At 72.3% G+C, this 226431-nt stretch carries 207 protein-coding genes, 2 pseudogenes and 3 riboswitches (2 of these 212 running past the window's edge); of the genes and pseudogenes, 113 read left to right on the plus strand and 96 right to left on the minus strand.

Annotation, left to right across the window (positions count from 1 at the left end):
• Positions 1-564 (plus strand): annotated as a pseudogene (locus tag ACZ5GP_RS03850) (serine hydrolase domain-containing protein); it begins 559 nt to the left of the window's first position.
• A 285-nt stretch (positions 565-849) separates the two neighbouring features.
• Positions 850-1869: a small ribosomal subunit Rsm22 family protein gene (locus ACZ5GP_RS03855; RefSeq protein WP_468749246.1), complete on the plus strand. Its 1020-nt coding sequence runs from the start codon at positions 850-852 to the stop codon at positions 1867-1869.
• A gap of 1 nt (position 1870) precedes the next feature.
• On the opposite strand, the gene ACZ5GP_RS03860 is transcribed toward ACZ5GP_RS03855, so the two are convergent.
• Positions 1871-2371, minus strand: a complete 501-nt coding sequence (locus ACZ5GP_RS03860) for a hypothetical protein (protein WP_358701287.1) — start codon at positions 2369-2371, stop codon at positions 1871-1873.
• 190 nt (positions 2372-2561) lie between these two features.
• Between ACZ5GP_RS03860 and ACZ5GP_RS03865 the strand changes: the two genes are divergently transcribed.
• Positions 2562-4586: a glycoside hydrolase gene (locus ACZ5GP_RS03865; RefSeq protein WP_468749247.1), complete on the plus strand. Its 2025-nt coding sequence runs from the start codon at positions 2562-2564 to the stop codon at positions 4584-4586.
• Here ACZ5GP_RS03865 and ddaH read toward each other — a convergent pair.
• Both ddaH and ACZ5GP_RS03875 read right to left on the minus strand, forming a co-directional pair.
• Positions 4583-5416: a dimethylargininase gene (gene ddaH / locus ACZ5GP_RS03870; RefSeq protein WP_468749248.1), complete on the minus strand. Its 834-nt coding sequence runs from the start codon at positions 5414-5416 to the stop codon at positions 4583-4585. The two genes, ACZ5GP_RS03865 and ddaH, sit on opposite strands and share 4 nt — an antisense overlap.
• 279 nt (positions 5417-5695) lie before the next feature.
• Positions 5696-5878, minus strand: coding sequence for a DUF6243 family protein (locus ACZ5GP_RS03875; protein ID WP_468749249.1), 183 nt, complete (start codon positions 5876-5878; stop codon positions 5696-5698).
• A 119-nt stretch (positions 5879-5997) separates the two neighbouring features.
• Between ACZ5GP_RS03875 and ACZ5GP_RS03880 the strand changes: the two genes are divergently transcribed.
• Positions 5998-6642, plus strand: a complete 645-nt coding sequence (locus ACZ5GP_RS03880) for a TetR/AcrR family transcriptional regulator (protein ID WP_468749250.1) — start codon at positions 5998-6000, stop codon at positions 6640-6642.
• Between the two features lie 21 nt (positions 6643-6663).
• Here ACZ5GP_RS03880 and ACZ5GP_RS03885 read toward each other — a convergent pair whose 3' ends face one another.
• Positions 6664-7512 carry a glycerophosphodiester phosphodiesterase gene (locus tag ACZ5GP_RS03885; RefSeq protein ID WP_468749251.1) on the minus strand — a complete coding sequence of 283 codons (849 nt, stop codon included), beginning with the start codon at positions 7510-7512 and terminating at the stop codon, positions 6664-6666.
• A 175-nt stretch (positions 7513-7687) separates the two neighbouring features.
• On the opposite strand from ACZ5GP_RS03885, the gene ACZ5GP_RS03890 reads away from it, so the two are divergent.
• Positions 7688-8413: a bifunctional DNA primase/polymerase gene (locus ACZ5GP_RS03890; RefSeq protein ID WP_358585621.1), complete on the plus strand. Its 726-nt coding sequence runs from the start codon at positions 7688-7690 to the stop codon at positions 8411-8413.
• Positions 8414-8429: 16 nt separating this feature from the next.
• Here the strand turns inward: ACZ5GP_RS03890 and ACZ5GP_RS03895 are convergent, their stop codons facing one another.
• The 5 genes from ACZ5GP_RS03895 to map all read right to left on the minus strand — a co-directional run bounded on the left by ACZ5GP_RS03895 (position 8430) and on the right by map (position 13972).
• Complete coding sequence (locus tag ACZ5GP_RS03895; protein ID WP_468749252.1) at positions 8430-9431, minus strand: SCO2278 family lipoprotein; 1002 nt, start codon at positions 9429-9431, stop codon at positions 8430-8432.
• A 40-nt stretch (positions 9432-9471) separates the two neighbouring features.
• Entirely contained in the window at positions 9472-10320 is an 849-nt protein-coding gene (efeU, locus tag ACZ5GP_RS03900; protein ID WP_468749253.1) for an iron uptake transporter permease EfeU, read from the minus strand.
• 3 nt (positions 10321-10323) lie between these two features.
• Entirely contained in the window at positions 10324-11580 is a 1257-nt protein-coding gene (efeB, locus tag ACZ5GP_RS03905; RefSeq protein ID WP_468749254.1) for an iron uptake transporter deferrochelatase/peroxidase subunit, read from the minus strand.
• 15 nt (positions 11581-11595) lie between these two features.
• On the minus strand, positions 11596-12762 hold the full coding sequence (gene efeO, locus ACZ5GP_RS03910; RefSeq protein ID WP_468749676.1) for an iron uptake system protein EfeO: 1167 nt from the start codon (positions 12760-12762) through the stop codon (positions 11596-11598).
• Positions 12763-13114: 352 nt separating this feature from the next.
• A complete protein-coding gene (map, locus tag ACZ5GP_RS03915; protein ID WP_468749255.1) occupies positions 13115-13972 on the minus strand; it encodes a type I methionyl aminopeptidase in 858 nt (285 codons plus the stop codon).
• 61 nt (positions 13973-14033) lie between these two features.
• Here map and ACZ5GP_RS03920 point away from each other — a divergent pair, with 61 nt between their 5' ends.
• On the plus strand, positions 14034-14255 hold the full coding sequence (locus ACZ5GP_RS03920) for a hypothetical protein (protein ID WP_468749256.1): 222 nt from the start codon (positions 14034-14036) through the stop codon (positions 14253-14255).
• Positions 14256-14687: 432 nt separating this feature from the next.
• Here the strand turns inward: ACZ5GP_RS03920 and ACZ5GP_RS03925 are convergent, their stop codons facing one another.
• Positions 14688-15305, minus strand: a complete 618-nt coding sequence (locus tag ACZ5GP_RS03925; RefSeq protein ID WP_468749257.1) for a hypothetical protein — start codon at positions 15303-15305, stop codon at positions 14688-14690.
• A 79-nt stretch (positions 15306-15384) separates the two neighbouring features.
• Between ACZ5GP_RS03925 and ACZ5GP_RS03930 the strand changes: the two genes are divergently transcribed.
• The 3 genes from ACZ5GP_RS03930 (at position 15385) to ACZ5GP_RS03940 (ending at position 17593) form a co-directional block, all read left to right on the plus strand.
• On the plus strand, positions 15385-16554 hold the full coding sequence (locus tag ACZ5GP_RS03930; protein ID WP_468749258.1) for a sialidase family protein: 1170 nt from the start codon (positions 15385-15387) through the stop codon (positions 16552-16554).
• A gap of 35 nt (positions 16555-16589) precedes the next feature.
• Positions 16590-17318 (plus strand): NADPH-dependent F420 reductase, encoded by a 729-nt coding sequence (gene npdG / locus ACZ5GP_RS03935; protein ID WP_468749259.1) that lies wholly within the window; start codon positions 16590-16592, stop codon positions 17316-17318.
• 86 nt (positions 17319-17404) lie between these two features.
• A complete protein-coding gene (locus ACZ5GP_RS03940; protein WP_358589677.1) occupies positions 17405-17593 on the plus strand; it encodes a hypothetical protein in 189 nt (62 codons plus the stop codon).
• Here the strand turns inward: ACZ5GP_RS03940 and ACZ5GP_RS03945 are convergent.
• A complete protein-coding gene (locus tag ACZ5GP_RS03945) occupies positions 17583-18386 on the minus strand; it encodes a site-2 protease family protein (RefSeq protein WP_468749260.1) in 804 nt (267 codons plus the stop codon). The genes ACZ5GP_RS03940 and ACZ5GP_RS03945 overlap by 11 nt on opposite strands.
• 115 nt (positions 18387-18501) lie before the next feature.
• On the opposite strand from ACZ5GP_RS03945, the gene ACZ5GP_RS03950 reads away from it, so the two are divergent.
• The 3 genes from ACZ5GP_RS03950 to ACZ5GP_RS03960 all read left to right on the plus strand — a co-directional run bounded on the left by ACZ5GP_RS03950 (position 18502) and on the right by ACZ5GP_RS03960 (position 22569).
• On the plus strand, positions 18502-18891 hold the full coding sequence (locus ACZ5GP_RS03950) for a DUF6578 domain-containing protein (protein ID WP_468749261.1): 390 nt from the start codon (positions 18502-18504) through the stop codon (positions 18889-18891).
• Complete coding sequence (locus ACZ5GP_RS03955; RefSeq protein ID WP_468749262.1) at positions 18858-19208, plus strand: DUF6578 domain-containing protein; 351 nt, start codon at positions 18858-18860, stop codon at positions 19206-19208. The genes ACZ5GP_RS03950 and ACZ5GP_RS03955 overlap by 34 nt, the downstream gene beginning before the upstream one ends.
• Positions 19209-19269: 61 nt before the next feature.
• Positions 19270-22569 carry an ATP-binding protein gene (locus ACZ5GP_RS03960; protein ID WP_468749263.1) on the plus strand — a complete coding sequence of 1100 codons (3300 nt, stop codon included), beginning with the start codon at positions 19270-19272 and terminating at the stop codon, positions 22567-22569.
• Positions 22570-22617: 48 nt separating this feature from the next.
• Here ACZ5GP_RS03960 and ACZ5GP_RS03965 read toward each other — a convergent pair whose 3' ends face one another.
• From ACZ5GP_RS03965 to panB, 3 genes are all read right to left on the minus strand, one after another.
• On the minus strand, positions 22618-23451 hold the full coding sequence (locus ACZ5GP_RS03965; RefSeq protein WP_468749264.1) for an ABC transporter permease: 834 nt from the start codon (positions 23449-23451) through the stop codon (positions 22618-22620).
• Complete coding sequence (locus tag ACZ5GP_RS03970; RefSeq protein ID WP_468749265.1) at positions 23448-24467, minus strand: ATP-binding cassette domain-containing protein; 1020 nt, start codon at positions 24465-24467, stop codon at positions 23448-23450. The genes ACZ5GP_RS03965 and ACZ5GP_RS03970 overlap by 4 nt, the downstream gene beginning before the upstream one ends.
• A gap of 664 nt (positions 24468-25131) precedes the next feature.
• Positions 25132-26013, minus strand: coding sequence for a 3-methyl-2-oxobutanoate hydroxymethyltransferase (gene panB, locus ACZ5GP_RS03975; RefSeq protein WP_468749266.1), 882 nt, complete (start codon positions 26011-26013; stop codon positions 25132-25134).
• A gap of 189 nt (positions 26014-26202) precedes the next feature.
• Here panB and ACZ5GP_RS03980 point away from each other — a divergent pair, with 189 nt between their 5' ends.
• From ACZ5GP_RS03980 to ACZ5GP_RS03995, 4 genes are all read left to right on the plus strand, one after another.
• Positions 26203-27810, plus strand: coding sequence for an MFS transporter (locus ACZ5GP_RS03980; RefSeq protein WP_468749267.1), 1608 nt, complete (start codon positions 26203-26205; stop codon positions 27808-27810).
• Between the two features lie 46 nt (positions 27811-27856).
• Entirely contained in the window at positions 27857-28465 is a 609-nt protein-coding gene (locus ACZ5GP_RS03985; RefSeq protein ID WP_468749268.1) for a TetR/AcrR family transcriptional regulator, read from the plus strand.
• Positions 28466-28714: 249 nt separating this feature from the next.
• A complete protein-coding gene (locus ACZ5GP_RS03990; RefSeq protein WP_468749269.1) occupies positions 28715-29743 on the plus strand; it encodes an endonuclease/exonuclease/phosphatase family protein in 1029 nt (342 codons plus the stop codon).
• Positions 29744-29900: 157 nt separating this feature from the next.
• Positions 29901-31115 carry an MFS transporter gene (locus ACZ5GP_RS03995; protein WP_468749270.1) on the plus strand — a complete coding sequence of 405 codons (1215 nt, stop codon included), beginning with the start codon at positions 29901-29903 and terminating at the stop codon, positions 31113-31115.
• 675 nt (positions 31116-31790) lie between these two features.
• On the opposite strand, the gene ACZ5GP_RS04000 is transcribed toward ACZ5GP_RS03995, so the two are convergent.
• Positions 31791-33551, minus strand: a complete 1761-nt coding sequence (locus ACZ5GP_RS04000; RefSeq protein WP_468749271.1) for an NAD+ synthase — start codon at positions 33549-33551, stop codon at positions 31791-31793.
• 456 nt (positions 33552-34007) lie between these two features.
• Between ACZ5GP_RS04000 and ACZ5GP_RS04005 the strand changes: the two genes are divergently transcribed.
• Both ACZ5GP_RS04005 and ACZ5GP_RS04010 read left to right on the plus strand, forming a co-directional pair.
• Positions 34008-34781, plus strand: a complete 774-nt coding sequence (locus tag ACZ5GP_RS04005) for a DUF998 domain-containing protein (protein ID WP_468749272.1) — start codon at positions 34008-34010, stop codon at positions 34779-34781.
• Positions 34778-35578 (plus strand): alpha/beta fold hydrolase, encoded by an 801-nt coding sequence (locus ACZ5GP_RS04010; protein WP_468749273.1) that lies wholly within the window; start codon positions 34778-34780, stop codon positions 35576-35578. The genes ACZ5GP_RS04005 and ACZ5GP_RS04010 overlap by 4 nt, the downstream gene beginning before the upstream one ends.
• Positions 35579-36153: 575 nt before the next feature.
• Here the strand turns inward: ACZ5GP_RS04010 and ACZ5GP_RS04015 are convergent.
• From ACZ5GP_RS04015 to ACZ5GP_RS04030, 4 genes are all read right to left on the minus strand, one after another.
• A complete protein-coding gene (locus tag ACZ5GP_RS04015; RefSeq protein WP_468749274.1) occupies positions 36154-37206 on the minus strand; it encodes a LacI family DNA-binding transcriptional regulator in 1053 nt (350 codons plus the stop codon).
• 104 nt (positions 37207-37310) lie between these two features.
• Complete coding sequence (locus ACZ5GP_RS04020; RefSeq protein WP_468749275.1) at positions 37311-38945, minus strand: extracellular solute-binding protein; 1635 nt, start codon at positions 38943-38945, stop codon at positions 37311-37313.
• Positions 38946-39019: 74 nt separating this feature from the next.
• On the minus strand, positions 39020-39916 hold the full coding sequence (locus ACZ5GP_RS04025) for a carbohydrate ABC transporter permease (RefSeq protein WP_468749276.1): 897 nt from the start codon (positions 39914-39916) through the stop codon (positions 39020-39022).
• On the minus strand, positions 39913-40767 hold the full coding sequence (locus tag ACZ5GP_RS04030; protein WP_468749277.1) for an ABC transporter permease: 855 nt from the start codon (positions 40765-40767) through the stop codon (positions 39913-39915). The genes ACZ5GP_RS04025 and ACZ5GP_RS04030 overlap by 4 nt, the downstream gene beginning before the upstream one ends.
• Positions 40768-41144: 377 nt before the next feature.
• Here ACZ5GP_RS04030 and ACZ5GP_RS04035 point away from each other — a divergent pair, with 377 nt between their 5' ends.
• Complete coding sequence (locus tag ACZ5GP_RS04035; RefSeq protein WP_468749677.1) at positions 41145-42116, plus strand: hydroxyacid dehydrogenase; 972 nt, start codon at positions 41145-41147, stop codon at positions 42114-42116.
• A gap of 358 nt (positions 42117-42474) precedes the next feature.
• Here the strand turns inward: ACZ5GP_RS04035 and ACZ5GP_RS04040 are convergent, their stop codons facing one another.
• Positions 42475-43143 (minus strand): DUF305 domain-containing protein, encoded by a 669-nt coding sequence (locus ACZ5GP_RS04040; protein WP_468749278.1) that lies wholly within the window; start codon positions 43141-43143, stop codon positions 42475-42477.
• On the minus strand, positions 43140-43799 hold the full coding sequence (locus tag ACZ5GP_RS04045) for a DUF3105 domain-containing protein (RefSeq protein ID WP_468749279.1): 660 nt from the start codon (positions 43797-43799) through the stop codon (positions 43140-43142). Before ACZ5GP_RS04045 ends, ACZ5GP_RS04040 begins: the two co-directional genes overlap by 4 nt.
• A gap of 278 nt (positions 43800-44077) precedes the next feature.
• Here ACZ5GP_RS04045 and ACZ5GP_RS04050 point away from each other — a divergent pair, with 278 nt between their 5' ends.
• Positions 44078-44578 carry an RrF2 family transcriptional regulator gene (locus ACZ5GP_RS04050; protein WP_468749280.1) on the plus strand — a complete coding sequence of 167 codons (501 nt, stop codon included), beginning with the start codon at positions 44078-44080 and terminating at the stop codon, positions 44576-44578.
• On the opposite strand, the gene ACZ5GP_RS04055 is transcribed toward ACZ5GP_RS04050, so the two are convergent.
• Positions 44530-45801, minus strand: a complete 1272-nt coding sequence (locus tag ACZ5GP_RS04055) for a globin domain-containing protein (RefSeq protein ID WP_468749281.1) — start codon at positions 45799-45801, stop codon at positions 44530-44532. The genes ACZ5GP_RS04050 and ACZ5GP_RS04055 overlap by 49 nt on opposite strands.
• A 318-nt stretch (positions 45802-46119) precedes the next feature.
• On the opposite strand from ACZ5GP_RS04055, the gene ACZ5GP_RS04060 reads away from it, so the two are divergent.
• From ACZ5GP_RS04060 to ACZ5GP_RS04070, 3 genes are all read left to right on the plus strand, one after another.
• Complete coding sequence (locus ACZ5GP_RS04060) at positions 46120-47481, plus strand: glutamine synthetase family protein (RefSeq protein WP_030786766.1); 1362 nt, start codon at positions 46120-46122, stop codon at positions 47479-47481.
• Between the two features lie 337 nt (positions 47482-47818).
• Entirely contained in the window at positions 47819-48034 is a 216-nt protein-coding gene (locus ACZ5GP_RS04065) for a hypothetical protein (RefSeq protein WP_468749282.1), read from the plus strand.
• A 13-nt stretch (positions 48035-48047) separates the two neighbouring features.
• A complete protein-coding gene (locus tag ACZ5GP_RS04070; RefSeq protein ID WP_468749283.1) occupies positions 48048-48797 on the plus strand; it encodes a helix-turn-helix domain-containing protein in 750 nt (249 codons plus the stop codon).
• A gap of 4 nt (positions 48798-48801) precedes the next feature.
• Here the strand turns inward: ACZ5GP_RS04070 and ACZ5GP_RS04075 are convergent, their stop codons facing one another.
• On the minus strand, positions 48802-49239 hold the full coding sequence (locus tag ACZ5GP_RS04075; protein WP_468749284.1) for a VOC family protein: 438 nt from the start codon (positions 49237-49239) through the stop codon (positions 48802-48804).
• Between the two features lie 99 nt (positions 49240-49338).
• Here ACZ5GP_RS04075 and ACZ5GP_RS04080 point away from each other — a divergent pair, with 99 nt between their 5' ends.
• Positions 49339-52392: a bifunctional [glutamine synthetase] adenylyltransferase/[glutamine synthetase]-adenylyl-L-tyrosine phosphorylase gene (locus ACZ5GP_RS04080; RefSeq protein WP_468749285.1), complete on the plus strand. Its 3054-nt coding sequence runs from the start codon at positions 49339-49341 to the stop codon at positions 52390-52392.
• A gap of 40 nt (positions 52393-52432) precedes the next feature.
• On the opposite strand, the gene ACZ5GP_RS04085 is transcribed toward ACZ5GP_RS04080, so the two are convergent.
• Together ACZ5GP_RS04085 and ACZ5GP_RS04090 are read right to left on the minus strand one after the other, a co-directional pair.
• A complete protein-coding gene (locus ACZ5GP_RS04085; RefSeq protein WP_468749286.1) occupies positions 52433-53305 on the minus strand; it encodes a phosphatase PAP2 family protein in 873 nt (290 codons plus the stop codon).
• 228 nt (positions 53306-53533) lie between these two features.
• Positions 53534-55186 carry a glycoside hydrolase family 13 protein gene (locus tag ACZ5GP_RS04090; protein ID WP_468749287.1) on the minus strand — a complete coding sequence of 551 codons (1653 nt, stop codon included), beginning with the start codon at positions 55184-55186 and terminating at the stop codon, positions 53534-53536.
• Positions 55187-55506: 320 nt separating this feature from the next.
• On the opposite strand from ACZ5GP_RS04090, the gene ACZ5GP_RS04095 reads away from it, so the two are divergent.
• Complete coding sequence (locus ACZ5GP_RS04095; protein WP_468749288.1) at positions 55507-57147, plus strand: SpoIIE family protein phosphatase; 1641 nt, start codon at positions 55507-55509, stop codon at positions 57145-57147.
• Here the strand turns inward: ACZ5GP_RS04095 and ACZ5GP_RS04100 are convergent.
• The 7 genes from ACZ5GP_RS04100 to ACZ5GP_RS04130 all read right to left on the minus strand — a co-directional run bounded on the left by ACZ5GP_RS04100 (position 57134) and on the right by ACZ5GP_RS04130 (position 66144).
• A complete protein-coding gene (locus tag ACZ5GP_RS04100) occupies positions 57134-57655 on the minus strand; it encodes a GNAT family N-acetyltransferase (RefSeq protein ID WP_468749289.1) in 522 nt (173 codons plus the stop codon). The two genes, ACZ5GP_RS04095 and ACZ5GP_RS04100, sit on opposite strands and share 14 nt — an antisense overlap.
• On the minus strand, positions 57652-58368 hold the full coding sequence (locus tag ACZ5GP_RS04105; protein ID WP_358587326.1) for a TetR/AcrR family transcriptional regulator: 717 nt from the start codon (positions 58366-58368) through the stop codon (positions 57652-57654). Before ACZ5GP_RS04105 ends, ACZ5GP_RS04100 begins: the two co-directional genes overlap by 4 nt.
• A 55-nt stretch (positions 58369-58423) precedes the next feature.
• Complete coding sequence (locus ACZ5GP_RS04110) at positions 58424-59494, minus strand: PDR/VanB family oxidoreductase (RefSeq protein WP_468749290.1); 1071 nt, start codon at positions 59492-59494, stop codon at positions 58424-58426.
• A 1-nt stretch (position 59495) separates the two neighbouring features.
• Positions 59496-60422, minus strand: coding sequence for a metal-dependent hydrolase (locus tag ACZ5GP_RS04115; protein ID WP_468749291.1), 927 nt, complete (start codon positions 60420-60422; stop codon positions 59496-59498).
• Between the two features lie 91 nt (positions 60423-60513).
• Positions 60514-62451 (minus strand): hypothetical protein, encoded by a 1938-nt coding sequence (locus tag ACZ5GP_RS04120; protein WP_468749292.1) that lies wholly within the window; start codon positions 62449-62451, stop codon positions 60514-60516.
• A gap of 26 nt (positions 62452-62477) precedes the next feature.
• A complete protein-coding gene (locus ACZ5GP_RS04125; RefSeq protein WP_468749293.1) occupies positions 62478-62981 on the minus strand; it encodes a tetratricopeptide repeat protein in 504 nt (167 codons plus the stop codon).
• Positions 62982-63021: 40 nt separating this feature from the next.
• Complete coding sequence (locus ACZ5GP_RS04130) at positions 63022-66144, minus strand: alpha-N-acetylglucosaminidase (protein WP_468749294.1); 3123 nt, start codon at positions 66142-66144, stop codon at positions 63022-63024.
• A gap of 110 nt (positions 66145-66254) precedes the next feature.
• Here ACZ5GP_RS04130 and ACZ5GP_RS04135 point away from each other — a divergent pair, with 110 nt between their 5' ends.
• Positions 66255-66689, plus strand: coding sequence for a hypothetical protein (locus ACZ5GP_RS04135; RefSeq protein WP_468749295.1), 435 nt, complete (start codon positions 66255-66257; stop codon positions 66687-66689).
• Positions 66690-66743: 54 nt separating this feature from the next.
• Here ACZ5GP_RS04135 and ACZ5GP_RS04140 read toward each other — a convergent pair whose 3' ends face one another.
• The 7 genes from ACZ5GP_RS04140 to ACZ5GP_RS04170 form a co-directional block, all read right to left on the minus strand.
• Positions 66744-68057 carry a DUF1996 domain-containing protein gene (locus tag ACZ5GP_RS04140; protein ID WP_468749296.1) on the minus strand — a complete coding sequence of 438 codons (1314 nt, stop codon included), beginning with the start codon at positions 68055-68057 and terminating at the stop codon, positions 66744-66746.
• A 74-nt stretch (positions 68058-68131) separates the two neighbouring features.
• Positions 68132-68782 carry a LuxR C-terminal-related transcriptional regulator gene (locus tag ACZ5GP_RS04145; RefSeq protein WP_468749297.1) on the minus strand — a complete coding sequence of 217 codons (651 nt, stop codon included), beginning with the start codon at positions 68780-68782 and terminating at the stop codon, positions 68132-68134.
• Positions 68767-70047, minus strand: coding sequence for a sensor histidine kinase (locus tag ACZ5GP_RS04150; protein WP_468749298.1), 1281 nt, complete (start codon positions 70045-70047; stop codon positions 68767-68769). Before ACZ5GP_RS04150 ends, ACZ5GP_RS04145 begins: the two co-directional genes overlap by 16 nt.
• A gap of 113 nt (positions 70048-70160) precedes the next feature.
• The gene (locus tag ACZ5GP_RS04155) at positions 70161-71150 is read right to left on the minus strand and encodes an NAD-dependent epimerase/dehydratase family protein (RefSeq protein ID WP_468749299.1); all 990 of its coding nucleotides are present in this window, start codon (positions 71148-71150) and stop codon (positions 70161-70163) included.
• A 66-nt stretch (positions 71151-71216) separates the two neighbouring features.
• Complete coding sequence (locus tag ACZ5GP_RS04160) at positions 71217-71762, minus strand: winged helix-turn-helix domain-containing protein (RefSeq protein ID WP_468749300.1); 546 nt, start codon at positions 71760-71762, stop codon at positions 71217-71219.
• A gap of 294 nt (positions 71763-72056) precedes the next feature.
• On the minus strand, positions 72057-73085 hold the full coding sequence (gene glnII / locus ACZ5GP_RS04165; RefSeq protein WP_358699724.1) for a glutamine synthetase: 1029 nt from the start codon (positions 73083-73085) through the stop codon (positions 72057-72059).
• Positions 73086-73364: 279 nt separating this feature from the next.
• Entirely contained in the window at positions 73365-73733 is a 369-nt protein-coding gene (locus tag ACZ5GP_RS04170) for an arsenate reductase family protein (protein WP_468749301.1), read from the minus strand.
• 168 nt (positions 73734-73901) lie between these two features.
• On the opposite strand from ACZ5GP_RS04170, the gene ACZ5GP_RS04175 reads away from it, so the two are divergent.
• The gene (locus ACZ5GP_RS04175) at positions 73902-74198 is read left to right on the plus strand and encodes a hypothetical protein (RefSeq protein WP_468749302.1); all 297 of its coding nucleotides are present in this window, start codon (positions 73902-73904) and stop codon (positions 74196-74198) included.
• 150 nt (positions 74199-74348) lie between these two features.
• A complete protein-coding gene (locus ACZ5GP_RS04180) occupies positions 74349-75452 on the plus strand; it encodes an alpha/beta hydrolase family protein (protein WP_468749303.1) in 1104 nt (367 codons plus the stop codon).
• Between the two features lie 111 nt (positions 75453-75563).
• Here ACZ5GP_RS04180 and ACZ5GP_RS04185 read toward each other — a convergent pair whose 3' ends face one another.
• A complete protein-coding gene (locus tag ACZ5GP_RS04185; RefSeq protein WP_468749304.1) occupies positions 75564-76697 on the minus strand; it encodes a haloacid dehalogenase-like hydrolase in 1134 nt (377 codons plus the stop codon).
• Positions 76698-76941: 244 nt separating this feature from the next.
• Here ACZ5GP_RS04185 and ACZ5GP_RS04190 point away from each other — a divergent pair, with 244 nt between their 5' ends.
• The 5 genes from ACZ5GP_RS04190 to ACZ5GP_RS04210 all read left to right on the plus strand — a co-directional run bounded on the left by ACZ5GP_RS04190 (position 76942) and on the right by ACZ5GP_RS04210 (position 81567).
• The gene (locus tag ACZ5GP_RS04190; protein ID WP_468749305.1) at positions 76942-77802 is read left to right on the plus strand and encodes a helix-turn-helix domain-containing protein; all 861 of its coding nucleotides are present in this window, start codon (positions 76942-76944) and stop codon (positions 77800-77802) included.
• Positions 77803-77807: 5 nt separating this feature from the next.
• Entirely contained in the window at positions 77808-78266 is a 459-nt protein-coding gene (locus ACZ5GP_RS04195; protein ID WP_468749306.1) for a VOC family protein, read from the plus strand.
• 7 nt (positions 78267-78273) lie between these two features.
• A riboswitch (cobalamin riboswitch) is annotated at positions 78274-78458 on the plus strand.
• Positions 78459-78524: 66 nt separating this feature from the next.
• Complete coding sequence (locus ACZ5GP_RS04200; RefSeq protein ID WP_468749307.1) at positions 78525-79568, plus strand: ABC transporter substrate-binding protein; 1044 nt, start codon at positions 78525-78527, stop codon at positions 79566-79568.
• Positions 79565-80593, plus strand: coding sequence for a FecCD family ABC transporter permease (locus tag ACZ5GP_RS04205; RefSeq protein WP_468749308.1), 1029 nt, complete (start codon positions 79565-79567; stop codon positions 80591-80593). Before ACZ5GP_RS04200 ends, ACZ5GP_RS04205 begins: the two co-directional genes overlap by 4 nt.
• Before the next feature lie 83 nt (positions 80594-80676).
• Complete coding sequence (locus tag ACZ5GP_RS04210; protein ID WP_468749678.1) at positions 80677-81567, plus strand: ABC transporter ATP-binding protein; 891 nt, start codon at positions 80677-80679, stop codon at positions 81565-81567.
• Positions 81568-81577: 10 nt separating this feature from the next.
• On the opposite strand, the gene ACZ5GP_RS04215 is transcribed toward ACZ5GP_RS04210, so the two are convergent.
• Positions 81578-83491: a caspase, EACC1-associated type gene (locus tag ACZ5GP_RS04215; protein ID WP_468749309.1), complete on the minus strand. Its 1914-nt coding sequence runs from the start codon at positions 83489-83491 to the stop codon at positions 81578-81580.
• Position 83492: 1 nt separating this feature from the next.
• The gene (locus ACZ5GP_RS04220) at positions 83493-83840 is read right to left on the minus strand and encodes an effector-associated constant component EACC1 (protein ID WP_468749310.1); all 348 of its coding nucleotides are present in this window, start codon (positions 83838-83840) and stop codon (positions 83493-83495) included.
• Between the two features lie 283 nt (positions 83841-84123).
• On the opposite strand from ACZ5GP_RS04220, the gene ACZ5GP_RS04225 reads away from it, so the two are divergent.
• Entirely contained in the window at positions 84124-84687 is a 564-nt protein-coding gene (locus tag ACZ5GP_RS04225) for a peptide deformylase (RefSeq protein ID WP_468749311.1), read from the plus strand.
• Positions 84688-85109: 422 nt separating this feature from the next.
• On the opposite strand, the gene ACZ5GP_RS04230 is transcribed toward ACZ5GP_RS04225, so the two are convergent.
• The 3 genes and pseudogenes from ACZ5GP_RS04230 to ACZ5GP_RS04240 form a co-directional block, all read right to left on the minus strand.
• Positions 85110-85904, minus strand: coding sequence for a WbqC family protein (locus ACZ5GP_RS04230; protein WP_468749312.1), 795 nt, complete (start codon positions 85902-85904; stop codon positions 85110-85112).
• The gene (locus ACZ5GP_RS04235; protein ID WP_468749313.1) at positions 85846-86514 is read right to left on the minus strand and encodes a YdcF family protein; all 669 of its coding nucleotides are present in this window, start codon (positions 86512-86514) and stop codon (positions 85846-85848) included. Before ACZ5GP_RS04235 ends, ACZ5GP_RS04230 begins: the two co-directional genes overlap by 59 nt.
• Before the next feature lie 14 nt (positions 86515-86528).
• Positions 86529-87631, minus strand: a pseudogene (locus ACZ5GP_RS04240) (hypothetical protein).
• A 143-nt stretch (positions 87632-87774) separates the two neighbouring features.
• On the opposite strand from ACZ5GP_RS04240, the gene ACZ5GP_RS04245 reads away from it, so the two are divergent.
• From ACZ5GP_RS04245 to ACZ5GP_RS04270, 6 genes are all read left to right on the plus strand, one after another.
• Positions 87775-88203: a hypothetical protein gene (locus tag ACZ5GP_RS04245; RefSeq protein WP_468749314.1), complete on the plus strand. Its 429-nt coding sequence runs from the start codon at positions 87775-87777 to the stop codon at positions 88201-88203.
• A gap of 11 nt (positions 88204-88214) precedes the next feature.
• A complete protein-coding gene (locus tag ACZ5GP_RS04250; RefSeq protein ID WP_468749315.1) occupies positions 88215-88616 on the plus strand; it encodes an ATP-binding protein in 402 nt (133 codons plus the stop codon).
• Positions 88617-88835: 219 nt separating this feature from the next.
• Positions 88836-89081 carry a hypothetical protein gene (locus ACZ5GP_RS04255; RefSeq protein WP_468749316.1) on the plus strand — a complete coding sequence of 82 codons (246 nt, stop codon included), beginning with the start codon at positions 88836-88838 and terminating at the stop codon, positions 89079-89081.
• A 52-nt stretch (positions 89082-89133) separates the two neighbouring features.
• Entirely contained in the window at positions 89134-90252 is a 1119-nt protein-coding gene (locus tag ACZ5GP_RS04260) for an adenosylhomocysteinase (RefSeq protein ID WP_468749317.1), read from the plus strand.
• Positions 90253-90257: 5 nt separating this feature from the next.
• The gene (locus ACZ5GP_RS04265) at positions 90258-90821 is read left to right on the plus strand and encodes an NUDIX domain-containing protein (RefSeq protein WP_468749318.1); all 564 of its coding nucleotides are present in this window, start codon (positions 90258-90260) and stop codon (positions 90819-90821) included.
• A gap of 192 nt (positions 90822-91013) precedes the next feature.
• On the plus strand, positions 91014-91634 hold the full coding sequence (locus tag ACZ5GP_RS04270; RefSeq protein WP_468749319.1) for a DUF5753 domain-containing protein: 621 nt from the start codon (positions 91014-91016) through the stop codon (positions 91632-91634).
• A gap of 112 nt (positions 91635-91746) precedes the next feature.
• Here the strand turns inward: ACZ5GP_RS04270 and glnA are convergent, their stop codons facing one another.
• Positions 91747-93156 carry a type I glutamate--ammonia ligase gene (gene glnA, locus ACZ5GP_RS04275; RefSeq protein WP_468749679.1) on the minus strand — a complete coding sequence of 470 codons (1410 nt, stop codon included), beginning with the start codon at positions 93154-93156 and terminating at the stop codon, positions 91747-91749.
• A gap of 287 nt (positions 93157-93443) precedes the next feature.
• Between glnA and ACZ5GP_RS04280 the strand changes: the two genes are divergently transcribed.
• Positions 93444-93911: an RDD family protein gene (locus ACZ5GP_RS04280; RefSeq protein WP_358585638.1), complete on the plus strand. Its 468-nt coding sequence runs from the start codon at positions 93444-93446 to the stop codon at positions 93909-93911.
• A gap of 116 nt (positions 93912-94027) precedes the next feature.
• On the opposite strand, the gene ACZ5GP_RS04285 is transcribed toward ACZ5GP_RS04280, so the two are convergent.
• From ACZ5GP_RS04285 to lipB, 4 genes are all read right to left on the minus strand, one after another.
• Positions 94028-94732: a DUF4191 domain-containing protein gene (locus ACZ5GP_RS04285; protein ID WP_468749320.1), complete on the minus strand. Its 705-nt coding sequence runs from the start codon at positions 94730-94732 to the stop codon at positions 94028-94030.
• Between the two features lie 30 nt (positions 94733-94762).
• Complete coding sequence (locus tag ACZ5GP_RS04290) at positions 94763-94966, minus strand: SCO2195 family GlnR-regulated protein (protein ID WP_358585642.1); 204 nt, start codon at positions 94964-94966, stop codon at positions 94763-94765.
• A gap of 250 nt (positions 94967-95216) precedes the next feature.
• Positions 95217-96182 (minus strand): lipoyl synthase, encoded by a 966-nt coding sequence (locus ACZ5GP_RS04295; RefSeq protein ID WP_468749321.1) that lies wholly within the window; start codon positions 96180-96182, stop codon positions 95217-95219.
• A 133-nt stretch (positions 96183-96315) separates the two neighbouring features.
• Complete coding sequence (gene lipB / locus ACZ5GP_RS04300; protein WP_468749322.1) at positions 96316-97113, minus strand: lipoyl(octanoyl) transferase LipB; 798 nt, start codon at positions 97111-97113, stop codon at positions 96316-96318.
• Between the two features lie 217 nt (positions 97114-97330).
• Between lipB and ACZ5GP_RS04305 the strand changes: the two genes are divergently transcribed.
• Positions 97331-98773: a regulator gene (locus ACZ5GP_RS04305; protein WP_468749323.1), complete on the plus strand. Its 1443-nt coding sequence runs from the start codon at positions 97331-97333 to the stop codon at positions 98771-98773.
• A 42-nt stretch (positions 98774-98815) separates the two neighbouring features.
• On the opposite strand, the gene ACZ5GP_RS04310 is transcribed toward ACZ5GP_RS04305, so the two are convergent.
• Entirely contained in the window at positions 98816-100222 is a 1407-nt protein-coding gene (locus ACZ5GP_RS04310; RefSeq protein ID WP_468749324.1) for an NAD(P)/FAD-dependent oxidoreductase, read from the minus strand.
• A gap of 174 nt (positions 100223-100396) precedes the next feature.
• Positions 100397-101332: a TIGR01777 family oxidoreductase gene (locus ACZ5GP_RS04315; protein ID WP_468749325.1), complete on the minus strand. Its 936-nt coding sequence runs from the start codon at positions 101330-101332 to the stop codon at positions 100397-100399.
• 132 nt (positions 101333-101464) lie between these two features.
• Here ACZ5GP_RS04315 and ACZ5GP_RS04320 point away from each other — a divergent pair, with 132 nt between their 5' ends.
• Positions 101465-101953 carry a GNAT family N-acetyltransferase gene (locus tag ACZ5GP_RS04320; RefSeq protein ID WP_468749326.1) on the plus strand — a complete coding sequence of 163 codons (489 nt, stop codon included), beginning with the start codon at positions 101465-101467 and terminating at the stop codon, positions 101951-101953.
• A gap of 98 nt (positions 101954-102051) precedes the next feature.
• Positions 102052-103209, plus strand: coding sequence for a PP2C family protein-serine/threonine phosphatase (locus ACZ5GP_RS04325; RefSeq protein WP_468749327.1), 1158 nt, complete (start codon positions 102052-102054; stop codon positions 103207-103209).
• Between the two features lie 27 nt (positions 103210-103236).
• Here ACZ5GP_RS04325 and ACZ5GP_RS04330 read toward each other — a convergent pair whose 3' ends face one another.
• Positions 103237-103758, minus strand: a complete 522-nt coding sequence (locus ACZ5GP_RS04330; protein WP_468749680.1) for a DUF4240 domain-containing protein — start codon at positions 103756-103758, stop codon at positions 103237-103239.
• Between the two features lie 133 nt (positions 103759-103891).
• Here ACZ5GP_RS04330 and ACZ5GP_RS04335 point away from each other — a divergent pair, with 133 nt between their 5' ends.
• Positions 103892-104839, plus strand: coding sequence for an SDR family oxidoreductase (locus tag ACZ5GP_RS04335; protein WP_468749328.1), 948 nt, complete (start codon positions 103892-103894; stop codon positions 104837-104839).
• A gap of 18 nt (positions 104840-104857) precedes the next feature.
• On the opposite strand, the gene ACZ5GP_RS04340 is transcribed toward ACZ5GP_RS04335, so the two are convergent.
• From ACZ5GP_RS04340 to ACZ5GP_RS04370, 7 genes are all read right to left on the minus strand, one after another.
• The gene (locus ACZ5GP_RS04340; protein ID WP_468749329.1) at positions 104858-105829 is read right to left on the minus strand and encodes a helix-turn-helix transcriptional regulator; all 972 of its coding nucleotides are present in this window, start codon (positions 105827-105829) and stop codon (positions 104858-104860) included.
• Between the two features lie 144 nt (positions 105830-105973).
• Positions 105974-108670 (minus strand): pyruvate dehydrogenase (acetyl-transferring), homodimeric type, encoded by a 2697-nt coding sequence (gene aceE, locus ACZ5GP_RS04345; protein ID WP_468749330.1) that lies wholly within the window; start codon positions 108668-108670, stop codon positions 105974-105976.
• A gap of 310 nt (positions 108671-108980) precedes the next feature.
• Positions 108981-109604, minus strand: coding sequence for a GntR family transcriptional regulator (locus ACZ5GP_RS04350; protein ID WP_468749331.1), 624 nt, complete (start codon positions 109602-109604; stop codon positions 108981-108983).
• A gap of 138 nt (positions 109605-109742) precedes the next feature.
• On the minus strand, positions 109743-111548 hold the full coding sequence (gene sucB / locus ACZ5GP_RS04355; protein WP_468749332.1) for a 2-oxoglutarate dehydrogenase, E2 component, dihydrolipoamide succinyltransferase: 1806 nt from the start codon (positions 111546-111548) through the stop codon (positions 109743-109745).
• Positions 111549-111646: 98 nt separating this feature from the next.
• Positions 111647-113035: a dihydrolipoyl dehydrogenase gene (lpdA, locus tag ACZ5GP_RS04360; RefSeq protein ID WP_468749333.1), complete on the minus strand. Its 1389-nt coding sequence runs from the start codon at positions 113033-113035 to the stop codon at positions 111647-111649.
• Between the two features lie 319 nt (positions 113036-113354).
• Complete coding sequence (locus ACZ5GP_RS04365; RefSeq protein WP_468749334.1) at positions 113355-114902, minus strand: leucyl aminopeptidase; 1548 nt, start codon at positions 114900-114902, stop codon at positions 113355-113357.
• A 147-nt stretch (positions 114903-115049) separates the two neighbouring features.
• Positions 115050-115832: an adenosylcobinamide-GDP ribazoletransferase gene (locus tag ACZ5GP_RS04370; protein WP_468749335.1), complete on the minus strand. Its 783-nt coding sequence runs from the start codon at positions 115830-115832 to the stop codon at positions 115050-115052.
• Between the two features lie 66 nt (positions 115833-115898).
• Here ACZ5GP_RS04370 and ACZ5GP_RS04375 point away from each other — a divergent pair, with 66 nt between their 5' ends.
• On the plus strand, positions 115899-116684 hold the full coding sequence (locus tag ACZ5GP_RS04375; protein WP_468749336.1) for a hypothetical protein: 786 nt from the start codon (positions 115899-115901) through the stop codon (positions 116682-116684).
• Here ACZ5GP_RS04375 and ACZ5GP_RS04380 read toward each other — a convergent pair.
• The 3 genes from ACZ5GP_RS04380 to cobT are packed head-to-tail and all read right to left on the minus strand — an operon-like array spanning position 116603 to position 120305.
• Positions 116603-117322, minus strand: a complete 720-nt coding sequence (locus tag ACZ5GP_RS04380) for a hypothetical protein (protein WP_468749337.1) — start codon at positions 117320-117322, stop codon at positions 116603-116605. The two genes, ACZ5GP_RS04375 and ACZ5GP_RS04380, sit on opposite strands and share 82 nt — an antisense overlap.
• Positions 117319-119088 carry a phosphatidylglycerol lysyltransferase domain-containing protein gene (locus ACZ5GP_RS04385; protein WP_468749338.1) on the minus strand — a complete coding sequence of 590 codons (1770 nt, stop codon included), beginning with the start codon at positions 119086-119088 and terminating at the stop codon, positions 117319-117321. Before ACZ5GP_RS04385 ends, ACZ5GP_RS04380 begins: the two co-directional genes overlap by 4 nt.
• Before the next feature lie 44 nt (positions 119089-119132).
• Positions 119133-120305, minus strand: coding sequence for a nicotinate-nucleotide--dimethylbenzimidazole phosphoribosyltransferase (gene cobT, locus ACZ5GP_RS04390; protein WP_468749339.1), 1173 nt, complete (start codon positions 120303-120305; stop codon positions 119133-119135).
• Between the two features lie 173 nt (positions 120306-120478).
• On the opposite strand from cobT, the gene ACZ5GP_RS04395 reads away from it, so the two are divergent.
• Positions 120479-121558 (plus strand): class I SAM-dependent methyltransferase, encoded by a 1080-nt coding sequence (locus tag ACZ5GP_RS04395; protein WP_468749340.1) that lies wholly within the window; start codon positions 120479-120481, stop codon positions 121556-121558.
• Positions 121559-121600: 42 nt separating this feature from the next.
• Here the strand turns inward: ACZ5GP_RS04395 and ACZ5GP_RS04400 are convergent, their stop codons facing one another.
• Positions 121601-122827 (minus strand): bifunctional adenosylcobinamide kinase/adenosylcobinamide-phosphate guanylyltransferase, encoded by a 1227-nt coding sequence (locus ACZ5GP_RS04400; protein ID WP_468749341.1) that lies wholly within the window; start codon positions 122825-122827, stop codon positions 121601-121603.
• 102 nt (positions 122828-122929) lie between these two features.
• On the opposite strand from ACZ5GP_RS04400, the gene ACZ5GP_RS04405 reads away from it, so the two are divergent.
• The gene (locus tag ACZ5GP_RS04405) at positions 122930-123157 is read left to right on the plus strand and encodes a hypothetical protein (RefSeq protein ID WP_468749342.1); all 228 of its coding nucleotides are present in this window, start codon (positions 122930-122932) and stop codon (positions 123155-123157) included.
• Positions 123158-123293: 136 nt separating this feature from the next.
• On the opposite strand, the gene ACZ5GP_RS04410 is transcribed toward ACZ5GP_RS04405, so the two are convergent.
• Together ACZ5GP_RS04410 and ACZ5GP_RS04415 are read right to left on the minus strand one after the other, a co-directional pair.
• Positions 123294-124001 carry a class I SAM-dependent methyltransferase gene (locus ACZ5GP_RS04410; RefSeq protein WP_468749343.1) on the minus strand — a complete coding sequence of 236 codons (708 nt, stop codon included), beginning with the start codon at positions 123999-124001 and terminating at the stop codon, positions 123294-123296.
• 74 nt (positions 124002-124075) lie between these two features.
• Positions 124076-124672, minus strand: a complete 597-nt coding sequence (locus ACZ5GP_RS04415) for a DUF3043 domain-containing protein (RefSeq protein WP_358584016.1) — start codon at positions 124670-124672, stop codon at positions 124076-124078.
• A gap of 243 nt (positions 124673-124915) precedes the next feature.
• Here ACZ5GP_RS04415 and ACZ5GP_RS04420 point away from each other — a divergent pair, with 243 nt between their 5' ends.
• The 4 genes from ACZ5GP_RS04420 to ACZ5GP_RS04435 all read left to right on the plus strand — a co-directional run bounded on the left by ACZ5GP_RS04420 (position 124916) and on the right by ACZ5GP_RS04435 (position 128058).
• Positions 124916-125713 (plus strand): PspA/IM30 family protein, encoded by a 798-nt coding sequence (locus ACZ5GP_RS04420; protein WP_358584018.1) that lies wholly within the window; start codon positions 124916-124918, stop codon positions 125711-125713.
• Positions 125714-125757: 44 nt separating this feature from the next.
• Positions 125758-126036, plus strand: a complete 279-nt coding sequence (gene pspAA / locus ACZ5GP_RS04425; protein ID WP_468749344.1) for a PspA-associated protein PspAA — start codon at positions 125758-125760, stop codon at positions 126034-126036.
• A gap of 85 nt (positions 126037-126121) precedes the next feature.
• Positions 126122-127381 carry a sensor histidine kinase gene (locus tag ACZ5GP_RS04430; RefSeq protein WP_468749345.1) on the plus strand — a complete coding sequence of 420 codons (1260 nt, stop codon included), beginning with the start codon at positions 126122-126124 and terminating at the stop codon, positions 127379-127381.
• Complete coding sequence (locus tag ACZ5GP_RS04435) at positions 127378-128058, plus strand: response regulator (RefSeq protein WP_468749346.1); 681 nt, start codon at positions 127378-127380, stop codon at positions 128056-128058. Before ACZ5GP_RS04430 ends, ACZ5GP_RS04435 begins: the two co-directional genes overlap by 4 nt.
• A 93-nt stretch (positions 128059-128151) precedes the next feature.
• On the opposite strand, the gene nadA is transcribed toward ACZ5GP_RS04435, so the two are convergent.
• Positions 128152-129348, minus strand: coding sequence for a quinolinate synthase NadA (gene nadA, locus ACZ5GP_RS04440; RefSeq protein ID WP_358584025.1), 1197 nt, complete (start codon positions 129346-129348; stop codon positions 128152-128154).
• A gap of 256 nt (positions 129349-129604) precedes the next feature.
• Here nadA and ACZ5GP_RS04445 point away from each other — a divergent pair, with 256 nt between their 5' ends.
• Entirely contained in the window at positions 129605-129961 is a 357-nt protein-coding gene (locus ACZ5GP_RS04445) for a HesB/IscA family protein (protein ID WP_030786960.1), read from the plus strand.
• Between the two features lie 74 nt (positions 129962-130035).
• Here the strand turns inward: ACZ5GP_RS04445 and ACZ5GP_RS04450 are convergent, their stop codons facing one another.
• Both ACZ5GP_RS04450 and ACZ5GP_RS04455 read right to left on the minus strand, forming a co-directional pair.
• Positions 130036-131505, minus strand: coding sequence for a hypothetical protein (locus tag ACZ5GP_RS04450; RefSeq protein WP_468749347.1), 1470 nt, complete (start codon positions 131503-131505; stop codon positions 130036-130038).
• Positions 131506-131669: 164 nt separating this feature from the next.
• The gene (locus tag ACZ5GP_RS04455; RefSeq protein ID WP_358584060.1) at positions 131670-131897 is read right to left on the minus strand and encodes a hypothetical protein; all 228 of its coding nucleotides are present in this window, start codon (positions 131895-131897) and stop codon (positions 131670-131672) included.
• Positions 131898-132032: 135 nt separating this feature from the next.
• On the opposite strand from ACZ5GP_RS04455, the gene ACZ5GP_RS04460 reads away from it, so the two are divergent.
• Positions 132033-133007 carry a carbohydrate kinase family protein gene (locus tag ACZ5GP_RS04460; RefSeq protein WP_468749348.1) on the plus strand — a complete coding sequence of 325 codons (975 nt, stop codon included), beginning with the start codon at positions 132033-132035 and terminating at the stop codon, positions 133005-133007.
• On the opposite strand, the gene ACZ5GP_RS04465 is transcribed toward ACZ5GP_RS04460, so the two are convergent.
• Complete coding sequence (locus tag ACZ5GP_RS04465) at positions 133008-134387, minus strand: aminotransferase class V-fold PLP-dependent enzyme (protein ID WP_468749349.1); 1380 nt, start codon at positions 134385-134387, stop codon at positions 133008-133010.
• Positions 134388-134733: 346 nt separating this feature from the next.
• Between ACZ5GP_RS04465 and ctaC the strand changes: the two genes are divergently transcribed.
• From ctaC to ACZ5GP_RS04485, 4 genes are all read left to right on the plus strand, one after another.
• Positions 134734-135696, plus strand: a complete 963-nt coding sequence (gene ctaC, locus ACZ5GP_RS04470; protein WP_468749350.1) for an aa3-type cytochrome oxidase subunit II — start codon at positions 134734-134736, stop codon at positions 135694-135696.
• Positions 135693-137432: an aa3-type cytochrome oxidase subunit I gene (ctaD, locus tag ACZ5GP_RS04475; RefSeq protein ID WP_358584034.1), complete on the plus strand. Its 1740-nt coding sequence runs from the start codon at positions 135693-135695 to the stop codon at positions 137430-137432. The genes ctaC and ctaD overlap by 4 nt, the downstream gene beginning before the upstream one ends.
• Positions 137429-137827 carry a cytochrome c oxidase subunit 4 gene (locus ACZ5GP_RS04480; protein WP_358584035.1) on the plus strand — a complete coding sequence of 133 codons (399 nt, stop codon included), beginning with the start codon at positions 137429-137431 and terminating at the stop codon, positions 137825-137827. Before ctaD ends, ACZ5GP_RS04480 begins: the two co-directional genes overlap by 4 nt.
• Before the next feature lie 133 nt (positions 137828-137960).
• The gene (locus ACZ5GP_RS04485) at positions 137961-139208 is read left to right on the plus strand and encodes a L,D-transpeptidase (RefSeq protein ID WP_468749351.1); all 1248 of its coding nucleotides are present in this window, start codon (positions 137961-137963) and stop codon (positions 139206-139208) included.
• Positions 139209-139290: 82 nt separating this feature from the next.
• On the opposite strand, the gene ACZ5GP_RS04490 is transcribed toward ACZ5GP_RS04485, so the two are convergent.
• Entirely contained in the window at positions 139291-139692 is a 402-nt protein-coding gene (locus ACZ5GP_RS04490) for a hypothetical protein (protein WP_468749352.1), read from the minus strand.
• 194 nt (positions 139693-139886) lie between these two features.
• Between ACZ5GP_RS04490 and ctaE the strand changes: the two genes are divergently transcribed.
• The 6 genes from ctaE to ACZ5GP_RS04520 all read left to right on the plus strand — a co-directional run bounded on the left by ctaE (position 139887) and on the right by ACZ5GP_RS04520 (position 147121).
• Positions 139887-140507: an aa3-type cytochrome oxidase subunit III gene (gene ctaE / locus ACZ5GP_RS04495; protein WP_205035075.1), complete on the plus strand. Its 621-nt coding sequence runs from the start codon at positions 139887-139889 to the stop codon at positions 140505-140507.
• Positions 140508-140581: 74 nt separating this feature from the next.
• Entirely contained in the window at positions 140582-141391 is an 810-nt protein-coding gene (gene qcrC, locus ACZ5GP_RS04500) for a cytochrome bc1 complex diheme cytochrome c subunit (RefSeq protein WP_358584041.1), read from the plus strand.
• The gene (gene qcrA / locus ACZ5GP_RS04505) at positions 141388-142449 is read left to right on the plus strand and encodes a cytochrome bc1 complex Rieske iron-sulfur subunit (RefSeq protein WP_468749353.1); all 1062 of its coding nucleotides are present in this window, start codon (positions 141388-141390) and stop codon (positions 142447-142449) included. The genes qcrC and qcrA overlap by 4 nt, the downstream gene beginning before the upstream one ends.
• A 4-nt stretch (positions 142450-142453) precedes the next feature.
• Positions 142454-144073 carry a cytochrome bc1 complex cytochrome b subunit gene (qcrB, locus tag ACZ5GP_RS04510; protein ID WP_468749354.1) on the plus strand — a complete coding sequence of 540 codons (1620 nt, stop codon included), beginning with the start codon at positions 142454-142456 and terminating at the stop codon, positions 144071-144073.
• A 208-nt stretch (positions 144074-144281) separates the two neighbouring features.
• The gene (gene trpD / locus ACZ5GP_RS04515; protein WP_468749355.1) at positions 144282-145346 is read left to right on the plus strand and encodes an anthranilate phosphoribosyltransferase; all 1065 of its coding nucleotides are present in this window, start codon (positions 144282-144284) and stop codon (positions 145344-145346) included.
• Between the two features lie 87 nt (positions 145347-145433).
• Positions 145434-145551, plus strand: a riboswitch (SAM riboswitch).
• Between the two features lie 190 nt (positions 145552-145741).
• Complete coding sequence (locus ACZ5GP_RS04520) at positions 145742-147121, plus strand: aminotransferase class V-fold PLP-dependent enzyme (RefSeq protein ID WP_468749356.1); 1380 nt, start codon at positions 145742-145744, stop codon at positions 147119-147121.
• Between the two features lie 22 nt (positions 147122-147143).
• On the opposite strand, the gene ACZ5GP_RS04525 is transcribed toward ACZ5GP_RS04520, so the two are convergent.
• Both ACZ5GP_RS04525 and ACZ5GP_RS04530 read right to left on the minus strand, forming a co-directional pair.
• Positions 147144-147425: an Lrp/AsnC family transcriptional regulator gene (locus tag ACZ5GP_RS04525; RefSeq protein ID WP_125512351.1), complete on the minus strand. Its 282-nt coding sequence runs from the start codon at positions 147423-147425 to the stop codon at positions 147144-147146.
• Positions 147422-148156 (minus strand): rhomboid family intramembrane serine protease, encoded by a 735-nt coding sequence (locus ACZ5GP_RS04530; RefSeq protein WP_468749357.1) that lies wholly within the window; start codon positions 148154-148156, stop codon positions 147422-147424. Before ACZ5GP_RS04530 ends, ACZ5GP_RS04525 begins: the two co-directional genes overlap by 4 nt.
• A gap of 155 nt (positions 148157-148311) precedes the next feature.
• Between ACZ5GP_RS04530 and ACZ5GP_RS04535 the strand changes: the two genes are divergently transcribed.
• The 5 genes from ACZ5GP_RS04535 to ACZ5GP_RS04555 all read left to right on the plus strand — a co-directional run bounded on the left by ACZ5GP_RS04535 (position 148312) and on the right by ACZ5GP_RS04555 (position 153736).
• Positions 148312-148551: a hypothetical protein gene (locus ACZ5GP_RS04535; RefSeq protein WP_358584052.1), complete on the plus strand. Its 240-nt coding sequence runs from the start codon at positions 148312-148314 to the stop codon at positions 148549-148551.
• Between the two features lie 33 nt (positions 148552-148584).
• Entirely contained in the window at positions 148585-149934 is a 1350-nt protein-coding gene (locus ACZ5GP_RS04540) for an NYN domain-containing protein (protein ID WP_468749358.1), read from the plus strand.
• A gap of 268 nt (positions 149935-150202) precedes the next feature.
• Entirely contained in the window at positions 150203-151249 is a 1047-nt protein-coding gene (locus ACZ5GP_RS04545) for a C40 family peptidase (RefSeq protein ID WP_468749359.1), read from the plus strand.
• A 211-nt stretch (positions 151250-151460) separates the two neighbouring features.
• Positions 151461-152486 (plus strand): C40 family peptidase, encoded by a 1026-nt coding sequence (locus ACZ5GP_RS04550; protein ID WP_468749360.1) that lies wholly within the window; start codon positions 151461-151463, stop codon positions 152484-152486.
• 38 nt (positions 152487-152524) lie between these two features.
• A complete protein-coding gene (locus ACZ5GP_RS04555; RefSeq protein ID WP_468749361.1) occupies positions 152525-153736 on the plus strand; it encodes a hypothetical protein in 1212 nt (403 codons plus the stop codon).
• On the opposite strand, the gene ACZ5GP_RS04560 is transcribed toward ACZ5GP_RS04555, so the two are convergent.
• On the minus strand, positions 153693-154940 hold the full coding sequence (locus ACZ5GP_RS04560; RefSeq protein WP_468749362.1) for a glycosyltransferase 87 family protein: 1248 nt from the start codon (positions 154938-154940) through the stop codon (positions 153693-153695). The genes ACZ5GP_RS04555 and ACZ5GP_RS04560 overlap by 44 nt on opposite strands.
• A 108-nt stretch (positions 154941-155048) precedes the next feature.
• Between ACZ5GP_RS04560 and ACZ5GP_RS04565 the strand changes: the two genes are divergently transcribed.
• Entirely contained in the window at positions 155049-156191 is a 1143-nt protein-coding gene (locus tag ACZ5GP_RS04565) for a glycosyltransferase family 4 protein (protein ID WP_468749363.1), read from the plus strand.
• Positions 156192-156680: 489 nt separating this feature from the next.
• Here ACZ5GP_RS04565 and ACZ5GP_RS04570 read toward each other — a convergent pair whose 3' ends face one another.
• Complete coding sequence (locus ACZ5GP_RS04570; protein ID WP_468749364.1) at positions 156681-158477, minus strand: AMP-dependent synthetase/ligase; 1797 nt, start codon at positions 158475-158477, stop codon at positions 156681-156683.
• A 298-nt stretch (positions 158478-158775) separates the two neighbouring features.
• On the opposite strand from ACZ5GP_RS04570, the gene ACZ5GP_RS04575 reads away from it, so the two are divergent.
• From ACZ5GP_RS04575 to ACZ5GP_RS04600, 6 genes are all read left to right on the plus strand, one after another.
• Positions 158776-159546, plus strand: a complete 771-nt coding sequence (locus ACZ5GP_RS04575; protein WP_468749365.1) for a metallophosphoesterase family protein — start codon at positions 158776-158778, stop codon at positions 159544-159546.
• A gap of 76 nt (positions 159547-159622) precedes the next feature.
• The gene (locus ACZ5GP_RS04580) at positions 159623-160063 is read left to right on the plus strand and encodes an SRPBCC family protein (RefSeq protein WP_468749366.1); all 441 of its coding nucleotides are present in this window, start codon (positions 159623-159625) and stop codon (positions 160061-160063) included.
• Positions 160064-160104: 41 nt separating this feature from the next.
• Positions 160105-161265, plus strand: coding sequence for an ArsA family ATPase (locus ACZ5GP_RS04585; RefSeq protein WP_468749367.1), 1161 nt, complete (start codon positions 160105-160107; stop codon positions 161263-161265).
• A gap of 34 nt (positions 161266-161299) precedes the next feature.
• Entirely contained in the window at positions 161300-161785 is a 486-nt protein-coding gene (locus ACZ5GP_RS04590) for a DUF5304 domain-containing protein (protein WP_468749368.1), read from the plus strand.
• A 52-nt stretch (positions 161786-161837) separates the two neighbouring features.
• On the plus strand, positions 161838-162791 hold the full coding sequence (locus tag ACZ5GP_RS04595; RefSeq protein ID WP_358584230.1) for an ROK family glucokinase: 954 nt from the start codon (positions 161838-161840) through the stop codon (positions 162789-162791).
• 109 nt (positions 162792-162900) lie between these two features.
• Entirely contained in the window at positions 162901-163665 is a 765-nt protein-coding gene (locus tag ACZ5GP_RS04600; protein ID WP_468749369.1) for an endonuclease/exonuclease/phosphatase family protein, read from the plus strand.
• Positions 163666-163680: 15 nt separating this feature from the next.
• Here ACZ5GP_RS04600 and ACZ5GP_RS04605 read toward each other — a convergent pair whose 3' ends face one another.
• Complete coding sequence (locus ACZ5GP_RS04605) at positions 163681-164364, minus strand: hypothetical protein (protein WP_468749370.1); 684 nt, start codon at positions 164362-164364, stop codon at positions 163681-163683.
• On the minus strand, positions 164357-165136 hold the full coding sequence (locus ACZ5GP_RS04610; RefSeq protein WP_468749371.1) for an alpha/beta hydrolase: 780 nt from the start codon (positions 165134-165136) through the stop codon (positions 164357-164359). Before ACZ5GP_RS04610 ends, ACZ5GP_RS04605 begins: the two co-directional genes overlap by 8 nt.
• Positions 165137-165294: 158 nt before the next feature.
• Here ACZ5GP_RS04610 and ACZ5GP_RS04615 point away from each other — a divergent pair, with 158 nt between their 5' ends.
• From ACZ5GP_RS04615 to ACZ5GP_RS04635, 5 genes are all read left to right on the plus strand, one after another.
• On the plus strand, positions 165295-166050 hold the full coding sequence (locus tag ACZ5GP_RS04615) for a lysophospholipid acyltransferase family protein (RefSeq protein WP_358584221.1): 756 nt from the start codon (positions 165295-165297) through the stop codon (positions 166048-166050).
• Between the two features lie 85 nt (positions 166051-166135).
• Complete coding sequence (macS, locus tag ACZ5GP_RS04620) at positions 166136-167377, plus strand: MacS family sensor histidine kinase (protein WP_468749372.1); 1242 nt, start codon at positions 166136-166138, stop codon at positions 167375-167377.
• Positions 167378-167469: 92 nt separating this feature from the next.
• Positions 167470-168123, plus strand: a complete 654-nt coding sequence (locus ACZ5GP_RS04625; protein ID WP_468749681.1) for a response regulator — start codon at positions 167470-167472, stop codon at positions 168121-168123.
• A 134-nt stretch (positions 168124-168257) separates the two neighbouring features.
• Entirely contained in the window at positions 168258-169295 is a 1038-nt protein-coding gene (locus tag ACZ5GP_RS04630) for a 6-phosphofructokinase (RefSeq protein ID WP_468749373.1), read from the plus strand.
• 88 nt (positions 169296-169383) lie between these two features.
• Positions 169384-170388, plus strand: coding sequence for a 2-hydroxyacid dehydrogenase (locus ACZ5GP_RS04635; RefSeq protein ID WP_468749374.1), 1005 nt, complete (start codon positions 169384-169386; stop codon positions 170386-170388).
• Here the strand turns inward: ACZ5GP_RS04635 and ACZ5GP_RS04640 are convergent.
• Both ACZ5GP_RS04640 and ACZ5GP_RS04645 read right to left on the minus strand, forming a co-directional pair.
• The gene (locus ACZ5GP_RS04640) at positions 170331-172229 is read right to left on the minus strand and encodes an anthranilate synthase family protein (RefSeq protein WP_468749375.1); all 1899 of its coding nucleotides are present in this window, start codon (positions 172227-172229) and stop codon (positions 170331-170333) included. The two genes, ACZ5GP_RS04635 and ACZ5GP_RS04640, sit on opposite strands and share 58 nt — an antisense overlap.
• 109 nt (positions 172230-172338) lie before the next feature.
• Positions 172339-172398, minus strand: coding sequence for a trp operon leader peptide (locus ACZ5GP_RS04645; RefSeq protein ID WP_106977022.1), 60 nt, complete (start codon positions 172396-172398; stop codon positions 172339-172341).
• Between the two features lie 160 nt (positions 172399-172558).
• Between ACZ5GP_RS04645 and ACZ5GP_RS04650 the strand changes: the two genes are divergently transcribed.
• Complete coding sequence (locus ACZ5GP_RS04650) at positions 172559-173911, plus strand: class II 3-deoxy-7-phosphoheptulonate synthase (RefSeq protein WP_468749376.1); 1353 nt, start codon at positions 172559-172561, stop codon at positions 173909-173911.
• A gap of 165 nt (positions 173912-174076) precedes the next feature.
• A complete protein-coding gene (locus tag ACZ5GP_RS04655; RefSeq protein WP_468749377.1) occupies positions 174077-174310 on the plus strand; it encodes a (2Fe-2S)-binding protein in 234 nt (77 codons plus the stop codon).
• Positions 174311-174331: 21 nt separating this feature from the next.
• Here the strand turns inward: ACZ5GP_RS04655 and bfr are convergent, their stop codons facing one another.
• On the minus strand, positions 174332-174811 hold the full coding sequence (gene bfr / locus ACZ5GP_RS04660; RefSeq protein WP_468749378.1) for a bacterioferritin: 480 nt from the start codon (positions 174809-174811) through the stop codon (positions 174332-174334).
• Between the two features lie 166 nt (positions 174812-174977).
• Here bfr and ACZ5GP_RS04665 point away from each other — a divergent pair, with 166 nt between their 5' ends.
• Entirely contained in the window at positions 174978-175610 is a 633-nt protein-coding gene (locus ACZ5GP_RS04665; RefSeq protein WP_468749379.1) for a sulfite oxidase-like oxidoreductase, read from the plus strand.
• Positions 175611-175622: 12 nt separating this feature from the next.
• Here ACZ5GP_RS04665 and ACZ5GP_RS04670 read toward each other — a convergent pair whose 3' ends face one another.
• From ACZ5GP_RS04670 to thiO, 6 genes are all read right to left on the minus strand, one after another.
• Entirely contained in the window at positions 175623-176156 is a 534-nt protein-coding gene (locus ACZ5GP_RS04670; protein ID WP_468749380.1) for a DUF4396 domain-containing protein, read from the minus strand.
• A gap of 81 nt (positions 176157-176237) precedes the next feature.
• Complete coding sequence (locus tag ACZ5GP_RS04675; protein ID WP_468749682.1) at positions 176238-177116, minus strand: deoxyribonuclease IV; 879 nt, start codon at positions 177114-177116, stop codon at positions 176238-176240.
• Positions 177117-177308: 192 nt separating this feature from the next.
• The gene (pknB, locus tag ACZ5GP_RS04680) at positions 177309-179255 is read right to left on the minus strand and encodes a Stk1 family PASTA domain-containing Ser/Thr kinase (RefSeq protein WP_468749381.1); all 1947 of its coding nucleotides are present in this window, start codon (positions 179253-179255) and stop codon (positions 177309-177311) included.
• Positions 179256-179386: 131 nt separating this feature from the next.
• The gene (locus ACZ5GP_RS04685; RefSeq protein ID WP_468749382.1) at positions 179387-180190 is read right to left on the minus strand and encodes a thiazole synthase; all 804 of its coding nucleotides are present in this window, start codon (positions 180188-180190) and stop codon (positions 179387-179389) included.
• A 7-nt stretch (positions 180191-180197) separates the two neighbouring features.
• Positions 180198-180410 carry a sulfur carrier protein ThiS gene (gene thiS / locus ACZ5GP_RS04690; protein WP_361081706.1) on the minus strand — a complete coding sequence of 71 codons (213 nt, stop codon included), beginning with the start codon at positions 180408-180410 and terminating at the stop codon, positions 180198-180200.
• On the minus strand, positions 180407-181576 hold the full coding sequence (gene thiO / locus ACZ5GP_RS04695) for a glycine oxidase ThiO (protein ID WP_468749383.1): 1170 nt from the start codon (positions 181574-181576) through the stop codon (positions 180407-180409). The genes thiS and thiO overlap by 4 nt, the downstream gene beginning before the upstream one ends.
• Before the next feature lie 48 nt (positions 181577-181624).
• Positions 181625-181737, minus strand: a riboswitch (TPP riboswitch).
• Positions 181738-181867: 130 nt separating this feature from the next.
• Between thiO and ACZ5GP_RS04700 the strand changes: the two genes are divergently transcribed.
• The 5 genes from ACZ5GP_RS04700 (at position 181868) to ACZ5GP_RS04720 (ending at position 186208) form a co-directional block, all read left to right on the plus strand.
• Positions 181868-183103, plus strand: a complete 1236-nt coding sequence (locus ACZ5GP_RS04700) for an NAD(P)/FAD-dependent oxidoreductase (RefSeq protein WP_468749384.1) — start codon at positions 181868-181870, stop codon at positions 183101-183103.
• Positions 183104-183161: 58 nt separating this feature from the next.
• Entirely contained in the window at positions 183162-183527 is a 366-nt protein-coding gene (locus tag ACZ5GP_RS04705; protein ID WP_468749385.1) for an Rv2175c family DNA-binding protein, read from the plus strand.
• 76 nt (positions 183528-183603) lie between these two features.
• Positions 183604-184257, plus strand: coding sequence for a thiamine phosphate synthase (gene thiE, locus ACZ5GP_RS04710; RefSeq protein WP_468749386.1), 654 nt, complete (start codon positions 183604-183606; stop codon positions 184255-184257).
• Positions 184258-184371: 114 nt separating this feature from the next.
• On the plus strand, positions 184372-185289 hold the full coding sequence (gene metF, locus ACZ5GP_RS04715; protein ID WP_468749387.1) for a methylenetetrahydrofolate reductase [NAD(P)H]: 918 nt from the start codon (positions 184372-184374) through the stop codon (positions 185287-185289).
• 52 nt (positions 185290-185341) lie between these two features.
• Positions 185342-186208, plus strand: coding sequence for a hypothetical protein (locus ACZ5GP_RS04720; protein WP_468749388.1), 867 nt, complete (start codon positions 185342-185344; stop codon positions 186206-186208).
• 19 nt (positions 186209-186227) lie between these two features.
• On the opposite strand, the gene ACZ5GP_RS04725 is transcribed toward ACZ5GP_RS04720, so the two are convergent.
• From ACZ5GP_RS04725 to ACZ5GP_RS04745, 5 genes are all read right to left on the minus strand, one after another.
• Positions 186228-187727 (minus strand): phytoene desaturase family protein, encoded by a 1500-nt coding sequence (locus ACZ5GP_RS04725; RefSeq protein ID WP_468749389.1) that lies wholly within the window; start codon positions 187725-187727, stop codon positions 186228-186230.
• Positions 187728-187772: 45 nt separating this feature from the next.
• Positions 187773-188387, minus strand: coding sequence for a DUF4126 domain-containing protein (locus ACZ5GP_RS04730; RefSeq protein ID WP_468749390.1), 615 nt, complete (start codon positions 188385-188387; stop codon positions 187773-187775).
• A 373-nt stretch (positions 188388-188760) separates the two neighbouring features.
• A complete protein-coding gene (locus ACZ5GP_RS04735) occupies positions 188761-189381 on the minus strand; it encodes a TetR/AcrR family transcriptional regulator (protein ID WP_468749391.1) in 621 nt (206 codons plus the stop codon).
• A gap of 47 nt (positions 189382-189428) precedes the next feature.
• Positions 189429-191513 (minus strand): YhgE/Pip family protein, encoded by a 2085-nt coding sequence (locus ACZ5GP_RS04740; protein ID WP_468749392.1) that lies wholly within the window; start codon positions 191511-191513, stop codon positions 189429-189431.
• Complete coding sequence (locus ACZ5GP_RS04745) at positions 191485-192279, minus strand: ATP-binding cassette domain-containing protein (protein ID WP_468749393.1); 795 nt, start codon at positions 192277-192279, stop codon at positions 191485-191487. Before ACZ5GP_RS04745 ends, ACZ5GP_RS04740 begins: the two co-directional genes overlap by 29 nt.
• A 162-nt stretch (positions 192280-192441) precedes the next feature.
• Here ACZ5GP_RS04745 and ACZ5GP_RS04750 point away from each other — a divergent pair, with 162 nt between their 5' ends.
• From ACZ5GP_RS04750 to ACZ5GP_RS04760, 3 genes are all read left to right on the plus strand, one after another.
• The gene (locus ACZ5GP_RS04750) at positions 192442-192990 is read left to right on the plus strand and encodes an SAV_6107 family HEPN domain-containing protein (protein WP_468749394.1); all 549 of its coding nucleotides are present in this window, start codon (positions 192442-192444) and stop codon (positions 192988-192990) included.
• 97 nt (positions 192991-193087) lie between these two features.
• Positions 193088-193924, plus strand: a complete 837-nt coding sequence (locus tag ACZ5GP_RS04755) for a class I SAM-dependent methyltransferase (RefSeq protein ID WP_468749395.1) — start codon at positions 193088-193090, stop codon at positions 193922-193924.
• A 271-nt stretch (positions 193925-194195) separates the two neighbouring features.
• On the plus strand, positions 194196-194606 hold the full coding sequence (locus tag ACZ5GP_RS04760) for a DUF3040 domain-containing protein (RefSeq protein ID WP_468749396.1): 411 nt from the start codon (positions 194196-194198) through the stop codon (positions 194604-194606).
• A gap of 117 nt (positions 194607-194723) precedes the next feature.
• On the opposite strand, the gene ACZ5GP_RS04765 is transcribed toward ACZ5GP_RS04760, so the two are convergent.
• The 4 genes from ACZ5GP_RS04765 to ACZ5GP_RS04780 form a co-directional block, all read right to left on the minus strand.
• The gene (locus ACZ5GP_RS04765; protein ID WP_468749397.1) at positions 194724-197177 is read right to left on the minus strand and encodes a transglutaminase TgpA family protein; all 2454 of its coding nucleotides are present in this window, start codon (positions 197175-197177) and stop codon (positions 194724-194726) included.
• Positions 197174-198538: a DUF58 domain-containing protein gene (locus tag ACZ5GP_RS04770; protein ID WP_468749398.1), complete on the minus strand. Its 1365-nt coding sequence runs from the start codon at positions 198536-198538 to the stop codon at positions 197174-197176. The genes ACZ5GP_RS04765 and ACZ5GP_RS04770 overlap by 4 nt, the downstream gene beginning before the upstream one ends.
• A complete protein-coding gene (locus tag ACZ5GP_RS04775; RefSeq protein WP_468749399.1) occupies positions 198538-199560 on the minus strand; it encodes an AAA family ATPase in 1023 nt (340 codons plus the stop codon). Before ACZ5GP_RS04775 ends, ACZ5GP_RS04770 begins: the two co-directional genes overlap by 1 nt.
• A gap of 219 nt (positions 199561-199779) precedes the next feature.
• On the minus strand, positions 199780-200337 hold the full coding sequence (locus ACZ5GP_RS04780; RefSeq protein WP_468749400.1) for a beta-class carbonic anhydrase: 558 nt from the start codon (positions 200335-200337) through the stop codon (positions 199780-199782).
• Between the two features lie 419 nt (positions 200338-200756).
• Between ACZ5GP_RS04780 and rsmH the strand changes: the two genes are divergently transcribed.
• The 16 genes from rsmH (at position 200757) to ACZ5GP_RS04860 (ending at position 218474) form a co-directional block, all read left to right on the plus strand.
• On the plus strand, positions 200757-201716 hold the full coding sequence (gene rsmH, locus ACZ5GP_RS04785; RefSeq protein ID WP_468749401.1) for a 16S rRNA (cytosine(1402)-N(4))-methyltransferase RsmH: 960 nt from the start codon (positions 200757-200759) through the stop codon (positions 201714-201716).
• Positions 201717-201779: 63 nt separating this feature from the next.
• On the plus strand, positions 201780-202412 hold the full coding sequence (gene ftsL / locus ACZ5GP_RS04790; protein ID WP_468749402.1) for a cell division protein FtsL: 633 nt from the start codon (positions 201780-201782) through the stop codon (positions 202410-202412).
• A gap of 6 nt (positions 202413-202418) precedes the next feature.
• Positions 202419-204368, plus strand: coding sequence for a peptidoglycan D,D-transpeptidase FtsI family protein (locus ACZ5GP_RS04795; RefSeq protein ID WP_468749403.1), 1950 nt, complete (start codon positions 202419-202421; stop codon positions 204366-204368).
• Positions 204369-204387: 19 nt separating this feature from the next.
• The gene (locus tag ACZ5GP_RS04800) at positions 204388-206055 is read left to right on the plus strand and encodes a UDP-N-acetylmuramoyl-L-alanyl-D-glutamate--2,6-diaminopimelate ligase (RefSeq protein ID WP_468749404.1); all 1668 of its coding nucleotides are present in this window, start codon (positions 204388-204390) and stop codon (positions 206053-206055) included.
• Between the two features lie 4 nt (positions 206056-206059).
• Positions 206060-207475, plus strand: coding sequence for a UDP-N-acetylmuramoyl-tripeptide--D-alanyl-D-alanine ligase (locus tag ACZ5GP_RS04805; protein WP_468749405.1), 1416 nt, complete (start codon positions 206060-206062; stop codon positions 207473-207475).
• Positions 207472-208542, plus strand: a complete 1071-nt coding sequence (gene mraY / locus ACZ5GP_RS04810; RefSeq protein ID WP_358584294.1) for a phospho-N-acetylmuramoyl-pentapeptide-transferase — start codon at positions 207472-207474, stop codon at positions 208540-208542. Before ACZ5GP_RS04805 ends, mraY begins: the two co-directional genes overlap by 4 nt.
• Positions 208524-209963, plus strand: a complete 1440-nt coding sequence (gene murD / locus ACZ5GP_RS04815; protein WP_468749406.1) for a UDP-N-acetylmuramoyl-L-alanine--D-glutamate ligase — start codon at positions 208524-208526, stop codon at positions 209961-209963. Before mraY ends, murD begins: the two co-directional genes overlap by 19 nt.
• Positions 209964-210009: 46 nt before the next feature.
• Positions 210010-211320: a putative lipid II flippase FtsW gene (gene ftsW, locus ACZ5GP_RS04820; RefSeq protein ID WP_467464898.1), complete on the plus strand. Its 1311-nt coding sequence runs from the start codon at positions 210010-210012 to the stop codon at positions 211318-211320.
• Positions 211321-211326: 6 nt separating this feature from the next.
• Positions 211327-212421 carry an undecaprenyldiphospho-muramoylpentapeptide beta-N-acetylglucosaminyltransferase gene (murG, locus tag ACZ5GP_RS04825; RefSeq protein ID WP_358584292.1) on the plus strand — a complete coding sequence of 365 codons (1095 nt, stop codon included), beginning with the start codon at positions 211327-211329 and terminating at the stop codon, positions 212419-212421.
• Between the two features lie 14 nt (positions 212422-212435).
• On the plus strand, positions 212436-213224 hold the full coding sequence (locus ACZ5GP_RS04830; RefSeq protein WP_468749407.1) for a cell division protein FtsQ/DivIB: 789 nt from the start codon (positions 212436-212438) through the stop codon (positions 213222-213224).
• Positions 213225-213499: 275 nt separating this feature from the next.
• Complete coding sequence (ftsZ, locus tag ACZ5GP_RS04835; RefSeq protein ID WP_468749408.1) at positions 213500-214738, plus strand: cell division protein FtsZ; 1239 nt, start codon at positions 213500-213502, stop codon at positions 214736-214738.
• Positions 214735-215466 (plus strand): peptidoglycan editing factor PgeF, encoded by a 732-nt coding sequence (gene pgeF, locus ACZ5GP_RS04840; protein ID WP_468749409.1) that lies wholly within the window; start codon positions 214735-214737, stop codon positions 215464-215466. Before ftsZ ends, pgeF begins: the two co-directional genes overlap by 4 nt.
• A gap of 6 nt (positions 215467-215472) precedes the next feature.
• Positions 215473-216192, plus strand: a complete 720-nt coding sequence (locus ACZ5GP_RS04845) for a YggS family pyridoxal phosphate-dependent enzyme (protein WP_468749410.1) — start codon at positions 215473-215475, stop codon at positions 216190-216192.
• 124 nt (positions 216193-216316) lie between these two features.
• Positions 216317-216952, plus strand: coding sequence for a cell division protein SepF (locus ACZ5GP_RS04850; protein ID WP_468749411.1), 636 nt, complete (start codon positions 216317-216319; stop codon positions 216950-216952).
• An 81-nt stretch (positions 216953-217033) separates the two neighbouring features.
• Entirely contained in the window at positions 217034-217318 is a 285-nt protein-coding gene (locus ACZ5GP_RS04855) for a YggT family protein (RefSeq protein ID WP_358584286.1), read from the plus strand.
• Between the two features lie 55 nt (positions 217319-217373).
• Entirely contained in the window at positions 217374-218474 is a 1101-nt protein-coding gene (locus tag ACZ5GP_RS04860) for a DivIVA domain-containing protein (protein WP_358584285.1), read from the plus strand.
• Between the two features lie 188 nt (positions 218475-218662).
• Here ACZ5GP_RS04860 and ileS read toward each other — a convergent pair whose 3' ends face one another.
• Positions 218663-221812 carry an isoleucine--tRNA ligase gene (gene ileS, locus ACZ5GP_RS04865; RefSeq protein WP_468749412.1) on the minus strand — a complete coding sequence of 1050 codons (3150 nt, stop codon included), beginning with the start codon at positions 221810-221812 and terminating at the stop codon, positions 218663-218665.
• A 592-nt stretch (positions 221813-222404) separates the two neighbouring features.
• On the opposite strand from ileS, the gene ACZ5GP_RS04870 reads away from it, so the two are divergent.
• From ACZ5GP_RS04870 to ACZ5GP_RS04890, 5 genes are all read left to right on the plus strand, one after another.
• Positions 222405-223490: a TraR/DksA family transcriptional regulator gene (locus tag ACZ5GP_RS04870; RefSeq protein ID WP_468749413.1), complete on the plus strand. Its 1086-nt coding sequence runs from the start codon at positions 222405-222407 to the stop codon at positions 223488-223490.
• 78 nt (positions 223491-223568) lie between these two features.
• On the plus strand, positions 223569-224180 hold the full coding sequence (gene lspA / locus ACZ5GP_RS04875) for a signal peptidase II (protein ID WP_468749414.1): 612 nt from the start codon (positions 223569-223571) through the stop codon (positions 224178-224180).
• A gap of 70 nt (positions 224181-224250) precedes the next feature.
• Complete coding sequence (locus tag ACZ5GP_RS04880; protein ID WP_358584281.1) at positions 224251-225192, plus strand: RluA family pseudouridine synthase; 942 nt, start codon at positions 224251-224253, stop codon at positions 225190-225192.
• Positions 225189-225656 (plus strand): GNAT family N-acetyltransferase, encoded by a 468-nt coding sequence (locus tag ACZ5GP_RS04885; protein ID WP_468749415.1) that lies wholly within the window; start codon positions 225189-225191, stop codon positions 225654-225656. Before ACZ5GP_RS04880 ends, ACZ5GP_RS04885 begins: the two co-directional genes overlap by 4 nt.
• 72 nt (positions 225657-225728) lie before the next feature.
• Positions 225729-226431, plus strand: the beginning of a protein-coding gene (locus ACZ5GP_RS04890; protein ID WP_468749416.1) for a Na+/H+ antiporter. 884 nt of this gene lie beyond the right edge of the window; only the first 703 of its 1587 coding nucleotides appear in the window; its start codon is at positions 225729-225731; its stop codon lies beyond the right edge, outside the window.

A 226431-nucleotide genomic window follows, 5' to 3' on the forward strand; every position in this document is an offset into this window, starting at 1 on the left:
CAGCACGTCCTGGAGCGCCTCACCGGCCGCTCCCTCGACGTCCTCGTGCGCGAGGGCATCACCCGCCCGCTCGGCATGGCCGCCACCGGCTTCGGACCCCGGCCGGACGCCGCCGCCACGGAGGACCAGCGCAGGCCCTGGGCCAAGGCGGACCGGGGGATGCTGCGGGGCGTCGTCCACGACGAGAACGCCTGGGCGCTCGGCGGCGTCGCCGGACACGCGGGGCTCTTCTCCACCGCCAGGGACCTCGCCGTGTTCTGCCGCACCCTGCTGTGCGGTGGCGCCTACGGCAGGGCCCGCATCCTCGGCCCCGACTTCGTCGAGCTGCTGTTCACCGGCTCCGGCCTCGGCTTCGGCGTCGACCAGCCGTGGTTCATGGGCGAGCTGGCGGGTCGCGGCGCGGCGGGCCACACGGGCTTCACCGGCACGTCCCTGGTCCTCGACCGGGCCACGGACACGTTCCTGGTGTTGCTGGCCAACACCGTCCACCCCCGGCGGCGGCCCGCCGACAACACCCCCCGAGCGACGGCGGCCACGCGCCTCGCTCGCGCGGCGCGAACGTAGCGGCCTCGGGCCGGTTCCCTCAGGGGCGCGCCCAGCCCCGGACAACCCGCGCACGCGTCTGCCCGATGCCGCGGCAACCGCGTGCGCGGCGCGTCTGCGGCCGCTCGCGCAGTTCCCCGCGCCCCTAACGGGGCTCGCCCTGGGCCGATAGATAAGGGGCGGAGGCGACATCCCCTCAGGGGCGCGGGGAACTGCGCGAGCAACCACGACGCAGCCGCACGTGCGATTGGTGGGTGGGGCGGGCGTGCCGGCCCCGCGTCTCGGCGGGGCCCGTAGAATCGCTGGGTGAACGACCTGAACCTAGCGGCGCCGACCTCCCCGGCAGAGATCCTGAGCGGCGCCCTCGCGAGGGCGCTGGACGGGCTGGCGCCCACGCAGGCCTCGCAGGCCGTCACGCGGCTGATCGAGAACTACCGGGGAAGCACCCCGACCGACGCCCCGATCCTGCGGGACCGCGCCGACGTCACCGCCTACGCGGCCTACCGCATGCCCGCCACCTTCGAGGCGGTGCGCTCCGCGCTGGCGGCCCTCGCGGACGCGGCCCCCGAGGGGTGGGCGCCGGCCAGCCAGGTGGACGTCGGCGGCGGGACCGGCGCGGCGGTCTGGGCGGCCGCGGCGACCTGGGAGGGCGAGCGTGCCGTCACGGTCCTCGACTGGGCCGAGCCCGCCCTCGCGCTCGGCCGGGAACTGGCGCGAAGCGCCCCGCAACTGCGCGGCACCCGCTGGCAGCGCGCCCGTATCGGCGCCGCGCCCGCGCTCGACGCCGCCGACCTCGTCACCGTCTCGTACGTCCTGAAGGAGCTGACGCAGGCCGACCGGCGCTCGGTCGTCGACGCGGCGGCAGCGGCGGCCACCGAGGCCGTCGTCATCGTGGAGCCCGGCACCCCCGACGGCTACACGCGCGTCCTGGAGGCCCGGGACCAGCTGCTGGCCGCGGGCTTCCGGATCGCGGCGCCCTGTCCGCACAGCGCGGCGTGCCCCATCGAGCCGGGCACGGACTGGTGCCACTTCTCGGCGCGGGTCAGCAGGACGTCCCTGCACCGCCAGGTCAAGGGCGGCTCACTGGCGTACGAGGACGAGAAGTTCAGCTACGTCGCGGCGACCCGCTTCGAGCCGCGCCCGCCGCGGGACCGGATCGTGCGCCGGCCCCAGATCCGCAAGGGCCAGGTGCTCCTCGACCTGTGCGGGGCCGAGGAGCAGCTGCGCCGGCAGACCGTGACCAAGCGGCACGGCGCCCTCTACCGTGCGGCCCGGGACGCGGACTGGGGCGACGCGTGGCCGCCCCCGCCCGCGTCACAGGGGTGACTCAGGCGCCCCAGGTGCCCTGGTCGACGGCGCAGTTCCAGCCGTTGCCGCGCACGTTGAACTTCACCTTGTAGCTGCGGGTGTTCAGCAGGTGCGTGCGCACCTTGACGCCGAGCTTGGCCTTGCCCGCGAGGCTCTTGTCGTAGACGGTGACGGTCTTCGACGTCTTGTGGGTGACCTTGCCGCCCTTGGGAGTGGCACTCCCGAAGCGGATGTTCTTGACGTTGGTCACCGTGAAGCTGACCTTCTTGAAGGTCTTGGTGCTCTTGTTCTTCAGCCCGAAGTACAGGCCGCCGTTGGTCACCCAGCCGTTCCGGTCGATCTGGAAACGGGAGGTGTAGACGATGTCGATCGGGCAGCCGGTGGTCCGCGGGGCGACGCTCGGCGTGGCCGACGCGGCGCGCGGCGTCGGCTTCGTCGCCGCGGACGCGGCCCCCGCCATGCCGAGCTGACCGGCGGTGAGTGCTCCAGCGGTGGCCAGGACCGCGACGGACGTGCGCATGCGATTCACTGCGCTGATACCTCTTCTTCCCCCAGGGCCCCGGTGGGCCCACTGTTCGGTTCTCGTGGTGCGACGCGAAAAAGCCGTCTGTGGTTCCCGCGCGCCCGTATTGGTACCACGACGATCTCTGGCAAGGGCAGTCGCCCCGTTTCTCACAAGCCTCTTAGAAGCGGTGACTATCCACATCCCCATGACGACCGACACCAGTTCCCCCGGCCGCGACTACGGCCATAACCCCAGCCACGCCCGCAGGCGGCCGGGGAGCCGACTCCTCGCCTCCTCCGTCGCCCTGGCCCTCGCCGCGGCCGCGGCGACCTCCTCCGCCCACGCCGCCGGCGCCGGACCCGCGCACGGCCGCCGGGTCGAACTCGCCGTCCACGGCGGCACCGCCGTCGTGGACACCGCGTCCCTCGCCGTACGCGCCCACACCCGCGACGGCCGTGACCTGACGCTCTCCGCCCCCGCCGGCACCGACCTCGGCCACCCGGGCCCGGTCACGCGCACCGGCGCCGCACAGGCCCGCTGGAGCTACCCCGAACGCGGCATCGACGTCACCGCCCGCACCGACCACGGCCGCCTCTCGCTGCGCCTGAAGGCCCACCGCGACACCTCCGTGAGCTGGCCCGTCACCGGCACCGACGCCGCCGCCTCGGCGCTGCAACTGCCGCGCGGCGAGGGCCTGGACATCCCCGCCGGGGACCCCTTCTGGACCACCGGCGAAGGAGCGCTCACGGGCAGCACCGTCGACGTCGGCGCCGAGCTGACCCTGCCGCTGTGGGGGTACTCCCTCGGCAGGGGCGCCGGCGTCAGCTACCTCACGCCCACCGACATCGGCACCACCCTCGGCTTCACCGCGCCCGGCGGCCGCCTGCGCGCCACCGCACGGCACGCCTTCGACGCCGGCGAGGGCACCCGCGACTACACGGTCACCTTCGCGCTGACCGACGGCGACCCGGTCGCGCCCGCCGCCGACTACCGCTCCTACCTCGCCGAGCGCGGCCAACTCGGCAGCCTGCGCCGGAAGATCACCAAAAACCCCGCGATCGGCCGCCTCCTCGGCGCCTTCCACGCCTACACCTGGGGCGAGGCCCGCGAGGCCACGGGCATCGAGCGGCTCAGGAAGCTCGGCGTCGACCGGATGTGGCTCGGCTACGACGGCAAGCCCTACCCGGGCAAGGCGGCGGTGCGCGCCGCGCGGAAGGCCGGATACCTCATCGGCCCCTACGACTCCTTCGCCAACGGCCAGGACCCGAGGACGGCCGACGCCCCGAACGCGATCTGGCCGGGCACCGTCTACCCCGACTTCTGCGTCCGCGACGCGCAGGGCGAGCCGCGGACCGGTTTCGGCGGGCGCGGCTGCTACCTCAGCTCACGCGCCTTCGCGCGGGCGGAGAAGGCGCACCACTACCTCGCCGACCGCACCCGCTCGATGGTCGCCAACGGTGCCGACAGCTACTTCCTCGACGTCGACGCCACCGGCGAACTCTTCCGCGACCACGGCGAGGGCCACCGCATGACGAAGGCCGAGGACCGTGAACACCGCCTCGCCCGGATGCGGCGCATCGCGGACCGGGGCCTGGTCCTCGGCTCGGAGAGCGCGCAGGCGTGGGCCAACAAGGCGCTGGCCTTCGACCACGGCGGCGCGACGCCGGTCGCCGACGGCATGTGGCGGCTCCAGAAGGACCGCGAGAAGTGGGGCGGCTACTACCCCGAGAACGCCCCCGGCGTCTTCTTCAAGCCGGTCGACCTCCCCGCCGGTCTCACGAAGGCGATGTACGACCCCCGCTACCGCGTCCCGCTCTACGAGACCGCCCTGCACGGCTCGCTCGTCAACACCGAGCGCTGGGAACTGTCGTACGAGAAGCTGCCCGCGCAGAAAACCACGCGCGCGCTGCTCGCGATGCTCTACAACACCCCCCTCAACTACGTCCTGGACGGCCCCTCGCTGAACAAGCACGGCGTGGAACTGGCCGCACTCCAGCAGTACTTCTCGCCCCTGCACAAGGCGGCCGGCACCGAACAGCTCACCGACTTCCGGCAGTTGACGGCCGACCGCACCGTCCAGCGCACCGTCTTCGGCAAGGGCACGCTGACGGTGACGGCCAACTTCGGGACCACGGCGTACCGGGGGCTGCCGGGCGGCTGTGTCGACGCCCGCCTCAAGGGCGACGACGCACCGCGCCGGCTCTGCCCGGCGAAGCTCCCCAGGGGTTAGGTCCGCAGCTCCTGCGTGCAGCACTTCACGCTGCCGCCGCCCTTGAGCAGTTCGCCCAGGTCCATCCCGATGGGTTCGAAGCCGCGTGCCCGCAAGGGTTCGTAGAGCCCCAACGCGGCCTGGGGGAGCAGCACGTGGAGTCCGTCGGAGACGGCGTTGAGGCCGAGCGCCTCGGCGTCGGCCTCCTCGGCGATCACCGCGTCGGGGAACAGGCTCCGCAGGACCGCCCGGCTGCCGGGGGAGAAGGCGGGCGGGTAGTACATGACCTCGTCCGCCGCGTCGTCCAGGACGGCGAGCGCGGTGTCCAGGTGGTAGTAGCGCGGGTCGATGAGGTCCAGCCCGATCACCGGGCGGCCGAAGAACTCCTGCGCCTCGCCGTGTGAGAGGGGGCTGGCCCTAAAGCCGCGCCCGGCCAGCACGTAGGAGGAGGTGACGGCGAAGTCGCCCTCGCCCTCGTTGATGTGGGTGGGTTCGTGGATCTCGGTGAAGCCGTGCGCGCGGAACCACTCCAGGTGGGCCGCCGCCTCCTTCTCCCGCTCCGGGTAGGCGAAGCGCGCGCCGAGCACCCGCCCCTCCACGACGGTCGCGCCGTTCGCGGCGAAGACCATGTCGGGCAGGCCGGGGCGCGGGACCAGCTCCTCGACGGTGTGGCCGAGCGAGCGGTACCGGTCGCGCAGGTCCTCCCACTGGGCGACGGCGAGCGGGACGTCGACCGGCTTGGCGGGGTCCATCCAGGGGTTGATGGAGTAGGTGACCTTGAAGTGTGCCGGTGGGCACATCAGATAGCGCCGGGGTGTGGCGCGCCGAGGAGAGCGAGGAAAACGGGACAACGAAGGCTCCTCACGTACCGCAGGGTCAGGTGCCGTCCACGCGGGGGCGGCTGCTGCCCATGGTGCGGCAGCCGCCGCCCGCCGTAGGGCAGTTGCTGCCCATAGTGCGGTGTGAGGAGCCTCCGCGCTGTGCACCGAACGGGTGGTTGCCATCCTCGGCCCACCGTGCTCCACGGCCCGGCGCGGTCCGGTCCGGGGCGGCAGGTCCGGCATGGTCTGGCCCGGCACGGTCTGGCCGGCACGGTCCGACACGGCGCGTGGCGGCCCGCGCCCCTGCCCTCAAGACCGGCCGTGCCTCTCGCGGCCCTCCATCAGCCTGCGCAGCAGTTCGCGCTTCTGTTCCTGGGCGCTGAGCCCGCCGCCGACGCGTCCGCCCCGGCCCGCGCCCCGCAGGGCCTGGCGGGGGAGATTGCTGCGGGTGCCGCCGACGCCCAGCATGCCTCCGGATCCACCTCGGGCCATGGTGCCCACCTCCATCGAGTAGACGAGACGCTCCGTCTCGCTTCGGAGTCCACTTTGAACGAGACGCTGCGTCTTGTCAAGACGGTACGTATCGTTCGGCCGCTGGTACCTTCGAGGGCATGGCCCAGAAGACCGCCCCTGACTCCACGCGCCGCAGCGAACGTTCGCGCCGCGCGATCTACGACGCCGCCCTGGCCCTCGTCGGCGAGGTCGGCTACGCCAAGCTGACGATCGAGGCCATCGCGGCCCGCGCCGGCGTCGGCAAGCAGACGATCTACCGCTGGTGGTCGTCCAAGGGAGCCGTGCTGCTCGACGCCTTCCTCGACCTCGGCGCGCAGGCCGCCGAGGCCGCGAGCCGGCAGGCCGGCGAGGGCGTGACCCAGACCGAGATCACGAACTCCGGGGACCTGGAGGCCGACCTCAAGTTCGTCATGCGGGCCACCGTCGACGAGTTCAACGACCCCAAGTACGACGCCCCCTACCGCGCGCTCGCCGCCGAGGGCCTGCTCAACCCCGAACTGGGCGCCGAGTTCGTGGAGAAACTCCTCGAACCGCAGCTCCAGCTCTTCGTGAAGCGCCTGCGCCAGGCCCAGGACGCGGGCCACGTCCTGCCCGACGTCGACCCCCGCATCGCCCTGGAACTGTGGTCGAGCCCGCTGGCCCAGCGCTGGCTGATGCGCTCGGGCCCCCTCACCCACGCCTACGCGGACAAGCTCGTCGAATACGCCCTGTACGGCATCGCCACCCGCCCCGCGACCTCCTGACCGGCCCGGCCGGCGACCCGGCTACGCCCGCCGGGCGGGCCGCGCCGGCTCGATCGGCGTGCGCGACAGCAGCCCGGGGGCGTCCGTGATGACGCCGTTGCAGCCGAGCCGCAGCACGCGGTCGCGCTGCTTCGGCGTGGTCACCGTGTGCGCCCACACCCGCGGGACGCCCGACTTCACCGCGCGCACCAGATCCCTGTCCCGCGCCTTGTGGTCCACGTCCAGGACGTCCACGTACGCGGCCCAGCGCTCGGGCCGGTCGGTGCGCAGCTGCGCCTTGGAGCGCCACAGCTGCGCCAGCAGGCCGAGATCGTGGGCGCGCCGCGCCACCGCGGGGCTGTTGGAGTTGACGAAGACCGAGCGGGCCAGGCCCCGGGAGCGGATCAGCCGGGCCAGCTCGTCGAGGCCGTGCGGGTCCTTGGCCTCCAGCATCAGCATGATCCGCCCGCCGAACCGGTCCAGGACCTCCTCGACCGTCGGCGCCCGCTCCGGACGCCACCGGCCCGGCAGCGAGGCGTCGGGCCGCAGCACGACGCCGTGCCAGGTGTACCGGTCGAACATCCGCACCGGGCCCACCGCGTAGGTGGTGCGGTCCAGGGTCCTGTCGTGCATGACCACCGGCGTGCCGTCCCGCAGTATCCGGGTGTCGAAGTCGATGACCTGCGCGGTGCCCCGCTCGTACGCCGCGAGCAGCCCCGCCATGCTGTTCTCCGGCACCTCCAGGGCGCCGCCGCGGTGCGCGGTGTAGACGACGCGGGGCAGCGCGTCCACGGTCAGGGGTCCCCTGCCCCACTCGATCGGGGCGAGGAAGCCGCTCGGTGCCGTGAGGGCCAGCGCCGTGAGGCCTGTCAGCGCAGTCCTAATGACCATGGCGACACCGTAGGGGGGTCCAGGGCAAATCACCACTTAGTAGGCGATGAGGGGGGATGGCAGGGGGCGCCTGGCATCCCCCCGGCCACCCCGGATGCGGGCTCCGCCCCCCGGAGGCGCAGGATGGTGGGACCATGGGTCAAGCTTTCGGCACAACGGCGAGGTGAGGGGCTAGATGGGCGCGGAGTTCGGCAGCCGGTCCGGCGGGCAGGGCAGGATTTCCCAGTGGCTTCGCCGTCGTCCCAAGGACACGACGGCCGACGACCGGGCCCGCGAGGACCTGCTGCGCGCCGCCGCGGCCGCCGGGCTGCCCCTCGCCCCGGCCGCACACCCCTCGGGCTACCGATGTTCCTGCGACCGCGTCGGCTGCCCCACGCCCGCCCGCCACCCCGTCTCCTTCGCCTGGCAGACGCAGTCCACGACCGACCCCGGCCAGATCGAGCGCTGGGCCCGCGACCAGCCGCAGGCGAACTTCATCACCGCCACCGGCATGGTCCACGACGTCCTCGACGTGCCGCTGGACGCCGGCCGCGAGGCGCTGCGCCGCCTCCTCGAAGCGGGCATCGACGTCGGCCCCGTGGCCGAGTCGGGCGACGACCGGATGCTCTTCTACACCGCCACCCGCGGCACCCCCGAGGACGAGGACGAGTGGTGGCCCTGCGAGCTGGACTGCCACCCCGAGACGATGGACGAGCACCCGGGCCTGCGCTGGCACTGCCGCGGCTCCTACGTCCTGGTGCCGCCCGCCCGGCTCCCCGGTGACCTGGACGTGCGCTGGGTGCGCGGCCCCGAACACCCGCTGCCGGACCCGCTGACGCTCCTGGAGACCCTCACCGACGAGTGCGCGCGGTTCGCGGACGGCCCCCGGCAGGAGACGGCCGCCTGGCCGCTGGGCGGCTGAGGACGCGCGCGCCGAGCTACTGGTCGCCCTTCGCGCCCGTGAGCCCCTGGATGCGGCCGAGGAACGCGACCTTGTCGCCGCCGGACCTCGCCGGGTCCAGGACCACCTGGTTCGCGACGCGCTCCAGCGTCACCGACTGGCGCACCTCGCCCTTCAAAAGCGCCTTGACGTCCGGGTCGAGACGCAGGTCGATGCCCTTGGCGGCCGTCTGCCTCTCGTAGTGGTGCGTGGCGAAGAAGACCAGCGCCCCGCCGTCCTTCGTGCGCAGCCCCACGGGGGCGAAGTCACCGGAGTCCATGGGGTAGTCCAGGTACTGCACGCCCACCCCGAGCCGCTTGGTGTTCCGGTCGCGCAGCGCCTTCCACTTCGACGTGTGGTCGCCCGGCGCGAACGTGTCGCCGCCCGACTTCAGATACGCCGTGTACGCCTTGCCCAGCTTCCGCGGCGCCACCGCCAGGTCCGCCGCGCCGGCCCGCACGGGCACCGCCCACCCGTCCTCGTCCTTCTTCAGGCGGGGCACCTTGGCGGGCGCCACGAGGTTCAGATAGGACGCCTCCCACCGCTGCTCGGGGCCGCCCTTGGTGAAGATCCACAGCCAGCGCGTGTCCCCGCGGCCGCCGACCTTGCGGTTGGCCTCGGCATCGGCGAGGAACCAGCGCGGCCAACCGGCCTTCTTCGGGATCGCGTACGACACGTCCGTCAGCCTCAGCGGTGTCGCCCCGGGGTTGCCCCCCGGGTGCTGGACGCGCCGCGACCGCAGGCCCGCCTGGTTGATGGCGCCCAGCGGACCGGTGATCCGGGCGGCGTCCGCGGCCGGGTCGTACGTCCTCTCCGCCTTGTTGTAGGCGGCCAGGAAGGACTTGAGGGCCTTGGCGGCCTCGGCCTTCGTCGCCGCGGGGACGACCTCCCGCTCGCCGTGCACCGTCACGCAACCGGTCGCCGCCACCGACAGGGCACCCGCCGCGGCCACCGCCGCGAGCGGCCTGCGGACACCGCGAAACCTGCGCACCTTGCTCATGGAGGTCCCCTCACCTACGCCCTTCTCCCGGGCCCGAACCCTACCGGGGCGGCGCAGCCGCCTCGGCGGCGGCCGGGGGCCTGCTCGCCGTCCGGGCCGGGGCGAAGAAGAACACCAGTGTGGGGACCAGATACAGCAGCCAAACCACGACCTGAAGCACCGTCGGATCGGGCTGGAAGTTGAAGACGCCCTTCAGAAGCGTGCCGTACCAGCTGTCCGGCGGGATCGTCGTGCTGATGTCGAACGCCTTGTCCCGCAGCCCGCCGACGAACTCCGCCTCCTGGAGGTCGTGCACGCCGTACGCGAGCACGCCCGCCGCCACCACGACCAGCATGGCGCCGGTCCAGGTGAAGAACTTCGCGAGGTTGATGCGGACCGCACCCTTGTAGAACAGCCAGCCGAGCACGACCGCCGTCAGCAGCCCGAGGAGCACGCCGAGCAGCGGCCCGTGCGAACCGTCACTGGAGGCCCGCACCGACGCCCACACGAACAGGGCCGTCTCCAGGCCCTCCCGGCCCACCGCCAGGAACGCGGTCGCCACCAGCGCGGCCGTGCCCATCTGGAGGGCCGAGTCCAGCTTGCCGTGCAGTTCGGCCTTCAGGTGCCGCGCCGTGCGCCGCATCCAGAAGACCATCCACGTCACCAGCGCCACCGCGACGATCGACAGCGAACCGCCGAGGGCCTCCTGGGCCTGGAACGTCAGCTCCTGCGAGCCGAAGGTCAGCGCGCAGCCGAAGCCGAGCGCGAGCGCCACCGCGACGCCGATGCCGGTCCAGATCGGTGCCAGCGCGTCCCGCCGCCCGGTCTTCACCAGGTAGGCGATGAGGATGCAGACGACCAGGCTGGCCTCCAGACCCTCGCGCAGACCGATCAGATAGTTGCCGAACATCGGCTACGCCTCCCCGGTGAACAGGCCCCTGCCCCACCAGTCGTCCTTGTCGCGGACGCCCGGCGGGACCGCGAAGAGCGCGGAACCCACGTGCTGGATGTACTCGTTGAGCGCGTCGGAGCGCGCCAGGTTGCGCTGGACCGGGATGAAACCGGTGCGCACGTCCCGCTGGTAGGCGAGGAAGAAGAGCCCCGCGTCCAGCCGGCCGAGGCCGTCGGTGCCGTCCGTGAAGGAGTAGCCGCGGCGCAGGATCGTCGCCCCGTCGTTGGCGTCGGGGTGCGCGAGCCGCACATGCGCGTCGGGCTTCATCGCCTTCAGGAACGGCTCGTCGTGCTCCTTGGCCTTGCCGACCGGGGCGCCCTCGCCCTTGTCGCGCCCGAACACGTCCTCCTGTTCACCGAGCGAGGTGCGGTCCCACGTCTCGATGTTCATCCGGATGCGGCGCGCCACGAGGTAGGAGCCGCCCGCCAGCCAGTCGGGTCCGTCCTTCTCGCCGACCCACACGTGCTTGGCCAGCGCCGCCGTGTCCTGCCCGGAGACGTTGCGCGTGCCGTCCTTGAAACCGAAGAGGTTGCGGGGCGTGTGCGCGTCCGGCGTCGTCGAGGACGTCTTGCCGAAGCCGAGCTGCGACCAGCGCACGGCGACCTTGCCGAAGCCGATGCGGGCGAGGTTGCGGATGGCGTGCACCGCCACCTGCGGGTCGTCCGCGCAGGCCTGCACGCACAGGTCGCCGCCGCTGCGGGCCTTGTCGAGGTTGTCGCCGGGGAACTTGGGCAGCTCGACCAGGGCCTTCGGCCGTCGCTCGGCCAGGTCGAACTTCTCGAACAGGGAGGGTCCGAAGCCGATCGTCAGCGTCAGCCGGGACGGCTTGAGGCCGAGCGCCTCACCGGTGTCGTCCGGCGGCGCCTCGGCGAGCCCGCCGTGCGCGCCCTCGCCGACGGTGTGGCCGGCGGTCATCCGCGCGGCGGCCCTCGTCCAGTCCTTGAGGAGCTGGACGAACTCCGCGCGGTCGTCCGTCTTCACGTCGAACGCCGCGAAGTGCAGCCGGTCCTGCACGGGCGTGGCGATGCCGGCCTGGTGCGCGCCGTGGAAGGGGACGGCGCCGCCCGTCTCCCCGGCGGGAGCCACCTCGTCGCCGGAGCGGGTCACCGCCACCGCGCCGCCGGCCGCGGCGGCGCCGAGCGCGAGCCCGGCGCCGCCCCAGCCGAGCAGCGAACGCCGGGACGGCACGCGGGTGTCGTGGGTGTTGTCGTCAGGCATCGGGTCCCCCAGCCGCTACTTGGTCTTCGCGACGGCCGCGGCCAGCTTGGACAGCGGCTCGGCGAGCGCGTTGACCCCGTCGGACAGCTCCTTGCGGTCCGCCTTGGCGACCTTGTCGTAGGAGGTGAAGCCGTAGGAGTCCGGGCCGCCCTCGCGGTACTTCTCCAGGAGCTTGTCCAGGGCCGCGAACTGCTTGTCGAGTTCCTTCGTGAGCTTCGGGTCGTTCTCGGCGGCGACGGGCTTCAGCAGCTCGTAGGACTTCTCGGCGCCCTCGACATTGGCCTTGAAGTCGACCAGGTCGGTGTGGGAGTAGCGCTCCTCCTCGCCGGTGACCTTGCCGGTGGCGACCTCGTCCAGCAGCTCCTTGGCGCCGTTGGCCATGGAGGTCGGGGTGATCACGGCCTTACCGACGCGCTGCTGCCAGTCCTTGAGGTCCTTGTCGAGAAGGGTGGCCAGCTCCTTCTCGCGCTTGCCGATCTTCTTGTCCTTCCACAGGGCCCGCTCCAGACGGTGCCAGCCCGTCCAGTCCTTCTCGGGGTCCTGGCCGTCCTCCAGGCCGTCCTCGCGGAAGTCGACCTTCGGGTCGATGTCACCGAAGGACTCGGCGACCGGCTCGGTGCGCTCCCAGCCGATGCGGGAGTCGGCGTACGCCTTCTTCGCGGCCGCCAGATCGCCCTCGCGCACGGCGTCGGTGAAGACCTTCGTCTTCGGCAGCGTCTCGTCGGCCTGGGACTGGGCGTAGGCGCGGTAGGCGGCGACGGCCCTGTCCAGGCGCGGGTCGCGCGCGGCCGTCTTCCCGCCGCCGGTGACGGTGACCTTCTGGCGGATGCCGTCGCCCTTCATGCCGGGCTTGCAGGCGATCTCGTACGCGCCGGCCTTCACCTCGGCGGTGAGCTTCTGCTTGGTGCCGGGGCCGATGTTCTCGCGCTCGCTCACGATGCGGTCGTCGGGGAAGAGGAGGTAGACCTCGGTGACCTTCGAGCCCTTGTTCTCGATGGCCAGCTCGACGTGCCCGGCGGTCAGCTTCTTCTTGGAGACCTCGCACTTGTCGTCGGTGGCGGTCACCTGCACGCTGTGCGCGCCACCGCCCTTGGCGTCGCTCTTCTCCGTGCAGCCCGTGACGGCGGTCAGGGCGGCCGCGGTGGCGACAGCGGTGACGACGGACAGGCGGACAGGTCGCACGGGTCGCATAGAGGGCTCCAAGACGGGTCACTGACGAACGCGAACCCCACCGCGGCCGGTGAGGCGGACCTAACTTAACCGACCCTTACCATGCTGATACCCGCCCGGTCAGTGATTCAGCTCTCAAGCGGCCCCGCCGCTCACGGGCCGATCACGGGCGGGCGATGGAGCACCCATGACGGGGTAAAGCAATGGTCAAGTCGACCGGGGGGCGGGAGCGGCGCGTCCAAGAGGGGCCGCCAGGGCATGCCCGAGCCCACCGGGCGCGGTTCCCGACGCTGTGTCGGTAAAGGCGGCCCTTTGACTGACCAGGGAATCGGCCCGGACGGCCCGGACGGCTCGGCGCGAGGGCTCAGGGCAGCGTGAGGATCTCCGCCCCGGTGTCCGTCACCACCAGCGTGTGCTCGAACTGCGCGGTGCGCTTCCTGTCCTTCGTGACGACGGTCCAGCCGTCGTCCCACATGTCGTACTCGTGGGTGCCGAGCGTCAGCATCGGCTCGATCGTGAACGTCATGCCGGGCTGGATGGTGGTCGTCGCGTGCGGGCTGTCGTAGTGCGGGACGATCAGGCCGGAGTGGAAGGACGTGTTGATGCCGTGACCGGTGAAGTCACGCACGACGCCGTAGCCGAAGCGCTTCGCGTACGACTCGATGACACGGCCGATGATGTTGATCTGGCGGCCGGGCTTGACGGCCTTGATGGCGCGGTCGAGGGACTCGCGGGTCCGCTCCACCAGCAGCTTCGACTCCTCGTCGACGTCGCCGACGAGGTAGGTGGCGTTGTTGTCGCCGTGCACGCCGCCGATGTACGCCGTGACGTCGAGGTTGATGATGTCGCCGTCCTTCAGGACGGTGGAGTCGGGGATGCCGTGGCAGATGACCTCGTTGATCGAACTGCACAGCGATTTCGGGAAGCCGCGGTAGCCGAGCGTGGAGGGGTAGGCGCCGTGGTCGCACATGTACTCGTGCGCGACGCGGTCCAGCTCATCGGTGGTCACCCCCGGCGCGATGTGCTGCGCGGCCTCCGCCATCGCCCGCGCGGCGATGCGGCCCGCGGTGCGCATCAGCTCGATGGTCTCGGGGGTCTGCACCTCGGGCCCCGTATACGGGGTGGGGGCGGGCTTGCCCACATACTCCGGGCGCCTGATGTTGCCGGGAACGGAACGGACGGGAGAGAGCTCCCCTGGGACGAGCAGTGACTGGCCAGACATGCCGGCGAGTCTAGCCAGCCGTCTCGGGGCACGATGGCGTCAGGAACGAGAGGAGCGGGACATGGCGCTGTTCAAGAAGCGGACGGTCGGCAAGCCGGGGGAGTGGTACTACTGCCTGGAGCACCAGAAGGTGGAGGAGGGCCCCGACTGCCCCGGCAAGGACCGGATGGGGCCGTACGCCTCGCGGCCGGAGGCGGAAGCGGCGATGCGGACGGCCGCGGAGCGGAATCTCCAGTGGGAGAACGATCCTCGGTGGCATGACAAGGCGGGCGGCGAGGGCTGAGTCCGGGGCCTCGCCGGTTCTCCCGCGTGCGCGGGCGCTGGCCGGGGGCCTCCTGGGGGCCGGGTTTCCCACCCACCCGCCCGATGCTCGGCGTTGAGCCGCGGGGTCCCCTCGCCGGGGCTTGGGGCGGTGCCCGGTGTGGTGGTGGGCCTTTTCGCCGCTGCGCGGCGGGTTTCCCACCCACCCGCCCGGTGCTCGGCGTCGAGCCGCGGGGTCCCCTCGCCGGGGCTTGGGGTGGTGCCCGGTGTGGTGGTGGGCCTTTTCGCCGCTGCGCGGCGGGCTTTCCCATCCACCCGCTCGGTCGTCGCCGGTGCCGCGCGGGGCGTGACGCGGGGTGCCGGGTGGGTGGGTGGGAGAAACGCCGCGAAGCGGCGGGGGCCGAGCCGGGAAGGGCCGAGCCGTAAGGGCCTGCCGGTACGGCGGTCGGTCCGGTCACCACCGGGTGGGTGGCGGTGCCGTCAGATGGTCGGTGAGGCGGGAGAGCCGGTCCCGGAAGCGGCGGCGGCCCCGCGTCGCGGGCAGCGCGTTCTCCCCGGCCGCCGCGCTCACCAGATGCTGCACCGTATCCAGGTCGAGATCGTCCCCCGTGTCACCCCCCGGCCCCGGCACGGTCAGCGCCTCGTGTGCCAGCGCCCCCAGATCGCGGTCCCCCGCGTCCAGCGCGAGCACGGTCGCCCCGGCCCGCCGCGCGTCGTGCACGCGCGTGAGCAGCTCCGCGTCCGGCGCGTCCGGCGCGACCACCAGCAGCGTCTCGCCGCGCCGCGCGGCCTCGATCCGGCCGAGGCCGGTCGACAGGTGCGCGGGGTCGGCGGCGAGGACCCGGTGGCGTACGAGCGTAGGGGTCAGCTCCGGCGTGCCCGACCAGGCTGCCTCGTCCACCAGGTGCGCGGCCAGGTGCCAGGGCTCGTACGCCCGCGTGCCCACCAGGAGCAGCCCGCCGCCGTGCGGCACGACGGACGAACGCAGGGCGCCCGCGAAGCGGCGTGTGGCCCCGAGCCACTCGGTCCCTGCGAGCACTTCGCGCAGCAGCGCGACCCGTACGGCGTCCATGGCGCCGCATCCTCCACCGACGGGGCACTCGTGACCCGGAGTTCACCGGGAATTCCCCCGGAGTGGGGAAGCCCGCACCATGACTTATGAGACGTCTGTTCCCTTCCGGGCGGGCCGCGAGGGCTACGCGAGCTTCCGCATACCGGCCGTCGTCACCACCGCCACCACCCCCGACCCCGGCACAGGAACCGGCCCCGGCACAGGAACCGGCCCCGGCACAGGAACCGGCTCCGGCACAGGAACCGGCCCCGGCCCCCGTACCGTCCTCGCCTTCTGCGAGGGCCGCGTGGGATCCCAGGAGGACTTCGGCGACATCGACATCGTCCTCAAGCGCTCCGTCGACGGCGGCCGCACCTGGGGCCCGCTCCAGGTCGTCGGCAAGAACGGCGCCGACCTCGCGGGCAACCCCGCCCCCGTCGTCCTCGCCGACGGCCGCGTCCTGCTCGTCCAGGTCAGGAACGCCGCCGCGGCCACCGAGGACGCCATCCGGCGCGGCAAGGTCTCCGCGGCCGCCGGCCGGCGTGTGTGGGTGCAGCACAGCGACGACGACGGCCGCACCTGGTCCGCCCCGCGCGAGATCACCGCCTCGGTGAAGAAGCCCGGCTGGCGGTGGTACGCGACCGGGCCCGGGCACGCCCTCCAGCTCACCACCGGCCGCGTCGTCGTCCCCGCCAACCACTCCCTGCCGCCGTCCGGCTCGGACACCGGCACCGAGGGCAGGTACAACGGCGGCCACTGCCTCCTCAGCGACGACGCCGGCGCCACCTGGCGCATCGGCTACATCGACGACAACACCGACGGCTACATCAACGTGAACGAGACCACCGCCGCCGAACTCCCCGACGGACGCCTTTACGTCAACACCCGCAACGACTCCCCGGCACCCGGCAGCCGCGCCGACGCCCACTCCCGCGACGGCGGCCGCAGCCTCGTCAGGCCCTTCCGCCCGCAGGCCTGCCTCACCGGCCCCGTGGTCGAGGGCAGCGTCCTGCAGGTGCGCGACCCCGACCTGCTCCTCTTCTCCGGCCCCGCCGACCCCGGCTTCCGCGCCCTGATGACCGTGCGCCGCTCCTCCGACGGCGGCACCACCTGGCAGCCCGTACACACCGTCGACGGGCTGCCCGCCGCGTACTCCGACCTCGTACGCCTCGACGAGGAGACCATCGGCCTGCTCTACGAGACGGGGGACTTCGGCGCGTACGAGACGATCACCTTCCGGCGCATCCCGCTGGCCGAACTGGTGAACTGACGTGACCACCTGTGACCGCTGAGTAAGGTCACCCCATGACCTCTACAGACAGTGCCGCAGACCGTGCTCAGAACGCGCCCGCCAAGGCCCCGGCCAAGGATCCCTGGGAGCTGCCCGACGTGTCGGGGCTCGTCGTCGGTGTCCTCGGCGGCACCGGCGACCAGGGGCGGGGCCTGGCCTACCGCCTGGCCCGCGCCGGACAGAAGGTGATCATCGGCTCCCGTGCCGCCGAGCGCGCCCGGGCCGCCGCCGACGAGCTGGGCCTCGGCGTCGAGGGCGCCGAGAACGCGGAGTGCGCGCGGCGCAGCGACATCGTGATCGTCGCCGTGCCGTGGGACGGCCACGGCAAGACCCTCGACGCCCTGCGCGAGGACCTGCGCGGCAAGCTCGTCATCGACTGCGTCAACCCCCTCGGCTTCGACAAGAAGGGCGCCTACGCCCTCAAGCCCGAGGAGGGCAGCGCCGCCGAGCAGGCCGCCGCCCTGCTGCCGGACTCCCGCGTCACCGCCGCCTTCCACCACCTGTCGGCCGTCCTGCTCCAGGACGCCGACGTCGAGGAGATCGACACCGACGTCATGGTCCTCGGCGAGAGCCGCGCCGACACGGACCTCGTGCAGGCGCTGGCCGCCCGCATCCCCGGCATGCGGGGCGTCTTCGCCGGCCGGCTGCGCAACGCCCACCAGGTGGAGTCGCTGGTCGCCAACCTGATCTCCGTCAACCGCCGCTACAAGGCGCACGCGGGGCTGCGCGTCACCGACGTATAGGGCGCGGGCGGGCATGGGGGACACTGGACGCGTACGACCGCACGCCCCCGGGCGTCCCCCGCCGCACCCGACAGGAGCCGACCCCCATGCCCCGCCTCGCTCTGTACGCCCTCGTGGTCTGCGCCCTCGCCGTCGCCGCCGCCGTGCTCTCCTTCGCGCGGGGCAGCTGGCTCGGCGTCGTGTGGGTGCTGCTCGCGGGCCTCGCGTCGAACATGGCGTGGTTCTACCTGCGGCGGGCGAAGCTGCGGCGGGACGCGGCCGCGCCTACGAGCTGAGCGCCCGCGGCACCTCCTGCGAGCCTGCCCAGAAGCGGTACAGGTCCCGGCCCCAGGACGTGTCCCGCTCGCTGACGCCGAGGCCGCGCAAGAGCGCGTGGACCGCGTCGAAGAACGCCTCGTTGGCCTGCGGGATCCACAGCACGGCGAAGACCGCGAGCAGTCCGAACGGCGCGAACGGCTCCACCTGGCGGCGGAACGCGGGCGAGAGCCAGGGCTCGAGCACGCCGTAGCCGTCCAGGCCGGGGACGGGCAGGAAGTTCAGGATCGCCGCCGTCACCTGGAGCAGGGCGAGGAAGGCGAGCGCGTAGCGGAACACGGCCGGCACGCCGTCCAGGGCGTGCAGCCAGAACGGCGCCGTGCAGACCAGCGCGAACAGCGCGTTCGTCAGCGGGCCCGCCGCCGAGATCAGGCTGTGCCGCCAGCGCCCCCGGATCCGGCCCCGCTCGATGAAGACCGCGCCGCCCGGCAGCCCGATGCCACCCGCGATCACGAACAGCACCGGCAGCACGATGCTCAGCAGGGCGTGCGTGTACTTCAGCGGGTTCAGCGTCAGATAGCCCTTCGCGCCGATCGAGACGTCCCCGCTGTGCAGGGCCGTACGCGCGTGGGCGTACTCGTGCAGGCACAGCGAGACGATCCAGGCGGCCGTCACGAAGAGGAACACGGCCGGCCCGGGGGACTTCCCGAAACCGGTCCAGGCGGCCCAGCCGGAGACCGCGGTGACGGCGGCGATCCCGAGAAAGACGGGACTGATCCGCCGGTCACTGCCGCGGAGAGGGGCGGTGGTCATGGGGTGGGGCTCCTGAGATCCTCGGGCCACACGGACGCGCGGCGCGTGGTGACGATATCGGGCACACGCCGAAAACGCTTCGCACCCACCGCGGGGTTCCGGGGAAGCTGGGCCCATGGCGCTGTGGAAAGTCTTGTACGAGGACTGGCAGATGGAGTGCTGCGGGGAGCCGTTCGCCGTGGGCGACGAGGTGGCGTGGCCGCTGCTGCTCGCCGAAACGCACCCGGACGAGGCGTGGACGGCGGACCTCAGCGAGATCGAGGGCCCGGTGGTCGCGCTGGCCGAGATCGAGGGGGACTGGTCCGACGACGACGGGGACGACGGGGACGACGGGGCGCATACGGGGTCGGGGACGCAGAGGCCGACGGCGAGGACGACCTCGGGGACGAGGACGAAGAGGTCGAAGAGGTCGAAGAGGACGACGAGGGGGATGAGGGTGATGAGGGTGATGAGGGCTGCTTCGAGGAGTCGGTGGAGCGCTCGGTCGTGCGCGCCCACGGCCTGACCGTCCCGTGGAACCACCCGCCCCCGTGGCCCGAACGGGCCCGCCTCGCCGGGCTGCTCACCGTCGCACGGCACGGCGACCGTTGGCCGGACACGGTCGGCCGGGTCCGCGCCCTCCACGTCGTGACACAGGACTTCGCCGAGACCGCCGAGGGCTCACGGACGTACGAGGTGGTACCCGGGAAACGCCGGCTGCGCCCCGTCGACCGGTGCCCGAAGTGGTTCCGGACGGAGGAGCTGCCCCGTGCGGCGCGGGGTCCCGGACATCAGCGCTCGGAGACCGGCGTCCTGGTGGACCTGGAGGTCTTCGAGCCCTAGTGGCCCCGGCGGATGGGGAGTTCGGTGCCGATGGGGGAGCGGGGGAAGGGACAATGGGGTGGTGCGTTATCGCGTTCTCGGGTCGGCCCGGGCTGTTCGTGTCGACGGGAGCCCCGTTCCCGTCGGCGGGGCGCGCCTGCGTGCCCTGTTGACGGCGCTCGCCCTGCGGGCGGGGCGTGCCGTGACCGTGGGGGCCCTCGTCGACGACGTATGGGCCGCCGAGCCGCCCGCCGACCCGGCCGGGGCCCTCCAGGCACTCGTCGGCAGGCTCCGCAAGGCCCTCGGCACCGACGCCGTCGCCTCCGTGGCGGGCGGCTACCGGCTGTGCGCGGGCCCCGACGACGTGGACGTGTTCCGCTTCGACCGGCTGACCGGCGAAGGCGGCCGCGCCCTCGCCGACGGCGACCCGGTGCGGGCCGCCGCCCTGCTGGACGACGCGCTCGCCCTGTGGAGCGGCCAGCCCCTCGCCGACCTGCCGCACCGCACGGCGGACGCCGCCCGCTGGCAGACCCGCCGCCGCGACGCCCGCCGCGCGCGGCTGACCGCCGCCCTGGCCCTCGGGCAGGCCGACCGGGCCCTGCCCGAACTCGCCGCGCTCTGCGCCGCCCACCCCCTCGACGAACCGCTCCAGCTCCTGCGGCTGCGCGCGCTGCGGGACGCCGGACGCCCGGCGGAGGCGCTCGCCGCGTACGAGGACGTACGACGCGACCTCGCGGAGCGGCTCGGCGCCGACCCCGGGGCGGAACTGCGGCACCTGCACGAGGAGTTGCTGCGCGTGCCGCCGCCGGCCGAGCGCCCGCCCCGCGTGCCCGGCAACCTCCGCGCCCGCCTCACCTCCTTCGTCGGACGCGAGGCCGACATCCAGGCACTGCGCGGCGACCTCGCGCGGGCCCGCCTCGTCACGCTGCTCGGACCCGGCGGCGCCGGAAAGACGAGACTCTCGCAAGAGGCCGCCGAAAGCGTCGGTGCGGGCTTCCCCGACGGGGTGTGGTTCGCCGAACTCGCGCCCGTCGAAGACCCCGACGACGTGCCCGAGGCCGTACTCACCGCGCTCGGCGCCCGCGAGACCGTGCTGCGCGGCGCGGGCGCCGAGGAGATGCGGGTCATATCGGAACGGCACGGCGAGGACCCCCTCGTCCGCCTCGTCGAACACTGCGCCGCCCGCCGCATGCTGGTCGTCCTCGACAACTGCGAACACGTCGTGGCGGGCGCGGCCCGCCTCGCGGACGAACTGCTCGCCCGCTGCCCCGGCCTCACGGTCCTCACCACCAGCCGCGAACCCCTCGGCGTACTCGGCGAGTCGCTGCACTGCGTCGAGCCGCTGCCCGAACCCGTCGCCGTGCGGCTGCTGGCCGAGCGCGGCGCCGCGGCGAAACCGGGGTTCGCCGTCGAGGAGGACCCGGACGCGGCGGCCGAGATCTGCCGGCGCCTCGACGGACTGCCGCTCGCCATCGAACTCGCCGCCGCCCGCCTGCGCCTGCTCACCCCGCGCCAGATCGCCGACCGCCTGGACGACCGTTTCCGGCTGCTCACCAGCGGCGCCCGCACGGTCCTGCCCCGCCAGCAGACCCTGCGGGCCGTCGTCGACTGGTCCTGGGACCTGCTCGACGCACCCGAACGCGCCGTCCTGCGGCGCCTGTCCGTCTTCGCCGGCGGCTGCGACCTCGCGGCGGCCGAGGCCGTCTGCGCGGACAGCGACAGTGACAGTGGCAGTGGCAGCGCGTACGACGTCGCCCATCTGCTCGGCTCCCTCGTCGACAAGTCCCTCGTCGTCGCCGCCCCCTCACCCGTGCCCGGCGCGGGCATGCGCTACCGGCTCCTCGAAACCGTCGCCGAGTACGCGGGCGAACGGCTCGACGAGGCGGGGGACCGGGCCGGGGCGGAGCGCGCCCACCTCGTGCACTACCGCGAGGTCGCGAGGACCACCGACCCCGAACTGCGCGGCCACGGCCAGCTCGCCGCCGTGGCCCGCCTGGAGGCCGAGCACGAGAACCTGCGCACCGCCCTGCGGCACGCCCTCGCCGCACGCGACGAACACGAAGCGCTTTGCCTGGTGCTGTCCCTGTGCTGGTTCTGGGAGCTGCGCGGCCTGCGCCCGGAGGCCCGCGCCTGGTCCCGCGACGTCATGGCCCTCGGCCCCGACCCCTTCGCCCGGCCCGTCACCCCCGCGCGGCCGCTGTACGAGGCGTGCACGGCCGCGCCCCCGCCCATGCGGCCCGAGGTCCTCCAGGAGGCGCGCCGCGGCGTGCACCTGCTCGACCTCGCCTGCATGGACATGGACATGAAGGCATGGCGGACGCGGGAGGCCCAGGAGCGGCTGCGCGGCATCAGGAACACCTACCGCCCGGGCCTGCCCCAGACGTGCCGCATGCCGGGCAGCCTCTGGTTCTACGCCGTCCTGCTCGGCGGCGACGCGGACCTGCTGCGCGCCACCCTGGACGAGACCGTCCGCACCTGCCGGGAACTGGGCCACGCCTGGGAGCTGGCCGCCGCCCTGCAACTGCGCGCCAACATCCTCGCCAACCACACCGGTTGGGCGGGCGCCGCCGACGGCGACGCGGACGAGGCACTGCGGGGCTTCGAGCGGCTCGGTGACGCGTGGGGCATCGCCGAGACACTGGCCACCCGCGCCGAATCACGGGAGCGCAGAGGGGAGTTCGCCCGCGCCGCGAAGGATTTCGAGGCGGCCATCGCCTGCGCCGAACGGGTCGGCGCCCAGAGCCAGGTGGCCGTGCTCAAGGCCCGCCTCGGCTCGGTCCTGATGGAATCGCCGGACGACTTCGCCCGGGGCGAGGCGATCCTGCGGGACGTCCTCGACGGCAGCGGCCGCGCGCACACCGGCGAGGCCATGCCCGCCGCCCGGCTCTTCCTCATCGGCGCGCTCGGCCGCACCGGCCGCCTCGACGAGGCGGACCGGCAGCTGCGCCGGCTGCGCGAGGAGTTCACCGAGGCGGGCTACGCCGTCTTCGACAGCTTCGTGCTCGGCCTCCAGGCCTGGCTCGACACCCTGGGCGGCCGGTGTGCCGAGGGCCTGGCCGCGGCCCGCGCCGCCGTCGAGGAGGCCCGCTCCCCGCTGTCGCTGATGATCGCGCCGCAGTGCGTCGCCACCCAGCTGCGGACGGCGGCCCGCGCACTGGTGGGGCTCGACGGCGGCGGCCGCGCCGGGGACGCCGCCCGGCTGCTCGCGGTCGCCGCACGCGAACAGCCCGCGGGCCACTTCCCGAACGCGAGGGAGCGGGAGATCCACGACGAGGCCGTCCGGCTCGCCCGCGCCGCGCTCGGCGGCGCCGCGTACGAGGCCGCGTACGCCGAGGGCGGCGGCCTCACACTCGATGAGGCCGCCGCCCTGTGCGCCGTATGAACCCGGCCCTCGCGCGCTGCACCAGGTCTTCCCTCGGGAGCCCGGCGGTCAGTGCTTGGTGCGGAACTTGTGGATCGCGATCGGCGCCATCACCAGCGTGAGCGCCGCCGACCAGCCGACCGTGACCCACACGTCGTGCGCCACGGGGCCGCCGATCATCAGGCCGCGCGCGGAGTCCGCGAGCGAGGACAGCGGGTTGTAGTCGGTGAAGGCCTGCAGCCAGCCCGGCATGGACTGGGTCGGCGCGAAGATCGACGAGCCGAACTGCAGCGGCATCAGGACCAGAAAGCCCATCGCCTGCACGGACTGGGCGCTCTTCATCGAGACGCCGAGGACCAGGAAGATCCACATGATGGCCGTGCCGAAGAGCGCGGACAGACCCACGGCGGCGAACAGGCCGCCCCAGTTCGTGATGTCGAAGCCCACCAGGACACCGACGATCATCATGACCGTCGTCGCGATGAGCAGCCGCATCAGCTCCACCACGATCTTGGCGAAGAGCACCGAGCCCTGACCGATCGGCAGGGTGCGGAAACGGTCCATGATGCCGTTCTGGAAGTCCTGGTTGAAGCCGGTGCCGACGGCCATGGCGATGTTCATGCTCATCATCGCCATCATGCCCGGCACCACGTACTGCACGTACTGGTCCTGACCGCCGCCGAGCGCCTGCCCGATGGAACCGCCGAAGACATACACGAACAGCAGCGTGAAGACGATCGGCATCAGCACCGCGTCGAACATCGACTCGGGGTCCTGGCGGATCCACAGCAGGTTGCGGCGGACCAGCGCGCTGGTGTGCCGCACGTGGCCGCGCAGGCCGATGCGGGCGTCGTCCCCCGTCTGGCCCTTGGTGAGGGGCGGCGCGAGAGTGGTGGTGCTCATACGGCAACCTCCTCGAGTTCGGGGCGGGCGTCCTGCGGGGCGCTGGCCTTCTGGCCCGTGATGGAGAGGAACACCTCGTCCAGGCTGGGCAGTTCGGTGGCTATCGAGCCGATCGTGATGCCGCGCGCGGTGACCGCGCCGACCACGGCGGTCAGCTGCTCGTCGCTGAGGATCGGCACCAGGACCGTGCCGGACTCGACGTCCACCGTGGAGGTGGCGAGGCCGGTCAGGCCCAGGTCGTCCAGGGCGTTGGCCAACGGGCGCAGCTCCAGCGGGTCGGCCGGGCGGACGCGCAGGGTGCGGCCGCCGACCTTCGCCTTCAGCTCGTCGATGCCGCCGCTGGCGATCACCTCGCCGCGGTCGATGACCGTCAGCCGCGAGGCCAACTGCTCGGCCTCCTCCATGTACTGCGTGGTGAGCAACACGGTGACGCCGTCGGCGACCATCCGCTTGACCTCGGCCCACACCTCGTTGCGCGTGCGGGGGTCGAGGCCCGTCGTCGGCTCGTCCAGATACAGGACGGCGGGACTGCCGATCATCGAGGCGGCCAGGTCGAGCCGGCGACGCATACCGCCGGAGTACGTGTTCGCCGGGCGCTTGGCGGCCTCCGTGAGGGAGAACCGCTCCAGTAGGCCGTCGGCCCGGGACCGCGCCTCCTTGCGGGACAGGTCCAGCAGGCGCCCGATCATGTACAGGTTCTCGCGGCCCGAGAGCTTCTCGTCCACCGAGGCGTACTGGCCGGTGAGGCCGATCACGCGGCGGAGCTGGCGGGGCTGGCGGACCACGTCGTAACCGGCGACGTGGGCGGTGCCGGCGTCCGGGACGACCAGGGTGGACAGGCAGCGGACGAGGGTGGTCTTGCCGGCGCCGTTCGGGCCGAGCACGCCGAGGACGGTGCCCTCGCGTACGTCCAGGTCCACGCCGTTCAGTGCCTTGGTCTCGCCGTAGTGCTTGACCAGTCCCCTTACGGTGACCGCGCTCCCTGCGCCGTCGGGGTTCTTGTCGATTCGTGTCATGGCCCAGACGGTGTCATGCCCCACCGACAAACCACCGACATCCCGCCGACAGCGCTCCCGCCCCCGACCGCGCCCTTCCCTTTCCGCTGGGCCCTACCTCGCCTGCTTGCCCGCCCGGCGCCCGGCGTCATCTCCTGTCCCGCCGCTGCCGCGGCGGATGTCTCCCACCCACCCGCCCGTTGCCCGGCGTCATCTCCTAGCCCGCCGCTTCGCGGCGGATGTTTCCCACCCACCCGCCCGTTGCCCGGCGTCATCCCCTGCCCCGCCGCTTCGCGGCGGATGTTTCCCACCCACCCGCCCGTTGCCCGGCGTCATCCCCTGCCCCGCCGCTTCGCGGCGGAGTTCCTACGGTTCCGCTCTGTGCGGGGTAAACGGGTGGGTGGGTGGGAGACATCGCCGCGAAGCGGCGGGACAGGTCAGCCGCCCAGGGGCGAGGAAGGGCGGACGGCCGACGGGGGGACTCAGCGGACCGCCCCGGCACCGGGGGACAGCCCCACCGCCCAGGGGCGAGGAAGGGCGGCCCGCCGACGGGGGAAGATCGGCGGACCGCCCTGGCACCGCGGTGGCCCGGCCCCGGCGGCAAGGCCAGGCACCGTCCAGCCAAAGCACCGCACGGCATACGCACCGCACGGCACACGCGCCGCACGGCACACGCGCCGCACGGCTAATGCACCGCATGCTCCTCCGAGGGGAACGCCGAGCCCACCACGTCCTGCGCGAACGCCTTCGCCGCGTCGGTCATGACGCCCCGCAGGTCCGCGTACTGCTTGACGAAGCGCGGCATCTTGCCGCCGGTGAGGCCGAGCATGTCCGTCCAGACGAGGACCTGCGCGTCGCACTCGGCGCCCGCTCCGATGCCGACGGTCGGGATGTGCAGGGAGCGGGTGACCTCCGCGGCCAGTTCCGCGGGGACCAGTTCGAGGACGACGGCGAACGCGCCCGCGTCCTGCGCCGCCTTGGCGTCCCGCACCAGCCGGTGCGCCGCTTCCTCGCCGCGGCCCTGTACGCGGTAGCCCATGGTGTTCACGGACTGCGGGGTCAGCCCGAGGTGGGACATGACGGGGATGCCGGACTGGACGAGGAGTTCGGTCTGGGCCAGGGAGCGTTCGCCGCCCTCCAGCTTGACCGCGCCGACGCCCGCCTCCTTCACCAGCCGGGTCGCCGAGCGGAGGGCCTGGACGGGGCCCTCCTGGTACGAGCCGAACGGCAGGTCGCCGACGATCAGGGCGCGCGAGGTGCCCCGTACGACCGCGGCCGACAGCATGGTCATCTCATCGAGGGTGACGGGCACGGTGGTCTCGTACCCGAGGTGGCAATTGCCCGCCGAGTCGCCGACGAGCATGACGGGGATGCCCGCCTCGTCGAAGACGGACGCGGTCATCGCGTCGTAGGCGGTGAGCATGGGCCACTTCTCGCCGCGCTCCTTGGCGGCGCTGATGTCCCGCACAGTGATGCGTCGCGTGCCCTTGCCGCCGTACAGCGCCTTGCTGCTGTCGGGGCCTCGCTGGGCGTCGGCGCTCTTGTGGGCAGCCGAAAGCTGCGTCATCGCAACGGCTCCTTCTGTCATCTCGAGGCGCCCTGACGGCGTCCCCGGATCACTCCCATGGTGGCACCGGACACCGCCCGGAGGCTAGTGGGCCCCCGCAACGGACGGGCGGCGCACCTCGGACGTGCCTCGGTAAAGACTTTCCAATACGAGACGGTCTCGTATTGAAATGGCCTTAGGCTGGCTCACATGTCATCTCCTTCGACCCCTGCCGCACCCGCGCCGCCCCGCATACCGGAGGCAGTGCACCGACGCCGCTGGGCGATCCTCGGCGTGCTGATGCTGAGCCTGCTGATCGTCGTACTCGACAACTCGATCCTGAACGTCGCCATCAAGACGATCTCCACCCCGGAACCGACCGGCCTCGGCGCGACCCAGGGCGAGCTGGAGTGGGCGATCAACTCCTACACCCTCGTCTTCGCCGGCCTGCTCTTCACCGCCGGCCTGCTCGGCGACCGGCTCGGCCGCAAGAAGGTCCTGCTCGCCGGGCTCGTCGTGTTCGGCATCGGATCGGCGCTCGCCGCCGAGTCCGGCTCGCCCGTCCAACTCATCGCGTTCCGCGCGGTGATGGGCCTCGGCGCGGCCTTCGTGATGCCCGCGACCCTCGCCGTCCTGATGAACGTCTTCGAGCGCGAGGAGCAGCCCAAGGCGATCGGCATCTGGGCGGGCGGTGTCGGCCTCGCCATCGCGATCGGCCCGATCACCGGCGGCGTGCTGCTCGACCACTTCTGGTGGGGCTCGGTCTTCCTCATCAACGTGCCGATCGTGCTCGTCGCGGTCGCCCTCATGGTGTGGCTGGTGCCGGACTCGCGCGACCCGAAGCCGGGGCGCATCGACCTCGTCGGCGTCGCGCTCTCCGTCGTCGGCCTCGTCCTGCTCGTCTACGGCATCATCAAGGGCGGCCAGCTCGCCGACTTCACCGACCCCGCCGTCCTCGGCACCTCCCTCGCGGGCCTCGCCGTCCTCGTCGCCTTCGTGCTGTACGAGAAGCGGTGCGACCACCCGTCCGTCGACATCTCGTACTTCAAGAACCGTGTCTTCTCGGCGGCGATCAGCGCCATCGCGCTCGTCTTCTTCGCGCTGATGGGCGTGACCTTCTTCTCCGTCTTCTACACCCAGAGCGTGCGGGGCTACTCGCCGCTGCAGACCGGCCTGCTGATGCTGCCGCTGGCCGCCGCCCAGCTCATCTTCGCGCCGCGCGCCCGCCTGGTCGTCGACCGCTTCGGCGTCCGGGCCGTGTGCACCGGCGGCCTGCTCCTGGTGATGGCCACGCTGGCGTCGTTCACGATCCTCGACGCCGATACGCCGATCTGGATCCTGGAGGTCATCTTCTTCCTGATGGGCACCGGCATGGCGCACATCATGACGCCCACCAGCGTCGTGATCATGCAGGCCCTGCCGCGCGAGAAGGCCGGCTCCGCCTCCGCGCTCAGCAACACCTTCCGGCAGGTCGGCGGCGCCCTCGGCATCGCGGTCCTCGGATCGGTGCTGTCCACCGCGTACCGCAACGGCGTCGAGGACAAGCTGACCCTGCTGCCCGAGGGCGCCCGGCACACCGCCGGTGAGTCCATCGAGGCCACCCTGGGCTTCGCCGCGAAGCTCGGCCCCCGGGGTGAGCCGCTGGTGACCGCGGCCAACGACTCGTTCCTGCACGCCATGCACATCACGGCGCTGTGGGGCGCGGGCGTCGCCGCGATCGGCACCGTCGTCGTCTTCCTGTTCCTGCCGGGCCGGATGCCCGCGGCGCCCGGAGCCGAGGAGAAGAAGACCGAGGCGGTGGGCGCCGCGGGGCACTGAGGGAGAATCGCCCCGGCAGCCGGCGCGTCACAGATACGGAGATGAAGTGGTCCACATCGCCAAGGGCAAGGGCGGCGGTCCGGGGCGCCCCCGGAGCGAGGCCGTGGAGCAGGCGATCATCGAGGGCGTGGTGCGGCTCCTGGAGGACGGCGTACCGCTCGCGGACCTGTCCATCGAGCGGATCGCCAGGACCGCGGGCGTCGGCAAGGCCACCATCTACCGGCGCTGGGACGGCAAGGAGGCCCTCTTCGTCGATGTCCTGCGCGTCTTCGAGGAGCCCGACCCGGCGCTGCCCGGCACCTCGATGCGCGACGACCTCGTGTGCCTCCTGGAGGGCCTGCGCAGGCGCGGCCTGTCCATGCGGTCCTCGGCCCTGCTGCACAACGTCTTCGCGCAGATGAAGGCGCTGCCCAAGCTGTGGGACGCCTACCACCGCACGGTCGTCGACCCCCGCCGCCGCGCCACCTGCGACGTGCTGCGGCGGGGCGTCGCGGACGGCGAGCTGCGCGCGGACATCGACATCGAGATGGCCAACGACCTGCTCGTCGGGCCGATGCTGCTGCGCACGGTCATGCGGCCCGAGGCACCGCTCGACGACGACCTCGCCGAGCGGATCGTGGACACCGCGCTGGAGGGACTGCGTCCGGCGGCCTGAGCGTCGGGCGGCCTGAGTGTCGGGCGGCCTGGGCGTCGGCGGCGCCCGGCGGTCGTCGCGGGCCCCGTGCGCATATGCGCGTTTCGTCACAGCCGGCGTTACCGGCCGCTGTTCAGGAACCCGCCGCGCCGCCCTGATCGTCCCAGTGCCTGTACGGCCGTCGCGGACGGCAGGGAAGACACCGATCATCCCCTAGGGTTTCAGGGGCGGACCGACGGTGTGCACGGCAGGCAGTGAGGCGACGAGAGTATGGCGCAGACGTATATGACGGAGACGGGCAGCGGCGGCTCGGAGCCCGAGCGTCCGGGGTCCCGGTTCCGACGTCTGCTCGACGGCTGGCGGGGCGACAAGGACATCTGGCGGCGCGGGCTCGTCACCGCGGGCGCCGCGGTCCTCATCGCCCTGGTGATGCTCTTCCACGCGCAGATCCCGAACGACGTCGGCAACCTCGGCAGCCTGATCGAGACGTTCCTGCCGTGGCTCGGCGTCCTCATCCCCGTGCTGGCCGTCGTCGGCGTGGTCCGCAAGTCCGCGACCGCGCTGATCGCCCTGCTCCTGCCGCTGATCATCTGGATCAACTCGTTCGGCGGCCTGCTCGGCGACAAGTCGGGCAGCGGCGGCGACCTCACCGTCGCCACGCACAACGTCAACGCGGACAACGCCGACCCGACCGGCACCGCACGCGACGTCGCCGCGTCCGGCGCCGACGTGATCGCCCTGGAGGAACTGACCGCGGACGCCGTCCCCACGTACGAGAAGGCCCTGGCGGGCCAGTACAAGTACCACGCGGTGGAGGGCACCGTCGGACTGTGGAGCAAGTACCCGCTCTCCGGCACCGGCCCCGTCGACATCAAGCTGGGCTGGACCCGCGCGATGCGTTCGACGGTCAACACCCCCAAGGGCGACGTCGCCGTCTATGTCGCGCACCTGCCGTCCGTCCGCGTCAAGCTCAACGCGGGCTTCACGGCCAGCCAGCGCGACAACAGCGCCGACGCGCTCGGCGAGGCCATCGCCGACGAGCCGATCGGCAAGGTCGTCCTGCTCGGCGACCTCAACGGCACGATGAACGACCGCGCGCTGAACGCGGTCACCTCCCAGATGCGCTCCACGCAGGGCGCGGTGGGCAACGGCTTCGGCTTCAGCTGGCCCGCGTCGTTCCCGATGGCGCGGATCGACCAGATCATGGTCAAGGGCGTCGAGCCGGTCTCCTCCTGGACGCTGCCGGAGACGAGCAGCGACCATCTGCCGATCGCGGCGCGGGTGGATCTCTCCTCCTGACGCCGTCGGATTCCGACGCTGTCGGCCGTACGAGCGTCGCCTCGCACCGCGGGATGCCTCACACCACGGAATACGGGGTGCGGGGGAGTTTGTTCCGGAAGTAAACTTACGGATTCCCCTCGCCCGCACCCCCTGCTTCCGTGGAAGGTACCTCTTCATGCCCCTGGCCCTGCTCGCCCTCGCCGTGGGCGCCTTCGGCATCGGCACGACCGAGTTCGTGATGATGGGCCTGCTGCCCGACGTCGCCGACGACCTGCACATATCCATCCCCGCCGCCGGACACCTCGTCTCCGCGTACGCGCTGGGCGTCGTCATCGGCGCCCCGCTGCTGGCCGCCCTCACGGCGAAACTGCCGCGCCGGCGCGTCCTCGTCGGCCTCATGGTGCTCTTCGTCATCGGCAACGCGCTCTCCGCCGTCGCCCCCGACAACACCTCCCTGCTGGCCGCCCGCTTCCTCAGCGGCCTGCCGCACGGCGCCTTCTTCGGCGTCGGCGCGGTCGTCGCCACCGGGCTCGTCGCGCCCGAGCGCAAGGCCCGCTCCGTCTCCCTGATGTTCCTCGGACTGACCGTCGCCAACATCGTCGGCGTACCCGTCGCCACCGCCATGGGCCAGCAGCTCGGCTGGCGCGCCACCTTCCTCGGCGTCAGCGCGATCGGCCTCGCCGCCATCGCCGCGCTCGCCCTGCTCGTCCCCGCCGACCACGGCCACGGCGACGCGGTCGGCCTGCGCGGCGAGCTGCGGGCGCTGCGCGGCGGCCCGGTATGGCTGTCACTCGGTACGACCGTCGCGGGCTTCGGCGCGCTCTTCGCGGCGTACAGCTACATCACGCCGATGCTCACGGACGCCGCCGGGTACGCCGAGTCCAGCGTCACGGTGCTCCTGGCGCTGTTCGGCGTCGGCGCCACCGCCGGCAACCTCCTCGGCGGCCGCCTCGCGGACCACTCCCTGCGCGGCACCCTCTTCGGCGGGCTCATCGCGCTGGCCGTCGTCCTCGCCCTCTTCCCGCTCCTCATGAGCGCCGGCTGGAGTGCGGCGCTCGCGGTCGCGCTGCTCGGCATGGCGGCGTTCACCACGGGGTCGCCGTTGCAGCTGATGGTCATGGAGAAGGCGTCGGCGGCTCCGTCGCTGGCCTCCTCCGCCAATCAGGCGGCGTTCAACCTCGCCAACGCGGGCGGGGCCTGGGTCGGGGGGCTCGCTCTCGCGGCGGGGTTCGGGGTGACGTCTCCGGCGGGGGCCGGGGCGGTGCTTGCCGTTCTGGGGATCGTGGTGGCGGGGGTGGCGTATGTGGTGGACCGGCGGCAGCCGGTAGCGGGCCCGGAGCGGATCGTCGCCTCCGGCGCCGTGCGGCGCCGGGAGCGGTCCTCCCACTGACCTCGCACCTGCGTGGGCCGGCCTCTCGTTCAGGGGCGTCCCTGTGTCGCAGCGGACGTCAGGCGCGCGTGTACCCGGGGTCGTCTCCTGTCCCGCGGTGGGCGCCTCGCGCTCGTGTGCGCGGGGCCTCCCCCTGCTCGCAGGGGACCTCTCCCGCCGGTTTGGCTGGGGACGCCGCCTGTCCGGGGGACATCTCTGTCCCGCCGCTGACGCGGCGGTTGTCTCCCACCCACCCGCCCGTTGCCCGGGGTCATCCCCTGGTCCGCCGCTTCGCGGCGGATGTTTCCCACCCACCCGCCCGTTCCCCGGCGTTTTCCCCTGGCCCGCCGCTGTCGCGGCGGATGTTTCCCGCCCACCCGCCCGTTTGCCCGGGGTCATCCCCTGGTCCGCCGCTGTCGCGGCGGTTGTCTCCCACCCACCCGCCCGTTACCCGGGTCATCCCCTGCCCCACGCTCCTACGGTTCCGCACGATGCGGGGTAAACGGGTGGGTGGGTGGGAGACATCGCCGCGAAGCGGCGGACAGTCCGTGGTGACGCCCGACCCCGGGGGCCGGACGGACGATCCGTTGCGGGGCTCGGTTCTGGTGAACCCGCGGGTGGTCGGTGGTGCGGCCGAGGTGGGAAACGGGCGGGCAGGCGGGAGCGGTCCCCGAGGGGGGAGAGGTGGTGGCCCCCTCAGCCGGAGGCGGTTTCGCGCCAGCGGTTGGTGATGGGGAGTCGGCGATCCTTGCCGAACCCCTTCGCGGAGATCTTCGTACCCGGCGGATACTGCCGCCGCTTGTACTCCGCCGTATCCACCATCCGCAGCGTCTTCGTGACCAACTCCCGATCGAAGCCGGCGGCCACGATCGCGTCGGCCCCCTGGTCCCGGTCGATGTACAGCTCCAGGATCCCGTCGAGGACGGGATAGTCGGGGAGCGAGTCCGTGTCGACCTGGTCGGGCCGCAGCTCCGCGCTCGGCGGCTTGCTGATGGAGTTCTCCGGGATCGGCGGCGTCTGCCCCCGCTCCAGCGCCGCCCGGTTGCGCCACCGGGCGAGCCGGAAGATCGAGGTCTTGTAGACGTCCTTGATGGGGCCATAGGCGCCGACGGAGTCGCCGTAGAGCGTGGAGTAGCCCACCGCGAGCTCGGACTTGTTGCCCGGCGCGAGCACGATGTGCCCCTCCTGGTTGGAGAGCGCCATCAGCATCGTGCCGCGCAGCCGCGACTGGAGGTTCTCCTCGGCGAGCCCGGTCAGCCCGAGCGACCCCATGTACGCGTCGAACATCGGCGCGATCGGCACGGTACGGAAGTTGAGCCCGGTGCGCCGCGCCAGGTCCTCCGCGTCGCCGATGGAGTGGTCGGAGGAGTAGCGGGAGGGCATGGCGACGCCGTACACGTTCCGGGCGCCCAGCGCGTCGCAGGCGATGGCGGCGGTGACCGCCGAGTCGATGCCGCCGGAGAGCCCGATCAGGACGCTGCTGAAGCCGTTCTTCGCGGCGTACGCGCGCAGGCCCACGACCAGCGCCGAGTACACCTCCTCGTCGTCGTCGAGCCGCTCGGCGTACCCACCGGTCAACTCCGCCTCGTACGCGGGCACCGGCTCCTCGGAGACCGTGACGTGCTCGACGCGCAGCCCGTCGTCCACGACGCCGGACGGCGCGACGGGCGCGGCGGCGGGCAGGTCGAGGTCCAGGACCACGCAGCCCTCCGCGAACTGCGGCGCCCGCGCGATGACTTCGCCGTTCTTGTCGACGACGATCGAGTCGCCGTCGAAGACCAACTCGTCCTGCCCGCCGATCATCGCTAGGTAGGCGGTGGTGCAGCCGGCCTCCTGGGCGCGCTTGCGGACCAGTTCGAGCCGCTGGTCGTCCTTGTTCTGCTCGTACGGCGAGGCGTTGATGGACAGCAGCAGGCCGGCCCCGGCGCTGCGGGCGGCCGGCACGCGGCCGCCGTCCTGCCAGAGGTCCTCGCAGATGGCGAGGGCGACATCGACGCCGTGCACGCGTACGACCGGCAGCGTCTCGCCCGGCACGAAGTAGCGGAACTCGTCGAAGACGCCGTAGTTGGGCAGGTGGTGCTTGGAGAAGGTCAGCACGACCTCGCCGCGGTGCAGCACGGCGGCGGCGTTGCGCGGCGCGCCGGCGGGCTGGCCGTAGCGCGGCTTGGCCTCCTCGGTGCGGTCGAGGTAGCCGACCACGACCGGCAGCTCCCCGAACCCCTCGTCGCGCAGCCGGGCGGCGAGCGCGTGCAGCGCGTCCCGCGAGGCCTGGACGAAGGACGAGCGCAGGGCGAGGTCCTCGACGGGATACCCGGTCAGCGCCATTTCGGGGAACGCGACGAGATGCGCCCCCTGCTCGGCGGAGTGCCGGGTCCAGTGGACGATCGCCTCGGCGTTCCCGGCGAGATCGCCGACGGTCGAGTCGATCTGGTTCAGGGCGAGACGTAGTTGAGGCACCCGCCCAGTGTAATCGTCAGAGCGACGCGATGCCTGACGGCCCGGGGGCCACCCCCGGTGGGTGCCCTCGCCATGAGGTGCGGCCTACCCCCGGCCGGGTGTCCGGCGACGTGCGGGCTCCCGTCCCTGCGTCGATCATGAGCGCATGATGATTACGGACGAAACGGGGCATATCGGGGTCGGTCGCCGTGTCGACACCCTTCCGGAGCCGGAAAGCGCAGCCCCGCCTGCCGCGCGGAGCCGTCGTCCCGGCGGCGATCCTCCTCGCGGGCCTCGGCTCCGCGCCGCCCGACCGGCTCGGCCGACCGGTTCGGCCAGGGCGGCTGTGGCACGGTCCACCGAACGTCGGCGGCGGTCTTTCCTGCTTCGGCGCACTGGCCCCTGCGGCCTTCCTCAGGTTCCGCGCACCGGGGTAGGGCCACCCCGGACGCCGACTCCCGCGAGCGGCGGCCCGACATGAGCCCCGCGAACTCCCCCGCCACCACCGCGGCCGCCCGCATGCCCCCGCAGCGGACCGGGCCGCCGCACGACGGCACCCGGCGACCCGCCGTCGCCCACGCCGCCTGCTCGGCGCTGCTGCTGCTCGGCGCGCTCCTCTACACCACCTGGACGGTGGAGACGTTCCTGCCCACCGGCCTCTCGCCCCTCCGGACGTACGTCAGTGAACTCGCCGCCACCGACCAGCCGTACGGGACGTTCTTCCGCTCCTTCGACCTGCTGGCCGGGCTCCTCGTCCTCGCCGGCGCGGTGGGCGCGCTCGGGTGGCTGCGGTACCGGGGACGGGCCGCGGCGGGCTGGGCCGGGATCGCCCTGTTCGGGGCGGCCACGGCGGTCGACTCGCGACTGCCGCTGAGCTGCGCGCCCACCATCGACGCCGGGTGCGTCGCGCGGCAGGCGGCGGGCGACGTCCCCTGGACGCACTCCGCGCACACCGTCAGCAGCAGCCTGGCCGTCGCCGGGGCACTGGCGGGCATGGTGCTGCTCACCGTCGTCGCGCGGCGCGACGCCGCCGCGTGGCCCGCCCTCGCGCGGAGCGGGCCCGTCCTCGTCGTCCTCGAACTGGCCGCTACCGGGTGGACGCTGGCGTCCGTCGCCGCGTTCGAGTCGGGGCACGGGACCTGGGGGCTCGGCGTCGGGCAGCGGCTACAGGTGCTGTTCATCGCGGTCTGGATCGCCGTCCTCGCGTGGTCCCTCGCCGCCGCCGCGGCCTCGGCCGCCCGACGGGGATGACCTTCGTACGCGTCGACGGAGTGCCGCTGCACGTCGAGGTGACGGGCAGCGGCCCGGTGTGCGTGCTGAGCGCCGGGCTCGGGCTCGGCTGGTTCGACTGGGACCCGGTGGTGCCGCTGCTCGCGCCGCACCGGACCGTCGTCCGCTTCGACCGCCCCGGGCTCGGACTGAGCGGGCACGCGCGCGTGGCGCCCACGTTGCGCGGGGAGGCGGAACGGATGCTGCGGGTACTCGAGGAGGTCGGCCTCGGCGGGGAGCGGGTCACGGTGGTCGGGCACTCGCTCGCCGGATTCCACGCGGAGGCGTTCGCACGGCTGCATCCGCAGCGCACGGCGGGCCTCGTCCTCGTCGACTCCAGCGTCGAGGAACGGCCCCGGGTGCGGGTGCCGCGCCGGCTGCGGGTGGCGCTCGCGCGGGTGGGCGGGGCGGTCCTGTGCGGGGCGGGGGTGCCGCGGGCGGTGGGGCCCGCGCTGCGCAGGCTGGTGGCGCCCACGCCGTGGGCGGGACTCTACGGGTCGGGGCGGGTGTGGCGGGCGATGCTCATGGAGTACGTGACCTACGGCGACGTCGCGGTGGAGCTGGCGGAGCTGCGGCGGGCCGCGCCGTTGCCCGGCGGGGCGCCTGTGACGGTGCTGGCCGCTTGGGCGGGGGGTGCGGGGGAGTGGGTCGGGCGCCAGCGGGGGCTGGCCGCGGGCCTTGGCGGGGGGTTTCGGCCGGCGTGGCCTTCCGGGCATCTGGTGATGCGGGATCTGCCGGGGGGTGTGGCGGAGGCGGTTCTCGCGGGGGCGCGGGGGTAGCGGGGGCTTCCCGAGGGGCCTGGGCCCCTCGGGGCGCCGGCTCGCCGCTTGCCTGCTGGCGGCCCTCCTGTCCCGCCGCTTCGCGGCGGATGTCTCCCACCCACCCGCCCGTTGCTCGGCGTGGACCGGGTGCTGTAGGGGCGACGCTTCTGTTCCCCGCTTGCCGGGTGGCGGCCCTCCTGTCCCGCCGCTTCGCGGCGGATGTCTCCCACCCACCCGCCCGTTGCCCGGCGTAGGCCGGGAGCTGTAGGGGCGGTGCTTCTGTTTTACGTTTGCCGGGTGGTGGGTGTTCTGTGCCGCCGCTTCGCGGCGGGTGTTTCCCGGCCGCCCGCCCGTTGCTCGGCGTAGGCCGGGTGTGTAGGGCGACCTCCGGGGACGCGGTGGTCGGTGGGGGCCGTTCCGGCCTGTCCCCGCCCGCCTGCCCGTTACTCGGTGCCCGCCGGGCGGCACCCACCCGACCCCCACCGCTACCGGCCGCCCCTACGGCTCCCGCCCGACGCGGGGTAAACGGGTGGGTGGGTGGGAGACATCGCCGCGAAGCGGCGGCCTGGAGGGGGCCGTCCACCCACCGCCCCCTACCCGCCCCGAACCCCCTTGACGCTGTCGCGGACGACGATGTGCGTGCCCAGGAGATGACGTTCCTGGGCCGTGCGGGGGAGATCCCCGGCGAGGGCGCGGCGGACCGCCGTGCGGCCCATCTCCTCCGCGGGGATGTGGACCGTCGTCAGGCCGGGCGTGATGTCCGCGGCCACGGGGTCGTCGTTGTAGCCCACGACCGACATGTCCCGGGGGACGTCCAGCCCGTACTCCCGCAACGCGACGATCGCCGCCGCCGCGGCCCGGTCGTCCCCGGCGAAGACCGCCGTGAAGTCCGGTTTCCCGTCCGCCGCCGCCAGCAGCTCCCGCATCGCCCGGTAGCCGTGGTTGCGCCCGAACCCGACGCCGTGGAGCAGCGCTTCGTCACGCGGCACCCCGTGGTCGGCGAGCGCCCGGAGGTAGCCGGCGAGACGCGCCTCGCCGGTGGTGTTCCCCGGCTGGTAGCCGAGCAGCGCGATCCGCCGGTGTCCGGCGCCCAGGAGGTGGCTGGTCACGGCATGGGCGCCGGCCTCGTTGTCGTACTCGACGACGAGCGCGGGCACGTCGGACGCCGGCGCCGGCCGCCCGCACAGGACGAGCCGGGAGCCCGCCGCCGCGAGGACCTGCGCGTAGCGGGCCATCCGCTGCCGGTACTCGTCGTCCTGCGTGACCCCGCCCACCAGCACCACGGCCTCCGCGGCCTGCTCACGCATCATCTGGACCAGCGCCAGCTCGCGCGCGGGATCGCTGCCGGTGGAGGCGACGAGGGTGAGGCGGCCGTGCTGGGCGGCCTCCATCTCCACGCCCTGCGCGACCTGCGCGTAGAACGCGCCGACCACGTCCAGCATCAGCACCGCGATCGTCTTGCGCCCGGCGCCCGCCAACGCGCGCGCGTGCGCGTTGGCGACGTAGTCGAGATCCTTGACCGCCCGCAGCACCTTGGCGCGTGATGCCGTCGACGTCGGGTAGTTGCCCGCGAGGACCCGCGAGACGGTCGCCACCGACACCCCCGCCCGCGCGGCCACATCGCGGATGGTGACCCGATCCCCCACTGTCTCTCCCTTGCCTCACACCCGCCCCGCGTCCACCGACGCACCCGGCACACCCGGCGTCCACCGGCGCACCCGGGCCCATCATCCCGCGCCCGGAGCCCGGTTCAGTGTGCGGCCTCGTACTCCTCCAGGAACTCCTCGGCGGACCGCTCGCCGCCCTGGGCGCGCCACTTCTTGTAGATGCCGTCCCAGTCGGAGAGCTTCTTGCGGCCGGCGACGATCGCCGTGACGCCGTCGGTGATGATCTGGTCCATCGTGGCGGACTGCCGGTTGTACGTGTCCGACATCAGGCCCCAGTGGTCGTCGGGCGCCAGCAGCGGCACGACCTTCTTCTGCCAGGCGTGCAACCGCTCGGTGAGGTCCGGGAAGCCGGGGAGGTACAGCGGCTGCGGGGCGTCCATCAGGTAGGGGAAGGGCAGGTTGGTGCGCGAGTCGACGAGGCCGAGTTCGGTGGCGACCGGATCACCCGTCTCGTCGTACCTGAAGTGGGTGCCCTCGACGCCGTAGTGCGTCAGCTCGTACTCCTTCGAACCGAACGGCGAGGCCAGCCAGTTCAGGACGCGCAGCATCAGCCGGACGCGGTCCTTGGCGGCCTTCTTGACGACGGTGTAGCCGAAGCAGCCCCGGCTCTGCTGGTAGACGGGGGTGACGCCGTCGACCGCGTAGGGCTCGGCGACGTCGAGGGTGAACCGGTCCTTGATGCCTTGGGCGTTGGACATCACGGCACCCCAGCCGTCGGTCATCGAGCGGACGGTGCCGTTGTGGAACTGCGTCTTCAGGTCCACCTGGGAGACCGAGGTGGCGTCGGAGTTGTACGAGCCGTCCCGGCGCAGCCGTGCCATGTACTCCAGGGCGGCCTTGAACGCGTCGGTCCCGTACATGTCGACGGCCTTGCCGTCCTTGACGCGCCACTGGTTGGGCGCCCCGTGCCACATCGCGTGGTAGAGGTAGCCGAAGAAGCCGACGGTGGACGCGCCGAGGGCCGACTTCCCACCCCGCGACGCCTCTTGGGCCATGGCCCGGAAGTCGGGGGCGGGCATGCCGGGCCGGTACCCGGCCCGGTCGAAGGCCTCGCGGTCGATGAACATCGCGCCCTGCACCTTGGCGCGTTCGACGGGCAGGCCGTAGATGCGCCCGGCGATGCGGCCCATGCCCTCCCAGGCGTACGGGGGAATGGCGGCGAGGTTCGGGTAATCCTCGACCGCGTCGCCCGACAGGTGCTCGCTCAGGTCGGCGCACCGCGACCGCACGAACTGCGACTCGCGCGGCAGGACGTACCCGCCACCGAAGTTGATCATGTCGGGCAGATCGTCGCCCGACATCAGTGTCGCCATCTTGGCGCGGAAGTCCGCGTCGGGCACGACGGTGAACTCGACCTCCACGCCCAGCGCCTCGTTCACCGCCCGCCAGTACGCGTTCCGGCCGGCCGGCCTCGGCGGGGTGCCGTAGGTGATGGTCATGACCTTGATCTTCTGCTTGCCGGTGCCCGGCTTCTCCGCGACCGCCCGGACCAGTTTCCCGGGGTACTTCGTGTATCCGGCCTGCACGCCGGCGGTGGTCGGCGCCAGGTCGGGGGCGGGGCCCCGGGCGGACGTGAAGGTGGGCCAGGGGACCGCCTTCTTGCCGGTGTTGGAGACGCCGGCGCCGGTGGAGCCGGTCGAGCAGGCGGTGAGGGCGGACGGGGCGGCCAGGGCGGCGCCGCCGACGGCCATGGAGCGGAGCAGGGTGCGCCGCGACATCGAGGAACCGGACACGGGGATGAGCCCTTCTGTACGGCGGGCGGGGAAAGATCCGGGAGGGGGCGGGGGACTGGTCAGCTCTTGATGGCGCCGGTGAGCACGCCTTTGGTGAAGTACCGCTGGAGGAAGGGGTAGACGAGCAGGATCGGCACGGTGGCGATCACCAGGACGGCCATCCGCGTCGTCTGCGGGGCGGAGACCTGGCCGGCCTCGCTCAGCCCCGTGTCGGCGATCTGCGAGCCCCCGATGACGTACGTACGCAGCACCTGGGAGAGCGGCCAGTGGTCCGACTCCAGGTAGATCGAGGCATGGAACCAGGCGTTCCAGTAGCTCACCGCGTAGAAGAGGGACACCACGGCGAGGGCCGCCTTCGACAGCGGGAGCACCACCCGCCACAGGATGTGCCAGTCGCCCGCGCCGTCCAGCCGGGCCGCCTCGTACAACTCCTCCGGTATCCCCTGGAAGAAGCCGCGCAGCACGATCAGATTGAAGACGTTGATCAGTACGGGCGCGATGAGCGCCGCGTAGGTGTCCCTCATCCCCAAGCCGTTGACCAGCAGGAACGCCGGAATCATGCCGGGCGGGAAGAGGAAGGTGAACAGGATCAGCAGGAGCACGGGCCGGGCGCCGTAGACCCCGGGGCGGGCCAGGGCGTACGCGAGGAAGGTGGTGCAGGCCAGTGAGAGCAGGGTGCCGACGGCGGTGAGGGTGACGCTCACGCCGAGCGCCTTGGTGACGATGCCGCCGCTGAGGACGGCCCGGTAGGCGCGCAGGGTCGGATCGCTCGGCCAGAGGACCCAGCCGCCGTTGTCCACGACCTCCTGGTGGGAGGCCAGCGAGGTGGAGACGATGACGAGGAAGGGGATCAGGACGAGGCCGAGCACGATCGCGAGCGCCACCGCCTTGGCGGCCTTCGTCGCGAACCTCGGCTTCTCCGTCCAGGCGGGCCTGGTGACCTGGGCGGTACTCACTTGTAGACCCCCTGCTCGCCCAGCCGGTGGGCGATCCGGTTGGCGGTGAAGACGAGCGCCGCGCCCACGACGCCCTTGAAGAGACCGGCGGCCGCCGCGTATCCCGTGTCGCCGCCGACGATGCCCTGCCAGAAGACGAAGGTGTCCAGGACCTCGCCGACCTCCGGGCCGACCGCCTGCCGTTGCAGCAGCATCTGTTCGAAGCCGACGGAGAGGATGTCGCCGAGTCGCATGATGAGCAGCAGGACGATGATCGGCCGGATGCCGGGCAGCGTGATGTGCCAGAAGCGTCGCCAGGGTCCGGCCCCGTCGATCGCCGACGCCTCGTACAGCTGCTCGTCGACCTGCATCAGCGCGGCGAGGAAGATGATCGTCCCCCAGCCGGCGTCCTTCCAGACCACCTCGATCACGACGAGCGGTCGGTACGCGTCCGGGTTGCCGATGATGTCGACGGTGTGCAGCCCGGCGTCACCGAGCGTGGTGTTCAAAAGGCCTGTGTCACCGAGGACTTGCTGGAAGAGGGCGACCACGACGACCCACGACAGGAAGTGCGGCAGGTAGATCACGGACTGCGTGAAGCGGCGCAGCAGGTCCGAGGTCAGGCTGTGCAGGAGCAGGGCGAGGGCGAGCGGCGCGGGGAAAAAGAAGACGAGCTGGAGCACGGCGATGAACAGGGTGTTCCACGTGGCGCGCCAGAAGTCCGGGTCGCCGAACATCCGCTCGAAGTTCGCGCCGCCGACCCAGGGGCTGGCCCACAGGCCGTCGAAGGGGACGTACTCCTTGAAGGCCACCGCGTTGGCGATGAAGGCGCCGTAGTGGAAGACCAGGAAGTACGCCACTCCCGGCACCATGAGCAGCACCAGGAAACGGGTGCGCTGAAACCGCTTACGCGGTGTGTCCTGGCCGAATTTCGCGCCTCTTGCCCCATTATCATGCCTGTCGGGCGGCGTCACCGCCTCGGATTCCGCCCGGCCCTTCGTCACCGTCGGCACGGCAACCCCTCCGTCGTCGGAATAAGGTGCCCGGAATCTAAAGCGGTTACTGTCCACGGTCAACCCCCTTTGCCATGCGGTCCCTTGACCGGATTCACTGATGGGTCCTAGCCTCCGAGCACTGCTTGGTAACCGGTTACTACGAGGGACGGTCGCGCGTGACGGAGCAGGCGGAGCAGGTGGAGGGGGCAGAGGAGGGGGAGCGGGCCGATGGCCGGCCGGTCGCGGCGCTGGCGATGGGCGCCGAGGTCGCGGACCGGGTCTTCGCGCCGGATCTGCGGCAACGGCTCGCGGCGCGCGCTCGGTTGGAGCCCGAGGTGCTGTCCGGAGCGCTCACCGGCGAGGCGGCGCGGGCGGTCCTCGCCCGGGTGGAGATCCTGGTCACCGGCTGGGAGTGCCCGCCGCTGACCCCCGAGGTCCTGGCGCACGCGCCCCGCCTGCGGGCGGTCGTCCACGCGGCGGGTTCGGTCAAGCCCCTGGTGACGGACGCGGTGTGGGAGCGGGGCATCGTCGTCTCCTCGGCGGCGGACGCCAACGCGGGCCCCGTGGCGGCGTTCACGCTGGCGGCCATCACGTTCGCGGCGAAAGGGGCGCTGCGGACCGCCGCCGGGTACGCGGCCGGGCGGCCGTCGTTCGCCGAGCGCACCGGCGCGGACGCGCGCACCATCGGCGTCATCGGGGCGTCCCGCATCGGGCGCCGGGTGATCGCGGCGCTACGGGCCTCCGACGCGGGGTACCGCATCCTGCTCACGGACCCGTACGTGACGCCCGCCGGGGCGCGGGCGCTCGGCGTCGAGCCGGTGGCGCTTCCCGAACTGTGCGCGCGCAGCAGCATCATCACGGTCCACGCGCCACAACTGCCTGCGACACAGGGCATGTTGAGCGGGGCCATGCTCGGGCTGATCCCGGACGGCGGCGTCGTCATCAACACGGCGCGGGGGGCGCTCATCGACACGGAGGCGCTGGCGCGTGAGTGCGGCTCGGGGCGCCTCGACGCGTTCCTCGACGTCACGGACCCCGAGCCGCTCCCGCCGGGGCACGCGCTCCTCTCCCTGCCCAACGTGCTCGTCACCCCGCACATCGCGGGGGCGCAGGGGAGCGAGGTGCGGCGGCTCGGCGCATACGCGGTCGCCGAGGTCGAACGCCACCTCACCGGCGAGCCCCTCCACGGCCGCCTCGATCCCCGGGACCTGCCGCGCCTGGCGTGAGCGTCGAAGGCCCCGGGGGCCGGGCCCTCGATGTCCGGCCTCGGGCTTCAGGGGGCCCGGCGGCCAGGCCCGGGGCGCGGGCGGTGGTCGACCGGTCCCCGCTGCGGGGGACTTCGCGTCTTGGCGTTCAGGGCTCTCGACGGTCCTGTGCCCGGGTGAGGGGAGCGGTCGGACGGGTCCGGGCTGCGGGGACCTCGCGTCTTGGCGCTCCTGGTGCTCAGCGGCCCTGCGCGCAGGCGTCAACAGCGGTCAGCCAGCCCCGCCCTGGGGTGCCCCCGCCCCGGCGCCCGGACGACCCCCGGCGCCCGGACGACCCCCGGCGCCCGGACGACCCCCGCGTCCTGGGCGGCCGGCTTTCTCAGCGGGCGGGCGGCTCCGCGCCCCGCGCCCTCAGCATGTCAGCCAGGAGCGTGATCTCCGACGTCTGCGACTCCACCATCCCCCGGGCGAGGCGCCGCTCGGCAGGCACCTCGCACCGCTTCACACAGCCCTTCGCCATGTGCACCCCGCCCCGGTGGTGCCGCGTCATCAGCCGCAGATACCGGACCTCCGCCTCCTTGCCCCGCAGCTTCTCCAGCCGGGACAGTTCCGTGTTCGTCGCCATCCCCGGCATCAGCGCCCCGTCCTCACCGGGCGGCGCGTCACCCATACCCATCCACTCCATCGGCGCCCGGTCCGGCACCTTCGGCAGTTCCCACAGGTCCAGCCAACCGAGCAGCATGCCGCGCTGGTTGGCCTGCGTCTGGGCGATGTCGTAGGCGAGGCGGCGCACCTCCTCGTCGTCGGTGCGGTCCCGCACGATGTACGACATCTCGACGGCCTGCTGGTGGTGGACGGCCATGTCCCGCGCGAACCCCGCGTCGGCCGACGCGCTGTCCGGCGCGCTGTCCGGCGCGCCGGCGGCGTCGGACGCGCCGGGGCCGGACGTGGTGGCGACGGCCGCCGTGAGGCCGCCCGCGAGGACGGCGGCCGCCGCGAGCGAACCGATGATCCAGTGGGTGCGGCGGCGCCCGGCGGGGGCCCTCACCGATCCAGCCCGCGGGTGCACGCGGCGCCCGGCTCGGGGGTCTGCCTGCCCTGCACGTACCGGGAGAAGAACTCCTTGACCTTCGGGTCGTCCGCGCCGCTCACCGTCCGCTGGTGCGCCCACGCGGTCAGCATGACGGGGTCCTTCTGGTCCTCGACGGGGCTCATCAGCGAGTACGGCGTCGCCTTGACCTTGGCCGCGAGCTTCTTCACGTCGGCCGGGTCCGCCTTGTCGTTGTACGTGACCCACACGGCGCCGTGCTCCAGGGAGTGCACGGCGTTGACCTCCGGCAGCTCCTTGTCGTAGACGTCGCCGTTGCAGTTCATCCAGGCCGCGTCGTGGTCGCCGCCCACCGGCGGGGTCATGGGGTAGTCGACCTGCTTGGTGACGTGCTTGCGTCCGAGCTTGCCCCAGACCTTCTCGCCGTCCTCGGTGACCTTGTACGCGGGCCAGGGCTTCGAGTCCGCCTTGTCGGCCGAGCCGTCCGACGTGTGGGAGAAGAGGAGGAAGCCGCCCACACCGAGCGCCGCGACGGCGACCGCGCCGTCGACGACGGCCAGGACCCGGTTCCGCCGCTCCCGGGCACGGTCGGCCTGGCGCATCTCCGCTATCCGGTCCTTGCGGGAGGGGGTGCTCGTGTTCTTGGCGGAACCCATGGTGTGTCCTTCTGCGCGGGGGAGGGACAGGACGACGAACGAGTCCGCTGATCGTAAGGCGAGGAAGCCCCGGCTCACAGGGCTTGTTCCCGCCTGTCCGACCCGCGGGCTTCCCTGTCGACCCCGCGGGCCACCCCGACCCGGGCGAGCGGGCCGCCCGCCCGGACGTGCGGGCCGCCCCACCGGGCACGCGGGCTCCCGCGGGCCCACAGGCCCCGCGCCGCCGCCGAGGCGGCCGGGATTTGGAGCGGGCACCCGCCTTGCCTACGCTCGACGGCATGCGGCTCATGCGATCCACCGACCTGGCGCTGCGCACGCTCATGCGCCTCGCCGTGGCGGGGACGGCGGCCCCCACGACGCGCGAGGTGGCCGCCGACGTGGCGGTGCCCTACACCCACGCCACGAAGGTCGTCGCCGAGCTGCAGAAGATGGGCCTGCTGGAGGCCCGCAGGGGCCGGGGCGGTGGGCTCTCGCTGACGGAGGCGGGCCGCTCGGCGTCGGTCGGCGCGCTGGTGCGGTCCTTCGAGGGCGCGGGGGACGTGGTGGACTGCGAGGGGACCACGCCGTGCCCGCTGAGCCCCGCCTGCCGGCTGCGCGGCGCCCTGCGCGACGCGCAGGAGGCCTTCTACTCCGCGCTGGACCCGCTGACCGTGGCGGACATGGTCCAGGCCCCCACCGGCCCGCTGCTGCTGGGCATCACGGCCCGCCCCGACGCCCCCGTGAGCGGCGCTCACCCCCGCGCGGAGGCCAGCCACAGGTCGGGCCCGAACACCTCGTAGCGGATGTCGGCGGCGGCGAGCCCGCTGCCGAGGAGCTGGGCGCGTACCGCCCGCATGAACGGCAGCGGACCGCACAGGTACGCGCGCGTGCCCTGCGGCAGCGCCGGGAGCACCGCCAGGTCGGCGCGGCCCGAGAGGCTCGCCGGGTGCCCGGCGTCCGGCCGCTCGTAGAAGAAGTACGCGGCGCAGTCCGGGAGTTCGCCGGTGAGCGCGGTCTGGGCGGCCCGCAGGGCGTGTTCGGCGGGGGAGCGGTCGGCGTGCACGATGGTGACCGGGCCCCGGTGGCCCACATGGGCCAGCCGGCCGAGGAGGGCGACCATCGGGGTGACGCCGATGCCGGCCGAGGCGAGCAGCAGGGGACGGTCGGGGTCGGTCTCGTCGAGCACGAGGTCTCCGTGGGCGGGGGACAGCCGCAGGACGGAGCCCTTGCGTACGCACGCGTGCAGATGGTTCGAGACCTCCCCGTCGGGCATGCGGGCCTCCCCGTCGGGCACCCCGGCCTCCTCGCCGGACATCCCGCCCGCCCCGCGCACCCCGCCCCGCACCCGCTTCACGCTGATCCGCCGCACCGGCGAGCCGGGCGTCGTCCCCCACACGCTGTACTGCCGTATCTGCCGCGCCCCGTCGGGCAGTTCGACCTGGACGGAGACGTACTGCCCCGCCTTGTGGTCCGGCACGGGCGCCCCGTCGAGAGGGCGCAGGCAGAACGTGGCGACGTCCGCCGTCTCCTCGACGCGGTCGACGACCTCCCACGCGCGCCAGGTGTCGCCCGCCGTGACGTTCCGCTCGGCGTACAGCCGGTCCTCGATGGCGGTGAGGGCGCCGGCCATCAGCCAGTAGACCTCGTCCCAGGCGGCGGCGACCTCGGGGGTGACGGCGTCGCCGAGCACCTCGCCGATGGCCGCGAGGAGATGCCGGCACACCGTCTCGTACTGGTCGCGGGCCACGCCCAGCGAGGCGTGCTTGTGCGCGATGCGGCCGAGCATCACCTCGGGACGCCGGTCGGGGTGGTCCACGAGGTGGGCGGCGAACGCGACGACGGAGCCGGCCAGGGCCTGCCGCTGGGTCCCGGCGGCCTGGTTGCCCCGGTTGAAGAGGTCCCGGAGGAGTTCCGGGTGGGCGGTGAAGAGCCGGTCGTAGAACCGCTCGGCGATGTCGCCGATGGCCGCCCGGACGACGGGAAGGGTGGCGCGGACGGTCGCGGCGGACTGCTCGGTCAGCAACGGAACTCCTCAAGGGCAGGGAGATCACGGGGGGTTGCGCCCTCGTTGTCTGTTTCGGAGCCTAGAAAACTTGCATATGAGATGCAAATTAAAGTGCCGGGTGCGGAGACGCGGGCGGGACCTCGCGGCGGCCCGCCGTTACGAAGGAGCCGATCAGCAGGCACTATGGGCACAGAGCGGCACGCGACACGGCCCGGACCCCGACGGCTCGGGGTGCGCAACGCGTTGGAAACCCGGCAGTGGGATGCTCGTGTGCCCGAGGTGTCCCGTGGTGCGGGAGCAGGCGGCCTGACCAGCAACGATGGGTGGAAGCGGAAGATGGACAAGCAGCAGGAATTCGTGCTCCGTACGTTGGAGGAGCGCGACATCCGGTTCGTACGCCTGTGGTTCACGGATGTCCTCGGCTTCCTGAAGTCGGTGGCCGTGGCCCCCGCCGAGCTGGAGCAGGCCTTCGACGAGGGCATCGGCTTCGACGGCTCGGCCATCGAGGGATTCGCCCGGGTGTACGAGTCGGACATGATCGCCAAGCCGGACCCGTCGACGTTCCAGGTGCTGCCCTGGCGCGCCGAGGCCCCCGGCACCGCCCGCATGTTCTGCGACATCCTGATGCCGGACGGCTCCCCGTCCTTCGCGGACCCGCGCTACGTCCTCAAGCGGGCCCTCGCCAAGACCTCCGACCTCGGCTTCACCTTCTACACCCACCCCGAGATCGAGTTCTTCCTGCTGAAGGACAAGCCGCTGGACGGCTCGCGGCCCACGCCCGCCGACAACAGCGGCTACTTCGACCACACCCCGCAGAACGTGGGCATGGACTTCCGCCGCCAGGCGATCACGATGCTCGAATCCATGGGCATCTCGGTCGAGTTCAGCCACCACGAGGGCGCGCCGGGCCAGCAGGAGATCGACCTCAGGTACGCGGACGCCCTCTCCACGGCCGACAACATCATGACGTTCCGTCTGGTCATGAAGCAGGTCGCGCTCGAACAGGGCGTCCAGGCCACCTTCATGCCGAAGCCCTTCTCCGAGCACCCCGGCTCCGGCATGCACACCCACCTCTCCCTCTTCGAGGGCGACCGCAACGCCTTCTACGAGTCGGGCGCCGAGTACCAGCTCTCCAAGGTCGGCCGCTCCTTCATCGCGGGCCTGCTGCGGCACGCGGCGGAGATCTCGGCGGTCACCAACCAGTGGGTGAACTCCTACAAGCGCATCTGGGGCGGCTCCGAGCGCACGGCCGGCGCGGGCGGCGAGGCACCCTCGTACATCTGCTGGGGCCACAACAACCGCTCGGCCCTGATCCGCGTGCCGATGTACAAGCCGGGCAAGACCGGCTCGGCCCGCGTCGAGGTCCGCTCCATCGACTCGGGCGCCAACCCCTACCTGACGTACGCGGTGCTCCTCGCCGCCGGACTCAAGGGCATCGAGGAGGGCTACGAACTCCCGCCGGGCGCCGACGACGACGTGTGGGCGCTCTCCGACGCCGAGCGCCGCGCCATGGGCATCGAGCCGCTGCCGCAGAACCTCGGCGAGGCGATCGCGCTCATGGAGAAGTCGGAACTGGTCGCCGAGACGCTCGGCGAGCACGTCTACGACTTCTTCCTGCGGAACAAGAAGCAGGAGTGGGAGGAGTACCGCTCCGAGGTCACCGCCTTCGAGCTGCGGAAGAACCTGCCGGTCCTCTGATCCCGCCGATACCGCGCGCACGGGCCCGGGTGTTCCCGAGCGGGGTACCAGATTTTCTGGTCAGGATGGGCGCGGCTGCATCAACCGGCCTCCCCACCCGGTACAAACGTTCGGGACGCCCCGTCCGCGCAGGTGGGACACCGCCCGCGCGGGACGGCGATCGCGACCGGCCCCCACCGCGCTCGCGCGGGTGGGGCGGGGGCGCATCAACCTCGTGAAGGCCCCGGGATCCGGTGCCACCATGGGCCGACCGGGCGCTGTTCGGCGCCCGGTCGGCACGGCATCCGTGCCCGAGCCGGGCACGGTGCCCGGGCACTTCGAGACCCAGAGGTCCCTCATGCACTCACATCTGCGTCCCGCCTGCGTCGCGTCCAAGCCCTGCCGCCAGCTGGACGGCCGGCAGACCGTCCTCGTCATCGTGGTCCTGGTGGCGGGGATCGCGCTGGCGCTCACCGGCATGCCCGTCGTCGTCATCGCCGAGGTCCTGGCGACCTGCGGGCTGATCGGCACCCAGGTGGCCCGCCGCGCCCCCGCCGCGCCCGAAGGACTGTGACCGGGGATCGGCCGTGGCACGCCCGGAGCAGCCGATCCGCGCCCCCGACCCGGAGCTGCGCGGTCTCGCGGAGTGGCTGCGCACCCAGCGCCGGACGGCGGGCCTGACCCACCGGCAGCTGGCGGACGAGTCCCGGCACGCCTTCTCCGCCACCACCTTCTCCCGCGCCGCGAGCGGGAACCGCGTTCCCCGGCTGCCGGTGGTGGAGGCCTACGCCCGGGCCTGCGGGGCGCCGGTCGGTGAAGCGCGGCGACTGTGGCGCGCCGCCCGCTACGCCGCACACCGGCGACGCAATCCCCGGGCCGAAGTGCCCGCCCCGGACCGGGTGCACGACCGGGCCGAACTGAACCACGCCCTGCGCGCGCTCTACCACCGGGCGGGGGCGATGCCCCTCGGCGAGATGGAACGCCGGGCCGGCCGGCACGGGGAGCTGCCGCACAGCACCGTGCTGCGGATGCTGGCGGGCAGCTCCACGCTGGCGGTCGACCAGCTCATGGCCTTCCTGGAGGTCTGCGGCGTGACGGACGGCGCCGAGCGGATCCGCTGGCGCGACGCCTGGCGGCGGGCCCGGCGCCATCAGGAGCGGGCGCGGATGGGGAGCCGCCTGGCCCGCGCGCACGAGGCGCTGGCGCACGGCCGCCGAAGCGGCCAGGGCGAGCAGGGGCCCGTGGCCGGACCCGGCCCCGCGATCCGCTGGCCGGCCCCTTTCCCGCCCGTAGGGCTCGCCATGTCGCGAGACCAACGGGAGGAGCCGGTGCCGTGAACCCCTACGGGGCGCTGACGATCGCGTCCCGCAGCGGCGTCGACGCCCGCACCCGGTACTCCTGGATCGCCCAGCCGTTGCCGTCCGGGTCCTTGAAGTACATGAACGTGCCACCGTCCTGCGGCGCGTGCTCGACCGGCTCGGTGACGTCCAGGCCGCGCGCGGTCAGCTCGGCGTGGGCGGCCTTCGCGTCGGCGACGCACAGCTGCAGCCCCTGGTAGGAGCCCGCGGCCGGCGCCGGCCCGCCCATCGTCTCCCAGAGGCGGGGGGCGGCCAGGGCGACGGAACAGCCCGAGCCGGGCGGGGTCAGCTGGACGATGCGCATGCCCGGCAGGACCTCCGTGTCGATGTCGACGTGGAAGCCGAGCCTGTCGCGGTAGAACTCCTTGGATCTGTCGATGTCGCTCACCGGCAGCGGGATCACTTCAAGCGTGTATTCCATGCGCGGCAGTACATCAGCCGCGCAGGGGCCGCGGGGGCGGAACGCGGCGGACAGGCCGTAGGCTCTGGCCCAGAAGTGATCGAACGGAGGCGCGAGACCATGACGCTGCCGCAGGAAGGGGACAGCGCCAGGCGCCCGCTGCAAGGGGGCTGGCGCGGGACCGGAGGGCGCAGGAGCAGCACGTTCACCCGGCTGCTGCGGCACGGCTTCACCGACCCGTCGGCGGCGGAGCGGCTCCTGGACGCCCCGGAGCTGAGCGCCGTCCGCTCCGACCCGCTGCTCCTGGACGCCCTCGGCGCCACCGCCGACCCGGACCTGGCGCTGCTCGGCCTGGTGCGGCTCGTGGAGGCGCAGGAGGACGCGACCGGCCGGCGCGAACTGCTGGACACCCTGGTCACCGCCAAGCCGTTGCGCGACCGGCTGCTCGGCGTGCTCGGCGCCTCCGAGGCCCTCGCCGACCACCTCGCCCGGCACCCCCGCGACTGGCGGGCCCTCGCCACCTACGAGTCGGCCGACCTGCACCCCGGCGTGACGGACTTCGAACGCGGCCTCGCCGAGGCCACCGACCCGGTGTCGCTGCGCGTCGCCTACCGCCGCTGCCTGCTGGCCATCGCCGCCCGGGACGTGTGCGGCACCACCGACGTCGCCCAGGCGGCGGCCGAACTGGCCGACCTCGCCACGGCGACCCTGCGCGCGGCCCTCGCCATGGCCTGCGCGGCCGCGCCCGACGACGCCGCCCGGTGCCGCCTCGCGGTCGTCGCGATGGGCAAGTGCGGCGGCCACGAACTGAACTACGTCTCCGACGTCGACGTCATCTTCGTCGCCGAACCCACTGACGGCGGGGCGGGCGCCGACGAGGGCGAGGCACTGCGGGCCGCCACCCGGCTCGCCTCGCACATGATGCGCATCTGCTCCGAGACGAACATCGAGGGCACCATCTGGCCCGTCGACGCCAACCTCCGCCCCGAGGGCAGGAACGGCCCGCTGGTGCGCACCCTCTCCAGCCACCTCGCCTACTACCAGCGGTGGGCCAAGACCTGGGAGTTCCAGGCGCTGCTCAAGGCCCGCCCGGTCGCGGGCGACCACGCCCTCGGCGAGGAGTACGTCGCCACGCTCACCCCGCTCGTCTGGCGCGCCGCGGAACGCGAGAACTTCGTGCCCGACGTGCAGAAGATGCGCCGCAGGGTCGTCGAGAACATCCCCGCGGGGGAGATCGACCGGGAGCTGAAGCTCGGTCCCGGCGGCCTGCGGGACGTCGAGTTCGCCGTCCAGATGCTCCAGTTGGTGCACGGGCGCAGCGACGCCTCGATCCGCAGCGGGTCGACGCTCGTCGCCCTGCACGCGCTCGGCGCGGGCGGCTACGTGGGCCGGGTGGACGCCGCCCAGCTCGACGACGCGTACCGCTTCCTGCGCTCCCTGGAACACCGCATCCAGCTGTACAAACTGCGCCGCACCCATCTGGTGCCCAAGGACGACGCGGACCTGCGGCGCATCGGCCGCTCCCTGGGGATGCGCACGGAGCCGATCACCGAGCTGAGCCGCGCCTGGAAGCGGCACACCTCCGTCGTACGCCGGCTGCACGAGAAGCTCTTCTACCGCCCGCTGCTCGACGCCGTCGCCCAACTCGCCCCCGTCGAGGCCCGCCTGAGCACCGAGGCGGCCCGCGAGCGGCTCGTCGCACTCGGCTACGCGGACCCGAGCGGCGCCCTGCGCCACCTGGAGGCACTCGCCTCCGGGGTGTCCCGCAAGGCGGCCATCCAGCGCACGCTGCTGCCCGTCCTGCTCGGCTGGTTCGCCGACTCCGCCGACCCGGACGCGGGCCTGCTGAACTTCCGCCAGGTCTCCGACGCGCTCGGCAAGACCCCGTGGTACCTGCGGCTGCTGCGCGACGAGGGGGCCGCCGCGGAGAACCTCGCCCGGGTCCTTTCCGCGGGCCGTCTCGCGCCCGACCTGCTGCTGCGCGCCCCCGAGGCGGTCGCGCTGCTCGGCGACGAGCGGGGCCTGGTACCGCGCGGCCGCGCCCACCTGGAGCAGGAGATCCTGGCCGCGGTGCGCCGCGCGGACGGCGCGGAACAGGGCGTGACGGCGGCCCGTGGGGTGCGCCGCCGCGAGCTCTTCCGCACGGCCGCGGGCGACATCATCGGCTCGTACGGCACGGAGGACAGCCCCGCCGAGGCCGATCCGGGCGCGCTCGTGGACCGGGTGGGCGACGCGATCTCCGACCTGACGGCCGCCACCATCGCGGGTACCCTCCGCGCGGTCGTCCGCGACGGCTGGGGCGACACGCTGCCGACCCGCTTCGCGGTCATCGGCATGGGCCGCTTCGGCGGCCACGAACTGGGCTACGGCTCCGACGCGGACGTCCTCTTCGTCCACGAGCCCCGGGACGGCGCCGACGAGCAGGAGGCCGCGCAGGCGGCCGCCAAGGTCGTCGCCGAGATGCGCAGGCTGCTGCAGCTGCCCTCCGCGGACCCGCCGCTGGCCATAGACGCCGATCTGCGCCCGGAGGGCAGGAGCGGCCCGCTGGTGCGCACCCTGAAGTCGTACGAGGCGTACTACCGCCGCTGGTCCCTCGGCTGGGAGTCCCAGGCGCTGCTGCGGGCCGAGCCGGTGGCCGGGGACGAGGAGCTGGGCCGCGCCTTCATCGAGCTGGCCGACCCCCTGCGCTATCCGGAGCGGGGGCTCAGCGAGGAGGCGGTGCGGGAGATCCGCCGGCTGAAGGCCCGCATGGAGGCGGAGCGGATGCCGCGCGGCGCCGACCCGACCCTGCACGCCAAGCTGGGGCGCGGCGGCCTCTCCGACGTCGAATGGACCGTGCAGCTCCTCCAGCTGGAGCACGGCGGCAGGGTACCGGGTCTGCGCACGACCCGCACCCGCGCGGCACTGGCGGCGGCCCGCGAGGCGGAGCTGATCCCGGCCGACGAGGCGGCGGTCCTCGACGAGGCGTGGGTCCTCGCGACGCGCGTGCGCAACGCGGTGATGCTGGTGCGCGGCCGCGCGGGCGACACGTTCCCCGCCGGAGGACGGGAGCTGGCCGCCGTCGGGCGCTACCTGGGGTACGACGCCGGGCACGTCGGGGACATGCTGGACGACTACCGGCGGATCACGCGCCGGGCACGGGCGGTCGTGGACGAACGGTTCTACGGGGGCTAGCGGGGTTCAGGGCCGCGCGGGGGACCGCTTCGAGCGGCCCCTACAGCCTGACCGGCAGGGGCGGTGTCTCGGCGTCCCGTACCGCCACCTCGCGCGGCAGCCGGTGGGGCGGCCGCCCGTACCAGAGGCGGGCCACCAGGAGGCCGAAGGCCAGGCACATCATGCCGCCGACCGCGTCCAGCCAGAAGTGGTTGGCGGTCGCCACGATCACCATCAGCGTCGTCACGGGGTAGAGCAGGCCGAGCACCTTGGCCCACGGCGCCGAGGCCAGGGCGAAGATCGTCAGCCCGCACCACAGGGACCAGCCGATGTGCATGGACGGCATCGCCGCGTACTGGTTCGACATGGTCTTCAGGTCGCCCGAGGCCATCGAGCCCCAGGTGTGGTGCACCAGGACCGTGTCGATGAAGGTGGTGCCGTTCATCAGGCGCGGGGGCGCCAGTGGATACAGGTAGTAGCCGACGAGGGCCACCGCCGTCGTGGCGAACAGGACCAGGCGCGTGGCCGCGTACCGCCCCGGATGGCTGCGGAAGAGCCAGACGAGGACACCGAGCGTCACCACGAAGTGCAGCGTCGCGTAGTAGTAGTTCATGCCGACGATGAGCCATGTCACCGAGTCGACGGCGTGGTTGACGCTTCTCTCGACGGCGATCCCCAGATCGCCCTCGACGCGCCAGATCCAGTCGGCGTTGCGCAGGGCCTGCGCCTTCTGCTCCGGGACGGCGTTGCGGATCAGCGAGTACGTCCAGTAACTCACCGCGATCAGCACGATCTCGAACCACAGCCGGGGGCGGCGGGGAGCACGCAGACGACGCAGCAGGGCCTGCCCGTCGCGGCGCTCATCGTCACCCGCGATGGGTGGATCAGCGGGCGCCTGCCGGCCCTCAAGTGTCGTCACGATCGTCTCACCCATAGGCCTGAGTCTGCCAGATGCCCGCCCCCCGACCGATCATCCCCCGGTCGGGTTCGGACCGCATTCGCTACGCCACAGGTACCAGTCCGCGATCCGGGCATTCCCTAGGGGCGCCCGGGCACCGAGGCGGTTGAACCGCGAACCACCAGGTCCGGCGGGGGTTCGACCCGCTCCGTCTCGTCGGGGGCGCGGCCGCGCGCCGACGCCGATGCGACGGCCCGGTAGGCCTCAGGCCGCCCACCAGGCCGTCGCGTCGGCGGGCAGGACGCTCTCCCCGCACCCCGGCGCGACCTGCGCGCTCGCCAGCAGCAGCGTGCCCGGCGTGGGCAGGGCGACGGGCCGGGAGGTGAGGTTCACCGTGCAGACGAACGCCGCCCCGGCGCGCGTGCGGCGGAAGGCGAGCACACCCGCCGGGGACTGAAGCCACTCGATGCCCCGGCCCGCGCCGAGCGCCGGGTGCTCGCGGCGCACGGCGAGCGCGGCGCGGTAGAACTCCAGCGTCGACGCCGGATCACCGGTCTGCGCCGCCACCGACAGGTCCTTCCAGGACCCCGGCTGCGGCAGCCAGCTCGGGCCGCCCTCGACGGGGCCGAACCCGAACGGCGCGCGCTCCCCGCACCAGGGCAGCGGCACCCGGCAGCCGTCGCGCGTGCCCTCCTGCCCGGTGGAGCGGAAGAACGCCGGGTCCTGGCGCACCTCGTCGGGCAGCTCGGTGACCTCGGGCAGACCCAGCTCCTCGCCCTGGTAGAGGTACGCGGAGCCGGGCAGCGCCAGCATCAGCAGCGTGGCCGCCCGCGCCCGGCGCAGCCCGCGGGCCGCGTCGCCGTCGGCGAAGCGCGTGGCGTGGCGTACGACGTCGTGGTTGGAGAGCACCCAGGTGGCGGGGGCGTCCACGGCGTTCATCGCGGCCAGTGAGCGGTCGATGACGGCGCGCAGGGCGGCGGCGTCCCAGCCGGTGGTCAGATACTCGAAGTTGAAGGCCTGGTGCAGCTCGTCGGGGCGCAGGTACCGCGCGCTGCGCTCGACGGTGGGCGTCCACGCCTCGGCGACGGCGATGCGCTCCGTGCCCTCCTCGCGCGTGTACTCCGCGAGGATCCTGCGCCAGTCGCGGTAGATCTCGTGCACGCCGTCCTGGTCGAAGTACGGCACGGCCTGCCCGCCGAGCAGCTTGACCTGCTCCTCGTGGCCGATGTCGGGCAGGCCCGCCGCCTTGACCAGGCCGTGCGCCACGTCGATGCGGAAGCCGTCGATGCCGAGGTCCAGCCAGAAGCGCAGCACGGAGCGGAACTCGTCCCTGACGGCCGGGTGGTCCCAGTTGAAGTCGGGCTGCTGGGGCGCGAAGAGGTGCAGGTACCAGGAGCCGTCCTCGACACGGGTCCAGGCGGGGCCGCCGAAGACGGACTCCCAGTCGTTGGGCGGCAGTTCGCCGTCAACGCCCTTGCCGGGGCGGAAGTGGAAGCGGTCGCGCAGCGGCGACGCGGGGCCCTCGCGCAGCGCCTGCCGGAACCACTCGTGCTGATCCGAGCAGTGGTTGGGCACGATGTCGACGATGACGCGCAGCCCCAGCGCATGCGCTTCGCGCACGAGGTCGCCGGCGTCGCCGAGCGTGCCGAACACCGGGTCGACGGCGCGGTAGTCGGCCACGTCGTAGCCGGCGTCGGCCTGCGGCGAGACGTAGAAGGGGGAGAGCCAGACGGCGTCCACGCCCAGATCGCGCAGGTACGGCAGCCGGGCCGTGATGCCGGGCAGATCCCCCATGCCGTCGCCGTTGCCGTCGGCGAAGCTGCGCGGGTAGACCTGGTAGATGACCGCGTCGCGCCACCACTCCCGGCACGGCATGGAGTCGGTGAGGGCGGGCGCGGTGGTGACGTGCTGGGTCATGAGGCCCCTTAGGAGTGCGGACACTCCGGTGAACGCCCCGCGGAAGGCGAAGGTCACGACTCCGCCCGCCGGAGGGGCCCTTCCGCCGTCGCCGCCCGCAAGGACGCCGGGACGAGGGCAACCACCCCACCCGGGGACAGTTCACGCGAAGGGCGCAGATCATATCGGTAAGGGCACCCTCCATGAGAGCGCTTCCGGGGATCTTCACCGTTCCCGGTGGGGCCGTCGCGGTCTTCTCCCGCAGCGCGTACCGGAGCGCTAACTTGGTCGGGCAGGCCCGAGGGGGGCCTGCCCCGCCGCCCTGCCCCAAAGGGGCCAGCTTGAGTGTCAACGGCAAGGCAGACACCACGATCCTGGTGGTCGACGACGTCGCCGCCAGTCGATACGCGCTGGGCGCTGTCCTGCGCCGGGACGGCCACCGCGTCGTCCTCGCCGCGACCGCGGGCGAGGCCCTCGCCGAACTGGAGGCGCGGCACCGCGCCGGCGAGCTGCCCGACGTGGCCCTCATCGACGTCGGCCTGCCCGACATGAGCGGCTTCGAGCTGTGCCGCCGCCTCAAGGAGTCCCCGCACACCGCCGCCCTGCCCGTCGTGCACTTCTCGGCCGCCCGCGTCTCGCCCCTCGACCGGTGCCACGGTCTCGACGCGGGCGGCGAGGCCTATCTGACCGTGCCCGCCGAGCCGGAGGAGATCCAGGCCGTCGTCCGCGCCGTGGCCCGCGGCGCCCGCCACCGTAGCGACGCCGAGGCCGAGGCCGGGCACCTGACGCGGCTCGCCGAGACCATCCTCGACGTGCAGTCCGCCCGCTGCCCGCGCGAACTGGCCGACGCCGCGGCAGCGGGCACCGACCGCCTCACCCGCAGCCCCGCCGCCGCGTTCATCCTCGGCCACGACGGCGCGATGCACCGGGGCCTGTCCCGGCGCAGGGCCGCCGCCTCACTGCCCGACGACGGCGCCCACGACGCGGTCGCCCGCCTCATCCTGCGCATCATGTCCGGCCACGTCGGCGTGCGCAGCACCATCGCGCCCTCCCCGCTGTGGCCGCCCGGCTTCTTCCAGGCGGAGGCCCCCGGCGCCGCCGGATGCCCCGACGGGGCCCGGCTCGCCCTGGCCCGCAGCCGGGAGGGCAGCGCCCCCGTGTGCCTGGCCACCCCCGCGTACGCGCAAGGGCCGCTCCCCGACACCGGGCGCCTGGTGGGCCGGCTCGCCCACGCCACCGCGCTCGCCGCCGAGCGGCTGCTCATGTACGAGATGGAGCGGCACATCGCGCTGACCCTCCAGCGCAGCTTCCTGCCCGCGCTCGTGCCCCAGGTCCCCGGCGCGGAAATCGTCGTGCGCTACGAACCCGCCTCCAGCGACACGGAGATCGGCGGTGACTTCTACGCCGCGCTGCCCACCCCGCAGGGCGTCCTCACCGCCATCGGCGACGTCGTCGGGCACTCCCTGGACGCCGCCACCGTGATGGTCGAGATCCGGCACGCCCTGCGCGCCTACTGCGTCGACGAATCCGACCCGAGGACACTCGCCCACCGCCTCGACAGAATGCTCCAGCGCTACCACCCCGAGGTCACGGCCACGCTCTGCCTCGCCCTCGTCGACCCCGCGACCGGACGCACCCGCGTCTCCAACGCCGGGCACATCCCGCCGCTCGTCGTCGGCGAGGACGGCAGCGCCGCCTACCTCGATGCGTGCGGCCCGCTGCTCGGCCTCGGCCTGGAGCGGCCCGCGCCCACCGAGACACTGCTGCGCCCCAGCGACCGGCTCCTCATGGTCACCGACGGCCTCATCGAGACCCGCGGCATCGACCTCGCGGTCTCCATGGAGCACCTGCGGGCCGCCGCCGCCGACGCGCCGCACGGGGTCGCGGCCCTGTGCGACACCCTGCTCGCCTGCTTCGGCCACGACAGGGACGACGACATCGCGCTCCTGGTCCTCGGCCTGACCGGCCCTAACGCCCGGTGAGTCGTTTCTCCAGCAACGTCACGCCGTACGTGCTGCCGTCGGCGGCGACCTTGTCCGGCAACTCGCCGACGACCGTGTACCCGGCGTCCTCGTAGTACGCGCGCAGCCGGGGACTGGCCGTCACGCAGTCCAGCCGGCACAGCGCGCGCCCGGCCGCGGCGATCCGCCGCTCGGCCCGCGCGAGCATCGCCCGCCCGGTCCCGGGCCGCGCCCCGCGCCGCACCATGAGCCGGTGCACATAGCCGGCGTCCGGCGCCCGCACACCCCATGCGGCCTCGTCCCGCCACCACACCTCGAACGCCCCGACGACCTCCTCGCCGTCGTGGGCGAGCCACACCTCATCGACGCCCGAGGTGATCAGTCGGCGGAAGTGCCGCTCGTCCTTGTCGCCCGGCTGCCACTGCTCGATGCCGCGCTCCCGCATCCAGCGGGCCGCGCCGTCGTAGAGGCCCGCGAGGGTGGCCGTGTCACTCTCCCGTGCCGCGCGCACGCTCAGCGGGACGCTCACGGCGCCAGCGCGACCAGGCGGCCGATCAGCTCGGCGAACGGGCCGTCGGCCGGCTCCTCGGCGAGGATCTCGCGCAGCAACGCCGCCATCTCCTCGTCGTGCGCGGCGCTCACGGCGGTCAGCGCCACGAAGTCGTGCACCAGTTGCCGCTCCAGCTCCGCGCGCGGGATGCGCCGGCCGTCCAGCCAGAGCAGCGCCGTGGACTCGGCCAGCGAGATCCAGGAGCGCACGACCAGTTCGAGCCGGGCGGACGGCGCGGTGACCTTCAGGTGCGCGAGGATCTGGTCGTACGCCGCCTGCCGCACGGAGTCGATCAGGGCGTTCGTCGTCGACGCCGTGCCCACCGCGCAGCCACCGCCCGCCGAGACCGCCGGGCCGCCCCGCATCAGCGCGGAGAAGCCGGGCCCGTGCTCGTCCACGAAGGACAGGAAGCGGCCCATCACCCGCAGCAGCCGGGCCCCGAGCGGGCCCTCGGGCGGTTCCACGAACCGCTCGGCCAGGTCCTCGGCCGCCCGCCGCAACGCCGCCTCGTACAGGCTGAGTTTGCCGGGGAAGTAGTGGTAGACGAGCGGGCGCGAGATGCCCGCGGCCGCCGCTATCTCGTCGATGGAGACGTCGTCGGGCGAGCGGTGGCTGAACAGGTCGAGCGCGACGCCGATCAGTTGCTGCCGCCGCTCCTCGACACCCATCCTGCGGCGTACCCCGGTTGTCATACGAACACCTTACCGAGCGGATCCGGCCTTTCGGGGGCTGGATCCGCCCCGGGGCTCACAGGTCGAGCACCAGCCGTCCGCCGTGCGCCCGCGAGACGCAGATGAGCATGGCGGACGCCCGCTCGCCGTCCGTGAGCAGCTCGTCGCGGTGGTCGATCTCCCCGGCCAGCACGCGCTGTCGGCACGTACCGCAAAACCCCTGCTCGCAGGAGTACGCCGTGTCCGGCAGTGCGGTGCGGACCGCGGCGAGCACCGTGCTGTCGGCGGCGACCGCCACCGTGCGCCCGCTGCGCCGCAGTTCGACCTCGAAGGCCGTGTCGCCGCCGGGCCGGGCGCCGGCCGAGAACCGCTCCGTCCGCAGCGCGCACCCCTGCGGCAGCGCGTCCGTCACCGCGTCGAGCAGCGCAGGCGGCCCGCACACGTGCACGGCGGCGCCCTCGGGCGTCCCGCTCAGGAAGGCGGCCACCTCCGGCAGCCCGTCCTCGTCCTCGGCGACGACGGTCACCCGCCCCGCGCGCTCCCCGGCGAGCTTGCCGACCTCTTCGAGGAACGGCATGGAGCGGCGCGAACGCCCCCCGTACAGCAGCCGCCACGGCGCCCCCGAGGCCTCCACGACTCGCAGCATCGGCAGGATCGGCGTGATCCCGATGCCGCCGGCGACGAAGACGTACGCGGGGGCGTCCGCCAGCGGGAAGCGGTTGCGCGGCCCGCGCACCTCGACCTCGTCGCCCTCCCGCAACCGCTCGTGCACCTCGCGCGAACCGCCCCTGCCCCCGTCCTCGGCGGCGATCAGCCTGGTGGCGACGGTGTACGAGGAGCTGTCCTCGGGGTCGCCGCACAGCGAGTACTGCCGCACGCGTCCCGACGGGAGCACCAGGTCGAGATGGGCGCCCGGCCGCCAGCGCGGCAAGTCCCGACCCGCCAGGCGGAGTTGCACCACGCCGTCGGCCACCCGCTCATGGCGTGCCACGCGCAGCCGCAGCGCCCGGGAGCGCGGCTGTCCGGAAACCGGCTCCTCCAGGGCGGGCAGCGGCCACAGCGGGGAGGCGGCGATGCGGCGGCGCATGGCCCGCCGCGCGAGCAGGGCGCCGCCCGCGACGAGGGCGAGCGTGGGGATGCGGGGCATGTCAGACGCTTCCGTTCGACCGCTGGGCGGCGGCCTGCTCGGCGGCGGTGGCGGCCGGCGAGGACGCCAGATAGGCCACGGCCTGGGCCGTGCTGCCCTCCTGCGACGGGTGGTAGTCCCGGCTCAGATAGCGGGGGATGGAGCGCAGCATGGCGCCGGTCGACGGCAGGGTGCCCGCGCGCCCGCCGCGGTGGAAGGCCCGGAAGCTCGCCCGGCCGCCGACGAGCGTCGGATCGTTCGCCATGAAGAACCGCGCCCCGCGCTGCCAGAGGAAGACCAGCGCGGTGAAGGCGGTCGCCCAGGTCCGCACCCGGCGCCGGTAGCCGCCGTCGACGTGCTGGAACAGGTCGAAGGCCACCGACCGGTGCTCGACCTCCTCGGCGCCGTGCCAGCGCAGCAGGTCCAGCATGGTCGGATCCGCGCCCCTGCGGTCCAGCTCCTCGGCGTTGAGCACCCAGTCGCCGAGGAAGGCGGTGTAGTGCTCGATGGCCGCGATCATCGCGACGCGCTCCATCAGCCACCAGTGGCGCGCCCTGCCCGGCGGCAGGGTGCGGTCCCCGAGGAGCTTCTCGAAGAGCCAGTCGACCTGGGCGGTGTAGGGCGTCGGGTCCAGTCCCTGCTCCTTGAGGTGCGGCAGCACCTCGTCGTGGGCCTGCGCGTGCATCGCCTCCTGGCCGATGAACCCGATGACGTCCGCGCGCAGCCGCTCGTCCCGGATGTGGGGCAGGACCTGCTTGTACACGTGCACGAACCAGCGCTCCCCGGCCGGCAGCAGCAGGTGCAGGACGTTGATGGTGTGCGCGGTGAACGGGTCGCCCGGGAGCCAGTGCAGCGGGGTGTCCGCCCAGGAGAAGGAGACGTCGCGCGCCTTGAGCGGTATGTGCTCGGAGGCGACGGGGACGGGCACCCGGCTCTGCTTGTGAGACATGGCGTCAATGTACTGACGGGTAGGCCGGGTGGTACAGGGGGTGGCGCGGGGGAAATTCCCGGGCCACCCACCGGAGCGTCGCCGCCTCGCGCTAGCCGAGCGTCGTCACCTTCGTGCCGTCCGCGAGGGTGCCGGTCAGCCGGACGCGGGCGGTGCGCGCCGTCCTGACCGCGATGACGTTGTCCTGGACGCGGTCGCCGCCGGACGAGGACAGGGACGCCACGTCCTTGCTGCCCGCGCCCAGGAGGTACCAGTTGCCGGCCCGGGACTTCCACAGCACGCCGGCGAGGACCTTCGGGTCGCGCACCCCGCACGCCGGGGAGTCCTCCGCCTTGGCGGCCACCGCGCCCGCCGGGACATCGGCCGGCTGGATCTCCGCGAAGCTCCGGCTGCCCGCGCCCCGCCAGGTCTCGGCCCGGTTGCAGACCCACTGGGCGGCGCCGTTGGCCTCGGGCAGCGTCTGCCGGGCGTACGCCCAGGAGTTCACCGTCCGTACGCCGTTGGAGCGCACCGTGGCCAGGGAGCAGGCGGACTTGACCCAGTCCGCGGGCGTGGCCTCGCGCGGCGCCTCGGGGCGGCCCGCGGTCAGCCGGGCGGGGACCAGCTCGCCGAGGTCGGTGGACATCCGCTCCGTACCGGAGTCGTCGCGCATCCGCAGTGCGTTCCAGGACGTGCACCGGCCGCTCGGCGCGGGGCCGGAGAAGGGGTCGGTGACACCGTCCTCGTCGCGGCGCAGGGGCACGGCCTGCCCGGCGGGCTTCAGGAGGTCGCGGACCTCGGTGGCGCGGACCCAGGGGGCCGTCAGATAGCGGATGTTGCCGTCCGCGCGGCTGACGACGACGGCGCTCGCCTCGGGGCCGCTCGCCCCGTCCACGCGCGCGAAGTCCAGCGCGGCGCCGCTCGTGCCCTCCTTCGGCTCGGCGTAGCGCACGATGCGCAGACCGTCGTGGAACAGCACCACGCGCGCGGCGTCGACCTCGCCGGCGAAGAGGAGCTGGGCGGGGCCCGGGGGCGCCCCGGAGGGCGTGCCCGGGGTGGCCGAGACCTGGACGGTCCCGCCGGGCCGGGCCCAGACGGCGAGGGCGCGGCGCAGGAGGTCCTTGTCGCCGACGAGGCCGCCGCGGGCGGGCCACACCGAGAAGTCGGCGCGGGCGGAACGTTTCCACGCCCCCGCCGTGGCCACCGTCAACCGGCCCGGGTCGAGGGCCGCTTGCCCGGCCGGGTTCTGCGCGTACGGGGGAGCGGCGGCGCCGTCGGGCCCCCAGCCCTCGCCCGGCAGGCCGAGCAGGGCCCCGCACACCAGCAGGGCGACGGCCGCGACGCCCGCGGCCTTCATGTGCTGCCTGCGCCGCATCAGGTCCGTCGGCCGGGCCTGCAGGGAGCAGGGGTCGAACTCGGGGGAGGCCAGCAGGGCGTAGCGCGCCTCGACCTCGTCCGCCTCGGCGAGGGCGTCGTCCGGGTCGTCGCACCCGGCGGCCGCGAGCACCGTGCGCACACCGGCGTCGTCGAGCGCCTCCAGGCCCCGCAGCACGTAGGCGGCGCGGGCCGCGCCGGACAGCTCGGCCAGGTGCTGGTCCAGGGCCAGTTCGTCGGCGCCGCCCGCGTGCGGGAAGAGCCGGAGCCCCAGGACCTGCGGCAGCAGCGGGGGCAGTTGCGCCCGCCGGGGCCGGGCCCGCCACGTCAGGGGGAGCCCGGCGTCGAGCGCGCCGCGCAGGACCCGCAGGCGCACGTACGCGTAGCCGGGGTCCCGCTGGTGGCCGCCCCCGCCGCCGTACTGGGCGGGGACGACGACCGCCGTGCCCGGGGTGCGGCCGCGCGGCAGGGCGCGCTGCGTCAGGGCGTGGGCGGTCAGGACGCGGCGGTTGCGCCCGAGGCTCGGCGGCAGCACCAGATAGGCGAGCCGGACGAGCCGGGGGTAGTGCTCGACGAGGGCGGCCTCGGCCTGCTCCACGTCGACGACGGGAGCGGGGCCGCTGGCGCTCGCGGACTGCGGCTGCTTGGACTGCACATTCGACGACACGTTCAGCAAAACGAGCGAATCGTCGGTTGGTCACCTCAGGCTTCGGCGGGCTCCACGAGAGCGCGGGCGTAGGCGCCCATGGACCGCTGGTAGCGCGGCAGATGGGGGGCGAGGGCGCCGAGCACCAGGGCGAGGCCCTCGCGTTCCCGGCCGAGGTTCGCCAGGCACAGCGCGAGGACGGCGCGCACGGCGTCATCCAACTCGTCCGGCGCCGCGTCCAGTTCCGGGGTGAGGAGCGCGACGCCCTCCGCCGCCCGGCCCACGTTCCGCAGCGAACTGGCGAGTTGGATCAGCGCGCGCCGCCTGCGGCCACCGTCCAGGCCGCGCTCCAGTGCCTCCTGGTACAGCGGCACGGCCCGGTCGGAGTGCCCGGTCGAGTCGAAGGCGCAGGCCCGCTCGAAGAGGCCGGCGGGGTCGCCCTCGGGCAGCTCCGCGGCCAGTTGGCCGATCAGCGCGCGGAACTCCCCGGCGCGGTCCTCTTCGTAGGTGTCGAAGGTGTCCCAGGCCTTCGCCACGCGCTCTTCCCAGTTCGCGTTCACGGTCCCACCCTCGCACACACGTGCCCCACGCGGCACGGCTTTACGGTGTCACCGCCCAGTCGCTGAACTCGACCGTCCCGCGCCCCTCGTCACCACCGTTCGTCGCGCTCATGAACATCCCCACGTCCTGCGCCGCGGCGGCGCCCGGCACGCGCACCGTCGCCACCGTGCGCCAGGAGGCGCCGCCGTCGGTGGAGCAGGCGCCCGTGACGGAGCCCTCGGCACGCGTGAGGCGCAACAGCACCGGAGCCTTGACGCCCGTGATCCGCTGATAGGCGTCCAGCGTGCCGTCGCCGTTGGTGTCGTACGACAGGACGACGCCGTTGGCCGGGGTGACGGCGAGGTTCACGATGCCGCGGGAGCCCGGCGTCGCCATGGTGTCGCGGGCGATGAGGCCGGCGCGCGCCCAGGGCCCCGTGACCGCCTGCGTGTCGACGCGCACCGTCACCGACACCCCGTCCCGCAACGCCTGCCGCCGGTACAGCGTGCCGAACTCGGCGGTGCCCTTCCACAGGTCGGCGCCGCCCCCGTCGATCGCGTACCGCTCTTCCAGCTCCCCGAAGACGGCGGCGTTGGCGCTGTACGTCCGCCACGCGTCGCTCACCGGTCCTGCCTCGAACAGGGTCCCCTCGTGGACGTGCCGCACCCGCCGCTCGCCCGCCGGGCCGTACCGCACGGTGATCTCGTAGGGCATCGGCCGCAGCGGCCGGTCCAGGGGCGTGTCCGGCGCACTGGCCCGCCACGTCACCTTTCCCGTCGCCCCGGGCCCGACCCTCGGCAGGGACACCGGGCCGGTCGGCCGGGCCTCGATGCCGGTCAACGCGAAGTCCACGCGGCCGGTGGCGCGCAGCCCGTTGACGTTGCGGAAGACGGCGCTCACCAGCGCGTGACCGCCCGGCGGGAAGGCGGGCGGTTCAGCGGTCACCTCGACGGTCCCCTGGTAGGGCGCCCGCGCGAGGACGCCGCGCACCCGTGCGGCGGTGCGGTGGGCGTCGCCGGCCGGGCGCAGCGGATAGTCCTCGCGCTCCCGCGTCCAGGAGTCCTCCACGGCGAACCAGTCGACCGGCGCCGGCGCGCGCCCGGCGGCCAGGGCGTCCGCCAGCTCGTCGAGCCACCGCTGCCAGCGGGGGAGGTAGAAGTCGCTCAGCAGGCCGTGCCACTCGCGGTTGCCGTACTCGTGGAGCTTGCCGCCGTCGGCCGTGGCACGCCCGCCCCACGTGGTGATCAGCACCTTGGCGGTCCGCTCGAACTCGGCGCGCTCGGCCTCGCTCGTGCCCATGCGCCGGGCCGCCTCGATCCAGGGCCCGAGCAGGAAGGCGGAGTGGGTGCCCGTCACCTCGTCCGAGAGCCGCATCAGCCGCAGCCACAGCGTGGAAAGGGCGCGGAAGGCCTCCTGGTCCTTGCGCCGGTACGCGGCCCGCAGCTGCGGCAGGAGCTGGCGGCTTCGGTGGGCGAGGGCCTGGCGGGCCACGTCCACCAGGTCGTACCGGTAGGCGGCGCTGCCCCGCAGGGCGCCCGGCACCGCGAGCAGCCCGGCGAGCGCGGCGTCGAAGCGGGCCGGGTCGTAGGTGAGGGCGCGCGGCGCGTACTCGGCGGCGCGGGCCGCCGCCAGGTCGGGGCGGGCGGCGAACAGGGAGTCGTGGGCGTCGCTGCGCTCCACGGCGGTGTGCCGGTAGGCGGTGTCGTGCAGCGCCCGCCAGGCCGAGCGCGCGGCGCGGTCCCGCCCGCCGTAGCGGAAGTCGGCGTACGAGGAGAACCACGCGGCGCGGTCCAACGGGGCCTTGGTCCAGGCGAGTTCGGAGAACAGCTCGAAGGCGGCGGGGTCGCGGTCGGCGGCCTCGGGCATGAAGGCGGTGCCCGCCAGCGCACTGCCCGGCTTGTCGCGCCAGGCGAAGAACTTCTCGTTCCACAGGTGGGTGCGGGCGCCGATCGTCGTGCGGCCGCCGAAGTTGGGGATGGTGCCGAAGGCGTAGGGCGTGCCGCCCCAGTCCTTCTCCCGGTCGGTGACGCTCGCGTACCGGTCCGAGACGCCGTCGACGATCAGCATCCGCTTCTTGTCGACGGCGTCGAGCAGCGCGGGCAGCGGGTTGGCCTCCCAGCCCAGAATCACCCAGACGGCCCCGGGTCTCGCGACGCGCAGGGCTCTCTCCACCCCTCTCGCCGCGTCCGGCACGGGCACGTCACCGGGCGTCCCGCCCTCGTGCAGCAGGTCCATCTTGAACAGGTCGGCGGCGCCGAACAGCTCCCGCTGGTGGCGGTAGAAGGAGGCGGCGACCCGGGCGAAGGCGTCCGTGCGCGGGTCGAGCCAGTCGGGCCGGGGGAAGCCGTGCCAGACGCCCTGCGGGACGACCCGCGCGTCCCCGCCGTTGCGCGCCACGAAGCCGTCGGGCACGTGCCCGTAGTAGCCGGGCAGCACGGGAGCGATGCCGAGCGAGCGCAGCCGGTCGGCGATCCTGCGCCCCAGCGCGGCGCGGTCCGCGATGAGCCGCGCGGTGAGGGGACCGCCGTACCCCGACAGGTTCTGGAGCAGCCACCACGGCTGGTGCGAGGGCGCCGGCAGCCAGGCCCGCGCCTCGGCGTCGGAGTAGCCGAACTCCGTGAGGACCCGGTGGTAGACGGCCTCGGCGCCCGCCACCACCAGCACTTCGTTGCAGCCGTGCAGGGCGAGTACGTCGATCATCCGCTCCCAGTACGCCCAGTCGGCGTACGGCGCGGTGTAGCCGTCGTTGGTGTCGTTCAGGGCGAACCGGTGGGGCAGCGAGGTGGACCGCTCCAGCGGCTTCACCGGGGCGGGCAGCCTGCGCGGCAGGTCGAGCTGGTCGCCGTTCCAGGTGATGTGGGCGCCGCACACGTACTTCAGGTACCAGTGGACGCCGGTGAGGAGCACGGCGGGCGTCGTGCCGGTGACCGTGATCCGGCCGGTGGTGCCGGTGACCCGGAAGCGGTCCTCGCGCCCTCGGGCGGGCACGAGGGTGAGCCGGAACTGTTCCGCGTGCCGCGGCAGGAGTCTGTTGAGCGCCGCGCGCGCGGCATCCGTATCGAAGGCGGGGGCCTTCGCGGACCCTTCGGCGGCGTGCGCCGGCAGCGGCACCCCGCCGACGGCGGCGCCGAGGCCGAGGGCGCCGGCGGTGCCGAGCAGGGAACGTCGGGACGGTGCGGACATGTGTACCCCCTGAGGTGAGGCTGCGGCGCACGGTATCCGTGCGGCGGGCCTTCCACACAGGCGCATACGAGACAGGCGAGTCGCACTCGCCGGAAGAGGCTGGTGGGGCGATGCGGGCAGCACGGATGGCGCGTGCGGGCAGGGGCGTGGGCCTTCTGCTCGCGCTGGTGGGATGCGGTGCGGTGGGCGTGGGGTGCGGCTCGGGGGGCGGCGACGCACCGGACACGGCGCGGGGCAGCCTGGAGCAGCTGGCGGCCAGGGCGGGGTGCACGGCCGACATCCAGACGGACGCCGCCGACCTGCGTCAGGCCACCTGTGACAACGGTGCCCGGCGCTACGTCCTCGTAACCTTCACAAACGCCCGCGGCCAGGCCGAATGGCTCGACGAGGCGAACGACTACGGGGGCACGTACCTCGTCGGCGGCAGCTGGGTCGCGGTCGGCGGCCCCGCCGACATCGCGGCGCTGCGCGAGCGGCTCGGCGGGACCGTGGTGGACGCCGCGCACGGGCACGGCGGGGGCCACCGCGGTCACCGCATGGGCTGACGCGAAGGGGCCGGCCCGGGGGTGGCGGGCCGGCCCCGAGGGGTGTGACCGGCCTCAGGAGCAGCGCTGCCCGGAGTTGACGCACCCCGCGACGCGCCGCATCAGGCGCTCGTCGAAGACGTTGATGAAGTCGCCGTGGTCGGTGACGGGTTTGTGCAGCTGCTCGGGGAAGGAGTCGACGGCGAACCCCGGGCCCGGCGGCACGTCGTAGACGATGCGCTGCACCAGCTGCGGGATGGCCCGGAAGCCCTGCGGGCAGGCGCCGGTGCGCCGGTCGGCGAAGGCGACGTGGGTGCGGTGGTTGGCGCTGTCGGTGTTCCGCCCGTCCCAGCAGCTCTGGAAGGCGAACCTGCGCACGACCTTGCTGCCCTCGGGGCAGATCGGGTACTTGTCCTTGAGCTGCCGGTTCTCGAAACCGGTGCAGCTCCACGAGGCGTTGGCGTTCGCGTCGCCGTTCGTGAACGCCTTGGCGTCGCCGGTGATGATCCGCAGGAACCGCGGCATCGCGACGACCTTGCTCCGCGGATTGCCGACGAAATTCAGCGTGACCGAGGCCGGGGTCTGGATCTCGCCGACGTTCTGGTCCTTGCCGCCGCCGTCCGCCCGGGCGTCGTCCTCGTCCCGCCCGTTCTGGAGCCGCAGCACGGGCCAGTAGTACGTCGACTTGTCGCCCTGGTTGCGGCAGCTGGTCCCACCGCCGGCGAGGTCGTCGTCGTCGGAGAACGCGTCCGTCTCCTGGTTGCCCACGTAGTCGTGCATGTGGTGGGCGCCGTTGCTCACCCCGGGGGCGACGATGACGTTGTCCGGGTTGAACTTGCCGTTCTCGTTCCGCCCGCACTTCGTGGTGAAGGTGCCTCGGGAGGCGCCCCGCTGCTCACGGGGCCGGTTCACGTTGGGCCGGACGGACTCGATCGCGACGAAGTCCTCGGCGGCGGGCCCGTTCTCGCTGCGGCCACCGGATGGCGATCCGTCTCCGGTGGAGGCGCGCAACGTACAGGGCGCCATGCCGTCGAGCCCCTCGGGGCGTCCGCCCGCCCGGTCCATGGCGTCCGCGATCTCGCCGAGGGTGGCACGCCGCCGCTCCGCCAGCGGGTCGAGCACGGACTCCTTGTCCCGCGCGGCGGTGAACTGGTCGTAGGCCCGGGTGATCTGGCTGTCCAGCTCGGCGAGTTCGCGGTCCACCACCTCGCGGGCCGGCGGGGGCACCTCGGACAGTTCCGTGGCCACGTCCGGGCAGCTGATGGTCGACACCCGCTGCCCGGCGCTCCGCGGAGGGGGCCGGTCGCCGGTCTCGTCGGCGTTCGCGTGGACATTCACCGCGACCAGGCCGCCGCCGCCCAGGAGCAGGGCCGCCGACGCGCCGATCATCCGTCCCGCCAGCTTGGATCGTTTTCGTGATGTGCGTCCCATGGGACTACATACGCATCAACTGCCCCGCGCGTTCAGCGCCCTTGGTCCAGATAGGCCAGCACCGCGAGCACCCGCCGGTTGTCGTCGTCCGACACCGGCAGGCCGAGCTTTCCGAAGATGTTCGACGTGTGCTTGGCGATCGCCCGCTCGGTGACGACGAGCTGCGAGGCGATCGCCGTGTTCGAGCGGCCCTGCGCCATGAGTTCGAGCACCTCGCGCTCGCGCGGGGTGAGCGCCCCGAGCGGCTGGTCGCGCGAGCGCCGGGACAGGAGCTGCTGGATCACCTGCGGGTCCATGGCGGTGCCGCCGGCCGCGACCCTGCGCACGGCGTCGATGAACTGCGCCGCGTCGAAGACCCGGTCCTTCAGGAGGTAGCCGACGCCGCCCGTGCCGTCGGCCAACAGCTCACGCGCGTACAACTGCTCGACGTGCTGCGAGAGGACGAGGACGGGCAGTCCGGGCCGGGCGCGGCGGGCGGCCAGCGCGCACTGGAGGCCCTCGTCCGTGTGGGACGGCGGGAGCCGGACATCGACGACGGCGACGTCCGGCTCCAACTCGGCCAGGGCCTTGGTGAGTTCGGGCCCGCTCTCCACGGCGGCCGCGATCTCGAAGCCGAATGCCTCCAGCATCCGCACCAGACCGTCGCGCAGCAGGAAGAGGTCTTCGGCTAGGACAACGCGCAAGGGATCTCCATGGTGACCATGGTGGGACCGCCCGCGGGGCTGCTGACGGCCAGGACGCCGTCGAATGTACCGAGTCGGCGTTCGATCCCGCTCAGCCCGGAGCCCGCCCCGGGGTCCGCGCCGCCCTCGCCGTTGTCGGTGACGGCGACGCGGAGCATGCCGTCGGCGTGGTGGACGTCCACCCAGACGCGGTCGGCGCCCGAGTGCTTGATCGCGTTCGTCAGCGCCTCGCTCACCGCGAAGTACGCCGCCGACTCGACCGGGGCCCCGGCCCGCCCCGGCAGCTCCACGTCGACCTCGGTGGCCACCGGCAGGCGCAGCGCGAGGGCCTTCACCGCGTCCCCGAGGCCGCGTTCGGCGAGGACCGGCGGGTGGATGCCGCGGACCAGGTCGCGCAGTTCGCCCAGCGCCTCGCCGGAGTTCCGCCGGGCCTCGGCGAGCAGCTGCTTGGCCTTGGCCGGGTCCGTCTCGACGAGCGCCTCGATGGTGCCGAGGTCCATGCCCATGGCGACCAGGCGGGCCTGCGCGCCGTCGTGCAGGTCGCGCTCGATGCGGCGCAGTTCGGCGGCGGAGTTGTCCACGGCGTCGTGCCGGGTCTCGGTCAACCGGTCGACGCGGTCGGCCAGTTGCCGCTCCCGCATGGCGGCCGTGGGCGCGAGCAGCGTACGGGCGAGGAGGAAGTGGGCGCGTATGAGCGAGGTGTTGACCGCGACGCCCAGCAGGAAGATGCCCACGCCGAGCACGGCCGCCTGGTTGGCGGTGGACTGCGAGGTCACATGGATGAAGGCGAACCACTCGCCGCCGCCTGCGTCGTGGATCGGCTCCCACACGCCGAGCGCGAGGACCCAGCCGTACACCATGTAGAGCAGCAGCACCGGGGGCAGGAGCGCCACGACGGCACCCGCGGACATGTTCACCAGGAGCCACTGGAGGTCGCGCCAGGTCGCGGGGTCCTTCAGCATCAGCGAGCAGCGCTCCACCTGCCCGGCGAGGCCGGACCGCCGCCCGGCGGGGAAGGGGCGGTAGGGCACCGGGATCCGCACCCCGGACCACTCGGCAGCCCGTACGCGGTGCGCGTCGGCGTACTTGCGCACCCCCATGAGGATGGCCGGGGTGGTGAGGAAGCCGATGCCGAGCGGGAGGAACGCGATCGAGACGACCGAGAACACGAAGAGGATGTTCGACCCCACCAGCGAGACGATCGCCAGATAGAGGCCCCGGGCCCCCGCGATCACTGCGTCCTTCAGCCTCGTCATGGCATCCATCCCTCTCGGCGTCTACGGCGTCACCCAGTCTCGCCCGCCGCACGCGCCCAGGACACGGGGCCCGCCCCCCGGCCCGGGGGTGTACCTGACGACACCCCCGGGGCCCCCGCGCCCTAGAGCCCGAGCACCTCGGCCTCCTTGGCGGGATCCAGGCCGACCGTCGGGCGGTCCGGGCGCTGCGGCGGGGTGCCGCCGAGGGAGCGCAGCCACTCCCACGTGTCGCGCACCGTCTCCGCGACGGGCCTCGCCCAGAGTCCCGCGGAGACCGCCTTCCGCGAGGAGGTGCGGTGCATGGTGTCGTGCAGTTCGCCGGGCGCCAGCCACACCGGCAGCTCCGACCACGGCTCGACGCCCGCCTCCAGCACCGCCTCCGGCGCCGTCCACCGCAGCGACACGTCCGGGGCGCCCGCCACCTCGGCGCACGCGTCGAGCAGCTCGCCCATCGTGAACCGGCCCATGGGGCTGACCAGGTTGTACGGGCCGTGCAGGGCCGCCGCCGAGGCGTCCAGGATCCACTGGGCGAGGTCCCGCACGTCGACGTACTGGATCTCCAGGTCCCGGGGCCCGGGAGCCAGCACGGGGCCGCCCCGCGCCATCCGGTTCAGCCACCACGGCAGCCGGCCGATGTTCTCGTACGGGCCGAGGATCAGTCCCGCCCGGGCGAGGATCGTCCGCTCCGGTCCGAACGCGTCGACCGCGGCCAGCTCACCGCCCCGCTTGTCCTGCGCGTACGCCGTCGCCGCCGCGTCCGGGTCACCGTCCACCACGGGGAAGTTCTCGTCGGAGCCGGCCTCGCCCGGGTAGCGGTACACGGAACCGCTCGACACGTACACATACCGTCCGGCCCGCCCGGCGAGCAGCCGCGCCGCGTCCCGTACGACGTGCGGCGCCGCCGACCAGGTGTCGACCACCACGTCCCACTCGCCGCCGGCCAGCGCGGCGAGGCCACCTTCCGCCGTACGGTCGCCGTGCACGGCCCGGGCGCCCCGCGGCGCGGCGTGCCGGCCGCGGTGGAAGACGGTCACCTCCCAGCCACGGGCCAGCGCCGCCTCGGTGACGGCGCGGCCCACGAACTCGGTCCCACCCAGCATCAGAAGTCTCATGCGGGTGACTCTGCCCTGGTGGCGGCGGTCAGGGAACGCCTTCTGCTGCCGGCAGAGGGCGGGCGCTCAGCGGGGCGCCGGCGGCACGTACTTGTAGCCCACCCGCCGCACCGTCTGGATCGTCGCCCGGTGCTCGGTGCCGAGCTTGCGCCGCAGCCGCGCCACGTGGACGTCCACGGTGCGTCCGTCGCCGACGTGGCCGTACCCCCACACCGTGGTCACCAACTGGTCGCGGGTGTGCACCCGGTGGGGGTGCGCGACGAGGTGTGCGAGGAGTTCGAACTCCAGGTACGTGAGGTCCAGGGGCCGCCCCTCCACGGCGGCTGACCGCTGGCCGGCGTCGATCGTGATCGGCCCCGTGGCCGGTGCCTGCGGCGGGGCGCTCTCCTGCGCGGCGGCCGGCACGAGGACGAGGTAGCCGACCATCGGCGGCTGCCCCGGCAGGGTCGGCAGGGTGTGCTGCGGCGCGGGCAGCCAGGTGGCGCCGGGCGGCAGGAAGTCGGGGACGCGCACCACCTCGTCCGGGTCGACGGCGCGCAGGCGCCCCCGGGCGGAGGAGGGGGCGGTGGCGGTGGCAGTGGCAGTGGCAGTGAAGGTACGGGAGTTCGCCATGGGAGGTCAGCTCTTTCGCGCGAGATAAGGAGTCGTCGAGAACGAGACGTACGTCGTTACGTCGTGCGCGTCAGGCGAAGGCCGGGGTGAACGGCTTTAGAGGGCCCGCGCGTTCGTCGCGCGGCAACACACCCGGTCGAAGTCGTGGTGCTGACGGGAGGGCCAGAAAGGCTCGAGGTCGTCACGACCCGTCGAGGTGTTCTGGTGGCTGCCCATGCTCCCCATTGAATCAGATGACGACGGGGGCGCCCACCCGTATCGGTGGGCGCCCCCGTCGGCGGTGTGCACGGCGGGTCAGACCTGGCCGGCCTTCTCCAGCGCGGAGCAGCAGGTGTCGACGAGCAGGCGCGTCACCACGTACGGGTCGACGTTGGCGTTCGGACGGCGGTCCTCGATGTAGCCCTTGCGGTCCACCTCGACCTGCCAGGGGATGCGGACCGAGGCGCCGCGGTCGGAGACGCCGTAGCTGTACTCGTTCCACGGGGCGGTCTCGTGCAGGCCGGTGAGCCGGTCGTCGATGCCGGCGCCGTAGTTCTTGACGTGGTCCATCGGCTTGGAGCCCTCGCCGAGGGACTCACAGGCGGTGATGATCGCGTCGTAACCCTCGCGCATCGCCCTGGTGGAGAAGTTGGTGTGCGCGCCCGCGCCGTTCCAGTCGCCCTTGACCGGCTTCGGGTCGAGGGTCGCGGAGACCTTGAAGTCCTCGGCGGTGCGGTAGAGCAGCCAGCGGGCGATCCACAGCTGGTCGGAGACCTCCAGCGGGGCGAGCGGGCCGACCTGGAACTCCCACTGGCCGGGCATGACCTCGGCGTTGATGCCGGAGATGCCGAGGCCCGCCTTGAGGCAGTTCTCCAGGTGGGCCTCGACGACGTCACGGCCGAAGATCTCGTCCGAGCCGACGCCGCAGTAGTAGCCGCCCTGCGCGGCGGGGAAGCCGCCGACGGGGAAGCCGAGCGGGCGGTCGCCCTCGAAGAAGGTGTACTCCTGCTCGATGCCGAAGATCGGCTCCTGCGCGGCGAACCGGGCCTCGACCTCGGCCAGTTCGGCGCGGGTGTTGGACTCGTGCGGGGTCATGTCCGTGTTGAGGACCTCGCACAGGACGAGTACGTCATCGCCACCGCGGATCGGGTCCGGGCAGGTGAAGACGGGCCGCAGCACCCGGTCCGAGGCGTGCCCCTTGGCCTGGTTCGTGCTGGATCCGTCGAAGCCCCACAGCGGCAGCTCCGCGCCCTTCGCGTCGTCCCCGAGGATCTTCGTCTTCGAACGGAGCTTGGCGGTCGGTTCGGTGCCGTCGATCCAGATGTACTCAGCCTTGAAGGTCACGGGGGCCCCATCCTTGAAACGTTCGGTACGGCGCAGAACGTGCGGGTGCTGCGGTGCCGTGGTGATGTGCGGCAGCCTGGCAATCCGCGATTTCCCGGCCGTTGCCCTCATGTGAACCCCGTGTTACCTGCTCCGGGTGTGGCCCACGTCACTCGCCGACCGCGTCGGCGGCGGCGGTCCCGGGTGCGGCGCCGCGGCCCGCGCACTCGTGAGGGCGTTCCGTATACGCTCCCGACCGGTTTCCGGAGGCTCGGGGGCGGCGGCGCTCGCTCCGGGGCGTCAGCGGGAGAGGGCGTCCCGCACGGCCTCCTCGGTCCGGGCGACCACCGCCGTGCCGTCGTCGGCGGTGATGATGGGCCGCTGGATCAGCTTCGGGTGCTCGGCGAGGGCCTTGATCCAGCGGACGCGGGCCGAGGCGTCACGGGGCCAGGCCTCGCGGTCCGTGAGGTTCAGGTCCTTGGCGGCCTGCTCCTGGGTCCGCGTGATGTCCCAGGGCTCCAGGCCCAGACGTTCGAGGACGGCGCGGATCTCGTCCTCGCTCGGCACGTCGTCGAGGTAGCGGCGCACGGTGTAGTCGGCACCCTCCGCGTCGAGCAGCGTCAGGGCGCTCCGGCACTTCGAACAGGCGGGGTTGATCCAGATCTCCATGCCCACACGCTACCCCCGGACCACCCGCCCCAGGCCCGTGCGGCACGGCCTTGTTCGAATACCTCAAAGCCCGTCTGGCCAGCGGCGATTGTCAGTGCCGGGCGGTAGAATCAACGTAGTGTTCGAGGGCGCCCGACGGGGGGTCCCGACCGCGACAGGAGGATGCCCGTGCCCGCTGCCGCACCGACGAAGAAGCGTGTTTCCCGACCCGTACTGATCGACCTGCCGTACGCGCCACTGGAGAAGAAGGCGCTGCCCGCCGGCCGCCCCCGCGAGTGGTACGTCAACCACAACCGCCGCCTCAAGGCCATGCGCCTGGCGATCGCCCTGCTCGACTCGGGCGTCCATCTGCCGAACCAGGCGAAGAACAGCACGATAAGGAGCATGGCGGAGCAGGTCGGGATCCACCCGCCCTCCGACATCACCTGCCACATGGTGCGCGCATTGATGCGCTACAGCCGCTGAGCGAGCGGCTGCGCCGCGCCGGTCGAGCAAGTGCGGGGCGCGCGGCGGGAGTTGCCCGCCGCGCGCCCCGTCCTGTCGTGGCCCGTCCCGTCGTGCCCCGTTTCGGCGTGGGCCCGTGCGGTCATGTGTGCGATGGGACATGCTGGGCCCATGACCCAGCCGGAACCCGTCGGCGCGCTGCCGCTCGTGACGACCGCCGAACTGCCGGACGGCACCCGCCTTCCGGTGTGCGGCCTGCGCGCCCCCGCGCCCGAACGCTTCCTGCCGTCCGGCTCGGGGCCGGCGCCGGGGCCGCCCCCGGCTCCCGTGGTGCTCGTCCTGCCGGCCATGGGCGCCCCCGCCCGCTTCTACCGCCGCTTCGCGCGTCAGCTGCACGACGAGGGGCTGACCGCGCTCACCGCCGACCTGCGCGGCCAGGGCGAGGCGACCCCGCGCGCCACCGGCCGCGCGGCGGGCGACCACGGCTACCGCGCGATCGTCGAGGAGGACCTGCCGGCGGTTCTCGCCGCGATCCGAGCCGAGCTGGGCCCCGAGCCGCCCCTGTACCTCCTCGGCCACAGCCTCGGCGGTCAACTCGCCTTGGTGTACGCGTCATTGGCGAGAAAAGCCGTCGGCGTCGGGGACTCGGACTTCAGGGGCTCGGGTGTCGGGGGCTCGGGCTTCAGTGGCTCCGGTGTCGGAGGCCCCGGCGTCGGGGGCCCCGGCGTCGGGGGCCCCGGCGTCGGGGGCCCCGGCGTGGCGGGCCCCGGCGTCGACGGAGTGGTGATCGTCGCCACCGGCTCGGTCTGGTTCCGCGCGTTCGGCCCCCTGCGCGGCCCCGGCCTGCTCCTGACCCAACTGCTGATCACCGCCACGGCGGCCGTGCTCGGCCGCTGGCCCGGCACCCGGCTCGGCTTCGGCGGCGACCAGCCGAGGGGCGTCATGCGCGACTGGGCGCGCCAGGTGCGCACGGGCCGCTACAGCGCCAGAGGGTCCGCGCTCGACTACGAAACGGCGCTCGGCACCCTGGACCTGCCCGTGCTCGCCGTCTCCGTCGAGCGCGACGCCTACGCCCCCGCCGGCGCCCTCGACCACCTGCTCGCCAAGACCCCGCGGGCGCGCCTCACCCGCCACCACCTGACCGCGCGGGAGGCGGGCACCCGGCTCGACCACTTCGCCTGGGCCCGTGCGGGCGGCGCGCTCGCCAAGCTGGTGGCGGCCTGGGCGACCGCCGACGAGCACCGGGCGGGGGTATACCGGGCCGGGAAGTCATGACTCGTACGCCCGTGACTCGTACGCCCGTGAGCCGTACGCTCATGAGCCGTACGCCCGTGACCCTGACGCCCATGAGCCGTACGCCCTCGGCCGACGCGGGCCGTCGGCGTGTCAGCCGATCTGCTCCGGAGTGACCGTCAGCCACCGCTTGTCCGCGGTCACCTCCTGGCCCAACTCCCGCTGGCGCCGCGCGTTCTCCTCCTTCATGCCGTCGAGCTGCTTCATGTACGCGTTCTTGCGGTTGACCCACACCCGTACGCCGCCGTGCTCCACGTCCGCGGAGTGGAACAGCATCGGGCCGTCGCTGACCGGGGTGTCCCCGGCCACCAGGATCGGCTTCCGCCACTCGTCGATGTAGGTGTTGATCGCCGCGGGCTTGCCCTCGAACCAGGTCAGCGGCGCCCACAGGTGCGGCGTCAGCTCGCGCCCGGCGAGCCGCGCCCGCTCCTTCTCGCCGAAGCGGCCCTCGGCGATCTCCTTGCGGGAGGTGGTGACGTCACCGGTCCCGCGGTCCTTGAGCTGGAGCGAGACGCCGATGACGTTCTGCGGCCGCACGCCGTAGCCGTACTTCGGGTCCGCGAGGACCATGCGCACCAGGTCCTCGGCGGCCGCGCTGACCACGTACACCTCGATGCCGTGCGCCCGCAGCGTCCGGTACAGCTGCCGCATGCCCGGCGAGAACTCCGGCGGCTTCACCTCGGTCCTCGTCGGCTTCCCGTCCTCGTAGTACTCGGCCGGGATCGGCTTGCCGTACGCCAGCAACTCATCGACGTACTTCTTGAGTTCCCTCAGCGTGAACCCGGAGAAGATCTGCGCGGCCCAGGGGTAGCAGACCTGGTCGTCCACCTCGCACAGCCGGTTGTAGTAGCTGTAGAGGCTCTCCTTGTGCCCGGCCTTGTCCTTGAAGGGGATGACCTTCAGGGACGGGTCCATGGTCTTGCGGGTCAGGACACCCTTCATCTCCAGGAAGGGCAGCAGCGACTCCTCCAGGTCGTTGCGGTACGTCGTGTTGTCCGCGTCGAAGACGGCGTACGCGCCCTTGTGGTCGTTCGCGGCGATGACCTCGCCGAGCCGCTTCGCGACGGGCTTCGGCCAGTGCGACAGCTCGCGGGCGGTGGCCGCCGAGGTGTCGGCGGCGGACGCCTCGTTCGTCGGCCACAGCGCGCTGCCCGCGAGGACGGCGGCGGCCAGCGCGCCCACGGTGGCGATGAGGGCCGGCCTGCTCTTCACCCGTACTGCTGCCATGTCTCTGTGTCCCTGCCGTTCCCTGCGAGCGGAGTGCGCCCCGTTCGGAGCGGCGCGCAACTCTATGGGCCCCCGGGGGCCGATTCCCATGATCGACGTCACCGTGCGGCGGCGGCATGGGGGGAGGCGGAGGCGGGTAGCGGAGAGGGACGCCGGGCCCGGGAGAGCGGCGGGCAAGGGCGGGGGCGGCGGGTGCCGGGAGGGGCCCGCAGCGGACGGCGATCACATCGCCCATACTGGCCGCATGGGCTCCCGTGAGTTCGTCAGAGCCGTCCCCCGGCTCGACGGCATGGTCGTCTCCGCGGTCGGCTACCGCACCGCGGGACAGCGCCCCGCCCTGCACCGGGGCCTGCCCTCGCCCCACCTGACGGTGATCTTCTCGCTGGACGGCACCATCGCCGGCGGCGACACCCCCGACCAGGCGAGCGGCGCGGACGCCGCCCGCACCGACATCGTCGTGGGCGGCCTGCACCAGAGCCCCGTGTACGTCGTCCAGCCCGAGCACGAGGCGGGCATCCAGCTCGCCGTGCACCCGCTGGCGGCCCGCGCCCTCCTCGGCCTGCCCGCCGGAGCGCTGACCGGACAGCCCGTCGTCGCCGGCACCGACGTGTTCGGCGAGCGCGCCGCCGACCTCCGCGAGCGGCTGTGCGAGCTGGACCACTGGGAGGACCGCTTCGCCGCCCTGTCCGCCTACCTGCGGCGGCGCGCGGCCACCGAACGGACCGCCGGGTCCGTACGCCCCGAGGTCGCCGAGGCCTGGGCCTGGCTGGCCCGGCACCGCGGCGCGGGCACGCTGGGCGCCCTGTCCCGGCACGTCGCGCTCAGCGAACGCCGCCTGACCGCGCTCTTCCGCGCCGAGACCGGGCTGAGCCCCAAGCAGGCCGCCCGCCTGATGCGCTTCCAGCACGCGAAGGACGCCGTGGTCCGCGCCGTCGCGGCGGGCGGCCCGCCGAACCTCGCCCGGGTCGCGGCCGACACCGGCTACTGCGACCACTCCCACCTCGTACGCGACTTCCGCCAGTACACGGGGACGAGCCCGACCGGCTGGCTCGCCGAAGAGTGCCGGAACATCCAAGCCGGGGCACACGGCGAGGGCGAAGAGTGAAGGACATGAACACCACACCGAACCCCACACCCAACCCCACACCGCCCCCCGCCCCCGCCGCGCCGGCCCCCACCATCTGGCCGGGCCTCCAGGCCGAGGACGCCCCCGCGCTGATCGACTTCCTCGTCGGCACCGTCGGCTTCCTGCGCACGGCCGTCTACGAGGACGGCGGCCGCGTCGTCCACGCCCAGCTCGACTGGCCCGAGGGCGGCGGCGTCATGCTCGGCTCCCACGACCCCGCCACCGAGGGCACCTGCGGCACACCCGGCACCGCGAGCGCCTACGTCGTCACCGACCGGGTGGAGGACCTGTACCGCCGCCTCACCGAGGCGGGCGTGCGGGTCATCGCCGAGATCGAGGACAAACCGTACGGCGGCCGCGAGTTCGCCGTCGCGGACCCAGAGGGAAACCACTGGTCCTTCGGCTCCTACCGGGGCGAGCCGAGGCCCGGACCGACCCCGTGAGCACGCGTGATAACTTGCGCAAGCCAGTCAAACCCACACCTGGGCCAGGGAATCCGGTGCGAATCCGGAACTGACGCGCAGCGGTGAGGGGGACGGGCGGGGCCACGGCCACTGGGCGTCTCACGACGCCCGGGAAGGCGCCCCGCCCGGTCGATCCCGAGTCCGAAGACCTGCTGGCGCCTTCGCCCGCACACCGGGCGGCGAAGGTCGTGACGCAGACCAGGCTCCGCGTATGAGCCGTGACACCCAAGGGATCGCGTGTCCTCGAAAGCCCGTACACCCGTCCTGCGCTGTGCCGGACTCCTCACGGCCGGCACGCTCGCGCTCAGCGCCTGCGGCGGCGGCTCGGCACCGGAGCCCGCGGGCAAAGGCGCCGACGGCTACCCCGTCACCGTCGCCTCCTGCGGCAAAAACGTGCAGGTCACGGCCCCGCCCCAGCGCGCCGTCTCGCTCGACCAGGGCTCCACGGAGATCCTGCTCTCCCTCGGGCTCGCCGACCGCATGGCCGGCACCGGCACCTGGACCGACCCGGTCGCGAAGAACCTGGAGAAGGACAACGCGAAGGTGGAGCGGCTCGCCGACCGCTACCCCTCCCTGGAGAAGGTCCTTGCCAAGGAACCGGACTTCGTCAGCGCCTCCTTCCTCTACACCGTCGGCAAGGGCGGCGTCGCCGACCGCGCGAAGTTCACCGACCTCGGCGTGCCCGTCTACGTCTCGCCCACCGACTGCGCGGGCAAGGACAACGACGGCGGCGGCGACGGCAAACGCGTGCGGACCCTCACCATGGACACCGTCTACGGCGAGATCCGCGACCTGGCGAAGGTGTTCGGCGTGCGACAGCGCGGCGAGCGGCTGATCGCCGACCTGAAGGGCCGCGTCGCGAAGGCCACGAAGGACATCAAGGCGTCCGACGCGACGATCCTGTACTGGTTCGCCAACTCCGACGCCCCGTACATGGCGGGCTGCTGCGGCGCCCCCGGCATCATCACCCGCGAACTCGGCGCGAAGAACGTCTTCGACGACACCCGCGAGGAGTGGCCCCAGATCAACTGGGAGACCGTCGCCGACCGCGACCCCGACGTCCTCGTCATCGGCGACCTCACCCGCAGGTCGCAGTCCGCCGAGAGCGCCGAGGCGAAGATCAGGTTCCTGGAGACCAACCCGGCGACCAAGAACCTGACCGCCGTAAAGAAGAAGTGGTACGTCCGGCTCAGCGGCCAGGCCATGAACCCCACGATCCGTACCGTCGACGGCATCGAGCAAGTGGCGGCCGGGCTGCGGAAGTTCGGGCTCACCACATGAGCGTGGCCGCACCCGCCCGGCAGGGGCTGCTGTGGCTGGCCGCGTGCGCGGCGCTCGCGCTGTCCGTGGCGGTCGCCGTCACCATCGGCCCCGCCGAGATCTCCGTCCCCGACGTGTGGTCGGTGCTCGCCGCGCACCTCGGCTGGGGCGAGTCGCGCCTCACCCCCCTCAGGGACGGCATCGTCTGGAACCTGCGGATGCCCCGCACCCTGCTCGCCGCCGTCTGCGGCGCGGGTCTCGCGGTGTGCGGGGCGGTCATGCAGTCCCTGCTCCGCAACCCCCTCGCGGACCCCTTCGTGCTCGGGGTGTCGTCCGGGGCGTCCACGGGGGCCGTCGCGGTCGTCGTCCTCGGGGTGGGCGGGGGAGCGGTGTCCATCTCGGCGGGCGCCTTCGTGGGCGCGCTCCTGTCCTTCGCGCTCGTCCTGCTCCTGAGCCACACGCTGGGCGGGACGACGGACCGGGTGGTGCTGTCCGGCGTGGCCGCGCTGCAGCTCTTCTCCGCGCTGACGTCGTTCGTCATCCTCACGGCGGGTGACGCGGAGACCACCAGGGGCGTGCTGTTCTGGCTGCTGGGCTCGCTCAGCGGGGCGGGCTGGACGGACGTGTGGCTGTGCGCCGCCGTCCTCGCCGTGGCGCTGGCCGTCTGCCTCGGCCACGCCCGTACGCTCGACGCGTTTGCGTTCGGCCAGGAGGCGGCGGCGACACTGGGCGTGCACGTGGCGCGCACCCGGCTCGTGCTGCTCTGCGTGACGGCGCTGCTGACCGCCGCGCTGGTCAGCTCGGCGGGCGCCATCGGTTTCGTGGGCCTGGTCCTGCCGCACGCGGCCCGCGCCTTCGCCGGCTCGGGCCACGCCCGCCTGCTGCCGGTCACGGCACTGGCCGGGGCGCTCTTCCTGGTCTGGGTGGACACTTTGGCCCGTACGGCCCTGGATCCCCAGGAGGTCCCGGTGGGCGTGGTGACGTCACTCATCGGCGTACCGGCGTTCGTGCTGGTGCTGTACCGGACGCGGGGGGCGACGACGTGAGGCCCGAGAGGTCGTATGACGTGACGCCCGAGACGACGCCCGACGGGACGCCCGAGGCGGCGCACGGGCTCGGGTGCCGGGAGATGCCGCCTGGGCCCGGGGTTCGGGAAGCGCCGGTCGGGTCCGGAGGTCGGGAAGGGCCGGCCGGGAGCAGGCGCGGCCTGCGCGCGGATCGCGTCGCCCGCGAGGCCGGTGGCCGGCTCGTGGTGGACGGCGTCAGCCTCGCCCCGCCGTCCGGCGCCACCGTGGGCCTCCTCGGCCCCAACGGCTCCGGAAAGTCCACGCTGCTGCGCCTCCTCGCGGGAGTCCTCGCGCCCGCCGCCGGGGTGGTCACCCTGGACGGCCGTCCGCTCGCCGACACGCCCCGCCGGGCGGTGGCGCGCCGCATCGCCGTGGTCGAGCAACACGCGTCCACGCAGGTGGAGTTGACGGTACGGGATGTCGTACGCCTGGGTCGCGTCCCGCACCGTCGGGCATGGTCGGCCCCCACGCCCGACGACGAGCGGGCGGTGCGGGAGGCGCTGGAGCACACGGGCCTCACCGAGCGGGCGGCCCAGTCCTGGCACACGCTCTCCGGCGGCGAACGCCAGCGGGTGCAGATCGCCCGCGCGCTGGCCCAGGAACCCCGCGAACTCCTCCTGGACGAACCGACCAACCACCTGGACGTCCAGCACCAACTGGAGCTGCTCGCGCTGGTCGCCGAGCTCCCCCTCACCAGCGTGATCGCGCTGCACGACCTCAATCTGGCGGCGATGTACTGCGACCACGTGCTGATCCTGAAGGAGGGCACGGCGTACGCGGCGGGCACCCCGGCGGAGGTGATCACGGAGCAGCTGATCGCCGAGGTCTACGGGGTGCGCGCGGTGGTGACACCGGGGGAGCCGCCCCAGGACGGCCGCCCACCGGCCCCATCGATCCGCTTCCTGCGAAGCCGCGCACCCGGACCAGGCCAGGCGCGTACGACCGGCCCTTGAAAGGGACGCCCTACCGTCCGGTCCCGCCGTCCTGGCGGAAGCGGCGCGACCAGCCGCGCCCGAGGCGCGTCGGAAAGGGCCACGCCCACCGTACGGTCTGCGCGTCTTCGCCCCTGGCCTGCTCGTTCGGCTCCCTGCCCTCCGGTGAGCCGAACGACTCGGTCCGCGCGGCCCCGACAGGTGCCGGAACCGCCGGCTCGGGGCTGGGGGCCGGGTGGATCTCGTCGATGTGGGACAGCTGGAAAAGCGGGCCGTCGGACACGTCGGCCACGATCGAGGTACGGAGCCTCACCGGGACGTAGGTGCCGTCACGCCGGGCCAGCCGGACTTCTCCGTACCCGCCCTGCGGCGACGTGCGCAGCAGAGTCCCGATGTCCTCCGGGTGGACGAGATCGGCCAAGGAGTACCGCCGCATCGCCGAGGCGGGGCGGCCGAGCATGATGCACAACGCGTCGTTCGTCCTGAGCAGCCTGCCGTCACGGTCACCGCCCAGTTCGGCGATGGCGATGCCGGAAGGGGCGTACTCGAATGCCTGGCGGAAGGACTCCTCGCTGGCGCGCAGGGCTTGCTGTTCGCGTTCCAGGCGGACCAGCGCGCGTTGCATGTTGGCCCGCAACCGGGCATTGCCGATGGCGGTGCCGCAGTGGTAGGCGTAGCGGCGCAGATGGCCGCGTGTCTGGGGGCCGGGGCGCAGTCCGTTGCGCGGCATATCAACTGAGATGACACCGAGCAGTTCGTTGCGGAAGCCGGCCGTGTACATCGGGGCGTAGAGGCGGTCCTCCGGATGCCACTCCTGTTCCCGCTGGGGCAAGGGGCCGTCCGTGCGCAACTGGGGGACGTCGTCGTCGTCGAGCACCCAGCCCTCGGTGTGGGGGATGAAGCGCAGCAGGTCCCAGTCCTCGCCCATCGCCAGCCGTCGTTCCCAGGACTCACGGGAGCCGACGCGGCCCGTCATCACGGCCTCGGCCCCAGGATCGCCGGCGAGCGCGGCCACGACCAGATCACCGTCGGGCCGCACCAGGTTGACGGCGGCGAGCCCGTACCCGAGATGCGTCACGATGCCGTCCGCGGCGGCTTGCAGGGTGTCCGCCAGGCTGCGGCTGGTGTAGAGGTCGGCGATGGCCTGGTCCGCCAGGAGGGAGTCGGCGCTCTCCGGGCCCGCCTCCGCACCCTCGGGTGTGTCGCGCGGCGCCGTGTAGGCGGCGTTGCGGATGAAAGGCGCCTGCCCGAGCTGATTGCGGCACAGGCGCTGGGGCTCCGGACGCTCTCTCATGACGAGCCGGGTGCGCAGCCGCGTGAAGATCGCGTCAAGGGTGAGCAGGTGGGTCTCGCCCGGGATTCCCTCCTGGAGGATGGAGGCCCATTCACCGGTGAAAGCCGTGACCGGCTCGCCGGGTGGCGCGAGCGCGACCGCCGTCTCCGCGGCGGCGGCCAGGAGGTAGGTGCCGTCCAGCTCCAGAGCGGGCGTGTTCGACTGCACGCCGAAGGCGCGGGCGCTGTAGCAGCAGTCGAGGACGACGATGCGGCGCTGGGCCCGGCTCCCCTCCACGTCCATCCGGATCCAGTGGTAAGGAACGGCCGAGTCGTGCACGGAACGTGGATCGCTGCTTTCGATGGCGAGGTGCAGAAGACCGGTCCTGGGCTCGATCAACCCGTGGCCCGCGTAGTAGATCAGCAGCGTGTCGGAGGCTTCCCTGGCGGCCTTGCCGACAGCGCGGGAGACATCCCGCGGAAGCGGCGGATCGGCGAGAACCGTGCAGTGATCGGCGGGCAGCTGCCATTTGTCCCGGAACAGGTTCCGCAGGATCGTGAGGTTTCCGCGCACCGCCGGCAAGGAGTCCAGCGCGGAGAAAGCGCTCGCGCCGACGAGGACGACGCGGGTGCCGTCGGGGTCGGGCAGCTTCGCCGACTCTGGCGCAGCCACGTCATTCCCCCAGGACGCGGCGGAGCAGACGCTCGGCTTCCTCCTCCGACTCACCACTGATGTGCACCACGGTGCCGTCCGGCCGCTCGACCGTGAGAGTGGGACGCCGGGGGCGGGTGGAGCGCCAGCTCGCGATGGAGGTGGCCAGGGAGGCGGCACTGAATCCGCTGCCGAGCACGAGGGCCAGGATGTCGATGCCGTTGCCCTGGTGACCCGGCTCCGCGGGGGAGCCGCTGCCCAACTCGGCCCGCAGGGACCGACGGACCACCCTGTCGGAGTCGAGCCAGGCGGCGAGCGACCGAAGCTGCTCCTCGGCACCGCCGGACGAGCAGCGTACGAGAATGTTCAAGGGCCCCCCAGAAAACGACTCTCCCAAAATCACCCCAGCATGCCACACCACCACCGGGCAGAAGCCCGTGGCGAGCCCACGCCTGGTTAGTGCCAGCACATCACGAGCCGGTCCAGGCCTCCGCGGTGGACGGTGACTTCTTCATCGTCTCCATTCCATCGACTTCATCATCGGCCGGGGGATTCACATGGACCACGACCACACCGGCCCTGCGCGCTCGGTACCGTCTGGAGTGGCGGTTCAGGGCACGGCCCGAACGGGACTCGGATTAAGGGGAGTTCAGGTGAGCGACGTGCGGCCCAGCCGGCAGATGCGTGACCTCGGAGTCGTCCAGCACGGCACCGGCGTCCTCGCCGAACCGGCCCGCGCCTTCGACCTGCCCGCCGAGCGCGACGAGGCCGAGCGCATCACCGACGAGCTGTTCGCCGCCATGGAGCGGATCGGCCAGGTCCACCCCTTCACCAAGGGCATGGGCATCGCCGCCCCTCAGATCGGCATCGGCCGTGCCGTCGCCGTCGTCCAGCCGCCCGGCGACGCACCCGCCGTCATCCTGCTCAACCCCCGGATCACCACTCGCTCCGAGGAGATGGATGAGCAGTACGAGGGCTGTCTGAGCTTCTTCGACGTGCGCGGCCTCGTGCCCCGCCCCCTGAAGATCACGGTGGAGGCCAGGGCTCTGACCGGCGAGCCGGTGACCACCGCGCACGAGCGCGGCCTCGCCCGCCTCGTCCACCACGAGATCGACCACCTCGACGGACTGCTCTACCCCGCCCGCATGCGAACAGGCGTCGAACCGATCCCCGTAGAGGAGTACCGCCAGACCGGCCGCGCCTGGACATACGACTAGGCCACTGGCACCAAGGGGCTGACCACCTTCCAGGTGTACCGCTGCGGCGGGGCTTGGGCATTTGCCCGGCGAACCAGCTGAGGCAGATCGCGTACCGCACGGGGGTCTACCAGGCATCCAAGGAACTCGGCGGCGGTGTGGCGCAGGTGCAAAAGACGGCCAGCAAGGCCCAACAGCTCATCTCCAGCCAGTTCCTCACCCGGATCTACGAGGAAGACGGCACCCCGAAAGGCACCGAACTGTCCACCACCCGCCCGCGACAGGTCGTGGTGATCGGGAGCCTGCGCGAGTTCACTCACAACGTGCCGCTACCCGTGACGGGGTGTTACCGGCGCATGGGGGCTCATCCCGGCTTCACGGAAATCTTGTCAGGGCCACGTTCCGAGTGGCACGTCCCCCTCCACGAGGAGGGGGCGGCTCGTTCAGGCTGCCGTCTGGAGCCAGTCGCGGTGGGCCGGGAGAGCCCGGAGGTGGGCTGCCACGGCGTCCGGGCCCAGGATGGCCAAGGCCCACAGGGCACTGAGGCGGCGGCCGGAGGACCAGATGCCGGTGGTCGGCGGCCGAAACGAGGCCACGGCGATGTTCTGAACCGTGAACGGGGCGGGGTCGAGATAGGTCATGCCACCGGTCCCGCACAGATACGCGCGGGCGCCGGTCGCCGCGGAAAGGTCCGCGAGCCGGACGGAGCGGCCCGGCCGGGTTGGCAGACGGCTGCTGGTGACGACCTGGCCCTTCCAGCCCAGCAGGTCCAGCAGGACGCGGGTGGAGGTCTCGGCAACCTTCGCGGTCTTGCCGGTGTCGAAGGCATCCAGCACCGGTTCCAGGGCCTCGGTGAGGGCGGGCCAGTGAGGGCTGGCCCCATAGTGTTGCCGCAGCATTCCCGCGGTCCTGCGGCGGGCCAGGTCCAAGTCGTCGATCACGGCGTCGCGGATGAGGGTGGGCCGTCCGCTCGGCAGGCGGGTGGGGATGGTAAGCCACTGCTGACCGGCGGGGTCGTGGAGGTTCGCGAGGCGGGCTCGGTGCTGGTAGTCGCGGCGGGTGAACTGCACGTTGTCCAGGACGATCCAGTAGTCCGCCGCGAACAGCTTGGCCAGCGTGGTCAGCCGGGGCAGGAAATTCGGCTGGTGGATGGCACACCACCCGCCTGGCTCGGGCAGGTCAGGGGTTGATGAGGCGGCTGGTGAAGCCGCCGCGGATGAGGGACTCGTACGCTGCATGCACGTCCTCCGGGACCTCCTGCTCGATGGCGAATCCGAGCTTTGGATACTCGATGACCCGCTGGAGGTCGCCGACGAGCATGTCCAGGACGAGTTTCTCGTCGCCGATGGACTTCAGATAGTCGTCGAACTCCAGCGGCTCCGACGCGCAGCGGATCTCGACGTCGGGCCACAGCTCGCGGGCGGTCGCGAACGACCGCCTTTCCATATAGGGCTTGGAGACCAGCAGCACCGACGCCGGGGTGATGCCTGCGGCGACGAGGACCTCACGCGAGAGGGTGATGTTCTGCCCGGTGTTGCCCGCGTTCGGTTCCAGCAGGATCGCCTCGGCGGGGACGCCGAGATCGATGGCGTGCTCGCGGAAGTGGACGGCCTCACCACGCGGGAAGACCTTGGCGGTGGTGGGGCTGTTGCCGCCGGTGAAGACCAGGGTCGGGAAGAGCCCGGAGCGGTACAGCTCGGCGGCATGGGCTGCGACGCCGAGGTCGTGGCTGTCCAACCCGATCGCCACGTCGACGGGCCGCAGCTCGTGCTGCATCTGGTGGTAGTTCCAGATCAGCTTGGCCTGGCGCCACTGGTCAGCGGTGATGCCCTGCTGGTCGTTGCTCACGCGTTTCTCCCTGGTCACCGTTGCCGGGGGCCGGTCGGCCCCTCGCCCATGGCCTTGATGCCCTCGATACTGCGCAGTTGGTGCACAAGTCCGAACTGCGCGGCCACCTTGGCGGCCTGGTCGAGGACGAGGTGTCCATCATCCCGGGTCGCCGCATCGGAGAGCAGGATGTGGCCATGAGCGGTGTCCAGTCGCACGCGTTGCATCGGTGAGTCGGGCGTCCCGCTGCTGCGGGCGATGTCGATGAAGTGCAAGGCCTGGGTAAGGTCGCCGGCGCCGCGGCGGGCGAGGGCAAGTTTTTGGTGGGCCACCGACCAGTCGTCCGGTTCGGTGAGGTCCTCGAAGTCGCGGGTCGCCACCCGCATGACGCGGGTCGCATAGTCGTGCTGGCCGTCCTTGCTCAGCGCGGTCCCCACCCACAGCCTCGCGCGGGCCCGGTCGCGGCGGGAGGCCGGTCATCGACGGCGAGGGTCTCGTAGTTGCGGGCGGCGATCTCCAGCTCCCCGGACATCTCGGTGACGACCGCGAGGGACAGGTCGAGCTGGGCGACGCGGAGGGGGATGTCGAGCTGGGTGAAGACCGCGCGAGCGCCGGCATAGGAGTGCTGGGCGGACAGCGCGACCAGGACAACGCCCTGGTCGCGCTTGAGGTCGCCGAGCAGGGCGGTGGAGCGGGCGAAGAGATACAGACCCTTCTCGTCCAGCTCGGCGGCCTTGAACCGGCCCAGCCACCGGGTGAGGAGGCTGTCGGCGAAGGCGAAGTTCTGCCGGGACAGGGCGACCACGACCCGGTCGAGGTCATCGGCCCAGGACTCGTATTCCCAGGTTCTGGGGCCGGAGGCGGTTACGCGGCGTCGGCCAGCGTTCTGCACCGGGCTGGTCATATCGGACAGGAGCGTTTCGAACCGCAGGTGGACAGCGGCGTCCGCGCGGCCGAGGGCGGTGTCGAGGATGGCCTGAGTGTCGGGTCTGGGCTCGGTGTCGGCGAGCTTGCTCTCCCACTTGGACACGGTCGCGACGGCCAGGCCGAGCTGCTGGGCGAAGGCCCGCACGCTCAGTCGCAGGGCGAGCCGCAGGGCCCTGGCCTCCAGGCCGGTCCAGTGGTGCACGGTCGCCACGCGTCACTCCCTTCCACCGGTCATCGCAGCAGATCCGTGCGGTCGGCGGGACGGAAGTGGAACGGCCGGTGATTGGCCGCGAGTTGGCCGGACGCCGCGCTCAGAGCGTCACCATTTGTCGAGCCTTTGGGACGGTCCTGAGCATGGAACCCCTCACGGAGCATCGCCCGGTCAGCGGCCCGGTCGTTTACGGCTTCCTGCGGCTGGTGCGGGTCTCCCAAGCGCGGCAGGACGCGCTGGCCGCCTCGCTCACCGAGTACTGCCGCAACCACGAACTGCAGTTGTCCGGCGTCTTCACCGACCGCGACGCGTCCGCCGGACCCGCCTCAGCGGCGTTCACCGGGCTACTGGACGTGCTCGCGCTGCCGGACGTCTACGGCGTCATCGCCCCGGCCGTGTCGCACCTGGGGCCGAAGGCCATAGCCGCTGAACGCGGGCGGCGGATCGAGGCGGTCGGCTCGCGGCTGCTGCTGGTCCGCAAGCCCCGCACGGCCCACCACTCCATCTCTCGCAGCGGTCCCGTCCGCCGCCGTCACCCCGGCACCACCCGCGTCCTGGACGCCGAGTCATGAGGACCACCGTGATGAACAAGACGACCCAGCAGTTCTTCGACGCACGGCCCGAGTCGGTCGGCCAGGCACGGTCCTTCACCTCTGAGGCCCTGGCCGGCTGGGGTCCGCCGGACCGCGCCGAGGACGTCCGGCTCTGCGTCTCCGAACTCGCCACCAACGCCCTGGTCCACGGGACTGCCCCCGGACACGGCTTCCTGGTCGAGCTCGACGCCGACGAGGATGTCGTACACCTGGAAGTGCACGACAGCCGCCGCCAGCACCCGGAAGCTCGGCAGGCCGCCGGCACGGACACCTCCGCACGCGGGCTGATCCTGGTGAACGCGCTCGCCGACGGCTGGGGAGTCGAGGACCGCACTCCGGTCGGGAAGATCGTCTGGTCCTGCTTCAAGGCCACGGGAGGCACGACAGCATGAGCGTTCTGCTCACTCCGCCCGGCCCTGAGCTGCGGCTGCTGGTGTCGCTCGCAGCCTGGACCTGGCCGCACCCGCCCGGACGTCCGCGAGATCGCGCACATCCTGATCACCCACACCCCGGCCCTGACCGGCTCGGGCACCGCTGAGACGGCCGAGGCCAGGATGCAGCGGCTGTCCGCCAGCCTGGGTGGCCTGGTCGGCGCCCGGGAGGTCGTTCCGGTGCTGGAGCGCTGCCTGCAGATCGTCGGCGACCAGGTGCTGGTGTGCTTCCCCGGCGCCTCCCGGCGGCTGCGGCTGCCCACCCGTCGGTCCTGGACCGAACAGGTCGCCCGCAGCGGTGAGGCAATCCTCCTACTCGGGCTGGACCCCCTGCCGCAGTCCGCTGACGCCGCCAAGGTCGACGCCTACCTGGATGCAGCGCTCGTAGCCGACCGGCTGCTGCTCGGATGCGCCCGCACCCGTTGAACCCGCATCTCCTCGCACGGCCCCCGGACGGAACGGATGAGAGGGAACTGCCATGGAAACCTTCGAACGCGCCCGGCTGGACGCCTACTTCGCCCGGATCGCCGCCCAGTTCGCCCCGGGTGAGCAGACGGCGTCGTTCCTCATCACGCACCTGCTGGCCGAGCGTCCCGCGTTCGTCCGCGCGGTCGCCGCGATGACCCGGCTCACTGCGGTGCTGCCCAAGCCGAAGTCCGTCCACCCGGCCGCGAAGCGCGAGGTCGAGCAGACGCACATGGTCGACACCCTCACCCGCGAAATGTTCGCCCAGGCCGACGACGCTCTGGACTACCTCGAATCCCGTGCCGCCGACCAGACGGTCACCCTGCTGGACGTCGGCGGCTACTTCGCCCCCAGCCTCGCCGACGTCCACAACCGCTTTACCGGCCGGCTCGCCGGGGTGATCGAGGACACCGAGAACGGGCACCACCGCTACGAGGACCTCGACAAACTGCCCTGCCCCGTCATCTCCGTCGCCCGCTCACCACTGAAGGACCCCGAAGACTTCCTCGTCGGCCAGTCCGTAGTCTTCTCCACCGAGGCCGTCATGCGCGATCGCGGTGACATCCTCCACGGCCGCCCCGCCCTGGTGATCGGCTTCGGCAAGCTCGGCAGCTCGATCGCCCGCCTCCTGCATGCCAAGGGCGTCCATGTCACCGTCTTCGACATCGACCCCGTCCGCCGCACCCAGGCACTCTCCCAGGGCTTTACCGTTGCCCGCGACCGTGAAGCCCTGACCGGGGCCGGCCTGGTGCTCTGCGCGACCGGCGCCGTCTCCCTGTGCGGCGAGGACTTCTCCCACCTGCGCAACGGCGCCTACGTCGCCACCGTCACCAGCAGCGAGGACGAACTCGACCTCGCCGGACTCCCTGACGTCTACACCCGCACCCAGGTCGGCGACCACGTCACCCGCTACCAGACCACCGGCCACTACTTCTATCTGGCGAACGGCGGCAACGCCGTCAACTTCATCCACGGCGCCAGCGTTGGGCCGTTCATCTTCCTGGTCCAGGCCGAGATCCTCGCCGCGATCAGGATGCTCACCCGCGGCGACCTCGCCCCCGGCATCCATGAGGTCCCCGCACCCGACCGCGAAGCCATCGCGGCGACCTGGCTCTCCTACTTCAACAGGTGATCACCATGACCATCACGGCCCACCACATCCGCACCACCATCGCCGCCTACCTCGACGAACACCCCGAGGACAAGCGCGAACTCGGCGTCGTCCTCGGCCTCCTGGACGACGGCGACGACCTCACCAGCCGTAAGACCCTGCCCGGCCACGTCACCGCAGGGGCCATCCTCGTCGGCCCCGACGGCCGCATCCTGCACATTCTCCACAACGTGACCCAGAAATGGCTTCTGCCCGGCGGTCATCTGGAGCCCTCGGACGAGACGCTCCTGCAGTCCGCCGGCCGCGAACTCGCCGAGGAGACCGGCCTCACGGTGAAGCCCGAGTCTCTCAAGGTCGCCCACGTCATCCACGGAGCTTGGGGCGTGGAGGCCCCCAACGGCTTCCTCACCGTCGTCTTCGCAGCCCACGAATGGACCGGCGAACCCGAGAACCGCGAACCCCGCAAGCACGCCCAGGTCTGCTGGGTCGACGTCGGCGCCATCCCCGAGAACTTCGTGGATACCACCTCAAGCGCCCTCCACCGGTACCTCGAGGGAGGCCCGGAAGTCTCGCTCGACGGCTGGCAGTAGAGCGCCGGCCTTGTTCCTTGAGAACGGGAGGCAGGCCACGGGTGGGATCCCTTCGTGCCCCGCCATCGGGATTGAGCGCGGGGCGCCTGACCGATTCCCGCTCTTACAAGGTCGGAACCACGACGTCATCCTCGATCGGAACGGCAACGCCCATCGAAGCCGCCCCGGCGGCACCACTCAGGAGGGGATGCGGTGACCAGTTCAGTTCGCTGGACGGATCGTCTGTCCACCGGCACGGAAGCGACCCAGGACGACGTGGTGCGCTGGTACCAGAGCACGCGCGAGGGCAAGGCATACGTGCCCACGATGATCTGGGGCACGCTCCAGACCGAGGCATACGCCACCGTGATCCTCGGCCAGGTCGTCGACTTCCTCGGCATCCCGAACGACGTCCCGGCCGGCGTCGCCAAGCGCATGCAGCGACAACAAGTGCTGTACGACGGCAAGCACCACTACGACGTCGTCCTCGGGGAGCAGGCTCTCTACACGAACATCGGCGGGCCCAAGGTCATGCGAGAACAGATCGAGCGCCTCCTACGAGAGCGCGGCCTGCCCTCTCTCACCCTCGGGGTCCTTCCCTCCACCGCACCGGTGGGCCTCTTCCCCGTCCACGCGTTCAACATCTACGGCGATGGCGACCGGGCCCACGTCGAGCTTGTCTCATCCTCCGTGGACATCACGGAACAGGGCGAGCTCGACCTCTACAGCAAAGCCTTCAGCGCACTGAGCAGTGCGGCATCCTACGGCGACGCCGCCGAGGAGCTTCTGCGGAAGGCCCACGCCTTCTGGGCCGGCGCTCCGCTCCAGGACTAGGCGAGGGGCCGCTACCCCGACATGGGTAGCGGCCCCTCGCAGTGTTCCGGCATCAGGTCAGAGCATTGACCCTGTTGTGGGGGTTTCCGGTCAGGTCGCCTGACCGGGCCTCTTAGATGTCGAAGTACAGCTCGAACTCGTGCGGGTGCGGCCGCAGCTGGATCGGGGCGATCTCGTTCGTCCGCTTGTAGTCGATCCACGTCTCGATCAGGTCGGACGTGAAGACGCCGCCCGCCTGGAGGTACTCGTTGTCCGCCTCGAGGGCGTCGAGGACCGCGGGGAGGGACGTCGGGACCTGGGGGACGCCCGCGTGCTCCTCGGGGGCCAGCTCGTAGAGGTCCTTGTCGATCGGCTCGGCCGGCTCGATCTTGTTCTTGACGCCGTCGAGGCCCGCCAGGAGCAGCGCCGAGAAGGCGAGGTACGGGTTCGAGGACGGGTCCGGCGCGCGGAACTCGACCCGCTTGGCCTTCGGGTTCGAACCCGTGATCGGGATACGCATCGCCGCGGAGCGGTTGCGCTGCGAGTAGACGAGGTTGACCGGGGCCTCGAAGCCGGGGACCAGGCGGTGGTAGGAGTTCACCGTCGGGTTGGTGAACGCCAGCAGCGACGGCGCGTGCTTGAGGATGCCGCCGATGTAGTAGCGCGCGACGTCCGACAGACCCGCGTAACCCTGCTCGTCGTAGAAGAGCGGGGTGCCGCCCGTCCACAGCGACTGGTGGACGTGCATGCCCGAGCCGTTGTCGCCGAAGATCGGCTTCGGCATGAAGGTCGCGGTCTTGCCGTTGCGCCAGGCGACGTTCTTCACGATGTACTTGAAGAGCATCAGGTCGTCGGCTGCGGCCAGCAGCGTGTTGAACTTGTAGTTGATCTCGGCCTGGCCCGCCGTGCCCACCTCGTGGTGCTGGCGCTCGACCTGGAGGCCGTTCTTGTCCAGCTCCAGGGAGATCTCGGCGCGGAGGTCGGCGAAGTGGTCGACCGGCGGAGCCGGGAAGTAACCGCCCTTGTAGCGGACCTTGTAGCCGCGGTTGTTCTCGACCGCACCGGTGTTCCAGGCGCCGGCCTCGGAGTCGATGTGGTAGAAGCTCTCGTTCGCCGACGTCTGGAAGCGGACGTTGTCGAAGACGTAGAACTCGGCCTCGGGGCCGAAGTACGCGGTGTCGGCGATGCCGGTCGAGGCCAGGTACGCCTCGGCCTTCTTCGCGACGTTGCGCGGGTCACGGCTGTACTGCTCGCCCGTGATCGGGTCGTGGATGAAGAAGTTGATGTTGACGGTCTTGTCGCGGCGGAAGGGGTCCACGCGGGCCGTCGACAGGTCGGCGCGCAACGCCATGTCGGACTCGTGGATGGCCTGGAAGCCACGGATCGACGATCCGTCGAAGGCCAGCTCCTCCTCCGGGTCGAACGCCGCCGCCGGAATCGTGAAGTGCTGCATGACACCGGGCAGGTCGCAGAACCGGACGTCGATGAACTTGACGTCCTCGTCCGCGATGTACTTCTTCGCGTCGTCGGCGTTCTGGAACAACATCCAACTCCTCCTACTCCCGCCCGGGGCGGGACGGGGTTGCAGCTCGTGGTGCGGCCGGTGGGGTGGCACACGCTGGGACCCGACCTTAGGGACGGGGGATTTCTCAAGCATGACCCATTTGTTTCGCCGAAGTTAACCGGCGCGCTTGCGTGTACCTCCGGTACCCCGCTCCCCGGCCCTTGCACACCCGACCTCGCCCCCACCTGCCGTCACCCACGCACACCCGACCACGCACACCCGACCCGCCCGTGTCCGCCCGAATCCGGGCGCAGTACCGTGGACGGGTGGACAACAGGCAAGCAATCGGATCGTGGCTCTCGGGCCCGCGCGCGGCCGCGGAGGACGCCGGTGTCGACTTCGGGTACCGGGGTGAGCAGCTCGGTCTGCCCGAGGAGGGGCCGGGGTCGATCGCGCGTCCGGGCCGCCGCATCGGGGCCATCGCCGTGGACTGGGGCCTGTGCATGGTGATCGCATACGGTCTGTTCGCCCGCGGTGACCAGCAGGCGATGGGCAACTGGGCGCTCGGCATCTTCTTCGTCCTCGGCGTGCTCACCGTCGGCACGGTCGGCTGCACGCCCGGCAAGGCCCTCTTCCGGCTCCGTGTCGTCGCCGAGGGCGGCGGCCGGCTCGGCTTCGGCCGGGGGCTGCTCCGCACTCTCCTGCTCTGCGTCGCCATCCCGGCCCTGATCTGGGACCGCGACGGCCGCGGCCTCCACGACCGCCTCGCCCGCGCCGTGCAGGTGCGGATCTAGCGGATCCATCCGGTCAGGACGACCACGAGGGCGCCTACGACGATGAGGGCCCCGGAACCGATCGGTTCCGGGGCCCTCATCGTCGTAGGGAAGCGGGTGGAAGGGGCGGTCCGGGACTACCTGCCCTTCGACCCGCGCGGCATGCGCATGCCCTTGGGCATCGGACCCTTGGGCAGCGGCATGTTCGACATCAGGTCGCCCATCGCGCGCAGCCGGTCGTTCGTCGCCGTGACCTGCGGGCCGGTCAGCACGCGCGGCAGCTTCAGCAGCGTCGTGCGCAGCTTCTTGAGGGAGACCGTGCCCTCGGTCGTGCCGACGATGACGACGTGCACCGGCACGTCCGACACGATGCGCGCCATCTTCCGCTTCTCGGCGGCCAGCAGGCCCTTCACGCGGTTCGGGTTGCCCTCCGCCACCAGGACGATGCCGGCCTTGCCGACGGTGCGGTGCACCACGTCCTGGCTGCGGTTCATCGCGACCGCGGGGGTCGTCGTCCAACCGCGGCCGATCTTGTCGAGCACCGCGGCCGCCGCACCGGGCTGGCCCTCCATCTGTCCGAAGGCGGCACGCTCGGCCCTGCGTCCGAAGACGATCGCCATCGCGAGGAAGGCGAGCAGGAAGCCGAGAATGCCCAGATAGACCGGGTGACCGATCAAGAAGCCGATCGCGAGGAAGACACCAAAGGTGACGATTCCCACGGCCGCGATGATGAGCCCGATTTTTGAGTCGGCCCGTCGGGTCATCTTGTAGGTCAGAGCGATCTGCTTGAGTCGCCCTGGCTCCGCGGCCGCATCCGCCGCGGTGGTTTCCTTCCTCGCCATGCCCTGAAGTCTACGTGGCCCCGGACGCGACTACGACGTGCGGGTTGCCACCGTCTCCTCGAAGACACGCAGCGCCTCGACCCGGTCCTTGGCACGGCGCCGGTCCTCGAGGACGGAAGTCCAGGCGTTGCGGCGTGCGGTGCGCTGGCCGCCGCTCAGCAGCAGTGACTCGACGACGCGCAGGGCGTCGGTGACGGACGGGATGGCGGTGGCGCGTACGGGCGCGGCCTGCATGATGGGGCCCTCCTGAGGACCAGCTCGATGGCTCGGGGGAAAGCTGTACGTCTGGCGGTGGAGCTGTACGTGCGGTGATACCAGGGTCACTGATTGGTGTTACCAGGGCGTGACCGACCGGTCAAACGCCGATGAAACCCTGATACGGGCCCCGAAACGCCGACGCGGCCCGCACGGCCCCGTCACCTGCGGGATCACGCGGGCCGCGGCGTCGCGGCTCGTACCGGTCAGTAGAGGCTTGTGCGCGGATTCACACGGCCTGGGAGGCGACGTACGCCCCGCGCTTCTCGATCGCCATCTGGTAGAGGCGGCCGGCGCGGTAGGAGGAGCGGACCAGCGGGCCCGACATGACGCCGGAGAAACCGATCTCCTCGGCCTCCTCCTTCAGCTCCACGAACTCCGCCGGCTTGGCCCAGCGCTCCACGGGGTGGTGGCGCGGCGTGGGACGCAGGTACTGCGTGATCGTGATCAGCTCGCAGCCCGCCTCGTGCAGCGCGTGCAGCGCCTCGCTGATCTCCGCGCGCTCCTCGCCCATGCCGAGGATGAGGTTCGACTTGGTGACCAGGCCGGCCTCGCGTGCCCGCGTGATGACCTCCAGCGAGCGCTCGAAGCGGAAGCCGGGGCGGATCCGCTTGAAGATGCGCGGCACCGTCTCCACGTTGTGCCCGAGGACCTCGGGGCGCGAGGAGAAGACCTCGGCCAGCTGGTCGGGGTCGGCGTTGAAGTCGGGGATGAGCAGCTCGACCTTGGTCTGCCCCTCGGCGCGCTCCGCGGTCATCGCGTGGATCTGGCGCACGGTCTCCGCGTACAGCCAGGCGCCGCCGTCGTCCAGGTCGTCGCGGGCGACGCCGGTGATCGTGGCGTAGTTGAGGTCCATCGTCACGACGGACTCGCCGACGCGGCGCGGCTCGTCGCGGTCGAGGGCCTGCGGCTTGCCGGTGTCGATCTGGCAGAAGTCGCAGCGCCGCGTGCACTGGTCGCCGCCGATGAGGAACGTCGCCTCGCGGTCTTCCCAGCATTCGTAGATGTTCGGACAGCCCGCCTCCTGGCAGACCGTGTGCAGGCCCTCGCTCTTCACGAGTTTCTGCAGGGCGTTGTACTCGGGGCCCATCTTCGCCCGGGTCTTGATCCACTCGGGCTTGCGCTCGATGGGGGTCTGGCTGTTCCGGACCTCCAGGCGCAGCATCTTGCGTCCGTCGGGTGCGACTGCGGACACATCGGCTCCCTGCTAGCTGGCGTATCTTCGATTCATCGGCGCACACCAGGGTACGCCCGTGATGTCGTCGGACTTACTTCCGGCCAACCTCTGGCCAACGGGGTGCATTCCCCCCGGGTCCGACGGGCCCGCCCTAGACGGCGGCCTTCTCCACCAGGCGCGGCTTCAGCTCCGCGTTCTCCAGCACGTCCCGCAGGTGCCGCTCGGCCACGGGCAGCACCTCGGAGATCGTGATCTCGCGGTCCAGCTCGTACGAGAGCGACGTCACGCCCGCGTCACGGATGCCGCACGGGATGATCCGGTCGAACCAGGTGTTGTCCGGGTTCACGTTCAGCGCGAAGCCGTGCATCGTCACGCCCTTGGCCACGCGGATGCCGATCGCGGCGATCTTGCGGTCCTCGCGGCGCTGGCCCGCGTTGGACGGGGCGTACTCCGGACCGTTGAACCGCGCGTCGAACTCCTCGTCCGTCAGGCGCGGGTCGAAGTCCAGGGAGAGGCCGCCGAGCGCGGGGCGCTGCTCCACCGGGTCGCCGAGCACCCAGACCCCGCTGCGGCCCTCGACGCGCGAGGTCTGGAGACCGAACTCCGCACACGTACGGATAAGAGCCTCTTCCAGGCGCCGCACATGTGCTACGACGTCCACCGGACGCGGCAGCTTCTGGATCGGGTACCCCACGAGCTGGCCCGGGCCGTGCCAGGTGATCTTGCCGCCCCGGTCCACGTCCACGACGGGCGTGCCGTCCAGCGGCCGCTCGCTGTCCTGGGTCCTGCGTCCTGCGGTGTACACCGGCGGGTGCTCCACGAGCAGGCAGGTGTCCGGGATCTCGTCGGCGAAGCGGGCGGCGTGCACCCGGCGCTGCTCGTCCCACGCCTCCTGGTACTCCACGGCGTCCGGGCCGAAGCCCAGTCGGACGAACCGAAACTCATTCACGGCAGGTGCCTCCCTGAACGTTCACCATGCACATATCGCGCCCCGGCCACTGTACGGGCCCCCCGGGCAGGCAACCTCGGCCCGGGTTCCTCACACGATCGGATGAACGAGGGGCGAAGGTGCCTGCGCGGACTGTGATGGCCGTTACATTCGCGCCGTTCACGAGGCCATAAGGGCTGCTCAAGGCAGGTCCGGAAGGCAGGAGACCGCACAGCCGATGACGGAACGACCCCCGCAGCGCACTCCCAACCGCCAGCTAGCCGCGCTCATCTCGGAAGCCGGGTTCTCCCATGCGGGCCTCGCGCGCCGCGTCGATCAGCTCGGGCTCGAACACGGTCTCGACCTGCGGTACGACAAGACGTCCGTGACCCGCTGGCTGCGTGGCCAGCAGCCCAGAGGCACCACACCCGCGCTGATCGCCGAGGTCTTCACCAGACGTCTCGGGCGGCGCCTGTCCGCCCAGGACCTCGGGCTGGACGCGTGCGCGCCGGTGTACGCCGGGCTCGAATTCGCGGCCACCCCGGAAGAGGCCGTCGACATCGTCGGCGGACTGTGGCGCAAGGACTCCGGCAGCCACGCCGAGCTGCGGAAGATCGCGTTCACCCCGGCCGGGCTCGTCGTGCCCAGCCGGGACTGGCTGATCGGCCGGGCCGACGAACGCGTCGGCCGCGGCGAGCCCGACCCCGCCCACCGTGTGCCCGCCCAGGGCCGCCCCGGGGTGCCCCGCCAGCGCAGGGAGCCCGACCGCGGCCCCGGACAGCGCGTCACCAACGGCGACATCGCGGCCCTGCGCTCGGTCGGCGAGCTGTTCCGCGCCCTCGACCACACCTACGGCGGCGGCCACGCCCGCCAGGCCCTCGTCCGCTACCTGGAACACGAGGCGGAGCCGATGCTGCGCGGCACCTACGGCGAGCAGGCCGGGCGGCGGCTCTTCGGCGCCGCCGCCGACCTGACCCGCCTCGCGGGCTGGACGTCGTACGACATCGCCGCCCACGGACTGGCCCAGCGGTACTACGTCCAGGCGCTGCGCCTCTCGCAGGCGGCGGGCGACCGGGCGTACGGCTCCTACGTCCTGGTCACGATGAGCCGCCAGGCCGTCTACCTCGGGCACGGGCGGGAGGCCGTGCAGCTCGCGCGGGTGGCCCAGCAGGGCGTCGGCTCCGCCGCGCCGCCCGTCGTGCAGTCCCTGCTGTACGCCGCCGAGGCGCGCGGCCACGGCGTGCTCGGCGAGGCGCGGGCCTGCACGGCCTCCCTGGTGCGGGCCGAGCGCTCGCTGGAGGCGTCCCGGCCGGGCGACGAGGTGCCGTACTGGGCCCGCTTCTTCGACGAGGCGCAGCTGGCCGACGAGCAGGGGCACTGCTACCGCGACCTCCAGCAGTACCGCGTCGCGGCCCAGCACGCCGAGCGCTCCCTGCAACTGCGCGCCCCCGGCTTCGCGCGCAGCCGCCTGTTCTGCCGGGTGGTGCTCGCCACGGCCCGGCTCGGCCTCGGCGAACTGGAGCAGGCGTGCCTGCTGGGTGCCGAGGCGGCCCAGGCGGCCGGCGAGATGCGGTCGGCACGGGCCCATGAGTACGTACGCGATTTCGAGCGCCGCCTTGAGCCGTACCGGGACGCGGCGCCCGTGCGGGGGTACCGCGACAAGGTGGCGGCACTGGGCTGAGCCGCACGCCCCCCACGTTCGAGCGCTGGGTGCGCCCGGGGCTCAGGCCGCGGCCGGGAGGGAGGCGTCCTGGGCGTGCGCCGGAGCGAGGCCGAAGTCCATGAGCACGGCGTGCGCCGCGCGCCGGCCGGAGTGCAGCGCGCCCTGCACGGTGCTGGTGTCCCGGTGGTCCCCGCAGACGTAGAGCCCCGAGAGCAGCCGGACCGGGCGGCGCGGGTCGTGCGGCGGTGGCATCGCGGGCACCGCCTCGCGCGTGTGGTGGACGGCGAGCAGTTCCCAGCGGTCGGTCGGGGTGCCGTACAGGGCGGCGAGATGCGCGCGGACCGTCCGCTCGTCGGGCGGTGGGCCGAGCACCGTCGAGGAGACGAGGACGCGGTCGGCGGGCGCCCGTGAGGGGTCCACGCGGCTGATGACGGCCGTGTGCGCGACGGGGCCCGCGCGGTCGGCGTCCAGGAGGAGCGCGGGCCCGTCCAGCGGCGGCTCCGGGGCGGTGTGGTGCACCACCGTCAGCTCGTGGAACGGCGGGACGCGCAGGCCCGGCAGCAGCTCGGCGGCCGCGCGGGCGTCGGTGGCGAGCAGCACGGCACGGCAGGCGACCTCGCCGTGCTCGGCGGTGGTGACGGACGTGGTGGAGACCGCCGTGACACGGACGCCGGTGCGGACCGTGCCCGGCGGCAGCGTGGCGGCGAGCCGTTCGGGCAGGACCTCCGCGCCACCCTCCGGCACACAGAGTCGGCCGCGCGCGAAGGCGTGCAGGGCGAGGTCGGCGCACCGGCTGGAGGTGGTCAGACCGGGGTCGCAGAGCAGCGCGGAGAGCAGTGGGCGCAGAAACCCGTTGATGGTGCGCGAGGGCAGGCCGCGCGCGGAGAGGGCCTGGGCGGCGGGGAGCTCGGGGCGGGACAGGAGCCGCTCGACGGGGGTCGCCGCCAGGCGGGCGAGCGCGGCCCCGAGCCGGGCCTGGTCGAGCGGACCGCCGAGGGGAGCGGTGCCACGGGATGTGATGCCACGGGACGCGGTGCCTCGGGATGTGATGCCACGGGACGCGGTGCCTCGTGCCGGGGTGCTTCCGCGCGATGCCGTGCGGGGGGCGCTCGCCAGGGCGCGCGCTGCGGTGAGTGCGCCCCTCGCGCTCCGTCCGGGCAGGGGCTCCGCCACGCGGTGGTGGCGGCCGTCGCTGTGCACCAGCAGGCCCGGCGCGAAGGGCCGCAGGACGAGGGAGTCGAGCCCCGGGGTGCGGCGCAGTTCGGAGTAGGAGGTGATGAGCAACTGTCCGATCCGGTCGAGCCGGAACCCGTCGACCTTGTCGGTCGACATCCGGCCGCCCACGCAAGGGGCGGCCTCCAGGACGAGGGTCGGCACACCGGCGCTGGTCAGCCGGTGCGCGGCCGCGAGCCCCGCGGCCCCGGCCCCCACGATGACGACATCCGCATGGTGCGCAGGCTCAAGCACGTGCCCTCCCAGAGGTCGCGCGGCTGGTGGGGAGCTGATGCCCTCGGCGGGGCCCAGGAATCCCCGACTTCGGCACGAGGGTAGGAGCGGCACCGTCCGGGGGCAGTCGCGCACGGACCGGGCACGGTCGCACGCGGGTCGCACACCGGGTGCCCCTCTGCGGAGTACGGCCGACTACCGCAGCGCCGCCCGGATCGCGTCCTCGATGTCGGGGAACGCGAAGACGAAGCCGGACTCCAGCAGGCGCCTCGGCAGCACCCGCTGGCTGCCGAGGACGTCCCCGGCCATCTCGCCCAGCACCAGGCGCAGCGCGGGCGAGGGGGCCGTGAGGAGCGTGGGGCGCTTCAGTACCCGCCCCATGGCGGCCGTCACCTCGCGGTTGGTGCGCGGGTGGGGCGCGGTGAGGTTGACGGGGCCGGACAGCGTCCCGGTGTCCAGGAGGTGGCGCAGCGCCGCCACCTCGTCGTGCAGGGAGATGTGGCTCCAGTACTGCCTGCCGTCCCCGAGGCGCCCGCCGAGCCCCGCCTTGAAGAGCGGGAAGAGCCGCCCCCAGGCGCCGCCCTCGCGGCCCACCACCAGGCCGTTGCGGGCCAGGACGGTGCGGATGCCCGCCTCCTGGGCGGCGGCGGTCGCGGCCTCCCACTCGACGCACAGCGCCGGCAGGAAGCCCTCCCCGGCGGGCGCGCTCTCGTCCACCGCGCGCTGACCGGTGTCTCCGTAGTAGCCGATCGCGCTCGCGTTCAGGAACACCCGGGGCGGCTCGTCGAGCGAGGCCACCGCGGCGGCCAGCGCGGCCGTGCCGAGGACCCGGCTGTCGCGCAGCTCCCGCTTGTAGGCGTCCGTCCAACGGTGGTCGCCGATCCCCGCGCCCGCGAGGTTGACGACCGCGGAGCAGCCTACGAGCCCGGCCGTGTCGACGTACCCCTCCTTGGGGTCCCAGCGCACCTCGTCCGGGGTGCGGGGCGCTCTGCGCACGAGCCGGACCACCTCGTGCCCGTCCGCGGCGAGGGAGCGCGTGAGCGCCGTGCCGATGAGCCCGGAGGCGCCGGCGACGGCCACCCGGGACGGCTGCGGGGAACGCGTCGGCTGTGTGGGTTCCATGGGTCCCATCCTGCCCCCGAACCCCGGGAAGAGGCCTGCGGACGCCCGGCCGGGACGCCGGGTCGGGACGCAGGGAAGGGGCACGGCGGGGACTGGCCGGAACGCCACGAGGGCGCGGGATGATCGCCGTACAGTGGCGCCATGACGGCCCCGCACATACGCATCGCGCTGCCCGAGGACGACGACGCCCTCGCCCGTCTGGACCGCGCCGCCTGGTCCACGCTGCACGCGGTCCAGCCCCGCCCCGAGCCTCCCTACGAGCCCTTCTTCGACGACCGCTCCGGCCCCGGCGACCACCTCGTCGCCGAACTGGACGGGCGGCTCGTCGGCTATGTGAAGCTCGGCTTCCCCACCCCGCTCCTCGTCAACGCGCACGTACGCCAGATCCAGGGCTTCGTGGTCGCCGAGGAGGCACGCGGCAAAGGGGTCGGCAGTCGGCTGATACGGGCGGCCATGGACGAGGCGCGCCGCCAGGGCGCGGTCCGCATCACCCTGCGGGTGCTCGGGCACAACACCCCGGCCCGACGGCTGTACGAGGCGGAGGGCTTTGTGACCGAGGGCGTGCTGCCCGGCGAGTTCCTGCTGGACGGCGGGTACGTGGACGACGTCCTCATGGGCCGCTCCCTGTGACTGCCCCCGGGGAATCCCGGCCCGCCGCCACACGGGTCCGGGCACCCGAAGGACCGGCCCGGCGTGCGGTGGCCCCTCGCGCGTAGGAGCGTGAGGTAATGATCAGGGCTGCGGCGAGACGTCGTGACGCGGAGGAGCGCGACTGGCTGCTGCGCGGCACGCCGCCCCCGCCCTGGGTGCGCTGGCCGCCGCCGCTGCTCCTCGTCGCGATCATCCTGGTCCAGCTGATCACGCCGAAGACGGTGGAGCTGAGCTTCCTGGTCGCGGCCGTCCCGCCGCTGGCCGCCCTGTCGTACGGGCCCGCCGCCACCGCGCTGCTCGGCGGCGTCGTGGTCGCGCTGCTCACCCTGCCGGGCTTCGGGCTCGGCCGTCCCGGCAACAGCGACGCGCTGACGATCACCTTCATCGCGCTGCTCAGCATCCTCTTCGCGTGGGTGCGCAGCCGCCGCGAGGCCCAGCTCGTCACGGTCCGCACCGTCGCCGAGGCGGCCCAGTTCGCGGTCCTGCCGCCGCTGCCGGAACGGGTCGGCCGGGTGCGGTGTGCCGGCCTCTACCAGGCCGCCGAGCACGAGTCCCTCGTCGGCGGCGACTTCTTCGACGTACGCAGGGGCCCGGGAGCCGTCCGGGCCCTGATCGGCGATGTGCAGGGCCACGGGCTCACGGCCGTCGGCACGGTCGCCGCGCTGCTCGGCGCCTTCCGCGAGGCGGTCCTCGACCAGCCCGACCTCCAGGGCGTCGCCGGGCGCCTGGACCGCAGGCTCGTCGTGGACTCGGCGGACGACGAGCACGCCGAGCTGTTCGCCACGGCGGTACTCCTGGAGTTCCCGGACGACTCCTCGTGCGTACGCGTCGTCTCCTGCGGCCACCCGGCGCCGCTGCTGCTGCGCGGGCCCGAGGTCACCGAGCTCGCCGTGGCGGCCGGCCCCCCGCTCGGCCTCGGCATCGCGGGCCTGGCCCCGCCCGAGCAGCTGACGGTGCCACTGCTCGCCGGGGACCGGCTGCTCGGTCTGACCGACGGGGTGAGCGAGGCGCGGGACGCGTCCGGCGCGTTCTACCCGCTGGCCGAGCGCCTCAGCGAGCTGATCAAGTCCGACCCCGGGATCCTGGACGACCCGGCGGAGCTGACCGAGCGGATGTGGGCGGACGTGGTGCGGTACGCCGGGACGGTACGGGACGACGTGACGATGATGGTGTTCGCGCCGGAGGCGGACGGCCAGGAGGTCTGCGAGCCGAGCCGTGGGGCCGATCCGGAATGATCAGGCCGCAGTGATCAGCCTGCCTGGTCACTCCGCCATGAAGCGGGCCCACAGCTTCGGATAGCGCTCCGCCAGCACCGCGTCGTCCTCGAGGTCGAGCGGTGTGCCCGCCGGTTCCGGCGGGGCCGGCAGGATGCCGAGGTCCGGGGCGACGACACCGGTGAGCTGCTCGTACGCCTCGTCGGCGGCGTAACCCAGCTCCTCGCCGTCGCCGTCCAGCTCCTCGTCGAACTCGTCCAGGAGCTCGGCGAGCGCGTCGGGGTCGTGCACCGCGCCCTCGAAGACCTCCCGGCCCTGGCCGATCAGCCAGCACCGGAAGTAGTCGAACGCGTCGTCGCTCGCGCCGCCGAGCAGCACCCAGGCCGCGCCCCACAGATCCCAGCGGTAGGCGCGGTTGTAACGGGCCTCGAAGTGGCGTGCGAAGTCGAGGACGGACTCCGGGTCGTACCGCAGCAGTCTCTCGACCAGCAGCTCGGCGTGGTCCTCGGGGTCGCCGCCGGCGGCCTCGCGGGTGCTGTCCACGATCTCCCAGAACTCCGTCTCGTCCATCACGGGTCCAGCATCGGTCCTGGAGAGGGGGGACGCACGCGGAGTACGCCGGAATGCGGCTGTCTCGTTATCGCGCACATGCCGATGGAAAAACCGACAGGAGTTGTCGCCTTTTGGTGGAAGCCTCAAAGACATGGACATCACACGGCCAACGACCGACAGCACGCACCCCCTGACCGGGAAGATCGCCCTCGTCGCGGGCGCCACGCGCGGCGCGGGCCGCGCCATGGCCGTCGAACTGGGCCGCGCCGGCGCCACCGTGTACGTGACCGGGCGGACCACGCGCGAGCACCTCAGCGAGACCGGCCGCGGCACCGAGACCATCGAGGGGACCGCCGAGCTGGTCCGGGCCGCGGGCGGCACGGGCATCGCCGTACCCACCGACCACCTGGAACCCGACCAGGTCGAGGCGCTCGTCGAGCGGATCGACCGCGAGCAGGGCCGCCTGGACATCCTCGTCAACGACATCTGGGGCGGCGACCTCCACGTCGAATGGGACAAGAAGATGTGGGAGCACGACCTCGGCAAAGGGCTGCGCGTCCTGCGCCTCGGCGTCGAGACCCACATCGTCACCAGCCGGTACGCGCTGCCGCTCCTCGTCAGGAACCCCGGCGGCCTGATCGTCGAGGTCACCGACGGCACCGCCGAGTACAACGGCCCCCGCTACCGCAAGCCCTTCTACTACGACCTCGCCAAGGCCGCCCCGCTGCGCATGGCCCGCGACCTCGCCGAGGAGGTCGCCGATTACGGCTGCACGGCGCTCTGCCTCACCCCCGGCTGGCTCCGCTCGGAGGCCATGCTCGACACCCACTTCAAGGTGACCGAGGACGACTGGCGCGCGGGCTGCACGCAGAACCCGCACTTCGCGATCTCCGAGACGCCCGCCTTCGTGGGCCGCGCCCTCGTCGCGCTCGCCGCCGACCCCGGCGTGGCACGGCACAACGGCGCCTCGCTCTCCAGCGGCGGCCTCGCCAAGGAGTACGGCTTCACGGACGTGGACGGCTCGGCGCCCGACGCCTGGCGCTACCTCACCGAGGTCGACCAGGAGAGCGACACCGCGGACGTCACCGGCTACCGGTAGCCGAGCACCGGTGGCCGGCTACCGGTAGAGCGCCGCCGAGCGTGCCGCCGCCTGTGCGAACCGCTCGCGCAGGGGGGCGGGTTCGAGCACTTCCGCCTCCGGGCCGAGCGCCATGAGCTGGGCGTACGCCACGTCGTCGTTCTCGACGGGCAGGGTGACCGTCACCCGGCCCGCCGCGTCGGGGGCGCCCGCCGACTTCATGGCCTCGGCCGCCACCACCCGGTCGGTCGCGTACGGGAGCTGCCGTACGCCCGCCTCGGTGAGCCGCACCACGACCTCGGACCGCAGGATCGCCCGCGCGAACTGCGCCGCCCGCTCCTCCCAGAAGCCCGGCAGGTCGAACCCCTCGTCCCGTACGAAGCGTTCGTCGCCGACGGTGACCTCGGTGAACCTGTCGATGCGGTACACGCGGTGCGTGCCGTCGTCGGGGACGCGGGCGCACACGTACCAGACGCCCGCCTTGAGCACGAGCCCGTACGGTTCGAGCTCCCGCTCCACCTCCGACTCCTGGCGGCGGTAGCGGGCGGTGACCCGGCGGTCGTCCCACACCGCCTCCGCGACGGCGGGCAGCAGCTCGGGGGCGGGCGTCTCCTTGAACCAGCCCGGCGCGTCCAGGTGGAAGCGTTGGGCCGCGTTCTGCGGGGCGTCCCTGAGGGAGGGCATGAGCGCGGCCGAGACCTTCAGGCGGGCCGCCGAGGCGGCGTCCGCCAGGCCCATCTCCCGCAGGGCACCCGGCACTCCGGACAGGAACAGGGCCTCCGCCTCGTCGCGGCCGAGGCCCGTCAGACGGGTGCGGTAGCCGCCGATCAGGCGGTAGCCGCCGGTGCGGCCGCGGTCGGCGTAGACGGGGACACCCGCCTCTGACAGGGCCTGCGCGTCCCTGGTGATGGTCCGCTCGGAGACCTCCAGCTCGGCGGCCAGTTCCGCGGCGGTCATGGAGGGGCGGGACTGGAGCAGGAGCACCATCTTGATGAGGCGGGCAGCGCGCATGGGTCCATCATGCGGGGCGCTGCGCTGCGCTGGGCGGGGGTGTCTCCTGGGCCGCCGCTTCGCGGCGGATGTTTTCCCGCCCACCCGCCCGATTGCCCGGCGATACCGGGTGAACGGGTGGGTGGGCGGGAGACGTCGGGAGGGCTACAGGCCGTACTTGGCCCGTGCCTCCTTCACCGCCGACGCCGGCACCTCGCCCCGCCGGGCAAGCTGCGCCAGCGCCGCGACGACGATCGACTCCGCGTCGACGCCGAAGTGGCGGCGGGCCGCGTCCCGGGTGTCGGAGAGGCCGAAGCCGTCCGCGCCGAGCGAGGAGTAGTCCTGCTCGACCCACTGGGCGATCTGGTCGGGGACCTGACGCATGTAGTCGGAGACGGCGAGGACAGGGCCCTGCGCGCCTTCGAGCGCCGTACGGAGGTACGGGGTGCGCTCCTCGCCCCGCAGCAGCGCCTCGTCCGCCTCCAGGGCGTCCCGGCGCAGCTCCGTCCAGGAGGTGGCGGACCATACGTCCGCGGCCACGCTCCACTCCTCGGCCAGCATCTTCTGCGCGGCGAGCGTCCAGTGGATGGCCGTACCGGAGCCGAGCAGCTGGATGCGCGGGGCGTCGGAGGCGGGGGAGAGGCCGGCCGACTCCGCCGTGTTGAAGCGGTAGAGGCCGCGCACGATGCCCTCGTCGACGCCCGCGGGCTTCGCGGGCTGCGGCATCGGCTCGTTGTAGACGGTGAGGTAGTAGAAGACGTTCTGGTCCTCGCCGGGCAGCGCCTCGCCGTACATGCGGCGCAGACCGTCCTTGACGATCGCGGCGACCTCGTAGGCGAACGCCGGGTCGTAGGTCAGGGCGGCCGGGTTGGTGGCCGCGATGACCGGCGAGTGGCCGTCCGCGTGCTGGAGGCCCTCACCCGTCAGCGTCGTACGACCGGCCGTGGCGCCGACGAGGAAGCCGCGGCCGAGCTGGTCGCCGAGCTGCCACATCTGGTCGGCGGTGCGCTGCCAGCCGAACATGGAGTAGAAGATGTAGAAGGGGATCATCGCCTCGCCGTGAGTGGCGTACGACGACGACGCGGCGATGAAGTCCGCCATCGAACCGGCCTCGGTGATCCCCTCGTTGAGGATCTGGCCGTCCTTGGCCTCCTTGTAGTACATCAGCTGGTCGCGGTCGACCGGCTCGTACGTCTGGCCCTTGGGCGAGTAGATGCCGAGGGAGGGGAAGAGCGACTCCATGCCGAAGGTGCGCGCCTCGTCGGGGACGATCGGCACCCAGCGCTTGCCGGTCTCCTTGTCGCGTACGAGGTCCTTGACCAGGCGTACGAAGGCCATGGTCGTCGCCACCGACTGCGAGCCGGAGCCCTTGTCGAACGCGGCGAACGCCTTGTCGGCGGGGGCGGGCAGCGGGGCGAGCGGCTGCGTGCGGCGGGCCGGGGCGGGGCCGCCGAGGGCCGCGCGGCGCTCCTGGAGGTAGCGGACCTCGGGGGAGTCGGCGCCGGGGTGGCCGTAGGGCACCTGGCCGTCGACGAACGCGCTGTCCGGGATCGGCAGGTCGAGCCGGTCCCGCATGTCCTTGAACTCGTCCACCGTCAGCTTCTTCATCTGGTGGTTGGCGTTCTTGGACTCGAAGCCCTTGCCGAGGGTGAAGCCCTTGACCGTCTGCGCGAGGATCACGGTCGGCGCGCCCTTGTGGGTGAGCGCCGCGCGGTAGGCCGCGTACACCTTGCGGGCCTCGTGGCCGCCGCGCGAGAGGTGGAAGCACTCGCTGATCTTGTCGTCGCTCAGCAGCCTGCCCAGCTCCACGAGCGCCGGCTCGGAGCCGAAGAAGTGCTCGCGTATGTAGGCGGCGTCGCGCGTGGCGTACGTCTGGAACTGCGCGTCCGGCACTTCGCGCAGGCGACGGACCAGGGCGCCCGTGGTGTCGAGTTGGAACAGCTCGTCCCAGGCGTTGCCCCACAGGACCTTGACGACGTTCCAGCCGGCGCCGCGGAACTGGGCCTCCAGCTCCTGCACCACGCGGAAGTTGGCGCGGACCGGGCCGTCGAGGCGCTGGAGGTTGCAGTTGATGACGTAGGTGAGGTTGTCGAGGCCCTCGCGGGCGGCCAGGGCGAGGGCCGCCGTCGACTCGGGCTCGTCCATCTCGCCGTCACCGAGGAACGCCCACACGTGCGAGGCGGAGACGTCCTTGATGCCGCGGTTGGTGAGGTAGCGGTTGAAGCGCGCCTGGTAGATGGCGGAGAGCGGGCCGAGGCCCATCGACACCGTCGGGAACTCCCACAGCCAGGGCAGGCGGCGCGGGTGCGGGTAGGAGGGCAGGCCGTCGCCGCCGGACTCGCGCCGGAAGTTGTCGAGCTGCGCCTCGTTCAGGCGGCCGTCGAGGAAGGCGCGGGCGTAGATACCGGGGGAGGCGTGGCCCTGGATGTACAGCTGGTCACCGGAACCGTCGCCCTCCTTGCCCTTGAAGAAGTGGTTGAAGCCGGTCTCGTACAGCCAGGCCGCCGACGCGAAGGTCGCGATGTGGCCGCCGACGCCGTGCTTGGCACCGCGGGTGACCATCGCGGCCGCGTTCCAGCGGTTCCACGCGGTGATCTTCCGCTCCATCTCCTCGTCGCCGTCGATCGCCGGCTCGGCGGAGGTGGGGATGGTGTTGACGTAATCGGTCTCGAGGAGCTTGGGCAGCGCCAGGCCCGCGCCCTCGGCGCGCTCCAGCGTGCGGCGCATCAGGTACGCGGCACGGTGCGGCCCGGCCGCCTGGGTAACGGCGTCCAGGGAGGCCTGCCATTCGGCGGTCTCCTCCGGGTCGCGGTCCGGGAGCTGGTCGAGCTCGCTCGGCTGGATTGCGGAGGGGTCGGTCATTGCGCCGCCTTCCTGAGTCGGAGGGGGTCCCCTGTTTCGGTAAGGGGTGGGGGTGCCTTGTCTGGCAGGACAGGGCGTGCGGCGCTGATGCGGAACATTGGTGTGGGTCCGCCTCAGGGCCACCGCCGACTGTAAGCCCGTGATCGATGATCGATCAAAGCGTTCGACGAAAAACTTTCCCGGAACGCGAAAGTCGGCATCCGGTGCCAGCGAAAAGGGCACCGGGTGCCTTCGATTTGAAGGAAATCGAGGGGAGTCCGCGCAGGTGGGAGCACGTTTGCGGCCCCCGCCTCACGCATGAGCGCGTCGGTCAGGCGCGCGGCGCGCAGCCGAGGACGTGCGCCTTGACCAGCTCCGCGATCGCGGGGTCCCGGCGCCGGAAGGCCGTGACGAGGGCCTCGTGCTCCTCCGCGTACGACTGCTGGACCGTGCCGAGCCACCGGATGGACAGCGCCGTGAAGACCTCGATGCCGAGGCCCTCCCAGGTGTGCAGGAGCACCGAGTTGTCCGCGGCCCGCACCAGCTCCCGGTGGAAGGCGACCGTGTGCCGCACCTGCCCGGTGCCGTCGGCGGCGCGGTCCGCCTCGTAGAGGGCCGCGACATGGGGTTCCAGGGCCGAGCAGTCCTCGGCCAGCCGCTCCGCCGCCAGCTCCGCGGCGATCGCCTCCAGGCCCGCCCTGACCGGGTAGCTCTCCTCCAGGTCGGCGGCCGTCAAGTTCCGTACGCGCACACCCTTGTTGGGCGCCGACTCGATGAGCCGCAACGTCTCCAGCTCGCGCAGCGCCTCCCGCACCGGGGTCTGCGAGACCTCCAGCTCCACGGCGATCCGCCGCTCCACGATGCGCTCGCCCGGCTTCCAGCGCCCGCTGACGATCCCCTCCACGATGTGCTCGCGGATCTGTTCGCGCAGCGAGTGAACGACGGGCGCGGTCATGAGAGCTCCTCCGGCGGGGGCTGCGGGCCCCAAGGGCGTGTGACCCCTAGACAATACGGCGACGCCCCCGTCCGGAGTCCTCCGGACGGGGGCGTACGCGCTGATGAGACGAGTGTTACAGCCTCACCTTCGACCTGACTACAGGCCGAGCTCGACCTCGAACTCGCCGGCTTCCAGGATCGCCTTGACGGCGGTCAGGTAGCGGGCGGCGTCGGCGCCGTCGACCAGGCGGTGGTCGTAGGACAGCGACAGGTACGTCATGTCCCGCACGGCGATGGTCTCGCCGAGGTCGGGGTGGTTGATGACGACCGGACGCTTGACGGTGGCGCCGATGCCGAGGATGGCGGCCTGGTTCGGCGGCACGATGACCGTGTCGAACAGGGCGCCGCGCGAGCCGGTGTTGGAGATCGTGAAGGTGGCGCCGGACATGTCGTCCGGGGTGAGGCCACCACCACGGGCCTTGCCGGCCAGCTCGGCGGTCTTCTTGGAGATGCCGGCGATGTTCAGGTCGCCCGCACCCTTGATGACCGGCGTCATCAGACCCTTCTCGGCGTCCACGGCGATGCCGATGTTCTCCGAGTCGAAGTACGTGATGGTGCCTTCGTCGTCGTTGATCCGGGCGTTGATGACCGGGTGGGCCTTCAGCGCCTGGGCGGCGGCCTTGACGAAGAACGGCATCGGGGACAGCTTGACGCCCTCACGGGCGGCGAAGGCGTCCTTGGCCTTGGCGCGCAGCTTCATCAGCTTGGTGATGTCGACCTCGACGACCGAGGTCAGCTGGGCCTGCGAGTGCAGGGCCTTCATCATGTTGTCGCCGATGACCTTGCGCATGCGGGTCATCTTGACGGTCTGACCGCGCAGCGGGGACGTCTCCAGGGCCGGGGCCTTGGGGGCGCTCGGCGCGGCGGCGGCCGGGGCCGGGGCGGCCTGCTTGGCCTCGGCGGCGGCGATGACGTCCTGCTTGCGGATGCGGCCGCCGACGCCGGTGCCCTTGACCTCGGAGAGGTTCACGTCGTTCTCGGAGGCCAGCTTGCGGACCAGCGGGGTCACGTACGCGCCGTCGTCGGCCGGGGTGGGCCGGGCCGGGGCGGCGGGAGCCGACGGGGCCGGGGCCGCGGCCTTGGCCGGAGCCGGAGCGGCAGCGGCGGGCGCGGCCGGGGCGGCGGGCGCCTCGGCCTTGGCCGGAGCCTCCTGCTTCGGGGCCTCCTGCTGGGGAGCCTCCTGCTTCGGGGCTTCCTGCGCGGGGGCTTCCTGCTTGGGGGCCTCCTGCTGCGCGGGGGCGGCCGGGGCCTCCTCCTTGGCCGGAGCCGCGGCGGAACCGGGCGCGCCGACGACGGCGAGCTTGGCGCCGACCTCGGCGGTCTCGTCCTCGCCGACGACGATCTCCAGGAGCACGCCCGCGACGGGCGAGGGGATCTCGGTGTCGACCTTGTCCGTCGAGACCTCCAGGAGGGGCTCGTCGGCCGCGACCTCCTCGCCGACCTCCTTCAGCCAACGGGTGACGGTGCCCTCGGTGACGCTCTCGCCGAGCGCCGGCAGGGTGACCTCGGTGCCCTCGGCGGAACCGCCGGACTGCGCCGGGGCGGCGGGCGCCTCGGCCTGGGCGGGGGCCTCCTGCTGCTCGGGGGCGGCCGGAGCCTCCTCCTGGGCGGGGGCCGCCGGGGCCTCCTCCTGCGCCGGGGCGGCCGAGCCGCCCGCGTCGCCGGAGCCGTCGTCGATGACGGCCAGCTCGGCGCCGACCTCGACGGTCTCGTCCTCGGCGACCTTGATGGACGCCAGGATGCCGGCGGCCGGGGAGGGGATCTCGGTGTCGACCTTGTCGGTCGAGACCTCGAGCAGCGGCTCGTCGGCCTCGACGCGCTCACCCTCGGCCTTCAGCCAACGGGTGACAGTGCCCTCGGTGACGCTCTCGCCGAGCGCCGGAAGGGATACGGAAACCGCCATGGTTTCGGTTGCTCCTTACGGATGGGGACTCCCCTGCTCGAGCGAAGTCGAGAGCTTGGGGAAGCGGAAAGTCTGGTCGTCGCGCCCGGTGACTGACGTCAGTCGTGGGAGTGCAGCGGCTTGCCCGCGAGGGCCAGGTGGGCCTCGCCCAGCGCCTCGTTCTGCGTCGGGTGGGCGTGGATGAGCTGGGCGACCTCGGCCGGCAGCGCTTCCCAGTTGTAGATCAGCTGGGCCTCGCCGACCTGCTCGCCCATGCGGTCGCCCACCATGTGGACGCCCACGACGGCGCCGTCCTTGACCTGGACGAGCTTGATCTCGCCCGCGGTCTTCAGGATCTTGCTCTTGCCGTTGCCCGCGAGGTTGTACTTGAGGGCGACGACCTTGTCCGCGCCGTAGATCTCCTTGGCCTTGGCCTCGGTGATGCCCACGGAGGCGACCTCGGGGTGGCAGTACGTCACCCGGGGCACGCCGTCGTAGTCCACCGGGACGGGCTTGAGACCGGCCAGGCGCTCCGCGACCAGCATGCCCTCGGCGAAGCCGACGTGCGCGAGCTGGAGGGTCGGGACGAGGTCGCCCACGGCCGAGATGGTCGGCACGTTGGTCTGCATGTACTCGTCGACCAGGACGTAGCCGCGGTCCATGGCGACGCCCTGCTCCTCGTAGCCGAGACCGGCCGAGACCGGGCCGCGGCCGATGGCGACCAGGAGGACCTCGGCCTCGAAGGTCTTGCCGTCGGCGAGGGTGACGCGCACGCCGTCCTCGGTGTACTCGGCCTTCTCGAAGAACGTGCCGAGGTTGAACTTGATGCCGCGCTTGCGGAACGCGCGCTCGAGAAGCTTGGAGCTGTTCTCGTCCTCGACCGGCACGAGGTGCTTGAGGCCCTCGATGACCGTGACGTCGGTGCCGAAGGACTTCCACGCCGAGGCGAACTCGACGCCGATGACGCCGCCGCCCAGGATGATCGCGGACTGCGGCACGCGGTCCAGGGTCAGCGCGTGGTCCGAGGAGATGACGCGGTTGCCGTCGATCTCCAGGCCCGGCAGCGACTTCGGCACGGAGCCGGTCGCGAGCAGGACGTGGCGACCCTGGACCCGCGAGCCGTTCACGTCGACGGAGGTCGGCGAGGAGAGCTTGCCCTCGCCCTCGATGTACGTCACCTTGCGGGAGGCGACGAGACCCTGCAGGCCCTTGTAGAGGCCGGAGATCACGTCGTCCTTGTACTTGTGGACGGCCGCGATGTCGATGCCCTCGAAGGTGGCCTTCACGCCGAACTGGTCGGCCTCGCGTGCCTGGTCGGCGATCTCACCGGCGTGCAGCAGCGCCTTCGTGGGGATGCAGCCGTTGTGCAGGCAGGTGCCGCCGAGCTTGTTCTTCTCGATCAGGGCGACGTCCAGGCCCAGCTGCGCTCCGCGCAGGGCCGCGGCGTAACCGCCGCTACCGCCGCCGAGGATCACTAGGTCGAAAACGGTGCTGGCGTCGTTCGCCACGTCACGTCCTCCATGCATGTGCGCCGTACGCCGGACCCCGTGCGTGGGGACGACCGGTCGGTCGGCTGGTATTCGGCCGCTCTTGTTTCGGCCCTTTGGTGGGGGCCCTGTCCTGCCGAGAACCCATCTTCGCACTTGTCGACGGGAGACGGGACGCCGGGCCAGGCTGTGAGACGTCCGATCAGCCGTCTCACAGCGGTTGCCCCGCGCGCGGACCCACGGATTTCGTCGAGGGCGAAATCGAACGGGGCTTCGCGCGCGGGAACGTGCGGGGCCCCGGACGCGGGAACGTCCGGAGCCCCGAGGCGTGCTGCCCGGCTCAGCCGAGGTCGCCCGCGGCGGTGCGCTCCGCCAGGCGGACCAGGGTGCGCACCGCGGTGCCGGTGCCGCCCTTGGGCGTGTAGCCGAACGGCGCGCCCTCGTGGTAGGCGGGGCCCGCGACGTCCAGGTGGGCCCAGATGATGCCCTCGCCCACGAACTCCTTCAGGAAGAGGCCGGCCACCAGGCCGCCGCCCATCCGGTCGCCGATGTTGGCCATGTCGGCGGTGGGGGAGTCCATGCCCTTGCGCAGCTCGGCGGGGAGCGGCATGGGCCAGGACGGCTCGCCGACCTCCTCGGCGATCTCGTGCACCGACGTACGGAAGGCGTCGTCGTTGGCCATGATGCCGAAGGTGCGGTTGCCGAGCGCCACCATCATGGCGCCGGTCAGGGTCGCCACGTCGACGATCGCGTCCGGCTTCTCCTCGGAGGCCTTGGCGATCGCGTCGGCGAGGACCAGACGGCCCTCGGCGTCGGTGTTCAGGACCTCGACGGTCTTGCCGCTGTACATGCGCAGGACGTCGCCGGGGCGGGTCGCGGAGCCGGAGGGCATGTTCTCGGCGAGCGCCAGCCAGCCGGTGACGTTCACCTCGAGGCCCAGGCGCGCGGCGGCGACGACGGCGGCGAAGACCGCCGCGGCACCGGCCATGTCGCACTTCATGGTCTCGTTGTGACCGGCGGGCTTCAGCGAGATGCCGCCCGAGTCGTACGTGATGCCCTTGCCGACGAAGGCGAGGTGCTTCTTGGCCTTGGAGTGCGTGTACGAGAGCTTCACCAGGCGCGGCGGGGCGTCCGAGCCGACGCCGACACCGAGGATGCCGCCGTAGCCGCCCTTGAGGAGCGCCTTCTCGTCGAGCACCTGGATCTTGATGCCGTGCTCCTTGGCGGCCGCGGTGGCGACCGCCGCGAAGGCCTCGGGGTCGAGGTCGTTCGGCGGGGTGTTGACGAGGTCGCGGGCGCGGTTCAGCTCCTCGGCGACGGCGGTGGCACGCTCCAGGGCGGCCTTGTACGCCTTGTCGCGGGGCTTGCCGCCGAGCAGGGCGATCTCGGCGAGCGGCGCCTTGGCGTCCTTGCCGTTCTTCTTCGCGTCCTTGGCGTCGCCCTGGTCCTTGTAGGCGACGAAGGAGTACGCGCCGAGCAGCGCGCCCTCGCCGATGGCGCAGAGGTCGTCGGCGTCCTCGACGGGCAGCGCGAACGCGGCCTTCTTCGAGCCGGTCAGGGCGCGCGCGGCGACACCGGCGGCGCGGCGCAGCGCCTCCGTGCCGTACGTCTCGTCCTTCTCCGGGACCCCGCCGAGGCCGACCGCGACGACGACCGGCGCCTTGAAGCCGGACGGTGCGGGCAGCTTCGTCACCTCGCCCTCGCCGCCCGAGGCGCCGAGAGTCTCCAGGACGGACGCGAGCTTGCCGTCGTACGCCTTGTCCACGGCCTCGGCGCCGGGCGCGACGACCAGAGTCCCCTTGGAGCCAGAGCCCTTCGCGACACCGACGACGATCGCGTCGGCACGCAGGCCGGACGCGGCGGCGGTGCTGAGAGTCAGAGCAGTCACGGTGGTGAGGTCCTCTTTCGGTTGAGTTTCGACGGGCTGTGGGGTGGTGAGCCCGTCGCGAGCCTACGCCCGTGAGTGCTGCGGTGCGCCTCACTGTGTGTGTTCGGTGCGGTGTCGCGCCCACCGGGGCCGTGCCGCGGCGGGGTCTCAGCCGAGCGCGAGCACCACCAGAGCGGTCGTCGCCGCCGTCTCCGCGAGGGCCCCGAACACGTCCCCGGTGACCCCGCCGAACCGCCGTACGCAGTGCCGGAGCAGCAGCTCGGCGGCGCCGACGGCGAGGAGGACGGCCCCCGCGCAGCGCACGGCGTCGTACGCCCCGAGCGGCGCGCCCGCTGTCGCCGCCCCGGCCAGGGCGAGGGCCGTGACGAGCAGCGCGCGGCCGCGCGGCACGACCCCGGCGACGGCCGCGCCGAGGCCCTCGGGGCGGGCCGGGGGCACCGAGGCGCGGGCGGCCAGGGTGAGCGCGAGCCGGGCGGCGGCGGCCGAGACGACGGCGGCGACGGCGCCCGCGGTCCAGGAGCGTTCGTAGAGCCGGTGGAACACGGCGACCTGGGCCAGCAGCACGAACAGCAGGGTGATGACGCCGAAGGGCCCGATGTCGGACTGCTTCATGATGCGCAGCGCGTCGTCGGCGGGCCGGGCGCTGCCCAGGCCGTCGGCGGTGTCCGCGAGGCCGTCCAGGTGCAGCCCGCGGGTGAGGGCGGCGGGGGTCGCGACGGTCGCCACCGCGGCGAGCAGCGGACCGCCGCCGAGCAGGCCCAGTGCGGCGCCGGTACCCGCGGCGGCCAGGCCGATCACCAGGCCGGCGAGGGGCGCCCACTGCATGCCGGCGCGCGCGGCCCCCCGGTCCCAGCGGGTGACGCGGACGGGGAGCGCGGTGAGGGTGCCGAAGGCGAAACGTATGCCGTCGGCGGGGGAGGAGGTGGACACCGCGGAAGGCTACCCCGACGGCACGCCCGCCCTGCGGATCACTCGTGCGGGGCAGAGGATGGCCGCATGAGCGACTGGTGGTACCGGAACATCGTCGAGCCGGGGAAACTGCCGCTGCTGCTCGCCCTGCTCTCCTTCGTGGGGTCGTTCCTGGTCACCCGGACGGTCACCCGGCTCATCCGGGCCGGCAAGGGGCCCTTCCGCGACATCAGCTCGGGCGAGGTGCACATCCACCACGTCGTACCGGGCATCCTCCTGATGCTCGTGGGCGGATTCTGGGCGGTGGCCGCCGGGCAGCAGGGCGCCGGGCCGCTGTACGCCGCCGTCGTCTTCGGGATCGGCGCGGGGCTGGTGCTCGACGAGTTCGCGCTGATCCTCCACCTCGACGACGTCTACTGGAGCGAGCAGGGCCGCAAGAGCGTGGAGGCCGTCATGCTCACGGCCGCCCTGGTGGTGCTGGTGCTCACCGGCTTCACGCCGTTCGGGGTCGACGACCTGACACCGGGGGAGCGGCAAGACCGTGGCCTGTTGGTCCTGAACATCGCTCTGAACTGCGCCTTCGCCCTGGTCGCACTCCTCAAGGGCAAGCTGCGCACGGCCCTGATCGGCATGGTGGTCCCGTTCGTCGCGCTGGTCGGCGCCGTCCGTCTGGCCCGGCCGGGCTCGGCGTGGGCACGACGGTTCTACCGCCACCGGCACCGGACACGCGCGCGTGCGGGACTGCGCGCCTTCCGGCACGACCGCCGCTGGGCCGGCCCCCGCCGCAGACTTCAGAACTGGATCGGCGGCTTCTCGCCCGACTCCGGGCGGTCCGGCGAGCGCGCTCCCGAGCGCACGCCGCCGCCCCGGTGACGCAGGGCGGTGACCGCGCAGAGCGCCAGCGCGGCCGCGATCGCCGCCAGGTGCTCCTTGCCCGCCAGGTTGTTCTTGATGATCACCTCGACGGCCATCAGGGCGGCCACCAGGGCGGCCGTGACGTACGCCCGGTACCGCCAGCACAGGTACACCGCGAGGCCCACGACGGCGGCGGAGGGGCCCGTGTCGACGACCCAGGCGTCGGAGGCCGGGAGCCCGAGGGGGTGGCCGGGGCCCAGCTCGATGCCCACGCGCGCGTAGAGCGTGCCGGCGAGGGTGGCCGCGTAGCCGATGAGGAGGGTGCGCCACCAGCCGAGGCAGATCTCCGCGATGCCGAAGACGAGCAGGATCTGGGCGAGCGCCCCCCACACCGGCAGGTCGAGTGCGGGCACGAAGAGGGAGAGCGGGGTGCGCGCCAGCGCGAGCCACAGCGGGTCCTCGGCGCGCACGGAGCCGACGTTCTGGACGAACTGGTAGCCCCAGGACTGGTTCTGGACGTACTGGAGGAGCGCGGTGAGGCAGACCGCCGCGGCCGTCATGGGCGCGGCCCGCCACCGGTGGGCGGCGAGCCCGTCCCGCACGGCGGAGGACAGCGGTCCCCACTCGGCGCGGGCACGGCGGGCCAGGGCGCTCATCGTCTCGACTCCAGATGTTTGCGGTGCAGCAGCTTCGGCAGGCCCGGCGCCTCGAGGAAGCCCTCCGCGCGCGCCGCCGCGATGGCGATGCGCGGCAGATCACCGCTCTTCTCGAAGAGGAGGAAGCGCGGTTCCCAGATGGGCCGGTACTTGGCGTTGGCGCGGTAGAGGGACTCGATCTGCCACCACCGCGAGAAGAAGCTGAGCAGCGACCGCCACAGGCGAAGGACCGGCCCCGCACCGAGCCGCGAGCCACGTTCGAAGACGGACCTGAACATCGCGAAGTTGAGGGAGACCTGCGTGATCTGGATCTCGGGGGCGCGCTGGAGGAGTTCGATGACCATGAACTCCATGAGGCCGTTCTCGGAGTCGCGGTCGCGCCGCATGAGGTCGAGGGAGAGCCCGCGCGGCCCCCACGGCACGAAGGAGAGCACCGCCCGCAGCCTGCCCTCCCCGTCGGTGCACTCCAGCATCACGCACCGCCCGTCCGCCGGGTCGCCGAGCCGCCCGAGGGCCATCGAGAACCCGCGCTCGGTGGCGCCGTCGCGCCAGTCGTCGGCGAGGCGCAGCAGCCGCGCCATCTCGTCCTGCGGAATGTCCTCGTGGCGGCGGACGCGGACGGTGTACCCGGCGCGCTTCACGCGGTTGTAGGCCTGGCGGACGGTGCGCATCGCCCGCCCCTCCAGCGAGAACTCCGCGGTCTCCACGATGGCCTCGTCGCCCAGTTCCAGGGCGTCCAGGCCGTGCCGGGCGTAGATGGTGCCGGCCTCCTCGCTCGCGCCCATCACGGCGGGGAGCCAGCCGTGCTCGCGGGCCTCGGTGAGCCAGGGCCCGATGGCGCCGGGCCAGGCCTCGGGGTCGCCGATGGGGTCACCGGAGGCCAGCGAGACGCCGCCGACGACGCGGTAGGCGACCGCCGCCTTGCCGGTCGGCGACCACACGACGCTCTTCTCGCGGCGCAGCGAGAAGTAGCCGAGCGAGTCGCGCTCGCCGTGCTGGTCGAGCAGCGCGCGCAGCCGCTCCTCGTCGTCCTCGGTGAGCGGGTCTACGGCCCGCCGGGAGCGGAACGCGGCGTACAGGACGGCGCAGAGCAGCAGTGTGCTCAGGACGTTGATGGTGACGTTGACCCAGCCGGGCGTGGCGATGCCCTCGAAGCGCCGGTCGTCGGCGGCCAGCGAGACCAGCCGCATGGTGCCGTAGCGCCAGCGGTCCAGGAACGTCGAGCGGTAGTCGTCGTCGGCGTGGTTGGTGACGGTGACCAGCAGCGCGGCGATCAGCGAGGTCACCAGGAGCCCGCCGGCGGCGACGGCGCAGGCCAGCTTCGGGTTGGAGCGGTCGCCCTTGGCGTAGAACTCGCGGCGCCCCACGATCAGCGCCGCGACGAACGCGGCGGTCAGGACCAGGGAGATCCAGTTCTGCGCGTACCGGCGCACCTCCGGGAAGAAGCCCACCACGAGGGCGAGGAGCAGCAGGAGGAGGCCGCTGAGCACCAGGTTGAGGATCCACGCGGCGCGCTTGCGGCGCCGCATGGTGATCGCCAGGAACAGCGTGAGTGCCCCCGAGGCGAAGCCGGCGGTCAGCAGGTACGGGGTGTAGTAGTCCTCCGTGTTGTGCTGGCGCACGTCCTGCCCGAGGGAGACCCAGACCGCGCTGAGGAAGTTGACGAACGTGACGGCGCGGAGGTACCAGACGGTGAAACCGGCGGCGCGGCGCTGTGTGACGGTGCGTGGCTTCTGTCGTCCGGCAACGACTTGCTCATCTCCCATGAAAAGGGATCATATGGGCAAGATCGAGGCCGCCGCCCCGGCCCTCAGGGGGCCTGCTCGACCGCCGGCCCCACAGGCCCCGCTCCGACCTCCGCCACGGTCTCCGCGCCGCTCCCGGCATCGGCCGCCGCTCCGGCCGCAGGGGCGGCCCCTGTCTCGGCATCGGGCTCGGCGGCCCGCTCCGGCAGCTCCGCCCAGAGCGCCGCGGCGGCCCGCACGAGCGGCAGCGCGAGCAGTGCTCCCGTTCCCTCCCCGACCCGCACCCCGTGCCCCAGGAGCGGCTCAAGCGCCATCCGGTCCAGCGCCTTGGCCTGCGCGGGCTCCCCGCTGTCGTGCCCCGCGAGCCACCAGTCCGGCGCCCGGAAGGCGACCCGCTGGGCCACCAGCGCCGCCGCCGACGCCACGACACCGTCGAGGATCACCGGCGTACGCCGCACGGCGCACTGGAGCAGGAACCCCGTCATCGCGGCCAGGTCGGCGCCGCCGACCGCGGCGAGCAGCTCCAACTGGTCGCCGAGCACGGGCCGCGCCCGCCGCAGGGCGTCGCGCACCGCCGCGCACTTGCGCATCCACGCCAGGTCGTCGATGGGCTCGCCGCCCCGGCCGGTCACCACGGACGCGTCGGTGCCGCAGAGCGCGGCGATCAGCGTCGCGGCGGGCGTCGTGCCGCCGACGCTGACATCCCCGAGCACGACCAGATCGGTGCCCGAGTCCGCCTCCTCGTCGGCGACGGCCATGCCCGCGCGCACCGCCCGCTCGGCCTCCTCGGCGCTCAGCGCGTCCTCGACGTCGATACGCCCCGACCCGCGCCGCACCCGATGTCCCGTCACCTCGGCGGGCAGCTCGGCCGGGTCGCAGTCCAGCGCCATGTCGATGACCCGGACCGGCACGTCGAGGCGGCGCGCGAGCACGGCGACGGGGCTCTCGCCGGCCAGGACGGCGCGCACGAGCGCGGTGGCGCCGCCCGCGGGCCGCGCCGAGACACCCAGCCCGGCGACCCCGTGGTCACCCGCGAAGAGGACCACGCGCGGCCGCTCGACGGGCCGGACCGGCCCCGCGGACTGCGCCGCCGACAGCCACTCGCCCAGCTCGTCGAGGCGGCCCAGGGCGCCGGGCGGCACGGTCTGCCGCTCCCTGCGTTCCTCGGCGTCGCGGCGCACCCCGCCGTCGGGCCGCTCGATCAGGTCGGTGAAGTCGTCGAGATTCAGCGAACTCATTCGCCGAACAGTACCGGCACGCGCGGCGCCCGTGTTCGAACGGGCCCGGCCCCGCGCCCCGTCGGAAGGGGGCGGGCGGCCCGGCCTGACGGGCGGTTACGAGCCCTTGCGTATGGGGCACATAACGTCATTGCCGGACCGATCACGTCAAAACCGACTTCAGGAGTACGACCTTGGACGTCGCCCAGCGTGTGGCCCAACGACGCCCCGCCTACCTCGCCGCACTCGCCGGGGGCACCGAACGGTTCCACGAGCCCCGCAGCGCGGACTGCCCGTGGTGCGGCTCGCCCCGGCTGCGGATCCGGCTGCGGACCGCCGACCTGATCCAGCACAAGCCGGGCGCCTTCACGCTCGACCGCTGCGCCAACTGCGCCCACCTGTTCCAAAACCCCCGCCTCACCCCCGAGGGCCAGGAGTTCTACCGCCGGGACTCCTCCCACCAGGACCTGCGCGCGGGGCTCGGCGCGCAGGCCGCGGCGGCGCTCGTCGGCGTCCGGCCCACCGACCGGCGCCACCTCGCCCGCGCCCGCGCGATGCGCGCCCTCGACGAGCCCGAGTGCTGGCTGGACGTCGGCACCGGCCGGGCCCGCTTCCCGGCCCTCGCCCGGCAGGTCCTGCCGTACACGTCCTTCGACGGGCTCGATCCGGGCCGGGGCGTGGAGCAGGCCGTACGCCGCGGCCGCGTCGAGGAGGGCCACCGCGGCACCCTCACCGGCCTCGCGGACGCCCTCGCCGGCCGCTACGACGCCCTGAGCCTGTTCCACCAGCTGGAGCGCGCACCCGATCCGCGCGCCGAGCTGAGAGCCGCGAAGGGTGCCCTGCGCCCCGGCGGGCACCTGATGATCGAGACCACCGACCCCGGCTGCCGGTACGCGAAGGTGCTCGGCAAGTGGTGGCCCTCGTACGCCCAGCCGCGGCACCTGCACCTCATCCCGCTCGCCAACCTCCGCCGGGAGCTGGAGGAGCTGGGCTTCACCGTCGTCGGTGTCGAGCGCCGAGCGGCGCACGTCCCGGCCGACCTGGGCGGGGCGCTCGCGCTCCTGCTCAACCGCTGCCTGCCCCAGGCCGACGTCCCCTGGCGCGCCAGACCCGCGCACCCCCTGAGGCTGCGGCTCCGCCGGGCCGCCTGGGGGGCCTGCCTGCCCCTGCTCGCCCTCGCCCTGCTGCTCGACGCCCTCCTGGCCCCCCTGCTCACCCGCACCGGCTTCTCCAACGCCTACCGCCTCCTCGCGCGCCGGGGCGAGGACGACTGACGTACGACGACCCGAGGCGTACGCCCGACGCGGCGGGCCGGGTCAGGCGCGCAGCGGGAGGGCCTGACCCGCCACCACGAGCAGGACGTGCTCGCACTCGGCGGCGAACGCGGCGTTCAGACGCCCCAGTTCGTCACGGTAGCGGCGGCCCGACGCGGTCGCCGGGACGATGCCGGAGCCGACCTCGTTCGACACGGCGACGACCGTGCGCCGGGTGGCGCGCACCGCGTCGGCCAGCTCGGCGATCCGCCCCCGCAGCGCCCGCTCGCCGCCGCCCGCCCACTGCGCGTCGTCCCACGCGCCCACCTCGTCCATGGCGTGGGTCAGCCACAGCGACAGGCAGTCGATCAGCAGCGGCGGCCCGTCCTGCGCCAGCAGCGGCACCAGGTCACAGGTCTCGGCGGTCCGCCACGAACCGGGGCGCCGCTCCCGGTGCAGGCTCACCCGGTCCGCCCACTCGGCGTCACCGCCGCGGGTCCCGCCCGTCGCCACGTACAGCACCTCGGGGAAGGCCGCCAGGCGCCGCTCGGCCTCCACGGACTTGCCCGAGCGGGCGCCGCCGAGGACGAGGGTGCGGCGCGGCACGTCCGGCACGTCCTCGTAGGCGCCGACCACCAGCGTCGTCCCGTCCGGCACCGCCCGCGCGCCCGCCGCCGCGAGCCGGCGCGCCAACTCGGCGCCCGGGGGCGCCTCGTGGCCGATGTGGACGGCGATCACATCCGTGGTCGGCCCGACGGCGCCGGCCGCGCGCAGCCGGGCGAGCCCGTCGGGGCGCCCGAGGACATCGGCGACGATCATCTCGTACGTCCCGCGCCCGCCGTCCGCCGCCGCCGAGCCGTTCCCCTCGCCGAGCCCCGCGGGAGCACCGCCCGGCGGCAGGTACAGCAGCCGCTCCCCGTCCGGCCCCGTCACCTCGTAACCGGAGCCGGGCGCGTCCAGCGCCACCGCGCGCACCCGGTGACCGGTCAGGAGCGTCAACTCCCGTCCGTCGGCGCCCCGTACGGGTTGCGGGAGGCCGGCCGGGACCTCCACGGCGGGTCCGTCGTGCGGATGGGAGAGCAGGACCTGGCGCACACCGCCGAGCGAGTGTCCCGCGCGGGCGGCCGCCAGGGCGGCTCCCGGGGTGAGGTCGAGCAGCAGGACGCCGTCCACGAGCAGCGCGGTGGCGGCACGCGCCGCGCCGCCCAGAGCGGTCGCGCAGGCCGCGCAGGGGCAGCCGGGGAGGGGCAGTCCTTCGGGGGCGCCGGTGCCGAGCAGAGTCAGTTCCACACGAAGATCCTCCCGCGTCGGGTCCCGGGCCGCGCGTCCGGCTAGGCTTCAGGCGGATTCAGGCGGTTCTCCGGACCGCCGCGGAACCCTCGGGAGGCTGACATGGCGGCATGGACGTGGCGGTTCGAGAAGGCGGACGGGACGGAGGTCCGGCCCGCGGTGCAGCCGGAGGAGTTCACCACCCAGGGCGACGCGGAGTCCTGGGTCGGCGAGTACTGGAAGGAACTGTCCGAGGGCGGCGCCGACCAGGTGTCCCTCTTCGAGGACACGACCAAGATCTACGGCCCGATGAGCCTGCACGCGCAGGACGCCGAGGACCCGCAGGCCTAGGCCTGCGGCCCGATCGGGGCGAGGCACCCGATGGGCGACGCACGGGAGGCGGCGACCGGACTCCGGCCGCCGCCTCCCACGCGCCTGCGTTCACGTGCCCGCGGCCATCGCCTCCGCGCCCTGGCGTCCGCGGTGCTCAATCCCGTACCCCGCACAGATGCAGCAGCGCGGCGACCCGCCGGTAGGGGTCGGTGCGCCCGGCCCGCTCCTCGGCGGCCAGCAGCGCCTCCAACTCCTCGTGCGGGGGCAGCGGTGCGCCGTCCTCGGCGGTGTCCGTGAAGACCCGCACGCCGTACCAGGTCTGCAGCGGCGCCGCGATCCCCGCGAGCGTCGACGACAGAGCGTCGAGGCGGTCGGCCCGCACGTCCAGGCCGAGCCGGTTGCGGTAGGCGACGGAGTCGAAGGCGCCCAGCGCGCCGCTCCAGTCACCGCCGAGCCCCGGCCGCATGGCCAGCGCGTCGGCGTTGCGCACGAGGAGCGAGAGCAGCCCGCCGGGAGCCAGCATCCTGGCCAGCCCGGCCAGCAGGGCGTCGGGCTCCTCCACGTACATCAGGACGCCGTGGCAGAGCACCACGTCGAAGCTGCCCGGCAGGAAGTGCGCCCCGGTCTGGTGGCCGTCGCTCTGCACGAGCCGCACCCGCCCCTGGATGCCCTCGGGCTCCGCGGCGAGCGCCGCGTGGGCGGCGGCGATCATCTCGGGGTCCCGCTCGACCCCCGTCACCTTGTGCCCGGCGCGGGCGAGCCGCAACGCCTGCGTGCCCTGGCCCATGCCGACGTCCAGCACCCGCAGCCGCTGCCCCACGGGGAAGCGGGCGGCTATCTGCTCGTCGAGCTGGCGGGCCACCAGCTCCTGGCGTACGGCATTGCGCAGACCGCCCAGCTTCGCCAGCCAGGCACCGGCCCCGCCGGTGAATGCGCTCAGGGCCGCTCTCCGCGCTTGACCTGCGGCTTCGGCAGCCTGAGCCGACGCATCTGGAGCGTGCGCATCAGGGCGTACATGACGGCGCCCTTCTTGTTCTCGCTCGGGAAGCGCTCGGCGAGACGCTTCTTCAGGCGGAACGCGGTCACCACGGAGTCCAGGACGATCAGCACGATCACGACGAGCCAGAGCAGCAGCGCGATGTTCTGCAGCTGGGGCACGCGGACCATGCTCAGGACGAGGATGATCACCGCGAGCGGCAGGAAGAACTCCGCGATGCAAAAGCGCGAGTCGACGAAGTCGCGCGCGAACTTGCGCACCGGGCCCTTGTCACGGGCGGGCAGGAACCGCTCGTCACCGCTGGCCAGGGCCTCGCGCTGCTTGGCCATCTGGGCACGGCGCTCGTCGCGCTGCCGCTTCGCCGCCTCCTTGCGCGACGTCGGCGTATTGGTCACGCCGCGGCGCTGCGACTGTGCCATGGAGCGCTTGGGGGTGGGGCGGCCCTTGGGGGCCTGCGGGTCACGGGGCTGCTTGGAGTCGGTCACCGGCGCCTGCGCGGCCGGGGCCTTCTCTTCCTTGGATCGGCTACGGAACACAAGACCCAAGGGTACGTGGTGCGCCGGGCATGGACCCCCGTCCCATGGGGAACGATCCGGCAACACCGGGCGTCTTCACAGGGGTACACCTACTCCTTACGCCGGAGCGGGGCCGTACGCAGTCGTCCTTGGGGATGAGCGCATCCGCACGCGAACAGTGCGGTAATGGATGCAGGGCCCGTACTGTGGGTTCTGAGCAGTACCTGGAGCTGGAAGTCCGTCAGAAGGGGGCGCGCGAAGCCCATGAGCGGTGTCATGAAGCGTATGGGGATGATCTTCCGCGCGAAGGCGAACAAGGCCCTTGACCGGGCCGAGGATCCGCGCGAAACCCTCGATTACTCCTACCAGAAGCAGCTGGAGCTGCTGCAGAAGGTCCGCCGCGGCGTGGCCGACGTGGCGACCTCCCGCAAGCGCCTGGAACTGCAGCTGAACCAGCTCCAGGGCCAGTCCGCCAAGCTGGAGGACCAGGGCCGCAAGGCCCTCGCCCTCGGCCGCGAGGACCTCGCCCGCGAGGCCCTCTCCCGGCGGGCCGCGCTCCAGCAGCAGGTCACCGACCTGGAGACGCAGCACCAGACGCTCCAGGGCGAGGAGGAGAAGCTCACCCTCGCGGCGCAGCGCCTCCAGGCCAAGGTCGACGCCTTCCGCACGAAGAAGGAGACGATCAAGGCGACGTACACCGCCGCGCAGGCGCAGACCCGCATCGGCGAGGCCTTCTCCGGCATCTCCGAGGAGATGGGCGACGTCGGCATGGCGATCCAGCGTGCCGAGGACAAGACCGCGCAGCTCCAGGCGCGGGCCGGCGCGATCGACGAACTGCTCGCCTCCGGCGCCCTCGACGACTCCTCCGGACTCGCCAAGGACGACATCCAGACCGAGCTGGACCGCCTCTCCGGTGGTACTGATGTGGAGCTGGAGCTGCAGCGCATGAAGGCGGAGCTGGCGGGCGGCTCCGGCGCCGGCCAGCAGGCCATCGAGGGCGGCCAGGGGCAGCCCCGGTCGCAGCAGCAGCCGCAGGACACTCCGCGCTTCGACAAGCAGTAGTCGGCGCGGCGGCACGGGTACCGCTCACGTCCGAGGAGGACGACATGATCGTACGGATCATGGGGGAGGGCCAGGTGAAGCTGGCCGACAGCCACTTCGCCGAGCTGAACAAGCTGGACGACGAACTGCTAGAGGAGCTGGAGGGCGGCGACCCCGTCGCCTTCCGCGGTACGCTCCACGCGCTCCTGGACAAGGTCCGGGAGCTCGGCGAACCCCTCCCGGACGACGCGCTGGAGCCCTCCGAGCTCATCCTGCCCGCGCCGGACGCGACGCTCGACGAGGTCCGGGCCATGCTGGGCGACGACGGCCTGATCCCGGGCTGAGCCCCCCGGCGCGGCCCCGCCGCGTGGGCGCGAGGCGGCCGACCGCGGGACCCGCGGCGAAGAACGCGACGGAAGAGCGGGGAAGTTGACCACGCTGGGCAGAGGCCGCTGCTGGGCCAAGGCGCACCCGCTGGCGGTGGACGCCGCGCTCGCCTGCGCCGTCCTCGTCTTCATGGTCGTCGGCTCCTTCGCCGAGCCCTACGGGGAGCACGGACCCACCTGGGGCACCCGCGCGCCCGACGCCCCCAGCCTGCTCCTGATGGCGTTCGGCGCCCTCGCCCTCGTCCTGCGCCGCCGCGCCCCCTGGGCGGTGCTCGCCGTGACCTGCGCCGCGTCCGTCACGGAGCTGCTCACGGGCGATCCCCGCGCGCCCGTCGTGATGTCCGCGGTCGTCGCCCTGTTCACCGTGGCCGCCACCACGGACCGCTCGACGACCTGGCGCGTCGGCCTGGTCACCATGACCGGCCTGACCGGCGTCGCCATGCTCTCGGGACCGCTGCCCTGGTACGCCCAGGAGAACCTCGGCATCTTCGCGTGGAGCGGCATGGCCGCCGCCGCGGGCGACGCGGTGCGCAGCAGGCGCGCCTTCGTGGACGCCATAAGGGAACGCGCCGAGCGGGCGGAGCGCACCCGGGAGGAGGAGGCCAGGCGGCGCGTCGCCGAGGAGCGGCTGCGCATCGCCCGTGACCTGCACGACGTGGTCGCCCACCACATCGCCCTGGTCAATGTGCAGGCGGGCGTCGCCGCGCACGTCATGGACAAGCGGCCCGACCAGGCGAAGGAGGCCCTCTCGCACGTACGCGACGCCAGCCGCTCCGCGCTCAACGAACTGCGCGCCACCGTCGGCCTGCTGCGCCAGAGCGGCGACCCCGAGGCGCCCACCGAGCCGGCCCCCGGCCTGCACCGGCTCGACGAGCTGGTCGAGACCTTCCGCAACGCGGGGCTGCCCGTGGAGGTCGCCCTCGGGCAGGTCGGCCTCGACCTTCCGGCGGCCGTCGACCTCGCCGCGTTCCGGATCATCCAGGAGGCGCTCACGAACGTGCGCAAGCACGCGGGGCGGGGCGCCAAAGCCGAGGTGAGCGTCGTGCGCGTGGGCCCGAACGTCGAGGTCACCGTCCTCGACGACGGCCCGGGGCCGGGCCGGGCCGGGGACGGCGAGGGGCAGCGGGACCCGGACGCGGGCCCCGGCGCCGACGGCGGCGGGCACGGCCTGCTCGGCATGCGCGAGCGCGTCACCGCCCTCGGCGGCAGCTGCTCCGCCGGCCCCCGCTACGGAGGCGGCTTCCGCGTCCATGCGATCCTGCCGGTCGTCCCCCTCACCCCGGCAAAGGAAGGGACCGTGTGACGATCCGCGTACTGCTCGCCGACGATCAGGCACTGCTGCGCAGCGCGTTCAAGGTGCTCGTCGACTCCGAGCCCGACATGGAGGTGGTCGGCGAGGCGTCCGACGGCGCCCAGGCGGTGCGGCTCGCCGCCTCGGAGCGGGCGGACGTGGTCCTGATGGACATCCGCATGCCCGGCACGGACGGCCTGGCCGCCACCCGCATGATCAGCGCCGATCCCGCCCTGACCCAGGTGCGGGTGGTGATGCTGACGACCTTCGAGGTCGACGAGTACGTCGTGCAGTCGCTGCGGGCGGGCGCCTCCGGCTTCCTCGGCAAGGGCGCGGAGCCCGAGGAGCTGCTCGGCGCCATCCGCATCGCGGCGGCGGGCGAGGCGCTGCTCTCCCCGGTGGCCACCAAGGGGCTGATCGCCAAGTTCCTGGCGCAGGGCGGCGACGGGGACGGCGAGGGCGCGGTGCGCGGAGAGCGCCTGGACGCGCTCACCACCCGTGAGCGGGAGGTCCTGGTGCAGGTCGCCGGGGGGCACTCGAACGACGAGATCGCCGAGCGCCTCCAGGTCAGTCCGCTCACCGTGAAGACCCATGTGAACCGCGCGATGGCCAAGCTCGGGGCGCGTGACCGCGCCCAACTCGTCGTCATCGCCTACGAGTCGGGCCTGGTGCGTCCACGGGTGGAGTGAGCGGGGAACGGCCGGCGACGACTGAGGACGGCGAGGGATGACGTAAGGGGCGCCCGCCATGGCGGACGCCCCTTACCGCTGACCGGCGTGACCCTACGGAAGCGCCAGCATCCGCTCCAGCGCCAGCTTCGCGAACTGCTCGGTCTCGCGGTCCACCGCGATCTGGTTGACGAGCTTGCCCTCGGCCAGCGACTCCAGCGTCCAGACCAGGTGCGGCAGGTCGATCCGGTTCATGGTCGAGCAGAAGCAGACCGTCTTGTCCAGGAAGACGACCTCCTTGTCCTGTGCGGCGAAACGGTTCGCCAGGCGGCGGACGAGGTTCAGCTCCGTGCCGATGGCCCACTTCGACCCGGCGGGCGCGGCCTCCAGGGTCTTGATGATGTGCTCGGTGGAACCCACGTGGTCGGCGGCGGCCACGACCTCGTGCTTGCACTCCGGGTGCACCAGGACGTTCACGCCCGGTATGCGCGCGCGCACGTCCGCGACCGACTCCAGCGAGAAGCGCCCGTGCACCGAGCAGTGCCCGCGCCACAGGATCATCTTCGCGCCGCGCAGCTGCTCGACGGTCAGGCCGCCGTTCGGCTTGTGCGGGTTGTAGACCACGCAGTCGTCCAGGGACATCCCCATGTCACGCACGGCGGTGTTGCGGCCCAGGTGCTGGTCGGGCAGGAACAGCACCTGCTCGCCCTGCTCGAAGGCCCACTCCAGGGCGCGCTTGGCGTTGGACGACGTACAGATCGTGCCGCCGTGCTTGCCGGTGAACGCCTTGATGTCGGCCGAGGAGTTCATGTACGAGACGGGGACGACCCGCTCGGCGATCCCGGCGTCGGTCAGCACGTCCCAGCACTCGGCGACCTGCTCGGCGGTGGCCATGTCGGCCATCGAGCAGCCGGCGGCCAGGTCGGGCAGCACGACCTTCTGGTCGTCCGTCGTCAGGATGTCCGCCGATTCGGCCATGAAGTGCACACCGCAGAAGACGATGTACTCCGCGTCGGGCCGCGCCGCGGCGTCGCGCGCCAGCTTGAAGGAGTCGCCGGTCACATCCGCGAACTGGATGACCTCGTCGCGCTGGTAGTGGTGGCCGAGGACGAAGACCTTGTCGCCGAGCTTCTCCTTGGCGGCCCGGGCGCGCTCCACCAGGTCCGGGTCGGAGGGGGACGGCAGGTCGCCGGGGCAGTCCACGCCCCGCTCGCTCTTGGGGTCGGCCTCGCGGCCGAGCAGGAGCAGGGCGAGCGGCGTGGGCTGCACATCGAGGTCCACGAGGTCCCCGGGGGACTGGGCGGTGGTCACGACGACACCTACCCTTTCTCTTCTGCAGACGAGTTTTCGTCTAATTGACGTTATCTATCATAACCGCTTCACGTCAGTTTGACGATGGCCATAGTGTCGATGTGACGCATTCGCCGTCGCCGGGACCGGTGCCCCGGGGGAGACCATGTGCGAGCATGAGGGGGTAAGACGTAAGCGCTCGGCCCGGAATGAATCCGCGGCCCCGCCGGTTGCAACCGTCGGCAAGCAGTCTCCGTACAACCCGGGAGAGAAGCAGATGTCCGTATCGGACGAGACCACCACCGTGAGCGACGGCATCCTCCTGTCGGACGCCGCCGCGGCCAAGGTGAAGGGCCTGCTGGAGCAGGAGGGCCGGGACGACCTGGCGCTGCGCGTCGCCGTACAGCCCGGCGGCTGCTCGGGCCTGCGCTACCAGCTGTTCTTCGACGAGCGCACGCTCGACGGCGACGTCGTCAAGGACTTCGACGGCGTGAAGGTCGTCACCGACCGGATGAGCGCTCCCTACCTGGGCGGCGCCTCCATCGACTTCGTCGACACCATCGAGAAGCAGGGCTTCACGATCGACAACCCCAACGCCACGGGCTCCTGCGCCTGCGGCGACTCCTTCAGCTAGAGCTGCGGGCGACAGACAGACGTACGAAGGCGGCGGCCCCCTGGACCCAGGGGGCCGCCGCCTTCGCGTCGTGCCTAGGCGCGGCGCACGCTCTTGCCCGAGGCGTCCACGACCTCGCGCTCACCGAGCGGCTTGTCCAGCGTGACGGTCTTCGAGAGCCTCTTGGCGATCATGACGCAGACCTGGTCCTTCTCCTTGGTCTCCGTGACCTCGACGCTCACCCGGTCGCCGTCCTCGCGCGCGGACGCCGAGTACCGGCCACACGCGCTGCCCCAGAAGTGCAGGGTCAGCGACCTGCCGTCGGCGTTGTAGGACTCGATGGCCGCCGAACGTCCGGTGCCGGGCTCCTCGGTGGGCCTCGGGCTGCCGGGCGAGGTCAGGTACTCGGGGGCGAGCGCCGGATGCGTCACCGTGAAGGTCTCCCGCGCGCCCTGCGGCTTCACCTCGAACAGCCACGACGGTACGAGTGTCTGGCGGCCGGCGACGTAGTGCGTGGCGAGCCCGAAGGTGGCGCCGGTCACGGCCACGGACCGCGGCTTCGGCTGCGCGGCCGACGGCTCGCACGGCGCCTGCTGCCCGCCGCCCTCCGTCTTCGTGCGGTCGTCGGCGTGCGGCACCGGGGTGGCGCAGCCGCCGACGCCCACGTGCCCGCCGCCCGTCGAGTTCAGCTGGTCCAGGGCCTGACGGGCGCCGATCACCGGGTACTTGGCGCCCTTGACGGGCGCCTTCAACTGGCCGCTGCCGCCCACCACTTGGCCGTCCGAGCCGACCTGGACGCCGGTCGACCAGCCGTAGGTGGGCAGGCCGTCCACCTTCGGGTCGGCGTTCACCACCCGCACCGCGCCCATGAGCTGGCGGGCGTCGAGCTTCGCGTCGTCCTGGCCGAGCGCCTTGAGCAGCGGTGCGGCGGCGTCCTTGGCCGCCTGCTCGCCCACCGCGTCGCCCGTATCGCCGTCCGGCGCGGTGGAGGTGCCCGAACACGGCTTGCCCTTGGGGCAGTTGTCCGTGCCGCCCACCCCGTGCCGGGCGTACGTCCAGGTGCCGGGCGCCTGCTTGTTCACCTGGAGGGAGGGGCCCGAACCGTCCTTGTCCTGCTCCACCCGCCAGGTGCCGTCCCTCGACGTCGGCGTCCCGGACAGACCGAGCGCCTCGGCCAGCGCGACCACCTCGCCACGGGTGACCTCGCCCCGGGCGTGGTAGACGGAGGCCGTGTCCGGGCCCTCGGGCAGCTTGCCGGTCGCCTTGTACGTGGCGCCGCTCGGGTCAGGCTCGCCCGGCGCGATCCCGCCGGTGCCGCCGGGCGTGCCGGAGCCGCCTTGCCGGTCGCCGGCCGGATAGCCGTCCAGCGCGAGCGGCGGCGGATTGCCGCCGTCCCCCGCGGGGGCCCCGTCACCGCCCCGGTCGCCACCGCCGGACGCGGTCGCGGCGAAGTATGCCCCACCGCCGCCGACCAGCAGGACCGTGGCCGCCACCGAGGTGACGGCGAGGCGGGCACGCCGACGCCGGGGCTCGGCCGTCTCTTGAACGGATCGCTCGGTGTTCACCGCATCGCTCCTTCGACTGCACTGCTGTCCCTGGAAACCCACGGGTGGGCTCCGTCGTATCCCGGTACCCCCTTCGCGGGGGTCGGCGATGGGACGCGCCGGGGGAGCGCGCGGTTCCCTTTCACGGGCGGGGTGCAGGCGCCGGGCCTCGCGGGCGGCCTCCCTCAGTCGCCGTATTCGGACATCCCGTCGATGAGCCGCGCGGAGGACGGCGGCACGGTGACACCGTGGATCAGGGACGGCGGCACGGGAGTGGCGGCGGCCCGGACGGGTACCGCCCAGTGCGGCGCCATGCGGGCGCAGTCGCCGCGCAGGGTCTCCATGCTCTCGGGGCTCTCCGCGGAGAGCCTGCGGGCACGCTTGGTGACGACATCCTTCGGGATAACGGTCATAACGGCACCGTAGGCATCTGGACGCCCAGGAAAAAAGCCCTACTATCGGGTAGTTTTGGCCTCTTCAGCGTGGGTGTTCGACCCGCTAACGTGAACTGTCAACCCCTCGCCTCTCCTCTACAGGAGCACCCAGCCGTGCGTATCGCAGTCACCGGCTCCATCGCCACCGACCATCTGATGACCTTCCCCGGCCGCTTCGCCGACCAGCTGGTCGCCGATCAGCTGCACACGGTCTCCCTCTCGTTCCTGGTCGACGCGCTCGACGTCCGCAGGGGAGGCGTGGCCGCCAACATCACCTTCGGCATGGGGCAGCTCGGCACCGACCCGATCCTGGTCGGCGCCGCGGGCTCCGACTTCGACGAGTACCGCGCCTGGCTCGACCGGCACGGCGTGGACACCGCCTCGGTCCGGATCTCCGAGACCCTGCACACCGCGCGCTTCGTCTGCACCACCGACGCCGACCACAACCAGATCGGCTCCTTCTACACGGGCGCGATGAGCGAGGCGCGCCTGATCGAGCTGAAGACGGTCGCCGACCGCGTCGGCGGACTCGACCTCGTCCTGATCGGCGCCGACGACCCCGAGGCGATGCTCCGGCACACCGAGGAGTGCCGCACCCGCCGCATCCCCTTCGCCGCCGACTTCTCCCAGCAGATCGCCCGCATGGGGGGCGAGGAGATCCGCACCCTCCTCGACGGCGCCACGTACCTCTTCTCCAACGAGTACGAGAAGGGGCTCATCGAGTCCAAGACCGGCTGGACCGACGCCGAGATCCTCTCCCGCGTCGGCCACCGCGTGACGACCCTCGGCGCGAACGGCGTGCGCATCGAGGCCGTCGGCCAGGACCCGATCGAGGTCGGCGTCCCCGAGGAGGAGGCCAAGGTCGAGCCGACCGGCGTCGGCGACGCGTTCCGCGCGGGCTTCCTGTCCGGCCTCGCCTGGGGCGTCTCCCACGAGCGCGCCGCCCAGGTGGGCTGCATGCTCGCCACCCTGGTCATCGAGACCGTCGGCACCCAGGAGTACGAGCTGCGGCGCAGCAACTTCATGGACCGCTTCACCAAGGCGTACGGCCACGAGGCCGCCGCCGAGGTCGGCGCCCACCTCGTCTGATCACGAGCGCCGGCGGACCACGTACGCGCTGCCCCGGTCCGCCGGCCGCTCACCCACGTACTCCTGCTCGCGCATCTCGCACCACGCCGGGATGTCGAGGCGCGCCGCCTCGTCGTCGGCGAGCACGGTCACCGTCCCGCCCACCGGGACGTCCCCGATGACCTTCGCCAGCTCGATGACGGGCAGCGGACACCGCTTGCCGAGCGCGTCGACGACCAGTGACGCCCCTTCCGTACGGGGCCGCGGCCCCACCGGCGCGCCCAGCTGCTCGCGCACCCCGGCGACGGCACCGGGCAGCACGTCGAGGAACCGCTCCACCTCGGCCGCCTCCGTGCCCAGCGGCAGCGAGACCCGGACGTTCCCCTCGCTCAGCACGCCCATCGCCTTGAGGACATGGCTCGGGGTCAGCGTGGAGCTGGTGCACGACGACCCGGACGACACGGAGAACCCGGCCCGGTCCAGCTCGTGCAGCAGGCTCTCCCCGTCGACATAGAGACAGGAGAAGGTGACGAGGTGCGGCAGCCGCCGTACGGGGTCGCCCACCACCTCCGTGTCCGGCACCAGGGCGGGCACCCGCGCCCTGATCCGCTCCGTCAGCTCCCGCAGCCGTACGCCCTCCGCCGCGGCCTCGGCGCGCACCGCCCGCAGCGAGGCCGCCGCCGCGACGACGGCCGGAATGTTCTCGAACCCGGCGGCGCGTCCCGACTCCCGCTCGTCCGCGGGACCTTGGCCCGCGAAGCGCACCCCCTTGCGCACGACGAGCAGCCCGACCCCCGCCGGGCCACCCCACTTGTGGGCACTGCCGGTCAGCAGCGACCAGTCGCCGCCCACCGGCCCCCAGGGCAGCGACTGCGCAGCGTCCACCAGGAGCGGCACGCCCGCCGCCCGGCAGGCCGCCGCCACCTCGGCCACCGGCTGCTCGGTGCCCACCTCGTGGTTGGCGGACTGCAGACAGGCGAGCGCGGTGTCCTCGCGCAGCGCGGCGGCGAACGCCTCGGGGTCGACCGCTCCGCCCCGGTCCACCGACACCTCGGTCACCGTCCCGCCGCCGGCCTCGTGGGCCGCGGCCGAATGGAGCACCGACGAGTGTTCGACCGCCGACACGATCAGGTGACGTCCGGCGCGGCGCCGCCCGGCCAGCGCGCCCGCGACCCCGGAGTGCACGGCACGGGTGCCGGAGGAGGTGAAGACCAGCTCGTCGGGCCTGCACCCCACGGCCTCGGCGGCCGCCTCCCGCGCCGCGTCGAGCAGCAGCCGGGCCCGCCGCCCCTCGCGGTAGAGCCGCGCCGGATCGGCCCACCCCTCATCGAGCGAGGCCACCAGGGCCTGCCGGGCAACGGGATGAAGAGGCGCGGAAGAAGCAACATCAAAGTAGGCCACCCCCCAACGCTAGACCGCACACCCCTGAGGGGCGCCCGCAGGGCGCATCCCTCAGGGGCGCGGGGAACTGCGCGCCCAGCCCCCACCAACCCGCACCTGCGGACCGAGAGATTCCACCGTGCCGGTGGGCGCTCCGACCCCCCGTCAGAAAGTGCCGGGGGACGCCCGCCCCACCCTTCGGAGTGACCCGCGGCGCGTTAGGCACCCTCCCCGCGCGACCCCAAAATGCGTCCAGTAGGGTTTGGTCCGCATAAACATCCAAACCCCTGCCCGTCGCAGGGCGGCGACCGACCAGCGAGAAGGCCGCAGCCGACAAGCGCGGGCGAGACTCTCGGGAAGGCGCTACGTGAGTCCCAACGGCTCCGACCGCTCGTCGCGGCGCCCGATGCGGCGGAAGCTGCCGCAGGTGCTGACTGCGGGCCTGATCCTGGCGACCGCCACCGGTTGCACATACAAGGATTTCCCCCGCCTTGGAATGCCCACCCCGGTAACGGAAGAGGCTCCGCGGATTCTCTCCCTCTGGCAGGGCTCGTGGGCGGCAGCGCTCGCCACGGGCGTGCTGGTCTGGGGCCTGATCCTGTGGAGCGTCATCTTCCACCGGCGAAGCCGCACCAAGGTGGAGGTTCCTCTTCAGACCCGTTACAACATGCCCATCGAGGCGCTGTACACGGTCGTCCCCCTCATCATCGTCTCCGTGCTGTTCTACTTCACGGCACGGGACGAGTCGAAGCTCCTCAAGCTCGAGGACAAGCCGGCCCACACCATCAACGTGGTCGGCTACCAGTGGAGCTGGGGCTTCAACTACGTCGAGAACGTTCCGGGCGCGGGCAAGGAGAACGCCAGGACCTCCAAGGACCTGGAGGCCATCCCGGACAAGTTCCGCGACGACTTCCCGGCCAAGGCCAACGGCGTCTACGAAGTCGGCACGCCCGGCGACCGGAACCCCCAGAACGGAAACCCCGGCCCGACCCTCTGGCTCCCCAAGGGCGAGAAGGTTCGTTTCGTCCTGACTTCGCGTGACGTCATCCACTCCTTCTGGGTGGTGCCGTTCCTCATGAAGCAGGACGTCATCCCGGGCCACACCAACGCCTTCGAGGTGACTCCGAACAAGGAGGGCACCTTCATGGGCAAGTGCGCCGAGCTGTGCGGCGTCGACCACTCCCGGATGCTCTTCAACGTCAAGGTCGTCTCTCCCGAGCGCTACAAGCAGCACCTCGAGGACCTGGCGAAGAAGAACCAGACCGGTTACATCCCGGCCGGCATCGAGCAGACGCCCCACGAGAAGAACCGGGAGACGAACAACCTGTGAGCATCCTCAACGAACCTCAGGGTGCCGCGGCAGCAGAAGACTCGTACGAGAACGAGCTGCCGGTCAGGCGCAAGCGGCCGGGTAACGTCGTCGTCAAGTGGATGACCACCACTGACCACAAGACCATCGGCACGCTCTATCTGGTCACCTCGTTCGCGTTCTTCTGCATCGGCGGAGTGATGGCGCTCTTCATGCGCGCCGAACTCGCCCGCCCGGGTTCGCAGCTCATGTCGAACGAGCAGTTCAACCAGGCGTTCACGATGCACGGCACGATCATGCTGCTGATGTTCGCGACGCCGCTGTTCGCCGGCTTCGCGAACTGGATCATGCCGCTGCAGATCGGCGCGCCCGACGTCGCCTTCCCGCGGCTGAACATGTTCGCCTACTGGCTCTACCTGTTCGGCTCGCTCATCGCGGTCGGCGGTTTCCTCACGCCGAACGGCGCGGCCGACTTCGGCTGGTTCGCCTACAGCCCGCTCTCGGACGCCGTCCGCTCCCCGGGCATCGGCGCCGACATGTGGATCATGGGTCTGGCCTTCTCCGGCTTCGGCACGATCCTCGGCTCGGTCAACTTCATCACCACGATCATCTGCATGCGCGCGCCCGGCATGACCATGTTCCGCATGCCGATCTTCGTGTGGAACGTGCTGCTGACGGCCGTCCTCGTGCTGCTGGCCTTCCCGGTCCTGGCCGCCGCGCTGTTCGCCCTGGAGGCGGACCGCAAATTCGGTGCCCATGTCTTCGACGCGGCCAATGGCGGCGCATTGCTCTGGCAACACCTCTTCTGGTTCTTCGGCCATCCAGAGGTGTACATCATCGCGCTGCCATTCTTCGGAATCATTTCCGAGGTCATCCCGGTCTTCTCCCGCAAGCCGATGTTCGGCTACATGGGCCTGATCGGCGCGACGATCGCGATCGCGGGTCTGTCGGTGACGGTGTGGGCGCACCACATGTACGTCACGGGCGGCGTGCTGTTGCCGTTCTTCTCCTTCATGACGTTCCTCATCGCCGTACCGACCGGCGTGAAGTTCTTCAACTGGATCGGCACCATGTGGAAGGGGTCACTGAGTTTCGAGACCCCGATGCTGTGGGCGGTCGGCTTCCTGATCACCTTCACCTTCGGTGGTCTGACGGGTGTCATCCTGGCCTCGCCGCCGATGGACTTCCACGTCTCGGACTCGTACTTCGTGGTGGCGCACTTCCACTACGTGGTCTTCGGCACCGTCGTCTTCGCGATGTTCTCCGGCTTCCACTTCTGGTGGCCGAAGTTCACCGGCAAGATGCTCGACGAGCGCCTCGGAAAGATCACCTTCTGGACGCTGTTCGTGGGCTTCCACGGCACGTTCCTGGTCCAGCACTGGCTGGGCGCCGAGGGCATGCCGCGTCGTTACGCGGACTACCTCGACGCCGACGGCTTCACCGCGCTGAACACGATCTCGACGATCAGCTCGTTCCTGCTCGGCCTGTCGATCCTGCCGTTCTTCTACAACATCTGGAAGACGGCCAAGTACGGCAAGAAGGTCGAGGTCGACGACCCGTGGGGCTACGGCCGCTCGCTGGAGTGGGCCACGTCCTGCCCGCCGCCGCGGCACAACTTCCTCACCCTGCCGCGCATCCGCAGTGAATCGCCGGCCTTCGACCTGCACCACCCCGACATCGCCGCGCTCGGCCAGATCGAGAACGCCGGGCAGAAGGACACCAAGATGTTCGGTGGCGACAAGGAGGCCGCGAAGTGAAGATCCAGGGCAAGATGTTCATCTGGCTGAGCGTCTTCGTCCTCGCCATGGCGATCGTCTATGGCGTGTGGTCGAAGGAGCCGGCCGGTACCACGGCGCTCTTCCTGGCCTTCGGCCTGTGCATCATGATCGGCTACTACCTGGCCTTCACGGCCCGGCGGGTCGACGCCTCCGCACAGGACAACAAGGAGGCCGACGTCGCGGACGAGGCCGGCGAGGTGGGCTTCTTCAGCCCGCACAGCTGGCAGCCGCTCTCGCTGGCCATCGGCGGCGCGCTCGCCTTCATGAGCATCGCCATCGGCTGGTGGCTGCTGTACTTCTCCGCCCCCCTCCTGCTCATCGGCCTGTGGGGCTGGGTCTTCGAGTACTACCGCGGCGAGAACCAGACCCAGTGAGTCTGTAGTTCCCGCCCGCGCCGAGGGCCCGGACGCTCCTGACGGAGTGTCCGGGCCCCTCGGCGTGTCGCGCTCGCCCCTCCAACGGGTCACTCACCGCGCCGGACCGGATGAACCTCCCTACCGTGAGTTCATGAGCCACTCACCGCGAATCCCCACGGTACTGAGCTGCACGATGCTGGTGGCCGCACTCGGTGCGGGGGCCACGGCATGCGGCGGCCCCGACGGCCACCCGCTCTCGGCGAAGCCGTACGACGCGGCCGGCCAGATCGCCTTCAACGGCCCGGTGGGCAGCAAGAAGGCGGACCCGGACAAGCCCCTGGAGGTCACCGCCCAGGGCGAGGACGGACGCATCACCGACGTCACGGCCACCGACGCCCTGGGGCGGTACGTGGCGGGCGAACTCTCCGCCGACGGCGCCCGCTGGCACAGCACCGGCCCGCTGGCGGCCGGCGCCCAGTACACCGTCCGGGTGAGCACCGAGGACGAGGAGGGCGCGCCGGGCCGCAAGGTCATGAACTTCGAGACCGAGGTGCCGCCCAAGAAGAAGCTGCTGGGCGTCACCTTCGGCCCCGAGGCGGGCACCTACGGCGTCGGACAGCCCGTGGTCGCCTCCCTCGACGCCGCGGTGAAGGGCAAGGAGGCCAGGGCGACCGTCGAGCGGGCCCTGAAGGTCCGCTCGGTGCCCGCGGTCGAGGGCGCCTGGTACTGGGTGGACGACAAGACGCTGCACTACCGCCCCAAGGAGTACTGGCCCGCCCGCGCGACGATCAGCGTGTCCAGCAACCTGGCGGGCATCAAGGTCGCCGACAAGCTGTGGGGCGGCGAGAGCAAGCCCCTGAAGTTCACCACCGGGGACCGGGTCGAGGCCGTGACGGACGCCGGATCCCACTGGATGACGGTCTACCGCAACGGCAAGGAGATCAACTCGATCCCGGTCACCACCGGCAAGCCCGGCTACTCCACCCGCAACGGCGTCAAGGTCGTGCTCGGCAAGGAGTACTCCGTACGCATGACCAGCGCCAGCATCGGCGCCTCGGACTTCTACGACAAGCAGGTCTACTACGCGACGCGGGTCACCGACTCCGGCGAGTACGTGCACGCCGCGCCCTGGTCGACCGGCTCCCAGGGCGTGGCGAACACCAGCCACGGCTGCACCGGCATGAGCACCGGCAACGCCGCCTGGTTCTACGAGAACGTGCGCCAGGGCGACCTGGTGAAGGTCGTCAACAGCTACGGCGAGGACATGCCGGCGTTCGGCAACGGCCTCGGCGACTGGAACATGAGCTGGACGAACTGGCGCAAGGGCAGCGCGCTGCTCTCCGGCACCAAGGAGGGCCCCACGGCAGCCGACGCGGCCCGACTGCGGCCGCAGGTCTAGCAAGGCCGCAGGAGACGGCTCACAGGGCCACACGCCGCGCCGTGAGACCCCGGCAGGGCCGCGGCGGCCCCACCTTCGCGCCTCAGGCCCGCACGGCCGCCCTGCCGCGCAGCAGGCCCGCCAGTGCGTCCGCGAACTCCACCGGCTCGACCGGAAGGGTCACCGCCGCTTCCGCGCGGCTCCAGGTGGCGAGCCAGGCGTCCTGGGGGCGCCCGATGAGCAGCAGGACCGGCGGTGCCTGGAAGACCTCGTCCTTGATCTGACGGCACACGCCCATGCCGCCCGCCGGTGTCGCCTCGCCGTCCAGCACACAGACGTCGACGCCGCCCTCGTCCAGCTGCTTGAGCACGGCGGGCAGGGTCGCGCACTCGATGAACTCGACCTCGGGAACGTCCGTCGCCGGCCTGCGCCCGGTGGCCGACCGGACCTGCTCGCGGGTGCTCGCGTTGTCGCTGTAGACCAGCACCGTGGCGGTCGGCTGCATTGTTCCTCCAGATCATCGAACTGAACAGGCTGTGCCGTCGTGGGATCGGGGACCGATGCGCGGATGCTACTCCTCCCGACACCCCGTCAACAGCGGTTCGGACAGGCCTCCGATGGGCCATACGGGCAGGACACACCCCGCAGACACTCCGAACGGCACCCCCCGGGGTGAGGGCGGGATAAGCGACCGACATAATGTCGGTCGTGGCGACAGCAACGACAGTAGATACCGGGCACGCGCACCCGCCGGTCAATCGACCGAACCTCACCAGCGTCGGAACCATCATCTGGCTGAGTTCCGAGCTGATGTTCTTCGCGGCCCTCTTCGCGATGTACTTCACCCTGCGATCGGTGACAGGTCCTGATCACTGGAAGGAAATGGCTTCGGCCCTGAACTTCCCGTTCTCGGCGACGAACACCACCATCCTGGTGCTCTCCTCTCTCACGTGTCAGCTCGGCGTGTTCGCCGCTGAGCGTGGCGACGTGAAGAAGCTCCGGATGTGGTTCATCGTCACCTTCATCATGGGTGCGATCTTCATCGGCGGTCAGGTGTTCGAGTACACCGAGCTGGTCAAGAAGGACGGGCTCTCGCTCTCCTCCGACCCGTACGGCTCGGTCTTCTACCTGACCACCGGCTTCCACGGACTGCATGTGACAGGCGGCCTGATCGCCTTCCTGCTGGTCCTCGGCCGCACCTACGCGGCCAGGAAGTTCACCCATGAACAGGCGACCGCAGCCATCGTCGTGTCCTACTACTGGCACTTCGTCGATGTGGTCTGGATCGGACTCTTCGCCACGATCTACATGATCAAGTAATCGGCGGGGTCGCTCACGCGACGTACCGACACATTCCAGCATCGACGCAGAAGATCCTGACACCGGGGTAATCCGTGAAAAAGCTCTCCGCACGACGACGCCATCCGCTGGCGGCGGTCGTCGTCCTACTCCTCGCGCTGGCGGCCACCGGGGGGCTGTACGCCGCGTTCGCGCCGGCGGACAAGGCGCAGGCCGACGACACCGCCCAGTCCCTCGCCATCGACGAGGGCAAGAAGCTCTACGCCGTGGGCTGCTCCAGCTGCCACGGAACCGGCGGTCAGGGGTCCTCCGACGGTCCGCCGCTGACGGGCGTGGGCGCCGCGGCGGTCGACTTCCAGGTCGGCACCGGGCGTATGCCGCTCCAGCAGCAGGGTGCCCAGGCGCCCAAGAAGAAGGTCATTTACAACCAGGCCCAGATCGACCAGCTCGCGGCGTACATCTCCTCGCTCGGCGCCGGTCCCTCGGTCCCCACCGAGAAGCAGTACAGCCCGGCCGGGGCGGACATCGCCAAGGGTGGTGAGCTGTTCCGCACCAACTGCGCGCAGTGCCACAACTTCACCGGTGAGGGTGGCGCGCTGACGCACGGCAAGTACGCGCCGTCACTCGAAGGTGTCTCCCCGAAGCACATCTACGAGGCCATGCAGACCGGCCCGCAGAACATGCCGTCCTTCCCCGACACCACGATGCCGGAGAAGGAGAAGAAGGAGATCATCGCGTACCTCGACGCGGTCAACGGCGAGAAGACCCAGAGCCCCGGCGGTCTCAAGCTGGGTGGGCTGGGCCCGGTCAGTGAAGGCCTCTTCGGCTGGATCTTCGGTCTCGGCTCGCTGATCGCGGTCGCCGTGTGGGTCGCCGCTCGGACCGCAAAGGCCAAGAAGTCATGAGTAGCCAAGAGATTCCAGAAGAGAACCTGCCCAGCAAGCAGGTGACCGAGCCCGAGCACGGTTCGGTGGCGGTCGCGGACGAGAACCCGTTCGCCGACCCGGGGCTCCCGCCCCACCAGCACCGCATCCAGGACATCGACGAGCGGGCCGCGAAGCGCTCCGAGCGTGCGATCGCGTTCCTGTTCACGCTGTCCATGCTGGCCACGGTCGGTTTCATCGCCGCGTTCGTGACCATCCCGGCCGACCGCAGCGTCTTCGTCTGGCCGATCGGACACATCAGCGGGCTCAACTTCGCCCTGGGTCTGACCCTCGGCCTCGCGCTCTTCTGCATCGGCGCGGGTGCGGTCCACTGGGCCCGCACCCTGATGTCCGATGTGGAGGTCGCCGACGAGCGTCACCCGATCGAGGCCGAGCCCGAGGTCAGGGCCAAGGTCATGGCCGACTTCAAGGCCGGTGCCGCGGAGTCGCAGTTCGGCCGGCGCAAGCTGATCCGCAACACGATGTTCGGCGCGCTGGCCCTGGTCCCGCTCTCCGGTGTCGTCCTCCTGCGCGACCTCGGTCCGCTGCCCGAGGACAAGCTCCGGCACACCAAGTGGGCCAAGGGCAAGAAGCTCGTCAACATGAACACGAACGAGCCGCTGCGCCCCTCGGACGTGCAGGTCGGTTCGCTGACGTTCGCCATGCCCGAGGGCATGTCGGAGCACGACCACGACTTCCAGACCCAGATCGCCAAGGCCGCCCTGATGATCGTCCGGATCCAGCCGGAGAACATCAAGGACAAGCGCGAGCTCGAGTGGTCGCACGAGGGCGTCGTGGCGTACTCCAAGATCTGCACCCACGTGGGCTGCCCGATCTCCCTGTACGAGCAGCAGACGCACCACGTCCTGTGCCCGTGCCACCAGTCCACCTTCGACCTCTCCGACGGTGCCCGAGTGATCTTCGGCCCCGCTGGTCACGCCCTGCCGCAGCTGCGCATCGGTGTGAACGAGGAGGGCTACCTCGAGGCGCTCGGCGACTTCGAAGAGCCCGTCGGTCCTGCCTTCTTCGAGAGGGGCTGACCTGATGAGCAGCGACAACAAGAAGAAGGCACCCGCCGGCGAGCGGGTGGCCGACTGGGCCGACGGCCGTCTTGGGATCTACTCCCTGGCCAAGGCCAACATGCGCAAGATCTTCCCGGACCACTGGTCCTTCATGCTCGGCGAGATCTGCATGTACAGCTTCATCATCATCATCCTCACGGGTGTGTATCTGACGCTGTTCTTCCACCCGTCGATGAACGAGGTGGAGTACCACGGCAGCTACGTCCCGCTGCAGGGACAGCTGATGTCCGAGGCGTTCAACTCGACCATGCACATCTCCTTCGATGTGCGCGGTGGTCTGCTGATCCGGCAGATCCACCACTGGGCGGCGCTGATCTTCCTCGCCGGCATGTTCGTGCACATGATGCGCGTGTTCTTCACGGGCGCCTTCCGCAAGCCGCGTGAGGTCAACTGGCTGTTCGGCTTCCTGCTGTTCGTCCTCGGCATGTTCACCGGTTTCACCGGTTACTCGCTCCCGGACGACCTGCTCTCCGGCACCGGTGTGCGCTTCATGCAGGGCGCGATCCTGTCCGTCCCGGTCGTCGGCACGTATCTGTCGATGTTCCTGTTCGGCGGGGAGTTCCCGGGCGGCGACTTCGTGGCGCGGTTCTACTCGGTGCACATCCTGCTGCTGCCGGGCATCATGCTGGGCCTGATGGTGGCGCACCTGATCCTGGTCTTCTACCACAAGCACACGCAGTTCGCGGGCCCCGGCAAGAGCAACAAGAACGTCGTCGGCATGCCGCTGCTGCCCGTGTACATGGCCAAGGCCGGAGGCTTCTTCTTCCTGGTCTTCGGTGTCATCGCGGCCATCGCGGCCATCGCCTCGATCAACCCGATCTGGGCGATGGGCCCCTACCGTCCGGACCACGTGTCCACCGGCGCCCAGCCCGACTGGTACATGGGCTTCGCCGAGGGCCTGATCCGTGTCATGCCGGGCTGGGAGATCAACCTCTGGGGCCACACGCTGGTCCTCGGTGTGTTCATCCCGCTGGTGATCTTCCCGTTGGTCCTCGCGGCCATCGCGGTCTACCCGTTCATCGAGTCCTGGGTCACCGGGGACAAGCGCGAGCACCACATCCTGGACCGCCCGCGCAACGTCCCGACCCGTACGGCCTTCGGTGTCGCGTGGATCACCGCGTACATGATCATGCTCGTCGGTGGCGGCAACGACCTGTGGGCCACGCACTTCCACCTGTCGCTGAACGCGATCACCTGGTTCGTCCGGATCTTCTTCTTCGTCGGACCGGTCATCGCCTTCATCGTCACCAAGCGGATCTGCCTGGGCCTCCAGCGCCGGGACAAGGACAAGGTGCTGCACGGCCGCGAGTCGGGCATCATCAAGCGCCTGCCGCACGGTGAGTTCATCGAGGTCCACGAGCCGCTCGACCAGGGGCAGCTGCACACGCTCACCGCGCACGAGCAGTACGCGCCGGCCGAGATCGGCCCGTCGGTCGACGAGAACGGCGTCGAGCGCAAGGTGTCCGGTTCGCAGAAGCTCCGGGCCAAGCTCTCCCAGGGCTACTACGGGCAGGACAACCAGATCCCCAAGCCCACCGTCGAGGAGTACAAGGAGATCACCAGCGGCCACGGCCACCACTGATCACCTGAAGCTCCACGAGCTCTGACCTCCCCCACTCCCGGCTCCGCCGGAGCGGGGGACCCACATGGTCGCCACGGCGAGAGCCCCGTCCGGTTCATGGACGGGGCTCTTTGCCGTCCCGGCGGCTGGATAGGGTGGACACCGAGGACCCGACCCGGTCGACGCGTCGGGCTCCTCCTTCCCCGACAGACGAACACCAGGAGCGGCCATGAGCGCTGTGACCCCCGCAGGAGGCACGACCGCGGCGGGCCGTTCCTGGCCCGACGTGCTGAACGGCCTGCTCGACGGGCGCGACCAGAGCGCCGACGACACGGCCTGGGCCATGGACCGCATCATGCGCGGCGAGGCCACCGACGCCCAGATTGCGGGATTCGTCGTGGCGCTGCGGGCCAAGGGCGAGACCGTGCAGGAGATCTCCGGCCTGGTCCGCACCATGTACGACCACGCCAACGTGATCGAGGTGCCGGGGCGGACCGTCGACATCGTCGGCACCGGCGGTGACGGCGCCAAGACCGTCAACATCTCCACCATGTCCGCCATCGTCGTGGCCGGCACCGGCGCGAAGGTCGTCAAGCACGGCAACCGCGCCGCGTCCTCGGCCAGCGGTGCCTCCGACGTGCTGGAGAGGCTCGGCGTCAACCTCCAGCTGACCCCCGAGCGGGTCGTGGAGGTCGCCGAGGAGGCGGGGATCACCTTCTGCTTCGCGGTGAAGTTCCACCCGGCGCTGCGACACGCCGGCGCCGCGCGCGGCCAGCTGGGCATCCGGACCGTCTTCAACCTGCTGGGCCCGCTCACCAATCCGGCCCGGGTGCGCGCCCAGGCCGTCGGGGTCGCCGACGCGCGGATGGCGCCGGTCGTCGCCGGTGTCTTCGCCGAGCGCGGCAACTCCTCGCTGGTCTTCCGCGGCGACGACGGACTGGACGAGCTGACGACGACGGCGACCTCCCGGGTCTGGACGGTGCGCGACGGCGCCGTGCGCGAGGAGGCCTTCGACCCGCGCGACGTGGGGATCGACCTGGTGCCCGTCGAGGCGCTGCGCGGCGCCGACGCCGCGTACAACGCCGAGGTGGCGCTGCGGCTGCTCGACGGCGAGAAGGGGCCGGTGCGCGACGCGGTCCTGCTGAACTCGGCGGCGGCCCTGGTGGCCCTCGCGCAGGAGCCGGGGACCCTCACCGAACAGATCCGCACGGGCATGGACCGGGCGGCCGAGTCGATCGACTCCGGGGCCGCCAAGCAGGCCCTGGAGCGCTGGGTGGCGGCCAGCAACCGCTGACCTCCCCGCACCCGTGTGACGCGAGGCGCGGTCCGGATTCTGGACCGCGCCTTGCGCGTCGAAGATCGTGTGGCAAGATGCTGCACAGGTCATGAGTGACAGCGACTACGGCCCCGGCCCGCTGTCCGGCAACCCTCCGTCCGTGGCGGGGTGCCCCGGGTGAAGACCAGGTCGTACGCAGCAAGGCGTATGGCAAGCGCGGACCCCTGGACATCGGTGGATGTCACAGCCCTGGGGTCCTGGTCCTCAAGGGAGCAGTCTCGTGAGCAAGCGAATGTGTTAGGGCCTCGTCGCCCCTTTTCCGCACACCTTCTTCTTTTCGTCACTGCACCGCCGTACCTCTGCCGTACGCGCGTCGACGCAGTGAACTCACTTGTCTCTTACGGGAGTTCGCCATGTCTGTTTCCGCCGTTGCCGCCGACTCGTCCGTCTGCGCCCCGCTGGCCGTCCTCGGCCGGGACGTCACCGTGCCGCTCGTCACCGGCGGGGAGGTGACGTACGCCGCCCTCGACTACGCGGCGAGCGCGCCGGCGCTCCAGCGGGTGTGGGACGACGTGGCCGCGTACGCGCCGTACTACGGCAGCGTGCACCGCGGCGCCGGGTACCTCTCGCAGCTGTCCACCGACCTCTTCGAGAACTCCCGTACGGCCGTCGCGGAGTTCCTCGACTGCCGCGCGGACGACCAGGTCGTCTTCACCCGGTCCACCACCGACTCGCTGAACCTGCTCGCCGCCGCGCTGCCCGCCGGCTGCGAGGTCTTCGTCTTCGAGACCGAGCACCACGCCTCGCTGCTGCCCTGGCGGGACGCCCGCGTCACCTACCTCGACGCGCCGCGCACCCACGCCGAGGCCGTGCGGACCCTGGAGCGGGCACTGGCCGACCGCGAACCTTACGGGCCCGCCCTGGTGTGCGTGACCGGCGCCTCGAACGTCACCGGCGAGCTGTGGCCGGTGCGGGAGCTGGCCGCCGCCGCGCACGCCCACGGCGCCCGCATCGTCCTGGACGCCGCGCAGCTCGCCCCCCACCACCCGGTCTCCGTACGGGAGTTGGACGTCGACTGGGTGGCCTTCTCCGGGCACAAGCTGTACGCGCCGTTCGGCTCGGGCGTGCTCGCGGGACGCTCCGACTGGCTGCGGCAGGCCGAGCCCTACCTCGCGGGCGGCGGCGCCTCGCGGAAGGTGGCGCGACGCCCCAAGGAGGCAGGCGGCGGCGTGGACGTCGAGTGGCACGAGAGCGCCGCCCGCCACGAGGCCGGCTCGCCGAACGTGATCGGCGTCTACTCCATCGCCTCCGCCTGCAAGGCGCTCATCGAGGCCGGCTTCGAGGAGCTGGTCGCCCGCGAGCAGCACTTGATCGCGAAGGTGCGCGAGGGGCTCGCCGAGGTGCCCGCCGTGCGGATCCTCTCGCTCTTCGGTGACGACGCGCCGCGCGTGGGCGTCATCTCCTTCGTGGTGGACGGCTGGAACAGCTCGCACTTCGCCGCCGCGCTCTCCGCCGAGTACGGCATCGGCGTACGCGACGGCCTGTTCTGCGCCCACCCGCTGGTGCGCACCCTGCTCGGCGCCGGGGGCGAGGAGCCCGGCGAGTGCGGCGCTCCCGAGGCCGCACCCGGCGAGAAGTCCCTGAACGCGATCCGCGTGAGCTTCGGCGCGGGCACCCCGGACGAGCACGTCGAGCGGTTCGTGGGCGCCGTCAAGGAACTGGTGGCCGACGGCGCGCGCTGGAGCTACCGCACGCAGGACGGCCGTTGCGTGCCGGACACCGGCGCCGCCTGAGAGGCCCCGGCCACACCGCGGGCTAGGAGTCGAGGCCGATCGCGAACGCCGCCTCCAGGTCGTGCTGCGAGTACGTGCGGAACGCCACGTGGGTGTCCGTCGCCTCCACGCCGGGGATCTTGCTGATCCGTCCGGGGATGACGTCCGCGAGGTCGTCGTGGCGCGGCACCCGCACCATCGCGATCAGGTCGTAGGTGCCGGTCACGGAGAAGACCTCGCTGACCGAGTCGAGCGCGGCGATCGACTCGGCGATCTCCGGAATCCGGTCCACGCTGGTCTTGATGAGCACGATCGCGGTGATCACGGCTGGCTGTCTCCCTCGGTGGCCGGTACTGCTGTGCCTGTCACCTTAGCCTTCCGCGCGGACCACCCCCAGGCGTAGAGAAAGCCCAGCGAGAAGCCGACGAGGTGGGCCAGATAGGCCACTCCGGTGCCCTTGCCGGCCTGCCCCGCCGCCAGCCACTGGAGCGTCACCCAGAACGGCAGCACGAGCCAGGCGGGAAAGCGCAGGGGCAGGAAGAACAGGAACGGGAAGAGGCTGGTGACGCGCGCCTTCGGGAAGAGGCGCAGGAAGGCGCCGAGGACCGCGGAGATCGCCCCGGAGGCGCCGACGAGGGTCTGGTCGGAGCCCGCGTGCGCCGCCGCGTAGGCGAGCAGGGCCAGATAGCCGCAGATGACGTAGAAGAGCGCGTAGGGCAGGTGCCCCATGCGCTGTTCGACCATGGCCCCGAAGACGTACAGGAACAGCATGTTCCCGAGCAGGTGCACCCAGCTGCCGTGCACGAACAGCGCGGTGAACGGGCCCAGGGCGGCCCGTGGGACGCCGCTGAACAGCTCGGCGGGGACCACGCCCCAGCGCTCGAAGTAGGCCTGTTGCGCGGCGAGCAGCTGGTCGCCGGTGCCGTGGGCGGGATTGAACCCGGAGACCGGGGAGATCACGAAGATCAGGCAGCAGGCGGCGATCAGGCCATGGGTCATCGGGGCCGACCGGCCCCCCAGCAGCCGGACCGCCTTCGGGCTCCATGCTTTGATCATGGGCAGAGCATGACGTAACGGGAGCTACCGGCATAGACCGCCATGCCGGGCCGGACACCGCCGCACGGCGACCCTTACAGGCCTTAGGGTTACGGGCGATGCGCCTCGCGGAGCACCGCGGGCGGGCACGCCACCGAGGAAAGCGAACAGCCACGATGACGGTTCCCCTGCCGACCGCCACCACCCGGTGGCGCTGCACGCTCTGCGGCAATCTCACGCGTTTCGACGTGACCCGCACCTCCAAGGTCGTCGAGTATGTGCATCTCGACCTGGCCGGTGAGTCGAACGTCGAGGAACGCGAGGTGGTCAGTGAGACCATCGAGTCGGTGCGCTGCCGCTGGTGCAACGCGGTGGATCAGGTGGAACTCGTGGACAGGCCGGGCACCGACTCCTGAGGGAGCGGGCCCGCACGGCTAGTGGGGTGACGGATGGTGGAGAGCGCGGGCGGGGAGCCGGACGACGGCACCGCTGAGGTGCTCGACCGTCCGCTGCCCGACGGGGTGCGCCGACGGGTCGTGCAGATCGTCTCGGACGGCTTCGGCGGGCTGACCATGGCGGAACTGCCCGCCCAGCTGAGGCAGTACGCCCGCTTCACGCCCACCCGGCGCGCCAAGTTCGCGGCCAACGCCATGGCGGCGGCCCTGGAGGGCGACACCCTCTTCCGCCAGCGCATCGGTGAGCGCCTCAGGGAGGCGCAGGCCGAGCTGGCCGCCGCCCTCGACGCGGGCACCCCGCCGCCGGCCGCCGACCCCCTGGACGTGGCCGCCGCGGCCTTCGTGCTGCGCCCGACCGGCTGGGTGAAGCTGGTGACCGCCGCGGGCGAGGAGGCCCAGCGGGCGGACGCCGAGCGCGTGCAGGAGGAGACCAGGGCCGAGCTGGAGCGGCTGCGCGAGGAGCTGGCCGCCGCCCGCGGCCAGACCAGGGCGGAGACGGAGCGGCTGCGCGCGGAGCTGGAAGCGGCGCGCAGGGAAGCCGAATCGATGCACCGCAAGCTGCGCGGGGCGCTCAGTGACGTCAAGCGCGGCGAGGCGGCGCTGCGCAAGGCGACCGCCGAGACCGAGGCGGTCCGCGCCGAGCAGCAGGCGCTCCTGTCCGCCGCCGAGAGCGAGACGCGGCGGCTCAAGGCACGGCTCGGCGAGACCGAGGCCGCCCTGGAGGCCAGCCGCAGGGCCGTCCGCGAGGGGCGCAGCGTGGAGGACATGCGGGTGCGCCTGCTGCTCGACACGGTCCTGGAGTCGGCCCAGGGGCTGCGGCGCGAGCTGGCCCTGCCGCCGGTCTCCGTGCGCCCCGCCGAGACCGTGGACGCCGTGGAGCCCGGCCGGATGTCCCCCAAGGACATCGCCGCCCGCGCCCTCTCCGAGAACGATCCGGCGATCTTGGACCAGCTGCTCGCGCTGCCCCAGGCGCATCTGGTCGTCGACGGCTACAACGTCACCAAGACGGGCTATCCGACCATGCCGCTGGAGAAGCAGCGGCTGCGCCTGCTCGGCTCGCTCTCGCAGCTCGCCCTCCAGTCGGGCGCCGAGGTCACCTGCGTCTTCGACGGCGCGGAACTGGCCGCTCCGGTGCTGCTGGCGCCGCCGCGCGGGGTGCGGGTGCTGTTCTCCAAACCCGGTGTCACGGCGGACGAGTTGATCCGCCAGCTGGTGCGCGCGGAGCCGTCCGGCAGGCCCGTGGTCGTCGTGTCGACCGACCGTGAGGTGGCCGACGGGATCGCGAAGGCGGGCGCGCGGCCGGTGGCTTCGGCGGTCCTGCTGAAGAGGCTTTCGCGGGGCTAAAGGGCCTGGTGCAACTCCTGAGCCGTATGCCCGAATTGGGCGTCGGCCGGAGTGGCGTAGCGTCAGAAGGACATCACCGGCTGTGCGTTATCGGTAAAGAATGCGCTTCGCGACCGATTTTTTGCCGACGTGATTTGAACTGATCACAAGAAGGTCACTAGGGTCACCCTTCGAACCCCCGCTCGGTTGATCACCCATCCGGGGTGGCGGCGGTGGTACCCGCCCGCCGCGTCTCGGTAGGCGGCCGGAGGAAGAAGGAGCCGCCCGAGTGGCGTCCCACCGTCGACCCAAGCAGCCGAGCCGCACTCGCGTGACCGTGCTCACCGCGACCGCCGCCGCTGCCGTGGCCCTCACCTCGCAGGGTGCCGCCCAGGCCGCGCCGAAGCCGGGCAAGGACGAGGTCAAGTCCAAGGTCGACAAGCTCTACGAGGACGCGGAGCGGGCCACCGACAAGTACAACGGGGCCAAGGAGAAGCAGGAGAAGCTGGAGAAGCAGATCGACGCTCTCCAGGACAAGGTCGCCAAGGGCCAGGAGCAGCTCAACGACCTGCGCGACGGCCTCGGCACGATGGCCAGTGCCCAGTACCGCTCCGGTGGCATCGACCCCTCCCTCCAGCTGTTCCTCTCCTCCGACCCGGACGACTACCTCGACAAGGCGTCCACCCTGGACCAGTTGAGCAGCCAGCAGGTCGAGGCGCTCAAGAAGATCCAGAAGAAGCAGCGGGACCTCGCGCAGCAGCGCAAGGAGGCCGCCGGCAAGCTGGACGACCTCGCCGACACCCGTACGGAACTGGGCAAGAAGAAGCGCGAGGTCCAGGGCAAGCTCGGCGAGGCGCAGAAACTCCTCAACACCCTGACGGCCAAGGAGAAGTCGGACCTGGCCGCCAAGGAGAAGCAGCGCGCGAGCCGTGCCGCCGACCGCGCCGCCGACAAGCCCGTGGACCTCGGCAAGGAGGCCCCCGCCTCCGGCCGCGGCGCCGCCGCCCTGAACGCCGCCGCCACCCAGCTCGGCAAGCCGTACGTCTCCGGCGGCACCGGCCCCAACTCCTTCGACTGCTCCGGGCTGACCCAGTGGTCGTACGCCCAGGCCGACGTCTCCATCACCCGGACCACGTACACGCAGCAGAACGACGGCACCAAGATCGGCCGCGGTGAACTGAAGCCCGGCGACCTCGTGTTCTTCAACAACCTCGCGCACGTCGGCCTCTACGCCGGCAACGGCCAGGTGCTGCACGCCCCCAAGCCGGGCGCCGTGGTGCGCTACGAGGCGATGGAGTACCTCGGCGACTTCCAGTTCGGCGTCCGCGTCGCCTGACGTCAACACGCCTGCCGCACCGTCCGAACGGGCGAATTACGGCACCTCCCGCTGACCCCCGCGCCCCGCTGATGACCTGCGTCTGAGGCGGGGCGTCGCGCTGTCCGCACCCATCCGGGTCGTTGGCCGCCGGGTATCCGCACGGCTACTGTCGGCGCGCATTCCCCCGGGCCGGCCGGGGGTCCTCCAGCGGAAGGGAGAGCGGCTACCCGTGGTGTCCCATCGCCGTCCCGCCCGTCCCGGCATCGACCGGAGCACGCGCGCCACCGTCCTCACGGCCGCCGCCGCCACCGCGGCCGTCGCTCTCGGCGGCGTGCCCGCGGGCGCGGCACCGCGGGACAAGCCGTCCGACACCCGCTCCATGGTGGACCGGCTGTACGAACAGGCCGAGCAGGCGACCGAGGCCTACAACAAGGCCGACGAGCGCGCGGACAGGCTGCGCGCGCAGGTCGAGCGGGCCAGGGACAGCATCGCGCGCGGCCAGCAGCGGATCAACGAGATGCGCGGTTCGCTCGGCGCGCTCGCCGGGGCGCAGTACCGCGAGGGCGGCATCGACCCCACGCTCCAGCTGATGCTCTCCTCCGACCCGGAGGGCTACCTCGACAAGGCCACGACCCTGGACCGCGTCAGCACCCGGCACGCGGGCCGGCTCGCCGATCTGCGCCGGGCGCAGCGCGGCCTCGCCCAGCAGCGCACCGAGGCGGGTCACAAACTCGTCGAGCTGGAGAGGAGCCGCGCCGTCGTCGCCCGCCACAAGCGCACCGTCGAGCACAAGCTCGCCCAGGCCAGGCGGCTGCTCAACGCGCTGCCGAGCAAGGAGCGCGAGGCCCGCGAGAGATCCTCGCGCACCAGCGGCCGCGAGGACCTGCCACAGCCCGGCGCCGCTCCCTCCGCCCGGGCCGCCGCCGCCCTCGCCGCCGTCCGGTCCGCCATCGGCCGCCCCTACGTGTGGGGCGGCAACGGACCCTCCGGTTTCGACTGCTCGGGCCTCATGCAGTGGTCCTACGCCCAGGCCGGCGTCGGCCTGCCGCGCACCTCGCAGGCCCAGCGGTACGCCGGACGGCAGGTGCCACTGGCCCAGGCGCGGCCCGGTGACCTCGTCGCCTACCGCGACGACGCCAGTCACATCGGGATGTACGTGGGCAACGGCCAGGTGGTGCACGCCCCCCACCCCGGCGCACCGGTCCGCTACGACCCCGTCGGCATGATGCCGGTCTCCTCCGTGACCCGGATCTGACCGCGGGGCGCCCGCCGCCGCCCCGTACGATCGGGAAGATGGCCGGTGGCGGGCGTGGGTCGTGGGCGGTGGCGCTGTGCGCCGCGCTCTGCCTCGCCCTGCTGTCCGGCTGCGGAGCCGACCCCGTACCGGACGCCGCCGCCGGGGACGTCCGCAGACTCCTGGAGCGGCGCGCGCACGCGGTCCTGGACCGGGACGAGCAGGCCTACGACCGCACCGAGCGGCGGGCGGCCGGCGCGCCCCGTCCGCCGGATCTCCTGGCCCGCGTGCGCGCCCTGCCGCTGGACTCCTGGGACTACCGCCTCAAGAGCCTGCACCGCACCGGTTCCCGGGCCACCGCGAGCGCCGAACTGCGCTACCGCCTCAAGGACCACGACCGCGCCCCGCGCACCGCCGCGCGCACGTTCACGCTGGAACGGCACGGCGGGCAGTGGTACGTCACCTCCGAGCGGCCCGCACGGCAGGCGGGCGAGCAGCTCTGGGACCAGGGGCGCGTCGCGGTCGTGCGGGGCCGGCACAGCCTCGTCCTCGGGGTCGGGCACAGCGCCGAGGAGCTGCGCGGCCTCGCCGGTCCCGCCGACCGGGCGGTGCCCGCCGTGCGGGACGCCTGGCCGGGCGCGTGGGCGGGGAAGGTCGTCGTCATCGTGCCCCGCTCCCTGAAGGACATGGCGGACCTCCTCGGCGCGCCGGTGTCCGGCTACCGGGGGATAGCGGCGGTCACCACCGGCGAGGCGGGCGGCTCGGGGCGCGCCCCGGCGGACCGGATCCTCGTCAACCCCGAGGCGTACGGCATCCTCGGGGACCTCGGCAAACAGGTCGTCCTGACCCACGAGACGGCCCACGTGGCGACCCGCGCGCACACCTCCGGGGCCACCCCGCTCTGGCTCTCCGAGGGCTTCGCGGACTGGGTCGGCTACCGCGGCACGGACCGCACCGCGCGGCAGGCCGCGCCCGAGCTGCGGCGGGCGGTGCGCGGCGGCCGGCTGCCCGGCGCGCTGCCCGAGGACGAGGACTTCGGGTTCGACGACGACACCGGCCGGCTGGCCCAGTCGTACGAGGGCGCGTGGCTGGCCTGCCGGATGATCGCGGACGGGTGGGGCGAGCGGAAACTGACGGACTTCTACCGGGCCGTCGGGGAGCACGACCGGCGGGCGGGCGCGGTCCGGGACGCGCTGCGGGACGTCCTGCGCACCACCCCGCGCGACTTCACGGCGCGCTGGCGCACGTATCTGCGCTCGGAGCTGGGCTGACCCGCCCCGGCGCGGTCCCGCCCGCCCGCTCGCGTGGCTCGGACAGGCTCTGGCGCCACAGGGTGCGGCAGGCCAGCAGCGTCGCCGCCACCAGCAGGCCGTTGCGTACGCACATCAGGGCGACGCCCAGCAGGTCGCCGGCCACGACGTGCGAGAACCACACCGGAAACTCCAGGAACGTCACGAACGTGGCCACCAGCACCAGGCGGACCGGCAGCTCCATGCGGCTCGTGCGGAACGCCAGACACACGGCGGCCGCGCCGACCAGCCACAGCATGTACTGCGGGCTGATCACCCGGCTCGTCACGGTGAAGAGCAGCACGGCCACGAAGGCCGCGTCCGCGAGGGTGTTCGCCGCCCGGGCCCGGGCGTACCGCCGCCACGCGACGAGCCAGCTCAGGGCCGCCGCCGACAGGAGCTGCGCCGCCGCGCTCACCAGGGGGACATACGGGCCGAGGAACTCCACCGAGCCGTAGTTGAGCCGGACCTCGCCCCGCCAGCCGAGGTGGCGCCCGACGTGGAAGACGAGGGCCCCGAGGGACTCCACCTCGGTGCCGCGGTCACGCTGGAAGGTGAGGAACGCGAGCGCCCCCGGCATCGCCACGAGGAACACCAGCGCGGCGCCGAGCGCGGTGCCCGCCGCGGCGGACCAGGACCGTCGCGTCACCCGCCCGCGCGGGGTGCCGACGAGCAGCAGCACCGGCCACCCCTTGAGCAGTGCCCCGAACCCGGCGAGGGCCCCCGCGACCCGGGGCCGGCCGGCCCCCGCGAGCAGCGCGGCGACCGCGACGGCGGTCACCATCACGTCGTAGCGGGCGTACACGGTCGGGCCGAGCAGGGGCACGCCCACGACCCACACCCACAGGCCGCGCGGCGACTTGTCGGGCCGCCGTCCCGCGTACAGGAGCAGCCCGCAGACCGCCGTGTCCGCGAGGAAGGCGAGGACGAAGAAAGCCGAGGTGTAGTCGAGGAAGGGCAGCAGGGCGGGGGAGAGGACGGCGAGGGCGGCGGCGGGCGGGTACTGCCAGGTGACGTCGTCGAGCGGGAAGGTGCCGGTGCGCAGGACCTCGTACCAGCCCTGGTAGATGACCGAGACATCGCTCGTGACGTCCGGGCCCGGGACGACGAGCACCCGGAACACGCAGAGCAGCAGGAGGATCCTGGTCGGGGCCCAGACGGCCAGGATGCGTGTTGTGCCTGCCATGCGCGCCTCGCCCCTTTTCGCATGCTTCATCACGATTCGTGGAGTCATGATGCCGGGTGGGACCGGCGGCGGACGAAGAGGCCGGGCCGTTCGGTACTGTCGTGCGCGATGCACAAGACCCTGATCGTCACGAACGACTTCCCGCCCAGGCCCGGTGGCATCCAGGCGTTCCTGCACAACATGGCGCTGCGCCTGGACCCCGAGCGGCTCGTCGTCTACGCGTCCACCTGGAAGCGCGGCCGCGAGGGCGCCGAGGCCACCGCGGCCTTCGACGCCGAGCAGCCCTTCAAGGTCGTCCGGGACCCCACGACGATGCTGCTGCCCACCCCGCGCGCCACCCGCCGCGCCGTCTCCCTGCTGCGCGAACACGGCTGTACGTCGGTGTGGTTCGGGGCGGCCGCGCCGCTCGGGCTCATGGCGCCCGCACTGCGCAGGGCGGGCGCCACGCGGCTCGTCGCCACCACGCACGGCCACGAGGCCGGCTGGGCCCAGCTGCCCGCCTCGCGGCAACTCCTGCGGCGGATCGGCGAGTCGACGGACACGATCACCTACCTCGGCGAGTACACGCGCTCGCGCATCGCCGCCGCGCTGACGCCGGCCGCCGCGGATCGCATGGTCCAACTGCCGCCCGGGGTCGACGAGAAGACCTTCCACCCGGGGTCCGGGGGAGACGCCGTGCGGGCCCGGCTCGGCCTGAGCGACCGCCCCGTCGTGGTCTGCGTCTCGCGGCTCGTGCCGCGCAAGGGGCAGGACACGCTGATCCTCGCCATGCCGAGGATTCTCGCCGCGGAGCCGGAGGCGGTGCTCCTGGTCGTCGGCGGCGGCCCCTACGAGAGCGACCTGCGCAAGCTGGCCGCCGAGACCGGCGTCGCGGACTCCGTGCGCTTCACCGGCGCGGTGCCGTGGGAGGAGCTGCCCGCGCACTACGGCGCCGGCGACGTCTTCGCCATGCCGTGCCGGACCCGGCGCGGGGGCCTGGACGTCGAGGGCCTCGGCATCGTCTACCTGGAGGCGTCCGCGACCGGGCTGCCCGTCGTCGCCGGCGACTCCGGCGGGGCGCCGGACGCGGTCCTGGACGGGGAGACGGGCTGGGTCGTCCGGGGCGGCGCCCCCGAGGAGGCGGCGGACCGCGTCACCGCGCTGCTGGCGGACGCGGAGCTGCGCGCCCGCATGGGCGAGCGGGGCCGCGCCTGGGTGGAGGAAAAATGGCGCTGGGACCTCCTGGCGGAACGGCTCCGCGCCGTGCTCTAAGGGTTGCCAGTCCCCCGACGGCCGTCGTGGGCCGCTCGCGCAGTGCCCCGCGCCCCTGAGGCAGGGCCTGCGCCCCGCCCATCGAGGAAGCGGGCGCAGCCCGCCTTCCAGGGGCGCGGGGAACGGCGCGAGCAACCGAAGGAAACCGGAAGCCGCGAGACGGCAGACCCCCCACGGCGGGTGGGCGCCCCGAGCCGCAGCCAGTGCCCTCAGGGGCGCAGGGCTGCGGCCGGGGGTTGTCGCTCACCCGACGGCCGTCGTGGGTTGCTCGCGCAGTTCCCCGCGCCCCTGAGGCAGGAGCGCCGCCCCGCCAACGGGAAGGCGGGCGCAGCCCGCCTTCCCGGGGCGCGGGGAACGGCGCGAGCAACCACAGAACCCCGAAAGCCGCGAGACGGCAGACCCCCCACGGCGAGTGGGCGCGGAAAGCACGTGAGACCGGGAGCCGCCCCTCAAGCGGCCCCCCACGGCGAGTGGGCGCACCCGCCGACGCTACCCGCGGTAAATCGCTTCGATCTCGTCCGCGTAATCCTTCGCCACCACGTTCCGCTTCAGCTTCAGCGACGGCGTCAGATGCCCGGACTCCTCCGTGAACTGCGAGGCCAGCACCCGGAACTTGCGTACGGACTCCGCCTTGGAGACCGCCGCGTTGCCGTCGTCCACCGCGCTCTGGATCGCCGCGAGCAGATCCGCGTCGTCGCGCAGGGAGGCGGCCGTCGACCCGGCGGGCTTGCCGTGCTCGGCGGCCCAGCGGCCGAGGAACTCGTCGTCCACGGTGACCAGCGCGCCCACGAAGGGGCGGCCGTCGCCGACGACCATGCACTCGGCGACCAGCGCGTGCGCCCGGATGCGGTCCTCGATCACGGCCGGGGCGACGTTCTTGCCGCCGGCGGTGACGATGATCTCCTTCTTGCGGCCGGTGATGCGCAGATAGCCGTCCTCGTCGAGGGTGCCGATGTCGCCGGTGTGGAACCAGCCGTCGGCGAGGGCCTCTTCGGTCGCGCCCTCGTTGTTCCAGTACCGCGAGAACAGGTGCTCGCCGTGCAACAGCACTTCCCCGTCGTCGGCGATCCGCACCACCGAGCCCGGCAGCGGCTGGCCGACCGTGCCGATCTTCTGGCGGTCCCACGGGTTGAAGGCGGTGGCCGCGCAGGACTCGGTCAGGCCGTAGCCCTCGAGGACCGTGAAGCCGATGCCGCGGAAGAAGTGGCCGAGGCGCTCGCCGAGCGGGGCGCCGCCGGAGATCGCGTACTCGCCGCGGCCGCCGAGCACCGCGCGCAGCTTGCTGAAGACCAGCTTGTCGAAGATCTTGTGCTTGATCCGCAGGCCGAGGGAGGGCCCCGAGGGGGTGTCGAGCGCGCGGCTGTAGGCGATCGCCGTGTCCGCGGCCTTGTCGAAGATCTTGCCCTTGCCGTCGGCCTGGGCCTTGGCGCGGGCGGAGTTGTAGACCTTCTCGAAGACGCGCGGGACGCCCAGGATCATGGTCGGCCGGAAGGAGGCCAGCTCCTCCGTGAGGTTCTTCACGTCGGGCGCGTGGCCCAGCTTGATCGGCGCCATCAGCGCGGCGACCTCGACCAGGCGTCCGAAGACGTGGGCCACGGGAAGGAAGAGCAGGACCGAGCACTCGCCCGTGCGGAAGAGGGGCTTGAGGCGCTCCACCACATTGCCGCACTCCGCGAAGAAGCTGCGGTGCGTCAGGACGCAGCCCTTGGGGCGGCCCGTGGTGCCGGAGGTGTAGACGATGGTGGCCGGGTCGTCGGCCTTGGCGACCGCGCTGCGCTCGTCGACCGTCTGGTCCGAGACCTCGGCGCCCGCGCGGTGCAGCTCCTCGACGCCGCCCTTGTCGATCTGCCAGACGTGGGCGAGGGCGGGCAGCCCGTGGCGGACGGACTCCACGGCGGCGGCGTGCGCGTCCAGTTCGACGACGCAGGCCACGGCACCGGAGTCACCGAGGATCCACTGGATCTGCTCGGCCGAGCTGGTCTCGTACACCGGCACGGTCACCGCGCCGGCGCTCCAGATGGCGAAGTCGAGGAGCGTCCACTCGTACCGGGTACGGGACATCAGGCCGACGCGGTCGCCCGCTCGCACGCCGGCGGCGATCAGCCCCTTGGCGGTGGCGCGCACCTCGGCGAGGAAGGTCCTGGCGTCGACGTCCTGCCAGCTGCCGCCGACCTTGCGGCCGATGACGGCGACCTCCGGGTGCTGCGCGGCGTTTCTACGGACGATGTCGGTCAGATTGCCGTCCGCGGGGACCTCGTACAGGGCCGGAAGGCTGAACTCGCGCAAGACTGCTGCTCCTACATAGGGCGCCGGCGCCACGACGTTGTGTGCTGCGACGGTGCGGTCCAAGATCGGGCAGGTGCTCAGTCGAGTGGGGGGCTGAGCACTACTGGACTGCCCGGACGTTACCCACCGGTATGGCTTGTTCGGTAGGGGGGCGGGCCCAGATGTTCGGTGCGTCACACGTCGCCGTTGGTCTGAACCGCACAGTACGCCACCCCCTTCCCGACTCGGAAGTAACCGCAGGTCCGGCCGTGGGCCCGGGCCCTACCGCCGGTCGGGCGGCCGTCCTAGGGTGATCCGCATGCCAGCTTTCCGGGTCCATGTGGTCAGTGACGTGCACGGCAACGCGGCGGACCTCGCCCGCGCGGGGGACGGCGCCGACGCGCTCGTCTGCCTGGGCGATCTCGTGCTCTTCCTGGACTACGCCGATCACTCGCGCGGCATCTTCCCCGACCTGTTCGGCGCACGGAACGCGAGCAGGCTGGTCGAGCTGCGCACCGCCCGCCGCTTCGAGGAGGCCAGGACGTTCGGCGCGCGGCTGTGGGCGGGCGTCGACCGCGTCCCGGCCATCGAGCGCGCGGTCCGCAAGCAGTACGCCGAGCTGTTCGCCGCCTTCCCCACCCCGACGTACGCCACCTACGGCAATGTCGACATGCCGGCCCTGTGGCGTGAATACGCCGGTCCCGGCACCACCGTCCTGGACGGCGAGCGCGTGGAGATCGGCGGCCGCGTCTTCGGCTTCGTCGGCGGCGGCCTGCGCACCCCGATGCGCACCCCCTACGAGATCGGCGACGAGGAGTACGCCGCCAAGATCGAGGCCGTCGGCGAGGTCGACGTCCTGTGCACCCACATCCCGCCGGACGTCCCCGAGCTGCTCTACGACACCGTGGCCCGCCGCTTCGAGCGCGGCAGCCGGGCCCTGCTCGAAGCCATCCGCAGGACCCGCCCCAGGTACGCGCTCTTCGGCCATGTCCACCAGCCCCTGGTCCGGCGCATGCGCGTCGGCGCCACCGAGTGCGTGAACGTGGGCCACTTCGCCGGGTCCGGAAGGCCCTGGGCCCTGGAGTGGTGAGCCGGCGGCGCGCGGTAGCCTTCACGCGGCAGACGTCCCGTCCCGGACCCGGACCGCATCTGGAGGAGCCACAGCGATGGCGGAACACACCAGCTCGACCATCATGATCGAGGCGGCCCCCGCCGAGGTCATGGGAGTGATCGCCGACTTCGCCCGCTACCCGGACTGGACGGGAGAGGTGAAGGAGGCCGAGGTCCTCGCCACCGACGAACGCGGCCGCGCCAAGCAGGTCCGCCTCGTCATGGACGCCGGCGCGATCAAGGACGACCAGACCCTCGGCTACACCTGGACGGGCGACGACCAGGTCAGCTGGACCCTCGTCAAGTCCCAGATGCTGCGCTCCCTGGACGGCTCCTACCTCCTGCGCCCCGCCGGCACCGGTACCGAGGTCACCTACCGGCTGACCGTCGACGTCAAGATCCCGATGCTCGGCATGATCAAGCGCAAGGCCGAGAAGGTCATCATCGACCGGGCGCTCGCGGGGCTGAAGAAGCGGGTCGAGTCCAAGGAGACGTGAGCAGGCGGCCCGGCAGGGCCGCTGACGTAGCGTTCACCCTTATGCGCACCCTCCTCGTCACCGGCCCCGGCGGCTCCGGACGGACCACCGTCGCCGCCGCCACGGCGCTCGCCGCCGCACGCGCCGGCCGGCGGACGCTCGTGATCGGCGCCGACCGCGCCGACACCCTCACCGCGGTGCTCGGCGGCCCGGCCCCGCATCCGAACCTCACCGTGCGGCGCCCCGCCCCCGACGACCGCTTCCGGGACGACCTGCTCGCCCTGCAGGAACGTGCCTCCGCCGGCCTGGACCTGCTCGGCGCCGAACGGCTCGACGGCGAGGAGCTGACCCCGCTGCCCGGCGCCGAGGAGCTGGCCCTGCTGCGCGCCCTGCGTGACGCCGCCCGCGAGGACGCCCACGACACCGTGGTGCTCGACCTGCCGCCCGCCCCCAGCGCCCTCGCGGTGCTCGCCCTGCCCGAACAGCTCCGCCGCTACCTGCGCAGGCTGCTGCCGCCCGAGCGGCAGGCCGCCCGCGCCCTGCGCCCCATGCTCGGCCGCCTCGCGGGCGTCCCGATGCCGGCCGCCTGGCTGTATGGGACCGCCGCCCGCTGGGAGGACGAACTCACCGCCGCCCAGGCCGTCATCGAGGCCCGCGGCACCACCGTCCGCCTGGTCGCCGAGCCGGGTCCGGCGGGCGCCGACGCCGTGGCCTCCACCGTCACCGGCCTCGCCCTCCAGGGCCTGCGCACCGACTGCCTGATCGCCAACCGGCTGCTGCCCGACACCTCCGCGGACACCTGGCTCGCGGGCCTCTCCGCCCAGCAGCACAAGACGCTGGCCGCCTGGGAGAGCGCGTACGACACCGTCGCCCGGGTCCCGCACCTCGGGCGCGACCCGCGCGGCGCCGACGACCTCACCGCCCTCGGCGTGCCCGCCCCCGCGGCCGCACCCGCCCCCACCCAGTGGCCCGTCACCGAGACGGCCGACGGCGAGGGAAGCCACACGTACGTATGGCACCTCCCGCTCCCCGGCGCCGTGCGCGAGGGGCTGGGCCTGATCCGGCGCGGCGACGAACTCGTCGTCACCGCCGGCGCCCACCGCCGCATCGTCGCCCTGCCGTCCGCGCTGCGCCGCTGCACCGTCGCGGGGGCCGGGCTGCACGAGGGGGAGCTGCGCGTGCGGTTCACTCCCGACCCCCAGCTGTGGCCGCGCGGGCGGTGAACGGGGTGCCGCCATTCGGGTAACGTCGAGTGGTATGAGCGATGCCAGCGAGCGCGAAGCCCCCGAAGCTCCCGGACCGGACGTCGACGCCGACGCCTGGGAACAGGCGTGCGCCGAGGACCTCGCGGCGGAGCGGGCCCGCCGCCGTGCCCAGTACGGGACGCCGCCCGGATCGGCCGCCGAGGAGCTGCGCAAGCTCGTCGACGCCGTCTCCGAGAAGCTCGCCGGGCTCCAGGCGCCGCTGCTCGGCGCGGTCGCCCAGGGCGCCGTCGAGCAGACCGTGCGGCAGGTCGTCCAGCAGGCGAAGGCCGCGGTCGAGCCGGTCATCGAGCGCAACCCCGACGTCTTCGACCACCTGGCCGCCGCCGGATCCGAGCTGCTCGCCGCCTACCGCTCGGCGGCCCGCGGCCAGGAGGGCCGCTGGACGCGGGGCGAGGCCCCGCGGGCCCCGGAGCGCGAGCGCGGCACGGACCACGGCGACGAGGAGCCCCCGGCCGCGGAACACATCGATCTCGACTGACCCCCCTCGGGTACGGTGGGCCGTAGCGGGGCTCGATCGAACTGAGGGATTCATGGGACTCACCATCGGCGTCGACATCGGCGGCACCAAGATCGCGGCCGGAGTGGTCGACGAGGACGGCAACATCCTCTCGACATTCAAGGTGCCGACCCCTGGTACTTCCGAGGCCATCGTCGACGCGATCGCCTCCGCGGTGGAAGGCGCGCGGGCCGGTCACGACATCGTCGGCGTGGGCATCGGTGCCGCCGGCTACGTCAACCGCCAGCGCTCCACGGTCTACTTCGCGCCGAACATCGACTGGCGGCAGGAGCCGCTCAAGGACGAGGTCGAAAAGCGCGTGGGCCTGCCGGTCGTCGTGGAGAACGACGCCAACGCCGCGGCCTGGGGCGAGTACAAGTTCGGCGGCGGCAAGGGCCACCGCAACGTCATCTGCATCACGCTGGGCACCGGCCTCGGCGGCGGCATCATCATCGGCAACAAGCTGCGCCGCGGCCACTTCGGCGTGGCCGCCGAGTTCGGCCACATCCGGATGGTGCCGGACGGGCTGCTCTGCGGCTGCGGCAGCCAGGGCTGCTGGGAGCAGTACGCCTCCGGGCGCGCCCTCGTGCGCTACGCGCGCCAGCGGGCCAACGCGACACCGGAGAACGCCGAGTTCCTGCTCTCGCTGGGGGACGGCACGCCCGAGGGCATCGAGGGCAAGCACATCTCGATGGCCGCCCGACAGGGTGACGCCGTGGCCATCGACTCCTACCGTGAGCTGGCCCGCTGGGCCGGTGCCGGTCTCGCCGACCTGGCCTCGCTCTTCGACCCGTCCGCGTTCATCGTCGGCGGCGGCCTCTCGGACGAGGGCGAGCTGGTCCTCGACCCCATCCGCAAGTCCTTCAAGCGCTGGCTCGTCGGCGCCGCCTGGCGCCCCGAGGCCCAGGTCATCGCCGCCCAGCTGGGCAACAAGGCAGGTCTGGTCGGCGCGGCGGACCTGGCGCGGGAGCCCGACCCGGTCATGTGACCCCGCGGCGGGGGGCGCGGTCGATCGCGCCGCGCGCCCCCGTCCCCGAACGAACGCCGGACAGGGCGGACGACCTCCGCCTGCCCGGCGTTCGCGTATCTTGATCGTCATGTCGACGAGCCCGACCCGTACGCTGCCCGACTCGCGCACCGAAGGGGACGGTTCGGCCGTCGTCCGGGTGCTCAGCTACAACATCCGCTCGATGCGCGACGACACCGACGCGCTCGCCCGCGTCATGGCCGCCTGCGCCCCCGATCTCGTCCTGATCCAGGAGGCGCCGCGGTTCTTCCGCTGGCGCAAGAAGCTCGCCCGGCTCGCGCACGCCGCCGACCTGGTGATCCTCTCCGGCGGCGGCTCCGCGGCCGGGCCCGCGCTGCTCTGCTCGCTGCGGGCGAGCGTCGAACGGACCGAGGACGTACTGCTGCCGCTGACCCCGGGGCTGCACCGGCGCGGCTTCGCGACCGCCGTCGTCCGCTTCGGCGGCGCCCGCCTCGGCGTCCTGAGCTGCCACCTCAGCCTGCAGGCCGACGAGCGGCGCGCCCAGGGCGCGATGCTGCTCGAGCGCCTCACCGCCCTCGGCGTGGAGCACGCGGTCGCGGGCGGCGACCTCAACGAGCGGCCTCAGGGGCGTACGTTCCGCGGGCTCGCGGCCGAGCTGCGGGACTGCTGGACGGCGAACCCGTGGGGCGGCGAGCACACCTCGACCCCCGAGGACCCGCACCAGCGCATCGACGCGATCTTCGCGACGCCCGGGATCGAGGTCCTCGGCTGCGGCGTGCCCTCGCACCTGCCCGGGGTGACCGAGGCGGACTTGCGGGCGGCCACGGACCATCTGCCGGTCCTGGCCGCCCTCAGGGTGCCGCCCGCCCGGTAGACGGCGGCCCGGCCCTCAGACGACCGCGCCGCGCCCCGGGTCGTCGTCCTCCTCGTCGTCCCCGCCGTTCATCCGCACCACGAGCGTGGCGAAGCCGCCGAGGAAGCCGCCGATGCCGAGGGTGGTCAGCCACCACGTCATCTGCCAGCCGAGCAGCACGGCGAGCAGGATGAGCAGCGGGCCGCCGAGCACGGCCAGCCAGGCGAACTTGGCCGTCACGTCGGCCTCGGGCAGCGGCGGCGGCTCCGGCGGCACGAAGTGACCCTCGTCGTCCGCGTCGAAGTCGTCCTCGGAGGGTTCCGGGACCGTGTGGTCGCGGGGGCCGCCGACGCCGGGCGCGAAGGAGACGGAGCTGCCGAGCGGCTTGCCCGCGCCGGGCCCGGTGTCGTCCTTCGCGGCCGAGCTGTCCTCGGCCTCCTTGCCCGGGTCCTTGGTGCGGGCGCTCGCGGGGCCGTCCGCCGGGCCGTTCGACTCCGGTTCCAGGAGCGCCAGGTCCTCGACCGACTTGAAGGGCTTCGCGCCCGGCGGGTCCGCGGGCTCCTCGCCGTAGGCCGCGACGATCGCCTGCCAGGCGGCGTCCTCGTCCAACGGCAACCCGTCGCCGGAGGGCTCGCTCCGGTCGGGCCCGCGAGCGCCGTCGCGGTTCTCCTCACGGCTCTCGTCGCGGCTCTCGTCGCGGTCCGCCTCGTGCTCAGCCACCGGTGGCCGTCCCTTCCTCGCCGACGCTGGGGGCGAGCCGGTCGATGAACGCGTGGCTCTCCTCGAAGATCCGGTCCGCGTCATGGTCCAACGTCGCCACGTGGTAGCTCTGTTCCAGCAGGATCTCGGTGACGTCCGTGGACGAGACGCGGCTGAGGACACGGGCCGAGTCGACGGGCGGCACCACGTGGTCCCGCGGGCTGTGGAGCAGCAGCAACGGCTGGGTCACCTGCGGCAGTTCACCGTCGACCAGCCGCAGCAGGCGGCGCATGGAGTGCGCCGCGTGCAACGGCACCCGGTCGTAGCCGATCTCCACCGGGCCGTCCTTGGCGATGTCGCTGGTGATGCCCTTCGTCGTCCGTACGAGGTGCCGGGCGACCGGCAGCGCGTAGGGGGACAGGCCGTGCAGCTTGTTCGCCGGGTTGACCAGGACGATGCCGCTGATCGCGTCGCCGTGCCTGGCCGCCAGCCGCAGCGTGAGCGTGCCGCCCATGGAGAGGCCGCAGACGAAGACCCGCGAGCACCGCTCCCGCAGGACGCGCAGCTCGCGCTCCACCTCCGCGTACCAGTCCTGCCAGCCGGTGACCTGCATGTCCTCCCAGCGGGTGCCGTGCCCGGGAAGGAGCGGCAGCGAGACGGTCAGACCCCGCTCGGCCAGGAACTCGGCCCAGGGGCGCAGCGACTGCGGGGATCCGGTGAAGCCGTGGCAGAGCAGGACGCCGACCTCGCCGCCATCGTGGCGGTACGGCTCGGCTCCGGGGAGGACCGGCACCTTCGGTCTCCTTCGTGAGATGTGGCAAGGGGGGTAAGGAGTACCTCACCGTACGCGACCGGACTGACACCGACCAGGGTCGTCGGGCCCATTGGCCGTACCCCGGGTTAAGGTCTGATCCACAGAAACAGGAGGCACTCGGTTTGATCTACGGCGCAATGAAGGTTGCCATCGGAGGGCCGCTGAAGCTCGGCTTCAGGCCCTGGGTGGAGGGCCTTGAGAACGTCCCCGCCGAAGGCCCCGCGATTCTCGCGAGCAACCACCTCTCGTTCTCGGACTCCTTCTTCCTCCCCGCGGTCCTCGACCGCAAGGTCACCTTCATCGCCAAGGCGGAGTACTTCACCTCACCCGGGGTGAAGGGCAAGCTCACCGCCGCCTTCTTCAAGGGCGTGGGCCAGCTGCCCGTCGACCGCTCCGGAGCGCGCGGCGCGGGCGAGGCGGCCATCAAGAGCGGCATCGAGGTCCTGGAGCGCGGCGAGCTGTTCGGCATCTACCCCGAGGGCACCCGCTCGCCCGACGGACGCCTCTACCGCGGCAAGCCCGGCGGCCTCGCGCGCGTGGCGCTCGCCACCGGCGCGCCCGTGCTGCCCGTGGCCATGATCGACACGGAGAAGATCCAGCCGCCCGGCAAGGTGCTCCCCAAGCTGATGCGCCCGGGCATCCGCATCGGCAAGCCGCTCGACTTCCGCCGCTACCAGGGCATGGAGCAGGACCGCTTCGTGCTGCGGGCGCTGACGGACGAGGTCATGTACGAGATCATGAAGCTCTCCGGCCAGGAGTACGTCGACATGTACGCGACGGCCGCGAAGCGGCAGATCGCCGACGCGGCGAAGGCCGCCAAGGCGGCCGAGAAGGCAGCGGCCGACAAGGCGGCGGACAAGCAGCGGCAGGACGAGGAACGTTCCGGCTCCTAGCGGCGTCCGTTCAGGGGGCGGGAAGACGGCGGGAAGACGGCGGCGGGGGACGGCGCCGGGGCACGGGGACGCGGGGGACGGGGTCGTGGTCAGGCGCGAGAGAGTCATGAGGATGTCGGTCGAGCAGCCGCTCTGGCGCGCGCTCGCCGGCTACCGCGTCCTGACGATGCTCTACGCGATCGGCCTCTTCTCGACGGCGCACGAGAGACCCGACCGCCCCTGGGTGGCCATCGCGTACTACGTGGTGCTCGCCGGCTGGACGCTCGGCTCGCTGCCCCGCGTGGCCGGCGCCGCGAGCTGCACCCGGCGGTTCCTCGTCACCGACCTGACCGTGGCCCTCGTGGGCATCCTGCTCACGCCGCTCGCCGACGCGCACCAGCGGATCGTCAACGGCGGGCCGACGCTGCCCTCCATATGGACCGCCGGCGCCGTCCTCGCGTTCGCCATCAAGGGCGGCTGGCGCTGGGCGGCCCTCGCCTCCCTGCTGGTGGGCGTCGCCAACGTCGTGCAGCGCGGCGCGTTCAGCCGCGACACCGTGCACAACGTCCTGCTCGTGTGCATCGCCTCCATCGCCATCGGCTACGTCGTGGAGGTGGCCCGCGCCTCCGAGCGCACCCTGGCACGCGCCCTGGAGATCGAGGCCGCGACCCGTGAGCGCGAGCGCCTCGCCCGCGACATCCACGACAGCGTCCTCCAGGTCCTCGCCATGGTGCAGCGGCGCGGCACCGCCATCGGCGGCGAGGCCGCCGAGCTGGGCCGGCTGGCGGGCGAGCAGGAAGTGGCGCTGCGCACCCTGGTCGCCGGCGGCCTGGTGCCCGCCTCGCGCGCCTCGGAGGACGCCGCCCAGGGCGCGCTCGTACGCCTGGTCGAGGAAGTCGACGAGGAGCCCGACGACACGGCGCCCCGCGATGTGCGCCCGCTCCTCGCCCCGCACGCCGGAGCGAAGGTGACCCTGTCCGAACCGGGCGCCCCGGTGCTCCTCGCGCCGCCCGCCGCCCGGGAGCTGGCGGCCGCTGTCGCTGCCGCACTGGACAATGTCCGCAGACACGCCGGAGCGGACGCCCACGCCTGGATCCTGGTCGAGGACGAGCCGGGCGAGGTCATCGTGACGGTCCGGGACGACGGACCGGGCATCCCGGAGGGCCGGCTCGCCGAGGCCGAAGGGGAGGGGCGCCTCGGCGTCGCCCTGTCGATCCGGGGGCGGCTGCGGGACATCGGGGGCACGGCGGAGCTGCTCTCGGTGCCGGGCCAGGGCACGGAAGTGGAATTGAGGGTCCCGCGCGAAGCGGCACGGGACACCCGGGGGAAGGCAGGAAGGACACGATGAGCGAGCAGCAGCGACAGCAGGCCGGGCGGGTGCCCGCGGAGGCCGGCGGCGGCCCCGGACGGACGGCGGGCGGCGCCGCCGCCATCAGGGTCATGGTCGTCGACGACCACCCGATGTGGCGCGACGCGGTCGCCCGCGATCTCGCCGAGGCGGGCCTGGACGTGGTCGCCACCGCCGGGGACGGCGAGCAGGCCGTCCGCCGCGCACAGGCCGCCGCCCCCGACGTGCTCGTCCTGGACCTGAACCTCCCCCTGAAGCCCGGCGTCCAGGTCTGCAAGGAGCTGGTCGCCGCCAACCCCGCGCTGCGCGTCCTCGTCCTGTCGGCGAGCGGCGAGCACGCCGACGTCCTGGAGGCGGTCAAGTCGGGGGCCACCGGCTATCTCCTGAAGTCGGCGTCCACGGAGGAGCTGATCGACGCCGTGCGCCGCACGGCCGTCGGCGACGCGGTCTTCACCCCGGGCCTCGCGGGCCTGGTCCTCGGCGAGTACCGCCGGCTGGCCACCGAGCCCGCGACCGGCACCCCGGACGACCCGAAGGCCCCGCGCCTCACCGACCGGGAGACGGAGGTCCTGCGCCTGGTCGCCAAGGGCCTGAGCTACAAGCAGATCGCCGAGCGCCTGGTCATCTCCCACCGGACCGTGCAGAACCACGTCCAGAACACCCTGGGCAAGCTCCAGCTGCACAACAGGGTGGAGCTCGTGCGGTACGCGATCGAGCGCGGCATCGACAGGGCCGACGACGCCTGACCCCTCGTACGAGTGAACGCCCCTGATCAACTCCCTTATCCAGGTGGGGAATTGACCGTACGCCCCGTCCCCGGGTGACCTGGATCACCATTAGCGTGACTCGCGTCAGGTCACTGAGGCGAAGGGACTCTTCCATGGGGGCCAAGAAAATCGGCGTACTGACCGGCGGCGGCGACTGCCCCGGGCTCAACGCCGTCATCCGGGGCATCGTCCGCAAGGGCGTGCAGGAGTACGACTACGACTTCGTCGGGTTCCGGGACGGCTGGCGCGGTCCGCTGGAGGGCGACACCGTCCCGCTCGACATCCCCGCGGTCCGCGGCATCCTGCCGCGCGGCGGCACCATCCTCGGCTCCTCGCGCACCAACCCGTTCAAGGCGGAGAACGGCGTGCGGCGCATCAAGGAGAACCTCGCCAAGTACGAGGTCGACTCCCTCGTCGCGATCGGCGGCGAGGACACGCTCGGTGTCGCCGCGCGCCTCACCGACGAGTACGGCGTCCCGGTCGTCGGCGTCCCGAAGACCATCGACAACGACCTCTCCGCCACCGACTACACCTTCGGCTTCGACACCGCCGTCGGCATCGCCACCGAGGCGATCGACCGCCTGCACACCACCGCCGAGTCCCACATGCGGGTCCTCGTCGTGGAGGTCATGGGCCGGCACGCCGGCTGGATCGCCCTGCACTCGGGCCTCGCCGGCGGCGCCAACGTCATCCTCATCCCCGAGCAGCGCTTCGACGTCGAGCAGGTCTGCGCCTGGGTGACCTCGCGGTTCAAGGCGTCGTACGCACCGATCGTCGTCGTCGCCGAAGGAGCGATGCCCAGGGACGGCGAGATGGTCCTCAAGGACGGTACGCAGGACTCCTTCGGGCACGTCCGGCTCTCCGGGGTCGGCGAGTGGCTCGCCAAGGAGATCGAGGGACGCACCGGCAAGGAGGCGCGCACCACGGTCCTCGGCCACGTCCAGCGCGGCGGCACCCCGAGCGCCTTCGACCGCTGGCTCGCCACCCGCTTCGGCCTGCACGCGATCGAGGCGGTGCGCGACGGCGACTTCGGCAAGATGGTCGCGCTGCGCGGCACGGACATCGTCCGCGTCCCGATCGCGGAGGCCACGGCCCGCCTGAAGACGGTGGACCCGGCGCTGTACGAGGAGGTCGGCGTCTTCTTCGGCTGACGGCGAGGGCACCCCCACCGGCCCGAGGGACGGCACCCCGGCCCGGCCCGGGGTGCCGTCCCGGTCGGCGCTCCCTAGACTCACGCCCATGGAGATCCTCGCATTCGGCGTGCAGTCGGACGAGAAGCCGCTGCTGGAGAAGGCCTTCGAGGGACACCACGACGTCCGCTGCCTCGACGTCTTCCTCGACGAGGACACCGCTCCCATCGCCGCGGGCTACGAGGTCATCTCCTCCAGCGTCAACGCGACCCTGGACAACCGCGTCCTGCAGACCCTCGCGGCCGGCGGCACGCAGATGATCGCCCAGCGCTCCACCGGGTTCAACAACATCGACCTCCAGGTCGCCGAGCGCCTCGGCCTGACCGTCGCCCGCGTCTCGTCCTACTCGCCGTACTCCGTGGCCGAATTCGCCTGGACGCTCGCGATGGCCGTCAACCGCCGCATCGTCCGGGCGAGCAACCGCACCCGCGACTTCGACTTCCGCCTCGACGGGCTGATGGGCCGCGATCTGCGCGGCCGCACCGTCGGCGTCCTCGGCACCGGCAGGATCGGCGAGGCGTTCACGCGGATCGCGCACGGCTTCGGCATGCGCCTGCTCGGCTGGGACGCCGTGCCCAACCAAGCCTGCGTCGAGCTGGGCATGACGTACGTGGCGAAGGACCGGCTCTTCGCCGAGGCCGATCTGCTCAGCCTGCACGTGCCGCTGCTCCCCTCCACGCAGCACCTCCTGGACGCGGCGGCGCTGCGGGCGATGAAGGACGACGCGATCCTGGTGAACTCCAGCCGCGGCGGACTCATCGACACCGAGGCCCTCGTCGCCGAGCTGCGCGCCGGGCGCTTCACGGGCGTGGGCCTCGACGTGTACGAGGCGGAGGCGGGCCTGTTCTTCCTCGACAAGTCCCTGGAGGCCATGGCGGACGACACCCTGGCCCGCCTCGTGACGTTCCCGAACGTGCTGGTCACGTCCCACCAGGCGTACTACACCGCGGACGCCGTCGGCCAGATCATCGACACCACCCTGGCCAACGTCCTGGACTACGTCGAGGGCCGCCGCAGCGAGAACGTCCTGGTCCCCGCCGTGGACAGGACCTGACCGAGCAGCTCCCGCACGACCTCGGTGCCGCGCAGCGTCAGCACCGACTCCGGATGGAACTGCACGCCCGCGAACGAGTCCCCGCGCAGCGCGTGGACCGCGCCGCTCGCCGGGTCCCTGCTGACCTCCACGCCGCGCGCGGCCAGCTCCGCCGCCGCCGCGTCGTCGCAGTGCGCCACGAAGCTGTTGTAGAACCCCACCGTCTCGGTCCGCCCGAACAGGTCGACGTCGCTCTGCGCGCCCTGGTACGGCACGTCCTTCCGGACGATCTCCAGACCCAGTTCCGCCGCGATCAGCTCGTGCCCGAGGCAGACGCCCAGCACGCCGTGCTCGTGGGCGGCGAGCACCTCCGCCGTCAGGGAGCGCAGGAACCGCATCTTCGGGTCGGCGAGGTCGGACGGGTCGCCGGGCCCGGGGCCGAGCACGACGGGCCCCCGGTGCGCGAGCACCGCCTCCCGCAGCCCCGCCTCGTCGTACCGCCGCACCGATACGTCGAGCCCCAGGGAGCGCAGGACGTGCGCGAGCATCGCGGTGAACGTGTCCTCGCCGTCCACGACGAGCGCGCGCCCGGTCAGCTCATGGGCCGGCTCCTGCATCCGCAGCCAGAACGGCGCCAGGTGGGCGCGCCGCCCGTCCAGAGCGGCACGCACGCGTGGCTCGTCGGCGAGGGCGGGGCGCACGTCCTCGTGGCGCGGCCGCCCGGGGCGTACGCCGAGGGCGGCCAGCACGCCCGCCGCCTTGGCGTGGGTCTCCGCGACCTCGCCCGCGGGGTCCGAGCCGCGCACCAGCGTCGCCCCGACCGGCACCCGCAGCCTCCCGGCGGCACTGATGTCGGCGGTGCGGATCAGGATGGGGGAGTCCAGGGTCTGCGCGCCGCCCGCGTCCCGGCCGACGAGCGCGAGGGCGCCGGCGTAATAGCCCCGGCCCCCGGCCTCGTGGCGTTCGATGACGCGGCAGGCGTTCTGCACGGGCGACCCGGTGACGGTCGCCGCGAACATGGTCTCCTTCAGGACCTCCCGCACGTCCAGCGAGGACTTGCCGCGCAACTCGTACTCGGTGTGCGCGAGGTGGGCCATCTCCTTCAGGCGCGGCCCGATCACGACCCCGCCCCTGTCGCCGACGGTGCACATCATCTTGAGCTCCTCGTCGACGACCATCGACAGCTCCTCGATCTCCTTGCCGTCGGCGAGGAAGGCCAGCAGGTCGTCGGCGGTCGGCCCGTCGGCCGGGTAGCGGTAGGTGCCGCTGATCGGGTTCATGACGACCGTCCCGCCCGACATCCGCACGTGCACCTCAGGGCTCGCCCCGACGAGCGTGCGCTCCCCGGTGTGCACGACGTACGTCCAGTACGCCCCCCGCTCGCCGACCAGGAGCCGCCGGAAGAGCGCGAGGGCGTCCGCTCTGCCGAACCCCGGGATCTCGCCCTCGTAGGTCCGGCGGATGACGAAGTTTGCGCCCTCGCCCCGCCCGATCTCCTCGCGCAGGACGCGCCCGACGATGTCCGCGTACGCCGCGTCGTCCACGTCGAAGGCGCCGCCCTCGACCCGCACGTCGTGCGCGGGCAGCGCCGCCAGGGCCGCGTCGAGCGGCAGTTCGTGCGTCTCCTCGGGGGTGAGGACGGTCAGCGGCGTGCCGTCGTCGCGGACGTCGAAACCGCGCTCCCTGATCTGCCGGAAGGGCACGAGCGCGAGGCCCTCCGGGATGTCCGCCAGGCGGTCGTAGGTGGCCGTCGGGCCGATGAGGACCTCGACCGTGTCGTGGTCGCGGCCCGGCGTGCGGCGGCGCAGCAGGGCGAACGGGCGGTCGCGGCGGAGCAGGGCGGTGAGGACGGTCGGCTGCATGGGTCGGATTCCTTCTCACTCGAAGGAGGAACGGCCCGGCCCCGACGAGTGTCGGGAAACACAGAAGGCCGCCCCTCGGGCGGCCTTCGCGAGTCGTGCGTACGCGCAGTCAGTGGGCCGCCGGATGAGCGGGCCACCACCAGTTTCGCGTCGTCGTCTGCGCGTGCATGTCCGGCACCTTAGCGCATCATCTGCGGATCGAGGCGCCGGCCGGGGCGGACGTCGTACGCGGGCGGGCCGCGCGGGGCGGGCGCTCTTCCGTGTCTGCTCCGTCTCACTTGGTGAGCGGGTGAATGGACCGGTGCGTCCGACCCCGTAATGTTGACGAGGTGACCGTGAACGCTAAGACCACCGCAACCGGTGGCAACACCTGGCGAAACCTGCCCGCGGCGCAGCAGCCCGAGTACCCCGATGCCGAGGCTCTGCGCGATGTGATCGCGGACCTCGAGTCGTATCCGCCGCTCGTCTTCGCGGGCGAGTGCGACCAGCTGCGCGCCCGACTGGCCTCTGTCGCCAAGGGAGAGGCGTTCCTGCTCCAGGGCGGCGACTGCGCCGAGGCCTTCGACGCCGTGTCGGCCGACCACATCCGCAACAAGTTGAAGACCCTGCTCCAGATGGGTGCCGTCCTCACGTACGCGGCGTCCGTGCCCGTCGTGAAGGTGGGCCGTATCGCGGGGCAGTACTCCAAGCCGCGCTCCAAGCCGACCGAGACCCGCGACGGCGTGACGCTGCCGACCTACCGCGGCGACTCGGTCAACGGCTTCGCCTTCACCGAAGAGGCCCGGATCCCGGACCCCGAGCGCCTGAAGCGGATGTACCACGCCTCCGCCTCCACGCTCAACCTGGTCCGCGCCTTCACCACCGGTGGCTACGCCGACCTGCGCCAGGTGCACGCCTGGAACCAGGACTTCGTGAAGTCCTCCCCGTCCGGCCAGCGTTACGAGCAGCTGGCGCGCGAGATCGACAACGCGCTGCACTTCATGCGGGCCTGCGGCACCGACCCGGAGGAGTTCAAGACCGTCGAGTTCTACGCCTCCCACGAGGCGCTGCTGCTCGACTACGAAGGCGCGCTGACCCGCGTCGACTCCCGCACCGGCCGGCTCTACGACACCTCGGGCCACATGGTCTGGATCGGTGAGCGCACCCGCCAGCTCGACCACGCGCACATCGAGTTCGCCTCGCGGATCCGCAACCCCATCGGCATCAAGCTCGGCCCGACCACCACGGCCGAGGAGGCGCTCCAGTACATCGAGCGCCTCGACCCCGACCGCGAGCCCGGCCGACTGACCTTCATCGTCCGCATGGGCGCCGACAAGGTCCGCGACAAGCTGCCCGAGCTGGTCGAGAAGGTCACCGCCTCCGGCGCGACCGTCGCCTGGATCACCGACCCGATGCACGGCAACACCTACGAGGCGGCCTCCGGCCACAAGACCCGCCGCTTCGACGACGTGCTCGACGAGGTCAAGGGCTTCTTCGAGGTCCACAAGGCCCTCGGCACCCACCCGGGCGGCATCCACGTGGAGCTGACCGGTGACGACGTCACCGAGTGCGTGGGCGGCGGCGACGAGATCTTCGTCGACGACCTGCACCAGCGCTACGAGACGGCCTGCGACCCGCGGCTCAACCGCAGCCAGTCGCTCGACCTGGCGTTCCTGGTGGCGGAGATGTACCGCGACCAGTAGGTCCCCGGGACATACGCACGTGTGGGGCGCGGATCCATGTGATCCGCGCCCCACCGGCGTATCGGGGGCTTTTGTGGCCCCGGAGTCATGGGTAAGGTTAGGTTAGCCTCACCGATCAATCGGGACGGCGCCGCTGATGAGTCCTGTCCGTCCCCCGCCCGGGAGGTGAGCCGCGTGTACGTCTGCAACTGCTTCGGGGTCACCGAGGCGCAGGTGAAGAAGCACGCGGAGGCCGGTGCCTGCACCCCCCGCCAGATAGCCTCGGCCTGCAAGGCGGGCACGGACTGCGGTTCGTGCGTACGGCGCATCCAGGCACTGCTCGGCCGGGGCGCGTGCCCCCGCCGCGAGCTGGTCGACCAGGGAACGCCGGCGCTTGCCTCGCTGGAGGAGGCGGCCTAGTCCCGCCGGGGCCCGCGGGCCTCAGCTCTCCGGCTGCTCGATGAGCTGCGCCAGATAGAGCGGCTCGCCCAGCTTCTCGACCAGTTCGAGCTGGGTGTCGAGGTAGTCGATGTGGTGCTCCTCGTCCGCGAGGATCGACTCGAAGATGTTGGCCGAGGTGATGTCGCCCTTGGCCCGCATGACCTCGATGCCGCGCTTGAGGCGGTCGATCGCCTCCACCTCGACCTGCCGGTCCGCCTGGAACATCTCGGTGACGCTCTGGCCCACCCGGACGTGGAAGAGCCGCTGGTAGTTGGGCAGACCGTCGAGGAACAGAATCCGGTCGGTCAGCACCTCCGCGTGCTTCATCTCGTCGAACGACTCGGCGCGGGTGTACTTGGCGAGCTTGGTCCAGCCGAAGTTCTCCTGCATCTTGGCGTGGAGAAAGTACTGGTTGATCGCCGTCAGCTCGGCGGTCAGCTGCTCGTTGAGAAATTCGAGGACCTCGGGGTCGCCCTGCATCGCAGAGGCTCCTTCCACGGGGGTGAACTGGGCAGGTAGCGCGCATCTTTGCACCGGTGTTCGGAAGCCGTCCAGTAAGTGCACGCTTAGTAGGAGTTGCCCGAATCCGTATCTGTCAGACTTCGTCTGGTCACTCCCACTGTCCCCGGTCTGTCAGGATGGAGTCATGGGTCAGCCGGCGGAACGCGCATCTCGACAGGCGGCGGAGTCGGAGCTTCCGCCGGGTCAGCGGCTGCAGCGCGGCTGGCCGGTGACGCACTACGGTCCGGTGCCGAAGTTCCGCCCGGAGCGCTGGGAGTTCAGGGTCTTCGGGGCCACGGCGGACGGCGAGAAGCACTGCTGGACCCACGAGGAGTTCTCCGCCCTGCCCTACGCCACGGTCGTCGGCGATCTGCACTGCGTCACGAAGTTCAGCATGCTGGGCGCCGAATGGGGCGGTGTGCCCGCCCGCACGCTCCTGGAGCTGGCGCCGCCCGCCCCCGAGGCCAGCCACGTCATGGTCTGGGCCGAGTACGGCTTCAGCTCCAATCTGCGGATGGCGGACTTCGCCGCCGAGGACACGATTTTCGCCACCCACAAGGGCGGCGAACTGCTCACCGCGGAGCACGGCTTCCCCCTGCGGCTCGTCGTGCCGCATCTGTACGCCTGGAAGGGACCCAAGTGGGTCCGCGGCGTCGAGTACATGACCGCCGACCGCCGCGGCTTCTGGGAGGAGCGCGGCTATCACAACGTCGGCGACCCCTGGCGGGAGCAGCGCTACTCCTACCAGGAAGAGCCCGGGGACGGCCCCGAGCTCTAGCGGTCCACCTGCTCAGTGGTGGTACTGGTGCACCACCGCGTGGCCCTTGCCGCGGCCGATCATCCACTTGTTCACGGGGGTGGTGACCACGAACGCGGCGGCCAGGGCGATGGCCAGGATCCACCAGAACTTCGGGTCGCCCAGGTGCGCGTCCATGGCGCCGGGCCACAGCGCGATCACGCCGTTGTCGATCAGCTCCATCACGGCGATGGAGAGCGTGTCGGCGGCGAGTGCCACGCGGAAGGCCGTCCTGAAATCGACGCCCGCCTTGCGGATGCCGCGCAGCGTCAGGGCGTAACCGAAGGTGAACGCCAAGACGATCGCGAGAACCATCGTCGGCACGTTGCCCCAGCCGAGCGCGGTGCCGATGATCATCCCGAGCACCTCGCCGATGGCGCAGCCCGTGAGGCAGTGCAACGTGGCCTGGGCGGCCATGCGCCAACTGACCGCGCCGCCCCGCGGGTGGTGCTGCGCGTGGCCCTGCGAGGTGTGGTCGTGGTGCTGGTGGTGCTGGTGCGTGTGCTCGGCGTCTGTCTCGTGCTCCATGACTGGCTCCCCAACGTAAGGCAACGGTTCCTGCCGCCATGCAGGAACCGTATACCCCCCGGGGGTACTATTCAAGTGTTTCTAGCTGCTCCTGAGCCCCTTGAGCCGCGCCACGTCCGCCGCGTGCCCCTCCTTGCCGCCGGGCGTCTCGATGATCAGCGGTACGCCCTCGGTGGCGGGGTGGAGCATCAGCTCGCGGAAGGGCTCCTCGCCGATGTGGCCGGATCCGATGTTCTCGTGCCGGTCCTTGTGGGCGCCCACGACGTCCTTGGAGTCGTTCGCGTGTACGAGCTTCAGCCGGCCCTCGCCGACCGTGTCGACCAGGAGGTCGAGGGTCTGCTTCATGCCGCCGGGCCCCGCCAGGTCGTGCCCGGCCGCGTAGATGTGGCAGGTGTCCAGGCACACGCCCAGCCTCGGGTGGGCGTCCAGCGCCTCGAAGTACGGCCCGAAGTCCCAGGTGCGGGAGCAGAGCGAGGCGCCCTGGCCGGCGGTCGACTCAAGGAGCAGGTACGGGTCGTCGTCGCGCGTCAGCTCGTCCAGCAGGGGCAGCACCAGTTCCCGCATCTGCTTGAGGGCGACCCCGCGCTCCCGTCCGCCCGTCGCGGAACCGGTGTGCACGACGACGCCGAGCGCGCCGATCTCGCGGCCCCGGTGCAGCGAGTGGCGCAGGGAGTCCACGGACTTCTCGGCGGTCGCCCCGGTGTGCGAGCCGAAGTTGATGAGGTAGGGCGCGTGGACGTACGCCGGGATGTTCTCGGCGGCGCAGGCCGCGCGGAACGCCTCGTCCTGCTTCGGGTTCCCCGGCGGAGTCGCCCAGCCGCGCGGATTGGCCACGAAGACCTGGACGGCCTCGGCGCCGATGTCCCGGGCGTAGGAAAGCCCCACGGAGGCCAGACCGCCGGCCACGGGCACATGGCCGCCGACGGGGTTGCGGGACGCGACGCCGCGGGACGCCGTCAGGAGGGGGTTGTCGCTGCTCACACCGTCAAGGGTGGCACGCGCGCGGGGGCGCGCGGGCAGCAGCGCGGGGTGGGATTGGTCATGGCCCCCAGCGGAACATCCGACCGGCGCCGACGGGTATCGCCGGTGGGCGCCTGCCCGCTCGGCGGGCCACCGGCGGCTCGCGGGTCCGGTCAGGAGAACTCGATGACCTCAGCGGATCTCGATGGTGATCGTCGACCCCTTGGGGGCCTTGTCGCCGCCGTCCACCGACTGCTTCTTGACCGTGTCCCCGAAGAGGCCGAGCAGACCGCGGTCCTTGTCCACGTCGAAGCCCGCGCCCTCCAGCGCGTCCTCGGCGTCGTCCACGCTCATCCCGGTCACATCCGGGACCTCGACCATCGGTGGGCCCTTGGAGATGACCAGCCGGACGGTGTCACCCTCGGCGAGCTGCTCGTCCGCCCCGGGGGACTGCTCGACGACGTCGCCCTTGTCCTCGTCGGAGTGCTTCCGGTTCGGATCGATCCGCACCTTGAGCCCGGCGTCCTCCAGCTCCGAGGTGGCGTCGGCCTCGGAGTCACCCGTCACGTCGGGCACCCGGACCGCGCGGCCCTTGCTGACCACCAGGGCGACGGCCGAGTCCGCCTTGCGCGTGAAGCCCGCCCTCGGGTCCGTGCTGATCACGGAGCCCTTCTCGACGCTGTCGCTGAAGCCCTTGGTGACCATGCCCGGGGCGAGACCGGAGTTCTTCAGTTCCTGCTTGGCCCTGGCCAGCGGGATGCCCTTGACGTCCGGCACCTTCACCTTCTCCGGGCCCCGCGAGACGGTCAGCGTCACCTGGTCGTTCTGCCGGATGCGGTCGCCCGCCTCGGGGTCGCTGTCCATGACCGTGCCGCGCTTGTCCGTGTCGCTGTAGGCACGCTTGACCTCCTTCACCTCCAGACCGGCGTCCGCCAGGCGCTGCCTGGCCTGCGCCTCGGTCTTCGCCAGGACCGGCGGGACCTGTGTGAACTGACCGGAGTTGATGTACCAGACCCCGGCGCCCAGGCCGAGGGCCAGCAGCACCGCGGCGACCACCGCGAGCGTGCGGCGGCGCGGATCGAGGCGGCGGCGCCCCGGCCGGGCGGGCGCGGACGGCGCGGCCGGCGGGGGCGGCAGGACACTCGTGCGGTTCAGCGGGTCCTGCCCGGCGCCGCCCTCGGCGGGCAGCGGCAGCTGACCGGAGCGGGCCGCGCGCGGGATGACGCTGGTGCGGTCCTCGGCGTTGTCGTGCTCCGTCGTGTGTGCCTGCGGCGGCACCGCGTCGAGCTGCTCCTCGCTCAGGGCGGCCCGGGCCTCCCGGAGCCGGGCGAGGAGCGCCACCGCGTCGTACGGGCGGGCGTCGGGGGTGCGGGCCGTGGCGTGGGCCACCAGCCCGTCGAGGTCGTGGGCGAGCCCGGGCACGGCCGCCGACGGGGGCGGCACGTCTTCGTTGAGGTGCTGGTAGAGCACTTGGGCGGGGGAGTCCCCGGAGTGCGGCTTGGCGCCGGTCAGCATCTCGTAGAGCACGACGCCGCACGCGTACACGTCCACACGCGTGTCGGACGTGCCGTGCTCGATCTGCTCGGGGGCGAGGTAGGAGACGGTGCCAAGGACGGTGCCCGTGGTGTTCGTGACGGTGTCCACCGCGCGGACGAGCCCGAAGTCGGCGACCTTGACCCGGCCGTCGTCCCCTATCAGGACGTTCTCCGGCTTCATGTCGCGGTGCACGAACCCGGCGCGGTGCGCGGCGCCGAGGGCGGCGAGGACCGGCTCCAGGATGTCGAGCGCGGCCCGCGGCTGGAGCGCACCGCGCTCGCGCAGGACGTCGCGCAGGGTGCAGCCCGCGATGTACTCCATCGCCAGATAGACGTACGACCCGTCGGTGCCCTGGTCGAAGACACCCACCACGTTCGGATGCGAGAGGCGGGCGACCGATTTGGCCTCGCGGATGAAACGGTCCACGAAGGAGGCGTCGGCCGCCAGCGCGGGGTGCATCACCTTGAGCGCGAGCACGCGGTCGAGGCGGGTGTCCACGGCCCGGTAGACCGTGGCCATCCCGCCGACCGCGATGCGCCCCTCGATCCGGTAACGGCTGTCGAGCAGCTGCCCGACGAGGGGGTCCTGAAGGGTCGTGTCCACGCAGGGGAGTCTACGAGCCGCCACCGACACCTCGTCCCGGCCGGTCCTCCCCGCGGCCGGACTGCAGCCGAGCTGTGACGGGCGACGGGCCCTCCGGCGGGCAGCCGCGAGCGCCCAGAGCCCCGCCTTTCTCAGGGCGTCCCGAACGCCGGCCGCTCCGGATCGAGCCTGGCCATGCCCTCCGCGGGAGAGGACGCCTCCGCGAAGTGCCGCCGGGGAATCCGCCCGGCCCGGTACGCGAGGCGCCCCGCCTCGACGCCGTGCCGCATGGCCTCCGCCATCAGGACCGGCTCCTGCGCCCGCGTCACCGCCGAGGCGAGCATCACGCCCGCGCACCCCAGCTCCATCGCCAGCGTGGCGTCGGACGCCGTGCCCGCGCCCGCGTCCAGGATCACCGGCACGCGTGCGTGCTCCACGATCAGCTGGAAGTTGTGCGGGTTGCGGATGCCGAGCCCCGAGCCGATGGGCGAGCCGAGCGGCATGATCGCCGCACAGCCCACGTCCTGGAGCTTGCGGGCGAGCACCGGGTCGTCGTTCGTGTACGGCAGGACCGTGAAACCGTCGTCGACCAGGGTCTCGGCGGCGTCCAGGAGCTCGATGGGGTCGGGCAGCAGCGTCCGCTCGTCCGCGATGACCTCCAGCTTCACCAGGTCCGTGCCGAGCGCCTCGCGGGCGAGGCGGGCGGTCAGGACGGCCTCACCGGCGGTGTAGCAGCCCGCCGTGTTCGGCAGGACACGGATGCCGAGCCGGTCGAGGACGGAGAGCACGGAGCCCTGCACGCCGGGGTCGAGGCGGCGCATCGCGACGGTGGTCAGCTCGGTGCCGGACGCGACCAGGGACCGCTCCAGGACGTCGAGGCTGGGCGCCCCGCCCGTGCCCATGATCAGGCGCGAGGAGAGGGTGAGCCCGCCGAGGACGAAGGGGTCGTCTGCCATGGTCGGATCAGCCTCCCTGGACGGCGGTGAGCACTTCGACGCGGTCGCCGGCGGCGAGTGCCGTGCCGGTCCACCGCGCGCGCGGGACGACGGTCTCGTTGAGGGCGGCGGCGACACCGGAGGGCGCCGCGGTGAGCGTGGCGACGAGGACGTCGAGCGTGGTGCCCGGGGCCACTTCGCGCGCCTCTCCATTGACGGAGACGGAAATGTTCGTACTCATGCGGGTTGCTCCGTGAACGACTGCCTAGGGGGGACGGGGGAGGGCCCGGTGAAGCGGAGCGGGGTGAACGGGCGGGCCTCGTCGGGCAGTTCCCCGGTGGTCAGGGCGTGCGCCATGACGTCGCCCGTCACGGGCGTCAGCAGCACGCCGTTGCGGTAGTGCCCGGTGGCCAGCAGAAGGCCGGGCAGCCGGGTCGGGCCGAGCAGCGGCGCGTTGTCGGGGGAGCCCGGGCGCAGACCGGCGCGGGTCTCGGTCAGCGGCAGCTCCGTGATGCCGGGCACGAGTTCGTGGGCGTCCCGCAGGAGTTCGTAGACGCCGCCCGCTGTGACCGTGGTGTCCCAGCCGAGTTCCTCGCTGGTGGCGCCGACGACCAGCTCGCCGTTCTCGCGCGGCACGAGGTAGAGGTGGCTGCCGCGCACGACCGCGCGCACGGTGCGGCTCAGGAACGGCGCGTACGGCTTCGGCACGCTCAGCCGCAGCACCTGCCCCTTCACCGGCCGTACGGGCGGCAGCACGTCGTCCGGCACGCCCGCCAGGCGCCCGCTGAGGCTGCCCGCCGCCAGCACCACCTGCCCCGCTTGCAGCTCGGTGCCGTCCCCGAGGAGCACTCCCCGGGCCCGCTCGCCCACGACCGACAGCCGCTCGGCCCACGCGCGGTGCAGGGTGACGCCCGCCCGCTCGCAGGCCACCAGGAGCGCCGCCGTGAGCCGGCGCGGGTCGACCTGGTGGTCGCCGTCGACCCGCAGCCCGCCCCGCACGCCCGGGGCCAGCATCGGCTCCAAGCGGCGGCACTCGCGGCCGCTCAGCCACTCCGACTCCAGGCCGGAACGGCGCTGGAGGGCGTGCAGTTCGCGCAGGTGGGCCCGGTCGTCGGCGTCGAGCGCGACCGCGAGCGTGCCGCACGCGCGATGGCCGAGGTCGCGGCCGCTCGCCTCGGTCAGTTCGGCGACGAAGGCCGGATAGCGGCGCGCGGAGGCGAGGTTGAGCCCGAGCAGGGTCTGCTCGCCGTGGTGCAGTTCGGTGACGGCGGCCAGCATGCCGGCCGCGACCCGCGCGGCGCCGCCGCCCGGTTCGGGGTCCACGACGGCGACCGAGAGTCCGCGCTGCGCGGCCCGCCAGGCCGTGACCAGGCCGATGATGCCGCCCCCCACGACGAGGACGTCCATCGGACCCGTGGATCGCGCCGGTGGCGCGTGTGCCGGTGTACGTGGCTGCATGGGCGTCCAGCCCCTCCCTTCGCCGGCATGACCCGGATCAGGTTCGTACGGTCGGAGGCCGTCCAGCCTCCCTCTCAGCCCGGTGCGTCCGGGCTCCCGCGAGTGCTCTGCGCCGACCACCCTAGCCCGTCGCCCGGTGACGCAGTAGGGGAGCTGTCCGGGCATGGTCGGTGACGTTGTGTCAGAGATCTCCTTCCCGGCCTCTGAGGGCAGCCCCGCCCGCCGCCCTACAGTGATCGGGTGAGCGAGCAGCAGAGGCAGAGCGGGCAGCAGGGGCAGGCCGGGCGGCGCGTCGTCATCGTCGGCGCCGGAATGGCCGGGGTGCAGACCGCCGTGGCCCTGCGCGAGCAGGGTTTCGCCGGCACGGTCACCCTCATCGGGGCGGAGCCGCACCAGCCCTACGACAGGCCGCCACTGTCCAAGGCGGTGCTGCTCGGCAAGGCGGAGGGCTCCGCCTTCGACGTCGACTTCGAGGCCCTCGGCATCGACCTCACCCTGGGCCGCGAGGTCACCGGGGTGCGCCCCACCGACCACGCGCTGGACACCGCCGACGGCCCGGTCGGCTACGACGTCCTGGTCCTCGCCACCGGCGCCGAACCGATCCGGCTGCCGGGCACCGAAGGCGTCCCCGGCGTCCACCTCCTGCGCACCCTGGACGACGCCGAGCGGCTGCGTCCGGTGCTCGCCGCGCAGCACGACATCGTGGTCGTGGGGGCCGGCTGGATCGGCGCGGAGTTCGCGACGGCCGCGCGCGAGGCGGGCTGCGCCGTCACCGTGGTCGAGGCCGCGGGCCGGCCGCTCGCCGGAGCGCTGCCGGAAGAGGTCGCCGCCCGCATGGCGGGCTGGTACGCGGACTCCGGAGCCGCACTGCGCACCCACGCGCGCGTGGAGCGCGTCGAGGCCGGCGCGGTGCTCCTCTCCGACGGGACCCGGCTGCCCGCCGGCGCCGTCGTCGTCGGCATCGGGGCGCGCCCCGCGACGGGCTGGCTGGCCGGCTCCGGCATCGAGCTGGGCGCCCACCGGGAGGTCGTGGCCGACGACCACCTGCGCGCCTCGGCGCCCGACGTGTACGCGGTCGGCGACTGCGCCTCCTTCCCCTCCGCCAGGTACGGCGAGCGCCTGCTCGTCCACCACTGGGACAACGCCCTCCAGGGCCCGCGCACCGTGGCGGCCGACATCATCGGCGACACCCCGACGGCGTACGACCCGGTGCCCTACTTCTGGTCGGAGCAGTTCGGCCGTTTCGTGCAGTACGCGGGCCACCACACCGCGACCGACGAGCTGGTGTGGCGCGGCGACCCGACAGGGGTGGCCTGGTCGGTGTGCTGGCTCAGGAGCGGCGCCCTGGCGGCGGTCCTCGCGGTGGGCCGCCCCAGGGACCTGGCCCAGGGCCGCAAGCTGATCGAGGCGGGCACCCACCTGGACCCCGTCCTGGCGGCCGACCCGTCGGTGCCGCTGAAGAAGGCGGCACTGTAGGACGCCACCGGGGAGAGCCAGGCACGCCCGGGCCCCCGGCCAGAGATACGCTGGGGCGGTGACCGAGATTGACTCAAAGACCGACGCGCTCGTCCCCGCCTGGCTCCACCTCCCCGACATCGCCGAAATGCTCGACGTCGAGGTGACGCGCGTACGCCAGCTGGTCAAGGAAGGCCAGCTGATCGCCGTACGCCGTGGGGAGAACCGCACGCTCCAGGTGCCGGCCGCCTTCATCGACGGCGACAAGATCGTCAAGGGCCTCGTCGGCACTCTGACGCTGCTGAGGGACGACGGCTTCTCCGACGAAGAGATGCTGGAGTGGCTCTTCACCCCCGACATCTCCCTGCCCGGCACCCCCGCGCAGGCCCTGAGCGAGAATCGCGGCACGGAGGTGAAGCGCCGCGCCCAGGCGCTCGCCGTCTGACCGAACACACCGTTTCGGGTGCGGGCCGCGTTCGCGCGCGGCCCGCGTCGCCCATTCACACCGGGGGGACCTCTCCATGGCCGCCGACCACCCGCGCGCCCAGCTCGCCGACGCCCGTCTCTACCTGTGCGTGGACGCCCGCAGGCGCCAGGGCGACCTCCCCGAGTTCCTCGACGCCGTCCTCGCGGGCGGCGTCGACATCGTGCAACTGCGCGACAAGGGCATGGAGGCCGGCGAGGAGCTGGCGCACCTCGAGGTCTTCGCCGACGCCGCACGGCGGCACGGCAAGCTCCTCGCGGTCAACGACCGGGCGGACGTCGCGCACGCCATCGGCGCCGACGTCCTCCACCTCGGCCAGGGCGACCTGCCGGTCCCCGCCGCCCGCGCCATCCTCGGCCGGGACGTGCTCATCGGCCGCTCCACGCACGCCGAGTCCGAGGCCGCCGCGGCCGCCGCCCAGGAGGGCGTGGACTACTTCTGCACGGGCCCCTGCTGGCCCACCCCCACCAAGCCGGGCCGCCACGCCCCCGGCCTGGACCTGGTCCGGTACACGGCCTCCCTCGGCACGGACCGCCCCTGGTTCGCCATCGGCGGCATCGACGCGGGCAACCTCGACCAGGTCCTCGAAGCGGGCGCGCGCCGCGTGGTCGTCGTGCGGGCGATCACCGAGGCCGACGACCCGGGCGCGGCCGCCGCGGACTTCGCGAAGCGGCTGCGTACGGCCGGCTGAGCCGTGGCGCGGCCGTGGCGCGCAGTGTCCGGTCCGTGGACAAGACCCCCGACAAATGCCCTGAAATCGCCAGGTCCGGTTGGGGGACCGCCGAGGCCTGGCTAACCTGCCCATATGGCCCTAGGCACAGCTTCCACCAGGACGGACCGCGCGCGCACCGTGCGCGACATGCTGGCGACCGGCAAGACGACGTACTCGTTCGAGTTCTCCGCGCCGAAGACCCCGAAGGGCGAGCGGAATCTGTGGAACGCGCTGCGCCGGGTCGAGGCGGTCGCCCCCGACTTCGTCTCCGTGACCTATGGAGCGGGCGGTTCGACCCGGACCGGCACGGTCAAGGAGACCCAGCAGATCGTCGCCGACACCACGCTGACGCCCGTCGCGCATCTGACCGCCGTCGACCACTCCGTGGCGGAGCTGCGCAACATCATCGGGCAGTACGCCGACGCCGGCATCCGGAACATGCTCGCGGTCCGCGGCGACCCGCCGGGCGACCCGCTCGGCGAGTGGATCGCGCACCCCAAGGGCCTCACCTACGCCTCGGAACTGGTCGAACTCATCAAGGAGTCCGGCGACTTCTGCGTGGGCGTCGCCGCCTTCCCCGCCATGCACCCGCGCTCGCCCGACTGGGAGTCCGACACCCGCCACTTCATCGACAAGTGCCGGGCCGGCGCGGACTACGCCATCACCCAGATGTTCTTCGATCCCGAGGAGTACCTGCGGCTGCGCGACCGCGTCGAGGCGGCGGGCTGCGCGACGCCGATCATCCCCGAGATGATGCCGGTCACCAACGTCCGCCAGCTCGACCGGCTGCCCCAGCTCAGCAACGCCGTGGTCCCGGACGGGCTGAAAGAGCGGATCCTCGCGGCCAAAGACGATCCCGCCGCTGTACGCTCCATTGGCATCGAGTTCGCGACGGAGTTCTGCGCGCGGTTGCTGGCCGAAGGCGTGCCGGGATTGCACTTCATCACGCTCAACAACTCCACGGCGACGCTGGAAATCTACGAGAATCTGGGCCTGCACGAACAGGCCTGAACGGCAGTACCCCCGTACCCACGGGCGGCGGCCGTAGGGGAGTGGGGCGTACATGGGCTGGACGGTCCTCTACATCGCGTTCGGATTCGTCGCGCTGTGGCTGCTCGGCGAGGTGTTGTTGCAGTACAAGGCCAGGCTGCGCTGGCGCCTGCTGGCCTTCGTGGGCTTCCTGGGCGTCGTCGTCGGCGTGGTGCTCTCCTCGGTCCTGGTCATCGCGGCCGGCGCCATCGCCTTCGCCGTCGGCCAGACGTACGTGACGCTGTCGTTCCGCCGCGGCTTCTCCACCGGCTGGGCGCTCGGCGGCAGGCCGGGCCTGAGCAAGCGCCGCAAGAAGCCGTCACGGCCCGCCGCGGACGTGCGGGAACCGGCGCTCCAGGTGTCCGACCTGGAGTACGAGCAGGTCCCGCCGCCTCCCGCGCACGACCCGGCGGTCCACGAGCCGCAGCCCCTGCCCGACGACACCGGGCAGTACGGCGTCTACAGCGACACGCCGTACGCCCCGCCCGCCGCGGGCGCCACCCCGCAGGCCGCCGGGAACGACTTCGACGCCGCGCCCTTCACCGGCCACGACCAGCAGAACTACGGCTACGACGAGACCGGCCACCAGCAGTACGCCGCGTACTCCGACCCGTACGTCGGCACCCAGACCTACGACGCGGGACAGAGCTACGCCGGCTACGGCGACCAGCAGAGTTACGCCCCGTACGGCGGCGCCACCTACGGCGGGCTCGGCGAGGTCTACGACGACACCCCGCCCGGCGGCGTCTGGGTGCCGCACCAGCGCACCACCGAGGGGCAGTACGGCGGCGAACTCCCGGCGGAGCAGCCGTACCCGCCCCAGGGCGGACACGCCGACGGCCACGACGGCCATGACGGCCACGACAACCCGGGCCACAACGAGCAGCAGTACCGCTACTGACCCCCTCCGGAGGTCAGGGTCACTGAGAGCCCCGGAAATCAGGGCCCTCGACGATCAGCCCCGCGACCAGCGCGCCCGACATGCCGGCGTGGGGCAGGCCGCCGCCCGGGTGCGACCAGCCGCCGACCGCGAAAAGGCCCGGCAGACGGGTGCTGTTGGACGGGTGCAGGAGCCGTCCGCCGGCCGCCGCGAGCGCCGGGGCGGGGACCGCGCCGCCGTCGGCGCCGGTGGCCTCGGCGATGTCGGCCGGGGTGCGGGTCTCGTGCCACAGGAGGCGCTCGCGCAGCCCCGGGAGCACGGACTCGGCCCGGGAGATCACCCGCTCCACGTCGGCCGGGCCCACCTCCAGGCGCGCGGGCACCGTCACCGTCAGCGTCACCGCCTCGTGCGCGCCGTCGGGCGTCAGGCTCGGGTCGTCGGGGCGCAGCACCGTCACGGTGGGGGAGGCGGGCAGGCCCGGCCGCTCCCCGAAGAGGCGGTCCAGCTCGTCCTGCCGGTCGCGGGAGTGCAGCACCGTCCGGTGCGGGACGCCCTCGGGGCGGGCGCCCGACAGGGCGAGCAGGACCGTCAGCCGGCTGGGCAGCCCGGAACGCGCGGGGACGTCACCCCGCGCCCGTATGTCCACACCGGAGAGCATCCCGTCCAGGACGGTGGGCGCCACACCGGCCACCACGAAGTCGGCGTCGGCCGTCGAGCCGTCGGCCAGTTCCACACCCGCCGCCCGGCCGTCCTTCTGGGCGATCCGGACCACCGCCGTGTCGAACACGAACTCGACCCGGCGGGCCAGGCAGCGCTCGTACACCGCTGTGGCCAGCGCGCGCAGGCCGCCCCGCACCGACCAGGTGCCGAAGGTCTGCTCCATGTACGGCAGGACGGCCGCGCTCGCCGGGGCCGACCGGGGATCGAGGCCCTGCGCGAGGGCGAACTGCTCCAGGAGCGCGAGCAGCCGGGCGTCGCCGCCCAGCTCCAGCTCGCCGATCTCACTGAGGGTGCCCGCGCGGCGCTCAGGGCGCAGCAGGCGCTTGTGGGGCACGGCGGGGTACGGCTCGCGGGCGCCGAGCACCCGCCAGTTCGGGTACAGGGGCTCTTCCAGGAGAGGGCGGCGGGTGCGGTCCCACGTCTCCCTCGCGCGGTTCATGAACGCCGCCCAGCGGGCGCCCGCGCCGGCGCCGAGGGCCGCGTCCAGGGCCTCGCCGACGCCCGCGCGCGAGGCGTTCGGCAGGTCGGTCGTGGTGCCGTCGGCGAAGACATGGCGCACGGCGGGCTCCACCTGGGACAGCTCGACGCACTGCTCCAGGGGCTCCTTGCCGGTCTTGACGAACACGTCGCGGTAGACCGCGGGGAGCTGGAGCAGGCCGGGCCCGGTGTCGAAGGCGAACCCGTCCCGCTCGACGCGGCCGAGCGCGCCGCCGTAGGTCCGCCCGCGTTCGTACACCACCACCCGGTGGCCCGCGACGGCCAGCCGGGCGGCGGCCGTCATGGCGCCCATCCCGGCGCCGATCACCACAATCCGTGCCATGCCAGGGACTTTATCGGCCACCACCGACAGCCGTGCCGCAGGGCCTCAGAGCGCGGGCGGCCCGTCCCGTCCGGCCAGCCGTCTCTCCTCGCGCCGCTGCGCCCTGCGCCGCAGGAACCGGCGGATGCGCGAGAGGAGGAAGAACAGCAGGAACAGACCGAGCAGCAGGAGCACCGCCGCGATGACGGCGGCGGCCTCCGGGTAGAACATCGCGAAGGAGATGAGCCCGCCGACCCCGAGGTCCTCGGCCGTGCTCAGCACGACGTTGCTGAAGGGCTCGGGCGAGGTGTTGATCGCCATCCGGGTGCCGGCCTTCACCGCATGGCTGGCCAGCGCCGTCGAACCGCCCACGGCGCCCGCCGCGAGGTCCGACAGGGACCCGCTCTGGCCCGCGAGCAGCGCGCCCACCACGGCGCCGGACACCGGCCGGACGACCGTGTGCACCGCGTCCCAGACGGAGTCGACGTAGGGGATCTTGTCGGCGACGGCCTCACAGAGGAAGAGCACCCCGGCGGCGATCAGCACGTCCGGCCGCTGGAGCGCCTCGGGCACCTCGTCGCTGACGCCGGTCGCGCCGAAGACGCCGAGCAGCAGGACAACGGCGTACGCGTTGATCCCGCTCGCCCAGCCGCTGGTGAACACCAGGGGGAGTACGGACACGGACGCGATCGTAACCACTGTCGGGCGACGCGGCCCGGGGATCGGTGCGCACGTCTGAGTATCTCTACCTAGCCGCGGAGATGAGTACGCGCGCGGATAGGCCCCCACCTGCGAAGACGGCAGAGTGAGGGGCACGGAGAAGGGCACGGCGCCGGTACCGCCGACACGGGGCGGCGGAAACGGCGCCGGGCCCTTGGCCGCTCCTTCCGCCGCGAGGCGGGAGCGAGGTACGGGGGTGACTCGGGGGGCGACCACACGGGGGACGCACGGGGGTCACGGGGGACGTGAAGAAGGCGCCGGTCCGGTGCCACCTGGCGAACAGGGGGCACCGGACCGGCGCCTTCGTACGGGCGCTTACCGGGCTGCCGTACCGCTACGCGCGCGTGCCGCTGACCCGGCCCTGGAGCAGCCGTGACAGGGCCGCGTGCACGTCGTCCAGGGAACGCTCCGGCTGGAAGGCCTGCCAGTCCAGGGCGGCGACCAGCACCATCCCGACGAGCGCCGCGGCCGTCAGCGGGATGTCGATCTCCTCGCTCAGCTCCCCGGTGGCGACGCCCGCTCGCAGCACGTCCTCGACCACCGCGACGGCCTGCTGCCTGACCACGAGCAGGGTGGACTGCCAGGCGCGGTTCGTGCGCCACAGCTCGGCGACGTACAGCTGCGTGAAGGCGGGGTAGCGGTTGATGAAGACGAGACCGGCCCTGATCATCGCGTCGAGGGCGTCGACATTGCTGCCGCCGCTCTTGCGCGTCTCCTCGGCCGCTTCCCTCAGGGAGGCGGTCAGCAGGCCGACGCCGTGCCGCAGCAGCTCTTCGAAGAGGACCGATTTGCTCGCGAAGTTGTAGTAGACCGTGCCCTTCGCGACCCCGGCCCGTTCGGCGATCTCGTCGACCGTCGTGGCGGAGAAACCCTGTTCCGCGATGAGGGTGACGGCCGCCTCGTAGAGCTTCTGCCGGGTGGCCTCGCGCCGGGAGCTGCCTGCACTGCTGTCCATGACCTTGATTCTCACAGGTCCCGCGGGGCGACCCGTCCTCGATGCGCTCACAGGCTCAGCTCCGGGTGCAGCCGCTCCAGGGTCCACACCTGCTTGCGGTGCGCGGAGCGCGCGGTGAGCGCCAGCGCACCCAGCGTGAAGGCGGCCAGGACCGCGCACGCCTGCCAGACGGGCCCGAGGCCACCTCCGGTGATCAGCCTGCGCAGCGCGTCGACGACATGGCTCATCGGCAGGAAGGGGTGGATCGCCCCGAAGAAGCCGGGGCTCGTCTGCACGGGATAGGTGCCGCCCGCCGACGTCAGCTGGAGCATGAGCGCGGCCAGGACGAGGATCCGCCCGGCCGCCCCGAAGCGGGCGTTGAGCCACTGCACGATGGCCGCGAAGCACGCCGTGGTGAGGCACAGGAAGCCGATCGTGCCGGCCGCCCTGGCCATCTGGAGGCCGAGCCCCCAGTGCAGGACCGACATGAGGGCCGCCACCTGGAGCACCCCGAGGGCCACCACGGGCAGCCAGCCGGCCAGCGCGATGCGCCACGCGGACGCGCCCGCGGCGAGCGCGCGCCGGTTGAGCGGCGCGATCAGCATGTACGCCACCATCGCGCCCACCCACAGGGACAGCGGGATGAAGTACGGCGCGAAACCCGTGCCGTAGTTGGGCGCCTTGTGCAGCGACCGCGAGGCGAGCTGCACCGGGTCGGCCATGACGTCGGTGCGGGCGTCGCGGTCCTTCTTGCCGTAGTCGGGGATCTTCTTGACGCCGTCGTGCAGCCCGCCGGACAGCTTCGCCGAGCCGTCGGCGAGCTTGAACATGCCGCCCTTGAGGTCGCTCGCGCCCGTCTCCAGCTTGCCGATGCCCGTGTCGAGGTCGCTGGCGCCCGTCTTGGCGGTGCCGAGGCCCGTGTGCAGCTTCTTGGCGCCGTCGGCCACCTTGCCGGCGCCCCTGTCGAGTTCGTTGATCTGGGTGACGGCCTTGTCCAGGTCCTCGTCGAGGTGCGGGGCGCGGTCGGCGAGCGCCTGCGACTTCTTCTGGAGGGTGGCCAGGTGCTTGTCGAGCCGCCTGGCGTCGCCGCGCTGGTCCTTGATCACGGTGTTCATGTCGTCCGCGATGGTGGAGACGTTCTCGGCGGCCTCCTTGGCCTCCCTGAACTTGGGGCAGTTGGGATCGGGCACCGGTGCGTTCTCGCAGTGCTTCGCGTAGAAGTCGCCGATGGTCCTGGAGCCCTCCTTGGCGCCCTTGGCGGCCCCGGGGGCGAGCTTGACCCAGTCGTCCAGGTTGCGGCGCATCGCCTTGGAGGTGTCGGCGACCAACTGGGCGGTGTCCCCGATGGTCTTGCCGTTGTCCTTCAGGAAGGGCCGCACCTTGTCCGCGGTGCCGTTGACCTTGCCGGCGAGCTTGTGGGTGCCGTCCGCGACCTGCCGCGCGCCGCTCTTCAGGTCGCCCGCGCCCTTGTGGAGCTTCTTGACGCCCGAGGCCAGCTCGGCGCTGCCGTCCTTGGCGTCCCCGAGCCCCTTCGCGAGGTCCGTCGAGCCCTTCTTGGCCTTGCCGATGCCGCCGTCGAGCTTGTCGGCGCCCTCCGCGGCCTGCTGCGTCTTGTCGTGGATGTCGGAGAACGAGATGAAGATCTTGTCGAGGAAGGAGCGCGAGGCCTTGGTCGACGCGGCCCTGCGCACTTCGGAGAAGACCGTCCGCGAGATCTGCCCGACGATGTAGTTGTTCGCGTCGTTCGTACGCACCCGCAGGGCGCCCGTCTCCGGGGACTCCCCGGAACTGGACGCGATGCGCTTGCTGAAGTCCGAGGGCATGGTCAGCGACAGGTAGTACCTCCCGTCCTCGACGCCCTCGCGTGCCTCGGCGTCGGTGACCTCGTGCCACTCGAAGGTCTTGCTGTCGTGCAACTTCTGCACGATGGAGTCGCCCGCCCGGAGCTTCTTGCCCTGCGCGGTGGCCCCCTCGTCCTCGTTGACGAGCGCGACGGGTATGCGGTCGAGACGCCCGTACGGGTCCCAGAAGGAGCACAGGTACAGCGCGCCGTACAGCAGGGGGAGCAGCAGCAGCGCGACGAGCGCGGCCCGGGGCAGCTTCCCCCTGCCGAAGCGCCTCAGTTCAAGCGAGGCCAGTTTGGGCGAGCGCATCCGCCGTCTCCTTGTCGTCGTCGCCACCGTGCTGTTCCCGCTCGGTGTCCGGCACCGGCCGGGCGCCGGTGCGCACCACGACCGCGCCCTCGGGCGCCTCGCTGCACACCGCCACGACAGTCGTGCCGCTCTCCGCGAGGGACCTCAACAGGGCCCAGGCCTCGCCGCGTTCGGCATCCGAGAGCTTCAGGTCGGTGTCGTCGACCCCGAGCAGCCGCGGCCGGCCGATCAGCGCGAGGGCCACGGACAGGCGCAGGGCCTCGAGCCGCTCCAGATCGCGTACGGAGGTCCGGCGACCCTTGGGCAGCGACTCCAGGTCGAGCCCCGCGGCGGCCAGCGCGGCGCCGACGCGCAGCCGCATCTCGTCGCGCCGCTCGGCGCGCGGCCGCAAGAGGCCCCGCAGCGGACCGCCGAACCGCCGCTCCAGGAGCGCCCGTTCGTGCAGATGCTCGGCGACGGTCAGCGCCGGGTCGAGATCGGTGACGCCGGGCACGGGTCCCAGGGCGCTGATCCGGCGCACGGAGGCCAGCTGTTCGGGCAGGCGGAAGCCCGCCACGCGAGCGTGGCCCTCGGTGGCGCGCATACGTCCCGTCAGAGCGAGCAGGAGGCAGGTGCGGCCCGAGCCGGACGGGCCCTCCAGAGCGATCAGCGATCCGGGCCCGGCGTCGATGTCGATGCCGTGGAACGCCCAGCCGCGCGGGCCCTTGAGCCCGAACTCCTCGGCGGCGACGGCGACTCCACGAGCGGCCTCGGTCGAACCGTCCACAATCCCCCCTGACAATCCGTTTTTGAACTGACCAGTCAGTACAAAAGTAGGCCCGAACCCCCACTCGACGCAAAGGTCCAGGTCAGAGCCGATTGTCAGTGGCGTGGCCCACGATGGGTACATACGGCCACAGTGCCGTCACACGACGACAGGAGGTTCGTCATGGCCAGCACTTCCGCGGCAGCCGCACACCGGCACAGCGCCGTGCGCCCCGCACCCGCGCTGAACGGCCCGGCGAGCGACGTCCACCCCGTCCTGCGCCGCGCGACCGCCCCGCCCGCCGCCCTCGAACTCCTCGCCCAGGCCCGCGCCGGAATCGACGAGGCCGCCCGCCTCGACGCCCCGAACGAGCGCTACGCCACCGCCCACCTGGCCGCCCTGCGCACCGCGGCCGCCGTCCTCGCCGCCCGCGGCAGGCCCGAGCCGACCCCGCGCCGCAGGCAGCGCATCCGCAGCGCCTGGGAGGTCCTGCCCGAGATAGCGCCCGAACTGACCGAGTGGAGCGCCCTGTTCGCCTCCGGCGCCGCCCGCCGGGCCCGCGCCGAGGCGGGCATCCGGGGGGCCGCCACCGGCCGCGACGCCGACGACCTCGTCCGTGACGTGGTGATGTTCCTGCGCCTGGTCGAGCGGATGCTGGTCCTCCAGCCCGTCCTGCCCCAGCCGAGGCAGGAGCCGGCGGAGGCGGGAGAGGAGCGGCCGAACGCGGGCTGACCGGCCGCTCGTCGCCCGGGACGGGTGGGCGGGGCACCGGGCGACAGGCAATAAGGTGGGGACGATCGCCCACCCACGCGCCGAGGAGTCAACTGCCGTGTCGGACCCGATGCGCCCGCCCGTCTCCCCCCACCGCCCCCAAGCGGCGTCGCTGCGCTCCGACTCCCCTCGCCCGCGCGCTTCTTTGCGTACCGCCGTCGTATGGGACGTCCTCAAGGAGGCCCTGGACCGCCGCACCGAGGCCGTCGGCCGCCAGTCGCGCACCCGGCTGGACGTGCTCGACACCGGGGGCGGCAGCGGCAACTTCGCGGTGCCCGTGGCCGGCCTCGGCCACCGGGTCACGGTCGTGGACCCCAGCCCCAACGCCCTGTTCGCGCTGGAGCGCCGGGCCGCCGAGGCCGGCGTCGCCGAGCGCGTGCGCGGGGTCCAGGGCGATGTCCTCGGCCTCTTCGACGTGGTCGAGCGCGGCGGCTTCGACGCCGTCCTGTGCCACGGCGTCCTGGAGTACGTGGACGACCCGGCCGAGGGCGTGCGCCTCGCCGTCGACGCGCTGCGCCCCGCCGGTGTGCTCAGCCTCCTCGGCGCCGGCCTCGGCGGCGCCGTGCTCGCGCGGGCCCTCGCCGGCCACTTCAAGGAGGCGCAGACCGCGCTCACCGACCCGGCGGGCCGCTGGGGCGCGGGCGACCCCGTGCCGCGCCGCTTCACCGCCGAGCAGCTCACCGAGCTGGTCGAGGCCGCCGGCGTGCGCGTCGACGCGGTGCACGGCGTGCGGGTCTTCGCCGACCTCGTCCCCGGCGTCCTGGTGGACACCGAGCCGGGTGCCATGGAGGCCCTCCTGGAGCTGGAGGCCGCCGCCGCCGAGCTGCCCGCCTTCCACTCCGTGGCCACCCAGCTCCACGTGCTGGGGCAAGCGCGCGGTACGGACCAGGCCTGAGGGACCCCCGCCGCGCCGCTGATCAGCGGCGCGGCAGCACATGGAGTACGCCACAGCCCCCCGAACGGGTTACCGGCGCCGTATGATCGAGGGACACCGTCCCGCATGACGGTTCGGCCGCCGGGGAATGCACGCTTCAGCGAGCCGGAGCGATGTGTTGGCCCGGTTTGGCGAAGTTGGCGCAGAGGGGCGGGTTTCACGGGGGCGATTCCCTGCCTATCCTGAAGGGGACCCCCGGTCGCCCCGGCGACTGCACGATGAGGAGGACTCCGTGCCGCTCTCGGAGCACGAGCAGCGCATGCTCGAGCAGATGGAGCGAGCGCTGTACGCCGAAGATCCCAAGTTCGCGACAGCGCTTGAGGGAAGCGGGCTGCGCACGTACACCCGGAAGCGGGTCTACCAAGCGGTCGTCGGCTTCCTGGTGGGCATCGCCCTTCTCATGGCCGGAATGGTCGCCCAGCAGATCTGGATCAGCGTGGTGGGATTCCTCGTCATGCTGGGCTGCGCTGTGCTCGCCGTCACCGGTTGGCGCAAGGCCCCGAAGCCGGGCGAGCAGCCCTCGGGCGCGGCCGCGCAGGGTGGACCGCAGGCTCGTCGGCAGACCAGGCAGCGCCGTTCCGTCATGGACCGCATCGAGCAGCGGTGGCAGCGCCGCCGCGACGAACAGCAGGGTGGTCAGTGAGCCGGGCCCCGCGAGGCCGCCACAACAGACCGTGAACATGTGAGGGGTGACCGCCCGCGGGCGGCCACCCCTCACACGTACGCGCGTCTCCTCACACGTATGCCCGCCGACGGCGCCTCATCCCTGGCGCGGGGCCCGACGCGGCAGTTTCCGGGTCAGGGCCGCCCACCGCTCGGCGGCCCGCTGGCTCCAGCGGGTGCCGAACGCCGTCCAGCGCTCGGAGAGCGCCCACACCACCCGAGCGGCCGAACGCGGCGCGAGTGTCGCCCGCAGCCGGGCCGTGCGGCTCGCCGAGGCCCGCAGCCCCTCGCGTACCCGCCGCACGTCGTCGAGCAGCCCGGCCGGCGGCGGCTGCGGAGTGGGCGCGTAGAGCACCTGCTCCACGGCGGTCGCCACCCGGTGGAGGGCCTGTGCCGGGCCGTCGGACAGCTGCCCCACGCGGATGATCCGCGCGGCCGCCTTGCGAGGCGTCTGCGACTCGTCCGGCTCGATGCCGAGGTCCCACGCCGTGTCCGTCACCTCCAGCCAGGCGCCCAGGGTCCGGGGCGCGGCGACCGCGGGCGTGAGGACCGCGCCGCCCTGGACGCCACCGGCCGGCCCCAGCCGCACCGTCTGCACCCGGGTCCGCCACAGCAGGGGCAGCAGCGGCACCGTGAGGAGGAGCAACGCGGCGAGGGCCACCAGGACGATCGTCCCGATGGGCGGGCCGTCGCCGCCCGAACCGGTCGCGACCTGCGGCGCGGCACTCGCGCACCCGCCCTGCTTGCGCACCTCGGGCGGGCAGCTGTCGGACGCCGAGGGCGCGGCGGACGGCTCGGAGGTGCGGGACGGCTCCGGGGTGTCCGAGTCGGTCGCATCACCGGAGGGGGTGTCCGAGCGGGTGTAGTCGGGCACCGAGCCCCGGTTGGGCGTCGGCTCGAAACGGGTCCAGCCCACACCCTCGAAGTACAGCTCGGGCCAGGCGTGCGCGTCCCGCAGCCCGACCGACATCGTGCCGTCAGCCTGTGCGGAGCCCGGCGTGAAGCCCACCGCGACCCGGGCCGGTATGCCGAGCGTGCGCGCCATCGAGGCCATCGCGAAGGAGAAGTGGACGCAGAAGCCTTCCTTCTGCCTCAGGAACTTCTCGATCGCCGACGGGCCGCTGCCCGCCTTGACCTGCGTGTTGTACGTGAATCCGCCGTCCGAGGCGAAGTAGTCCTGGAGCTTGACCGCCTGCTCGTAGGGGTTCGCGGAGCCCTTGGTGACCCGGCGGGCGGTGTCCGCGACCATGGCGGGCAGCGAGTCGGGCACCTTGGTGAACTCCCGCCGCAGGTTCGCCGGGGGCGAGGAGGCGTTGGCCAGCTGGTCGGCCGTGGGCTCCACGACCAGGCTCCTGACCTCGTAGTCGACGCCGCGCGTGGTCTGCCCGCGGTCGCCGACCAGAGCGCGGCCCACCGGTTCGAACCGCCACCGGCCGCCGATGTCCACCTGGCTGGCGGGGAACGGCATGGGCAGCCAGTTCTGCGCGTAGCCGTCGGCGGCCGAGATCTTCGTGCGGATCTCGGTCCTGCGGACGTCGGGGAACAGCCCCTGGGGGTCGGGCAGCGGCGAGGGCACGTCCTCGATGCCCCGGACGGTGGTCTTCCAGGTGGTGCCGTCGAACTGGTCGAGCGAGACGATCCGCAGATACAGCTCGTCGCTCTGCTCGGCGTTCGTGCGGTACGACAGGACCTCCCGGTCCTCCGGCTGGTTCAGGCTGTCCTGGAGCGCGACCAGGGGGTTCACGGCGGAGATCGTCCCGCCGCCGCCCGTGCCGTTCCCGCCCGGACCCCCGGAGCCGCCCAGGAGGCCGCCGTCCAGGCCCGGCAGCGCGAGCGGCACCACCAGGGCGACACCCAGCGCGAGAGCGCCGATGCGCCGCCCGGTGCGGACCGGCGCACTGGCCCCGCCACGGGTCTCCAGCCCCCCGGAGACCCGTCCCGGAGAGCGCGGGGCGCCGCCGCCGAACACCCGGCCCCACTGGGAGAGCCGGTCCCGCCCCTCGGCCAGGAGCAGCAGCAGATAGCCGCAGGCGGCGAAGAGGAACCACAGCCATCCGGCGCCGCTCCCGGAGAGCCCCGCCGCGACCGAGTACAGCGCGAGCAGCGGCAGCCCGGCCGGGGCCGCCGTGCGGTAGGTCACCGCGAGCGCGTCCACCGCGAGGCCTATCACCAGGACCCCGCCCACCAGCATCAGCCGGATGCCGTCGCTGAGCGGCGCCGGGATCGCGTACCGCCCGACGTCGGCGCCGCCCGCTTCCAGGAGCACGCCGAAGCGGTGGAACGCCTCGGGCCCCGGCACGATCCCGGCGACCGCCTGCTCGCGGGCGAAGACCAGGGTGAGCAGCAGCAGCGTCACCAACGCCTGCACGGCCACGGTCAGCGGCCTGGCCAGCGGCGCCCGCCGGGCCAGCGCGCCCACCCCGCTCTGCAGGGCGAGCAGGAGCACCGCCTGCAGGAACCACGTCGCCGGATCGACGAGCGGCAGCAGCGCGCTCGACGCCATCAGCGTGGCCGCGGTGGCGCACAGCGCGAGTCGCGCGCGTCCACTCATGACCATCCCCCCACTGTCGTACCTCCGTGCGGTCCGGCGGCGCCGGCGCGGGCGTGGTCCGCCTGTCGCCACAGGTCCGCCAGGCTCGCCCCCGCGGGCACCGGCAGCGCCGTCCAGCCCGCCTCGCGCAGCATCCGCACCCGCGCCTCACCGGCGCCGGACGGCGCACCGCCGGGGCCCCGCGCCCAGGCCGCGCCGTCCAGGACGAAGGCGACCGCGGCGCCGCTGCGGCGGCGCATCTTGGCGACCACGGCCGCCTGTTCCTCGTCGAGGTCGCCGAGGAAGGCGACGAGCAGGCCCTCGTTGCCGCCGCGCAGCACGTCGTACGCGCGTGAGAGCCCGGCCCCGTCGGAGTGGTCGACGACCGCGAGGGTGTCCATCATCAGGCCGGCCGCGTCCGCCGACTCCTGGCTCGCGCCCGCGAAGCCGTCGGAGCCCTCGCCCGGCACGGAGGTGCCGGTGTCGGTCAGCAGCCGTACCGAGAAGCCCCGTTCCAGCATGTGCACCAGGGCGGATGCCGTGCCGGACACCGCCCACTCGAAGGCCGAGTCGGGTCCCGCGCCCCGGAAGCCGGCGCCCCGGGTGTCCAGCAGCACCGTGCAGCGGGCGCGCTGCGGCTGCTCCTCGCGGCGGACCATCAGCTCGCCGTAGCGCGCGGTGGAGCGCCAGTGCACCCGGCGCAGGTCGTCGCCGTGGCGGTAGCCGCGCGGGATGACGTCGTCCTCACCGGCGAGCGCCAGCGAGCGGTTGCGCCCCTCGCCGTACCCTTTGGCCTCGCCGGTGAGCCGCACCGGGGGCAGTGCCTCCACGCGCGGGATGACGGTGAGGGTGTCGTACGTCGAGAAGGAGCGGGTCAGCTCGCACATTCCGAACGGGTCCGTCAGGCGCAGTTGCAGCGGTCCCAGCGGATAGCGCCCGCGCAGGTCGGAGCGGACGCGGTAGGACACCTCGCGGCGCCCGCCCGCCTCGATGCGGTCGAGCACGAACCGCGGCCGGGGGCCGAGGACGTAGGGCACCCGGTCCTGGAGCATCAGCAGTCCGGTGGGCAGCCGGGTGACGTTGTCCATCCGCAGGTGCACCCGGGCCTCGGAACCGGCGGGCACGCGCGCGGGGGAGAGCCTGCGGCTGCTCGCCACGCGGTGGCGGGTGCGGAAGAGGACCAGGGCGCAGACCAGCGGCAGCACGGCGAGCAGCAGCCCGACGCGCAGCAGGTCGGCCTGGCCGAGGACGTAGGCGCAGATGGCGGCGGCGACCCCGGCCGCCAGGAAGGAGCGTCCGCGGGTGGTCAGGCCCGCGAGAGCCGTGCGCAGCCCGGCTCTGTCGTCCTGCGCGGGGCCCGCCGGCATCCCCCCGGCCGTCATCAGAGCCCCCGGGTGCCGGGCGGCCGCTGGTCGAAGAAGGCTCCGGCGCCCGGTGGGGCGGCGGCGGGGACGGGCGTGTGCTGGAGGATCTCCAGGATGACCGATTCGGCGGTGCGGCGGTTCAGCTGGGCCTGCGCGGTGGGCAGCAGGCGGTGCGCGAGGACCGCGACGGCCAGGGCCTGCACGTCGTCCGGCAGGGCGAACTCCCGGCCGCTGAGCGCGGCGGAGGCCTTGGCGGCGCGCACCAGATGGAGCGTGGCGCGCGGGGAGGCGCCGAGTCTGAGATCCGGGTGGCTGCGGGTGGCGGCGACGAGGTCCACGGCGTACCGCCGCACGGACTCGGCCACGTGGACCGTGCGGACCGCGTCGATGAGCTTCACGATGTCGTGCGCGTGCGCCACCGGCTGGAGGTCGTCCAGGGGCGAGACGCCGCCGTGCACGTCGAGCATCTGCAGCTCGGCCTCCGGGCCCGGATAACCGATCGAGACACGCGCCATGAAACGGTCGCGCTGCGCCTCGGGCAGGGGGTAGGTCCCCTCCATCTCCACGGGGTTCTGGGTGGCCACCACCATGAAGGGGCTGGGCAGTTCGTAGGTCTGCCCGTCGATGGTGACCTGGCGCTCCTCCATGGACTCAAGGAGCGCGGACTGCGTCTTCGGGGAGGCGCGGTTGATCTCGTCGCCGATCACGATCTGGGCGAAGATCGCGCCGGGTTTGAACTCGAAGTCGCGGCGCTGCTGGTCGAAGATCGACACCCCGGTGATGTCCGAGGGCAGCAGGTCGGGCGTGAACTGGATGCGCCGCACCGAGCAGTCGATGGAGCGCGCGAGGGCCTTGGCGAGCATGGTCTTGCCCACGCCCGGCACATCCTCGATGAGCAGGTGCCCCTCGGCGAGGAGCACCGTCAGCGAAAGCCGTACGACCTCCGGCTTGCCTTCGATCACACCCTCCACCGACCTGCGGACGCGCTCCGCTGTGGTGGTCAGGTCTGTGAGGCTCGCTCGATCGTCATAGGTCGTCACCCGGCCCTCCTCGGCCCTTCCCCGAGCTCTTGAGGAGCAGGGGATACCCCGTGTCCGGGCCGCCGCTCACGCGCGCGACCCGGTCCACACGAATTCACCGACACCACGCCTGAACGGTCGGCGTGGTGTCACCCCGCATTGTTGTTGGGCGTACCGGGTCGTGTCACTCGCCTGTGGATAACTGGCGACGCTTTGTCGGGTCTCAGGGCCTTTTGTCCGTCACGCAGGGTCGATTTCCCTCAGCAGGCCCGTGGTCACGTCGAACACGAAGCCGCGGACGTCGCCGGTGTGCAGCAGGAACGGGGAGGTCCGCACGCGCTGCATCGACTGGCGTACGTCCTGGTCGACGTCGCGGAAGGACTCCACCGCCCAGGTCGGCCGCTGCCCGACCTCGTTCTCCAGGTCCTGGCGGAACTCCTCGGTGAGGGACTCCAGGCCGCAGCCGGTGTGGTGGATGAGGACCACGCTGCGGGTGCCCAGCGCCCGCTGGCTGATGGTCAGGGAGCGGATGACGTCGTCGGTGACCACGCCGCCCGCGTTGCGGATGGTGTGGCAGTCGCCCAGCTCCAGGCCGAGCGCGTCGTGCAGGTCGAGGCGCGCGTCCATGCAGGCGACGACGGCCACGCGCAGCACGGGGCGGGCGTCCATGCCGGGATCGGTGAAGTCGGCGGCGTAACGCACGTTCGCCTCCACCAGACGGTCGGTGACCGAGTCGGCGGCCAGGTCACCGTTCGGCGCTGTGGGGGTGGGGCCGGAAGGGGATGCGGAAGTCGACATGGCTATGACGTTAGTGCTCACTGATCGTCTTGGCCCGTCGCGAGAAGGGACAAAAAATGTCAAAGACTCTTGTTGTGAGGTACCCCACAGGGGCTTGCCGCGCCGCGTCCGAACGGGTGGCCCACGCCCTTTCGCCGCTCTCCTCGGACCGGCCCGCGACGCGCAGGCCGGTTGATTGACCGGGCGACACCGTGGACTAAAGTGACGCGAAGCGGGAGACGTGACCTGCTCCCCGCTGGACCGCACATCCCGGAGATTCTCTGAATCCCCACGTGCGCGGCGCGTACGTACGGCTCGGCCTCCTCCCGCTCCCGGTCGGCTGACGCCACTTTCCCGGCGCCGGCGGACCATTCCCCTTCACGGAGCGGGCGGGGACCCGGCAGTGCGTACGAACGCCGCGCCGGACCTGAGAGGGCCCCTTGACCGACAACAGCCGACACGTCCCGGTGATGCTCCAGCGGTGCCTGGACATGTTGGCCCCCGCCCTCGCCGAGCCGGGAGCGGTCGTCGTCGACTGCACCCTCGGCCTCGGCGGTCACAGCGAGGCCCTCCTCGCCACCTTCCCCGCGGCCCGCCTCATCGCCCTGGACCGGGACAAGGAGGCGCTGCGCCTGTCCGGCGAGCGGCTCGCCCCCTACGGCGAGCGGGCCACCCTGGTGCACGCGGTCTACGACGAGCTGCCCGAGGTGCTCGACCGCCTGGACGTCCGGCGCGTCCAGGGCGTCCTGTTCGACCTCGGGGTCTCCTCCATGCAACTGGACGAGGCCGACCGGGGATTCGCCTACGCCCAGGACGCCCCCCTGGACATGCGCATGGACCAGACGACCGGCATCAGCGCGGCGGAGGTCCTCAACACCTACGCGCCCGGCGAACTGGTGCGGATCCTGCGGGCGTACGGCGAGGAGAAGCAGGCCAAGCGCATCGTGAGCGCCGTCGTGCGCGAACGCGACAAGGAGCCGTTCAGCAACAGCGCGCGGCTCGTCGAACTGATCCGCGATTCCCTGCCGCAGGCCGCCAAGCGCACCGGCGGCAACCCCGCCAAGCGCACCTTCCAGGCCCTGCGCATCGAGGTCAACGGCGAACTGAGCGTCCTGGAGCGGGCCGTGCCCGCGGCCGTGAAGGCGCTGGCCGTCGGCGGCCGGATCGCCGTCCTGTCGTACCACTCCCTCGAAGACCGCCTGGTCAAGCAGGTGTTCGCGGCCGGTGCGGCGAACACGGCCCCGCCCGGCCTGCCCGTCGTCCCCGAGCGCTACCAGCCGCGGCTCAAGCTCTTGACCCGAGGCGCCGAACTGCCCACCGAGGAGGAGATCGCCGAGAACCGCAGGGCGGCCCCGGCCCGGCTGCGCGGCGCGGAGCGCATCCGCGAGGACGTCGGCTGACGCCCGCCCCGCCGCACGGCCCCTGAGCCCGAGTTTGCCGAGCCGAGTCCGCGAGGAGGCTTTATGAGCAAGAAGAAGCCCGAGCTGCGGGGGAGAGCCGCCCGCCTCGCGCGACTGCTGCCGCAGAGCTCCAACCAGGCGGCCCGCACCCCCTTCGTCCTGCTGGTCGTCCTGCTCCTCGGCGGCGGTCTGATCACGCTGCTCATCCTGAACTCCTCGCTCAACGAAGGCTCGTTCCAGGTGAGCGAGCTGAAGAAGGAGACGAAGGACCTCACCGAGGAGGAGCAGCAGCTCCAGCGCGACGTGGACGGTTTCGCGGCCCCCGACGCCCTCCAGCGGCGCGCCGCCGAACTCGGCATGGTCCCCGGCGGCGACCCGGCCTTCCTGAACCCCGACGGGACCGTGCGCGGGGTCCCCGGCGCCGCCGCCGGGCCCGCGCCGCGCCCCCAGGAAGCGGTGCCCCCGGCGCTCACCGTCCCGGCCCCCGGCCGGCCCTCGGCACCGGCCTCCGCCCGCGCCCCGGCCTCGGCCCAGCCCTCGGCCGCCGCGCCCACGGCCACGCCCTCCGGACCCGCGCGCGCGGAGCCCCCGGCCCGGCTCACGACTCCTCGGCCCCTGACTGTCCGGCCCACGGCGATCCGGCCCACGACCCCCCGGCCCGCGATGCCCGGCCCCCCGACGACCTCCGGCAGGTGACGTTAAGTGTCCGACAGGGAACCCCCGCGGCGCCGGGTGCCAGGGCCCGCGCGGCCCACCCGCCCCGCCGCGCCCCGCCGCCCGGCCCCCGCGGGGCGCCCCGCCGCCCGCCGTCCCGCCCCGAAGGCCCGGCCCCGCACGATCCGCCTGGGCAGCCCCCGCCCGCGCCTTCGCATGGTCAGCCTGGGCCTGACGCTGGTGATGCTGGCCTTCGTCGTGCGCCTGCTCCAGGTGCAGGCCGTGGACGCGAGCGTGTACGCGGCCAAGGCCGAGAAGAACCGCTATTTCACGCACACCCTGGCCGCCGAGCGCGGGCGCATCACCGACCGCGGCGGCGTCGAACTGGCCGCCAGCGTGGACGCGTACGACATCACGGCGGACCCCACCCTGTTCACGCCGAAGGAGACGAAAACCAAGGACGCGCCCGAGCAGGCGGCCGCGCTCCTCGCGCCCATCCTCGGCGAGGACGCCACCGCGCTGGCCAAGAAGCTCAAGACCCCCCGCACGCGCTACGTCCTGCTCGCCACGCGCCAGACCCCCCAGGTCTGGAAGCAGATCAAGGACCTGCGCGGCGCGCTCGCCGAGAAGGCCGGCACCGACCCGAACTCGCCCAACGTCCTGGCCGGCGTCCTCGCCGACCCGAGCAGCAAGCGCGTCTATCCGAACCACGACCTGGCCGCCGGGATACTGGGCTGGGTCAACTCCGACGGCGAGGGCGGCGGCGGCCTGGAGCGCCAGCTCGACAAGCAGCTGGCGGGCGAGGACGGCAAGATCCGTTACGCCCAGTCCGGTGGCCGGCGCGTGCCGACCGCGGGCTCCACGGAGACGCCCGCCGTGCCCGGCTCCGACATCGAACTCACCATCGACCGCGACATCCAGTGGGCCGCGCAGAACGCCATCACCGAGCAGGTCAGGAAGTCCGGGGCCGACCGCGGCTACGTGATAGTGCAGGACAGCAGGACCGGCGAGGTCCTCGCGATGGCCAACGCCCCCGGCTTTGACCCCAACGACCTCTCGAAGGCCGACGGCACGGCGCTCGGCAACGCCGCGCTCCAGGACGCCTTCGAGCCCGGCTCCACCGCCAAGGTCATGTCGATGGCGGCGGTCCTGGAGGAGAACGTGGCCACGCCGGGCACCCATGTGACGGTGCCCAACCGGCTGCACCGCGGCGACCGCCTCTTCCAGGACGACATCGACCACCCCACCTGGCAGCTGACCCTCAACGGCGTGCTCGCCAAGTCCTCGAACATCGGCACCATCCTCGCCACCGGGGAACTGGGCAAGACGCAGCGCGAGGCCAACAAGGTCCTCTACTCCTACCTGCGCAAGTTCGGCCTCGGCAAGGAGAGCGGGCTCGGCTTCCCCGGCGAGACGTCCGGAATCCTCGCGCCCCCCGAGAAATGGTCCACCTCGCAGCAGTTCACGATCCCCTTCGGCCAGGGCGTGTCGATCAACGCCATGCAGGCGGCCTCGGTGTACTCGACGATCGCCAACGGCGGCGTACGCGTCGAGCCCACCCTGGTGCGCGGCACGAAGGGCCCCGACGGCCGCTTCACCCCCGCCCCGAAGCCCGAGAAGACCCGGGTGGTGAGCGACAAGACGGCCCGGACCCTCTCGCAGATGCTCGAATCCGTCGTCGACGACGAGGAGGGCACCGGCACCAAGGCCCGCATCCCCGGCTACCGGGTGGCGGGCAAGACCGGTACGGCCAACCGGGTCGATCCGGCGACCGGCCGCTACAAGGGCTACACCTCCTCCTTCGCCGGTTTCGCCCCCGCCGACAAGCCGCGCGTCACCGTCTACTGCGCGATCCAGAACGCCACCAAGGGCAGCTACTTCGGCGGCCAGATCTGCGGCCCCATCTACAAGGAAGTCATGGAGTTCGCCCTCAAGACGCTCCAAGTCCCGCCGACGGGAAGCGGTCCCGCCCGCCTCCCCGTCACCTTCGAGCCCTGAGACCCACCAGGAACCGCCCGTGACAACGATCACCCCCGGCCCCGGGAACCATCCTCCGCCACGCCCCTCACTTCGCTCCGAGAGGGGTACGCCCGGTACGCTCACCGCCGTGCCACACGCTGATCAGTCCCAAACCACCCAGAAGGGCGCTCCCGTGACCTACCCGGGACCGCCGCGGCCGGAACAGGTCTCCGCGGCCTCACTGACGGACCTGGCGGGCCAGCTGGGCGTCGCCGTCGAAGCGCCCGGGGAGACCGGCGGCACGCGGATCACGGGCATCACGCACGACTCGCGCGCGGTCCGCCCCGGTGACATCTACGCCGCGCTGCCCGGTGCCCGCATGCACGGCGCCGACTTCGTCGCCCAGGCCGCCGACCTCGGCGCCGCCGCGATCCTGACCGACCCGACCGGCGCCGAGCGCGCGGCCACGACCGGCCTGCCGGTCCTGGTCGTCGACAGCCCGCGCGACCGGATGGGTGAGCTGGCCGCGACGGTCTACGGCCATCCCGGCCGCGATCTGCTGCAGATCGGCATCACCGGCACGTCCGGCAAGACCACGACCGCCTACCTCGTCGAGGGCGGACTCAAGGGGCTGCGCGCGACCGGCCTGATCGGCACGGTCGAGATGCGCATCGGCGAGACGCGCATCAAGTCGGAGCGCACTACGCCCGAAGCCACCGATCTCCAGGCCCTGTTCGCGGTGATGCGCGAACGCGGTGTCGAGGCGGTCGCCATGGAGGTCTCCAGCCACGCCCTGGTGCTCGGGCGGGTGGACGGCTGCGTCTTCGACGTCGCCGTCTTCAACAACCTCAGCCCGGAGCACATGGAGTTCCACTCCGGCATGGAGGACTACTTCCAGGCCAAGGCGCAGCTGTTCACCAAGCGGCGCTCGCGGCTCGGCGTGGTCAACTTCGACGACGAGTACGGACGCCGCCTCGTCACCGAGTCCGAGGTGCCGGTCGTCACCTTCTCCGCCGAGGGGCACCCGGACGCCGACTGGCGCGCCGAGGACGTCGAGGTCGGCCCGCTCGACTCCACGTTCGTCGCCGTCGGCCCCAAGGGCGAGCGCGTCACCGCGAAGTCGCCCCTGGCCGGCCCGTTCAACGTCGCCAACACCCTCGCCGCGATCGTCTCGCTGGCCGTCGCCGGGATCGACCCGCAGCGGGCCGCCGACGGCATCGCCGCGGTGCCGGGCGTGCCGGGCCGCCTGGAGCGCGTCGACGCGGGCCAGCCCTACCTCGCCGTCGTCGACTACGCCCACAAGACGGACGCCGTCGAATCGGTGCTGCGCGCGCTGCGCAAGGTCACCGAGGGCAAGCTGCACATCGTGCTCGGCTGCGGCGGCGACCGGGACAAGACCAAGCGGATGCCGATGGGCGCGGCCGCGGCCCGCCTCGCCGACACCGCCGTACTGACTTCGGACAACCCCCGTGGCGAGGACCCCCTCGCGATCCTCGCCACGATGCTCGCCGGCGCCGCCGAGGTGCCGGCCCACGAGCGCGGCGACGTCGCCGTCTTCGAGGACCGCGCCGCCGCCATCCGCGCGGCCGTCGTCCGCGCGCGGCCGGGCGACACCGTCCTGGTCGCGGGCAAGGGACACGAGCAGGGGCAGGACATCGCCGGGGTGGTGCGTCCCTTCGACGACCGCCAGGTGCTTCGCGAAGCTATCCAGCAAACCCAGGGATGAAGTTGTGATCGCCCTCTCCCTCGCCGAGATCGCCAGCGTCGTCGGCGGGCAGACGTACGACATACCGGATCCGGCCGTCCAGGTCACCGGACCCGTCGTCCGGGACTCCCGTGAAGTGGTGCCCGGCAGCCTCTTCGTCGCCTTCGTCGGTGAGCGCGTCGACGGCCACGACTACGCGGCCGACGTGGTCGCCGCGGGCGCGGTCGCCGTACTCGCCTCGCGGCCGGTCGGCGTGCCTGCCGTGGTCGTCGACGACGTGCAGGCGGCGCTCGGCGCCCTCGCACGCCACGTCGTGGAGCGGCTCGGCGCCACCTTGGTCGCGCTGACCGGCTCGGTCGGCAAGACCAGCTCCAAGGACCTGCTCGCGCAGGTGCTGCGGCGCAAGGCACCCACGGTCTTCACGCCGGGCTCCCTCAACAACGAGATCGGCCTGCCGCTGACCGCGCTCAGCGCCACGGACGAGACGCGCTTCCTCGTCCTGGAGATGGGAGCGCGCGGAATCGGCCATATTCGCTACCTCACCGAGCTCACACCGCCGAAGATCGGCCTCGTCCTGAACGTCGGCACCGCCCACATCGGCGAGTTCGGCGGCCGGGCGCAGATCGCGCAGGCAAAGGGCGAGTTGGTGGAGGCGCTGCCCGCGGACGGCGCCGCGATCCTCAACGCCGACGACCCGCTCGTACGCGCCATGGCCTCGCGCACGAAAGCACGCGTGCTGCTCTTCGGAGAGGCCGAGGACGCCGACGTACGTGCCGAGAATGTCCGGCTCACCACGATCGGGCAGCCCGCTTTTACGCTGCACACACCCTCCGGGTGCAGCGAAGTGACCTTGCGGCTGTACGGTGAGCACCACGTGTCGAACGCGCTTGCCGCGGCCGCCGTCGCCCATGAGCTGGGCATGTCCGTCGACGAGATCGCCCTCGCGCTCTCCGAGGCGGGCACGCTGTCCCGCTGGCGTATGGAGGTCACCGAGCGCCCGGACGGTGTGACGGTCGTCAACGACGCCTACAACGCGAACCCCGAGTCCATGCGAGCCGCCCTGCGCGCGCTCGCGGCGATCGGCAAGGGGCGCCGTACGTGGGCGGTGCTCGGTCAGATGGCCGAGCTCGGGGACGAGGGTCTCGCCGAGCACGACGCGGTCGGACGCCTTGCCGTCCGGCTCAACGTGAGCAAGCTCGTGGCAGTCGGGGGCAGGGAAGCGTCCTGGCTCCAACTGGGCGCATACAACGAGGGTTCGTGGGGTGAGGAGTCGGTGCACGTGTCCGACGCACAGGCGGCGATCGACCTGCTGCGCAGCGAGCTGCGCCCGGGAGACGTCGTGCTGGTGAAGGCGTCCAGGTCGGTCGGTCTGGAGCGGGTCGCCTCGGCGCTGCTCGAAGACGCCGCGGTGGCTTCTGAGGGGCAGGTCTCCGGCCGATGAGGCAGATCCTCTTCGCGGGTGTGATCGGGCTCTTCTTGACCCTGGTCGGCACTCCTCTGCTGATCAAGCTCCTGGCCCGCAAGGGCTATGGCCAGTTCATCCGGGACGACGGCCCGCGCGAGCACCACAGCAAGCGCGGTACGCCGACCATGGGTGGTATCGCCTTCATCCTGGCCACGCTCATCGCCTACTTCCTCACGAAGATCATCACGGGCACGGAGACCACGCTCTCCGGCCTGCTGGTGCTCTTCCTGATGGCGGGCATGGGCCTCGTCGGCTTCCTCGACGACTACATCAAGATCGTCAAGCAGCGTTCGCTCGGTCTGCGGGCCAAGGCGAAGATGGCCGGCCAGCTGATCGTCGGCATCGGCTTCGCCGTGCTGGCGCTGAACTGGCCGGACAACCGCAACCAGACCCCGGCCTCCACCAAGCTGTCGTTCGTCACGGACTTCGGCTGGTCGATCGGCCCGGTCCTGTTCGTGGTCTGGGCGCTGTTCATGATCCTCGCGATGTCGAACGGCGTGAACCTCACCGACGGCCTGGACGGCCTCGCCACCGGCGCCTCGGTGATGGTCTTCGGCGCCTACACCTTCATCGGTGTCTGGCAGTACCAGGAGTCCTGCGCCAACGCGACGACGCTGACCAACCCGCAGGCGTGCTTCGAGGTCAGGGACCCGCTCGACCTCGCGGTCGTGGCCTCCGCGCTGATGGGCGCCTGCTTCGGCTTCCTGTGGTGGAACACCTCGCCCGCCAAGATCTTCATGGGCGACACCGGTTCGCTCGCCCTCGGCGGCGCGCTCGCGGGCCTCGCGATCTGCTCCCGCACGGAGCTGCTCCTCGCGCTGCTCGGCGGCCTCTTCGTGATGATCACCATGTCGGTCGTCATCCAGGTCGGCTCCTTCAAGATGACCGGCAAGCGGGTCTTCCGCATGGCGCCACTCCAGCACCACTTCGAACTCAAGGGGTGGTCCGAGGTCCTTGTGGTGGTCCGCTTCTGGATCATCCAGGGCATGTGCGTGATCGTCGGCCTCGGTCTCTTCTACGCGGGATGGGCAGCCGAAAAGTGACCACCGCCTCTGACTGGCAGGGCAAGCACATCACCGTCGCCGGTCTCGGCGTGAGCGGCATCAGCGCCGCCCGCGCCCTGGCCGGCCTCGGCGCGCGGGTCACCGTCGTGGACGGCGGCTCGGGAGCGGCGCACGAGGAGCGCGCCGCCCCGCTGCGGGCCGAGGGCGTCTCCGTACGCCTGGGCGACGCCGAGACGCTGCCCGAGGGCAGCGACCTCGTGGTCACCTCGCCCGGCTGGAAGCCGTCCTCACCGCTGTTCGCGGCGGCCGCCGAGGCGGGCGTGGACGTCGTCGGTGACGTGGAGGTCGCCTGGCGGCTGCGCGGCCCGGACGCGGCCCCCTGGCTCGCCGTCACGGGCACCAACGGCAAGACCACGACGACGCGGATGCTCGCCTCGATCCTGACCGCGGGCGGCCTGCGCACGGTCGCCGTCGGCAACATCGGCACCCCCATCGTGGACGTGATCCTGGAGGGCGACGACGCCTACGACGTGCTCGCCGTCGAGCTGTCCTCCTACCAGCTGCACTGGGCGCCCTCCGTGCGCGCCCACTCCGCGGTGGTCCTCAACCTCGCGCCCGACCACCTCGACTGGCACGGCTCCATGGAGGCGTACGCCGCCGACAAGGGCCGCGTCTACGAGGGCAACCGCGTCGCCTGCGTCTACAACGTCTCCGACAAGGCCACCGAGGACCTGGTCCGCGACGCCGACGTCGAAGAGGGCTGCCGGGCCATCGGTTTCACGCTGAACGCGCCCGCGCCCTCGCAACTGGGCGTCGTGGACGGCATCCTGGTCGACCGTGCGTTCGTGCCGGACCGCCACAAGCAGGCGCAGGAGCTCGCCGAGATCTCCGACGTCAAGCCGCCCGCCCCGCACAACATCGCCAACGCGCTGGCGGCGGCGGCCCTCGCCCGCGCCTTCGGCGTCCAGGCGACGGCCGTGCGCGAGGGCCTGCGCGCCTTCCGCCCGGACGCCCACCGCATCGAGCACGTCGCCGACGTCGCCGAGGTCGCCTACGTCGACGACTCCAAGGCCACCAACACCCACGCGGCACAGGCGTCGTTGGCGGCCTACGAGTCGGTCGTCTGGATCGCGGGCGGCCTCGCCAAGGGCGCCACCTTCGACGAACTCGTCGTCGGGGCGGCCGAGCGGCTGCGCGGGGTCGTGCTGATCGGCGCCGACCGCGCGCTGATCCGCGAAGCCCTGGCGCGACACGCCCCCGAGGTCCCGGTGGTCGAGCTCGACCGGACCGACACTGGGGCGATGTCCGAGGCGGTACGCCGGGCGGCACAGCTGGCCCGGCCGGGGGACACCGTGCTGATGGCCCCGGCCTGTGCGTCGATGGACATGTTCACCAACTACAACAAGCGTGGTGAAGCGTTCGTGGACGCCGTCCGCGAACTCGGCTCCACGCGCGCCTGACCGGGCCGCGCCCGGCCGGCGCCGGGCACACCCTTGGGAGGGGAACGTGGCCAGGTCTTCCGTGAGGGTCGCCAGACGACCGGTTCCGGTACGCCCCGAAGGCGCCTGTCACCCTCCGGGCGAGAGCGGGCCCCGGCGGCTCTTCCACAGGGTCCGCCGGGCCTGGGACCGTCCGCTCACGGCGTATTACCTGATCTTCGGCAGCAGTCTGCTGATCACCGTGCTCGGCCTGGTGATGGTCTACTCCGCGTCGATGATCCAGGCGCTCCAGCTCGACCTGCCCGCCTCGTACTTCTTCCGCAAGCAGTTCGTCGCCGCCGTGCTGGGCGCGATCCTGCTGCTGCTCGCGATGCGGATGCCCGTCAAACTCCACCGGGCACTGGCCTATCCGATGCTCGCGGTGACCGTTTTCCTGATGGTCCTGGTGCAGATCCCGGGGATAGGGCGCAGCGTCAACGGCAACCAGAACTGGATCTACCTGGGCGGCCCCTTCCAGCTCCAGCCCAGTGAGTTCGGCAAGCTCGCCCTGGTGCTCTGGGGCGCCGACCTGCTCGCGCGCAAGCACGACAAGCGGCTGCTGACCCAGTGGAAACACATGCTGGTGCCGCTCGTGCCGGTCGCCTTCATGCTGCTCGGGCTCATCATGCTCGGCGGCGACATGGGCACCGCGATCATTCTCACCGCGATCCTTTTCGGCCTGTTGTGGCTCGCGGGCGCGCCCACCCGGCTGTTCGCCGGGGTGCTCGGCGTCGCGGCCCTGCTCGGTGTGATCCTCATCAAGACGAGCCCCAACCGCATGGCGCGGCTCGCCTGCATCGGCGCCACCGACCCGGGCCCCGGCGACCAGTGCTGGCAGGCCGTGCACGGCATCTACGCCCTGGCCTCCGGCGGATTCTTCGGTTCCGGTCTCGGCGCGAGTGTGGAAAAATGGGGTCAACTGCCTGAACCCCACACCGACTTCATCTTCGCCATCACCGGGGAGGAACTCGGTCTTGCGGGGACACTGTCGGTGCTCGCCCTGTTCGCGGCTCTAGGCTATGCGGGTATCCGCGTGGCCGGACGCACGGAGGACCCCTTCGTGAGGTATGCCGCGGGAGGCGTGACCACCTGGATCACGGCGCAGGCCGTGATCAATGTCGGTGCGGTGCTCGGTCTGCTGCCGATCGCCGGTGTCCCGCTCCCGCTGTTCTCCTACGGGGGTTCGGCCCTGCTGCCGACCATGTTCGCCATCGGGCTCCTCATCGCCTTCGCGCGATCGGACCCCGCTGCGAAGGCGGCCCTGGCCATGCGGCAACCTCGGGTGAGATGGAACACGATGCGACGGCGCGTCAAGGCGCGTTCGTCCGGAGAGCGGTGAATTTCGGTGCATGTCGTACTCGCCGGCGGGGGGACCGCCGGCCACATCGAGCCCGCGCTCGCCCTCGCGGACGCCCTGCGGAGGCAGGACCCGACCGTGGGCATCACGGCCCTGGGCACGGAGCGCGGACTCGAGACCCGGCTCGTACCGGAGCGGGGCTACGAACTCGCGCTGATCCCGGCCGTCCCCCTGCCCCGCAAGCCCACCCCTGAGCTGATCACCGTGCCGGGACGGCTGCGCGGCACCATCAAGGCGGCCGAGCAGATCCTGGAGCGCACCAAGGCGGACTGCGTCGTCGGCTTCGGCGGCTACGTCGCCCTGCCCGGCTATCTCGCGGCCAAGCGGGCCGGGGTGCCGATCGTGGTGCACGAGGCCAACGCGCGGCCCGGACTCGCCAACAAGATCGGTTCGCGGTACGCCCACGGGGTGGCCGTCGCCACCCCCGACAGCAAGCTGCGCAACTCCCGCTACATCGGCATCCCGCTGCGGCACACGATCGCCACGCTCGACCGGGCCCGGGTCCGCCCGGAGGCGCGCGCCGCCTTCGGTCTCGACCCCAACCTGCCGACCCTGCTCGTCTCCGGCGGCTCCCAGGGCGCGCGGCGGCTCAACGAGGTCGTCCAGCAGGTCGCCCCGGTGCTCCAGCGCGCGGGCATCCAGATCCTGCACGCGGTCGGCCCGAAGAACGAATTGCCGCAGGTGCACCAGATGCCGGGGATGCCCCCGTACATCCCGGTACCGTACGTGGACCGGATGGACCTCGCGTACGCGGCGGCCGACATGATGCTCTGCCGCGCGGGCGCGATGACCGTCGCCGAACTCTCCGCCGTCGGGCTCCCCGCCGCCTACGTACCGCTGCCGATCGGCAACGGCGAACAGCGGCTCAACGCCCAGCCGGTGGTCAAGGCGGGCGGTGGACTGCTGGTGGACGACGCGGAACTGACGCCCGAGTGGGTGCAGGGCAACGTGCTGCCCGTGCTGGCCGATCCGCACCGGCTGTACGAGATGTCCCGCGCGGCCTCGGAGTTCGGCCGCAGGGACGCCGACGAGCTGCTCGTCGGCATGGTGTACGAGGCGATTGCGGCACGCCGCAACGCGTGAGAGGGCAGGGGACCGTGGCCGGACCGATCACCGCCGAACGGCAGCAGAAGAAGTCCGGCCCGCCCCGCCCGCAGCGCGTCCGGCGCCTGACGCCGCGTTCGCGCGCCCTGATCGCGGGCGGGGTCCTCGCCGCGCTCGTCACGGCCGGGGCCCTGTGGGTGCTCTACGGCTCGCAGTGGCTGCGCCTGGAGCGGGTGACGGCCTCGGGCACCCAGGTGCTCACGGCCCAGGAGGTGCTCGACGCGGCGCGGGCCCCGGTCGGGGACCCGCTGGTCTCGGTCGACACGGACGCCCTGGAGAGCCGTCTCCGCGCGAAATTGCCCCGCATCGACTCGGTCGAGGCCGTCCGGTCCTGGCCGCACGAGATCAGTCTCGAAGTGACGGAACGCAAGCCGGCCCTCGTCATCGAAAAGGGCGGAAAGTTCGTCGAAGTGGACGGTGAGGGAGTGCGATTCGCCACGGTCGAGCACGCCCCCAAGGGCATCCCGCATCTCGAACTGACGCCGGATCGGCGCAGCGCGGCCGCGAGCCTGCGCCGGTTCGGCACCGACCGACTGCTGCGCGAGGCGGTGCGGGTCACCGGCGACCTGCCCGAAGCCGTCGCCCGTGACACCCGCGAGGTCAAGGTCCGTTCGTACGACTCCATCTCGCTGGAGTTGAGCGGTGGTCGCACGGTCGTGTGGGGCAGCGGCGAGAAGGGGCGTACGAAAGCCACTACCCTCAGCTCGCTGATGAAAGCGGCACCCAGGGCACGGCACTTCGATGTGAGCGTCCCCACGGCCCCTGCGTCATCAGGGAGTTGACGTGTATCTGTGCAGGCCAGCACCCTGGTTCGGCATCGCTACGGCTGATCACATAGGGTGAAAAGAAAAACGGGAGGTTCGGCGTGTTCGTTGAACGTGCGCCACTTGTCGACTTAGTGTCCTGTTCGGAAGAGTCCAGAGAACAGACACACTGGTAACCCTAAACTTCAGCGTTAGGGTTCGGGTCGGCGTTCGGACCGTCCCATTCGGCATCAGTCGCCGCCTCGCACACCTGCGAAACGGCGACACGTAACTCGAGGCGAGAGGCCTTCGACGTGGCAGCACCGCAGAACTACCTCGCAGTCATCAAAGTCATCGGTGTCGGCGGCGGTGGTGTCAATGCCATCAACCGGATGATCGAGGTCGGTCTCAAGGGCGTCGAGTTCATCGCCATCAACACCGACGCGCAAGCCCTGTTGATGAGCGACGCCGACGTCAAGCTCGACGTCGGCCGTGAACTCACCCGCGGCCTCGGCGCCGGCGCCAACCCGGCAGTCGGCCGCAAGGCCGCAGAGGACCACCGCGAGGAGATCGAGGAGGTCCTCAAGGGGGCCGACATGGTCTTCGTCACCGCCGGCGAAGGCGGCGGCACCGGAACGGGCGGCGCACCTGTCGTCGCCAACATCGCGCGCTCGCTCGGCGCCCTCACCATCGGTGTGGTCACCCGGCCCTTCACCTTCGAGGGCCGCCGCCGCGCCAACCAGGCCGAGGACGGCATCGCGGAGCTGCGCGAAGAGGTCGACACCCTCATCGTCATCCCCAATGACCGACTGCTGTCCATCTCGGACCGCCAGGTCTCCGTCCTCGACGCCTTCAAGTCGGCGGACCAGGTCCTGCTCTCCGGCGTCCAGGGCATCACCGACCTCATCACGACCCCGGGCCTGATCAACCTCGACTTCGCCGACGTCAAGTCGGTCATGTCCGAGGCGGGTTCGGCGCTCATGGGCATCGGCTCGGCCCGCGGCGACGACCGCGCGGTCGCGGCGGCCGAGATGGCGATCTCCTCACCGCTCCTGGAGGCGTCCATCGACGGCGCCCGCGGTGTGCTGCTCTCCATCTCCGGCGGCTCCGACCTCGGCCTCTTCGAGATCAACGAAGCAGCCCAACTGGTCAGCGAGGCCGCGCACCCCGAGGCCAACATCATCTTCGGCGCGGTCATCGACGACGCGCTCGGCGACGAGGTCAGGGTCACCGTCATCGCGGCGGGCTTCGACGGCGGGCAGCCGCCGTCGAAGCGGGACACCGTCCTCAGCTCGGCGTCCGGATCGGCCAAGCGCGACGAGCCGGCGCCCTCCGCGCCCTCGCGTCCCGCCGCCGAGTCGCCCCGCCCGGCCTTCGGCGGACTCGGCAGCGTCACCACGCGCGACGAGCAGTCCTCGGCACCGGAGCCCGCGGAGACGGCCCCGGCGAGCGAGGCCCCGGCCACGCCCGCCGCCCCGCCGCAGGTTCCGCCGGCCCGTCCCTACCAGGACAGCCAGGCCGAGGAGCTGGACGTGCCGGACTTCTTGAAGTGATAAGCGAGCACAGCACCGAGAGCGGCGCGCACTTCGCCTTCACCGACCGGTGGGGCGGGGTGAGCGCCGTTCCGTACGAAGAGCTCAATCTCGGCGGCGCGGTCGGCGACGACGCCGGCGCCGTGCGGGAGAACCGGACGTTGGCCGCCGAGTCCCTCGGCCTGGACCCGGCCCGGGTGGTGTGGATGAACCAGGTGCACGGCCGCGATGTCGTCGTGGTCGACGGCCCCTGGGGCTCCGAGGCCGAGATCCCGGCCGTCGACGCGGTGGTGACCGCCCGCAGGGGAGTGGCGCTCGCCGTCCTGACCGCCGACTGCACCCCGGTCCTGCTGGCCGACCCGGTCGCCAAGGTCGCGGCGGCGGCGCACGCCGGTCGCCCCGGCATGGTGGCGGGCGTCGTGCCGGCCGCCGTCGCGGCCATGGTCGAGCTCGGCGCGGACCCGGAGCGGATCCTCGCCCGTACCGGACCCGCCGTCTGCGGGCGCTGTTACGAGGTGCCCGAGGCGATGCGCGCCGAGGTCGCTGCCGTCGAGCCCGCGGCGCACGCCGTGACGAGTTGGGGCACGCCGGCGCTCGACGTGAGCGCGGGGGTGCACGCCCAACTGGAGCGGCTCGGGGTGCACGACCGGGCGCGATCGCCGGTGTGCACCCGGGAATCCGGCGACCACTTCTCCTACCGCCGCGACCGTACGACCGGTCGGCTCGCGGGCTATGTCTGGCTGGACTGATAGGAAATGACGGACCGTAAGCAGCAACTCGCCGACAACCTGGCGAAGGTCGAGGAGCGCATCGCCGCGGCGTGCGCGGCGGCCGGTCGGGCGCGCGAGGAAGTGACCCTCATCGTGGTCACCAAGACCTACCCCGCGAGCGATGTGCGGATTCTCTCGGAACTGGGCGTGCGTCATGTCGCGGAGAACCGCGACCAGGACGCGGCGCCGAAGGCAGCCGAGTGCACGGATCTCCCCCTTTCCTGGCACTTCGTGGGCCAGTTGCAGACCAACAAGGTCCGTTCCGTGGTCGGTTATGCCGATCTGGTGCAGTCCGTCGACCGACCGAGGCTCGTCACCGCGCTCTCGGCGGCGGCGGTGCGCGCGGAGCGGGAGCTGGGCTGCCTGATCCAGGTCGCGCTCGACGCCGGGGAGAACGGCCGGGGGGAGCGCGGGGGCGTGGGCCCCGGCGGAATCGAAGAGTTGGCCGACCTCGTGGCGGGGGCGCCGGGACTGCGGCTCGACGGTCTGATGACCGTCGCCCCGCTCACCGGACCGTACGCCGGTCGGCAGCGGGCGGCCTTCGAGCGATTGGTGGAATTCTCAACCCTCATGCGCGCGAACCATCCTGCTGCGAACATGGTGTCGGCAGGGATGAGCGCGGACCTCGAACAGGCCGTTGCGGCCGGGGCGACACATGTGCGCGTCGGTACGGCGGTACTCGGAGTGCGCCCCGGGCTCGGGTAACGTCGCCAAGAAGTCGGACCACAGCAGAAAATATGGTCATTCCCGCTGCTGAGCGGGGATACCTCGTGGATCGCGGGCAGTTGGTGACGACAGCCGATCCACCACAGAGCGGAGGACTCAGAGCATGGCCGGCGCGATGCGCAAGATGGCGGTCTACCTCGGCCTCGTGGAGGACGATGGGTACGACGGTCCGGGGTTCGACCCCGATGACGAGTTCGAACCCGAGCCGGAGCCGGAGCGCGACCGCAGGCGGCATGAACCGCCCCACCAGTCGCACCAGGCTCACCAGTCGCAACGGGACGAATCGGTACGAGTGGTGCAGCCACCCGCCCCCCGTGAGCCAGCGGCCCATTCCACTTCGCTGGCCGCGGAATCCGGACGTCCGGCACGAATCGCCCCCGTGGCATCCATCACACCTGAACGTCAGAGCCTGGAGAAGAACGCACCGGTGATCATGCCCAAGGTCGTGTCCGAGCGGGAGCCCTACCGCATCACCACATTGCACCCGCGGACCTACAACGAGGCCCGTACCATCGGGGAACACTTCCGCGAGGGCACTCCGGTGATCATGAATCTGACCGAGATGGACGACACCGACGCGAAGCGACTTGTCGACTTTGCCGCCGGTTTGGTCTTCGGTCTGCATGGCAGCATTGAACGAGTGACGCAGAAGGTGTTCCTGTTGTCGCCTGCTAACGTCGATGTAACGGCGGAGGACAAGGCTCGCATCGCAGAGGGCGGGTTCTTCAACCAGAGCTGAGACGTAAGTGACGCAGTAGTTGCCGTAGACGCAGTACCGGAACGACGAAGCACGAGTAACAGGGGAGAGGGAACCGCGGACATGAGCGTGGTCGTGCAGGTGCTTTACATCGCGCTGATGTGCTTCCTCATCGTGCTGATCTTCCGACTGGTCATGGACTACGTCTTCCAGTTCGCCCGCTCATGGCAACCCGGCAAGCCGATGGTGGTCGTTCTGGAGGCCACCTACACTGTCACTGATCCACCGCTCAAGCTCTTGCGGCGGTTCATTCCGCCGCTGCGTCTCGGGGGCGTGGCGCTCGACCTGTCCTTCTTCGTACTGATGATCATCGTCTACATCCTGATCCACGTCGTGAGTCAGCTGTGAGCGCGATGTCTAATACGGTCTTGCCGAATGCCGACGACTACGTTGAGGTGAAGAGATGCCGTTGACCCCCGAGGACGTGCGGAACAAACAGTTCACGACCGTCCGCCTCCGAGAAGGCTATGACGAGGACGAGGTCGATGCCTTCCTCGATGAGGTCGAAGCCGAACTGACCCGCCTGCTCCGCGAGAACGAGGACCTGCGCGCCAAGCTGGCGGCCGCCACGCGTGCCGCCGCGCAGAACCAGCAGCAGGGCGGAATGCGCAAGGGTCCCGACGGGCCGCAGGACCAGCGCGGTCCCGGCGCCCCGGTGCCCGCCGCTATATCGGGTCCGCAGCCGGTCCCGCCGCAGCAGCAGATGGGTGGCCCCATGGGCGGCCCGCCGCAGCTGCCCGGCGGCGCACCGCAGCTGCCCGCAGGCCCCAGCGGCCACGGCCAGGGGCACCCGCAGGGTGGTCCGCAGGGCCCCGGCCCGATGGGTCAGGGTCCGATGGGCGGCCCCATGGGTGGTCCCATGGGTGGCCACGGCCCGCAGATGTCGCAGGGTGGGCAGGGCCCCGGCGGTGACAGTGCCGCTCGCGTGCTGTCCCTGGCGCAGCAGACCGCCGACCAGGCGATCGCGGAGGCCCGTTCCGAGGCCAACAAGATCGTCGGCGAGGCTCGTTCGCGCGCCGAGGGGCTGGAGCGCGACGCCCGTGCCAAGGCCGACGCCCTGGAGCGGGACGCGCAGGAGAAGCACCGCGTCGCGATGGGCTCCCTGGAGTCCGCTCGCGCCACGCTGGAGCGCAAGGTCGAGGACCTGCGCGGCTTCGAGCGCGAGTACCGCACGCGTCTGAAGTCCTACCTGGAGTCGCAGCTGCGCCAGCTGGAGACCCAGGCCGACGACTCGCTGGCTCCGCCGCGCACTCCGGCCACCGCCTCGCTGCCGCCGTCCCCGGCGCCGTCGATGGCTCCGGCCGGCGCGGGTGCCCCGTCCTACGGCGGCAACCAGTCGATGGGTGGCAACCAGGGCCAGGGCGGTCCGTCCTACGGCGGGCAGCAGCAGATGTCCCCGGCGATGACCCAGCCGATGGCGCCGGTGCGGCCGCAGGGGCAGCAGCCCATGCAGCAGGCCCCGTCGCCGATGCGTGGCTTCCTCATCGACGAGGACGACAACTGACGGGCGGGACCACGCCCTAGGCGTCGGCAGCGTTCAGGGCCCGGGCCCCCGGATTTTCCGGGGGCCCGGCCCTTTTCCGTCCCCTGCTTTTCCGTCCCCCGCGCGGAGTCGCGTACCCGACACGGACGCGTACGCGAAAGGCCCGGTTCCGCCGAGATCTTCGGCGGAACCGGGCCTTCGTACGAGCCTTACGCCTTGCGGAGGCGGAACGTCAGCTTCAGGGAGTCGTCCGTGAACGGCTGCCCGAAGGTGTCGTCCGCCTCACCTTCGGCGAAGTCCGTGGCGAGCACCTCGTCCGCGATGAGGCCCGCGTGCTCGGCCAGGGCCGTACCCACCGCCGGCTCGGTGGAGGTCCAGCGCAGGGCGATCCGGTCCGCCACGTCCAGGCCGCTGTTCTTTCGGGCCTCCTGGATCAGACGGATGGCGTCCCGGGCCAGGCCCGCACGGCGCAGCTCGTCCGTCAGCTCCAGGTCCAGGGCGACCGTGGCACCGGAGTCGGACGCCACCGACCAGCCCTCGCGCGGGGTCTCCGTGATGATGACCTCGTCGGGGGCGAGGGTCACCTTCTCGCCGTCGACCTCGACGAAGGCCGTGCCCTCGCGCAGGGCCAGCGACAGCGCGGCCGCGTCGGCCTCGGCGACGGCCTTGGCGACCGCCTGGACGCCCTTGCCGAAACGCTTGCCGAGGGCACGGAAGTTGGCCTTGGCGGTCGTGTCGACCAGTGAACCGCCGACTTCGGAGAGCGACGCCAGGGCCGAGACGTTGAGCTCCTCCGTGATCTGCGCGCGCAGCTCGGGGCCCAGCGCCTCGAAGCCGGACGCCGCGACGAGCGCGCGCGACAGCGGCTGGCGCGTCTTGACGCCCGACTCGGCGCGCGAGGCACGGCCGAGTTCGACCAGGCGCCGCACCAGGACCATCTGCCGGGACAGCTCCGGGTCGATGGCGGACAGGTCCGCCTGGGGCCAGGAGGACAGGTGCACGGACTCCGGGGCGTCCGGGGTCACCGGGACGATCAGGTCCTGCCAGACGCGCTCGGTGATGAACGGCGTCAGCGGGGCCATCAGGCGCGTGACCGTCTCGACGGCCTCGTGCAGGGTGCGCAGGGCCGCCTTGTCGCCCTGCCAGAAGCGGCGACGGGAGCGGCGTACGTACCAGTTGGAGAGGTTGTCCACGAAGCCGGACAGGAGCTTGCCCGCGCGCTGGGTGTCGTAGCCCTCCAGGGCCTCGGTGACCTGGTCGGTGAGCGCGTGCAGTTCGCTGAGCAGCCAGCGGTCCAGGAGCGGGCGGTCGGCGGGCGCCGGGTCGGCGTCGCTCGGGGCCCACTTCGACGTACGGGCGTACAGCGCCTGGAAGGCGACCGTGTTCCAGTACGTGAGGAGGGTCTTGCGGACGACCTCCTGGATGGTGCCGTGGCCCACGCGGCGGGCCGCCCACGGGGAACCGCCGGCCGCCATGAACCAGCGCACCGCGTCGGCGCCGTGCTGGTCCATGAGCGGGATGGGCTGGAGGATGTTGCCCAGGTGCTTGGACATCTTGCGGCCGTCCTCGGCGAGGATGTGGCCGAGGCAGACCACGTTCTCGTAGGACGACTTGTCGAAGACCAGGGTGCCGATGGCCATCAGCGTGTAGAACCAGCCGCGGGTCTGGTCGATGGCCTCCGAGATGAACTGCGCCGGGTAGCGGCTCTCGAACAGCTCCTTGTTCTTGTACGGGTATCCCCACTGCGCGAACGGCATCGAGCCCGAGTCGTACCAGGCGTCGATGACCTCCGGCACGCGCGTGGCCGTGCCGTCGCACTCGGGGCACGCGAACGTGACCTCGTCGATGAACGGGCGGTGGGGGTCGAGGCCCGACTGGTCGGTGCCGGTCAGCTCGCTCAGTTCCGCGCGCGAGCCGACGCAGGTGAGGTGGCCTTCCTCACAGCGCCAGATGGGCAGCGGAGTGCCCCAGTAGCGGTTGCGGGACAGCGCCCAGTCGACGTTGTTGTTCAGCCAGTCGCCGAAGCGGCCGTGCTTGACCGAGTCGGGGAACCAGTTGGTCTGCTCGTTCTGCTGGAGGAGCTTGTCCTTGACGGCCGTGGTGCGGATGTACCAGGACGGCTGCGCGTAGTAGAGCAGGGCCGTGTGGCAGCGCCAGCAGTGCGGGTAGCTGTGCTCGTACGCGATGTGCTTGAAGAGCAGGTCGCGGTCGGCGAGGTCCTTGGTGAGGGTCTCGTCCGCCTTCTTGAAGAAGACGCCGCCCACGAGGGGGAGGTCCTCCTCGAAGGTGCCGTCGGGGCGGACCGGGTTGACGACCGGCAGGCCGTAGGCGCGGCAGACCTTGAGGTCGTCCTCGCCGAAGGCGGGGGACTGGTGGACGAGGCCGGTGCCGTCCTCGGTGGTGACGTACTCGGCGTTGACCACGAAGTGCGCCGGAGCCGGGAACTCCACCAGGTCGAACGGGCGTTGGTAGGTCCAGCGCTCCATCTCGGCGCCGGTGAAGGTCTCGCCGGTCACCGTCCACTCCTCGCCGAGGGCCTTCTCGACGAGCGGCTGGGCGACGACCAGCTTCTCGGGGTTCTCCGAGCCCTTCGTCGCGACGACGTAGGTGACGTCGGGGTGCGCGGCGACAGCGGTGTTGGAGACGAGCGTCCAGGGCGTCGTCGTCCAGACCAGGAGGGCGGCCTCGCCCGCGAGGGGACCGGAGGTGAGCGGGAAACGGACGTAGACGGACGGGTCGACGACCGTCTCGTAGCCCTGTGCCAGCTCGTGGTCGGACAGACCCGTGCCGCACCGCGGGCACCAAGGGGCGACGCGGTGGTCCTGGACGAGGAGGTCCTTCTTGAAGATCTCCTTCAGGGACCACCAGACCGAATCGACGTACTCCGGGTTCATCGTCCGGTACGCGTCGTCCAGGTCGACCCAGTAGCCCATGCGGGTCGTCAGCTCGGTGAAGGCGTCGGTGTGCCGGGTGACGGACTCGCGGCACTTGGCGTTGAACTCGGCGATGCCGTACGCCTCGATGTCCTTCTTGCCGTTGAAGCCCAGCTCCTTCTCGACCGCGAGCTCCACGGGCAGGCCGTGGCAGTCCCAGCCGGCCTTGCGGGCCACGTGGTAGCCCCGCATGGTGCGAAAGCGCGGGAAGACGTCCTTGAAGACCCGGGCCTCGATGTGGTGGGCGCCCGGCATGCCGTTGGCGGTGGGCGGGCCCTCGTAGAACACCCACTCGGGGCGGCCCTCGGACTGCTCCAGGCTCTTGGCGAAGATCTTCTGCTCGCGCCAGAAGTCGAGCACGGCGTGCTCAAGGGCGGGCAGGTCGACCTGGGCGGGCACCTGGCGGTACTGCGGCGGCGTATTCAACGAGCTCCTCCGGCGGATGTGCTGCCTTCCGTCGGAGGGACGAGAGCTGTGTGCGCCTGGTGCGGCGCGCTCCCGCGGTACCACCCTCCTTGGCCCTCCGGGGCGGGGTCCGCGCCGGTGAGCCCCCTCATTGGGGTCGCGATACCGGGTCTACCGACCGGGGCCCGCGGGCCTCGGCTTTCTTCCGGCGGCTCCGGGGTGATCTTCGCGTCGCGCTCGCCCCCGGGCTCACACCGTCCCCGGGTCGCTCATGGCTGCGTACGCCGCTACTCGTCCCCATCCACGCTTCTCGCTGCAGCCCAGTGTACGGCGCCCGGGGAGGGGCGGCCGACCGGTTTTCGCGGAGCCTCGCGGGGCGGTCCGCGAAGAGCCGGCGTGACCCGAATGGCGACACGGGGGCGAGTGGATCCCCGCGCGCGCCGGTCGGCGGATTACCACGCGGGGAGTTGGGCACAACGCTTGCAGACTCGCCGCGCGGGACCGGTGCGGCGGGCGGATCGGGCGGCGTGCCCCGTTGCCGCGGGCCTGGAGTCGATTTATCGTCCCAGCACGATTCGCGTGCAAGATCACAATATGTGAAGGGGCCGCGGCCATGGTGGCGAAGAAGACCGCCGTACAGCAGTCGGCGTCCGGCAGATCCACAGGCGCGGCCGCGGCGACGGCCAAGGATGTGAGCGGCAAGAAGGCGGTGTCCGGCGCTGCCGAGAAGACGGTCGCCAAGAAGACGGCGGCGGCGAAGAAGGCAGTCGCCAAGGAGACGGCCGTGAAGAAGGCCGTCGCCGAGAAGGTCACCGCTGAGAAAGCCGCCTCCAAGAAGGCGACCGCCAAGAAAGCCACCGCTAAGAAGGCGGTGGCCAAGAAGGCGAACGTTAAGAAGATGGCCGTTGAGAAAGCGACCGCTAGGAAGGTCACCTCTAAGGAGTCTGCGGCCGGGGTGGCAGCCGGTGAGGAAACGGTTGCCCCGTCGGAGGCGGCGACCGCACACGAGCCGGTGGCGGCGGACACGGACGCGGACGCGGTCACTGAGAGCGCTGCCAAGAAGACGCCCCCGCCGAAGAGGACGGCGGCCGGGAAGACGGCCGCGAAGAAGACCGTCGCCAAGAAGAGCACGGCCAAGAAGAGCACCGCCAAGAAGACGGTCGCGTCCGCGGCCGAGGATGCGGCTGAGGCCGCGGAGACGACGGGAGCCACGACAGTGGTTGCGAAGAAGACTCCGGGCACGGCGACCGCCGAGGCGCAGTCGACGGCAGTGCCCAAGGCGCGTGGCGCCGCGGCGGGGCCCGGCGGGCTCGCGGTCCGCGCGGGCGAGGACCCCTGGACTCCGGAGGAGGTCGACGAGGCCCGCGCGGAACTGCAGAGCGAGTCGCTGCGGCTGACCGCGGAGATCGCCGCCTCGGAGAAGGCCCTGGCGGGCCTGATGCGGGACTCCGGTGACGGCGCGGGCGACGACGAGGCGGACACCGGCACGAAGAACATCACCCGCGAGCACGAGATGTCCCTGGCCGCCAACGCGCGCGAGATGCTCGACCAGACCGAGCGCGCCCTGGAACGCCTCGACGCGGGCACGTACGGCCTCTGCGAGAACTGCGGGAACCCGATCGGCAAGGCGCGGATGCAGGCCTTCCCGCGCGCGACCCTGTGCGTGGAGTGCAAGCAGAAGCAGGAACGGCGCTCCTGAGCGTGGGCTGGACGCCTGGCCCCGTACGCGTGTGCCGTACCCTCGTCCCCAGTCAGGTACCTAGGTTGAGGGACTCACGTGGCAGAGGCGGAGCGCATCATCGGTACGCCGGACATCCCTGAGACGGCCGGGGACGAGCCGGAGCGGTCCGGCTCGGTCTCCGACGGGACGGCGGACACGGGCGAGGGCGGCGACCGGCCCAAGGGCGGGCGCAAGATCGCCGTACTGTTCGCGGTGGCCGCCTTCGCGTACGCCTGCGACCTGGTCAGCAAGATGATCGTGGTCGCGAAGCTGGAGCACCACGACGCGATCGACATCGTCGGCGACTGGCTCCGCTTCAACGCGATCCGCAACGCCGGCGCCGCCTTCGGGTTCGGCGAGGCCTTCACGATCATCTTCACGTGCATCGCGGCGGCGGTCATCGTGGTGATCGCCCGGCTCGCCCGGAAGCTCTACAGCCTGCCGTGGGCCATCGCGCTCGGCCTGCTCCTGGGCGGCGCGCTCGGCAACCTCACCGACCGGATCTTCCGCGCGCCCGGCGTCTTCGAGGGCGCGGTGGTCGACTTCATCGCCCCCAAGGGCTTCGCGGTCTTCAACCTCGCGGACTCCGCGATCGTCTGCGGCGGCATCCTGATCGTGCTGCTGTCCTTCCGGGGACTCGACCCGGACGGCACCGTCCACAAGGACTGAGCCCGTCCCGGGGTCGAGCGCGACGGGCCCGTGGTGCGGGGGTGCCGGTGGGCTCCTGCATACTCAATGGGTGAGCACGATTCCCGAGATCCGCACCCTGCCCGTGCCGGACGGCCTGGAGGGCGAGCGCGTCGACGCCGCCATCTCGCGCATGTTCGGCTTCTCCCGTACGAAGGCCGCCGAGCTCGCCGCGGCGGGGAAGGTCGCGGTCGACGGCTCGGTGGTCGGCAAGTCCGAGCGGGTGCACGGCGGCGCCTGGCTGGAAGTGGAGATGCCCCAGGCACCCGCTCCGGTGCAGGTCGTGGCCGAGCCCGTGGAGGGCATGGAGATCGTGCACGACGACGACGACATCGTCGTGATCGTCAAGCCGGTCGGCGTCGCCGCGCACCCGAGCCCCGGCTGGACCGGCACGACCGTGATCGGCGGCCTCGCCGCCGCCGGGTACCGCGTCTCGACCTCCGGCGCCGCCGAGCGCCAGGGCATCGTGCACCGCCTGGACGTGGGCACCTCCGGCCTGATGGTGGTCGCCAAGTCGGAGCGGGCGTACACCTCGCTGAAGCGCCAGTTCAAGGAGCGCACGGTCGACAAGCGCTACAACGCGCTGGTCCAGGGCCACCCCGACCCCATGAGCGGCACCATCGACGCCCCCATCGGCCGCCACCCGAACCACGACTACAAGTGGGCGGTCACGGCCGAGGGCAAGCCCTCCGTCACGCACTACGACCTCATCGAGGCCTTCCGGGCCGCCTCCCTGCTCGACATCAAGCTGGAGACGGGCCGCACCCACCAGATCCGCGTGCACATGTCCGCGCACCGCCACCCCTGCGTGGGCGACCTGACGTACGGCGCGGACCCGACGCTCGGCAAGCGGCTCGGCCTCACCCGGCAGTGGCTGCACGCCGTCCGGCTCGGCTTCGAGCACCCGGGTGACGGCCAGTGGGTGGAGTACGAGAGCGGCTACCCCGACGACCTCCAGCAGGCGCTGGACCGGGTGCGGGCGGAGAGTTCGTGACCGGTGTGACGATCCGGGTCGCGCGGGAGGCCGCCGACCTGGAGGCCTGTTTCGCCCTCCGCAAGGCCGTCTTCGTCGCCGAGCAGCAGGTGCCCGAGGAGATCGAGTACGACGCGTACGACGCCGGGGCGGTGCACGTCCTGGCCGTGCGCGAGGACGGCGTCCCGCTCGGCACGGGCCGGCTGCTGACCGGCGAGGCGGCGGCCGCCAAGAACGGCGGGGACGCCGGGGTGGGCGCGCTCGGCCGGCTCGCGGTGACGGCGACCGCGCGTGGCCTCGGCGTCGGCGCGGCCCTCGTCGGGGCCATCGAGGACGCGGCACGCGCGCGCGGGCTGACGGCGGTCGACCTGCACGCCCAGACCCACGCCGTGGGGTTCTACGAGCGCCTGGGGTACGAGGCGTACGGACCGGAGTTCCCCGACGCCGGGATTGAGCATCGAGCCATGCGCAAGCCGCTGCGCTGAACGCGTCGGGCGCCGCCGCGTGGCAGGGTTGAGTCTTGATCGTTGGAGTCTCGACCGCCCGGAGGGCGCACCGTGGATCAACTGGCGCTGCTGCTCGTCCTGCTGCTGGGAGCGGTGGTCACGGTCCCCTTGGGGGAGCGGCTCGGCCTGCCCGCGCCCATCCTGATGACGCTGGCGGGGATCGGCATGGCCCTGCTGCCGTTCGTGCCGAACGTCGAGATCCCGCCCGACTACATCCTTCCGTTGATTCTGCCGCCGCTGCTCTACGCCTCCGTGCAGCGCACCTCGTGGCGCCAGTTCGCGGCCAACCGGCGGCCCATCTTCCTGCTCGCCGTGGCACTGGTCTTCGTGACCACGGCGGCCGTCGCCGCGATGGCGGGCGCCATCGTCCCCGGTCTGCCGATCGCCGCGGCCGTCGCGCTCGGGGCGCTCGTCGCGCCGCCGGACCCCGTCGCCGCGACCGCCGTTGCGGGCTCGCTGGGGCTGCCCCGCAGGCTCGTGTCGATCCTGGAGGGCGAGGGCCTCTTCAACGACGTCACGGCGATCGTGCTCTACCACGTGGCGATCGCGGCGGCGGTGAGCGGGACGTTCTCCTGGCCGTCCGCCGCCGGGCAGCTGGTGCTCTCCGCCGTGGTGGCGGTGCTCGTCGGGCTCGCGCTCGGCTGGGTGACGAACAAGCTCATGGGGCTGCTCGGCGACGCCATCCTGCAGACCGGCCTGACGCTGCTCGTGCCGTTCGTCAGCTATGTGCTGGCCGAGGAGCTGCTCGGCTCCG

This window comes from Streptomyces sp. NPDC031466, assembly GCF_055581265.1.

Coding starts and splice junctions, on each gene's coding strand:
- ACZ5GP_RS04600 (WP_468749369.1), top strand. CDS start 162,901: ATGTCGACGAGCCCGACCCGTACGCTGCCCGACTCGCGCACCGAAGGG.
- ACZ5GP_RS04350 (WP_468749331.1), bottom strand. CDS start 109,604: ATGACCGCGCCCGTCGTTCACTCGCTGCGCGAACAGATCCGCGAGCAC.
- ctaE (WP_205035075.1), top strand. CDS start 139,887: ATGTCGGTCGTGGCGACAGCAACGACAGTAGATACCGGGCACGCGCAC.
- ACZ5GP_RS04575 (WP_468749365.1), top strand. CDS start 158,776: ATGCCAGCTTTCCGGGTCCATGTGGTCAGTGACGTGCACGGCAACGCG.
- thiE (WP_468749386.1), top strand. CDS start 183,604: ATGGCCGCCGACCACCCGCGCGCCCAGCTCGCCGACGCCCGTCTCTAC.
- ACZ5GP_RS04565 (WP_468749363.1), top strand. CDS start 155,049: ATGCACAAGACCCTGATCGTCACGAACGACTTCCCGCCCAGGCCCGGT.
- ACZ5GP_RS04010 (WP_468749273.1), top strand. CDS start 34,778: ATGACCTTCGTACGCGTCGACGGAGTGCCGCTGCACGTCGAGGTGACG.
- ACZ5GP_RS04170 (WP_468749301.1), bottom strand. CDS start 73,733: ATGGAGATCTGGATCAACCCCGCCTGTTCGAAGTGCCGGAGCGCCCTG.
- ACZ5GP_RS04085 (WP_468749286.1), bottom strand. CDS start 53,305: ATGGGTGAGACGATCGTGACGACACTTGAGGGCCGGCAGGCGCCCGCT.
- ACZ5GP_RS04135 (WP_468749295.1), top strand. CDS start 66,255: ATGCGGGCAGCACGGATGGCGCGTGCGGGCAGGGGCGTGGGCCTTCTG.
- sucB (WP_468749332.1), bottom strand. CDS start 111,548: ATGGCGGTTTCCGTATCCCTTCCGGCGCTCGGCGAGAGCGTCACCGAG.
- mraY (WP_358584294.1), top strand. CDS start 207,472: ATGAGGCAGATCCTCTTCGCGGGTGTGATCGGGCTCTTCTTGACCCTG.
- ACZ5GP_RS04265 (WP_468749318.1), top strand. CDS start 90,258: ATGACCATCACGGCCCACCACATCCGCACCACCATCGCCGCCTACCTC.
- ACZ5GP_RS03885 (WP_468749251.1), bottom strand. CDS start 7,512: ATGGTCATTAGGACTGCGCTGACAGGCCTCACGGCGCTGGCCCTCACG.
- ACZ5GP_RS04305 (WP_468749323.1), top strand. CDS start 97,331: ATGACGGAACGACCCCCGCAGCGCACTCCCAACCGCCAGCTAGCCGCG.
- ACZ5GP_RS03865 (WP_468749247.1), top strand. CDS start 2,562: ATGACGACCGACACCAGTTCCCCCGGCCGCGACTACGGCCATAACCCC.
- ACZ5GP_RS03940 (WP_358589677.1), top strand. CDS start 17,405: ATGCCCCGCCTCGCTCTGTACGCCCTCGTGGTCTGCGCCCTCGCCGTC.
- ACZ5GP_RS04725 (WP_468749389.1), bottom strand. CDS start 187,727: ATGGCACGGATTGTGGTGATCGGCGCCGGGATGGGCGCCATGACGGCC.
- ACZ5GP_RS04385 (WP_468749338.1), bottom strand. CDS start 119,088: ATGGGAGATGAGCAAGTCGTTGCCGGACGACAGAAGCCACGCACCGTC.
- ACZ5GP_RS04855 (WP_358584286.1), top strand. CDS start 217,034: ATGAGCGTGGTCGTGCAGGTGCTTTACATCGCGCTGATGTGCTTCCTC.
- thiO (WP_468749383.1), bottom strand. CDS start 181,576: ATGGACGTCCTCGTCGTGGGGGGCGGCATCATCGGCCTGGTCACGGCC.
- ACZ5GP_RS04090 (WP_468749287.1), bottom strand. CDS start 55,186: ATGACCCAGCACGTCACCACCGCGCCCGCCCTCACCGACTCCATGCCG.
- murD (WP_468749406.1), top strand. CDS start 208,524: ATGGGCAGCCGAAAAGTGACCACCGCCTCTGACTGGCAGGGCAAGCAC.
- ACZ5GP_RS04485 (WP_468749351.1), top strand. CDS start 137,961: ATGAGCCACTCACCGCGAATCCCCACGGTACTGAGCTGCACGATGCTG.
- ACZ5GP_RS04375 (WP_468749336.1), top strand. CDS start 115,899: ATGAGCGACTGGTGGTACCGGAACATCGTCGAGCCGGGGAAACTGCCG.
- npdG (WP_468749259.1), top strand. CDS start 16,590: ATGACCTCTACAGACAGTGCCGCAGACCGTGCTCAGAACGCGCCCGCC.
- ACZ5GP_RS04520 (WP_468749356.1), top strand. CDS start 145,742: ATGTCTGTTTCCGCCGTTGCCGCCGACTCGTCCGTCTGCGCCCCGCTG.
- ACZ5GP_RS04595 (WP_358584230.1), top strand. CDS start 161,838: ATGGGACTCACCATCGGCGTCGACATCGGCGGCACCAAGATCGCGGCC.
- ACZ5GP_RS04535 (WP_358584052.1), top strand. CDS start 148,312: ATGACGGTTCCCCTGCCGACCGCCACCACCCGGTGGCGCTGCACGCTC.
- ACZ5GP_RS04080 (WP_468749285.1), top strand. CDS start 49,339: ATGACGCTGCCGCAGGAAGGGGACAGCGCCAGGCGCCCGCTGCAAGGG.
- ACZ5GP_RS04555 (WP_468749361.1), top strand. CDS start 152,525: ATGGCCGGTGGCGGGCGTGGGTCGTGGGCGGTGGCGCTGTGCGCCGCG.
- qcrB (WP_468749354.1), top strand. CDS start 142,454: ATGAGCAGCGACAACAAGAAGAAGGCACCCGCCGGCGAGCGGGTGGCC.
- ACZ5GP_RS04590 (WP_468749368.1), top strand. CDS start 161,300: ATGAGCGATGCCAGCGAGCGCGAAGCCCCCGAAGCTCCCGGACCGGAC.
- ACZ5GP_RS04110 (WP_468749290.1), bottom strand. CDS start 59,494: ATGCCCCGCATCCCCACGCTCGCCCTCGTCGCGGGCGGCGCCCTGCTC.
- ACZ5GP_RS04665 (WP_468749379.1), top strand. CDS start 174,978: ATGGGTCAGCCGGCGGAACGCGCATCTCGACAGGCGGCGGAGTCGGAG.
- ACZ5GP_RS04685 (WP_468749382.1), bottom strand. CDS start 180,190: ATGGCAGACGACCCCTTCGTCCTCGGCGGGCTCACCCTCTCCTCGCGC.
- ACZ5GP_RS04860 (WP_358584285.1), top strand. CDS start 217,374: ATGCCGTTGACCCCCGAGGACGTGCGGAACAAACAGTTCACGACCGTC.
- ACZ5GP_RS04140 (WP_468749296.1), bottom strand. CDS start 68,057: ATGATCGGCGCGTCGGCGGCCCTGCTCCTGGGCGGCGGCGGCCTGGTC.
- ACZ5GP_RS04870 (WP_468749413.1), top strand. CDS start 222,405: ATGGTGGCGAAGAAGACCGCCGTACAGCAGTCGGCGTCCGGCAGATCC.
- ACZ5GP_RS04340 (WP_468749329.1), bottom strand. CDS start 105,829: ATGCGCGCTGCCCGCCTCATCAAGATGGTGCTCCTGCTCCAGTCCCGC.
- ACZ5GP_RS04445 (WP_030786960.1), top strand. CDS start 129,605: ATGTCCGTATCGGACGAGACCACCACCGTGAGCGACGGCATCCTCCTG.
- ACZ5GP_RS03875 (WP_468749249.1), bottom strand. CDS start 5,878: ATGGCCCGAGGTGGATCCGGAGGCATGCTGGGCGTCGGCGGCACCCGC.
- panB (WP_468749266.1), bottom strand. CDS start 26,013: ATGACGCAGCTTTCGGCTGCCCACAAGAGCGCCGACGCCCAGCGAGGC.
- trpD (WP_468749355.1), top strand. CDS start 144,282: ATGAGCGCTGTGACCCCCGCAGGAGGCACGACCGCGGCGGGCCGTTCC.
- ACZ5GP_RS04630 (WP_468749373.1), top strand. CDS start 168,258: ATGGGGGCCAAGAAAATCGGCGTACTGACCGGCGGCGGCGACTGCCCC.
- ACZ5GP_RS04075 (WP_468749284.1), bottom strand. CDS start 49,239: ATGGAATACACGCTTGAAGTGATCCCGCTGCCGGTGAGCGACATCGAC.
- ACZ5GP_RS03860 (WP_358701287.1), bottom strand. CDS start 2,371: ATGCGCACGTCCGTCGCGGTCCTGGCCACCGCTGGAGCACTCACCGCC.
- ACZ5GP_RS04490 (WP_468749352.1), bottom strand. CDS start 139,692: ATGCAGCCGACCGCCACGGTGCTGGTCTACAGCGACAACGCGAGCACC.
- ACZ5GP_RS04770 (WP_468749398.1), bottom strand. CDS start 198,538: ATGACGGCCGGGGGGATGCCGGCGGGCCCCGCGCAGGACGACAGAGCC.
- ACZ5GP_RS04250 (WP_468749315.1), top strand. CDS start 88,215: ATGAACAAGACGACCCAGCAGTTCTTCGACGCACGGCCCGAGTCGGTC.
- ACZ5GP_RS03895 (WP_468749252.1), bottom strand. CDS start 9,431: ATGAGCAAGGTGCGCAGGTTTCGCGGTGTCCGCAGGCCGCTCGCGGCG.
- ACZ5GP_RS04750 (WP_468749394.1), top strand. CDS start 192,442: ATGGCCAGCACTTCCGCGGCAGCCGCACACCGGCACAGCGCCGTGCGC.
- ACZ5GP_RS03930 (WP_468749258.1), top strand. CDS start 15,385: ATGACTTATGAGACGTCTGTTCCCTTCCGGGCGGGCCGCGAGGGCTAC.
- ACZ5GP_RS04245 (WP_468749314.1), top strand. CDS start 87,775: ATGGAACCCCTCACGGAGCATCGCCCGGTCAGCGGCCCGGTCGTTTAC.
- ACZ5GP_RS04045 (WP_468749279.1), bottom strand. CDS start 43,799: ATGGGTTCCGCCAAGAACACGAGCACCCCCTCCCGCAAGGACCGGATA.
- qcrA (WP_468749353.1), top strand. CDS start 141,388: ATGAGTAGCCAAGAGATTCCAGAAGAGAACCTGCCCAGCAAGCAGGTG.
- ACZ5GP_RS04585 (WP_468749367.1), top strand. CDS start 160,105: ATGCGCACCCTCCTCGTCACCGGCCCCGGCGGCTCCGGACGGACCACC.
- ACZ5GP_RS03950 (WP_468749261.1), top strand. CDS start 18,502: ATGGCGCTGTGGAAAGTCTTGTACGAGGACTGGCAGATGGAGTGCTGC.
- thiS (WP_361081706.1), bottom strand. CDS start 180,410: ATGAGTACGAACATTTCCGTCTCCGTCAATGGAGAGGCGCGCGAAGTG.
- ACZ5GP_RS04850 (WP_468749411.1), top strand. CDS start 216,317: ATGGCCGGCGCGATGCGCAAGATGGCGGTCTACCTCGGCCTCGTGGAG.
- ACZ5GP_RS04060 (WP_030786766.1), top strand. CDS start 46,120: ATGGACAAGCAGCAGGAATTCGTGCTCCGTACGTTGGAGGAGCGCGAC.
- efeU (WP_468749253.1), bottom strand. CDS start 10,320: ATGTTCGGCAACTATCTGATCGGTCTGCGCGAGGGTCTGGAGGCCAGC.
- ACZ5GP_RS04320 (WP_468749326.1), top strand. CDS start 101,465: ATGACGGCCCCGCACATACGCATCGCGCTGCCCGAGGACGACGACGCC.
- ACZ5GP_RS04195 (WP_468749306.1), top strand. CDS start 77,808: ATGAACACCACACCGAACCCCACACCCAACCCCACACCGCCCCCCGCC.
- ACZ5GP_RS04335 (WP_468749328.1), top strand. CDS start 103,892: ATGGACATCACACGGCCAACGACCGACAGCACGCACCCCCTGACCGGG.
- ACZ5GP_RS04230 (WP_468749312.1), bottom strand. CDS start 85,904: ATGCAGCGTACGAGTCCCTCATCCGCGGCGGCTTCACCAGCCGCCTCA.
- ACZ5GP_RS04615 (WP_358584221.1), top strand. CDS start 165,295: ATGAAGGTTGCCATCGGAGGGCCGCTGAAGCTCGGCTTCAGGCCCTGG.
- ACZ5GP_RS04285 (WP_468749320.1), bottom strand. CDS start 94,732: ATGGCGAGGAAGGAAACCACCGCGGCGGATGCGGCCGCGGAGCCAGGG.
- ACZ5GP_RS03880 (WP_468749250.1), top strand. CDS start 5,998: ATGGCCCAGAAGACCGCCCCTGACTCCACGCGCCGCAGCGAACGTTCG.
- ACZ5GP_RS04210 (WP_468749678.1), top strand. CDS start 80,677: ATGCCGCCTGGGCCCGGGGTTCGGGAAGCGCCGGTCGGGTCCGGAGGT.
- ACZ5GP_RS04845 (WP_468749410.1), top strand. CDS start 215,473: ATGACGGACCGTAAGCAGCAACTCGCCGACAACCTGGCGAAGGTCGAG.
- ACZ5GP_RS03945 (WP_468749260.1), bottom strand. CDS start 18,386: ATGACCACCGCCCCTCTCCGCGGCAGTGACCGGCGGATCAGTCCCGTC.
- ACZ5GP_RS04635 (WP_468749374.1), top strand. CDS start 169,384: ATGGAGATCCTCGCATTCGGCGTGCAGTCGGACGAGAAGCCGCTGCTG.
- ACZ5GP_RS04150 (WP_468749298.1), bottom strand. CDS start 70,047: ATGGATGCCATGACGAGGCTGAAGGACGCAGTGATCGCGGGGGCCCGG.
- ACZ5GP_RS04735 (WP_468749391.1), bottom strand. CDS start 189,381: ATGGACAGCAGTGCAGGCAGCTCCCGGCGCGAGGCCACCCGGCAGAAG.
- ACZ5GP_RS04160 (WP_468749300.1), bottom strand. CDS start 71,762: ATGGCGAACTCCCGTACCTTCACTGCCACTGCCACTGCCACCGCCACC.
- ACZ5GP_RS04065 (WP_468749282.1), top strand. CDS start 47,819: ATGCACTCACATCTGCGTCCCGCCTGCGTCGCGTCCAAGCCCTGCCGC.
- ACZ5GP_RS04260 (WP_468749317.1), top strand. CDS start 89,134: ATGGAAACCTTCGAACGCGCCCGGCTGGACGCCTACTTCGCCCGGATC.
- ACZ5GP_RS04560 (WP_468749362.1), bottom strand. CDS start 154,940: ATGGCAGGCACAACACGCATCCTGGCCGTCTGGGCCCCGACCAGGATC.
- ACZ5GP_RS04640 (WP_468749375.1), bottom strand. CDS start 172,229: ATGCAGCCGACCGTCCTCACCGCCCTGCTCCGCCGCGACCGCCCGTTC.
- ACZ5GP_RS04455 (WP_358584060.1), bottom strand. CDS start 131,897: ATGACCGTTATCCCGAAGGATGTCGTCACCAAGCGTGCCCGCAGGCTC.
- ACZ5GP_RS04740 (WP_468749392.1), bottom strand. CDS start 191,513: ATGCGCTCGCCCAAACTGGCCTCGCTTGAACTGAGGCGCTTCGGCAGG.
- ACZ5GP_RS04115 (WP_468749291.1), bottom strand. CDS start 60,422: ATGTCTCACAAGCAGAGCCGGGTGCCCGTCCCCGTCGCCTCCGAGCAC.
- ACZ5GP_RS04720 (WP_468749388.1), top strand. CDS start 185,342: ATGGGCTGGACGGTCCTCTACATCGCGTTCGGATTCGTCGCGCTGTGG.
- ACZ5GP_RS04405 (WP_468749342.1), top strand. CDS start 122,930: ATGGCGGCATGGACGTGGCGGTTCGAGAAGGCGGACGGGACGGAGGTC.
- ACZ5GP_RS04530 (WP_468749357.1), bottom strand. CDS start 148,156: ATGATCAAAGCATGGAGCCCGAAGGCGGTCCGGCTGCTGGGGGGCCGG.
- aceE (WP_468749330.1), bottom strand. CDS start 108,670: ATGACCGACCCCTCCGCAATCCAGCCGAGCGAGCTCGACCAGCTCCCG.
- ACZ5GP_RS03995 (WP_468749270.1), top strand. CDS start 29,901: ATGCCCCTGGCCCTGCTCGCCCTCGCCGTGGGCGCCTTCGGCATCGGC.
- ACZ5GP_RS04670 (WP_468749380.1), bottom strand. CDS start 176,156: ATGGAGCACGAGACAGACGCCGAGCACACGCACCAGCACCACCAGCAC.
- ACZ5GP_RS04005 (WP_468749272.1), top strand. CDS start 34,008: ATGAGCCCCGCGAACTCCCCCGCCACCACCGCGGCCGCCCGCATGCCC.
- ACZ5GP_RS03890 (WP_358585621.1), top strand. CDS start 7,688: ATGGGCGCGGAGTTCGGCAGCCGGTCCGGCGGGCAGGGCAGGATTTCC.
- ACZ5GP_RS04580 (WP_468749366.1), top strand. CDS start 159,623: ATGGCGGAACACACCAGCTCGACCATCATGATCGAGGCGGCCCCCGCC.
- ACZ5GP_RS04540 (WP_468749358.1), top strand. CDS start 148,585: ATGGTGGAGAGCGCGGGCGGGGAGCCGGACGACGGCACCGCTGAGGTG.
- ACZ5GP_RS04315 (WP_468749325.1), bottom strand. CDS start 101,332: ATGGGACCCATGGAACCCACACAGCCGACGCGTTCCCCGCAGCCGTCC.
- ACZ5GP_RS04105 (WP_358587326.1), bottom strand. CDS start 58,368: ATGACAACCGGGGTACGCCGCAGGATGGGTGTCGAGGAGCGGCGGCAG.
- ACZ5GP_RS04765 (WP_468749397.1), bottom strand. CDS start 197,177: ATGAGTGGACGCGCGCGACTCGCGCTGTGCGCCACCGCGGCCACGCTG.
- ACZ5GP_RS04185 (WP_468749304.1), bottom strand. CDS start 76,697: ATGGCAGCAGTACGGGTGAAGAGCAGGCCGGCCCTCATCGCCACCGTG.
- ACZ5GP_RS04625 (WP_468749681.1), top strand. CDS start 167,470: ATGGTCGTCGACGACCACCCGATGTGGCGCGACGCGGTCGCCCGCGAT.
- ACZ5GP_RS04020 (WP_468749275.1), bottom strand. CDS start 38,945: ATGTCGCGGCGCACCCTGCTCCGCTCCATGGCCGTCGGCGGCGCCGCC.
- ACZ5GP_RS03925 (WP_468749257.1), bottom strand. CDS start 15,305: ATGGACGCCGTACGGGTCGCGCTGCTGCGCGAAGTGCTCGCAGGGACC.
- ACZ5GP_RS03965 (WP_468749264.1), bottom strand. CDS start 23,451: ATGAGCACCACCACTCTCGCGCCGCCCCTCACCAAGGGCCAGACGGGG.
- ACZ5GP_RS03980 (WP_468749267.1), top strand. CDS start 26,203: ATGTCATCTCCTTCGACCCCTGCCGCACCCGCGCCGCCCCGCATACCG.
- ACZ5GP_RS04050 (WP_468749280.1), top strand. CDS start 44,078: ATGCGGCTCATGCGATCCACCGACCTGGCGCTGCGCACGCTCATGCGC.
- ACZ5GP_RS04030 (WP_468749277.1), bottom strand. CDS start 40,767: ATGGTGCCGGGAGTGGCGTACTTCCTGGTCTTCCACTACGGCGCCTTC.
- ACZ5GP_RS04380 (WP_468749337.1), bottom strand. CDS start 117,322: ATGAGCGCCCTGGCCCGCCGTGCCCGCGCCGAGTGGGGACCGCTGTCC.
- ftsL (WP_468749402.1), top strand. CDS start 201,780: ATGAGCAAGAAGAAGCCCGAGCTGCGGGGGAGAGCCGCCCGCCTCGCG.
- metF (WP_468749387.1), top strand. CDS start 184,372: ATGGCCCTAGGCACAGCTTCCACCAGGACGGACCGCGCGCGCACCGTG.
- efeB (WP_468749254.1), bottom strand. CDS start 11,580: ATGCCTGACGACAACACCCACGACACCCGCGTGCCGTCCCGGCGTTCG.
- ACZ5GP_RS04155 (WP_468749299.1), bottom strand. CDS start 71,150: ATGAGACTTCTGATGCTGGGTGGGACCGAGTTCGTGGGCCGCGCCGTC.
- pspAA (WP_468749344.1), top strand. CDS start 125,758: ATGATCGTACGGATCATGGGGGAGGGCCAGGTGAAGCTGGCCGACAGC.
- ACZ5GP_RS04420 (WP_358584018.1), top strand. CDS start 124,916: ATGAGCGGTGTCATGAAGCGTATGGGGATGATCTTCCGCGCGAAGGCG.
- ACZ5GP_RS03990 (WP_468749269.1), top strand. CDS start 28,715: ATGGCGCAGACGTATATGACGGAGACGGGCAGCGGCGGCTCGGAGCCC.
- ACZ5GP_RS04130 (WP_468749294.1), bottom strand. CDS start 66,144: ATGTCCGCACCGTCCCGACGTTCCCTGCTCGGCACCGCCGGCGCCCTC.
- ACZ5GP_RS04290 (WP_358585642.1), bottom strand. CDS start 94,966: ATGCAGGCCGCGCCCGTACGCGCCACCGCCATCCCGTCCGTCACCGAC.
- ACZ5GP_RS03970 (WP_468749265.1), bottom strand. CDS start 24,467: ATGACACGAATCGACAAGAACCCCGACGGCGCAGGGAGCGCGGTCACC.
- ACZ5GP_RS04325 (WP_468749327.1), top strand. CDS start 102,052: ATGATCAGGGCTGCGGCGAGACGTCGTGACGCGGAGGAGCGCGACTGG.
- ACZ5GP_RS04330 (WP_468749680.1), bottom strand. CDS start 103,758: ATGGACGAGACGGAGTTCTGGGAGATCGTGGACAGCACCCGCGAGGCC.
- ACZ5GP_RS04180 (WP_468749303.1), top strand. CDS start 74,349: ATGACCCAGCCGGAACCCGTCGGCGCGCTGCCGCTCGTGACGACCGCC.
- bfr (WP_468749378.1), bottom strand. CDS start 174,811: ATGCAGGGCGACCCCGAGGTCCTCGAATTTCTCAACGAGCAGCTGACC.
- ACZ5GP_RS04035 (WP_468749677.1), top strand. CDS start 41,145: ATGGGCGCCGAGGTCGCGGACCGGGTCTTCGCGCCGGATCTGCGGCAA.
- map (WP_468749255.1), bottom strand. CDS start 13,972: ATGTCTGGCCAGTCACTGCTCGTCCCAGGGGAGCTCTCTCCCGTCCGT.
- ACZ5GP_RS04190 (WP_468749305.1), top strand. CDS start 76,942: ATGGGCTCCCGTGAGTTCGTCAGAGCCGTCCCCCGGCTCGACGGCATG.
- ACZ5GP_RS04205 (WP_468749308.1), top strand. CDS start 79,565: ATGAGCGTGGCCGCACCCGCCCGGCAGGGGCTGCTGTGGCTGGCCGCG.
- ACZ5GP_RS04780 (WP_468749400.1), bottom strand. CDS start 200,337: ATGTCGACTTCCGCATCCCCTTCCGGCCCCACCCCCACAGCGCCGAAC.
- cobT (WP_468749339.1), bottom strand. CDS start 120,305: ATGAGTTCGCTGAATCTCGACGACTTCACCGACCTGATCGAGCGGCCC.
- ACZ5GP_RS03920 (WP_468749256.1), top strand. CDS start 14,034: ATGGCGCTGTTCAAGAAGCGGACGGTCGGCAAGCCGGGGGAGTGGTAC.